Annotated in this window: 229 protein-coding genes, 2 rRNA genes, 3 pseudogenes and 4 riboswitches (1 of these 238 cut by a window edge); of the genes and pseudogenes, 152 read left to right on the forward strand and 82 right to left on the reverse strand. The window is 36.5% G+C overall.

Translation table 11 applies throughout. From position 1 onward, the window contains the following. The 6 genes from ACIQX2_RS04655 to ACIQX2_RS04680 form a co-directional block, all read left to right on the forward strand. Nucleotides 1-145: ribosomal RNA gene (locus ACIQX2_RS04655) — 23S ribosomal RNA — on the forward strand; the annotation flags it as partial. 187 nt (nt 146-332) lie between these two features. After that, nucleotides 333-448: ribosomal RNA gene (gene rrf, locus ACIQX2_RS04660) — 5S ribosomal RNA — on the forward strand. 154 nt (nt 449-602) lie between these two features. Beyond that, on the forward strand, nt 603-1,277 hold the full coding sequence (locus tag ACIQX2_RS04665) for a response regulator transcription factor (protein ID WP_402847494.1): 675 nt from the start codon (nt 603-605) through the stop codon (nt 1,275-1,277). After that, the gene (locus ACIQX2_RS04670; RefSeq protein ID WP_402847495.1) at nt 1,274-2,656 is read left to right on the forward strand and encodes a sensor histidine kinase; all 1,383 of its coding nucleotides are present in this window, start codon (nt 1,274-1,276) and stop codon (nt 2,654-2,656) included. Before ACIQX2_RS04665 ends, ACIQX2_RS04670 begins: the two co-directional genes overlap by 4 nt. 73 nt (nt 2,657-2,729) lie before the next feature. Continuing rightward, on the forward strand, nt 2,730-4,700 hold the full coding sequence (locus tag ACIQX2_RS04675) for an MMPL family transporter (RefSeq protein ID WP_402847496.1): 1,971 nt from the start codon (nt 2,730-2,732) through the stop codon (nt 4,698-4,700). 2 nt (nt 4,701-4,702) lie between these two features. After that, on the forward strand, nt 4,703-5,089 hold the full coding sequence (locus tag ACIQX2_RS04680) for a hypothetical protein (RefSeq protein WP_402847497.1): 387 nt from the start codon (nt 4,703-4,705) through the stop codon (nt 5,087-5,089). A 14-nt stretch (nt 5,090-5,103) separates the two neighbouring features. Here the strand turns inward: ACIQX2_RS04680 and ACIQX2_RS04685 are convergent, their stop codons facing one another. Both ACIQX2_RS04685 and ACIQX2_RS04690 read right to left on the reverse strand, forming a co-directional pair. Next, nucleotides 5,104-6,006, reverse strand: coding sequence for an EamA family transporter (locus tag ACIQX2_RS04685; protein WP_402847498.1), 903 nt, complete (start codon nt 6,004-6,006; stop codon nt 5,104-5,106). Between the two features lie 13 nt (nt 6,007-6,019). Then, on the reverse strand, nt 6,020-6,592 hold the full coding sequence (locus ACIQX2_RS04690; protein WP_402847499.1) for a GNAT family N-acetyltransferase: 573 nt from the start codon (nt 6,590-6,592) through the stop codon (nt 6,020-6,022). Nucleotides 6,593-6,751: 159 nt separating this feature from the next. On the opposite strand from ACIQX2_RS04690, the gene ACIQX2_RS04695 reads away from it, so the two are divergent. The 7 genes from ACIQX2_RS04695 (at nt 6,752) to ACIQX2_RS04725 (ending at nt 11,320) form a co-directional block, all read left to right on the forward strand. Then, nucleotides 6,752-6,949: a PLDc N-terminal domain-containing protein gene (locus ACIQX2_RS04695; protein ID WP_402847500.1), complete on the forward strand. Its 198-nt coding sequence runs from the start codon at nt 6,752-6,754 to the stop codon at nt 6,947-6,949. Further along, a complete protein-coding gene (locus ACIQX2_RS04700; protein ID WP_402847501.1) occupies nt 6,946-7,851 on the forward strand; it encodes an ABC transporter ATP-binding protein in 906 nt (301 codons plus the stop codon). The genes ACIQX2_RS04695 and ACIQX2_RS04700 overlap by 4 nt, the downstream gene beginning before the upstream one ends. After that, on the forward strand, nt 7,844-8,626 hold the full coding sequence (locus ACIQX2_RS04705; protein ID WP_402847502.1) for an ABC transporter permease: 783 nt from the start codon (nt 7,844-7,846) through the stop codon (nt 8,624-8,626). Before ACIQX2_RS04700 ends, ACIQX2_RS04705 begins: the two co-directional genes overlap by 8 nt. A 16-nt stretch (nt 8,627-8,642) precedes the next feature. Beyond that, nucleotides 8,643-9,347, forward strand: coding sequence for a CBS domain-containing protein (locus tag ACIQX2_RS04710; RefSeq protein ID WP_402847503.1), 705 nt, complete (start codon nt 8,643-8,645; stop codon nt 9,345-9,347). Nucleotides 9,348-9,434: 87 nt separating this feature from the next. Further along, a complete protein-coding gene (locus ACIQX2_RS04715; protein ID WP_402847504.1) occupies nt 9,435-9,707 on the forward strand; it encodes a hypothetical protein in 273 nt (90 codons plus the stop codon). 179 nt (nt 9,708-9,886) lie between these two features. Continuing rightward, a complete protein-coding gene (locus ACIQX2_RS04720) occupies nt 9,887-10,522 on the forward strand; it encodes an NAD(P)-dependent oxidoreductase (protein ID WP_402847505.1) in 636 nt (211 codons plus the stop codon). Next, nucleotides 10,523-11,320, forward strand: coding sequence for a metallophosphoesterase (locus ACIQX2_RS04725; protein ID WP_402847506.1), 798 nt, complete (start codon nt 10,523-10,525; stop codon nt 11,318-11,320). Between the two features lie 101 nt (nt 11,321-11,421). Here ACIQX2_RS04725 and ACIQX2_RS04730 read toward each other — a convergent pair whose 3' ends face one another. From ACIQX2_RS04730 to putP, 7 genes are all read right to left on the reverse strand, one after another. After that, complete coding sequence (locus ACIQX2_RS04730) at nt 11,422-11,610, reverse strand: CsbD family protein (protein ID WP_402847507.1); 189 nt, start codon at nt 11,608-11,610, stop codon at nt 11,422-11,424. A gap of 62 nt (nt 11,611-11,672) precedes the next feature. Next, on the reverse strand, nt 11,673-12,416 hold the full coding sequence (locus tag ACIQX2_RS04735) for a hypothetical protein (protein WP_402847508.1): 744 nt from the start codon (nt 12,414-12,416) through the stop codon (nt 11,673-11,675). Between the two features lie 2 nt (nt 12,417-12,418). Next, on the reverse strand, nt 12,419-12,946 hold the full coding sequence (locus ACIQX2_RS04740; RefSeq protein ID WP_402849071.1) for an RNA polymerase sigma factor: 528 nt from the start codon (nt 12,944-12,946) through the stop codon (nt 12,419-12,421). A gap of 105 nt (nt 12,947-13,051) precedes the next feature. Beyond that, a complete protein-coding gene (locus tag ACIQX2_RS04745; RefSeq protein ID WP_402847509.1) occupies nt 13,052-13,651 on the reverse strand; it encodes a response regulator in 600 nt (199 codons plus the stop codon). A gap of 2 nt (nt 13,652-13,653) precedes the next feature. After that, complete coding sequence (locus tag ACIQX2_RS04750) at nt 13,654-14,784, reverse strand: ATP-binding protein (protein ID WP_402847510.1); 1,131 nt, start codon at nt 14,782-14,784, stop codon at nt 13,654-13,656. Between the two features lie 87 nt (nt 14,785-14,871). Beyond that, entirely contained in the window at nt 14,872-15,924 is a 1,053-nt protein-coding gene (gene desA, locus ACIQX2_RS04755; RefSeq protein ID WP_402847511.1) for a Delta(5) desaturase DesA, read from the reverse strand. Nucleotides 15,925-16,484: 560 nt separating this feature from the next. Beyond that, complete coding sequence (putP, locus tag ACIQX2_RS04760; protein ID WP_402847512.1) at nt 16,485-17,969, reverse strand: sodium/proline symporter PutP; 1,485 nt, start codon at nt 17,967-17,969, stop codon at nt 16,485-16,487. A 132-nt stretch (nt 17,970-18,101) separates the two neighbouring features. On the opposite strand from putP, the gene ACIQX2_RS04765 reads away from it, so the two are divergent. The 4 genes from ACIQX2_RS04765 to ACIQX2_RS04780 all read left to right on the forward strand — a co-directional run bounded on the left by ACIQX2_RS04765 (nt 18,102) and on the right by ACIQX2_RS04780 (nt 23,389). After that, nucleotides 18,102-19,265 (forward strand): exonuclease SbcCD subunit D, encoded by a 1,164-nt coding sequence (locus tag ACIQX2_RS04765; protein WP_402847513.1) that lies wholly within the window; start codon nt 18,102-18,104, stop codon nt 19,263-19,265. Continuing rightward, complete coding sequence (locus tag ACIQX2_RS04770) at nt 19,262-22,342, forward strand: AAA family ATPase (protein WP_402847514.1); 3,081 nt, start codon at nt 19,262-19,264, stop codon at nt 22,340-22,342. The genes ACIQX2_RS04765 and ACIQX2_RS04770 overlap by 4 nt, the downstream gene beginning before the upstream one ends. A 7-nt stretch (nt 22,343-22,349) precedes the next feature. Continuing rightward, a complete protein-coding gene (locus ACIQX2_RS04775; protein ID WP_402849073.1) occupies nt 22,350-22,862 on the forward strand; it encodes a nucleoside deaminase in 513 nt (170 codons plus the stop codon). Between the two features lie 149 nt (nt 22,863-23,011). Beyond that, nucleotides 23,012-23,389: a hypothetical protein gene (locus tag ACIQX2_RS04780; protein ID WP_402847515.1), complete on the forward strand. Its 378-nt coding sequence runs from the start codon at nt 23,012-23,014 to the stop codon at nt 23,387-23,389. Nucleotides 23,390-23,536: 147 nt separating this feature from the next. On the opposite strand, the gene ACIQX2_RS04785 is transcribed toward ACIQX2_RS04780, so the two are convergent. Further along, nucleotides 23,537-24,838, reverse strand: a complete 1,302-nt coding sequence (locus tag ACIQX2_RS04785; RefSeq protein ID WP_402847516.1) for a M48 family metallopeptidase — start codon at nt 24,836-24,838, stop codon at nt 23,537-23,539. Between the two features lie 157 nt (nt 24,839-24,995). Here ACIQX2_RS04785 and ACIQX2_RS04790 point away from each other — a divergent pair, with 157 nt between their 5' ends. The 4 genes from ACIQX2_RS04790 to ACIQX2_RS04805 all read left to right on the forward strand — a co-directional run bounded on the left by ACIQX2_RS04790 (nt 24,996) and on the right by ACIQX2_RS04805 (nt 28,278). Continuing rightward, entirely contained in the window at nt 24,996-25,817 is an 822-nt protein-coding gene (locus ACIQX2_RS04790; protein ID WP_402847517.1) for an ABC transporter permease, read from the forward strand. 4 nt (nt 25,818-25,821) lie between these two features. Beyond that, entirely contained in the window at nt 25,822-26,601 is a 780-nt protein-coding gene (locus ACIQX2_RS04795) for an ABC transporter ATP-binding protein (RefSeq protein ID WP_402847518.1), read from the forward strand. 11 nt (nt 26,602-26,612) lie between these two features. Then, a complete protein-coding gene (locus ACIQX2_RS04800; RefSeq protein ID WP_402847519.1) occupies nt 26,613-27,698 on the forward strand; it encodes an ABC transporter substrate-binding protein in 1,086 nt (361 codons plus the stop codon). 127 nt (nt 27,699-27,825) lie between these two features. Continuing rightward, nucleotides 27,826-28,278 carry a YaiI/YqxD family protein gene (locus ACIQX2_RS04805; protein ID WP_402847520.1) on the forward strand — a complete coding sequence of 151 codons (453 nt, stop codon included), beginning with the start codon at nt 27,826-27,828 and terminating at the stop codon, nt 28,276-28,278. Here the strand turns inward: ACIQX2_RS04805 and ACIQX2_RS04810 are convergent. After that, nucleotides 28,275-29,138 (reverse strand): glycerophosphodiester phosphodiesterase family protein, encoded by an 864-nt coding sequence (locus ACIQX2_RS04810; protein ID WP_402847521.1) that lies wholly within the window; start codon nt 29,136-29,138, stop codon nt 28,275-28,277. The genes ACIQX2_RS04805 and ACIQX2_RS04810 overlap by 4 nt on opposite strands. A 167-nt stretch (nt 29,139-29,305) precedes the next feature. Between ACIQX2_RS04810 and trhO the strand changes: the two genes are divergently transcribed. From trhO to ACIQX2_RS04835, 5 genes are all read left to right on the forward strand, one after another. Beyond that, nucleotides 29,306-30,253 carry an oxygen-dependent tRNA uridine(34) hydroxylase TrhO gene (gene trhO, locus ACIQX2_RS04815; protein WP_402847522.1) on the forward strand — a complete coding sequence of 316 codons (948 nt, stop codon included), beginning with the start codon at nt 29,306-29,308 and terminating at the stop codon, nt 30,251-30,253. A 266-nt stretch (nt 30,254-30,519) separates the two neighbouring features. Beyond that, complete coding sequence (locus ACIQX2_RS04820; RefSeq protein WP_402847523.1) at nt 30,520-30,966, forward strand: GNAT family N-acetyltransferase; 447 nt, start codon at nt 30,520-30,522, stop codon at nt 30,964-30,966. Between the two features lie 14 nt (nt 30,967-30,980). Next, a complete protein-coding gene (locus ACIQX2_RS04825; RefSeq protein WP_402847524.1) occupies nt 30,981-32,282 on the forward strand; it encodes a D-serine ammonia-lyase in 1,302 nt (433 codons plus the stop codon). Nucleotides 32,283-32,397: 115 nt separating this feature from the next. Continuing rightward, complete coding sequence (locus ACIQX2_RS04830; RefSeq protein WP_402847525.1) at nt 32,398-32,787, forward strand: GntR family transcriptional regulator; 390 nt, start codon at nt 32,398-32,400, stop codon at nt 32,785-32,787. Further along, nucleotides 32,784-33,890: a DUF1648 domain-containing protein gene (locus tag ACIQX2_RS04835; protein WP_402847526.1), complete on the forward strand. Its 1,107-nt coding sequence runs from the start codon at nt 32,784-32,786 to the stop codon at nt 33,888-33,890. The genes ACIQX2_RS04830 and ACIQX2_RS04835 overlap by 4 nt, the downstream gene beginning before the upstream one ends. A 180-nt stretch (nt 33,891-34,070) precedes the next feature. Here ACIQX2_RS04835 and ACIQX2_RS04840 read toward each other — a convergent pair whose 3' ends face one another. Both ACIQX2_RS04840 and ACIQX2_RS04845 read right to left on the reverse strand, forming a co-directional pair. Then, entirely contained in the window at nt 34,071-34,511 is a 441-nt protein-coding gene (locus tag ACIQX2_RS04840; protein WP_402847527.1) for a peptidylprolyl isomerase, read from the reverse strand. Between the two features lie 139 nt (nt 34,512-34,650). Next, nucleotides 34,651-34,929 (reverse strand): AbrB/MazE/SpoVT family DNA-binding domain-containing protein, encoded by a 279-nt coding sequence (locus tag ACIQX2_RS04845; protein ID WP_402847528.1) that lies wholly within the window; start codon nt 34,927-34,929, stop codon nt 34,651-34,653. A gap of 216 nt (nt 34,930-35,145) precedes the next feature. Between ACIQX2_RS04845 and ACIQX2_RS04850 the strand changes: the two genes are divergently transcribed. The 3 genes from ACIQX2_RS04850 (at nt 35,146) to nhaC (ending at nt 38,000) form a co-directional block, all read left to right on the forward strand. Next, on the forward strand, nt 35,146-35,340 hold the full coding sequence (locus ACIQX2_RS04850) for a YwbE family protein (protein WP_093062970.1): 195 nt from the start codon (nt 35,146-35,148) through the stop codon (nt 35,338-35,340). A 29-nt stretch (nt 35,341-35,369) separates the two neighbouring features. Further along, nucleotides 35,370-36,467, forward strand: a complete 1,098-nt coding sequence (locus ACIQX2_RS04855) for an amidohydrolase (RefSeq protein WP_402847529.1) — start codon at nt 35,370-35,372, stop codon at nt 36,465-36,467. Nucleotides 36,468-36,596: 129 nt separating this feature from the next. Continuing rightward, nucleotides 36,597-38,000, forward strand: coding sequence for a Na+/H+ antiporter NhaC (gene nhaC, locus ACIQX2_RS04860; RefSeq protein WP_402849076.1), 1,404 nt, complete (start codon nt 36,597-36,599; stop codon nt 37,998-38,000). A 69-nt stretch (nt 38,001-38,069) separates the two neighbouring features. Here the strand turns inward: nhaC and ACIQX2_RS04865 are convergent, their stop codons facing one another. Next, nucleotides 38,070-39,311: a transcriptional regulator gene (locus ACIQX2_RS04865; protein WP_402847530.1), complete on the reverse strand. Its 1,242-nt coding sequence runs from the start codon at nt 39,309-39,311 to the stop codon at nt 38,070-38,072. 88 nt (nt 39,312-39,399) lie between these two features. Between ACIQX2_RS04865 and ACIQX2_RS04870 the strand changes: the two genes are divergently transcribed. Then, nucleotides 39,400-40,512 (forward strand): mandelate racemase/muconate lactonizing enzyme family protein, encoded by a 1,113-nt coding sequence (locus tag ACIQX2_RS04870; protein WP_402847531.1) that lies wholly within the window; start codon nt 39,400-39,402, stop codon nt 40,510-40,512. 14 nt (nt 40,513-40,526) lie between these two features. Further along, nucleotides 40,527-41,216 carry a GNAT family N-acetyltransferase gene (locus tag ACIQX2_RS04875; protein ID WP_402847532.1) on the forward strand — a complete coding sequence of 230 codons (690 nt, stop codon included), beginning with the start codon at nt 40,527-40,529 and terminating at the stop codon, nt 41,214-41,216. 573 nt (nt 41,217-41,789) lie between these two features. Here ACIQX2_RS04875 and ACIQX2_RS04880 read toward each other — a convergent pair. Together ACIQX2_RS04880 and ACIQX2_RS04885 are read right to left on the reverse strand one after the other, a co-directional pair. Then, a complete protein-coding gene (locus ACIQX2_RS04880; protein ID WP_402847533.1) occupies nt 41,790-42,026 on the reverse strand; it encodes a hypothetical protein in 237 nt (78 codons plus the stop codon). A gap of 31 nt (nt 42,027-42,057) precedes the next feature. Next, nucleotides 42,058-42,315 carry a hypothetical protein gene (locus ACIQX2_RS04885; protein ID WP_402847534.1) on the reverse strand — a complete coding sequence of 86 codons (258 nt, stop codon included), beginning with the start codon at nt 42,313-42,315 and terminating at the stop codon, nt 42,058-42,060. A 500-nt stretch (nt 42,316-42,815) separates the two neighbouring features. Here ACIQX2_RS04885 and ACIQX2_RS04890 point away from each other — a divergent pair, with 500 nt between their 5' ends. From ACIQX2_RS04890 to ACIQX2_RS04900, 3 genes and pseudogenes are all read left to right on the forward strand, one after another. Continuing rightward, nucleotides 42,816-43,379, forward strand: coding sequence for a hypothetical protein (locus ACIQX2_RS04890; RefSeq protein ID WP_402847535.1), 564 nt, complete (start codon nt 42,816-42,818; stop codon nt 43,377-43,379). Between the two features lie 141 nt (nt 43,380-43,520). Further along, on the forward strand, nt 43,521-43,949 hold the full coding sequence (locus ACIQX2_RS04895) for a YhfM domain-containing protein (protein WP_402847536.1): 429 nt from the start codon (nt 43,521-43,523) through the stop codon (nt 43,947-43,949). Nucleotides 43,950-44,141: 192 nt separating this feature from the next. Next, nucleotides 44,142-45,141: pseudogene (locus ACIQX2_RS04900) on the forward strand (S66 family peptidase). A 206-nt stretch (nt 45,142-45,347) separates the two neighbouring features. On the opposite strand, the gene ACIQX2_RS04905 reads toward ACIQX2_RS04900, so the two are convergent. Then, nucleotides 45,348-45,743: a VOC family protein gene (locus ACIQX2_RS04905; RefSeq protein ID WP_402847537.1), complete on the reverse strand. Its 396-nt coding sequence runs from the start codon at nt 45,741-45,743 to the stop codon at nt 45,348-45,350. A 272-nt stretch (nt 45,744-46,015) separates the two neighbouring features. Between ACIQX2_RS04905 and ACIQX2_RS04910 the strand changes: the two genes are divergently transcribed. Then, nucleotides 46,016-46,180 carry a hypothetical protein gene (locus tag ACIQX2_RS04910; protein WP_402847538.1) on the forward strand — a complete coding sequence of 55 codons (165 nt, stop codon included), beginning with the start codon at nt 46,016-46,018 and terminating at the stop codon, nt 46,178-46,180. Nucleotides 46,181-46,564: 384 nt separating this feature from the next. Here ACIQX2_RS04910 and ACIQX2_RS04915 read toward each other — a convergent pair whose 3' ends face one another. Further along, nucleotides 46,565-47,656 carry a CotH kinase family protein gene (locus ACIQX2_RS04915; RefSeq protein ID WP_402847539.1) on the reverse strand — a complete coding sequence of 364 codons (1,092 nt, stop codon included), beginning with the start codon at nt 47,654-47,656 and terminating at the stop codon, nt 46,565-46,567. A 376-nt stretch (nt 47,657-48,032) separates the two neighbouring features. On the opposite strand from ACIQX2_RS04915, the gene ACIQX2_RS04920 reads away from it, so the two are divergent. From ACIQX2_RS04920 to ACIQX2_RS04975, 12 genes are all read left to right on the forward strand, one after another. Then, nucleotides 48,033-48,437: a hypothetical protein gene (locus ACIQX2_RS04920; protein ID WP_402847540.1), complete on the forward strand. Its 405-nt coding sequence runs from the start codon at nt 48,033-48,035 to the stop codon at nt 48,435-48,437. 451 nt (nt 48,438-48,888) lie between these two features. Next, nucleotides 48,889-49,371 (forward strand): RNA polymerase sigma factor, encoded by a 483-nt coding sequence (locus tag ACIQX2_RS04925; protein WP_402847541.1) that lies wholly within the window; start codon nt 48,889-48,891, stop codon nt 49,369-49,371. Further along, nucleotides 49,361-50,209, forward strand: a complete 849-nt coding sequence (locus ACIQX2_RS04930; protein ID WP_402847542.1) for a zf-HC2 domain-containing protein — start codon at nt 49,361-49,363, stop codon at nt 50,207-50,209. Before ACIQX2_RS04925 ends, ACIQX2_RS04930 begins: the two co-directional genes overlap by 11 nt. Nucleotides 50,210-50,503: 294 nt before the next feature. Continuing rightward, nucleotides 50,504-51,220, forward strand: a complete 717-nt coding sequence (locus ACIQX2_RS04935; protein ID WP_402847543.1) for an alpha/beta fold hydrolase — start codon at nt 50,504-50,506, stop codon at nt 51,218-51,220. A 357-nt stretch (nt 51,221-51,577) separates the two neighbouring features. Further along, the gene (locus ACIQX2_RS04940) at nt 51,578-52,501 is read left to right on the forward strand and encodes a phosphotransferase enzyme family protein (protein WP_402847544.1); all 924 of its coding nucleotides are present in this window, start codon (nt 51,578-51,580) and stop codon (nt 52,499-52,501) included. A gap of 413 nt (nt 52,502-52,914) precedes the next feature. Beyond that, nucleotides 52,915-54,144 (forward strand): MFS transporter, encoded by a 1,230-nt coding sequence (locus ACIQX2_RS04945; RefSeq protein WP_402847545.1) that lies wholly within the window; start codon nt 52,915-52,917, stop codon nt 54,142-54,144. Between the two features lie 107 nt (nt 54,145-54,251). Continuing rightward, the gene (locus tag ACIQX2_RS04950; RefSeq protein WP_402847546.1) at nt 54,252-55,298 is read left to right on the forward strand and encodes a glycosyltransferase; all 1,047 of its coding nucleotides are present in this window, start codon (nt 54,252-54,254) and stop codon (nt 55,296-55,298) included. Nucleotides 55,299-55,450: 152 nt separating this feature from the next. Beyond that, complete coding sequence (locus tag ACIQX2_RS04955; protein WP_402847547.1) at nt 55,451-57,109, forward strand: hypothetical protein; 1,659 nt, start codon at nt 55,451-55,453, stop codon at nt 57,107-57,109. Between the two features lie 72 nt (nt 57,110-57,181). Then, complete coding sequence (locus ACIQX2_RS04960; protein WP_402847548.1) at nt 57,182-58,021, forward strand: MerR family transcriptional regulator; 840 nt, start codon at nt 57,182-57,184, stop codon at nt 58,019-58,021. A 64-nt stretch (nt 58,022-58,085) separates the two neighbouring features. Further along, nucleotides 58,086-59,267: an MFS transporter gene (locus tag ACIQX2_RS04965; protein ID WP_402847549.1), complete on the forward strand. Its 1,182-nt coding sequence runs from the start codon at nt 58,086-58,088 to the stop codon at nt 59,265-59,267. 154 nt (nt 59,268-59,421) lie between these two features. Further along, nucleotides 59,422-60,243, forward strand: coding sequence for a squalene/phytoene synthase family protein (locus ACIQX2_RS04970; protein ID WP_402847550.1), 822 nt, complete (start codon nt 59,422-59,424; stop codon nt 60,241-60,243). Nucleotides 60,244-60,260: 17 nt separating this feature from the next. Beyond that, the gene (locus ACIQX2_RS04975; RefSeq protein ID WP_402847551.1) at nt 60,261-60,686 is read left to right on the forward strand and encodes a GatB/YqeY domain-containing protein; all 426 of its coding nucleotides are present in this window, start codon (nt 60,261-60,263) and stop codon (nt 60,684-60,686) included. Nucleotides 60,687-60,728: 42 nt separating this feature from the next. On the opposite strand, the gene ACIQX2_RS04980 is transcribed toward ACIQX2_RS04975, so the two are convergent. Then, nucleotides 60,729-61,919 (reverse strand): class I SAM-dependent rRNA methyltransferase, encoded by a 1,191-nt coding sequence (locus ACIQX2_RS04980; protein ID WP_402847552.1) that lies wholly within the window; start codon nt 61,917-61,919, stop codon nt 60,729-60,731. Between the two features lie 114 nt (nt 61,920-62,033). On the opposite strand from ACIQX2_RS04980, the gene ACIQX2_RS04985 reads away from it, so the two are divergent. Beyond that, nucleotides 62,034-62,279 carry a hypothetical protein gene (locus tag ACIQX2_RS04985; protein WP_402847553.1) on the forward strand — a complete coding sequence of 82 codons (246 nt, stop codon included), beginning with the start codon at nt 62,034-62,036 and terminating at the stop codon, nt 62,277-62,279. Between the two features lie 32 nt (nt 62,280-62,311). Next, on the forward strand, nt 62,312-64,078 hold the full coding sequence (recQ, locus tag ACIQX2_RS04990) for a DNA helicase RecQ (RefSeq protein ID WP_402847554.1): 1,767 nt from the start codon (nt 62,312-62,314) through the stop codon (nt 64,076-64,078). Here the strand turns inward: recQ and ACIQX2_RS04995 are convergent. Continuing rightward, nucleotides 64,063-64,284 (reverse strand): DUF2187 family protein, encoded by a 222-nt coding sequence (locus tag ACIQX2_RS04995; RefSeq protein WP_093062995.1) that lies wholly within the window; start codon nt 64,282-64,284, stop codon nt 64,063-64,065. The two genes, recQ and ACIQX2_RS04995, sit on opposite strands and share 16 nt — an antisense overlap. Nucleotides 64,285-64,480: 196 nt before the next feature. Here ACIQX2_RS04995 and ACIQX2_RS05000 point away from each other — a divergent pair, with 196 nt between their 5' ends. Then, nucleotides 64,481-65,917, forward strand: coding sequence for a DEAD/DEAH box helicase (locus ACIQX2_RS05000; RefSeq protein ID WP_402847555.1), 1,437 nt, complete (start codon nt 64,481-64,483; stop codon nt 65,915-65,917). Between the two features lie 176 nt (nt 65,918-66,093). On the opposite strand, the gene ACIQX2_RS05005 is transcribed toward ACIQX2_RS05000, so the two are convergent. Beyond that, nucleotides 66,094-66,534, reverse strand: coding sequence for an NUDIX hydrolase (locus ACIQX2_RS05005; protein WP_093062996.1), 441 nt, complete (start codon nt 66,532-66,534; stop codon nt 66,094-66,096). Nucleotides 66,535-66,670: 136 nt separating this feature from the next. Between ACIQX2_RS05005 and ACIQX2_RS05010 the strand changes: the two genes are divergently transcribed. The 4 genes from ACIQX2_RS05010 to ACIQX2_RS05025 all read left to right on the forward strand — a co-directional run bounded on the left by ACIQX2_RS05010 (nt 66,671) and on the right by ACIQX2_RS05025 (nt 68,964). Continuing rightward, nucleotides 66,671-67,750, forward strand: coding sequence for an AI-2E family transporter (locus tag ACIQX2_RS05010; RefSeq protein WP_402847556.1), 1,080 nt, complete (start codon nt 66,671-66,673; stop codon nt 67,748-67,750). Nucleotides 67,751-67,762: 12 nt separating this feature from the next. After that, nucleotides 67,763-68,218, forward strand: coding sequence for a PH domain-containing protein (locus tag ACIQX2_RS05015; protein ID WP_402847557.1), 456 nt, complete (start codon nt 67,763-67,765; stop codon nt 68,216-68,218). Nucleotides 68,219-68,281: 63 nt separating this feature from the next. Beyond that, nucleotides 68,282-68,668, forward strand: a complete 387-nt coding sequence (locus tag ACIQX2_RS05020; RefSeq protein ID WP_402847558.1) for a DnaJ family domain-containing protein — start codon at nt 68,282-68,284, stop codon at nt 68,666-68,668. A 74-nt stretch (nt 68,669-68,742) separates the two neighbouring features. After that, a complete protein-coding gene (locus tag ACIQX2_RS05025; RefSeq protein WP_402847559.1) occupies nt 68,743-68,964 on the forward strand; it encodes a biotin transporter BioY in 222 nt (73 codons plus the stop codon). 294 nt (nt 68,965-69,258) lie between these two features. Here the strand turns inward: ACIQX2_RS05025 and ACIQX2_RS05030 are convergent, their stop codons facing one another. Together ACIQX2_RS05030 and ACIQX2_RS05035 are read right to left on the reverse strand one after the other, a co-directional pair. After that, nucleotides 69,259-69,570, reverse strand: a complete 312-nt coding sequence (locus ACIQX2_RS05030; RefSeq protein ID WP_402847560.1) for a DUF3243 domain-containing protein — start codon at nt 69,568-69,570, stop codon at nt 69,259-69,261. Between the two features lie 80 nt (nt 69,571-69,650). Then, nucleotides 69,651-70,163, reverse strand: a complete 513-nt coding sequence (locus ACIQX2_RS05035; protein ID WP_402847561.1) for a hypothetical protein — start codon at nt 70,161-70,163, stop codon at nt 69,651-69,653. A 608-nt stretch (nt 70,164-70,771) separates the two neighbouring features. Here ACIQX2_RS05035 and ACIQX2_RS05040 point away from each other — a divergent pair. After that, the gene (locus ACIQX2_RS05040; protein WP_402847562.1) at nt 70,772-71,968 is read left to right on the forward strand and encodes an NAD(P)-dependent malic enzyme; all 1,197 of its coding nucleotides are present in this window, start codon (nt 70,772-70,774) and stop codon (nt 71,966-71,968) included. 278 nt (nt 71,969-72,246) lie between these two features. On the opposite strand, the gene ACIQX2_RS05045 is transcribed toward ACIQX2_RS05040, so the two are convergent. The 4 genes from ACIQX2_RS05045 to ACIQX2_RS05060 form a co-directional block, all read right to left on the reverse strand. Beyond that, nucleotides 72,247-73,221 carry a DMT family transporter gene (locus ACIQX2_RS05045; RefSeq protein WP_402847563.1) on the reverse strand — a complete coding sequence of 325 codons (975 nt, stop codon included), beginning with the start codon at nt 73,219-73,221 and terminating at the stop codon, nt 72,247-72,249. Between the two features lie 12 nt (nt 73,222-73,233). Beyond that, entirely contained in the window at nt 73,234-74,460 is a 1,227-nt protein-coding gene (gene pepT / locus ACIQX2_RS05050; protein ID WP_402847564.1) for a peptidase T, read from the reverse strand. 37 nt (nt 74,461-74,497) lie between these two features. Beyond that, complete coding sequence (locus tag ACIQX2_RS05055) at nt 74,498-75,145, reverse strand: lysoplasmalogenase (protein WP_402847565.1); 648 nt, start codon at nt 75,143-75,145, stop codon at nt 74,498-74,500. 180 nt (nt 75,146-75,325) lie between these two features. After that, entirely contained in the window at nt 75,326-76,084 is a 759-nt protein-coding gene (locus ACIQX2_RS05060) for an SDR family oxidoreductase (protein WP_402847566.1), read from the reverse strand. Between the two features lie 145 nt (nt 76,085-76,229). Here ACIQX2_RS05060 and ACIQX2_RS05065 point away from each other — a divergent pair, with 145 nt between their 5' ends. Beyond that, a complete protein-coding gene (locus tag ACIQX2_RS05065) occupies nt 76,230-76,802 on the forward strand; it encodes a TetR/AcrR family transcriptional regulator (RefSeq protein WP_402847567.1) in 573 nt (190 codons plus the stop codon). A 53-nt stretch (nt 76,803-76,855) separates the two neighbouring features. Continuing rightward, complete coding sequence (locus tag ACIQX2_RS05070; RefSeq protein WP_402847568.1) at nt 76,856-77,230, forward strand: hotdog family protein; 375 nt, start codon at nt 76,856-76,858, stop codon at nt 77,228-77,230. Between the two features lie 116 nt (nt 77,231-77,346). Here ACIQX2_RS05070 and ACIQX2_RS05075 read toward each other — a convergent pair whose 3' ends face one another. The 4 genes from ACIQX2_RS05075 to ACIQX2_RS05090 form a co-directional block, all read right to left on the reverse strand. Next, a complete protein-coding gene (locus ACIQX2_RS05075; RefSeq protein ID WP_402847569.1) occupies nt 77,347-77,949 on the reverse strand; it encodes an NADPH-dependent FMN reductase in 603 nt (200 codons plus the stop codon). 17 nt (nt 77,950-77,966) lie between these two features. After that, nucleotides 77,967-78,368, reverse strand: coding sequence for a DoxX family protein (locus ACIQX2_RS05080; RefSeq protein WP_402847570.1), 402 nt, complete (start codon nt 78,366-78,368; stop codon nt 77,967-77,969). A 212-nt stretch (nt 78,369-78,580) separates the two neighbouring features. Then, the gene (locus tag ACIQX2_RS05085; RefSeq protein ID WP_402847571.1) at nt 78,581-78,985 is read right to left on the reverse strand and encodes an RDD family protein; all 405 of its coding nucleotides are present in this window, start codon (nt 78,983-78,985) and stop codon (nt 78,581-78,583) included. A 23-nt stretch (nt 78,986-79,008) separates the two neighbouring features. After that, on the reverse strand, nt 79,009-80,706 hold the full coding sequence (locus ACIQX2_RS05090; protein WP_402847572.1) for a M3 family oligoendopeptidase: 1,698 nt from the start codon (nt 80,704-80,706) through the stop codon (nt 79,009-79,011). Nucleotides 80,707-80,864: 158 nt separating this feature from the next. Between ACIQX2_RS05090 and ACIQX2_RS05095 the strand changes: the two genes are divergently transcribed. Then, nucleotides 80,865-81,620 (forward strand): DUF2087 domain-containing protein, encoded by a 756-nt coding sequence (locus tag ACIQX2_RS05095; protein WP_402847573.1) that lies wholly within the window; start codon nt 80,865-80,867, stop codon nt 81,618-81,620. A gap of 20 nt (nt 81,621-81,640) precedes the next feature. Next, the gene (locus tag ACIQX2_RS05100; protein ID WP_402847574.1) at nt 81,641-81,985 is read left to right on the forward strand and encodes a DUF6176 family protein; all 345 of its coding nucleotides are present in this window, start codon (nt 81,641-81,643) and stop codon (nt 81,983-81,985) included. A 185-nt stretch (nt 81,986-82,170) separates the two neighbouring features. Here the strand turns inward: ACIQX2_RS05100 and ACIQX2_RS05105 are convergent, their stop codons facing one another. The 5 genes from ACIQX2_RS05105 to ACIQX2_RS05125 all read right to left on the reverse strand — a co-directional run bounded on the left by ACIQX2_RS05105 (nt 82,171) and on the right by ACIQX2_RS05125 (nt 85,456). Continuing rightward, nucleotides 82,171-82,644 (reverse strand): DUF4830 domain-containing protein, encoded by a 474-nt coding sequence (locus tag ACIQX2_RS05105; protein WP_402847575.1) that lies wholly within the window; start codon nt 82,642-82,644, stop codon nt 82,171-82,173. A 478-nt stretch (nt 82,645-83,122) separates the two neighbouring features. Next, nucleotides 83,123-83,560: a VOC family protein gene (locus ACIQX2_RS05110; RefSeq protein WP_402847576.1), complete on the reverse strand. Its 438-nt coding sequence runs from the start codon at nt 83,558-83,560 to the stop codon at nt 83,123-83,125. A 189-nt stretch (nt 83,561-83,749) separates the two neighbouring features. After that, nucleotides 83,750-84,088 (reverse strand): hypothetical protein, encoded by a 339-nt coding sequence (locus ACIQX2_RS05115; RefSeq protein ID WP_402847577.1) that lies wholly within the window; start codon nt 84,086-84,088, stop codon nt 83,750-83,752. A 130-nt stretch (nt 84,089-84,218) separates the two neighbouring features. Continuing rightward, nucleotides 84,219-84,806 (reverse strand): YdcF family protein, encoded by a 588-nt coding sequence (locus ACIQX2_RS05120; RefSeq protein WP_402847578.1) that lies wholly within the window; start codon nt 84,804-84,806, stop codon nt 84,219-84,221. 14 nt (nt 84,807-84,820) lie between these two features. Continuing rightward, the gene (locus tag ACIQX2_RS05125; RefSeq protein ID WP_402847579.1) at nt 84,821-85,456 is read right to left on the reverse strand and encodes a glycerol-3-phosphate acyltransferase; all 636 of its coding nucleotides are present in this window, start codon (nt 85,454-85,456) and stop codon (nt 84,821-84,823) included. Nucleotides 85,457-85,656: 200 nt separating this feature from the next. Here ACIQX2_RS05125 and ACIQX2_RS05130 point away from each other — a divergent pair, with 200 nt between their 5' ends. The 4 genes from ACIQX2_RS05130 (at nt 85,657) to ACIQX2_RS05145 (ending at nt 90,158) form a co-directional block, all read left to right on the forward strand. Next, nucleotides 85,657-86,037: a MerR family transcriptional regulator gene (locus ACIQX2_RS05130; protein WP_402849078.1), complete on the forward strand. Its 381-nt coding sequence runs from the start codon at nt 85,657-85,659 to the stop codon at nt 86,035-86,037. Between the two features lie 34 nt (nt 86,038-86,071). Further along, a complete protein-coding gene (locus ACIQX2_RS05135) occupies nt 86,072-87,379 on the forward strand; it encodes a hemolysin family protein (RefSeq protein ID WP_402847580.1) in 1,308 nt (435 codons plus the stop codon). A gap of 140 nt (nt 87,380-87,519) precedes the next feature. Next, nucleotides 87,520-87,634, forward strand: a riboswitch (SAM riboswitch). 112 nt (nt 87,635-87,746) lie between these two features. Then, nucleotides 87,747-89,039 (forward strand): O-acetylhomoserine aminocarboxypropyltransferase/cysteine synthase family protein, encoded by a 1,293-nt coding sequence (locus tag ACIQX2_RS05140; protein ID WP_402847581.1) that lies wholly within the window; start codon nt 87,747-87,749, stop codon nt 89,037-89,039. A gap of 132 nt (nt 89,040-89,171) precedes the next feature. Next, entirely contained in the window at nt 89,172-90,158 is a 987-nt protein-coding gene (locus tag ACIQX2_RS05145) for a homoserine dehydrogenase (RefSeq protein ID WP_402847582.1), read from the forward strand. A 54-nt stretch (nt 90,159-90,212) separates the two neighbouring features. Here the strand turns inward: ACIQX2_RS05145 and ACIQX2_RS05150 are convergent, their stop codons facing one another. Further along, nucleotides 90,213-90,443 carry an excisionase family DNA-binding protein gene (locus ACIQX2_RS05150; RefSeq protein ID WP_402847583.1) on the reverse strand — a complete coding sequence of 77 codons (231 nt, stop codon included), beginning with the start codon at nt 90,441-90,443 and terminating at the stop codon, nt 90,213-90,215. Between the two features lie 100 nt (nt 90,444-90,543). Here ACIQX2_RS05150 and ACIQX2_RS05155 point away from each other — a divergent pair, with 100 nt between their 5' ends. The 3 genes from ACIQX2_RS05155 (at nt 90,544) to ACIQX2_RS05165 (ending at nt 94,248) form a co-directional block, all read left to right on the forward strand. Continuing rightward, nucleotides 90,544-91,440, forward strand: coding sequence for a DMT family transporter (locus tag ACIQX2_RS05155; protein ID WP_402847584.1), 897 nt, complete (start codon nt 90,544-90,546; stop codon nt 91,438-91,440). A gap of 368 nt (nt 91,441-91,808) precedes the next feature. Next, nucleotides 91,809-92,333 carry a sigma-70 family RNA polymerase sigma factor gene (locus tag ACIQX2_RS05160; RefSeq protein ID WP_402847585.1) on the forward strand — a complete coding sequence of 175 codons (525 nt, stop codon included), beginning with the start codon at nt 91,809-91,811 and terminating at the stop codon, nt 92,331-92,333. Beyond that, nucleotides 92,326-94,248, forward strand: coding sequence for a DUF4652 domain-containing protein (locus ACIQX2_RS05165; RefSeq protein ID WP_402847586.1), 1,923 nt, complete (start codon nt 92,326-92,328; stop codon nt 94,246-94,248). Before ACIQX2_RS05160 ends, ACIQX2_RS05165 begins: the two co-directional genes overlap by 8 nt. Before the next feature lie 80 nt (nt 94,249-94,328). Here the strand turns inward: ACIQX2_RS05165 and ACIQX2_RS05170 are convergent, their stop codons facing one another. The 3 genes from ACIQX2_RS05170 to ACIQX2_RS05180 all read right to left on the reverse strand — a co-directional run bounded on the left by ACIQX2_RS05170 (nt 94,329) and on the right by ACIQX2_RS05180 (nt 95,782). Further along, complete coding sequence (locus ACIQX2_RS05170) at nt 94,329-94,496, reverse strand: hypothetical protein (protein WP_402847587.1); 168 nt, start codon at nt 94,494-94,496, stop codon at nt 94,329-94,331. A 55-nt stretch (nt 94,497-94,551) separates the two neighbouring features. Continuing rightward, complete coding sequence (locus ACIQX2_RS05175) at nt 94,552-94,911, reverse strand: YybH family protein (protein WP_402847588.1); 360 nt, start codon at nt 94,909-94,911, stop codon at nt 94,552-94,554. 175 nt (nt 94,912-95,086) lie between these two features. Further along, nucleotides 95,087-95,782, reverse strand: coding sequence for a LytTR family DNA-binding domain-containing protein (locus ACIQX2_RS05180; protein ID WP_402847589.1), 696 nt, complete (start codon nt 95,780-95,782; stop codon nt 95,087-95,089). A gap of 167 nt (nt 95,783-95,949) precedes the next feature. Here ACIQX2_RS05180 and aceA point away from each other — a divergent pair, with 167 nt between their 5' ends. The 4 genes from aceA (at nt 95,950) to ACIQX2_RS05200 (ending at nt 99,421) form a co-directional block, all read left to right on the forward strand. Beyond that, on the forward strand, nt 95,950-97,233 hold the full coding sequence (gene aceA / locus ACIQX2_RS05185; protein WP_402847590.1) for an isocitrate lyase: 1,284 nt from the start codon (nt 95,950-95,952) through the stop codon (nt 97,231-97,233). 31 nt (nt 97,234-97,264) lie between these two features. Further along, entirely contained in the window at nt 97,265-98,863 is a 1,599-nt protein-coding gene (aceB, locus tag ACIQX2_RS05190) for a malate synthase A (protein WP_402847591.1), read from the forward strand. 30 nt (nt 98,864-98,893) lie between these two features. Next, entirely contained in the window at nt 98,894-99,016 is a 123-nt protein-coding gene (gene yhfH / locus ACIQX2_RS05195) for a protein YhfH (protein WP_139185094.1), read from the forward strand. 111 nt (nt 99,017-99,127) lie between these two features. After that, on the forward strand, nt 99,128-99,421 hold the full coding sequence (locus tag ACIQX2_RS05200; RefSeq protein WP_402847592.1) for an RNA polymerase alpha subunit C-terminal domain-containing protein: 294 nt from the start codon (nt 99,128-99,130) through the stop codon (nt 99,419-99,421). 59 nt (nt 99,422-99,480) lie between these two features. Here the strand turns inward: ACIQX2_RS05200 and ACIQX2_RS05205 are convergent, their stop codons facing one another. The 3 genes from ACIQX2_RS05205 to ACIQX2_RS05215 form a co-directional block, all read right to left on the reverse strand. Beyond that, nucleotides 99,481-100,164, reverse strand: a complete 684-nt coding sequence (locus tag ACIQX2_RS05205; protein ID WP_402847593.1) for a BsuPI-related putative proteinase inhibitor — start codon at nt 100,162-100,164, stop codon at nt 99,481-99,483. 115 nt (nt 100,165-100,279) lie between these two features. Continuing rightward, nucleotides 100,280-100,627 (reverse strand): ASCH domain-containing protein, encoded by a 348-nt coding sequence (locus tag ACIQX2_RS05210; RefSeq protein WP_402847594.1) that lies wholly within the window; start codon nt 100,625-100,627, stop codon nt 100,280-100,282. A 224-nt stretch (nt 100,628-100,851) separates the two neighbouring features. Continuing rightward, nucleotides 100,852-101,709, reverse strand: a complete 858-nt coding sequence (locus ACIQX2_RS05215) for a BsuPI-related putative proteinase inhibitor (protein ID WP_402847595.1) — start codon at nt 101,707-101,709, stop codon at nt 100,852-100,854. Nucleotides 101,710-101,816: 107 nt separating this feature from the next. Between ACIQX2_RS05215 and ACIQX2_RS05220 the strand changes: the two genes are divergently transcribed. From ACIQX2_RS05220 to ACIQX2_RS05230, 3 genes are all read left to right on the forward strand, one after another. Further along, entirely contained in the window at nt 101,817-102,383 is a 567-nt protein-coding gene (locus ACIQX2_RS05220) for a hypothetical protein (protein ID WP_402847596.1), read from the forward strand. Between the two features lie 164 nt (nt 102,384-102,547). Continuing rightward, nucleotides 102,548-103,240: a response regulator transcription factor gene (locus tag ACIQX2_RS05225; protein WP_402847597.1), complete on the forward strand. Its 693-nt coding sequence runs from the start codon at nt 102,548-102,550 to the stop codon at nt 103,238-103,240. A gap of 141 nt (nt 103,241-103,381) precedes the next feature. Further along, complete coding sequence (locus tag ACIQX2_RS05230) at nt 103,382-105,496, forward strand: sensor histidine kinase (RefSeq protein ID WP_402847598.1); 2,115 nt, start codon at nt 103,382-103,384, stop codon at nt 105,494-105,496. 362 nt (nt 105,497-105,858) lie between these two features. Here ACIQX2_RS05230 and ACIQX2_RS05235 read toward each other — a convergent pair whose 3' ends face one another. After that, nucleotides 105,859-106,857: a nuclease-related domain-containing protein gene (locus tag ACIQX2_RS05235; RefSeq protein ID WP_402847599.1), complete on the reverse strand. Its 999-nt coding sequence runs from the start codon at nt 106,855-106,857 to the stop codon at nt 105,859-105,861. 13 nt (nt 106,858-106,870) lie between these two features. On the opposite strand from ACIQX2_RS05235, the gene ACIQX2_RS05240 reads away from it, so the two are divergent. From ACIQX2_RS05240 to ACIQX2_RS05250, 3 genes are read left to right on the forward strand one after another with little or no spacing between them, the layout of a single operon-like run. Further along, the gene (locus ACIQX2_RS05240; protein ID WP_402847600.1) at nt 106,871-107,335 is read left to right on the forward strand and encodes a DinB family protein; all 465 of its coding nucleotides are present in this window, start codon (nt 106,871-106,873) and stop codon (nt 107,333-107,335) included. Between the two features lie 2 nt (nt 107,336-107,337). Next, the gene (locus tag ACIQX2_RS05245) at nt 107,338-107,853 is read left to right on the forward strand and encodes a P-loop NTPase family protein (RefSeq protein ID WP_402847601.1); all 516 of its coding nucleotides are present in this window, start codon (nt 107,338-107,340) and stop codon (nt 107,851-107,853) included. Between the two features lie 52 nt (nt 107,854-107,905). After that, on the forward strand, nt 107,906-108,319 hold the full coding sequence (locus ACIQX2_RS05250) for a VOC family protein (RefSeq protein WP_402847602.1): 414 nt from the start codon (nt 107,906-107,908) through the stop codon (nt 108,317-108,319). 53 nt (nt 108,320-108,372) lie between these two features. On the opposite strand, the gene ACIQX2_RS05255 is transcribed toward ACIQX2_RS05250, so the two are convergent. Then, the gene (locus tag ACIQX2_RS05255; RefSeq protein WP_402847603.1) at nt 108,373-109,359 is read right to left on the reverse strand and encodes a diaminopimelate dehydrogenase; all 987 of its coding nucleotides are present in this window, start codon (nt 109,357-109,359) and stop codon (nt 108,373-108,375) included. 355 nt (nt 109,360-109,714) lie between these two features. On the opposite strand from ACIQX2_RS05255, the gene ACIQX2_RS05260 reads away from it, so the two are divergent. Beyond that, the gene (locus ACIQX2_RS05260; protein WP_402847604.1) at nt 109,715-110,113 is read left to right on the forward strand and encodes a VOC family protein; all 399 of its coding nucleotides are present in this window, start codon (nt 109,715-109,717) and stop codon (nt 110,111-110,113) included. A gap of 202 nt (nt 110,114-110,315) precedes the next feature. Here the strand turns inward: ACIQX2_RS05260 and ACIQX2_RS05265 are convergent, their stop codons facing one another. Beyond that, complete coding sequence (locus ACIQX2_RS05265) at nt 110,316-110,594, reverse strand: hydrolase (RefSeq protein ID WP_402847605.1); 279 nt, start codon at nt 110,592-110,594, stop codon at nt 110,316-110,318. A gap of 920 nt (nt 110,595-111,514) precedes the next feature. Between ACIQX2_RS05265 and ACIQX2_RS05270 the strand changes: the two genes are divergently transcribed. Next, complete coding sequence (locus ACIQX2_RS05270; protein WP_402847606.1) at nt 111,515-112,051, forward strand: HXXEE domain-containing protein; 537 nt, start codon at nt 111,515-111,517, stop codon at nt 112,049-112,051. A gap of 95 nt (nt 112,052-112,146) precedes the next feature. Here the strand turns inward: ACIQX2_RS05270 and ACIQX2_RS05275 are convergent, their stop codons facing one another. The 6 genes from ACIQX2_RS05275 to ACIQX2_RS05300 all read right to left on the reverse strand — a co-directional run bounded on the left by ACIQX2_RS05275 (nt 112,147) and on the right by ACIQX2_RS05300 (nt 116,305). Beyond that, entirely contained in the window at nt 112,147-112,425 is a 279-nt protein-coding gene (locus ACIQX2_RS05275; RefSeq protein WP_402847607.1) for a hypothetical protein, read from the reverse strand. 144 nt (nt 112,426-112,569) lie between these two features. Continuing rightward, the gene (locus tag ACIQX2_RS05280; RefSeq protein ID WP_402847608.1) at nt 112,570-113,211 is read right to left on the reverse strand and encodes a response regulator; all 642 of its coding nucleotides are present in this window, start codon (nt 113,209-113,211) and stop codon (nt 112,570-112,572) included. After that, nucleotides 113,186-114,274, reverse strand: a complete 1,089-nt coding sequence (locus ACIQX2_RS05285; protein WP_402847609.1) for a sensor histidine kinase — start codon at nt 114,272-114,274, stop codon at nt 113,186-113,188. The genes ACIQX2_RS05280 and ACIQX2_RS05285 overlap by 26 nt, the downstream gene beginning before the upstream one ends. Beyond that, a complete protein-coding gene (gene liaF, locus ACIQX2_RS05290) occupies nt 114,271-114,972 on the reverse strand; it encodes a cell wall-active antibiotics response protein LiaF (RefSeq protein ID WP_402847610.1) in 702 nt (233 codons plus the stop codon). Before liaF ends, ACIQX2_RS05285 begins: the two co-directional genes overlap by 4 nt. Nucleotides 114,973-115,299: 327 nt before the next feature. After that, nucleotides 115,300-115,938, reverse strand: a complete 639-nt coding sequence (locus ACIQX2_RS05295) for a PspA/IM30 family protein (protein ID WP_402847611.1) — start codon at nt 115,936-115,938, stop codon at nt 115,300-115,302. A gap of 13 nt (nt 115,939-115,951) precedes the next feature. Continuing rightward, complete coding sequence (locus ACIQX2_RS05300) at nt 115,952-116,305, reverse strand: lmo0954 family membrane protein (RefSeq protein ID WP_402847612.1); 354 nt, start codon at nt 116,303-116,305, stop codon at nt 115,952-115,954. Nucleotides 116,306-116,674: 369 nt separating this feature from the next. On the opposite strand from ACIQX2_RS05300, the gene ACIQX2_RS05305 reads away from it, so the two are divergent. From ACIQX2_RS05305 to ACIQX2_RS05315, 3 genes are read left to right on the forward strand one after another with little or no spacing between them, the layout of a single operon-like run. Next, complete coding sequence (locus ACIQX2_RS05305; RefSeq protein WP_402847613.1) at nt 116,675-117,763, forward strand: metallophosphoesterase; 1,089 nt, start codon at nt 116,675-116,677, stop codon at nt 117,761-117,763. Continuing rightward, nucleotides 117,763-118,365, forward strand: a complete 603-nt coding sequence (locus ACIQX2_RS05310; RefSeq protein WP_402847614.1) for a DedA family protein — start codon at nt 117,763-117,765, stop codon at nt 118,363-118,365. The genes ACIQX2_RS05305 and ACIQX2_RS05310 overlap by 1 nt, the downstream gene beginning before the upstream one ends. Nucleotides 118,366-118,374: 9 nt before the next feature. Further along, nucleotides 118,375-119,202 carry an undecaprenyl-diphosphate phosphatase gene (locus tag ACIQX2_RS05315; RefSeq protein WP_402847615.1) on the forward strand — a complete coding sequence of 276 codons (828 nt, stop codon included), beginning with the start codon at nt 118,375-118,377 and terminating at the stop codon, nt 119,200-119,202. A 289-nt stretch (nt 119,203-119,491) separates the two neighbouring features. Here the strand turns inward: ACIQX2_RS05315 and ACIQX2_RS05320 are convergent, their stop codons facing one another. Then, nucleotides 119,492-120,739 carry an MFS transporter gene (locus tag ACIQX2_RS05320; protein WP_402847616.1) on the reverse strand — a complete coding sequence of 416 codons (1,248 nt, stop codon included), beginning with the start codon at nt 120,737-120,739 and terminating at the stop codon, nt 119,492-119,494. An 81-nt stretch (nt 120,740-120,820) separates the two neighbouring features. Next, on the reverse strand, nt 120,821-121,558 hold the full coding sequence (locus tag ACIQX2_RS05325) for an SDR family NAD(P)-dependent oxidoreductase (protein WP_402847617.1): 738 nt from the start codon (nt 121,556-121,558) through the stop codon (nt 120,821-120,823). A 168-nt stretch (nt 121,559-121,726) separates the two neighbouring features. Here ACIQX2_RS05325 and ACIQX2_RS05330 point away from each other — a divergent pair, with 168 nt between their 5' ends. Continuing rightward, nucleotides 121,727-122,614 (forward strand): LysR family transcriptional regulator, encoded by an 888-nt coding sequence (locus tag ACIQX2_RS05330; protein ID WP_402847618.1) that lies wholly within the window; start codon nt 121,727-121,729, stop codon nt 122,612-122,614. Between the two features lie 248 nt (nt 122,615-122,862). Here the strand turns inward: ACIQX2_RS05330 and ACIQX2_RS05335 are convergent, their stop codons facing one another. Next, nucleotides 122,863-124,509, reverse strand: coding sequence for an alkaline phosphatase (locus tag ACIQX2_RS05335; RefSeq protein WP_402847619.1), 1,647 nt, complete (start codon nt 124,507-124,509; stop codon nt 122,863-122,865). A gap of 196 nt (nt 124,510-124,705) precedes the next feature. Here ACIQX2_RS05335 and ACIQX2_RS05340 point away from each other — a divergent pair, with 196 nt between their 5' ends. From ACIQX2_RS05340 to ACIQX2_RS05355, 4 genes are all read left to right on the forward strand, one after another. Then, complete coding sequence (locus ACIQX2_RS05340) at nt 124,706-125,155, forward strand: DUF4362 domain-containing protein (protein WP_402847620.1); 450 nt, start codon at nt 124,706-124,708, stop codon at nt 125,153-125,155. Nucleotides 125,156-125,261: 106 nt separating this feature from the next. Beyond that, nucleotides 125,262-125,440, forward strand: a riboswitch (cobalamin riboswitch). Nucleotides 125,441-125,603: 163 nt separating this feature from the next. Continuing rightward, nucleotides 125,604-127,829, forward strand: a complete 2,226-nt coding sequence (locus tag ACIQX2_RS05345; protein ID WP_402847621.1) for a ribonucleoside-diphosphate reductase subunit alpha — start codon at nt 125,604-125,606, stop codon at nt 127,827-127,829. Beyond that, nucleotides 127,817-128,272 (forward strand): flavodoxin, encoded by a 456-nt coding sequence (locus ACIQX2_RS05350; RefSeq protein WP_402847622.1) that lies wholly within the window; start codon nt 127,817-127,819, stop codon nt 128,270-128,272. Before ACIQX2_RS05345 ends, ACIQX2_RS05350 begins: the two co-directional genes overlap by 13 nt. After that, entirely contained in the window at nt 128,244-129,275 is a 1,032-nt protein-coding gene (locus tag ACIQX2_RS05355; protein WP_402847623.1) for a ribonucleotide-diphosphate reductase subunit beta, read from the forward strand. The genes ACIQX2_RS05350 and ACIQX2_RS05355 overlap by 29 nt, the downstream gene beginning before the upstream one ends. Before the next feature lie 101 nt (nt 129,276-129,376). Here ACIQX2_RS05355 and ACIQX2_RS05360 read toward each other — a convergent pair whose 3' ends face one another. Further along, nucleotides 129,377-129,928, reverse strand: coding sequence for a biotin transporter BioY (locus tag ACIQX2_RS05360; protein ID WP_402847624.1), 552 nt, complete (start codon nt 129,926-129,928; stop codon nt 129,377-129,379). A 168-nt stretch (nt 129,929-130,096) separates the two neighbouring features. Here ACIQX2_RS05360 and ACIQX2_RS05365 point away from each other — a divergent pair, with 168 nt between their 5' ends. Both ACIQX2_RS05365 and ACIQX2_RS05370 read left to right on the forward strand, forming a co-directional pair. Further along, nucleotides 130,097-130,435 (forward strand): winged helix-turn-helix transcriptional regulator, encoded by a 339-nt coding sequence (locus ACIQX2_RS05365; RefSeq protein WP_402847625.1) that lies wholly within the window; start codon nt 130,097-130,099, stop codon nt 130,433-130,435. Further along, nucleotides 130,425-131,345: a DsbA family oxidoreductase gene (locus tag ACIQX2_RS05370; RefSeq protein ID WP_402847626.1), complete on the forward strand. Its 921-nt coding sequence runs from the start codon at nt 130,425-130,427 to the stop codon at nt 131,343-131,345. The genes ACIQX2_RS05365 and ACIQX2_RS05370 overlap by 11 nt, the downstream gene beginning before the upstream one ends. 74 nt (nt 131,346-131,419) lie before the next feature. Here the strand turns inward: ACIQX2_RS05370 and ACIQX2_RS05375 are convergent, their stop codons facing one another. From ACIQX2_RS05375 to ACIQX2_RS05400, 6 genes are all read right to left on the reverse strand, one after another. Next, complete coding sequence (locus tag ACIQX2_RS05375) at nt 131,420-131,788, reverse strand: VOC family protein (RefSeq protein WP_402847627.1); 369 nt, start codon at nt 131,786-131,788, stop codon at nt 131,420-131,422. Nucleotides 131,789-131,874: 86 nt separating this feature from the next. Continuing rightward, the gene (locus tag ACIQX2_RS05380; RefSeq protein ID WP_402847628.1) at nt 131,875-132,384 is read right to left on the reverse strand and encodes a DUF1697 domain-containing protein; all 510 of its coding nucleotides are present in this window, start codon (nt 132,382-132,384) and stop codon (nt 131,875-131,877) included. Nucleotides 132,385-132,547: 163 nt separating this feature from the next. Next, entirely contained in the window at nt 132,548-133,270 is a 723-nt protein-coding gene (locus tag ACIQX2_RS05385) for an energy-coupling factor transporter transmembrane component T family protein (RefSeq protein ID WP_402847629.1), read from the reverse strand. A gap of 13 nt (nt 133,271-133,283) precedes the next feature. Next, the gene (locus ACIQX2_RS05390) at nt 133,284-134,720 is read right to left on the reverse strand and encodes an ABC transporter ATP-binding protein (protein ID WP_402849081.1); all 1,437 of its coding nucleotides are present in this window, start codon (nt 134,718-134,720) and stop codon (nt 133,284-133,286) included. Continuing rightward, complete coding sequence (locus ACIQX2_RS05395; RefSeq protein WP_402847630.1) at nt 134,647-135,228, reverse strand: ECF transporter S component; 582 nt, start codon at nt 135,226-135,228, stop codon at nt 134,647-134,649. Before ACIQX2_RS05395 ends, ACIQX2_RS05390 begins: the two co-directional genes overlap by 74 nt. Before the next feature lies 1 nt (nt 135,229). Continuing rightward, the gene (locus ACIQX2_RS05400; RefSeq protein WP_402847631.1) at nt 135,230-135,811 is read right to left on the reverse strand and encodes a YkoF family thiamine/hydroxymethylpyrimidine-binding protein; all 582 of its coding nucleotides are present in this window, start codon (nt 135,809-135,811) and stop codon (nt 135,230-135,232) included. A gap of 80 nt (nt 135,812-135,891) precedes the next feature. After that, nucleotides 135,892-135,998, reverse strand: a riboswitch (TPP riboswitch). Between the two features lie 237 nt (nt 135,999-136,235). On the opposite strand from ACIQX2_RS05400, the gene ACIQX2_RS05405 reads away from it, so the two are divergent. The 7 genes from ACIQX2_RS05405 (at nt 136,236) to ACIQX2_RS05435 (ending at nt 144,347) form a co-directional block, all read left to right on the forward strand. Further along, nucleotides 136,236-137,198 carry a 2-hydroxyacid dehydrogenase gene (locus ACIQX2_RS05405; protein ID WP_402849084.1) on the forward strand — a complete coding sequence of 321 codons (963 nt, stop codon included), beginning with the start codon at nt 136,236-136,238 and terminating at the stop codon, nt 137,196-137,198. 450 nt (nt 137,199-137,648) lie between these two features. Then, nucleotides 137,649-138,644: an ABC transporter substrate-binding protein gene (locus ACIQX2_RS05410; RefSeq protein ID WP_402847632.1), complete on the forward strand. Its 996-nt coding sequence runs from the start codon at nt 137,649-137,651 to the stop codon at nt 138,642-138,644. A 75-nt stretch (nt 138,645-138,719) separates the two neighbouring features. Then, on the forward strand, nt 138,720-139,580 hold the full coding sequence (locus ACIQX2_RS05415; RefSeq protein WP_402847633.1) for an ABC transporter permease: 861 nt from the start codon (nt 138,720-138,722) through the stop codon (nt 139,578-139,580). Then, the gene (locus ACIQX2_RS05420) at nt 139,577-140,788 is read left to right on the forward strand and encodes a quaternary amine ABC transporter ATP-binding protein (protein WP_402847634.1); all 1,212 of its coding nucleotides are present in this window, start codon (nt 139,577-139,579) and stop codon (nt 140,786-140,788) included. Before ACIQX2_RS05415 ends, ACIQX2_RS05420 begins: the two co-directional genes overlap by 4 nt. A 153-nt stretch (nt 140,789-140,941) precedes the next feature. Continuing rightward, nucleotides 140,942-142,921, forward strand: coding sequence for a bifunctional diguanylate cyclase/phosphodiesterase (locus ACIQX2_RS05425; protein ID WP_402847635.1), 1,980 nt, complete (start codon nt 140,942-140,944; stop codon nt 142,919-142,921). 97 nt (nt 142,922-143,018) lie between these two features. Next, entirely contained in the window at nt 143,019-143,942 is a 924-nt protein-coding gene (locus ACIQX2_RS05430) for a DUF2971 domain-containing protein (RefSeq protein WP_402847636.1), read from the forward strand. 318 nt (nt 143,943-144,260) lie between these two features. After that, nucleotides 144,261-144,347, forward strand: a complete 87-nt coding sequence (locus tag ACIQX2_RS05435) for a hypothetical protein (protein ID WP_402849087.1) — start codon at nt 144,261-144,263, stop codon at nt 144,345-144,347. A gap of 236 nt (nt 144,348-144,583) precedes the next feature. Here the strand turns inward: ACIQX2_RS05435 and ACIQX2_RS05440 are convergent, their stop codons facing one another. Next, nucleotides 144,584-146,509 carry an FUSC family protein gene (locus ACIQX2_RS05440; protein ID WP_402847637.1) on the reverse strand — a complete coding sequence of 642 codons (1,926 nt, stop codon included), beginning with the start codon at nt 146,507-146,509 and terminating at the stop codon, nt 144,584-144,586. A gap of 225 nt (nt 146,510-146,734) precedes the next feature. Here ACIQX2_RS05440 and ACIQX2_RS05445 point away from each other — a divergent pair, with 225 nt between their 5' ends. From ACIQX2_RS05445 to ACIQX2_RS05490, 10 genes are all read left to right on the forward strand, one after another. After that, nucleotides 146,735-147,352, forward strand: a complete 618-nt coding sequence (locus tag ACIQX2_RS05445) for a TetR/AcrR family transcriptional regulator (protein ID WP_402847638.1) — start codon at nt 146,735-146,737, stop codon at nt 147,350-147,352. 12 nt (nt 147,353-147,364) lie between these two features. Beyond that, a complete protein-coding gene (locus ACIQX2_RS05450) occupies nt 147,365-148,048 on the forward strand; it encodes an MBL fold metallo-hydrolase (protein WP_402847639.1) in 684 nt (227 codons plus the stop codon). Between the two features lie 2 nt (nt 148,049-148,050). Then, nucleotides 148,051-148,389 (forward strand): YrdB family protein, encoded by a 339-nt coding sequence (locus ACIQX2_RS05455; RefSeq protein ID WP_402847640.1) that lies wholly within the window; start codon nt 148,051-148,053, stop codon nt 148,387-148,389. 192 nt (nt 148,390-148,581) lie between these two features. Then, entirely contained in the window at nt 148,582-149,268 is a 687-nt protein-coding gene (locus ACIQX2_RS05460) for a hypothetical protein (RefSeq protein ID WP_402847641.1), read from the forward strand. Further along, the gene (locus ACIQX2_RS05465; protein WP_402847642.1) at nt 149,265-149,960 is read left to right on the forward strand and encodes a hypothetical protein; all 696 of its coding nucleotides are present in this window, start codon (nt 149,265-149,267) and stop codon (nt 149,958-149,960) included. The genes ACIQX2_RS05460 and ACIQX2_RS05465 overlap by 4 nt, the downstream gene beginning before the upstream one ends. Nucleotides 149,961-150,220: 260 nt before the next feature. Next, nucleotides 150,221-151,918 (forward strand): glycoside hydrolase family 13 protein, encoded by a 1,698-nt coding sequence (locus tag ACIQX2_RS05470; RefSeq protein WP_402847643.1) that lies wholly within the window; start codon nt 150,221-150,223, stop codon nt 151,916-151,918. Beyond that, nucleotides 151,915-152,811 (forward strand): ROK family protein, encoded by an 897-nt coding sequence (locus ACIQX2_RS05475; protein WP_402847644.1) that lies wholly within the window; start codon nt 151,915-151,917, stop codon nt 152,809-152,811. The genes ACIQX2_RS05470 and ACIQX2_RS05475 overlap by 4 nt, the downstream gene beginning before the upstream one ends. Before the next feature lie 384 nt (nt 152,812-153,195). Beyond that, entirely contained in the window at nt 153,196-154,401 is a 1,206-nt protein-coding gene (locus ACIQX2_RS05480) for an ATP-grasp domain-containing protein (protein ID WP_402847645.1), read from the forward strand. Nucleotides 154,402-154,488: 87 nt separating this feature from the next. After that, nucleotides 154,489-154,920 carry a CotY/CotZ family spore coat protein gene (locus ACIQX2_RS05485; protein ID WP_402847646.1) on the forward strand — a complete coding sequence of 144 codons (432 nt, stop codon included), beginning with the start codon at nt 154,489-154,491 and terminating at the stop codon, nt 154,918-154,920. A gap of 416 nt (nt 154,921-155,336) precedes the next feature. Continuing rightward, nucleotides 155,337-157,505 (forward strand): YheC/YheD family protein, encoded by a 2,169-nt coding sequence (locus ACIQX2_RS05490; RefSeq protein WP_402847647.1) that lies wholly within the window; start codon nt 155,337-155,339, stop codon nt 157,503-157,505. 434 nt (nt 157,506-157,939) lie between these two features. Here the strand turns inward: ACIQX2_RS05490 and ACIQX2_RS05495 are convergent, their stop codons facing one another. Next, nucleotides 157,940-159,175, reverse strand: coding sequence for an ATP-grasp domain-containing protein (locus ACIQX2_RS05495; protein WP_402847648.1), 1,236 nt, complete (start codon nt 159,173-159,175; stop codon nt 157,940-157,942). 141 nt (nt 159,176-159,316) lie between these two features. On the opposite strand from ACIQX2_RS05495, the gene ACIQX2_RS05500 reads away from it, so the two are divergent. The 5 genes from ACIQX2_RS05500 to ACIQX2_RS05520 all read left to right on the forward strand — a co-directional run bounded on the left by ACIQX2_RS05500 (nt 159,317) and on the right by ACIQX2_RS05520 (nt 164,936). After that, a complete protein-coding gene (locus tag ACIQX2_RS05500) occupies nt 159,317-160,699 on the forward strand; it encodes a Mur ligase family protein (RefSeq protein WP_402847649.1) in 1,383 nt (460 codons plus the stop codon). Between the two features lie 115 nt (nt 160,700-160,814). Continuing rightward, a complete protein-coding gene (locus ACIQX2_RS05505) occupies nt 160,815-161,255 on the forward strand; it encodes a hypothetical protein (protein WP_402847650.1) in 441 nt (146 codons plus the stop codon). A gap of 149 nt (nt 161,256-161,404) precedes the next feature. Continuing rightward, nucleotides 161,405-162,721: a YheC/YheD family protein gene (locus ACIQX2_RS05510; protein WP_402847651.1), complete on the forward strand. Its 1,317-nt coding sequence runs from the start codon at nt 161,405-161,407 to the stop codon at nt 162,719-162,721. Nucleotides 162,722-162,735: 14 nt separating this feature from the next. After that, nucleotides 162,736-163,509, forward strand: a complete 774-nt coding sequence (locus ACIQX2_RS05515; protein ID WP_402847652.1) for a YheC/YheD family protein — start codon at nt 162,736-162,738, stop codon at nt 163,507-163,509. A gap of 35 nt (nt 163,510-163,544) precedes the next feature. Next, entirely contained in the window at nt 163,545-164,936 is a 1,392-nt protein-coding gene (locus ACIQX2_RS05520; RefSeq protein ID WP_402847653.1) for a UDP-N-acetylmuramoyl-tripeptide--D-alanyl-D-alanine ligase, read from the forward strand. Between the two features lie 254 nt (nt 164,937-165,190). Here the strand turns inward: ACIQX2_RS05520 and ACIQX2_RS05525 are convergent, their stop codons facing one another. The 3 genes from ACIQX2_RS05525 to ACIQX2_RS05535 form a co-directional block, all read right to left on the reverse strand. Continuing rightward, on the reverse strand, nt 165,191-166,579 hold the full coding sequence (locus ACIQX2_RS05525; protein ID WP_402847654.1) for a C40 family peptidase: 1,389 nt from the start codon (nt 166,577-166,579) through the stop codon (nt 165,191-165,193). A gap of 218 nt (nt 166,580-166,797) precedes the next feature. Next, the gene (locus ACIQX2_RS05530; RefSeq protein ID WP_402847655.1) at nt 166,798-168,084 is read right to left on the reverse strand and encodes a glucose-6-phosphate isomerase; all 1,287 of its coding nucleotides are present in this window, start codon (nt 168,082-168,084) and stop codon (nt 166,798-166,800) included. Between the two features lie 145 nt (nt 168,085-168,229). After that, complete coding sequence (locus ACIQX2_RS05535) at nt 168,230-168,703, reverse strand: YflT domain-containing protein (protein WP_402847656.1); 474 nt, start codon at nt 168,701-168,703, stop codon at nt 168,230-168,232. 146 nt (nt 168,704-168,849) lie between these two features. On the opposite strand from ACIQX2_RS05535, the gene ACIQX2_RS05540 reads away from it, so the two are divergent. The 6 genes from ACIQX2_RS05540 (at nt 168,850) to ACIQX2_RS05565 (ending at nt 177,552) form a co-directional block, all read left to right on the forward strand. Next, nucleotides 168,850-171,999 (forward strand): SNF2 helicase associated domain-containing protein, encoded by a 3,150-nt coding sequence (locus ACIQX2_RS05540; RefSeq protein ID WP_402847657.1) that lies wholly within the window; start codon nt 168,850-168,852, stop codon nt 171,997-171,999. A 625-nt stretch (nt 172,000-172,624) separates the two neighbouring features. Continuing rightward, nucleotides 172,625-173,809 (forward strand): Alp7A family actin-like protein, encoded by a 1,185-nt coding sequence (locus ACIQX2_RS05545; RefSeq protein WP_402847658.1) that lies wholly within the window; start codon nt 172,625-172,627, stop codon nt 173,807-173,809. A gap of 9 nt (nt 173,810-173,818) precedes the next feature. Continuing rightward, on the forward strand, nt 173,819-174,430 hold the full coding sequence (locus ACIQX2_RS05550) for a hypothetical protein (protein WP_402847659.1): 612 nt from the start codon (nt 173,819-173,821) through the stop codon (nt 174,428-174,430). 527 nt (nt 174,431-174,957) lie between these two features. Beyond that, nucleotides 174,958-175,881 (forward strand): ABC transporter ATP-binding protein, encoded by a 924-nt coding sequence (locus ACIQX2_RS05555; protein ID WP_402847660.1) that lies wholly within the window; start codon nt 174,958-174,960, stop codon nt 175,879-175,881. Nucleotides 175,882-175,883: 2 nt separating this feature from the next. Continuing rightward, nucleotides 175,884-176,774, forward strand: a complete 891-nt coding sequence (locus tag ACIQX2_RS05560; protein WP_402849089.1) for an ABC transporter ATP-binding protein — start codon at nt 175,884-175,886, stop codon at nt 176,772-176,774. After that, nucleotides 176,767-177,552: an ABC transporter permease subunit gene (locus ACIQX2_RS05565; RefSeq protein ID WP_402847661.1), complete on the forward strand. Its 786-nt coding sequence runs from the start codon at nt 176,767-176,769 to the stop codon at nt 177,550-177,552. Before ACIQX2_RS05560 ends, ACIQX2_RS05565 begins: the two co-directional genes overlap by 8 nt. A 151-nt stretch (nt 177,553-177,703) precedes the next feature. Here ACIQX2_RS05565 and ACIQX2_RS05570 read toward each other — a convergent pair whose 3' ends face one another. Further along, on the reverse strand, nt 177,704-178,573 hold the full coding sequence (locus ACIQX2_RS05570; protein ID WP_402847662.1) for a YsnF/AvaK domain-containing protein: 870 nt from the start codon (nt 178,571-178,573) through the stop codon (nt 177,704-177,706). A gap of 311 nt (nt 178,574-178,884) precedes the next feature. Here ACIQX2_RS05570 and ACIQX2_RS05575 point away from each other — a divergent pair, with 311 nt between their 5' ends. From ACIQX2_RS05575 to phnE (ACIQX2_RS05635), 13 genes are all read left to right on the forward strand, one after another. Further along, entirely contained in the window at nt 178,885-179,610 is a 726-nt protein-coding gene (locus tag ACIQX2_RS05575) for a GntR family transcriptional regulator (RefSeq protein ID WP_402847663.1), read from the forward strand. A gap of 796 nt (nt 179,611-180,406) precedes the next feature. Beyond that, nucleotides 180,407-180,829: a phosphonate C-P lyase system protein PhnG gene (gene phnG, locus ACIQX2_RS05580; protein ID WP_402847664.1), complete on the forward strand. Its 423-nt coding sequence runs from the start codon at nt 180,407-180,409 to the stop codon at nt 180,827-180,829. Between the two features lie 81 nt (nt 180,830-180,910). Further along, nucleotides 180,911-181,507, forward strand: coding sequence for a phosphonate C-P lyase system protein PhnH (gene phnH / locus ACIQX2_RS05585; protein ID WP_402847665.1), 597 nt, complete (start codon nt 180,911-180,913; stop codon nt 181,505-181,507). Beyond that, on the forward strand, nt 181,507-182,622 hold the full coding sequence (locus ACIQX2_RS05590) for a carbon-phosphorus lyase complex subunit PhnI (protein ID WP_402847666.1): 1,116 nt from the start codon (nt 181,507-181,509) through the stop codon (nt 182,620-182,622). The genes phnH and ACIQX2_RS05590 overlap by 1 nt, the downstream gene beginning before the upstream one ends. Further along, the gene (locus ACIQX2_RS05595; protein ID WP_402847667.1) at nt 182,612-183,478 is read left to right on the forward strand and encodes an alpha-D-ribose 1-methylphosphonate 5-phosphate C-P-lyase PhnJ; all 867 of its coding nucleotides are present in this window, start codon (nt 182,612-182,614) and stop codon (nt 183,476-183,478) included. The genes ACIQX2_RS05590 and ACIQX2_RS05595 overlap by 11 nt, the downstream gene beginning before the upstream one ends. Continuing rightward, the gene (locus tag ACIQX2_RS05600) at nt 183,471-184,310 is read left to right on the forward strand and encodes an ATP-binding cassette domain-containing protein (RefSeq protein WP_402847668.1); all 840 of its coding nucleotides are present in this window, start codon (nt 183,471-183,473) and stop codon (nt 184,308-184,310) included. Before ACIQX2_RS05595 ends, ACIQX2_RS05600 begins: the two co-directional genes overlap by 8 nt. Nucleotides 184,311-184,323: 13 nt before the next feature. Next, complete coding sequence (gene phnM / locus ACIQX2_RS05605) at nt 184,324-185,505, forward strand: phosphonate metabolism protein PhnM (RefSeq protein WP_402847669.1); 1,182 nt, start codon at nt 184,324-184,326, stop codon at nt 185,503-185,505. Between the two features lie 20 nt (nt 185,506-185,525). Then, nucleotides 185,526-186,248 carry a phosphonate C-P lyase system protein PhnL gene (gene phnL / locus ACIQX2_RS05610; RefSeq protein WP_402847670.1) on the forward strand — a complete coding sequence of 241 codons (723 nt, stop codon included), beginning with the start codon at nt 185,526-185,528 and terminating at the stop codon, nt 186,246-186,248. Beyond that, a complete protein-coding gene (locus ACIQX2_RS05615) occupies nt 186,238-187,044 on the forward strand; it encodes a PHP domain-containing protein (RefSeq protein ID WP_402847671.1) in 807 nt (268 codons plus the stop codon). The genes phnL and ACIQX2_RS05615 overlap by 11 nt, the downstream gene beginning before the upstream one ends. Nucleotides 187,045-187,241: 197 nt before the next feature. Next, nucleotides 187,242-188,282, forward strand: coding sequence for a PhnD/SsuA/transferrin family substrate-binding protein (locus ACIQX2_RS05620; protein ID WP_402847672.1), 1,041 nt, complete (start codon nt 187,242-187,244; stop codon nt 188,280-188,282). A gap of 83 nt (nt 188,283-188,365) precedes the next feature. Beyond that, a complete protein-coding gene (gene phnC, locus ACIQX2_RS05625) occupies nt 188,366-189,139 on the forward strand; it encodes a phosphonate ABC transporter ATP-binding protein (RefSeq protein ID WP_402847673.1) in 774 nt (257 codons plus the stop codon). A 12-nt stretch (nt 189,140-189,151) separates the two neighbouring features. Continuing rightward, the gene (phnE, locus tag ACIQX2_RS05630; RefSeq protein WP_402847674.1) at nt 189,152-189,940 is read left to right on the forward strand and encodes a phosphonate ABC transporter, permease protein PhnE; all 789 of its coding nucleotides are present in this window, start codon (nt 189,152-189,154) and stop codon (nt 189,938-189,940) included. Continuing rightward, a complete protein-coding gene (phnE, locus tag ACIQX2_RS05635; RefSeq protein WP_402847675.1) occupies nt 189,940-190,797 on the forward strand; it encodes a phosphonate ABC transporter, permease protein PhnE in 858 nt (285 codons plus the stop codon). Before phnE (ACIQX2_RS05630) ends, phnE (ACIQX2_RS05635) begins: the two co-directional genes overlap by 1 nt. A 110-nt stretch (nt 190,798-190,907) precedes the next feature. Here phnE (ACIQX2_RS05635) and ACIQX2_RS05640 read toward each other — a convergent pair whose 3' ends face one another. After that, nucleotides 190,908-191,456, reverse strand: a complete 549-nt coding sequence (locus ACIQX2_RS05640; RefSeq protein WP_402847676.1) for a GbsR/MarR family transcriptional regulator — start codon at nt 191,454-191,456, stop codon at nt 190,908-190,910. A gap of 214 nt (nt 191,457-191,670) precedes the next feature. On the opposite strand from ACIQX2_RS05640, the gene ACIQX2_RS05645 reads away from it, so the two are divergent. From ACIQX2_RS05645 to ACIQX2_RS05680, 8 genes and pseudogenes are all read left to right on the forward strand, one after another. Continuing rightward, nucleotides 191,671-192,921, forward strand: a complete 1,251-nt coding sequence (locus ACIQX2_RS05645; RefSeq protein WP_402847677.1) for a quaternary amine ABC transporter ATP-binding protein — start codon at nt 191,671-191,673, stop codon at nt 192,919-192,921. Between the two features lies 1 nt (nt 192,922). Next, on the forward strand, nt 192,923-193,780 hold the full coding sequence (locus ACIQX2_RS05650) for an ABC transporter permease (RefSeq protein ID WP_402847678.1): 858 nt from the start codon (nt 192,923-192,925) through the stop codon (nt 193,778-193,780). Continuing rightward, a complete protein-coding gene (locus ACIQX2_RS05655; protein ID WP_402847679.1) occupies nt 193,777-194,688 on the forward strand; it encodes a glycine betaine ABC transporter substrate-binding protein in 912 nt (303 codons plus the stop codon). The genes ACIQX2_RS05650 and ACIQX2_RS05655 overlap by 4 nt, the downstream gene beginning before the upstream one ends. 31 nt (nt 194,689-194,719) lie before the next feature. Continuing rightward, a pseudogene (locus tag ACIQX2_RS05660) lies at nt 194,720-194,853 on the forward strand (PTS ascorbate transporter subunit IIC); the annotation flags it as partial. A 399-nt stretch (nt 194,854-195,252) separates the two neighbouring features. Further along, entirely contained in the window at nt 195,253-196,035 is a 783-nt protein-coding gene (locus tag ACIQX2_RS05665) for a transporter substrate-binding domain-containing protein (protein ID WP_402847680.1), read from the forward strand. A 37-nt stretch (nt 196,036-196,072) separates the two neighbouring features. Beyond that, a complete protein-coding gene (locus ACIQX2_RS05670) occupies nt 196,073-197,227 on the forward strand; it encodes a saccharopine dehydrogenase family protein (protein ID WP_402847681.1) in 1,155 nt (384 codons plus the stop codon). A gap of 42 nt (nt 197,228-197,269) precedes the next feature. After that, nucleotides 197,270-197,926, forward strand: a complete 657-nt coding sequence (locus ACIQX2_RS05675; protein ID WP_093061932.1) for an amino acid ABC transporter permease — start codon at nt 197,270-197,272, stop codon at nt 197,924-197,926. A 37-nt stretch (nt 197,927-197,963) separates the two neighbouring features. Next, nucleotides 197,964-198,713, forward strand: coding sequence for an amino acid ABC transporter ATP-binding protein (locus ACIQX2_RS05680; protein WP_402847682.1), 750 nt, complete (start codon nt 197,964-197,966; stop codon nt 198,711-198,713). 70 nt (nt 198,714-198,783) lie between these two features. On the opposite strand, the gene ACIQX2_RS05685 is transcribed toward ACIQX2_RS05680, so the two are convergent. Further along, complete coding sequence (locus ACIQX2_RS05685) at nt 198,784-200,031, reverse strand: mechanosensitive ion channel family protein (RefSeq protein ID WP_402847683.1); 1,248 nt, start codon at nt 200,029-200,031, stop codon at nt 198,784-198,786. 494 nt (nt 200,032-200,525) lie between these two features. Here ACIQX2_RS05685 and ACIQX2_RS05690 point away from each other — a divergent pair, with 494 nt between their 5' ends. Next, entirely contained in the window at nt 200,526-200,720 is a 195-nt protein-coding gene (locus ACIQX2_RS05690) for a hypothetical protein (RefSeq protein WP_402847684.1), read from the forward strand. A gap of 601 nt (nt 200,721-201,321) precedes the next feature. Then, nucleotides 201,322-201,651, forward strand: a complete 330-nt coding sequence (locus tag ACIQX2_RS05695; protein WP_402847685.1) for a hypothetical protein — start codon at nt 201,322-201,324, stop codon at nt 201,649-201,651. Nucleotides 201,652-201,756: 105 nt separating this feature from the next. Here the strand turns inward: ACIQX2_RS05695 and ACIQX2_RS05700 are convergent, their stop codons facing one another. The 6 genes from ACIQX2_RS05700 to ACIQX2_RS05725 form a co-directional block, all read right to left on the reverse strand. After that, the gene (locus tag ACIQX2_RS05700; protein WP_402847686.1) at nt 201,757-203,058 is read right to left on the reverse strand and encodes an ATP-binding protein; all 1,302 of its coding nucleotides are present in this window, start codon (nt 203,056-203,058) and stop codon (nt 201,757-201,759) included. Nucleotides 203,059-203,096: 38 nt separating this feature from the next. Then, complete coding sequence (locus ACIQX2_RS05705) at nt 203,097-204,131, reverse strand: ATP-binding protein (RefSeq protein ID WP_402847687.1); 1,035 nt, start codon at nt 204,129-204,131, stop codon at nt 203,097-203,099. A gap of 490 nt (nt 204,132-204,621) precedes the next feature. After that, nucleotides 204,622-206,220 carry a M20/M25/M40 family metallo-hydrolase gene (locus tag ACIQX2_RS05710; RefSeq protein WP_402847688.1) on the reverse strand — a complete coding sequence of 533 codons (1,599 nt, stop codon included), beginning with the start codon at nt 206,218-206,220 and terminating at the stop codon, nt 204,622-204,624. 63 nt (nt 206,221-206,283) lie between these two features. Then, nucleotides 206,284-207,660: an amino acid permease gene (locus ACIQX2_RS05715; RefSeq protein ID WP_402849092.1), complete on the reverse strand. Its 1,377-nt coding sequence runs from the start codon at nt 207,658-207,660 to the stop codon at nt 206,284-206,286. 180 nt (nt 207,661-207,840) lie between these two features. Next, nucleotides 207,841-208,608 (reverse strand): dimethylarginine dimethylaminohydrolase family protein, encoded by a 768-nt coding sequence (locus ACIQX2_RS05720; protein WP_402847689.1) that lies wholly within the window; start codon nt 208,606-208,608, stop codon nt 207,841-207,843. A 12-nt stretch (nt 208,609-208,620) separates the two neighbouring features. Continuing rightward, nucleotides 208,621-209,475 carry a dimethylarginine dimethylaminohydrolase family protein gene (locus tag ACIQX2_RS05725; RefSeq protein ID WP_402849095.1) on the reverse strand — a complete coding sequence of 285 codons (855 nt, stop codon included), beginning with the start codon at nt 209,473-209,475 and terminating at the stop codon, nt 208,621-208,623. Between the two features lie 168 nt (nt 209,476-209,643). Here ACIQX2_RS05725 and ACIQX2_RS05730 point away from each other — a divergent pair, with 168 nt between their 5' ends. Continuing rightward, a complete protein-coding gene (locus ACIQX2_RS05730; RefSeq protein ID WP_402847690.1) occupies nt 209,644-210,381 on the forward strand; it encodes an IclR family transcriptional regulator in 738 nt (245 codons plus the stop codon). A gap of 266 nt (nt 210,382-210,647) precedes the next feature. Further along, a pseudogene (locus tag ACIQX2_RS05735) lies at nt 210,648-210,757 on the forward strand (colicin); the annotation flags it as partial. Between the two features lie 294 nt (nt 210,758-211,051). Here the strand turns inward: ACIQX2_RS05735 and ACIQX2_RS05740 are convergent. Beyond that, a complete protein-coding gene (locus ACIQX2_RS05740; RefSeq protein WP_402847691.1) occupies nt 211,052-211,984 on the reverse strand; it encodes an aldo/keto reductase in 933 nt (310 codons plus the stop codon). Between the two features lie 461 nt (nt 211,985-212,445). On the opposite strand from ACIQX2_RS05740, the gene ACIQX2_RS05745 reads away from it, so the two are divergent. Further along, nucleotides 212,446-213,267: a ParA family protein gene (locus ACIQX2_RS05745; protein WP_402847692.1), complete on the forward strand. Its 822-nt coding sequence runs from the start codon at nt 212,446-212,448 to the stop codon at nt 213,265-213,267. Next, nucleotides 213,264-213,794 carry a hypothetical protein gene (locus ACIQX2_RS05750; RefSeq protein WP_402847693.1) on the forward strand — a complete coding sequence of 177 codons (531 nt, stop codon included), beginning with the start codon at nt 213,264-213,266 and terminating at the stop codon, nt 213,792-213,794. The genes ACIQX2_RS05745 and ACIQX2_RS05750 overlap by 4 nt, the downstream gene beginning before the upstream one ends. 348 nt (nt 213,795-214,142) lie before the next feature. Here ACIQX2_RS05750 and ACIQX2_RS05755 read toward each other — a convergent pair whose 3' ends face one another. Together ACIQX2_RS05755 and ACIQX2_RS05760 are read right to left on the reverse strand one after the other, a co-directional pair. Continuing rightward, the gene (locus ACIQX2_RS05755; RefSeq protein ID WP_402847694.1) at nt 214,143-217,028 is read right to left on the reverse strand and encodes a DEAD/DEAH box helicase; all 2,886 of its coding nucleotides are present in this window, start codon (nt 217,026-217,028) and stop codon (nt 214,143-214,145) included. 15 nt (nt 217,029-217,043) lie between these two features. Next, nucleotides 217,044-217,460 carry a (deoxy)nucleoside triphosphate pyrophosphohydrolase gene (locus tag ACIQX2_RS05760; RefSeq protein ID WP_402847695.1) on the reverse strand — a complete coding sequence of 139 codons (417 nt, stop codon included), beginning with the start codon at nt 217,458-217,460 and terminating at the stop codon, nt 217,044-217,046. A 907-nt stretch (nt 217,461-218,367) separates the two neighbouring features. Then, a riboswitch (PreQ1 riboswitch) is annotated at nt 218,368-218,414 on the forward strand. A 129-nt stretch (nt 218,415-218,543) separates the two neighbouring features. On the opposite strand from ACIQX2_RS05760, the gene queF reads away from it, so the two are divergent. The 8 genes from queF (at nt 218,544) to ACIQX2_RS05800 (ending at nt 226,110) form a co-directional block, all read left to right on the forward strand. Continuing rightward, the gene (queF, locus tag ACIQX2_RS05765; RefSeq protein WP_402847696.1) at nt 218,544-219,044 is read left to right on the forward strand and encodes a preQ(1) synthase; all 501 of its coding nucleotides are present in this window, start codon (nt 218,544-218,546) and stop codon (nt 219,042-219,044) included. A gap of 230 nt (nt 219,045-219,274) precedes the next feature. Continuing rightward, on the forward strand, nt 219,275-219,934 hold the full coding sequence (gene queC / locus ACIQX2_RS05770; protein WP_402847697.1) for a 7-cyano-7-deazaguanine synthase QueC: 660 nt from the start codon (nt 219,275-219,277) through the stop codon (nt 219,932-219,934). Nucleotides 219,935-219,937: 3 nt separating this feature from the next. Beyond that, on the forward strand, nt 219,938-220,411 hold the full coding sequence (gene queD, locus ACIQX2_RS05775) for a 6-carboxytetrahydropterin synthase QueD (protein WP_402847698.1): 474 nt from the start codon (nt 219,938-219,940) through the stop codon (nt 220,409-220,411). Beyond that, complete coding sequence (gene queE, locus ACIQX2_RS05780; protein ID WP_402847699.1) at nt 220,404-221,132, forward strand: 7-carboxy-7-deazaguanine synthase QueE; 729 nt, start codon at nt 220,404-220,406, stop codon at nt 221,130-221,132. The genes queD and queE overlap by 8 nt, the downstream gene beginning before the upstream one ends. Before the next feature lie 47 nt (nt 221,133-221,179). Beyond that, nucleotides 221,180-221,719 (forward strand): VUT family protein, encoded by a 540-nt coding sequence (locus ACIQX2_RS05785; protein ID WP_402847700.1) that lies wholly within the window; start codon nt 221,180-221,182, stop codon nt 221,717-221,719. Between the two features lie 328 nt (nt 221,720-222,047). Further along, the gene (locus ACIQX2_RS05790) at nt 222,048-223,787 is read left to right on the forward strand and encodes a LytS/YhcK type 5TM receptor domain-containing protein (protein WP_402847701.1); all 1,740 of its coding nucleotides are present in this window, start codon (nt 222,048-222,050) and stop codon (nt 223,785-223,787) included. Continuing rightward, on the forward strand, nt 223,787-224,515 hold the full coding sequence (locus tag ACIQX2_RS05795; RefSeq protein WP_402847702.1) for a LytR/AlgR family response regulator transcription factor: 729 nt from the start codon (nt 223,787-223,789) through the stop codon (nt 224,513-224,515). Before ACIQX2_RS05790 ends, ACIQX2_RS05795 begins: the two co-directional genes overlap by 1 nt. A gap of 134 nt (nt 224,516-224,649) precedes the next feature. Then, nucleotides 224,650-226,110: a carbon starvation CstA family protein gene (locus ACIQX2_RS05800; RefSeq protein ID WP_402847703.1), complete on the forward strand. Its 1,461-nt coding sequence runs from the start codon at nt 224,650-224,652 to the stop codon at nt 226,108-226,110. Between the two features lie 170 nt (nt 226,111-226,280). Here the strand turns inward: ACIQX2_RS05800 and ACIQX2_RS05805 are convergent, their stop codons facing one another. Together ACIQX2_RS05805 and ACIQX2_RS05810 are read right to left on the reverse strand one after the other, a co-directional pair. Beyond that, nucleotides 226,281-227,159: a DMT family transporter gene (locus tag ACIQX2_RS05805; RefSeq protein WP_402847704.1), complete on the reverse strand. Its 879-nt coding sequence runs from the start codon at nt 227,157-227,159 to the stop codon at nt 226,281-226,283. Between the two features lie 362 nt (nt 227,160-227,521). Beyond that, on the reverse strand, nt 227,522-228,340 hold the full coding sequence (locus ACIQX2_RS05810; RefSeq protein ID WP_402847705.1) for a purine-nucleoside phosphorylase: 819 nt from the start codon (nt 228,338-228,340) through the stop codon (nt 227,522-227,524). 230 nt (nt 228,341-228,570) lie between these two features. Here ACIQX2_RS05810 and ACIQX2_RS05815 point away from each other — a divergent pair, with 230 nt between their 5' ends. Beyond that, entirely contained in the window at nt 228,571-229,884 is a 1,314-nt protein-coding gene (locus tag ACIQX2_RS05815) for a GHKL domain-containing protein (protein WP_402847706.1), read from the forward strand. Nucleotides 229,885-229,964: 80 nt separating this feature from the next. Here ACIQX2_RS05815 and ACIQX2_RS05820 read toward each other — a convergent pair whose 3' ends face one another. Further along, a protein-coding gene (locus ACIQX2_RS05820; protein WP_402847707.1) for a GMC family oxidoreductase crosses the window boundary here: on the reverse strand, nt 229,965-230,686 show its end. Its footprint extends 994 nt past the window's final position; only the last 722 of its 1,716 coding nucleotides appear in the window; its start codon lies beyond the right edge, outside the window; it ends in the stop codon at nt 229,965-229,967.

Here is a 230,686-nt window from a genome sequence, read left to right on the forward strand (position 1 = left end):
CTAAGCACGAAGCCCCCCTCAAGATGAGATTTCCCATTACGCAAGTAAGTAAGATCCCTCAAAGACGATGAGGTAGATAGGTTCGGGGTGGAAGCGTGGCGACACGTGCAGCTGACGAATACTAATCGATCGAGGACTTAACCAAATTTGTTTAACGTAACAATGTCGTTTATCCAGTTTTGAGTGAACAAGCACTCTATTTATATGAGGGTTTCAAGATACAAGCAGTGCTAGGAAACGATTGAGAGAAGGAAGGAACGTACTAACGTACGTGACTAACTGAACGAATGAAGTTGACAACGCGATGCGCCGTATATTGAAAGCCGAATTAGTCTAGTGATGATGGCGAAGAGGTCACACCCGTTCCCATACCGAACACGGAAGTTAAGCTCTTCAGCGCCGATGGTAGTTGGGGGTCTCCCCCTGTGAGAGTAGGACGTCGCTGGGCACAAAGAAAAAGTCGTTACCGAGTTTATCGGTAGCGACTTTTTTGTTTTGAAAATAGTATCACTCAATCTTCCACATAAATCGTTATTTACTTGCTGTATTACAATTAAACAGACACAATATAAAATAACTACATGCATTTAGGAGGGGTCACGGTGGTAGTAATATTAGCAGTTGATGATGACATACATACACTTGAATTAATTTCACTATATTTATCTCAATCTGGGTACCGCGTTATTAAAGCTGTAAATGGAAAAGATGGATTAAACATATTGGAACGGGAACTACCAGATTTAGCAGTAATAGATGTTATGATGCCAGTTATGGACGGTCTTCAATTAACCAAGTTAATACGTGAACAATACAATATTCCTGTATTGCTCTTAACAGCAAAAGGAAAACTAGAAGATAAAGAAAAAGGCTATATTGCTGGATCAGATGATTATTTAGTAAAACCTTTTGAGCCAAAAGAATTATTATTTCGCATCCGTGCTATTTTAAGAAGATATGATAAAACAAGTGATGTTAACATCCGAATTGGTAATATGTTAATCAATCGGAAAAGCTTTGAGGTTCAGATTGGAGATGAGGTCTTAGTTTTACCCTTAAAAGAGTTTGAGCTACTTTCCAAGTTAGCTTCTATGCCAAACCAAGTCTTTACTAGAGACCAGTTAATTGAAACAATTTGGGGAATAGATTTTGAAGGAGACGAGCAGACATTAAGTGTTCATATTAAAAGGGTAAGAGAGAGATTATCAAAATCAGAGACGCAAATACAGATTAAGACCGTGCGTGGAGTTGGTTATAAGTTGGAGGAGTCTACATGATGAGAACTTTGTATAGCAAGTTCGTGTGGATGACACTGCTTATAATGTTTGCTAGTGGAACATTAGGATTTATGATAGTAAATACATATTATCATCATAATCTTAAGGAAAAAAATGATGAAAAAAACGTATTAGTAGCAAAATCAATTGTAAATAGTATAAATATGTCTAATAATAGTGAACTGGACTCTTTTCTCCAGTCAATAGGCAATACTGGGTATCAATTATACGTCGTTGGTGAAGACGGGCTAGAAAGAGCTTATGGAGGTAAATTTCGGGTCCAGAGGATTAATAAATCAATCGTTGACAGAGTTTTAAATGGAGAAACATACCACGGAATGAGAGAGTTCCCTAATGAAACCTTTATAACAGGTTACTTTTCTAATGAATTAACGAATACCGTTGGAGTTCCATTTACTTATGAGGGGAAAAATTACGCATTGTTTCAACGACCGAATATTAAATTCTTATTTAATGAAATTCACTTGTTATTAGGTGGATTAGTAGCAATAATGATTATTCTTAGTGTGATAGCTATGTTGATTGTTGCTAAGAAAATGATTAATCCGTTAACTAAATTGACGTTAGCAACAAATAAAATAGCTAACGAAGACTTTCAAGCAGAGTTATCGATCTATCAGCATGATGAAATAGGACAACTAGCAGATAGCTTTCGGAATATGGTTAAACAACTGGATGCGAGCGATCGATACAAAAAGGAGTTTATCTCCAGAGTATCACACGATTTTCAGACACCGCTATTGAATATACAAGGATATGCTCATTTGCTTGAAGGTGGAGAGCTAAGTGCAGCTGATCATTTAAAGTATGTAACGATTATTCAACAAGAGTCAAAACGGCTCTCTAATGTTATGAAGCAGTTATTAGTTCTTACTTCCTTTGACCAAGCAAATAGTCGAACCAAAAAAGAACCCTTTTCACTAGATAGGCAGTTAAAACAGGTCATTCAGAAATTTAGATGGCTACTAGATGAAAAAGAGATATCTATTAATATAAAGTTAAACCCAGTAAATGTATACGGTGACAGTGAAATGCTTGAGTATGTTTGGGAAAATCTACTTTCAAATGCTATAAAGTATAATCACTCTCAAGGAGAAATACAAATTGTTTTAGAAGAAAGTGAAGAAAATGTATGCGTGTCAATTCAGGACACAGGCAGTGGGAATAAAGATACTAATTATAACCAATGGACGGAAAGGTTTTATAGGGAAGACGAAGCTCGCTCCACGCAAATTGAGGGTAGTGGACTTGGCCTAGCAATTGTCCAGGAGGTTATCCAGTCACATCAAGGTATGCTTTCTTTTGAAAGCGTAGCTCCTCATGGAACTAGAGTAATCATTCGATTAAATAAGCTGTAATTATCTGTTCATCTTCTGTTCACTTTCAACTTGTATAGTACCTCTTATAAGGAAATACATAGGAGGTATAGTGATGAAAAATAAACGGAGCTGGCTAGTTATAATAGTCAGTTGGCTTATAGCGCTAGGATTACTTACACTCTTTGCTCCTTCTAGTAAAGAAGTGTCAAGTACATCAAAAAATTCAGGACTTCCAGATACTGCATTGTCTATTCAAGCAGATAAAGTTATGAAAGAAAACTCATCTAGTAAAGAAGGAATACCTTTAATAATCGTTTTTGATCGTAACAAGAATAATACTGAGGATGAAATTCAAAGCGTATTAGAATTAATGGAACAAAATTACTCAAGTATACCGAAGTTTTCTAAAATCCCAAAGGAGCAACGAAATTCTTTTGTGTCTGAAGATAAAAAAACATTCTTTGTACCATTAATTTTGGAAGGACAGCTAGAAAGCAAAGAGGTTCATAAAAAAGTAGAAGAAATAAAAAATAATGTATCTAACATTATTCCATCAGATTTTACTATTTATTATACAGGACCGGCTGGTATAGCAAGCGATACAATGGAGCTATTTTCACAGGCTGATGTAGTTTTACTACTAGCAACAGTAGGAATTATTTTTATCCTACTAATTATTATTTATCGCTCATTCATTCTTGCTATCATACCCTTAATTGGAGCAGGAATAGTGTATGGAGTAGTGGATAGAATTATTGGTCTTATTGGTAAGTTCACATCTATTACGATTGAAAACCAGGCACTGTCGATTATGATGATTTTGTTGTTTGCCGTGATAACCGATTATTCCCTCTTGCTATATGCAAGATATAAAGAAGAGCAGGACATGAGGGTTGCACTTGCTAAAACCAGAGAAACCATTCTTTTTAGTGGTGGAACCATTTTAGCGGGAGTTGCAACACTTGCTTTAGCCATATATGAACCATATCGTAATTTTGCACCAGTGTTCGCGATTGCAGTGATTATTATGCTAATTGCCGGACTTACTTTATTGCCAGCTTTGTTTGCAGTAGTAAAAATGACGAAAAACAAAGAAAAAACTACAAAAATTTGGGCAAATGCGGGAAATGTAAGTACAAAAAAACCATGGAGAGTAGCAATACCCATTTTGATACTGCTAGGGATTGGCACATGGCATGCAACAACAATCATCTACTCCTACGATCTACTGGCATCTTTCCCAGATGAGTTATCATCAAAAGAAGGTTTTACAAAACTTGGTGATGCATTTTCAGAAGGAGAAATAGCACCAACAACGATTCTCGTAAAATCCAAGGATGAAAAAGAAGTTGCAGCTATTCGAGAGTGGATAGAAGATAGATCACTTGTAAGTCAGGTACGTGCATCGCCTTCAGGAAGTGATCTATACACACAGTTCTCTATTATATTAAAAGCAAACCCTTATAGCCAGGAAGCTCTGGATGAAGTGGATATGATTAGAGATGAATTAAGAGATCAACAGGTTTTAGTAAGTGGAGAGACAGTGAAGCAAGTGGATATTCGTCATATTAATAATAGAGATACATTACTAGTAATGGGGTTAATGACAGTACTGATCGGATTAATGCTTGCTTTCCAAACTAGGTCGATGCGGGCATCATTGTTGATGATGTTCTCCATTTTATTGTCATTCGGAGCAGCTTTAGGATTATCTACATGGATTTTTGATGTGTTCCTCGGATATAAGTCCTTTAGTTATCGAATACCACTTTACACGTTTGTATTTTTAGTAGCACTAGGTGTAGATTATTCAATTATGTTAATGAGCAGATTGAAAGAAGAACGGAAAAAGCGTGATGAACTAGAAGCTATTGCGAAAGCTGTTGAAAAAACGGGAAGTGTTATTTCATCAGCAGGATTAATACTTGCGGCTACATTTGCCGTTTTAATATCGCAGCCAGTTATGGAGCTTAAAGTATTTGGTTTTGCTGTAGCAGTTGGTGTACTGTTGGATACATTTATCGTTCGACCATTATTATTACCAGCGTTATTAACAATTACAAAGAAAAGTAGGGGGAAATAAATATGCAAGAAAGATGGAGTATACGTTTTGTACGAGCAGGGGCATTATTTGGATTATTAGGAGCATACCTTGGTTCTCATATGGCGGGGGCGGGAACCTATGCACTACGCCCCATTCATGCACATATTTTACTGGTTGGCTGGTTGTCGTTATTTGTATATGGACTGTTTTATAAATTATATAAAGTGAAGTTCCCTAAACTTGTTGCGTTTCATGGATGGTCAGCTATAATTGGGGCTATTGGCTTAACACTTGGAATGTATCTTCAGTTTATACAACCGTTTAATATAAATGAAACATTGGCGTTAGTAGCATATATAATTGGAGGTTCAACGCTGTTACTAAGCTTCGCAGTATTCGTACTCGTGACATTTACAATCGAAAAATAACAATAAGCTGGAGGTTATGTATTAACCTTCAGCTTTTTGTTTTTTCGAATATCTGCATATGTTGGAATACACATTCCCAATAAAATGATGACTATTCCTACTACTTGTATTATAGAAAGAGCCTCACTTAACACGATGACTGATACGATAACAGCAACCGGCAACTCCATCGCACTTAATATAGAAGATACCGCGCCACCTACTTTAGGTACTGCAATTACAAAGAAGTAAATCGGGACAATAATACCTAATAACCCGAGGGCTAGTCCATAAAATAGGAGTGATTCAGTAAATAGTTTTCCATTCCAAATAATTTCTGGATTTTGGAATAAACCAATCATGAGCGCTGCGATAAAGGAAACAAATAATAGACGGGTTGTAGTATTCATCCCTTTGACTTGCTTCGTATTCACATTCATATTCAATGAGAAGGAAACAGCAGCAGCAAAACCGTAAACCCAGCCTCTCCAATCGATTCCACTTAAATCTACATCCAATACTCCAGCAGCTAAAATTGTCCCTACAAATAATATTACTAGAGAAATTTTTTCTGCTCTGGATGGAAATCTCTTTCTAATAATACAATCGATTAAGGTGCCAATCCATGTAAATTGGAATAGCATAACAACTGCAAGAGAGGCAGGCAAGTATATAAGTGACATACCATAAACAATTCCTGTAGTAGCTGTAAACACACCTGCTAACAAAATAATTTTAAACCCTCCATACAAACGAGGAAGTTTTCGTTGGGTAATGAGGTATAAAATTAAAGCTAATATAAATCCAACAATATATTGACTAGAAACCGCTTCAGAGGCTGTATAGCCATCTTGGATTGCTAGTTTAACCATAGTTGATAACGTCCCATAGCTGCTTGCAGCAAACACAACCATAAGAGGGTATATCCAAAATTTCATATAAGTTTCTCCTTTAATCTACGACTATGGTTTTCACCATATGATGAAAAGGCTCACCAATAATTGTCCAAGGACATAGGGTATCAAATCCTAGGCGATTATACAAGCGAATAGCAGCTTCTTTTTTAATCTCAACATTCAAGGCTAGTTTACCACCACCAGAATTCTTCACTAATTGTTCCGCATAGCTTAATAATTTAGTCCCGATTCCATGACCACGATATGTTGGGTCCACTACGACCGTGTCGATATACCATTCTCCGGGAGCGGTTTCGGGGTCTATTATTACTACTGTGCCTTTTTTGTTAGATAAATATGCTTCTAAGTTTGCATCTAGAGTAACTGCCTGTTCCGCGGAATAAAATACCATTACTCCTGCAACATGTCCGTTCAATTCAGCAATATACGTATATAAATAGGAATGTCGATTATCCGTACGTGTAAATAGTTGTCTAAACTCTTTAGTAATGGCAGCTTCTTCTGTTTCACCAGTCATTTGCATGGAGATGTCTCCGATGGCATCCATTATTAGAGGGATAGCTTCATTTGCATCTTTTTTGAGAGCTTTTCTGATTAAGATTTCCATTATTAATTCACCTTCCAACTGATTATTATAACATAATGATGATTGTTGAACTAAATAGCAGTCGAGGTAAAGTAAAAATATAAATATTAAAAAAATTAATTGAAACTTTTCTGTTCTATATGTAGTAGAATAGAAGAGAGAAAAAAAGGGGGAAGAACAATGGACTGGGATTCAATACCTTGGATGCTCATCTTACCTGTTATCATCATTCAACTATTATTAGTCATAGTTGCAGTGATTGATCTAGTTCGCGTGAAGTACACCAATGGGCCAAAGTGGATGTGGGCAATTATTATTATTTTTATCAATATTATTGGACCTATTATTTATTTTATCGTAGGGAGACGGAATGAATGAAAACATTACTACATGTGCATGGGTTAACAAAGGAATATGGGAATGAAATAGCAATAAATCAAATTACTTTTTCGCTTAACAAAAACACTGCTACAGCTTTGATAGGCCCAAATGGTGCAGGTAAGACTACTACGCTGTCTATCCTAGCAGGACTATTAAAGCAAACAAGTGGTTCAGTTGTCATTGACGGGGATTTGAAAGGTGACATTCGAAGAGAAATAGGCTTCCTGCCACAATATCCGCAATTTTATTCGTGGCTAACAGCACTTGAATTTACTGAAATGGTAGCAAAGCTAAGTGGAATAGAAGGCAAAATGGCCAAATCACAAGCAGAAAGAACGCTAGACTTTGTTGGTTTAGGAGATGCAAAGAATAAAAAAACAGGTACCTTTTCTGGAGGAATGAAGCAAAGGCTTGGATTAGCGCAAGCTATTGTGCATAAACCAGGATTGCTTTTGCTAGATGAACCTGTATCTGCTTTAGATCCCGTTGGTAGAAGAGAAATAATGAATCTTCTAAAAGAGTTACAGGAACATACGACTATTTTATATTCCACTCATATTTTGAATGATGCAGAGGAAATGACAGATCAGTTGCTGTTTTTAAGAAAGGGGCAACTAGTAGAACAAGGTTCATTGAAGGAAGTACGAGACAAGTATGCAAATCCTCTATTTAAAGTCATTTTTGCAGACACGGAAGAGGCAGCAAAGTTTGTCGAAATCTCTCCTTGGTCAGCTAGACAAGAAAATGAGGTTGTTTTTATACATCTTGAGGACAACAAGCCAATGATGAATGAAGTATTACAGGTACTTGCTAATAGCAATCTACGATTATCAAAGGTAGAGCGGGCTTCTGCCAGTTTAGAAGAAATCTTCATGCAGGTGGTGAATAAGGTTGAATAATTTCTTTATAATGTTTCGAAAAGAGTGGCGTGAAAATGTTCGTAACTTTAAGATTTTATGGATCCCTTTAGTGTTTATTTTATTTGGTATTTCTGAACCGTTGACTTATTACTATTTACCTCAAATTCTAAATGCGGTAGGAAATATACCGAGTGATATGGCGTTTCAGCTCCCAGAATACAAACCTGAACAAATAATCATGTCTACAATTGGTCAGTATCAATTTATTGGTTTGTTAATAGTAGCTTTTGGATTTGCTGGTATCATTGCTCGGGAACGCAAAAACGGGACGGGAATTATGTTATACGTAAGACCCATTTCTTATTTTGGATATGTGTTTAGTAAAGCAGCTATTATGAGCATCCTAATAATAGGAAGTGCATGTATTGGTCTTTTAGCGAATGTCTATTATACGTATATATTGTATGGAGCAGTAGATGGAGCTGCATTTATTGGGTTTTTAGGAACGTATAGTATTTGGTTGCTATTTGCTATTAGTGTTGTAATTTGCTCCAGTGCAGCTTTTTCTACGGGAGTAGCTTCGGTTATATCAATCTTCATACTAATAGTCGTACAATTGGTGGATAGTCTGCTAGGTACTTACTGGACCATTTCACCTTGGAAGCTACCAATGTATGCAGGACAAATCTTAAGTGGTAATTTAGACAAAGTGCCATTTTTCTGGAGTTTGAGTGTTACGTTAGTGTTAGTTGTGTTGTTAGTAATTGGTGCAGTTTATTTGGCCAAGCGAAATGTAGCAAAAGCAAAAATCTAGTTGAGAGGTGATTTAGTTGGTAGCACGTAATTCGGATCGATTTACCGTTTCCTACAACCGAATAGATCAATTGATGAAGGATCTTATTGGTACGAATGAACATATGGCATTTTTTCGATTAATTGATTTTGCTAAAAAGAAAAATGCAGTTATTAGAAGATATGAAGCAGATTTAAGAGAGTATGGCGATTTGAGAAATGCTATAGTACATCACCGTACATCTATAGAATTTGCCATTGCTGAACCCCATGATGATGTTGTGGCGAAAATGGAGGAAATTGAAGGTGCCTTAGCTAAACCCATTACCGTAGCTCAAATGTTCCGGACAAATGTGACAACCTTTCAAGAAACGGACTCACTAAGCTATGCCTTAAAGGTGATTAAAGATAAAAAGTACAATCAATTTCCCGTATATAAGGGGAAATCCTTTAAAGGACTTATCTCTCCAGTAGGTATTACTATGTGGATGGCGAGTAAAGTGGATTCTGAATCCTTTTCGAGAAAAAAAACGGTGTTATCAGAAATACTAGCACATGAAAGTAATAGAAATAATCATCAGTTTATACATGCACAGGCCTCTGTTTTTGAAGCTGTAGAAATATTTAAGTCATCTGTAATACGGGGAAGACGGTTAGAAGCACTTCTAATCACGGAGGATGGAAAAGAAAGTGATAAATTAATTGGAATTGTAACTCCTATTAGTTTACTGAAGGTAGAATAATTTCGTAAGGTAGTCTTTTTCTTGGAATCTGTCATAATATTAAGATGGGCACTAAAATGTCTATGAAAGTCGAAAAGGAGGGATATGATGGAATCATTAGAAAAGGCTCAAGAACACAGATATGATACCCATGAAAAGAATGCGAAAGATATGACAGTTGGGGAATGGCTGATTACAATGCTTATAATGGTCATTCCAATCGTCAATATTGTCATGTTATTCATCTGGGGATTTGGAAATCCCGATCCAAGACGTAATTATGCCCGTGCTTCTCTTATTTGGATGGCTATTTGTATCGTACTTATGATTATTTTTTATGGAGCAGTATTTGCATTTATTTTTTCTATGAATACTTATTAATTATTTCCTGGGAAATAACATAGTTCGACAAAAGAGTGTTCCTTTGTAAAAGAAGGAATACTCTTTTTGATGTTATAATTAGAAAAGCCTAAGCGCTTATGCAAGCCCTGAAAAGTGCAACCATCTATGATAACCCTAAAATGCAAAGTTAAAAAAATAGAAAACTGGAGGTAGGATAGATGAAAATAGCCCTCTTTGGAGCAACCGGACGTGTGGGACATGCTATTCTCACGTTACTACTAGAACAAGGTATAAAAGTTAATGCATTGATAAGAAACCCTGAAAAATTGCAACCCAAGGATGGTCTAACCGTCCTACAAGGAGATGCAAGAAATTCTTCGGATATAGTAGCAACGTTATCGGAAGTAGATGCTGTTATAAGTGCACTTGACACAGATAAAACAACGGTATTAACAGAGTCAATCACACATATAATTTCCAATATGCAAAAGCAACAGGTAAAGCGAATTATAACGATTGGTACTGCAGGTATATTGGATAGTAGAGCAGAGCCCGGAATTCTTCGATATCAATCATCCGAATCTAAGCGGAAATCTACAAAGGCTGCGCAGGAGCACCATAAAGTGTATGACTTGTTAAGAGATACTTTACTAGATTGGACTATTGTTTGCCCGACCTATTTACCAACAGGAGCTTCGACAGCTGAATATACTGTTTTGCGCAATAAGTTACCAGAGGGTGCGGTGCAAACGACAACAGGGGATACTGCTATGTTCACTGTAAATGAGTTATTGAACAAGGAGCATATTGGTTACCGAGTAGGAATCATGAGTCCATTATTAGGAGAAAATTAAATGAAAAAATTATTATTATTTATCGTAGCGATCATCCTGTTGCTATTCATAAGTAATAGTTGGATTCAAACGACTAAAATTACTGTGGAATCGGATAGAATTCCTACTAGCTTCAATGGGTTAAAAATCCTGCAAATTTCGGACTTACATGATGCAACCTTCGGAGACAAGCAAGAAAAATTAGTAAAAAAAATACAAAAATCAAACCCGGATCTTATTTTTATCACGGGTGATTTGATTGATAGTAACCGTTATAATTTAGACCAAAGCTTAGAATTAGTAAGAAATATTGTGGATATAGCCTCCACTTACTATGTAACGGGAAACCATGAAATTGCTACTAATGACATCGATAACATAAAGACCTCTTTAATAGATTTAGGGGTAAAGGTACTTTCGAATGAAGAACAAATAATAGAGCATAATGGAGATGAAATTCGAATTATTGGTATTGAGGATCCTCTAAATGGAATTTCGGTAAATGAGGCTTTGCGTGAATTTGAGGAAAATGATCTGTTTACCCTAGTGCTTTCCCATCGACCTGAGACTTTTCAAGACTACATAGATTATAAAATGGATGTTGTTTTTTCAGGACATGCACATGGAGGTCAGTTTCGAATTCCTGGTCTCGGTGGTCTTGTAGCACCTGGACAGGGTCTATTTCCTCGCTATACAGCAGGAATGTACACGGAAAATACTACGCACATGATTGTGAGTAGGGGGTTAGGAAATAGCGTGATTCCTGTAAGGGTATTAAATTCACCGGAGATTGTCCTTGTAACGTTAAAAACCTTATAAATGAAAGGACCACTGACTAAAAAATATAGTCAGCGGTCCTATTTTAAAAAAGTATCTATTTTTTTATCAACATCTGATTGTCCTTAGTTACTGCGTGCATATTAACGTTCGTCTTTTCGGTCGTAGCGATCTTTTAACTCGCCGACTTCTTCTTGAACTTCACCCTTTAATTTATCGAATTTACCTTCTGCTTGTAATTTGTGATCGTCGGTAGCATTACCGAATTGATCTTTTGCTTCACCTTTTGTTTTGTTCACGGCACCTTTAACTTTGTCAGATAATCCACTCATGTGTATTCCTCCTCCAATTTTTAACTCTACTATTTATTTACCCCAGAGGGTGAAGTCTAAACTTATTCTATTATTTCAAATTCTTTCAGCATAGCATAGAATCTAGCACCATGACCTTCTGCAGCTTCTAAAAAGTATTTCTCCGTAATAACAAAGCTTCCTCCATTTAGGTTGTCAACAACATATACATTCGTTACAGGGCTATCCCATTCCGAACCACTAATACCATGTAATTTATAACCGTTTACTGGTTCCGTAACAGTTTCTGTTGCTGTTACCTTTGTATATTCAGAAGCAAGCTCTGTTTCTAAAGTAGAAACCATATCCTCTGGAGTAACATTCTTAAACTGTTTGATTTCCATTGAAACTTCAGGATATCTTTCTTCCAAAGGCTCTTTTGTTGTTATAATATCCGATTCTACCCCGTTCAACAGCTTATACCGCTCTTCATCTATATAAATAATATACTCGGAATCTTTACCTTCCTGCAGGTTTACGTTAGTTTCCTCCTCATTGCCTTCGATACTTTGCGTAATTTCCTTTTCCAGAACGAACAAATCCTTTATTTGTTTAATAAAAGCACTACCTGTTTCTGTTTGTGTACTAAATAGAATCATCAATCCGGCAGCTGCAGCAATAACAATTGGAATTACCTTCGATTTTTTTTTCACTTTCTTCGCTCTTCTGCTTTTCGTATGAAATAGCTCTTGATCTATATGATTCCATATATCATTTTTTAATATAGAAGGGGTTTCCTCCGTATGATCTAAAATTTCCTTCTTTAATCTGTCGTCTAATTGGTCCATTATTAATTTCCCTCCATTTCCATCATCTCTAATTGAGTCTTTAATAAGTTCCGCCCATTAAAAAGTCTGGATTTCACCGTGTTCTGATTCAAATCTAAAATATTGGCGATTTCTTTTTCAGAAAAACCTTTTATATATTTGAGTAAAATAGGAATGCGATATAAGTCAGCCATATTTTGAAGCATGCTATATAAGTCGGACAAATTTTCTTTCGAATGCTCTGTCAGTTGTGTGTTATTTTCTATTGTAGAAGTATCCAAGGGGGTACTTTTCTTCTCTTTAGTTAAAATACGATAACACTCATTTACTAAAATACGATAAAACCATGCATCAAATGATAAAGTGGAATTATAGGAAGATATATTGCGGAAAACTCTTATAAAGGTCTCTTGCACTGCATCTTTTGCATGCTCATCATTTCTTGTAATAGCTTTTGCTGTTCGAATCGCATAATTTTCATACGTATCGTAAAACTGTTTAAAAGCATCACGACTACCATTTCTAATTTCTCCTAAGATGTCATCATTCATGTGCACTTTTTCACTCCTTTCACTATATATACCCTGCAAGCTGTGAAAAAGTTTAGTCAAAAATAAAAAAAGCTCAAAGCAATTAGCTCTAAGCTTTTAAAATTATTATTTAAACCATCCTTTTTCTTTAAACCTAGAAATAGCCTCAATTCGATTTCCAACGTCTAGTTTATCTAAAATGACCGAGATATAGTTGCGGACAGTACCTGTTGTGATAAATAGCTCACTAGCAATCTCTTTTGTATTTTTTCCATTTGCGATTAGCTCTAGAACCTGACTTTCACGTTCTGTAAGTGGATTTTCCTCTTCGTAAGCCATGTCAACCAGTTCGGGGGCGTATATACGTCGACCATCCATGATGACCCGAATTGAATTAGCTAGCTCCTCACTAGGGCTATCCTTTAATAAGTATCCATTAACGCCAGCTTTACGTGCACGTTCGAAATACCCTGACCTAGCAAATGTGGTCAATATGATTACCTTACAATTACTTTCTTTGAGTTCTTCTGCGGCATCCAGCCCAGTTTTGATAGGCATCTCAATATCCATAATACAAACGTCTGGTTGCAATTGTTCAATCAGTTTCAATACTTCTTCTCCATTATTGGCTTTCCCGACAACTTCCATATCCTCTTCCAAATCGAGTAGTGAGCCTAGAGCACCTAGCACCATTCGTTGATCTTCTGCAATGACAATTCGTATCATGTCTATTCCTCCTGACTGGGTTGTTGTATAACATTAGGGATTCGTATATTCAATGTTGTTCCATTTTCCGAATGAATTTCTAGTGTTCCATTTACAAATTCTAATCTTTCTTTAATGCCGCGTAGGCCATGTCCTTTAGACCAATTTACTCTCTCTCCCAACCCTTTGCCGTTGTCGTACACTTTTAGCAATGTTTCTTTTGCCGATTGTTTAATAGAAATGGAGCAGGTAGAAGCACCACTATGCTTCACTACATTATTTATCGCTTCTTTTAAACACATACTGAGTACATTTTCTACAAGCAATGGCGTGTTCACTAATTTTGGTGTGCCACTAACGGTGCACTTTATCTGAGCGGCTTTCAGAATTTGATTGATTCGGAATAGTTCATCCTCTAGTTTTGTTCCACGCATATTTGTTACGAGTTCTCGAACCTCTTTTAATACTGACCGTGCTGTTTGGTTAATATCCAATATCTCTGTTTTAGCTGCCTGTGGATTTTTCTCGATCAATCGGCTCGCTAAATCACTTTTTAGTCCTATTAGTGAGAGCTTTTGTCCAAGTGTGTCATGTAAATCTCTTGCAATTCGTTCTCTTTCCTCAATTATAATATACTGAGAAATTTTCATTTGTGCTTCTTCTAATTGATCTTCTAACGCCTCACGCTGATTTCGGGTATATGTATTAAAGGGCAATAAAATAACCCCTATCAAACAAATGATAAGAAATGGTAGGTGGGAGAGGAATAATTCGGTTTGGATGAAAAATCCTATAGCAACGGCAGCAATAGTAACTACTAAATGAATACTATAAATTACAAAGAAGCCCACTCGTCTTTTTATATTCCCGATTAAAAAGGATAAGAAGATGGAAAAATAGATGTAACCGTATAAATAAGTCATCCAAACACTTATCGAAATTTCTAAAGCAACGGAGATATATAATAACCAACCTTTAGCTGAAAAAGAAAGTCGGTATGCGATAAAAAAAAGTAATGTTAGTGCTAATCCTATAACAATCTCTATAGGAGCTGTGGATCTAAATATAAAAAAGAATGGAAAAATGCAAAAAACAATCCAAGCATAAATACTTAGCCAAGGATATTTGGGGAATATTTGATACCATTTGGACATCTTCTTCACCTCTTAGTGATACACTTTCACTCATTATAATGCAAAAACCATTCCTAAGTAATTACTGGAATGGTTTTTACACAAATTTTACTTACTTTCAAAGGATGAATTTTTTGAATTTACATTTACAGTTTGCTTAGCGTTCTTTAATAAGTGTTTAATTTCTTTGAAGTTCACAAAGCTTTTATTATCTTCATCGAATAATCGGAAATGGATAGACTCTAAGCTCTTACGCAAGTTAATCGTCGTAGCCTTGTGTAAAGGTGGTGTTGAATCATGAGCTTTTTCTAAGTTATAGTTAGGAACCCTTGGACTTAGATGGTGCACATGGTGGAATCCGATATTTCCAGTTACCCATTGTAAAACCCGAGGTAACTTGTAATAAGAGCTTCCTTCTATAGCAGCTTTTACATAATCCCATTCAGATTCATCTTCAAAATAGGAATCCTCAAATTGATGTTGAACGTAAAATAACCAAATTCCTAAAGCACCTGCAACGAACAGAATAGTACCTTGAATGATCGCAAATGCTTGCCATCCGATTAACCAGATCATCAATGCATAAATAACAATTACAGAAATATTGATTAAATACGTATTGTTACGTTCTTTTCCAGGGGCACCCTTACGGTTAATCCGATTGCTTACTAAGAACAGTAACGCAGGTCCTAAACCGAACATCACGATCGGATTTCTATAGAGACGATAAGAAAGTCGTTTCATAGGTGATGCTTCAATATATTCTTCGACGGTCATCATCCAAATGTCGCCGACTCCACGTTTGTCTAAATTTCCACTAGTAGCATGGTGAATATTATGCTCGCGTTTCCATTTTTCATAAGCGAAGAGCGTAATGATTCCAGTAATAGTACCGGTAATGTTATTTGCTTTTTTATTTTTAAAGAAAGATCCATGTGTACAATCATGAAAGATAATGAAAATACGAATGACAAATCCAGCTGCGATAACAGACAAAGCCACGGTTAGCCAAATAGATACATCTAAACTTTTATATGCTAAAAACCATAGAATAAAAAATGGTGGGATAGTGTTGATTAGTTGAACAATACTTTTTTTAAGTTCGGAGTTTTCAAAGGGTTTTACATTTTTACGTAATGCGAGTGTTTTTTCTCTGCTCATTATATTCCTCCTGTTGTGAATTATTATCTTAATAATAATAAAAATCACAAATTAGGAGTAGGCATAAACGTCAAGTCATAAGTATGACAAGTGTCATATAGGACATATAGGTTACATTTTTTAAAAATAAGAAAAACCGAGCAAAAACACCCCGGTTCTTTAAGAATAAAACGCAGATATTCCGTTGATTGTAGCTCCGGTCGGACGCTTCCGTGGGTCAGGCAGGAGTCACCGACCTGCGCTACAATCAGCAAAACAACTTTATATTCGCGAAAAGTTTGGCTAAATCTTTTAATGTACTATTACATATTTAGGGATTGTAGTGCAAGGTGGCGACTTCGGCGGGAAGAGTGAGACAGATATAATAACACTCACGACGCGGTAGCGACGGTGATAGCTCATCGCTCACCCAGCTAAAAGCGCTTCCACCTGAAACGGAAACCATAGGATTATTTATTCTTGCTAGTCCCTTGAACATAGTGCTCACGAGACATTTTTATATATTTTCTTATCATTAAAAAAACTGACCGAAAAATCGGTCAGCTGCTAAATCTTTCTATTTAACGATCTTTTTTCAACAAACGTAATGTTTCATCGAATTCTTTTTCAATCTCCGCATTCGGTTTGTATGTCATTAAGCTGACTACAACAGCGACGATCAACGCAATTACAAAACCAGGGACGATTTCATATAATGCTCCTGAAAGTGTATCATTTGTGCCCCAGATTACTACTACTACAGCACCAGCGATCATACTTGCTAATGCCCCAGCTGAAGTGATTTTTCTCCAGTAAAGTGTAAGTAAGATAACTGGACCAAATGCTGCACCGAAGCCTGCCCATGCAAATGCGACAAGACCTAAGATTGTTTCATTTTGTTCCCAAGCAAGGATTGCAGCGGCAATGGAAACTACTAATACAGCGATTCGACCATAATTCACATACGTTTTATCGGATGCATCTGTTTTAATAACTGCTTTGTATAAATCTTCTATTAATGCTGAAGATGTAACGATTAATTGAGATGAAATTGTACTCATAATAGCCGCTAATACAGCTGCTAATATTAAACCAGCAATAAATGGATGGAAAACAACTTGCCCTAGTACAATGAATACTGCCTCAGGACTTGATAGTGTTACGTCAGGATTTTGTTGGAAGTAAGCAACTCCAACTAGTGCAGTAGTAATTGCACCAAGAAGACTTAAAATCATCCAGCCAATACCGATTCTGCGGGCTTGTTTAGTTTCTTTAACCGAACTAATTGCCATAAAGCGAACGATAATATGTGGCTGACCAAAATAACCAAGTCCCCAAGCTATAGAGGAAATAATGCCTGCAGCTGTTGTCCCAGCTATTAGGCTTAAATGAGTAGGGTTTACAGCTTTAATCGATTCCACTGTTTCACCAATTCCACCAGTCATAAATACACCAAAGATCGGTACACATATTAAAGCAAGGAACATAAGTAACCCTTGAAGGAAATCAGTATAACTAACTGCAAGGAATCCTCCAAATAATGTATAAGCTACCACTACGGCTGATACGACTAAAAGTCCTGTATGATAGTCTAAACCGAATGAGCTCTCAAAGAAAACTCCTCCTGCTACCATTCCAGAGGATACATAAAACGTGAAAAATAGTAAAATGATTAAACCAGATGCAATACGTAATAATCGAGATGATTGCTTTAAACGGCTTTCTAAATAACTAGGAATCGTAATAGAATCGTTTGATACTTGCGTGTATACACGAAGTCTTGGTGCTACATAAAGCCAGTTTAAATATGCACCAATTGTAAGACCAATTGCAATCCAAGCTTCACCCATACCTGATAAATAAATTGCGCCTGGTAATCCCATTAGTAACCAACCAGACATATCCGCAGCTCCAGCACTAAGTGCAGTGACTGCAGGACCTAGTGAGCGTCCACCGAGCATGTAATCCGTTAAATTGACGGTTTTTCTGTAAGAGTACCATCCAATTGCTAACATAGCGATTATATAAATAATAATGGCTATAAGTTGATAAGTTTGATCTGACATAAAACATCCTCCTCCCACTTGATATAATAACATGGTAAGTATTAAGGCGCATCAAATATTTTTCAATACCCATAATTTACTATTATTTTAGAATAATTAAAAAAAGTATATTAAAAGAAGGAGTGCATTTCAATGAAATTTTTCCACACAGCAGATTGGCATCTTGGTAAATTGGTACAGGGTGTTTATATGACGGAGGACCAACGTGTTGTCTTGCAACAATTTCTTCAAGCAATGGATATAGAAAAGCCAGATGCCGTAATTATTGCAGGAGATTTGTATGATCGAGCAGTTCCTCCAACGGAAGCAGTCCATCTACTAGATGAAATGTTTGCTGAGATTGTATTGAAACGCAAAATTCCCTTATTAACTATTGCAGGTAATCATGATAGTCCAGGACGCCTAAACTTTGGAAGTAAACTAATGAAAGAAACTGGCTTACATATTGTGGGTCAATTAAGTCGGGATATACAGTCTGTCATTTTAAATGATCCTTATGGTGAGGTGCATTTCCACCTTGTACCGTATGCCGATCCTTCACAAGTCCGATACCTATTGGAAGAAGAGGCAATTATTACACATAATCAGGCTATGAAAAAAATAATAGAATCAATAGAAGAGAAGATGGACAGAACGAAAAGGCATGTATTTATAGGCCATGCATTTGTGACTCCTCATGGTCAGGAGGAGGAAAATACAAGTGATTCTGAACGACCTTTAGCTATAGGCGGAGCAGAATATGTAGATGCTAGTCTGTTCCAACCGTTTCATTACACAGCTCTGGGTCATTTACACCAGGCTCACTATGTATTAAACGAAACGATCCGATATTCGGGATCTCCACTGAAATATTCAATTTCGGAGGAGCACCACAAAAAAGGCTTTTTCATTGTAGAGATGGATGGAGAAGGTAACACGACTGTAGAAAAAAGATTACTTGAACCCAAAAGGGATATGCGAACTGTAGAGGGATTCTTACAGGATATATTAAAACAACCAGTTAGTGAAGACTTTGTGTTCGTGAAGCTTTTGGATGAAACTCCGATTTTATCTCCGATGGAACAAATACGAACGGTCTATCCAAACGCTATGCATGTGGAACGAAAAGCGTTCCAATTAATAGCTCGGTCAGAAGAAAAAGAAGTTGGACGGACGAAAAAGGATGAATTCACATTATTTCGTTCGTTTTACACTGAAGTCAGTGGAAAAGAAGCATCTGAAGAAACGGAACAAATTTTTAAAGACGTATTAACTTTATTAGCACAGGAAGAACGGGAAGGAGGAAAAATTAATTGAAACCAATTCAACTGAAAATGAGTGCTTTTGGTCCATACAAATTTACCGAAACGATAGATTTTACGGAGCTAAACGGCAATCGTCTATTTGTTATTTCTGGGGCAACTGGAGCAGGTAAAACGACTATATTTGATGGGATTTGTTTTGCATTATATGGAGCAGGAAGCGGAGAGGACCGTCGCGATACGAAAATGATGCGGAGCGATTTCGCAACAGATGATACACATACTTCTGTTGAGTTGATCTTTGAGATAAATAATCGACGGTACCGTATTTTAAGGCAGTTAGCTCATGTGAAAAAAGGTAATAAAGGTGCAACAGGTGAACGATATGAATTTTTTGAAGTACAAGCAACTGGAGAAGTGCCTGCAGTAGAAAGACAGATTGTATCGGAGATTAATAAAAAAATAGAAGAAATCATTGGATTGACTTTAGAACAGTTCAGTCAGATTGTCATGCTTCCCCAAGGGGAGTTTAGAAAGCTCCTGACGTCTACTACAGAAAACAAAGAGGCAATATTACGTAAAATTTTTAAAACAGAGCCGTACAAAGTGATTCACGAAAAGCTAAAAGAGAAAAAAGTAGTTGCAGAGGCAGAGCTAAAAAAAGAACAATTGGCGCAAGAAAATTTTACGGAAAAGATTCTTGCTACATTTCCTAATCGAGCATCCAATCTTTTTCAACTAATAGAAGAAGATAATTTTAATACTTTTCAATTAGTGGAAGCGCTAAAGGAAGAGATAGATTTTTATAAAGAGAAGATAGCAATAGACGAACGTAATTACAAAGAAGCATATGAGCGACATATGAACAAGCAGAAGACTTACCATGACTCAAAAGCTATCAATGAACGCTTTAGTGAACTCGAAGTAAAAGAGCGACAGCTGGAGGTATTAAAAGAACGTAGCGAGGAATTCACCCAGAAACAGCAACAATTAGACTCTGCTAACAGAGCAAGCATTATAGAACCTATCGAAAGTTATTATAATGAGCTCGAGTTAGAGGTTAAAGGAAAGCAGAATCAATTGGAGAAAGCACAGAAAGAAAAAATCATTGCAGAAGATAATTTGCAGCAAGCAGAAGTTATCTATGCTAGGGAATCGAACAATATAGGGTCAAGGGAAAAAAGTGTGGAGACAGTTATCTACTTAAATAGTCTACTACCTATATTTGAGGAGTTAGAGATTAAAAGAAACGAGCTATTGTCACTAGAAAAAAGCAGCACAGACGTAGAACAAAAGCTTTCGACAATAGCAGTAAATCTCCAAAATCAAAAGGAACTGGGTAGAGTACAGAAACTAGAAATAGAGAAACTAGAAGAACTAATAGAACCATTAGATAGTAAAGTCCAACAACTTACTTTGCTACAAGCACAGCACAACAAACTTCAAGAATATAAAGTCGTTGATCAAGAACTACATATGCTAATTACGAAAGAAACAAAACAACAAGACAAGTTTGAACAAAGTAAAGAAGCATATGAAGACATTGAACAACTGTGGATAGGGAGTCAAGCAAGTATACTTGCATCTAAACTAGTAGAGGGTGAGCCATGCCCAGTATGTGGAAGCAAAGAGCACCCCAATACCCACACTGAGATAGATGAGCGGTTTGTTGATGAAAGTGCGCTTCGAATGGCAAAAGCAACATTAAATAAGGAAGAATCTACTTTATTAACCTTTAAGGCAAAAAAAGAGACAGTGGAAGCCCAAATCCAAAAAGTGCTCGTTCAACTCGAGGAATACGAAGTAGATGCTGGTTTAGTGGAGCAGGTAGAAACGGATTTGCTGGATCTGCAAAGAGAGGTTCAACAGCTCCGTTTACAAAAAGAAACGCTTTCTTCATTGAAACAGCCTTATAAAGAGACAGTTGCCAAAGTAGAAAAACTAGAACAGGATAAACTAGAGGTCGAGGCATTATACAGGGAGCACTCTAGCCAAGCTAAGCAAGCAAAAGCCGTATATGAATCCAAGCTTGGGACAATACCTAGTCATATACCGACATTACAAAACCTCCAAATTGAAATTGACTCTGCGAAGAAACAAAAAGAACAATTGGCACTTGCGTGGGAAAATGCACAAAATAGGATGAAATTTTCAAATGAGGTTTGTACAACAGCTCGTTTAGCATTAGAGCATACAAGTACTTCTTTACAGGAAACAGAAGTAAAACGAGACAAAGCACTAGCGCAATTCAACGAATCTTTAAGCAAAGCATCCTTTGTCACACAGGATGCATACTCTGCTGCTAAATTGACAGAAGCAGAGCGATCCGCCTTGAAAATACAATGTGAAGAATATAAACAGCGGACTCATACATTAACGGAGCAGGTAAGAGAAGGACAAGTCCAATTGTTAAACAAAACTAAAGTGGATTTGTCTCCTCTAGAAGCAGAATTGGAGCAGCTAAAAGAAGCATATGAAAAAGCACTGACTACTAGTAATAGTACAAAGGAATACGAAAAAGCAGGAAGAGAAATAGAAGAAAAGATTGCCTCTACTAGTGAGCGAATCACACTGTTGGAGGAAAAAGTACACCGAATTATGGATCTCTACGACATATTAAGAGGTCATAACCAACTAAAAATATCATTTGAGCGATATGTACAAATTGAATATTTGGAGCAAATTGTACTGGCGGCAAACGAACGCTTAAAGCATATGGCGAATGGTCAATTTCAATTGCTGCGAAGTGAAAGACAGGAAACGCATGGGAAACAAAGCGGCCTTGGTCTGGATGTATATGATTCGTACACGGGTCAAAAACGAGACGTAAAAACATTGTCAGGCGGCGAAAAATTCAATGCCTCTTTATGTCTGGCGCTTGGAATGGCAGATGTCATCCAAAGCTTCCAAGGTAACATCCGTATCGAGACAATGTTCATCGATGAAGGTTTTGGATCTCTCGATGAAGAATCTTTAAACAAAGCAATTGATACATTAATTGACTTACAAAGATCAGGTCGTATGATTGGCGTCATCTCCCATGTAGCAGAGCTAAAAGCAGCCATCCCTGCTATTTTAGAAGTAGAAAAACAAAAAGAGGGCTATAGTAGAACAAAATTTGTCGTTAAATAAAGGAGATATTCACATGGAACAGGATAGATTCTTTTTAGAGTTGGCATTGGAAGAAGCAGAGAAGGCATTGCAGGAGAACACGTATCCTGTTGGTGCGATAATCGTAGATGAAGATTTCAATGTGATCGGAAAAGGTAGAAATAGAGTCCATTCTAGCCAAGATATCACAGCCCATGCTGAATTAGACGCTATGCGAAATGCGGGATCCGCAATGTTTGATGCCAAAATTAACAACAAAAAATTCACTATTTACAGCACATTGGAGCCTTGTCCTATGTGTACGGGAGGAATTTTATTTGCTAAAATTCAGCGAGTTGTCTGGCTACTAAATGATAATCCAGGGTTTGGTGGATATAAGAAGATAAAGGATTCTTCCGTTTTTCTGGAGAAGTTTAATCGAATTGAGATGGTTGAAGAACCAATAGAAGATTTGAAAATAAGGCAGCTAGATTTAATGGCTAATTGGGCAACGAACCTTAACAATGTGACCTCACTTCGTAAGAAGATAGGGGTGCTATAAAAGAGAAAAAATGAATATTGCAGAGTAATATTCAATAAGAAAGTCCTAGTTGATTATCTAACTAGGACTTTTCTGCATTACTTGCAACCTTCTAATAACTAACACGTTGCTATTTTTATAGATTTATAACAAAAGAGGCGGTGTAATTTATGAAAAAGTTACTTATCCTTCCTTTATTACTGGTATTCCTCGCTGCTTGTCAAGAGAAGGAAAATAATTTAATTTTTAACGGTACAAGTGAAAACTGGTCAGTTCAACTAACTGTAAGTGTCATAAATGGTTCCGAAAAGAACGAATTAGAGCTAAAATACCGGGGAAATGATTTAGGTTCAGTTGAATCAGTTAATTACTATTTGGAAAATACAATTCGAGGTACAAATTTTGAAGAAAACAACGTTAGCTTAAACAAAAATGGTATCTATACAAATGAGGATTTGAGTTCTAATAGCCCTATAACCATTAGCAAAAATACCTTTATTATTTCTATAGATTGGAATGGAAATCGTGAAGATATTGTTTTAAATTAAGAAATTGTTTTAACACACTACGCACGTAAACAAGTGATATTGGTTATGATGTCCATCACAACCAACACGATAATAGTTATAGTAAGACTTCTGTCAAAAGCCCTTCCAAACAATAGAAACAGTTTTTCTTACACTTGATCTTAATATCTATTTGATAATATTTAAAAATTCTTCCTCGTTATACACCTCAAGCATGTTTAAAGCCGAATAGCCTTGTGGATCTTCGATTTTTGGATCTGCCCCATATTCATATAGGAGAGCGGCCATCTCATAGTTATCGTATTCCAATGCAGCAGTTAAAGCATTGGAGTAATTATCCGATGTATTTGGATTAGCTCCAGCATCCAACAATATTTGTGCTATCGCTATATTGCCTCCGTATATTGCATAATGGAGAGCAGTTGTCTGTTCTGAATCCTTCTCTTCTAAATCAGTTCCACTAGATACTAGATTATTAACTTGTTCTTCATCGCCATCTGAAACAGCTTCCATTAATGGTGTTAATGTCAAAGAATAATCGGTACTTAAATAGTCTTCTTCAGGAGATAGTTCTTTTAAAAAACCTTCAGAAAATAAACTAGCATACGTTAAAGTTCCGGCTGTAAATAAAGCTATTACAACAATATAACCAACAAAGAAAATTCCAAAGAATGCACCTATACCAAGTGCGATCTTACTTGAGTTTGAGTAGTATTTTGGTGTGCCTTCTATTTGCATAAAGTTCCCAACTGCTTGAATACGTTTGGGTAAAAGCGGATGGGTAGATAACACTTCGCTTAACCATACGGCAACATTTGATTCCATATGGATCTGTTCTAAATAAGCGTCTTCGTTTACCTCTGTATATAACCTTTTTCCAATTCCAAGAATTGTAAGTGCTTGTTTAGCAGCCACACCATTTTGTATAAAATAGGCAGCCTCTCGATCACAGGTATATTCACATGATCTACTATACGCTTGTGCAAGAAATGGTATGAACTGTGCAGGCATGATTAAAATATTCTTCCACACATGTCTCCTTTTTACATGAGAAAGTTCGTGCGCAATGATAAAATCGAGCTCTGCTTCTCCTTTTTCTCTAGCAAGCTCAAAAACTTCCGAATAAATAACTACCATATTTCTTCCCAAAAATCTTGTGGCGAATGCATTAAATGCTCCTTCGGAATGAATCACGAACACATCAGGTACTTTTTTTATGTTCATTTTTTCAGATAAATACAAGACACGCGCGTATTCATCTGGAAACTGTTTTTCGCTAATACGTATCCCATTGCCACGAATAGATCCGAGCATAATAGCATTTGCATAAAGTAAAAATGCGAAAAGAATTAGTAAAATAGCGATTCCGAATAAAGATACAATAGCGAGTATGTATAATAACAAACTAAAAATAATGCTAATAACGAAATAAGGAATTTCTCTATTAGAAGTTAACGCCCTGGATGACAATTAATAACCTCCCTACTAAATATTTATTAACTTACCAAACTATGTCTTTTTCGTCAATTTGAAAAATCTTTGTAAGAAGGATATCAGTTAGTATTTCATAAGTCCTTTCACACAAATTCCACTTTCGTCATATTATTTTTACAAGAGGTGGTGAAAAATGCAGGAGGAAAAAGAGGGCAAATTATACAATCCCTACGAAACGGAACAACAGGAATGGAAGAAGCGACAGGTAAAAGAACGTGGAAAGCAATTACTAACTATTATTTCTCCTATTTTCATTCTTTTACTATGGGAAATTTGTTCGAGAACAGGAGTACTTGATATACGATTTTTTCCACCACCATCTGCCATTGTTTCTACGTTTTTTGAATTGATGACCAGTGGGTTGCTATGGACTCATATTTCCGTCTCTTTATATAGAATTGCCGCTGGATTTTTATTGGGGGTAATACCAGGAATACTCATCGGACTTCTCATGGGATTGTATGCACCGATCCGGCATTTTATCTCGCCGATTATCATGGCATTTATGCCTATTCCAACTTTGGCTTTACTCCCAATTATCATTATCCTTTTTGGTATTGGAGACTTTTCAAAAGTTGTTACGATTGCAGGTAGTGTATTTTTCCCAGTGGTTATCAATACTGTCGCTGGTGTATTGAATATAGAAAAAGTTCACTTAGATGTAGCCAAAAATTATGGAGCAAGTCCAACCGACTTCTTTCTTAGAATTGCATTCCCAGGTGCACTTCCCGTAATGCTAGAAGGTATTCAGATGGGGCAGGCGATTGCACTTCTTACAATTGTCGCGGCTGAAATGATGGGTGCCACATCAGGTATTGGTTATTTGATCTGGACCTCCTACAAAGCATTTATGTTAAAAGAGATGTTCGTCGGATTGATACTCATTTCTTTCTTTGGATTTTTGTTTTCTCTTTTCTTACGTGGTCTACAAAGAAAAATTGTCCCTTGGAGGTGATTAAATGGACCAACCATTTAAAATTTCTATCGATAATCTCACGAAAGTATTTTATAAGAAAAATAATAGTGTAACAGCTATACAAAACATTACGTTAAATGTTGCTGAAGGCGAGTTTGTCTGTATAGTCGGTCCAAGTGGATGTGGGAAAACAACTTTACTGCGAATTTTAGCTGACCTGGAGCAGCCAAGTTCGGGTACATTTTCAATCGAGTCGGATACTGACTTTCGACCACTACAATCGATGGTCTTCCAAGAGAAGGGAGTCATTCCCTGGTTGACTGTGGAAGAAAACGTTGCATTCGGACTGAATATGCGTCATTTGCCGAAAGAATTTGTTCGTAAGCAAACCAATTATTATTTAAAAAAAGTTGGTCTTACCAAATTTTCTAAGCTATACCCGAACGAACTCTCCGGAGGTATGAAACAACGAATAAGCATCGCAAGGGCATTTGCAAATGACCCGGAAATTCTACTAATGGATGAACCATTTGCAGCACTGGACGAACAGAACAAATTCATATTACAAGAAGAACTCCTTTCTATTTGGTCCGAGACAAAAAAAACGGTGATATTTATTACGCATAGTATCGATGAAGCTTTGTTATTAAGTGACCGTATCGTGTTGATGAGTGCTCAACCAGGAAAAATAGTAGAAGAAATAAAAGTTCCTCTGCCAAGACCACGTACGATCGAGCAAGTTCGTGCAAATCTTGAAATGGCGGAGCAGTTTATAACAATTTGGAATCACCTGCAACAGGAAGTTCAAAAGTCGAGAAAGTAAGGAGGAAATATGTGAAAAAGTGGTTTTTTTTAATAACCGTGTCTATTGTACTTCTACTTGGTGCATGTAGTTCCAAGGATAAGGACAGTACATCTGGAGTAAATGATGAGGTGAGTAAAGACAATCCTTCGGGAGATCTTGCACCTCTAGATAAAAAAGTAAAGGTTATTATTGCAGAGGATGGATCTGCCTCTGGAGCGGGGTTTTATATTGCAAAAGAAAAGGGATACTTTGAGGATTACAATATAGATGTAGAGTTTGCAGTGTTCTCGAATAGTGATGAAATGTTGCCAGCTCTTGCGTCTGGAGATGTAGATATCGCAGGAGGGGTATCGACTGCGTCGTTCTTTAATGCTATTGCACAAGGAATTGACGTGAAAATAATTGCAGACAAAGGGCATAATGTTCCAGGGAAATCCTATTTTTCATTTGTAATAGGAAATCAAATGGTAGATGAAATTAAAGATTATGAGGATTTTAAGGGTAAAAAGATTGCCATATCCTCTAAAAACTCGATTGATGAATATATTTATTTGGAAATGCTAAAGCATGCTGGACTAACGTCTGAAGATGTGGAGTTAGTATTACTTGCCGATTTCGGAAGTATGCTAGGTGCCATTGAAAACGGATCGATTGATGCAGCACTTCAAATAGAGCCTTTAATAGCACAAGGGATTGAAAATGGATTTCATCATCGCTTTGGAGATGCAACGGATTATGCACCAGAATCTCAAATCGCTATGGTTCTAGGATCTCCACAATTTATGAGTGATGAAAAAGATGTATCTCTGCGGTTTATGGCTGCCTATTTAAAAGGAGTTCGTGACTATAATGATGCCTTTATCAAAGGTGAAAACAAAGCTGAAATTATAGATATTATGACTAAGCACACATCTTTAAAAGATTCTGCTCTTTGGGAAAAAGTATTTGTAACTGGATTAGACCCAGATGGGAAAATGTTTTTAGACGATGTGTTAAAACAATATAATGCTTACAAAGAAAACGGAGCTATTAGTGGAGAAGTAGACTTTGATAAGGCTGTGGATACATCTATGACTGAAAAAGCGGTAGAAATATTAGGAGCATACGAAAAGTAAAACGTCCAGTATCTTGGACGTTTTTTTCACAGACGAAAATGGAGCAGCATTTTTTCTAATTCATTGTACTTTACTAAATTGGATATAATACAATGGAATGCAAGCAAGTTAAAATGAGGTGCATAAAATGGTGAATATTTTAGTCGATGCAGATGGGTGTCCAGTAGTGGACTTAACTATTCAAGTGGCAAGGAAATTTAATATGAAGACAACTTTACTTTGTGATACCGCGCATTATATGCAAAGAGATGGTGCAGAGACAATAATGGTATCTAAAGGAGCAGATGCAGTAGATTTTGTTCTAGTTAATAGAGTAAAAAAAGGTGACATAGTCGTGACCCAAGACTATGGTTTAGCTGCGATGGTTTTAGCTAAACAAGGGTTTGCAATCGATCAAAACGGGAGATGGTATACACCTGAAAATATTGACCAGCTTCTCGATAGTCGCCATATATCCAAGAAGATTAGACAGGCTGGTGGTCGTTTGAAAGGACCAAGAAAACGTCAAAAAGAAGACAATGAAAAATTTGAAGCAAGCTTTCATAAATTATGTGAGCATGCTTTACAAGCTGGATTCTAACCTCCTTCCTTTAAGATGAGCTCACTTAAAGTTGGATTGTCTATAAAGATTCCGTTTGCATCAAGTTGAATCGCATTTTTCATATCTATTTCATTTTTAATAGAAAAAAGGTGAACCTGCAAGCCATTCAATTGTGCTTCATGAATAAAATCTTGGTCAGCTGATTTTAAATGGACCCCTATTCCACTAGCATATCTTCGTAAACGTTCAAAGTCCAAATTAGATAAAGTAGCTTTCTCTTTGAAACTAAACAGTTGAATAAGAGGAAGCGACGGCTCTAGTGCGTGGAGTTTTGTTAAGCTGTCTTCATTAAACGACTCTAAAATAACTTTTGGCAAATTGTTATCTTCTTGTATTAAATCATATTTTTTTATTAGAGCAACAACCTTTTCTTCCATTCCTTCATAAATACGTGGAGACTTCAATTCAATATAATAGTTCACATCATCTCCAAAATGCAGAAAAATCTCCTCTAAAGTAGGCACCTGTTCTTGTTCAAACTCTCTATTAGCCAACCCGGGATGCGCTTCATTAAACCATTTCCCAGCATTTAAATTTTTTAACTCCTCCAAAGTGTACTCCTTTACAAATCCAGTTCCGTCAGTTGTACGATCCAACTTTTCATCGTGCATGGCAACTAGTACTCCATCCTTCGTCATTTGTAAATCAATTTCAATGTAATCTACGTCTGCTTGATGAGCTATTTCGTATGCAGTCATTGTATGTTCGGGTGCAAAAGCAGAAGCTCCACGGTGTGCAATGAACAAAATCTCTTGAGTTTCAATAGGCTGTATTGAATCCTGACTGGCACAGCCTGAAATTAAACTTAGGATAACAAGGAATGAGAAAATTAACCGCATTAGAGCCTCCTTTCTAAGCTTAACTTGTTGGAATTATTATATATATTCGAATACACAAGACGATATTTAAAAGTACAACCATATTTTAACTAAACAATCTATTTAACAAGTAGCACTTTTTTTGGTATATTAGACGGTGGACAAAATTAGAAAAGGTGGAGTAAAAAATGGAAACAAATGCATACAGAGTATTACTTTACTATAAATATGTCCCGATTGAAGATCCGGTAACATTTGCACAAGAACATCTTGCAGCATGTAGGGAAATTGGGTTAAAAGGGCGTATTTTAGTATCAGACGAAGGAATAAACGGAACGTGCTCAGGAACAGTTGAACAAACTGAAGCATATATGAACATGATGAAAGCAGACGAACGCTTTGCTGACATGGTGTACAAAATAGATGAAGCAGAAGGACATGCCTTCAAAAAAATGCATGTTCGTCCGAAGAAAGAAATCGTACATTTAGGATTAGCAGAAGATATCAATCCAAATGAAATAACAGGAGAATATCTCTCTCCAAAAGAGTTTTTTGAACAAATGCAGGCAGAAGATACGGTTGTAATCGATGCTCGTAATGACTATGAATTTGATCTTGGACATTTCCGCGGAGCAATTCGTCCGGATATCCGCAACTTCCGTGACTTACCAGACTGGATGCTGGAGAACAAGGAAATGTTCGAAGGTAAAAAAGTACTTACGTATTGTACTGGTGGGATTCGTTGTGAAAAATTCTCGGGTTGGTTAGTAAGAGAAGGTTTTGAAGGTGTAGGTCAACTACACGGTGGAATCGCTACTTACGCCAAAGATCCAGAAGTACGCGGTCAACTTTGGGATGGTCAAATGTACGTGTTTGATGAGCGCATCGCTGTGCCGATTAACCAAGTGGAGCATGTCATCGTAGGAAAAGATCATTTCACAGGAGAGCCATGTGAACGTTATGTAAACTGTGCAAATCCTGATTGTAATGATAAAATTCTTTGCTCAGAAGAAAACGAACACAAGTATTTACGTAGCTGTTCGGATGAATGTCGTGAGCATCCACGTAATCGCTATATCGTAGAACATAAATTATCTGAAGATGAAGTAGAAGCTAGATTAGCTGCTATAAAATAACATACGAAAGCCCATGCAGGTTGACTAGCATGGGCTTATTTTTTTTATAAATTTCAATGGGTCTTACTTTTTAAATATAGTTTCGTTGAACCAATTAATGATTAGATTGCGTTCCATTAAGCCACGCTTTAATCTAACGTGTAGCGACCACGTGACAGTATAATAAGGGGATGATTTAAATATATTAAACGTATAGAGGGGATTCGCCTTCCTGTATAGAAAGTAACAAAGAGTTCATTTTTCAAAAATAGAATGGAGGAACGTATATGTCAATCGAAGTGAAAAATATTTCAGATTTGAACACAGTCAACGTATCCAAGCTAATTCAAGAAAGTGAAAAAGAAGGGTATCGCTTCGTGTCCAGATTAGTATCAGAATATGAAGACGGAACACATCGTTTCAGTGAACGGGGAGAGGCAATTTATGGAGCATGGGATGAAGATGAACTAGTAGCAATTGGTGGTTTGTTTCGAAATACCGCTAGCGAAGCTGACAACTCAGCTCGACTATTCAGATTTTACACTTTACCAGCGTATCGTCGAAAAGGTGTAGGAAGTGAACTATTAAAGGCAGTTTCTGAAAACGCAAAAGGTCATTTTAAAGAAATCACGACAAAGACAGAGTCCGCAAAGGCAGATTCATTTTACCGTGCGAACGGATTCATATTTGATGAGCGCTCACCAGATGTCACGCATGTGTTGAGCCTAGAATAGAAAGGGTTTACATTATGGATATACAACAATTAGGAATGACTTTTCCTTTAATCTTCAATATGCAAAACAAAGAAGAAATAATTTGGTTCAATCCAAATCAAATAAAAGCAGAAGATGCATTAAAAAACGTATCTGTTACTGCTGAAATGGTGCAAAATGCGAGCGATCGTTTAGATCGCTTTGCCTCTTATTTACGTATTGCTTTTCCGGAGACAGCGAAAGCAGAAGGTATAATTGAGTCGCCACTTGTGAAAATTCCAAAAATGGCTTCTGTCTTAAAGGAATTCTTTCAAACAGAGTTGAATGGAGAATTGCTATTAAAATGTGATAATGCATTACCAATATCGGGATCTATTAAAGCTCGCGGTGGAATTTATGAAGTACTTAAAATTGCAGAGCAGCTGGCGCTACGAGAGGGTTTGTTGAAAGAGACAGATGATTATGCCATACTCTCCACCGAAAAATTCAAGCAATTTTTTTCTAACTATTCCATTGCAGTGGGCTCCACCGGGAATCTAGGACTCAGCATAGGGATAATGAGTGCGAAGCTTGGATTTCAAGTAACTGTTCATATGTCTAGCGATGCGAAACAATGGAAAAAGGACATGCTTCGTTCAAAAGGGGCAACGGTTGTTGAGTACAATTTTGATTATAGTATTGCGGTAATGGAAGGTAGAAAACAAGCGGAGAAGGATTCATCTTGCTTTTTTATAGATGACGAAAATTCGGTCGATTTATTTGTAGGCTATGCCGTTGCAGCAAGTAGGCTACAAACTCAATTGGAACAATTGAAAATCATAGTTGACGCCGAGCACCCACTGTTTGTATATTTGCCTTGCGGAGTTGGTGGGGGTCCAGGTGGAGTCGCATTTGGACTAAAGTTGTTATTCGGAGATCATGTGCATTGCTATTTTGCGGAGCCAACAAGTTCTCCTTGCATGCTACTAGGGCTAATGACGGGATTACATGAGAAGATTTCCGTAGCGGATATCGGACTTGATAACAAAACGGATGCGGATGGATTAGCTGTCGGCCGACCGTCTGGATTTGTGGGGAAAACTTTGGAGAAACTCATTAGTGGAAGTTACACGATTAATGATAAAACGTTATATGAGCTACTAGCTTTATTGGCAGATACCGAGAATATTTTATTAGAGCCATCTGCACTCGCTGGAATGACAGGACCAATTCATCTAACAAAAGAAGGTGTTTCCTTACAAAAGGCTACACATATTGTTTGGGCAACAGGTGGAGGAATGGTTCCTTCCCAGGAGATGGATGCCTATTATGAAAAAGGCAAGCAATACCTTAAATAGTAATCCCCAATCCTACTTTTTTTAAAAGTAGGATTTTTTATTCCATTTTGCTCTACTATATATAGAACAAATGTGTTATGCTATATGTATAACAGAAATAAGAGAGGGTTACTTCATGTTTATTGAAATAAATTCTAATTCTGATGTCCCCATCTATTTGCAGCTGGCTCACCAACTTATGGAAGGGATGGTACGAGGTGAACTTAAAGCAGGAGACTCCCTACCGTCCGTAAGAGCTTTTGCGAACGATCTCGGGATGAATATGCATACAGTTAACAAGGCTTATCACTATCTGGAAGAAAAAGAGCTTATACAAATAGTGGCAAAATCAGGTGTTATTATTCAGCCAAATGGTATCCCAGAGGCGTCAGAGGAAAAAAAGCAAAAACTAGCAGCACAGCTACGTCCATATGTAACAGAAGGATTAGTTCTGAACCTCCAAGAAGAGGAACTAGTACAAATGGTACGTAAGCTTGTACAAAACATTGAGGAGGGGAACGAATGATTATTGCGCTTTTTGGATTCATTCTATTATTTATCACTGTTTTACAAGCATTTATGCCAAAATTCTTAAAGCCAACAGAAGCATTTGGTGTGTATGTGCCAGAGGGACATACGAAAGATTCAGTGGTGGTAAAACTCAAATCCAATTACACAAGATTTGTATTAACATTCGGTATAATCTTATTTATAGGCTACCTATGGTGGGGAATGACACAAAATCCATCAGAGGAAATGCTAGTTCTAGTGAGCGTGATTGTTCAGTTTATCACTTTATTCGTAAGCATAAGTTACTATTTTATGATGCATGTTCGAGTGAAAAAACAGAAAGAAACGCAAGGATGGTTAGATGGTAAGAGCGAAGTGAGAATAGTGGATGTAAAGTTTCAAGAAAAGCTCAAGCTAATACCTCGTGTAATCTTTATCATTCCTATGATTGTTACTGTAGGTTTAATCATTTATACATTTATGAAATATGATCAAATGCCAGAAATGATTCCTACCCATTGGGGACCAACTGGGGAAGCAGATGCGTTTAGTGAAAAAACATATTTTAGTGTAATTGCACTGCCGCTTATATTACTCGTAATGCAAGGTATGTTTCTTTTAATGAGTGAGGGGATGAAATTTTCTGGTGCCCGTATTAATCCAGCCAACAAAAAAACCTCTCTTGCACAACAGCTTGCTTTTAGAAGATATACAAGTTTACTTGCGCTTTTCATCACTATTGGGATAACACTTCTGTTAGGGTATTTCCATTTACAAACGATTCACCCTGCAATCTCATCAGCATTAGTCATGTGGTTTTTACCTTTAGCTTTTTTAATACTAACATTTGTAATTATAGGCATTTATGCTGTTAAAGTAGGGCAAAGTGGATCTCGGTTAAAAGTTGAAGGAAACAGCCCGACGTTAGAAAACAAGATAGCTATTGACGAGGACCAATACTGGAAGGGCGGGATGTTTTACATCAATAAAAACGACCCAAGTATCATGGTAGAAAAGCGGTTTGGAGTAGGATGGACATTAAATTTTGCTCATCCAATAAGCTGGATTGTACTATTTGTGCCTCTAATTCTTATATTGGGAATAACGTTTTTATTATAAGAAAAGCAGCTACCCAAGTTTTTGGGAGCTGCTTTTTGCAAAGTTTTTTAAAATCAATATCTGTCTAGCTCCAGCGCCTTGCCATTCGAGTCACTTCAGAATTTTAGCAAAGGCAAAGTACGCCTTTACATAAAATTCTTCCAGCGCTTTTCAGGGGTTTCATCGGCGCTTCCGCAACTCTTATTCAGCGTCGAAAACTTCTACTTTTTCCATTTTAGCGCCGTTTTTCATTGCTTTTGCTACTTCAAGCCCACTTGTTACTTTACCAAAAACAGTATGAACACCGTCTAGATGTGGTTGTGGCTCATGCACGATGAAGAATTGGCTAGAACCTGTGTCTTTACCAGCATGCGCCATAGAAAGGCTTCCTGCTTCGTGTTTGTGTGGGTTTCCAACAGTTTCACACTTAATCGTTTTTCCACTTCCGCCCATACCAGTACCAGTTGGGTCTCCACCTTGGCTTACGAAACCAGGAATAACACGGTGGAAAACTACTCCGTTATAAAATCCGCTGTTTGCTAATTCTTCAAAGTTTGCTACTGTATTCGGTGCCTCATTTGGGAATAAATCAAATTCAATTTTTTCTCCAGAATCCATTAAGAAATAACCCTTTTTTGTCATTTAAAACACTCCTTTTTTCGAATAAATCCTTCATCAGTATAGCATGTACCTGGTGCATTTTCCAAAACAGAGCTGCCCAAAAAATTAAATTACCATACATAGCTATTTAAGGATAAAACAATCAAGCTGTTATTTATGCTCATTTATCAGAGTCTCTTTGAAATACAGTCCAGCCAACATTGTTTTTTGCTTGATTAAATGTATCCATTAATTCCTGTCCGCTTAGTCCTTTCGCTTTCATACTTTCCATTAGTTGCTCAGCAAAATCATCTGATATTTTGGTAATTGGTTTTATTAAGAGCCCTTCTTCTGTCATTTCGACCGACACTTCATCTTTGAAATCGAAGGCATCCAAGAATGATTTAGGAATAGTTAATTGTCCTTGTTTCGAGATTTTCACTTTTTTTATATCTTTCATCGTACATCCGCCTTATCTATCTAAATGCGACTTTTTCCATTCATTGTAACGAACTTTAGATAAAAGTGAAATCTTCTTCTCAGTTGTACAAGCTTAAGGTAAGGGATATGTCAATATTCCTGTTTCCTTGATGGACTAAACATTACTGGACATCATGTAATATAATACTGAAAGGGAAGAGAGAAAGTGGTACGATACAAAAAGAGGTGAAGCTAAATGAATGGGCAAAATAGAAAAGACGTAAAACCAGGGTTGGAAGTATATATTATTTTAAAAAAAGACCAACGATCAGGAGAGAAAACAAGAGGTATTGTGAAAGACCTATTAACGAATTCGTCTTTTCATCCACATGGCATAAAAGTGCGATTGACAGATGGACAAATAGGACGAGTTTGTGAAATCATAGGATAAATTATCGCGCGAAAAAGGAGTGTAGTTAAGTGCAAGTAGAAGGTCAAATTTTACAGTGGTTTAACCACTTTCATAAATATCCAGAAATCAGCTGGAAGGAATACGAAACTACGAATAAGCTAGCGGAAATTTTAGATGGTTTAAATATTTCCTATCGAAGATTTGACGATGTAACCGGATTACTAGCAGAAATCGGAGAAGGAACAGAAGTAATTGCTGTTCGTGCCGATATTGATGCGCTTTGGCAAGAAGTAGATGGAGAGTTCCGTGCAAATCATTCTTGTGGACATGATGCCAATATTTCCATGGTATTGGGAGCATTATTGCTATTGAAGGATGAAAAACTAAACAAACGAATTCGCTTTATCTTCCAGCCGGCAGAAGAAAAAGGTAATGGGGCAAACTCCATGATAGACCGTGGAGCCTTGGAAGACGTCACGCATCTTTTTGGAGTACATTTACGACCGATTGAGGAACTTCCATTCGGAAAAGTTGCACCTGCTATACATCATGGGGCAGCATTGTTTGTAGAGGGTAAGATAAAAGGAATTGATGCTCATGGTGCTAGACCTCATCAAGGAAAAAATGCAATCGATGTAGCAATGGCCATTCATCAAGCGTTGAAAAATTTATACTTTTCGCCATTCGAATCATATTCTGCGAAGTTAACGAAGATTCAAGCAGGTGGAGAAAATTCAAATATTATTCCAGGTATTGCTACGTTTTCAATCGATGTGAGAGCAGCAAAGAATAGTATTTTATTTCAAATGAAAGATCGAATCGACAAAGACTTAAATACAATTCAACAATTATTTGATATAGAAATCGAGTGGGAATTTCAAGACATTACACCAGGTGCTGAAGTATCGAAGGAAGCATCAGCAGTTGCAAAAGCAGCAATTATTGAAACTATAGGTATGGAAAACTTGGCAGAGGAAGTAATTACTTCAGGTAGCGATGATTTTCATTTTTATACTATTAGACATCCTGAAGTAAAGGCTGCAATGATTGGCATTGGTGCTGACTTGTCACCGGGATTGCACCACCCTAATATGACTTTTAACAGAGATTCGTTACTTATGGGAGCTAAAGTGATAGCGAAAACGCTTTCAAGTCTATCAAAATAGTATTGACTAGCTCCCCATTTCCATTTATTATTACACTATTAACGACTATTAAACGTCAATTTAGAATTGTCCTAATAGTTGTGAGGGGGAAATGTCATGGAAGAAAAGAAAGCGGTTACTAAACGGGAAATGTCTTTGCTTTGGGCGATTACGCCATTACTAGTCATGGTTATTACTATGGTTATTACAATTATAAATTTAGAACAGGGACCACATATTCCATTAATCGTTGGAACAACTGTTGCTGCGATTGTTGCATGGAAACATGGATTTAAATGGTCTGATATCGAAGAAATGATGTACAAGGGTATTAAACTAGCATTGCCAGCAGTAGTTATTATTATTTTAGTAGGATTAATAATTGGTGCATGGATTGGCGGCGGCGTTGTTGCAACTATGATTTATTATGGTCTAAAAATTATTACTCCTGCATTCTTCTTAGTAACTATTTGTGTTATTTGTGCTATTGTTTCTCTTGCAATCGGTAGTTCTTGGTCGACTATGGGAACAATTGGTGTTGCGGGAATGGGTATTGGACTTAGTATGGGAATTCCAGCTGGAATGATCGCAGGAGCCGTAATTTCAGGCGCCTATTTTGGAGATAAGATGTCACCATTATCTGATACAACAAACCTTGCAGCAGGGTTAACAGGAACAGATCTTTTTGTTCACATTAAACATATGTTATTTACGACGATACCAGGAATTCTAATAGCCCTTGGAGTATATGGGTTCCTAGGAAACAGATATAAATCAAGTAATATTGACCAACAAGATATTAATCAAACAATTTCCATGTTAGATCAAAGTTTTGTCATTTCACCGTGGTTGTTATTAATTCCACTAGCAGTAATAGTACTAGTAGCATTTAAAGTACCAGCTATACCGGCATTGATCGTGGGAATTTTATTAGGCTTCTTATCTCAAATACTCATTCAAGGTGGAAACGTTGCAGATGCGGTTGGAGCTTTACAAAGCGGGTATGTTATCAATACTGGAAATGTGATGGTTGATGATTTGTTTAACCGTGGTGGTTTAGATTCGATGATGTACACGGTATCCATGACGATTGTTGCCATGACATTTGGAGGTATCTTGGAATATTCTGGGATGCTACAATCTATCATGCGTCAAATCTTAAAATTCGCAAAATCAGCAGGGTCTTTAGTAGCTTCAACAATTGTTGCTTGTTTTGCAACAAATGCTACTTGCTCAGAGCAATACATTTCCATCGTTGTTCCAGCGCGTATGTTTTCAACTACTTATACAAAAATAGGGTTACATTCTAAAAATCTATCCCGAGCTTTAGAGGATGGGGGAACACTTACTTCGGTCTTCATTCCTTGGAATACGTGTGGAGTGTTTATCTTGGGGACATTAGGAGTAGGGGTAGCAGAATATGCCCCATTTGCTATTTTAAATTTTGTGGTACCAGTTATTTCTATCATCTATGCAACAACAGGCTTTACAATTCAAAAAATATCTGAATCTGAAAAAGTGGCGATTTTAAACAAAGAAGCAGCAGAAGCATAAAAAAATGTGCAAGCACAAAACATAAAAAAGGGGGTTCTCGTGGAACCCCCTTTTGTTGTTATAATTCACCTAATTATAGGTTGGAAAGTTTAGCTCATATATAGCGCGTGGTCTGCCTTGCTGATAGGTCATTTCTTCCCCTATGACTTGCGCATATCCATGATCCACAAGTTTTTTTAATATACGTTCCGTCGTACGTCTACTAACCTGTAAATAGAGTTCTAAGTCATAGGCTGTAAACTCTGTGGATTTTCTTGAACGACTAAACTGTATTACTTTGGATAAGTTTGCTGGACTTAATGTAGTTTCTTTCGCTATTTGCACCAGTAGAGGTTTATTATTTTTTAAACGTACCTGCGTAATACTATTTGGATATGGTCCAAGTAATTCTTTGGAATCGGTTAATAAGTACACGGTATTATCGGTTGCATAAGACAATGCATCTTTTGCATTTTGAGTAGCCTCTATCACCGTTTTACCACAGCCAAATGCAATTTTGAGTGGTGAAGAAAAATTCATCCAGGCAGAAACAGTATTTTCAGTTAAGGCTTCCTGAACATCACCTTGAGTAGAAAACAACGTATACATATTATCTGTTTCCTTTACTATAGTTGCCTGAATAGAAGCCGCAATTTGCTTAATGTTATGCTCGGAAACGGGATCATTTATAGTTGATTGGATATAACCTACTGCAATTTTAGCAGACTGACTTTTGAAAAGAAGTGCGAGTGACTTTGTGTCTTCTATTCCTTTAATAATAGACCTTTTAGGGTCAATCATTCGAATTACAGAAAGATTGTTGTCTCTTAACGCCTGATAAACTGCATGAATACTCGTTAATGCTAGTACTGCTTCACCACTCTTTTGCAAATTGGTATGAAAGGCGACAATCTCATCCAAATCAAAAGAAGTATCAATTTTCATCAAAAAAGGTGTTAGATTGGTTTGTCCGATATCCTCTAAAACACTCTGTACACTTTCAGGATGTATTAAATCGATAGAAAGCTTCTGGATGGAGGTTGGACGAGCAGAGCAAAGAGATAATAAGGTGGTCGTGATAGCGGTTTCATCTTGTTTCAAATAATTAACTGGTACCGGTAGTTTTTCGATAGTTTCAGTTGCGTAGATAAAAGGAAATGATCCTGAAAAAAATACTGCATCACATGGCTTAATATCCTGAACTATATTTTTTGCTTCAGACGGCTTATCATATGTATAATAGTCCAAACGAATGGATGAAAGTTCATGCTCGAACCGCCTTAAACGTTTGATGAAATCAACTGATCCTAATACAGCAATACGTATTACCATTTCGGCACCCCTTACTAATTTTTAACGACTATTTACCGACAACTATACCGATAACTATAACACTTTTAAAGAAAAGAGGAAATTACACATGAAAATTAAAGAAATAGATATTTACGCAATTAGATTACCTTTAATTGATCCATTTATCATAAGTTACCATACTTATAATGATATGCCATCTATTATTGTTAAGCTTACAACTGATAATGGTTTAGTGGGTTACGGAGAAGCTGTTGCTGATGAGCATGTGACAGGTGAGACTTGGGAAAGTACATATGCATTATTGAAATATACGTTAGCGCCAGCTGTTATTGGAGAAAATCCTATGGAGTTTGAGCGCTTACATGAAATAATGAACAAAGCGGTTTATCAGGCACCAGCAGCAAAAGCGGCAATCGATATTGCCTGCTACGATTTGGTAGGGAAAAAACTTGGTGTTCCTGTATACCAACTATTAGGTGGTCGTTATCACGAAAAATTCCCTGTCACACATGTATTAAGTATTGGAAAACCAGATGATATGGCGGAGGAAGCAGATAGAAGGATTAAAGAAGGATATTCCTCCTTTAAGATGAAGGTCGGGACAGACGTGCAGGTTGATGTGAAACGTATTCAAGCGGTGCGTGCAAAAGTCGGAGAGGAAATCGCTATTCGTGTAGACGTAAATCAAGGCTGGAAAAATAGCGCTACAACTATTATGGCTATGCGTCTGTTAGAAAAAGAAGGGCTAGATTGGCTAGAGCAACCAGTAATAGCTGATGACTTCAATGGAATGGTAGAAGTAAAAGCAAAAACAAGTACCCCTCTTATGATGGACGAAGGCTTACGAAACTTCAGGGATATGCGCGAGTTAATTGAGAAACAAGCCGCACATAAAGTGAATATTAAACTGATGAAATGTGGCGGAATTTATCCAGCGATGAAACTAGCTCATATGGCAGAGATGGCAGGCATCGAGTGTCAAATCGGTTCCATGGTGGAATCCTCTATTGGATCGTCTGCAGGATTTCAAGTAGCATTTTCTAAAAAAGTATTTACTAGCGTAGAGTTAACGGGTCCATTGAAGTTCTCCAAAGATGTTGGGAATTTACATTATGACGTTCCGTTTATACAATTAAATGAACGTCCTGGACTAGGTATAGATGTAGACGAAGAAATACTACAGGAATTAACTGAGTTCTCTACAAAAGTGACAAAATAAGAGGAAGTGTTTGCATGAAAGAATGGCAAGGTAAGCTTGGAGATAAAGAATATATTGTTCGTGAATTGACGCTAGAACATTTGGATAGCATTTTACGCTTGCAGCATATCGTGTTAAGAGCAATGGAAAACGATAATTTCTTATCTCCATTAACAATAGGAGAATATGAAGACTCAATCGTTCGTAACTTAATGATTGGAGCATTTGTAGACAACGAACTAATTGCTTTCCGAGCTTTGGCAGTACCACCCGTTGATGAACAGCATTTAGGCTATGATATTGGTCTGTCTCAAGAGCAGCTTGAGAAGGTAGTTTACCAAGAAATCACGAACGTTCATCCACAATTTCGAGGATTTGGTTTGCAAAAAAAACTTGGAGCAATCATCATGGAACTCCTTGACGCTTCACCCTATACACATGTATGCGCAACAGTTGCACCATTCAACATTGCTAGCTTAAAGGACAAACTAAGCCAAGGAATGATAATAGGCGCATTAAAAAAGAAATACGGGGATATGCTTCGATACGTGTTTTATAAAAAAATTCATGTGGCACGTAATAACGGAGATAAGCTTATAGAAATACCTATGGATGCCATTGAAAACCAGCAGCAACTAATTGCGGATGGATGGATCGGTACAGCCATTTTACAAAAAGAGAACACCTGGTATGTAACTTATGAAGAAAAAGGAACATACATCTAATAGAGACACTCCCTGAATTAGTTCAAGGAGTGTCTTTTGATTTGGTTATGTTAAAGGGTAAGGTTGATTAACCATAAATGAATATGAAGAATAGGTTTCTCTATATAATTTTTCGTTGAATATTTATATTAAAAAAACATAAGGTTGTGAAGGTGTGTTTACTTAAACTAACGCAGTAGGTTAGTTGAATAAGAAGGAGTATATAGAAAGTTGTCGAAGTTGAGATATTATGAGGAATATTTATGTAAATGGGTAAGGAGGGGGTATAAATTGGATGAAAATTTTATTTCTGTATTTATTGCTTATAATAGCAATATAACTCCCATTTATTGTTATAAGTTTTAACTTTGGGTTTGTAACAGGGGGACCTCCTGGAATCGTTGGGTTGATAAATACTATTGTTTTCTTATTCATTTGGTTAGCTGTGAGTATGATGATGGGATACAAATTAAAAAAGTGATTTAATCTATTCGAGATTCATTTCGATTTTTCATTTTTATACACCTACACATGAATTTATTATGCTTGCTAATTAAGTGTAAAAAAAATAAATAACCGTAATTAATGGTTATGTTAATTGCCTCGTTTTTTTAGTTTTTTTATTTCAGAATATAAATAGTCAAGTTGTTCCTGCACATTTTTATTCTCACTTTGTTCTTGTCGTTCTTCTTCTAATGCTAGGACAGCGGATATAGTGGATATCACTTCACCGACTGTCGAGAATAGTTCGCCGATTACAGCAAGTTCAGCAGCACGAATAGATGAATTGGAATTTTGTTTATTTTTATTATTACTTTCACTATTGTTCATTTAGAAAGTAGCCTCCAATACGGACAAATTATTAAAAGATGTCTTTGCTCTTGTAAATTTGTTGATTAAGATTCTTTACTTTTTCAGTTAAATCGCTGACATGTTGTATCATATTTTTAAGGTCGTCTATTTTACCTTGTTGTTCTTTATGATCTTCTTCTGATGTAAGTATTATAGATGTGTCTGAAATTGCACCGCAAATTGTAGTTATTAATGCGTCCATCACAGCACTTTGTATCGCGTGATTTTCGTAATCGGGATTTTGATCGACACTTTCACCGATTGACAATATTGGGTATCCTCCTACTAAAAAAAAATTAATAACTCAACATAATTGTATGCTTTGTAACAATTTATATGAAAAAGATTAAATTGAAAGAGGCAATGTTGGTATTAACTATCTTATGCTTCTCTAGAAAGTATTAATAGGAAGGTAAATGTACACATTGCGAACATAATGTGTAATAGAAAAGATGGCCTTATTCAACTAACGGGTGCTTTAGTTTAGCAATTGGCTGCCTATTTGGACTACTTATTACCTTTTGAATTATTTTGATAAAAATAAAAAAACGAAAAAATAATGTCTATAAATATTCTTATGCACGTTTGAATCAGTTTTGCTGAGTACCCAGATGTAGATATTAAAAAAACTATTGTGTTCAGAAGAAATGTTTAAAAGGAGTTACGGAAAAGTCCTTCTTCAACTAACGGGGCAGGTTAGTTGAACAAATTAACACAAGATTTATTGAAACGAAAACTATGAAATTCTGTCTAATTATAAAAGGAGTGATGATACTGAAGAAACTTAGCTTAATTCTGTCTTTAATATTTTTATCAATAGGGTTATTGGGCTGCCAACAAAGTGGTAAAGAGAAGGAAACCAACACTAAAAATGTGACCAGCTCTCCTACTAAAAATATGCCAAAAGATATGCCTAGTGATTTTGATTTTTCTATTCAGTTCGGTGTTCAAAAAAAGAATGAAATTAATACTTTCGAAGGAACAGTGACTAAGGATTTAATAGCAGATGGTACTGCAACCACAGAGTTAATCTTAACAGAAGAAGAAATGAAAGATATTTATGAGAACATGCAAGGAATTAATATAGCCGAAACGAAGGAATTTACACCTAAACCTATAAACGGAACGGCTTGTATGCAAGAACCGCACGGAGAAGATGAATGGAAAATTATAATTAATGGTGAAACGGTAAAACACTTATTTTCAGAGGAATACTGCGAACCAACGAACGATGCAAAACAGCTAATTGAGTTGAGAAATTATGTCTTTAATATAATTAAAAGCAAGAGTGAATATAAATCACTCCCAGAGTCCAAAGGTGGGTACGAATAGTTATTCAAATAACGGGTGCTTTACTTCAACAAGGAATAAAGCATTTTTTCTTATTAAAATAACGAAGCAGTTTAGTTAAACAAGAAATTTGTTACCTCACATATCAACTTCTTAAATTCCTTAATAAAAGGGGGGCTCATTATGAAATTTACAAAGGTTTTATTTGTTTTATTGGCAATGACTTTGTTTGTTATTACTGGATGTTCTAGTGGAATAGAAAACGAAGGACAAAATATAGAAGTTCAAATGCGTATTGGTGATGAAAATAAATATGAAGACTTCAAAGAAATTACTGATAATAAGCAAGTTCAAAAGGTGAAAGGTATATTAGATAAGGCTGATTGGCAAAATGCCAAAGTAGATATGGTACGTCCTGCTGATTACAGGTTTGGATTTCAATTTAAAAATCCTGAAATAGAGGCAAAAGCAGTATTGTATGAAATTTGGATAAGTCCACATAAAGATAAAGTGGAGGTTGTAAAAGGTGATAATGAGTATGTTCAACTAAATGAGGAGAATTCTACTGTTTTATTTGAAATATTAACAGGAGAAGAGCTTTCTGATTTGTGATTGGATAATACTAATACAGATACAGATATTTTAAAAAAACTTGGAGCTTTAACTTTAATCCTTCTTCAACTAACGGGTGAATTACTTCAAGAAAGGTAAAGCCTTTTTCTTATTGAACTAAAGGTACAGGTTAGTTTAATACGGAAAATGAAATTACAAAGATTATAGAGGTTTAGAAAGTAGGTTAATCAGATGGTTCAACGCTTAAAAAAAGGAGATAAAATCGGGATTTTTACCCCATCTTCTCCTGCAACAGTTACAGCCTATCAACGCTATCAACGTTCTAAAGCTTTTATAGAAGAAAAAGGTTTTGTTATAGTAGAAGGAGAGTTGACAGGGCAATCAGATGTGTATCGTTCTGGCACACCCAAAGCACGTGCAGAGGAACTAAATAAATTATTACGAAATCCAGATATTAAGATGATTATGTCTACTATAGGTGGCACAAATTCAAATAGCTTGTTGCCATACATTGATTATGAAGCATTTAAGGAAAACCCAAAGTTAATCGTTGGATATTCTGATGCAACCGCTGTTTTACTTGCCCTTTATGCAAAAACAAGTATCACAACATATTATGGTCCTGCTCTTATTCCCTCTTTTGGTGAATTTGAGCCTCTTGTAAATGATACCTATCGTTATTTTGAACAATATTTCATGGAAGAAAATAAGCTTCCATACGAAGTTCCAATGCCATCATTTTGGTCTGATGAGCCAGTGAATTGGCTTGAAAAAACAACTGATAAAAATCTTTATCGTAATGAGTGGGTAACTGGGCATAGTGGAGTAGCAGAAGGGCGATTAATAGGTGGTAATGTAATTTGTAAATGCAATGTACGGATTTATTGGTTCGCCTTATTTCCCAACAATTGAGCATGGCGACATATTATTAATTGAGGACTGTATGAAAAATGCTTCTGTTGTTGAGAAAAACTTTGCAATGCTTAAGTTACATGGTGTTTTTGAAAAAGTCGCTGGCATAATTTTAGGTAAACATGAACTATACGATGATTTAGGTACAGGAAAACTACCATTAGATTTATTGATTGAACAATTAGATGGACTCGACATTCCAATTTTAGCTGAATTCGATACATGTCACACTCATCCGATGCATCCATTAGCTATAGGTAAAAAAGTGAAGTTAGATGCAGATGCTAAAAAGGTAGTAAGCATAGAAAATTGGTTATAAGGCTGCACTCCTAAAATAGTAAAGTTCTTATTCAACTAACGGATGCTTTACTTTAAGAAGGAGGAAAGCTTTTTTCTTATAGAACTAACGCGACAGGTTAGTTCTATAAGAAAATGGGAGTTTTTATGTCGCATTAGGCTCATTAAGTGTAATAGAAAGAAAGGCGCAAAAAATTACGCCTGTAACTTAAGTAGTAAAAAAAATTTTTACTGTTCTGGGTGAAGGATATTGCAGGCACTTAACCAATTTCCAGAAGGATCTTTAAATCCAAAACCACCAAATTCGCCTTGTAAATTTAAAGGACCAACTTCAACTTGTTTTCCTTCAAGCCACTCATATAATTCTTTTAAGGAAGGGGTATAAAAGTCAATTATGCTATGAACGATATTAGTATTTGTATTTCTGAATGATAATCCATTAATTTCTTCAGTTTCAACCAAGAAAATCGTTGGAACTCCTTTTGATTTCATAGTAAGCATAGCATTTTTTTCACCTTGAAAGTGGACTTCGGCACCAAGGATATCGATATAAAACTCTATAGATTCTTCTAAATTAGTAACTGGTATTTCCAGTGTAGCAATATGTGAAATTAAATTAGTCATAGTAGCCTCCTGTGTTTTGTTTGCACATATATTTTTCTACACTCAATTAAGAAATCCCTCTTAAGTTTCATTAAGAATAGAAAATAGTTTATCGCTAATCGGTCTTATTCAACTAACGGGTGCTTTAGTTGAAGAAACGGCTGCTTTAAAAGGGCAGCGTTTTCTTATGGAGTAATAAAGTTGATAACTTCCAAGTAACTTTGTGTTTAGAGAAATATGTCAAAGGGTAAACCTTCTTTAGAACTACCAATACATTTAAAGGAGGAACTAACATGGCAGATTGGAAAAAGAAATTATTGGCTAGTGGATTGGCAGGCGGGTTAGTGCTTGCTGGAGTGGCTGGTTGTGGGGATGGCGTTGACCAGGATAATGGCGTTGATGATGGTGAAGAGATGGATGATGTAGATGATGAAAATAAAAATGATGAAGAAGAATAAGTGAACAAGTGTCAAACTATTGAGTTATTCGATAATCTTGAAGAATCAGCGGAGGTCATTCACCTTCTAATAAATGAAAATCCAACTATTTAAACCTCTTATTCTTAAGAGGTTTTTTTACATAGTATGGTTCAACTCTACAATAATCTTATTCAACTAACGATGCAGGTTAGTTGAATAAGATTTGATATACGGAAAGTTATTTTGTAGTTGGTAATATCAGGGGGTATTATGTGTAACCAAACACAAATACTGTTCCTGTAAACAAGACTTTAGATGGCACAATAAAAATACATAGGAGCATTTTTAGTGGTTTTGATAATTTGACATAGCCAGAACACCCCCCTACCAAATGGAAAGGGGAGTTCGTAAGCATGTAACAATTTAATCTAATGTATCTAATTTCCCTTTTATATATTTCGACCTCGCTTGAATAAAATCCAATATATATGACGGTTCATTATCCAATAAATGGATACTATCTTTTTTATAAGGATCTTTTTGAATATATGGTCTTATCAAGTCATGGAGACCTTGTATTTTCTGTTTCAAATATTCTACATTAAATTGGTTGTTTAAAATAACTTCTAGCAAGTTTTTGTATTGATGCCGAAATGTTTTCACGTCTAGAATCCTTGCCGTTAGCGTATTAAATCCTTCAATTCTTAAATAGTCTTCCTCCATCACTTTCCCATTTACATCTCTACCCCATGTTGCATCGTAATCCCATGGAATGACTTCGAATAGCCTCGTTTCGCTATTCTGGTATAGTGCGTAATTATGAACAAAACCATCGAAATTTTGGGTGAAAACAACGCCAGCCAACCAGCGAAGATACTGATCAACATTGAGATATTTCACAATTTCATTTTCAAATTCAGCTCTTGAAATAGTATTAATTTTAATAATCATTTCTTGTAAATAAAATTCATCTTGTTCTGTCCCATATTTTTGTTCATAGCCAAGCTTAAGTGATTTCTTCACTTCTTTATCAAGATCACTCATTAACGAAAAGTTAGCATCGCCGTCTACCGCATAAAATATAGGACCTTTTGGTAGTTTTCGATTCGCAAGGAAATACTCATCCACTGACTCTAATTCCAAATAAAGCCCCTCATTTTTCCCATTCAGTTTCAGATATACAAATCGAGACTTTGGCGATAAGCACCCTATTTCACTGAAAAAATCGAGCGATAATTTATTTCTTAATAGAGAAGGATCTTTATATTCTGCGTTTAAATGAATTTCTTTGGCATTTCTATACGTACTTGGTTTATAAAACGAAATGTGATAGGATTTCTTTCGAAAATCACGGATGTGGGAGCCACGATATGCAATATCGATTTCATATTTCTTTTTGTTTATCGTAAGCTTCGCGGAAACCGGATCATCTATCCAAATATCTTTTCGAAGTTCACTTAAATCGATAGGATGAATAAAAAGCTGATATTCTGGTATTTTCATACCATTATCCATAGGAATTCTTCCTTTCTTTTTTATTATATTCAATGACCCTAAAATGAGAGATACCACGAAAAGATTCGAAATTATTAATTATTGTTAAATAGTAGTCGTTTGTCTCAACTATTGATATAACAATTTCGTATCTTACTATATGGGAAAGAATGTGTATTTGCACAAATTTTAAAAAAGATATTGATTTACCATCTTTCTCTAATATAAATGAAAGGAGGATTAATTATGTCAAATTTTTCTGTTTACGGCATACAGAATGCAGCCAAATTGGCTAACGATAGTGGGTTAGGTAACTTCATGGTCCAGGATCCTTTTAGTAACAAACGAACGAGCAATCGGCGCACTTCCCGGAACCAACGACGCACGAGCAGCAATCGTGGCACTTCCCGGAACCAACGACGCACGAGCAGCAATCGTGGCACTTCCCGGAACCAACGACGCACGAACAGCAATCGGCGCACTTCCCGGAATCAACGACGCACGAGCAGCAATCGTGGCACTTCCCGGAACCAACGAAGCACGAGTAGCAATCGTGGCACTTCCCGGAACCAACGACGCACGAGTAGAAATCGTTGCACTTCCCGGAACCAACGAAGCACGAGCAGCAATCGTGGCACTTCTCGGAACCAACGACGCACGAGCAACAATCGTGGCACTTCCCAGAATCAACGACGCACTAGGAGAAATCGTCTTAACTACGATAGCGATGGATGCGGCAATAGAAGGAACCTTTGGGATGACTAGTTATTTTAAATCTTCGAAGCTATTTTTCACTATCTGAGGAGTATCACACTTTATTTTCTTTAAAGCACTATTGAGTGCAACGTGAGCTGTCTTCAAAAGGCAGATTATTTTTATTGAATTATAAAGTAGTATACGACAGCTCGAAAAAACTTCTTCAACTAACGGGTGCTTTACTTTAAGAATGGGTAAAGCCCTTTTTCTTATTTAACTAATGCAGAAGTTTAGTCGAATAAGATATAAATATTTGTTGGAAACTTTGAAAATAAAAAGGATAAATAGAAATTGTAGATACAACTGAAATTGTATGAACCCGACAAGTTGAAACCAACAGTCCGGGTTTTTTATTGTTTTATTGGCTCATTAAGAAATCTTTGCTCTTTCTAATAGTCACATATAAAAATGTTAAAATGTAGCGAATGATAAAAATAAAAAAAGTTTGTAACGAAACGATGATTTTTTAGATATATAGGTTGAAAGGAGGTAGAACATTGGGGGAGCTTACGGAAGTCTATGAACAATATGCTGATCAAGTTTTTAAATATTTAATGATCCTTTGTCGTAATGTAGACATAGCAGAGGAACTAACACAAGAGACTTTTTATCAGGCTGTTCGTTCAATCGACACTTATAATGGCGAATGTAAAATGTCAGTTTGGCTTTGTCAAATTGCAAAGTATACATATTATAAGTACGTTGATAAACAAATCAAACAACCGCAGTCACCACATCTACTGAACCAATTACCTTCAGTAGAAAATAACCTCGTCGAAAGTGAAAATAAAATTGCACTTTATCGGATGATTCATTTGTTAGACGAACCGTATAAAGAAATTGTGTTACTTCGTATACTGGGCGGCTTAACCTTTAAAGAAATTGGAGAAATACATCTGAAAAATGAAAATTGGGCAAGGGTAACCTTTTACCGGGCAAAGTTAAAATTAAGAGAGCGAGGGAATATGAATGAAGAATGAATGTTATATTGTGCGTGATTTATTACCATCATATATAGATCAACTATGCAGTGAGGAAAGTTCAAGATTTATAGAGCAACACATCGCTACTTGCGAACAATGTGCTGAGCTTCTGAATCAAATGCGTGTAGAATTTGATATTCAAGAGCATCCAGAAATTAATGCTCGCATAGATCAAAAAAAACCTTTTCAAAAACTTGCACATTTTTTCAGTGCACAGAAAAATTTCACGAAATTTTTAAGTATTTCCTTTTGGGTTGCATTCCTCGTGACGGTCGGTTTTTTTATATACTCTCTGAACGTGTTGTCCGAACTTAACGATGAGCGAGAAGGGGTAAAAGTAATTGAACAGCAAAAGCAGGATATTATGGAAAAGACATTCTCCGTATTATCGGCACAATCTAATATAGATGAAATAGCACTACAAGCCGTTTTCCAAAAATATAGTGGGCAACTGGAACATTTGGCTGTATTTACTATTGAAAATATAGATGATGTCACATATTTACAAGAAGGTCCTAAAAATTTCTATCCAATAGATTATTCACAAGCAGAACTTGTTATTGGTGAAAATGGGAAGATTACTGAGTCTATCATTCCAAACGATTATGATTTAGGAACTGTTGCAATGGCCAACGATCAATGGATTGTACAATATGAATATCAGGATTCATATCTTGAAAAAATTGAAAATGCGCACCAAATTAAATATTATTCACCTTCTATTTGGACAGTATTTCAGTTGTCGATTGTATTTTTCATCATTACTGCGTTCATTTTAGGAGTCTGGCTAATTCAAAAACGTATTACAAAACCAGTGGAAAACATTTTGGACTAACTAAAAAAATTCGGTTTTCTTGTTAAACTAACGAGTGCTTTACTTCAAGAAGGAGTAAAGCTTTTTTCTTATTGAACTAGTGTGGTTGGTTAGTTGAACTATGAATAATATATTGACTCCGGATATTGTGTTTGTTTATAAATAAATTTCGTTTAAAAGATTGGGAGGAATTTGATAGTAACTTCTTTCACCAACGGTGCTTTACTTCAATAAGAGGGTATCTTCGGAATAGTGTCGAAGTAGACATTATAAAGGTTTATTAAACGAATATTACTTAGAAAAGTAGGGATGATTTTGCAATTGCATACTGAAGTTTTTGGAGATGGCGAACCTATTGTATTTCTTCATACAGGCTTACAAACAGGTTTAACTGATTTTGAATACCAGAGAGAATATTTTAAAAATAACTATAAAGTTATTCTTCCAGATTTAAGAGGGCATGGTAAGTCATTTGAAAATAATTTTAAAAATTTCCTAGACGATTCTGCAACAGATATGGAAGAAACACTTAATAAATTTGGTGTGAAATCAGCTCATATAGTTGGATGTTCGTTAGGTGCTTTAGTGGGATTATGCTTCGCAAAAAAATTCCCCTATAAAGTTAAAAGTTTAACTATTTCTGGAGTTCTAGCTGAGAAGCCAGAAAACTGGTTTGAGACGCATAAAGAAGATGTAGAATCTCAAGCAGAATTATTGGTAAATAAAGATGTAGTTAATTACTTTGATAATTTACATATGTCTGATTGGAGACAGTTTATATATATGGGACAAGATGATGAATGGTATCCATTTCAATTAACAAAAGATTTGGATGGTATTAATTCACCTATTTTGTATATGGTTGGTGAAGGGAATAAGGGTGAAACAAAAGGTGCTTTATTGTACCCTTTATTGAAGGAGAACGTTCACGTGTCTATTATTCCATTCGCATCGCACCTAGTTCATTCTGAACAACCAGAAATATATACAAAAGTATTAGATGTATTTATAAATAATATCGAGAAAGTATAACTCTTCTATTTCAACTAACGCAGCAGGTTAGTTTAACAAAGGGATTATTTTATATTAAATACAGTGTGACTCAGAAACGATATAAGGTTTATAATTAATAATTTTTATACAACCGATGCAAGAGTTGCTGAGCAGATATGTTTCTGCAGCTCTTTTTCTAATTGTGAATTTACAAAAAGGGATTTGTAATTTTATGTAGAATTGGAATATGTCTGGCTGTTGTTTTTTTATAGCCAAAACTTATGGAAGGGGTGACATATTGAAAAAGAAAAAATTTCAAAATAGCATGCTAATGAGAGGGATTACTTCTTAAATAAGGTATCATCCTCTCAAAGGTAATGGGAGGAAAAATAAGAGATGATGAAATTAGAAAACATGGTACGAGGATTAGCTTCCGATACGATCGCCAAGAGACTCATTCAATTCTGGGAACATGACAAGGGAACTTTGGAGCTGTGGCGTGCAAGTTCAAACTTTGTTTATGCTTTTGAACGTAATCAAGTTCAATATTTTTTGAGATTTAGTTTTGAGCAGGATAACTCTATTGAACAAATAAAAGCTGAATTAGAGTATATGCAATATTTAAACTTAAATGAATTTCCATCTGTAATACCAATTAAATCACTAAGTGGAGAACTTATTGAAACACTAATGTCTCCTGAAGGAACGTATATTGCTGTTGTCTTTAGTGCAGCTAACGGCATTAATTTGGATTCCGATACAATTACCGAAAAACAGATGGAGGAATGGGGAAAATCTCTAGGCTCACTACATTGTTTGTCAAAAAATTTCGAGCCTGTATCTGAAAGAAGAAATAGTTGGGTGGACACAGTACATTTCATGGAAAGTGTATTTCAAAAGCATCCAACTGAACTTATTGCCCTTGAGGAGCTAGGTAGGGTTAACACTTGGCTGCAATCAATACCTACTGGAAATGATGTGTACGGATTGATACATTATGATTTCCAATTAGATAATATCTTTTTTGAAGAGAATAAGAATTATAGTTTCAATGTAATCGACTTTGATGATGCAATGTACCATTGGTATGCAATTGATATCGTTACAGCCCTTGATGATTTTATTGACGATGATAATCCACATTCAAAACTACTGATTCAGTCTTTTTTGAACGGATATCGTTCGAAAATGGTCCTAGAAAATGATGTAGTGACTCAATTTCCGCAATACCAAAGATATTCAAACTTATATAAGTTTGCCAAATTGTTAAGAACTTTGGAGTGCGAAGAAATTAATGATACTCCACCTTGGTTTGACTAAAGGTAAAGTTAGTTCGTGTTGCAGATGAATTAAGAAAGACCTTTCAGGAATCACGGTAAAAGAATCATGAAATTACATGAACTGTTTATTGCAGTTCATGCTGCAAAGAAGCTTAATAATTTAACGAGCTTTGCCCCTTTGACTACCATATCAAAGGGGTTTTTTTATAGTGCAAGAAAAAGAATATCTAAATTTTCGGGTGACAATAAAGTTGTTCCGCTAACGGGCGTAATAGTTGAATAAGCGTCTCTGTTCTTAATTAAGTAAAAAAAAGACATCAAAATATAATGAGCTTGGAGATGAATTTATTCCTCCGTCAAATGTATGAGAAAGACTCAAGACCAATGACTGAACTAAATAGCTGAATTTTCAATTATAGTGAAATAATAAGAATAAGTTAAGGGGTGTTTCAAATGAAAGATCTATACAAAGACTCTCGATTTCGTCTCATTATTTCTGCTAATATTGCTTCCTCTATTGGTTCAGGAATAACAATGATTGCGATACCATGGATGCTTGTATCAAGTGATAATGGCAATAAGGTATTTGGGTATATAACGATCTGTATGACCATATTAAGCTTTGTCCTTACACCATTTGTAGGGAATCTAGTAGATAGAGTTTCTCGAAAGAAGTTATTAATTATAAGTGAAATTATATGCTTTGCATTATTGTTTATATTTTCCCTAATAGGTTTTATTGGCTTATCCTATGAAATTTGGCATTATACAATTATTTATATGATTGGTAGTTTATATTACACCATTTTTTATCCGACGATGTTTGCTTTAAATCAAGAGATATTTACGAAGGAACAATATAAATCCTTAAATGGAACGATGGAAGTACAGGGGCAACTTTCGAGTATGATTGCGGGGGCTTTAGCTAGTATTTTATTGGTAAAATGGGATTTACATTATATTTTGTTACTAAATACGATATCATACGGTGCTGCCATCTATTTTTATTTGAAATTACCGTATGCTAGGTTATCCATTGAGAAGGCAGAAAAAGTTGTTAAGTCACAAGTAAGTGAAGGACTAAGATATATGTTAGCGCGTCCTTCCGTGTTTATTTTTTTATTATTTTCTTTCATGCCTTTTATTGGAGTGATGCTAACGAATTATTTGTTTCCCGTCTATCTAGTGGATGTATTTAAAGCGGACGCGAGTATTTATGGGATTGAGGGAATGATTTATGCAATAGGAGCAATAATTGCAGGGGTATTCGTACCGACATTATCCAGTAAAATTGGAAATGAAAAGACGATGATCTTCGGAGTATTTGTATATACGATTGCTATATCATTAATTGTTTTGGTTAATTTACCGGTATATCTATCACTAATGTTATTTTTGGCAATAGGTAATAGCAGTACTAGGGTCGCTAGGAACTCTTTTTTAATGGACCATATTCCTAACAATATAATAGGAAGAGTCGATAGTTTGTTCCGTACACTAGGCCTTTTAATCAGAATTCTATTACTTGCTATCTTTACTAAAATGGTTTCCTCTGAACTCATCATTTATTGCTTTTTCGTGTTAAGTGGGATTTTAATGCTTTCCTTGTTTCTCGTAGTTGCATCATGGAGAAAGAGCTTTCAGGTAAAAAAGAAAGATTGTCCTGTCATAGCAAACACCTAGTGAGAAGTATCACTAGGTGTTTTATTTTTAACGAGTATTTGAGAAGAGAACCGGGTATAGGATAGCAAAATCTAATCTCTATTCAAGAGATAGAAAGAAGGTCCAGAGTGAAACAATTTGCCATAATCATACCAGCTTACAAGCCCGGTGAAACATGCAGAAAGCTAATAGATGACATCATTAAGGCAAATTTTCAATCTATCATAGTAATTGACGATGGTAGTGGTAAGGAATTTGAACCAATCTTTCATGCTATTTCTTCAATTCCGCAAGTAACCCTTCTTCGTCACGCGGTCAATCAAGGGAAAGGGAGAGCTTTGAAAACAGCTTTTCATTACATACTTAATAATTCTTTGCCTCATAAAGCTGTCATTACTGTAGATGCAGACGGGCAGCATCTTGTATCGGATATGATGAAAGTTGCTAAACAGATGTCCCGAAAAACGAATGCTGTAGTACTAGGCAATCGAGACTTCTCGGAAAAAGAGGTACCTTTCCGCAGTTTTTTCGGAAATCGCTGTACTCGTTTACTTTTCCGATTATCAACAGGTACTGTTCTTACAGATACTCAAACGGGGCTTCGTGGAATTCCTACAAAGCATCTTCCTCAATTACTACGTGTTACAGGGGAGCGTTTTGAATATGAGATGAATATGTTGGCTGCGCTAAAGCCCGAAAACATACCAATAGAAGAAGTGCCTATTCAAACCGTATATCTGGAAGAAAACAAATCCTCTCATTTTCACCCACTGAGAGACTCATTTCATATTTATAAGGTGTTTCTATTCTATGCACTGTCTGGAGCAGCTTCTTTTGCTATAGATATCGGTTTATACGCCTTATTTATAAAGCTTTGGAGAGAAGATGCACCCGAACTATTTATCGTTATCGCTACTATCACAGCTCGTTTTTTATCGGCCCTATTCAACTATTATGTAAATCGCAATAAAGTTTTCAAACAGGGCTCCCGAAATTCGTTTATCCGCTATTATTTACTCGCTGCTTTTATCATGTTAATATCTGCCGGCTCCGTCCATTTTCTATATGCAGAATGGCTTGGAAGAGGAGAAATTGTATTGAAGGTTATAGTAGACGCAATTCTTTTCATTTTTGGTTTTATCATACAACGTGCTTGGGTATTTCGAAAGGAGTAACGAAGTCCAACTGAATTATTTCTGTGTTAAATAGTGCATTTTTTACTTAGTATCTGTCTAACTTAGGCGCTTACGCTTTTCTTTTGTGAAACCATTTTCCTTCTCACCCGTAAATTAACTATGCTTAAAAAAGAGAAAGAGGGTTTGAGAAAATGACCAGCGTATTTATTATTTCTGCAGTTGCAGCGATACTTACCGCATTATTAGTAGTCCCGTTGACAGCTAAAAGAAAAGACATGGTAACTTCTATCATTGGTCTGACGATTTTAACTTTTATCGTACTCGCGATTATATATTATGTAACGAACCTAGATCGTAATTGGACCGCGTTATGGCCATTGCTAGTTATCGCTACTTTAGCGGGGATGATACTCACTAAAGGCAAGGAACAAAAAGCAAAGGGTATTCTGTTCCTAGGGAGCTTAGGTTTAGCTATCTTTATGCTAACAGCACCTTTTTGGAATGCAGATGAAAAATATAAAGTGGCGGAAATGCAGCAAGAGGTTGAGATTGAAGCGTTTGATGAAACGAAGACGCCTGCTAGCGTACCACCAAAATTTGCGCGCAATAAAATGAAAAAAGCTTTTGGGCAAGTACCTAATACGAGCTATTTTGAATTAGGTAACTTACAAATTCAAAAGGTAAAAGAGGAATATGTATATATTGCTCCAGTAGAATTTTCTGGACTGTTCAAATGGTGGAATGGAGATGTCACACCAGGTTATTTTACAATGAGTGCAACCGACTCGTCGGATAATCCGAAATTTATAGAAGCAGAAATGAGCTATACTCCGTCTTCTTATTTCCATAAAAACTTAGAAAGACATATGCGTATGAAGCATCCGACAAAAATTTTCTATGGGGATCCTCAATTAGAAATTGACGAGGATGGAAAACCTTATTACATCCGTTCCTACGGTAGCTTCATTTCTGCGCGAAATGGGTTTGATGTAAAAGGAATTGTAGTGGTAGATCCAGCTACAGGTCAGACAGATTCCTATAAAATTGGTGATGTACCGGCGTTTATAGATGGGGCAGTATCTCCGGAAACAGTAAGCTTACAAAATAGCTATTTTGGTAAATATGTACATGGATTTATTAATAGTCTATTTGGTAAAAAAGATGTGAAGCTTCCATCCGATGAAGGAACCGAGGCAAATGTAAGTCCTATTTTTGCAGAAGATGGGCAAATGTATTACTTTACAGACTTTACGAGCCCAAAAGAGGGAGTAGACTCAATGCTTGGTTACTCTTTGACAGATGGTCGAACAGGAGAGGCGACTTACTATACAGGGAATCTAGAGGAATCTTATATGGATTCCCAAGGGGCACTACAAATTATTGAAAAGAAATTTATCGAGAAAAAGTGGTCTGGTGAAATGCCGGTATTATACAACTTTTACGGAGAAGCTAGCTGGTTAACACCCGTATTAGACTCTAATGGATTTCTGCAAAATTACTTTATAGTGTCAGCTGCAAATCCAGAGATCTCGGTCTATGGAAATACGCCAAACGAAGCTTTAAAACTATATAAAACTGCTATTCAACGTGGAGGAAGCTCTGTAGATGGAAACTCCAATGCCGAAGAGAAATCGGTAGCTGGTACGGTTGTGCGTGTCTTTAAGGAACGTGTAGGCGACTTTACACAAGTTTCGTTCTTATTAGATAACAAGCAAAGCTATATTGTATCTTCCGAAGTTGCACCACTGGCAGTTTATATGCAAGAAGGGGATAAAGTGCAAGTGACATTCCTAAATACAGAAGAACTTTTCTTGCCAGTAAAAGAGGTAATAATTCAAGGAATTGAATAGTAGTTAAATAAAAGCTATCCTAAATCAAATAGGATAGCTTTTATTGGAGTTTAAAACAAATGGAGGGATGATTTGAAGATTCATTATTTGACAATAGGTGAAGTAGCGAAGCTAAGCAATATATCTGTTCAAACTTTACGTTACTATGATCAGATAAATTTATTTAAACCTTTCGAGGTTAGTACGAGCAATCGATATAGGTACTACCAAAATACACAACTGTACTATTTAGATATTATTAAATCATTGAAATATCTTGGATTATCACTAGAAGAGGTTAAATCAGTATTAAAATTAAAGCCTGAAGAATTAGTCATATATCTGGAAAATCAAGAAAAAAGAATTGAAGAACAATTTCAAAGACTCAACAAAACAAAGCAGGTATTACAACGAAAAAAAGAGCAAATACAATCTTTCGTGCTAGAGCCAAATATGATGACTGTTAGCAGAAAGATCTTAACTGCACAAAAAATAGTAAAGATAAAAACGCATAATATGAAAGTTGATGATATCCCAAATAGGGAATTTGGACGTATCAGTAAAGTGTTAGAAGATGAGGGAAGCGTATTCGATACATTATATGGCGGTTCCTTTCCTCTTCAAAGGTATGAATTCTTAAATGATATAAACTATGATTACTTATTTACATATATTGTGACAAATAAAGATTTTGAAGTGAAATATGAAGATGTGGAAATTAGTTTGTTACCTGCTGGAGAGTACCTTAGTATTTCTTTTGTTTTAGACGACAACGAATATATTGAATGCTACCAGAAGTTAATCGATTATATTGAGGAGCACCAATTAGTCGTAGATTCGATTGTATATGACGTCTGGATGCCGATAAATTATTCAGCTTCCAAGGAAGATGAGTTTTTAGTGGAACTCAAAATACCTATTCAAACTACTTGACCCTATAGTAACTATAGGGTTTATTTTTATTTATATGCTGAATAGAATTAGAAGGAGTTTAAAGATGGTTTCTCAAAAAAGTGGTCTAAATAAAGTGATTTATTTAGTATTAGTAAATTTATTTATCGTTTTTTTAGGAATAGGACTAATTATTCCAGTTATGCCTACATTAATGCGGGAGATGAGCTTAGAAGGCGCTACAATGGGTTATTTAGTTGCCGCATTCGCATTCGCACAGTTGTTAATTTCTCCAATTGCAGGTAAATGGGTGGATTCTTTTGGCCGTAAAAAAATGATTGTAATTGGTATGTTCATATTTGGAGTCTCAGAAATGCTCTTCGGTCTCGGCCAAGACGTGAAGATATTATATATTTCAAGAATATTAGGAGGTATCAGTGGAGCATTCATTATGCCAGCTGTTACGGCATTCGTTGCAGACGTCACTTCTTTAAGAGAACGACCAAAAGCAATGGGGTATGTTGCTGCAGCAATCAGTGCTGGATTTATTATTGGACCTGGAATTGGTGGCTTTTTGGCAGAACATGGTACAAGAATTCCCTTTTTTGTTGCTGCAGCTCTAGGATTTTTAGGTGGAGTATTTTCGCTTATTATTTTGAAGGAGCCAGCGAGAGAGAATTTAGAAAGCGAAGGAGAGCAAATTAAACCAGGTTTTCGTAAAGTATTGGAGCCAATTTATTTAATCCCGATGATCATCATTCTAGTATCTAGCTTTGGTTTAGCAGCTTTTGAAACCGTTTATTCTCTATTTGTAGACCATAAATACGGATTTACACCAAAAGATATTGCTCTAATCATTACGGTAAGTGGTGTTCTAGGAATCGTCTTCCAAGTCTTAACCTTTGATCGCATTGTAGACAAAATTGGGGAAATTAGGTTGATTCAAATTTGTATAGGTGTATCAACGATTTTCATCTATGCGATGATTAAGGTCTCAGCTTACTGGTCAATTTTACTTGTTACCTTTGTGATTTTCTTGTTGTTCGACTTAATGAGACCCGCGCTGACAACGTATTTGTCTAAAGTAGCAGGAAATGAGCAAGGCTTTGTTGGAGGATTAAACTCCACATTTACAAGTATAGGAAATATTATTGGACCTAGTATCGCAGGGATTTTATTTGATGTGCATATTGATTATCCTTATGTATTGGCAATGATTATACTTGCAATTAGCTTTGTAATATCATTATTTTGGAAGAAACAAAAACCGGTTTTTAAAGAACAGTAGAATAATTAAAAGCTGTAACTCTTACAATTGTCCTGCTCATAAATGTAGTCATTTTATCTTTTTGTGAAAATCCTATACAATAGACTATATAGGATTGAAGTTAAGTCTTGGGGAATCCCGCCAAGGCATAACTGATTGAAACGGAGGACTAGTCGTGCATGATGTAGCAAAGTTACAAAAAGAAGCAATGGACATGCTAAAGAAAACAAGTAGAACTTTTTATATCCCAATCACTTTTTTAGAACCAAAACTAAAAAAGGCGGTTGCCTCTGCTTATTTATGCATGCGTGCAATAGATGAGATTGAAGATCATGAATCGCTAAATCCAGAAGAAAAAAAACATATATTAGTATCCACAAGTAAGTTATTATTAGCAGATTTCGACAAGGAGGAATACGAGAAGTTAGTAGGACCCTATCGTGAAATACTGCCCCCTGTATCCATGAGACTAGCGGACTGGTTGGAAATTTGTCCGACTGACTTATTGAAAACGGTAAAAACGTATACGAGTGAAATGGCAGAAGGAATGGCAAAATGGGTAGGTAAGAACTGGCAAGTAAAAACAAGGGAAGATTTAGATGAATATACATATTACGTAGCTGGTTTAGTGGGTGTTATGCTATCGGACTTGTGGAAATGGAGTGCAGGTATTACGACAGACCGTAATTTAGCTATTGCATATGGTCGTGGCCTGCAAGCAGTTAATATTTTGCGCAACAAAGATGAGGATAGCGAGCGAGGGGTACAATTCTTCCCAGAAGGATGGACTCGAGCAGAGATGTTTGACTATGCAGAGGAAAACTTAGCTCAAGCAGATGAGTATATTAAGAGTATAAACCGCAAAAGTATATTATTATTCTGTAAATTACCTCTCGCACTTGCTCATAAAACACTTAATGCATTGAAGAGTGGTAAAGAAAAAATGACCCGCTCTGAGGTAGAGCAAACTGTTGAGGAAGTACAAGCAGAGGTTTAAAGGAGAGGGAGAAGCATATGTTAAAAACTATCGTTTTTGATCAAATAAAACGCGCCATGAAAGAAAAAGATGTGCTAGCTAAGGGAGTATTGACTATACTCAAATCAGCGTTAGATAATGCAGAAAAAGAAAAAGGGTCTGCACTTACCCCGGAAGAAGAAATTGCGATTGTAAATAGAGAAGTGAAACAAACTAATCAAGCTTTAGAGGGTGCAAAAGAAGCTAATCGTGAGGATTTGATAGAAAAAGAAAATGCAAAACTAAAACTACTATCAAGCTTCCTACCGACCCAATTAACAGAAGAAGAAATTGTGAAGTTACTAACGGAAGCCGGTGTTTCAAAAGGCATGAACATGGGAGATGCAATGAAAATTGCCAAACCTTTACTTGCTGGAAAAGCAGATGGATCAACGATGTCTAAAGTAGTGAAAAGCTTACTATAAAAAGGAGGACGCAAATGCGTCCTCCTTTACCGTTCCACTGAATTATTTCGCACGTATAAAAAGCACCTTCAAATAATTACCTTCTTTAAAGAGCGGAGAAGTTCTAAAATCACTTGGAAGAGAGAACTCGTCTTCAATCGAGTATTTTCGATTACTCTCCTTGAAAGCTTTTTCCACAAACGATTTAAACTTTTTCATCCCGAATGTTGCGTTATTGGTAGAAGCTACAATCACACCGTTTTTTTCCGTAATATTAATGGCATCCATTAATAATTTTGTATAATCCTTGGCTGAACTAAACGTATACTTTTTGGAACGGGCAAAACTAGGTGGATCGAGAATAACCATGTCGAAGGATAATTCTTTGCGTTTCGCATACTTGAAATAATCAAATACATCCATCACGATAATATCTTGTTGTTCTACATCAATTCCATTTACTTCAAATTGTTCAGTTGTTTTACTTAAGCTACGTTTTGCAAGATCCACACTAGTTGTTTTCGTAGCACCACCCGCAGCTGCAAATACAGAGAAAGCTCCCGTGTACGAGAATGTATTGAGAACCGTTTTTCCTTTCGAATAGCTATCTCGTATTGTTTTCCGAACATCGCGTTGATCTAGGAACACTCCTACCATTGCCCCATCATTTAAGTAAATAGCAAAGTTTTGCCCATTTTCTTTTACTAGGAGAGGAAATTCTCCGCGGTCTCCTGTGACGAAATCATCATCTTCCACATATTGCCCTTTTGTATCAAAACGTTTCTTTTCATAAATTCCTTTATACGGAGTAGATGCCTCTAGTGCTTCTAAAATCATCTCTTTAAAGGAGTAGATTCCTTCGCTATACCAACTGATTAAATAGTATCCGTCAAAATAGTCAATGATTAATCCACCGATACCGTCTCCTTCACCATTAAATACACGAAAGGCTGTTGTATCGGTATTATGGTAATAGTCATCTCGGTATTTGATCGCAGAAGCTATTTTCTTTTGGAAAAACAATTGATCAATTTTTTCGTTTTCATTTTTTGTTAGAAGCCAGCCAATGCCTTTATTTTGTTTTCCGACATAACCTTTTCCGATAAATTTACCTGATGGATTTTGTAGATTTAAAATTGTTCCTTCTTCAAGAGATTCCGCCTCATGGAAGCCGTCTATCATTAAAATAGGAACGCCCTTTTGTAAATCCTGGGCTAGTGTTTCAGTTACTTTGATTGATATTTCATTTCGCATTATTGTAGTCATCCTTATATGTTTTTTTGTATATTATCTCATACCTATGAGTAAAAACCCTTGATAGTCTTATGGTACAATATACTATACATGCGCAGAGGAAGGAAGTTTGCTATGAAAAAGTCAAAAATAATCCCGCCAATTATGATTGTTGTGGCGGTGTTGGCAACAATTATTTTAAACCAAGAAGAATATTCGGAAGTAACAATTATAAATAAAGTACTTATTATTATAGGAGCGGCTATATTATCTTCCGTAATCGGTTATTTATTATTAGGAACAGTTGTAAATAAAGTTGACCCAAAACCAACTAATAACACAGTGAACAAGACTAATAAGAAAAGTAGGAAAAGAGGATAAAAGGTTTCAAATAAACGACTGGAGTGACCTAAGTGTTAGATAAAGCACGTCAATTATTACAAACTTATTTTGGATACGATTCATTCCGCGAGGGCCAAGAAACAGTTATAAACTATGTATTAGATGAGAACTCTAGCCTATGTGTAATGCCCACTGGAGGTGGGAAGTCTTTATGCTACCAAATTCCTGCTCTTATGTTAGAAGGCACTACGATTGTTATCTCTCCGTTAATCTCCCTAATGAAAGACCAGGTGGATACGTTAATTCAGGCTGGGATTCCTGCAACCTTCATAAACAGTACATTAACAGCAGAAGAAGTAAGAGAAACAATGGAGGAAGTGCAAAATGGCCAATATCGTTTACTGTATATAGCTCCCGAGCGTTTAGAGTCTCCTAACTTTTTAAATCAGTTAAAAAAAGTAAAGGTTCCGTTAATAGCAGTAGACGAGGCACATTGTATCTCCCAATGGGGACATGATTTCCGACCAAGCTATCGTGCTATTCATCGTTTAAAGGATGTATTTACAGAACAACCAACAGTGCTCGCCCTAACAGCAACAGCTACACCAGCTGTGCGAGATGATATATGCCGATTACTACAAATTCAAGAAGATAATACAGTTATCACTGGGTTTGCAAGATCAAATTTAGCATTTTCGGTGGTATTAGGACAGGATAAAAATAAGTTTTTAAAAGAATTTATTAAGAAAAATGCGAACGAGGTAGGAATTATTTATGCTGCTACTAGAAAAACCGTAGATCTGTTATATGATTTACTAAATAGAGCAGGAATTCAAACGGCAAAATATCATGCTGGTCTTCCAGAAGCATTTCGAAACAAAGAACAGGAACGTTTTCTAACAGATGAAGCACAGGTAATGGTTGCAACCAATGCTTTTGGTATGGGAATCGATAAATCCAACGTCCGCTATGTAATTCATTATCAATTACCGAAGAATATGGAAAGCTATTATCAGGAAGCTGGAAGAGCGGGAAGAGATGGATTACCAAGTGAATGTGTCGTTTTGTACGCATCACAGGATGTTCAAACGCAGCGGTTTTTAATTGATCAAGCAATGGATCGTGAAAGAATTCCTCAGGAGCTAGAAAAGCTACAGGGGATGGTGGATTATTGTCACACTGAAAATTGTTTGCAGCAGTTTATCGTTAGTTATTTTGGAGAGCCAGATGCTACAAGATGTGGTCGATGTGGAAATTGCACAGATTCCAGAGAGGTTCAAGACGTTACGAAAGAGGTTCAAATGGTTCTTTCATGTGTAGTTAGAATGGGACAAAGATTCGGTAAGACGCTGACTGCACAAGTATTGACAGGTTCTGAAAACAAAAAAGTGATAGATTTTGGTTTTACGAAGCTATCTACTTATGGAATATTAAAGGGCAAATCATTAAAAGAAGTGTCAGGCTTAATGGAGTTTATGATTGCGGAAGGGTTTCTTTCGGTAAAGCAAGGTAGTTTACCAACTATTTATATATCAGATGCAGGAAAAGAAGTATTATTGGGGAAAAGAGTAGTGAAGCGTAAAGGTGTAGCTGTAACGAAACAAATCGCAAAGAATGATCCGTTGTTTGAAAGACTAAGAATACTTCGGAAAAAAATTGCGGACGAAGCAGGTGTACCACCATTCGTAATTTTTTCTGATAAGACTCTACAGCATATGTGTGCAGAGCGTCCGCAAACCGAAGAACAATTATTAGAAATTCACGGAATAGGTGAAAACAAACGAGAAAAATATGGACAAGCTTTTCTCGAGGAGATTCACAATTATACGACCGTGTAGTTTTTATGAGATACTACTGTAAGATTAGAAGGGACATTAATCTTTTTGGCATCTTCGGTAGAGATTTCAACTATCACCGATTGCTCTAAAATTTTAAAAATAGTGCCTTGAACTTCGTGATCATTACGAGTGAAAGAGATCTTCTCATCAATTTTCCTAGCTGCCACGAAGGGTGAAACTTCCTTAGGTTGTCGTTGGAAACTCATGTGTCTGCCTCTTTTCTAGTTTTATTACGCAATTTGCGATAGTTTAATTATACCATAGTTTTGGATTGAAAATCTGTAAAAGAGATTATAATTACTCGAATACAAGGGAATCATGTCGAAGAGTGCAAATGTTTGAATGGTTATACGAAAAGGGAAAGTATTAATTAAATTAGTTTGTAAGAGGAGATTAAGCATAGTGCATTTTAAAGAATTTAAGCTAGACGAGAAGATTTTACGTGCCATAGAACAGTTAGGTTATACAGAACCAACAGAAGTGCAACAAAAGGTAATACCGGTCGTTTTAGAGAAACGGGATGTATTAGTGAAGTCTAAAACAGGAAGCGGAAAAACAGCTTCTTTTGCGACGCCATTATGCGAGCTAGTAGACTGGGAAGAAAACAAACCCCAAGCTTTAGTATTAACGCCGACACGAGAACTAGCAGTTCAAGTTCAAGAGGATATTACCAATATCGGACGTTATAAACGTATAAAAGGTCTTGCTTTATACGGGAAATCACCTTTCGCAAAACAAAAATTAGCTCTTAAGCAAAAAACACATATTATTGTTGGTACGCCTGGTAGAGTGTTAGACCATATTGAAAAAGGAACACTAGATGTGTCTAAAATCAAGTATTTGGTAATTGATGAAGCCGATGAAATGCTGAATATGGGCTTTTTAGAACAGGTAGAATCTATTATTAAGTTACTTCCAAAAGCTCGTACGACAATGCTGTTTTCTGCAACTCTTTCCGAGCAAATTAAAAAACTAAGTACGAAATACATGAAAAATGCAGTTTCTATTGAAATTGATGCATCTGAGGAAAATGCGCCAGATATAGAACATGTGAAGTATGTTGTAGTGGAGGAGCTAAAGCTTTCCTTGCTTGAAAAGCTAACAATTGTGGAAAACCCAGACAGCTGTATTATTTTCTGTCGTACAAAGGAACGGGTAGAACAGCTCGTTGATGTATTGGATGAAAAGGGCTATACAGCTGACAAAATTCACGGTGGTATGATGCAGGAAGATCGCTTCGAGGTGATGGATGATTTCCGAAAAGGAGAGTTTCGTTATCTAATCGCCACGGATGTTGCTGCTCGTGGGATTGATATTGATGATATCACGCATGTAATTCATTATGATGTGCCATTAGAGCAAGAAAGCTATGTCCACCGTACAGGTAGAACAGGGCGAGCGGGTCGAAGTGGTAAATCAATCATGCTGGCAACTCCTTTTGAGGACAAGTTTGTAAGAGAGATCGAATCATTTATTGGTTTCGAAATTCCTACTGCATCAGAGCCTACAAAAGAGGAAATTGTAAAAGGTCGTGCTGCATTTGACGTGAAAATGCAGGAGCAGCCAGAGATAAAAAAATCGAAAGGCGAACAGCTAAACGCGAATATTACAAAACTGTATTTCAATGGTGGTAAGAAAAAGAAAATACGTGCAGTCGATTTTGTAGGAACTATCGCTAAAATCGAAGGAGTCACAGCAGACGATATAGGAATTATTACGATTCAAGACACAGTATCATATGTAGAAATATTAAACGGCAAAGGTCCACTTGTTTTGAAAAACATGCGAAATACAACCGTCAAAGGTAAACTATTGAAAGTTCATATTGCCAATAAATAAAAAAGAGGCTTTCCACAGCGGAAAGCCTCTTACATGTTGGTGAAATTACCCGTTCCGAGAGGAAAAAGTAGTGAAGCCATAGTAAATATACACTAAGCGCAAGCAAACTCTTCACGAACGAGAGTAAGCTACCGTTGAAAGTGAGTAAACTATACGCAAGCACTAGTAAATCAGAACTAAAGCAAAGCATCTTCAATAAACTTACGATAACTCACCATAATACCATCTGGCAATTGAGTTGGAGGGAAAAACTGAAGACTAATGGATTCATTGCCATCTGCCAAAATCTGTCCGCTATATTCAAAGGTTTTATAAACCGCAGAAACTGAATAGAACGTATCCCCATTTGGATTTTCAATATAATAGTCTGGGCCAGAATAGACTTGGCAAAGCTGAAGTGCTCCAATGTGAAGCCCGGTTTCTTCCAACGTTTCACGTCTGGCTGTATCTTCAAAGCTTTCACCAAGTTCCATTAACCCTCCAGGAAGACCGTAAATACCCGGCTCTCTTTCCTGCAGTAATACTTCCCCTTTATCATTCAAAATGAGCACATTCGATCCAGGTAATATGAGCGGTTGATGTCCTACATATTTTCTTAGTTGTTTATAGTATTCCATATACACTAATCTCTCCAATAAGATTTTATTTAAAATTGTACCTTAATAATGGTACGATAAGAAATAATAATTGAAACTTTCAGTTAGAAATTGCGTAGAAGTAGTAGTTATTAATAATAGAGGATGTGAGCATCACATGACAAAGAAACTGTGGTTTCAAACAGGAGTAGCCATACTACTGACGTTAGTTATTATTCGTATGTTCATCGAAGTCAAAGGCATTTTTTCACCGCTTTTGATAATTGGACAAACGATATTTTTACCTTTACTTATAGGTGGTGTGCTTTTTTATCTATCACGTCCGCTCTTAAATTGGTTGGAATCGATTAAGTTTCCTAGATGGGTTAGTATGCTGTCAGTATTTATTGTAATTGGCCTCCTAGGTTGGTTGTTTTATGCATTAATTGGCCCACCACTTACAAAACAAGTGAATACATTAATTGATAACACTCCAGGTATTGTTAAAGAGGTGGAACAATTTACGAAATATATGCTTTCTCAGAAGGATCTTTTACCAGAAACACTGCAAGAAACGGTAAATGAGGCAACAGGAAAGATTAATGATATAGCGGTTTCAGCGGGCTCATTCCTTATTCAATTTATTCAAAATGTATTCCAAGGAATTTTCTTGCTTGTACTTGTGCCATTTTTCCTTGTGTATATGTTAAAAGATCATGAAAAGTTTGCCCCTTTTGTCTCTAGCTTTTTTAAAGGGGAGAAAAAGACGTGGATACGTAAAACACTAGTTGATATTGATGATACATTACGTTCGTATATTCAAGGGCAATTATTTGTTAGCTTTTTAGTTGGCTTAATGCTATTGATTGGCTACTTTGCTATAGGTTTAGAATATGCTTTATTACTAGCAGTTTTCGGTATGATGATGAATGTAATACCGTTTTTAGGACCATATATTTCAGTAATCCCAGCAATAATTATTGCACTTATCCAAGAGCCTAAGCTGGCAATTTATGTTGCAATTATCATGCTAGTTGCACAACAAATTGAAAGTAACTTTATCACGCCAAATGTGATGGGGAGATCATTGGATATTCATCCATTGACTGTTATTACTATTATTTTAGCGGCTGGAAATATCGCAGGCTTATGGGGAATTATATTGGCTATTCCGACCTACGCGGTGATTAAAGTTATTTTAAAAAATATTTATGCACATAGAGAGGGCATTAAGGACGCTGCTACAAAGTCGGTATAGGAGGAAGAAATGATGAAGTTCCGTTCAAAAATTGATCGGACATTTATTATCATGATGTCGGTTGCACTAGTTATCATTGCGTTAGCGACATTGTGGCCGGTAGCATATGAATTGTTTAATACAAATTCACCTGAATATTTGGCTATCTGGATTATGATTGCTTTGTTTTTAGTATGTACAGCTTTTCTCTTATGGATTTTCTTAGATATCCATTACACATTTTTCGATGACTATTTGTATGTCAAAGGTGGTCCTTTTCGAAGTAAAATAAAATATAAGGATATGACTATGGTAAACGAGTCATCCAATATATTAGTTGGCTATCGCATCCTTTCTTCCAAGGATGCACTAGAAATCCATTATAAATACTCATTAATGGGGAGTATAATAATTTCTCCCGACAATCAAGAACAGTTTTTAGAAGTATTATCACAAAAAGCGCCACATATTGCTAAAGTAAGATTGTAATCATTCTCGTACAAAGAAATGCATTCCAAGATGAATACCAACCATTCATGAAAGAGGTGCACTATGGATAATGATAACTTCAATAAGCCAAGTAATGATTTGATAGGAGATATTCTTAAAGAATATGCAAAAACAGGCGGGATGGATAACTTAAAGGGTACAGGGAAGCCAATATCAGAGGAGTACTTCTCCGGCGACATCTTTCAACACTTCCAAAAAATTGCGAAGGAAGCGGGATTTAAACCACACTGGTTAAAGCTTCAGCATGAGATAAAGGATGAACTGCATGACATTGCGAAAAAATATGCAGCTGATGAAAAAGATGGCCTACAGTTTAGAGTGACAAAAGTGAATGAAAAAATAATGCAGTACAACAAAGCTTGTCCACCACCTATGCAAAAAGGAACGGTTAGATTAGAAACAATAGATACTGCTAGTAGTAGCTGGTAAAAAGGAATCGCCACAAACCTTGAGTTTATGGCGATTTTTTATTTTCCAGGAAATATTCCTAATAAAGATTTGTATTGACGAGCAAGTATGGAACACTTGCCGTAACTGTATATGTATTGATGGGAATAATGGGAATCCCAGTATTCGCTGGGATGAAAGGTGGATTAGGTATAATACTTGGTCCAACAGGTGGATATCTAGTTGCAATAATACCTGCTGCGCTATTTGTTGAGTGGTATTTAGATACATTTCAGTATTCCAAAATACAAGCAATTATTGCCAATACTAGCGCATAAATAGAAATTTAAGAAGCTCGTCGCAGAAAAAATTGCATAGCTCGCGTACAAAAAAGCTTGCTCCAGTGTGGGATATCGGAGCAAGCGTTTTTTTATTTGGGGTATCGTTCTGAACTGAGTGAACGATTTTTTGTGTGGTTGTGGTCTTTTTCATCTAGAAATTCAATGTTTATATCCTCGACAGGGAGGGCATCTACAGTTTGCATGTCCTCATGCATATCAAATAAGCTCTCCTTGGTAGTGCGTACACCATCGGGATTGTCGAGGATCCTTCCAGTTGCGTCCTTGCGAATATCAGTCATTTTTAACCATGTTTAAAAGCATATGACTAAGCGCTTGCTGCTGATCTTTGTCTCCGCTTTTCCACAATTGTTGAAGAACATGTTCTTCTCGGTTACGTGGTTCTTCATGGTTAGCTAAATAGCCAGCTACTTTTTCAGTAGCTTTTGCTAAAGTTTCATCACTAAGTCCCATTTTTTCACCGGCTGCTACTTTTCCAGATAAATACGATTTAAAGCTAGAAAAGTTCTTTAGAATTTCTTCTTTTTCTTCTTGCCCAATGCTATCAAGCTTTGCTTCGATACGATCATCTATATTGCTTCCCAATCTTCCTCACTCCTTTTTATTTGAACTCTTCTTAGGTATGTCCAAAGAGTGAGCAATCATGCATATATTTTATAAAATAATTATTTTACTTGGGGGCAAAAACCACACTTTTGCAAACCGGGTACATCCTTTGAAAAGCAACAGGTAGTTCTCACAGTAGTGTTTAAAAGATCTGCTAGATCTCGATCCTTTAAGTAAAAATGTAAATACTCTTTAGCAGAAAATACCTTCCAAATGACTGGATCCTTTAATAGTTTCCAATCATTTTTCGCTTTGTCTTCTAACGCTGGATTTTCAAAAAACATGTAATAATGCCAAAGTAAGTACCCAAAAACATTTTCCCAGAGTGTTAATGGAGAAATACTGCATTGAGAGCGGAGTTGATCAATAATAGGTGAACATTGTTGCTCCCAAATAAGCTGGACATCCACATCACGTTTTTCATTAACATCTCGAAAAAATTCCTGCGGAGCAAATGTACTTATTGTTTTGTTCCCATATTCGGTCGTACCAAAAAACTGAAGCGTTTCTAGAGGACCATCCCAGATTTCATCATACATTGTCATCATGTAAAACTGCATAGAGATGAACATTCCCACTCTCCTCATAAAGAAAGAAGCGGCAATGGGATCGTTTGGTGCTGAAGAGATTAGTTTAATAATGGGTAGTGCATGAGTGACATTACTCCCTGTGAATAATATTGTTCCACTAGGCTGGGTAAAAACACTATAGTTATTTAATTGTTGGATTTGGGCATTAGATAAGTTTGTCATGTAAATAGTATACAATTTTTTGTACAATTAGTTGACTTTTTAATTGAAAATGATTATCATTACCATAGAGAGTTTCTCTTAATGAAGAAGTTCTAACAGCGACTTTTCTCCAAATCGTAGCTGATATAAGGTGTGCACACCTTAACCCCCTCAAAGTTAAGATAGTGCATGAATATGTAGGTAGCCAGTTAAATGGCTACCCTTTTTTATGAGGATTTTTAATAAAAACCTCTATAATTTTTTAAAAAATAAACTTTATTTTCCAATAAAATATAAACATAGGAAATTACTTGTGAACATATTCACTAAGTATTAACCGTTGACATGTAGTTTAAGAATAACTATAATTTTGAGAATATAAAGATTGTTGGATAAAAATTCAATAATCCTTATCAAAGGGGAAAATACGAAAAGGATGGTGTGTGAAGATGGATTTGAAATCAAGGGCGTTACGATTACATCGTGAAAGTAAGGGAAAGATAGAAGTTGTCTTTAAGGTTCCAATGGACAGCATGGAGGATTTAAGCTTAGCCTATTCACCAGGTGTTGCAGAACCATGTATTGAAATCCATAACAATCCATCCACTATTTATGAATATACCGCTAAAGGAAACTTAGTTGGTGTAGTAACAGACGGTACTGCCGTATTAGGCCTCGGTGATATTGGACCAGGAGCTGCCTTACCCGTCATGGAAGGAAAGGCAATTTTACTAAAAAGGTTTGCTGACGTTGATGCATTTCCGATATGTTTGGACACAAAAAACGTTGATGAAATAGTCCAAATTGTAAAAGCATTAAGTCCAACTTTCGGTGCTATAAACCTGGAGGATATTTCTGCACCACGTTGTTTTGAAATTGAAGATCGTCTTCGCAGTGAACTGGATATTCCGGTATTTCATGATGATCAACACGGCACAGCAATTGTTGTTGGAGCAGGACTTCAAAATGCGATGAAACTTGTAAATAAATCAAAAAATAATGTAAAAGTTGTTATTAATGGTGCTGGAGCTGCCGGAATGGCTATCTTGAGAGTTCTTCTTCAGTTAGGATACACTAATATTATTATGTGTGATTCTACAGGAATTATTTATGAAGGACGAGAACAGGGCATGAATCCTATTAAACAATCAATTGCAAATTTAACGAATCCACTTGGTTTAACTGGTTCATTAAAAGACGCAATGGAAGGTTCAGATATATTTATTGGTGTATCCATAGCTAATTTACTCACAAAAGATTTAGTCCAATCAATGAATCCTGACTCTATAATTTTTGCACTTGCTAATCCTACTCCCGAAATTTCGTATGACCTTGCAAAAGAATTGGGCGTGAGAGTAGTAGCAACTGGTCGATCTGACTATCCAAACCAAGTAAATAATGTATTGGCGTTTCCAGGCATTTTCAGAGGTGCCTTAGATGTGAGGGCAACAGATATTAACGAACAGATGAAGCTGGCTGCTGTTGAGGCGATTGCATCGTTAGTGAATGAAAGCGAGCTTAAAGATGACTATATCATTCCACGAGCGTTAGATGAGAGAGTTGTTCAAGTAGTAGCTGCAGCAGTAAGTGAAGCAGCAATTTCTTCGGGAGTGTCCTTACTTTATCAGCCGGTATTAGAGAGGTAAAAAACCAAAAGAGGATTGACGGCTTATGGAGCTATCGAACCTCTTTTTTTATGTTTATGGAAATAGTTTGTACGATATATAAATTACATAAAACCTCCTACAAAATTGAGAATTGGAACAAAGACCTATTCCAACTAAGCTTCTCAAAATTCCAACTAAACTACCTATTTTTTCAACTAACTCAAATGAGTGCACTAATTTCTGCTTTCGTCAGTTGTGCTTCAGTAAGTTTGAAGGAAAATGAACCAAAAATAATAAAAAAATAGAGTACCGTGAATTTACTCACGACACTCTACATTATTACTGCACTTAGTTAAAGCTTTAGTATTTAATATTTTCGTATAGTAACTATGCAAGAACATACCTAGAATAATAATTCCAAGTCCGATAAGTGCAATCGGTGCTGGTAGAGGCACATGCAGTAAAAACATTTCGCCAATAATAACGAAAATGATTTCGGTAGACTGTGTTGCTTCTACAGCTGCCAATTTCCCTTGATGATCTCGAACTCGGTCCGTTGCCATGAAGAATAATATAGTAGCTATAACTCCCGAACTGACAGCTACAATAAAGGATTGAAATACTTGATCCGAAGATGGTAAGCCTACAGTAAAAACCGCATAAATCCCCAATAAAATCCAAGCGGGCATAGAAGCAACAGTCATACCTAAAACACGTTGAAATGTATCCAAACGTCCATTTAAATGTCCCATCATTTTACGATTCCCTAAGGGATAGGCAAAAGCTGCTACTATCACAGGTAAAATACCTAAAAAGATCATTCGCCAATTGACTGAATCCGTATTTGGAATTTGTATAAGAATGATTCCTATTAATATCAGGAGAGAAATAAATAATGAGACAATAGGGATTTTTTGTTTAATGATTTTATTATCCACTTTTATCATAAATAAGGGTGCAAGTAGAACCCCAGCGACAATCGTGAACTGCCACATTCCTGATATTAGCCAACCAGGTCCATAAGCTGCTGCAAAAGTGAGTGGTGCGTAAAATAATACAAAACCTACGAAGCTCCATAGTAACCAGGCTGCTGGTGCAGATTTTATTTCTTTAAAAGTAGCAGATAAACCTTTTCGATAATAAACAATGATGAATAAAAAAGGCAGCATGAAAAAATATCGAAGGGAGGAGCTCCAAATCCAGCTTCCTCCCGATATTTCCATAGAACGATTAAGTATAAAGGTAACAGCAAAAAACAAAGAGGCTAAAACACCTAGTAATATTTCACGCATATCTGCACCAACTTATGCTTGTTTTTCAAACGATTGAATGATCCCTTTTACAACTTCCGTTGATTTCTCCATTACATCTACAGAGATAAACTCATATTTTCCATGATAGTTTTCTCCACCAGTGAAGACGTTAGGTGTTGGCATTCCCATATAAGAAAGTTGAGAGCCATCTGTTCCTCCACGTACTGGAATAATAAGTGGTTCAATGTCTAATGCAATCATCACATCTTTTGCTGCATTTACAATTTCCATAACGGGAGAAATTTTTTCACCCATATTGTAGTATTGATCGTTTAACTCAACAGAAATAGCATTTTCTCCGTATTCTGCTTTTATTTTCTCAGCTGTATCAAGGAATAATTGTTTTTTAGCTTCGAATTTTTCACGGTCATGGTCACGAATAATATAGCTAAGCTCTGTTTTTTCAGTATCTCCAGTAATATTCATCAGATGAATAAATCCTTCATAACCATCTGTCTTTTCAGGGACAGCATCTGTTGGCATATGAGATTGGAATTTCGTAGCCATCGTAATGGAGTTCACCATTTTGTCTTTGGCAGAACCTGGGTGTACACTTTTCCCGTTTGTGATAACTTTGGCACCAGCTGCGTTAAAGCTTTCAAATTGTAATTCTCCTAATGGACCACCATCCATCGTATAGGCGAATTTTGCACCGAATTTCTCTACATCAAATTTATGCGGACCACGTCCGATTTCTTCATCCGGTGTGAAAGCAACTCGAATTTTACCGTGCTTTACTTCTGGATGCTGGATGAAATATTCCATTGCAGTCATGATAATGGCAATTCCAGCTTTATCATCAGCACCTAGAAGCGTAGTGCCATCTGTAGTTAAAAGAGTGTGGCCAACATAATTTTTTAATTCTGGGAAGTCTTGAACAGTCATGATTGTGTTTTCATTTAACGTAATATCTAGTCCATCATAGCTTTCGATTCGCTGTGGGTTTACATTTTTCCCTGTATAATCTGTAGCTGTGTCAACATGAGCTAAGAAGCCGATTGTTTGAATTTCTTTATCTGTGTTAGCAGGTAAAGTGGCAAAAAGGTATCCATTTTCATCTAATGTAATTTCCTCTAAACCAACAGTAGCCAATTCTTTTTGAAGCTCATGAAGTAAATCCCATTGTCCTTCAGTAGAAGGGCAAGTTGTACTTGAAGCGTCTGATTGTGTATCTATTTTTGCGTAGCGAACTAAACGTTCGATTAAAGTTTCTTTCATGAGATAAAATCTCCTTTCGATTTTGCAAAGCTATTTCCTATTTTATCAGATTCTTTCGACTTACGGAATATCGAATACTAAGTGCGAACATAAATTGTGCCCCGTAATAGGAAATCATAATCAGGGCACCCGAGAAAGGAACTTCAACTATAAACTTATTAATAGCCAGTATGGAATCCGAGAAGATAAATAAAATAGCGCCGAAGATGGCAAACTTATTAGCAGTTTGAAATGCGTTCCAACCCATCGTCAAAATAACTCCAATATACAAAATAACTGCACAAGCTAACACTATATCACCTTGAGACCAAAGGGTTCCTGCTAGCCAAATAACCATCGCTAGTCCATATGCTAATAACAATACGATCACCCACTTAGGAAGTGACATATGCTTGATTTGTTTAAAAGCAAAGATATACCAAATATGCCCGATTAAAAATGTAATAAGTCCGACAATAAACCAATAAATCAATCCATCAGCGAGCATACAAATAGTAAGACCTATTAAAATAAGTGTCTTGTATTTTTTTGACTCTCCGACAGGCTGTAGAAATGCAAATAATATAATGAGTAGCATCGGTATAAGCTTAAAAACAATCTTTGTTGAAACAGGATCAGTTGGAATGAAGAAAATATAAATAATGCCCATAGCCGCGATTAAAACCCCAATAATTTTGCTCCACATAAAATAAACACTTCCTTTCCTTTAAATTCGTCGCAAGAGGAGAAACTCCTGCCTTATTGTATGCAAATTTAAATAAGGAAAATAACAGATTCAATTAACAAGAAACAACCAGTCGGCGATTAAGTAAAGGCAACTGGTTGTTTTAAATTGTTCTGTATAGTTTTTACTTGAGATTTAAACTTAGTAAGCAGTCCAACCAGCATCAGCGGCAATTACCTGCCCATTGACGAAGCTAGACTCGTCAGAGCCTAAGAATACTGCAAGTTGTGCAATTTCTTCGGGTTGACCAACACGTGGCATTGTTCCACTACCAGTTTGCTGACGCCCCATCCCGAATTCGGAAAGGCTAGTCATAGAAGACTGAATATTTGTAGCAACGCCACCTGGTGCGATACCGTTACAACGGATACTCGAGTTTGCATACATATAAGCTGTATTTTTAGTTAAGCCTGTAACAGCGTGTTTAGACGCAGTATACGCTGCACCAGCACGAGCACCACGTAACCCTCCTGCAGAGATGTTGTTCACGATTACTCCATGTCCTTGTTCTAAGAAAATATTAGTGGCAATACGCATTGCACGCATAACACCAGTCGTATTCACTGCGAATACTCGATCCCATTTTTCATCGGAAATTTCCCCAACAGGCTCCATTCCATCCATGATTCCAGCATTATTTACTAAAATATCTAATTTACCGAATGCATCTTTTGTTTCAGCGAATAAGTTTTCTAAATCAGCAAGTTCTGCCACATTTGTACGGTTAGCAATTGCTTCACCGCCAGCTGCTTTAATAGCTGCAGCTACAGTTTCTGCACCTTCTAAATTGTAGTCGGAAACAACGACCTTCGCACCTTGTTTTGCATAAGCTTCTGCAATAGCTTTGCCCATACCTGAAGCTGCACCTGTAACGATAGCTACTTTGTCTTGTAATCTCATTATCATTTCCTCCTTATTTTTTATCATACAGTTGTACAATAACAGTATAATTTATAATGTAAACGCATTCAATCAACAGTTTTCACAATTATTGTATAATATTAAACAGATAATGATATATGTGTTCGATAAAGGAGAGATATTTTTGAAAGCAAATGATTTAAGAGTCGTAAAGACAAAGAAAGCTATCTATCAAGCCTTAACTCATTTATTGAAAGATAAGCTTTTAACAGACATCAAAGTATCTGAGCTATGTCGAGAAGCAAGTATAAATAGAGGAACTTTTTACTTTCACTATGAAGAAGTTGGTGATGTTTTTAAGGAGTTTTTTGAAGAGGTAATTAGAGATTTACAAGAATCGTATAAAGAACCTTATAAGCATATTTCTGCAGTCCAATTAAAAAATTCAGCTTATAAAAATTTAGATCCAAAAACGGTTCGTATTTTTCATCATGTCAAGAAGTTTGAAGATTTCTATCGCATTATTTTATCAGATAATGTATCGACAGCTTACTATTACATGTTCTTTGATGCAATTCGCACTAATTTTATAGAGGATAGTAAAATTGGGATATACGACGAATCAAAAAAATTTGTCTATTCCTATATGACCAATGCTATTATAGGGCTAATTATTGAATGGCATAGAAATAATTTTGACGAGTCCGTTGATGACATGAATATTCATTTAGTCGAAACATTGAATGTTTTAAAGTGAAGTTAGAAAATAGGGTCATAGAAAAATAGCATAAATTAGTTGGAGGTATTAATTTGTCGTTAAAAGTAGGAGATATTATTACATTTGAACGGACTTTCGGAATAAAGGATGTTGAATTATTTACAAAGGTTTCAGGTGATGAGGGGATACATCACCTAACTCCGGATGAGCAGGGAAGACTTGTAGTTCAAGGATTACTAACGGCAACTCTACCAACAAAAGTAGGTGGAGACCATAACGTGCTAGCTCGTACCATGAATTTTGAATTTATAAGACCAGTATTTACTGGTGATTCAATCATTTGTGAGGTAACAATCGAGCAATTCGAAAAGCAGGATAATAGAACACGTATTACTGCCTCTTTTAAATGTATTAATCAACATGAAAAGGAAGTATTAAGAGGGAATTTTGCTGGAGTAATTTTATAAGCAATACCCTGTAGGGTGAACCTATATTTTAACTGGGTAAAAATACGGATATTAGAAGTGTACAAAAAAACTCACCCCTTAGGATGAGTTTTTTTGATCTTGCACTGCCCATATAGTTACTTGCGTACAGTTTTTAAAGCAGTTGTCCAAGGAATAACTTGGTCTAGCATTTGGTTTACTGAATCTGCTTGAACTGCAGCTGGTTTGAAGTCTGTACCATTTTCGAAATCTGTGAATAATGATAGTGCAGGATGTACACGTACATGCGCTACTAATAATTCACTTAAAATACCACGTAAATGTTCTGTTGCACGAGCTCCACCTACTGAACCGTAAGATACGATACCTGCAGCTTTGTTGTTCCACTCGTCACGTAAGTAATCTAAAGCATTTTTAAGTGCACCTGTAATAGAGTGGTTGTATTCTTGAACGATGAATACGAATCCGTCTTGTTTCGCAATGATTTCTGACCATGCTGCTGCACCTGATGCATCGCCGCCTGCTTCACCTAAAAGTGGTAATTTGAAATCTGCAATGTCGATAATTTCATATTCTGCGTCTCCACGCTTGTCCGCTAGTTCTTTTACCCATGCTCCAACTTGTGGACTAACGCGTCCTTCACGTGTTGAACCTAAAACAATACCAATTTTCATCATGTCATTTCCTCCTGTTTGTTCTTCATTTGAATTTTGTCCGAATAATTTTTGCAAAAAGCTCATGTTTATACCTCAAATCATTATCTATTTTTTTGTGACAGTTTTTCATCGAGTGATAAATTAATCGGGTTAGCTAAGACAAAATAAACACCGATTGCTAAAAAGACTAATTCTAGTTCGTATCCAGCTGAAACACCATCGCCTAATAATCCTAATGATAATTTCGCTGAGAAAATTGCTCCTAGCATTATTACCGCAAATAGAGCACCAATTACTCGTGTTCCAAGCCCAATTATTAATAATAAACCACCAACTAATTCAATAATTGCAATTGCGTATGCTAAAGCTCCTGGTAAACCCAGTGAATCAAAATATCCAACTGTATTTGAAATACCTCCTTGGAATTTTGCTATGCCATGCATTAAGAACGTAAATCCAAACACGACACGTAAAATAAGTGTTGCAAGTTGTTGCTTTTTCATAATTATAAATCCTCCAAATAAGTTACTTAACGTAACCTACTATAATATAGTTATTACCTAAATACAATACATTTGCTTACAAAAAGTAATTTAAACAGAAAAAAAATGATTTTCTGCATATTTACCAGAAAATGCTCGATTGAAGAAAGCTATAGAAATGTGAGGAATATCAAAGAAAAACAAGCATCCTGATGGATACTTGTCATTGTAAACTATTTTTGCCAAGGTGGATTGTAGGATACATACGTTCCTGCTATAAAGTCATGAATTGCTCGTTTGTCTTCGCGAAAACCTACCATAAAGGCACTAACAATAACACCAATCCCTAAAGTGAGTGCGTATATGAAACCAGCTACAAAATGTCGCATAATCATAGTCCATAAACTAACATCCGTATCATCTAATTTCACGACCCGAATACCAAGGATTTTCTTTCCTACAGTGTATCCAACCCAAAATGCAGGGAGTAATATGAAATATAAATATGATCCCAAGGTAGTAAACCATGTATCACCGTCTCCAAAAATAAGATAACTTATAATGGCTAACGGTAAACCCATAATAATACCATCTAATATACTGGCACCAAATCTAATCCAAAAACCAGCTGGGTTCAATTTATTTAGCTCCTTTCATTAACCTATAAAGCAGAGTCATCGACACTATTCAAATATTCCTCAATCGAACCAATGACGGATTCCACACAACCATCCTCAAATGGAGAAATTAAATTTGCTTCTGCTACCAATTTAGTGAAAGATTTCGATCCACCAAGCTGACAAAGGTGTAAATAATCCTTCCAAGCAGCTTCATGATCCTCTCTTGAACGTTTCCAAAATTGGAATGCACAAATTTGAGCAAGTGTGTAATCGATATAGTAGAACGGGCTAGCATAAATATGTGCTTGACGTTGCCAGAACCCACCAGCCTCATAGTAACCATTTCCATCATAATCGCGGTGAGGTAAATAAATCTTCTCAATTTTCTTCCAAGCGGCCTTACGCTCAGCAGGAGTCATCTCCGGATTTTCATATACCGCATGTTGGAATTCATCCACTGCAACACCGTATGGTAGGAACAGAAGTCCGCTACTTAAATGTGCAAATTTATATTTGTCCGTTTGATCCTTAAAGAATAATTCCATCCATGGCCATGTAAAGAATTCCATACTCATCGAATGTATTTCACAAGACTCAAAAGTTGGCCAAACATACTCAGGAATCCCAATGTTACGACTTGTATACACTTGGAAAGCGTGGCCAGCTTCATGTGTTAGAACATCAATATCTCCTGATGTACCATTGAAATTTGAGAAAATATATGGAGATTCATAGTTATCGATAAACGTACAATAACCACCAGCTTCTTTTCCTTTTTTCGCAACTAAATCCATTAAATCACGGTCAATCATAAATTGGAAAAACTCTGCTGTTTCAGGAGATAGCTCCTCATACATTTTCTTTCCATTTTCCACAATCCACTCTGGAGAACCTTGTGGAGTTGCATTGCCACTAAGGAAGTTGAATGGTTCATCATAATACTTTAGGCTTTCTACGCCAATCCGTTTCGCCTGGCGTTCATAAAGCTTCGTCGCAACAGGAACAATATAGTCACGCACCTGGTCACGGAAATTTTTAACCATCTCTGCATTGTAATCGATACGATTCATCCGGATATAGCCGAGCTCTACAAAATTTTTGTACCCAAGTGTCGTTGCAATCTCATGGCGAACTTTTACTAGTTGATCATAAAGGTCATCAAATTTCGCTTCGTTTTCGTGGAAAAATCCGCCACTAACCTCTCTAGCTTTTTTACGTGTTTCACGATCTATCGATTCCGTGTGTGGCCCTAGCTGTGCGAGTGTTAATGTCTCTCCATTAAACTCCACCTGTGCAGATGCAACTAGCTTCGAGTAGTCGGAAGAAAGTTTGTTTTCCTTTTGCATTAGCGAAATAATTTCCGGCGAGAATGCTTTGATTTGGAAATCTGCCAAGTCAAACAGCTGACTGCCCCATTTTGTTTCTAATTCATCTCGATATGGTGATTCCACTAAAGCCTTGTAATATTCAGTAATCATTTCTTCAATCTCAGGGTTCGTCTCATCAAAATAATCGCGCTCTTTTTGATAGAACTCATCGTTCGTATCGATAGAGGCACGAATATAAACTAAGTTTGCCTGAGTAGAATAGTTATTGCGGAAGTCATTGAGATGCTCAATTGCTTTACTCTGTTCTTCTACTGATGACGCCTCTTTAAATTTAGTTAATAACGTTTGAAATGTAGCTTTGTCCTGCTGTAAATTTGGACGTTTGTATTCATAATCCTTAAATGTAACCAATGGAATTCCCCTCTCTGTCGTTTCGATTTCCGAAACGTCTTATTTATATTGTTTATTATTTTCAGATAAATTGCAATCAATATTTGTGGATTGACATATAATAAACGATAATATATATTGTTTGTAAATAAATAAACAAAGAATGGTTGTGTTTGTAAATGGATATATCGGAGTTAATGTGGAATGCATCTTCAGAACAACTGAAGAAAGGTTATATCGAAGAGGAAGAAGTATATGTGTGCCTATTGTGTGGAAGTAAAGTAGAAAAAGGATTTATTTATCCAAAGAATAATATGTTGTATGAAGCAGAAAAATTCATGAAGTTCCATATTGAAGAAGAGCATGAATCGGTTTTTCATTATCTAATAGGGTTAAACAAAAAGTTGACAGGTTTAACTGATCACCAAAATAGCCTATTGCGTCTATTTTATGAGGGGAGAAGTGATGTAGAAATACAGAGCGAACTAGGAATTGGAAGCTCTTCAACAATTCGCAATCATCGTTTCGTGTTAAAAGAAAAAGAGCGACAAGCAAAAGTATTTTTAGCGATGATGGAATTGTTAAAGGAAAAGGATAATCACGCTCCTACTTTCTTACCTCTTCATAAAACAGCAACGATGGTGGATGATCGCTATAACATCACGCAAGAGGAACAGGAAGATGTCGAAAAGAAATTCTTTCCGGATGGTCTTGATGGTCGTCTGATGAAATTTCCCAAGAAGGAAAAGCAGAAGCTGGCAACGTTACGGGTCTTAATTCAAAGATTTGAAAAAGAAAAAACCTACACGGAAAAAGAAATAAATCATGTCCTAAAAAATGCATATGACGACTTCGTAACTTTAAGGCGTTATTTAATAGAATACGGATTTTTAGATAGAAAAGACGATGGTAGTGCATATTGGGTAAAAAACTAAACTAAAAGGATATTTTAAAAGTGAATATTGAATGCACAAGATTTCGAGTGAAGAAAGTTAAAACTACTAAAGTAAATGAGTGGTTAACTTTTTTAAATGAAAATATAGAGGAAGTACTAGTTACCCTTGAAGGTGAAAAAATGTATATAGAAACCATTTTTAGGGAATTTACAAACGAACATGAATATCTTTATTGGTATTCTGTCCAGGGGAAAGGTAGACAAGTTGTAGAAGAATCCAAGCATTGGATTGATATAAAGCATCTCGCCTATTGGGAAGAATGTATAGATACATCATATCGAGCTGTAGACCTACAAACAGAGGTAGTAATGATTCCTAATCGAGTTAGTAATTCGATGAATTAGTTAAAAGAAGGGTGAAAGAAAGTAGACGCGAAATTTTCTTTACTCCATCCTTTTTAAGTTAGGTTATGTTAAAGCTAATGGTTGGTTTTGTTTAGAAAAAAGAGGGTGGAAAAGCATTTCCAAGCTCTTTTTTTCGTATTCCTTTTTACTAAAGTAACCGTTTTGGATAATCCATTTTAAAAACATTATGGATTGTCACTCATTATCCCTTGTTCAATTAGTTGCACTTTTTCTCCTAAAGAAAAAACGCCTGGTTCCCAGTTTTCTAATGCTCCATAACCACCCACTAATTTCCCATCTATTTCATAAATTGTCGCTGATAGTTTATCTCCGTTTTGTTGTTCTTCCTTTAGAGTATAAGTAGTTATTTTAGCTTCTTTTCCTTTTTGGTTATACGGTTCTAAATTTAATCCACCACTTTGTAAAGTCATTATGAGCTCTGGGTAATAATCTACTACCTCTTTGCTTGTGCTACATTTTGATTTAATATGCCAACCGTATTGTAATAAATATTCTTGATGACTTTTAGAGATGGTCTCATTTGTGTTATTGCATTCTCTATTGGTTTGTTGTTCGTTCATACCATTAGTATTCACTGCTACCCAAACGATAATAGACAAAGTCATTACAAAAAAAGCCGATAGAAAAAAATATCGCAAGTAATAACCTCCTTCCCTATACAATTTCAAACTCTTCTTACAGAATCCTGCCGGGGTAGTAAAAATAGAACCACTATCTCTAATTAAGCTGGAGGCTAAGGAAAGAGTATTATCAAAAGTACTTTTAAATATAAAAGGAGCAACAACTTAAAAGACGTTCTCTATTTGACTAAAGCACCCGTTAGCTTAACAACTATTTTTGTATTTACCGATAAAATAACTTCAAATTATTCCAATAATAAAAGGAATTACTGGACCTCCAACCTGAATCCTGTGGAAGTTTCTTCGTAAAAACTAAACATGAATAATTTGAGTAAAAGTAAACTGCTAACACCTATAAATGATATTATTTATTCCTTAAACTGCACCTTTAGTTCAATTAGAAAAAAGGCTTTACCCCTTTTTGAAGTTAAGTACCCGATTGTTTAAGAAGAAATATTTAAAGTTTAAAATCTAAATTATTAAAGTCCATTCAATATTATCTGAGTTTCTCCGCCAACTCTAAAATAATACCCTCTGGTCCACGAACGTAACATAACTTATAACTTTCTTCATATTGCTGTATCTCACTAAAGATTTCCGTACCCCTCTTTTTCAATTTTGCAACAACAGCTTCAATATCTTCAACAGCAAAGCAAATATGTCGGATACCCAACGTATTTGCAAAAGGTTGCTGAATATCTTTTTCATCTGATGGCGTATAAAATTTGACTAGCTCTATCCATGTCTGTCCATCTGGCATCCCCAATCCTACACATGCCGTTTTAACATTATTAAGCCCAACTATTCTATCCAACTGTTCACCATCCAACTCCCATTCCGCTTGCACTTCAAGTCCTAAATCAAGAAAAAACGCCTTAGCTTCTGAAAGATCATTTACGTTTATACTTACATGATCTATTCTATTGATCTTCATATCAGATACCTCCTATTTTCCGGTTATTTTTAATACCTGTATTCGTGTAAAGTTTGTTTGAAATTCTAATTCGTTTAAAACAGGAAATATCCTTCTTCAACAAACCTGTGGCAATAGTTCAACAAGAAAAAAGGCTTTACTCAATCTTGAGGTAAAGCATCCGTTAGCACAATCAGCATTATGCCTTAATTATGCCTTAACATCCGATTTTATTTTTTCAACAATTACAAATATAAAATATAAAAAAATTAATGCGATAGAAATGCCAAGATATAATTCAAATTTTGATAAAAACAATTCATTTGTCCAACCATCTGTTGGCAATAAAAATGTAGCTAAAAAATTTGAAATTCCTATACCATCATTAGCTTCAGGAATTAAACTCACTGTATAATTTTGACCCAAAGCAACACTTGAAAGTATTGAGAAAGCTACCATTGGTATTGCAGCTTGGGACATTTTCATTTTTCTTTTTGAAATGAAAAATCCAGCTATAATTCCGTATAACACTAATATAACCAAAATCATAAAAGTCCTCCCTAATTAGTCCTTTTAAATTAATCATTACGATAAGGTAGATATTCATTTTAGACATTTAAACCCGATTTATTAAGGATAAATTAACTTATTCCTTTAACAGAGCCTTAATTTAATACAATTACTTTCCTAAAATATATGCCTTTAACAACGCCACGCGTTCTCGCATACGAACCTTTTGTTCCACAACTTTTGGAGTTTTGGCAGCTACAACATCAGACTCCCAGCCTAGTTTACTTGCTAATATTTTAGCTCGCTGCAAATGGTAATCACTGGTAATAATTGTCACGGAATGTATATCGTCTGGTATAAATTCCTTTGAGAATAGCAAATTTTCATATGTTGAAGTGGCTTTGTCCTCTATAATGATCCTACTCTCTTCTACTCCATTATTCAGTAGAAATTCTCTCATCACGATAGCCTCTTCGATATCTTCATCCGGACCTTGACCCCCTGAAAGCACCAATTTTACATGGGCAAATTCCTTGGCGTAGGCAAGAGCTGCATCCAATCTATACTGTAAAGCCAGAGAGGGGACGTTCCCTTTTTTCACCTTGGCTCCTAGCACAATGGCATATTCATTTGTTCCGTCTGCTTTAGGATCCAGACCATCCTCAAGCCATTTACCCGTGAGTAACCAAATCCCAATTCCACTAGTAGCCACTACTATTAAAGGGATTAGCACGATCCACCTCATTTTAGTTTTCATGATATTACCTCATTTCACAAAGGAGCCTTCTTCCTACTTAGAAAAGTGGAGATTTTCATTTCTTCCCTACGCAATAAACGACGGAAGTTTTCAATATGCAAAACAACAGCCATCAAAAATAAGAATCCCGCAATTGCCATTGGCCCAATTCCTTCTGCATACCAAATAGATGCCGCGATAAAAACAAAGTAAAAAACAAATACACCGATTAATAAATAGTCCGTTAAAAATGTAGTCCCTATTAATAATAAAAGTCCAATTAAACCAAGTGGCCAATTAAGAGCAAGTAGCACTCCGATAAGGGTGGCGGTCCCTTTTCCACCTTTAAATTTAGTATAAAGAGGAAAGTTATGCCCGAGTATTACAGCCGCACTTGCACTATAGAGCAGAACGTCCTGTTCAACTGAAGAAAAGTCTGCGTACTGTAAAACCCAAAAACGCGTCCCGACTACGACTAAAACGCCTTTAAAAATATCAATAATTGCAACTAAAATACCATATTTTGCACCGAGAACAATAGCAGCATTTGAAGCCCCAGAATTTTTTAAACCTTCTTTTTTAATATTTACGCCACTAAAATATTGCGCTATTTTAGAACCGTGAATGGATCCAACCAGATAACTAATAATGGTGATATAAATTACTGACACAACATTTTCTCCCTCCGCTAACTTTAATATATTTAACGAATGAAAAGTTGAGAAGTTTCAGATATTTAAATTAGTGGTAGTGCACACAGAAGTGAAGGGAAATGGCCAACAATAATATTGCTAAAATACGTAAAATAATTTAAAATATAAACTATAACGTTACGGTTTGGGGTGATTTTGTTGGGAAAGAGAAATTTAAAATTGGTGAATTAGCTGAAAGAACTGGGATTACGAAACGTACCATTGATTACTATACAACTCTTGGATTGTTAAAAGCTGAACGTTCTGCTTCGAATTATCGATATTATTCTTTCGAAGCTATTGATAGACTAAGAGTTATCGAAGAACAGAAGTCTAATGGTATGTCTTTAGAAGAGATTAAACATGAGCTAGAAAAAAATTCGGTAGAAGAAATAGATATACAAGAAATTCGATTGCACATGAAATATTTAGAAAAGGAAGTTTCTCACCTATTAGAACAAATCAATAACAAAGAACAAAACACACAGCACACGATTAAAGAGAAGATATCTTCAGAAAGCGTTGCTTTAATGCAATCATTACTATTACTTATCACTTAGGAGGTGAAGTCTTACTTTTTTAGTAAGACACTTATTGACCATATTAAATCTAACAATTTTTATAATATTATTAGCGTTAACTGCATTCTTTGTAGCAACAGAATTTGCGATTGTAAAAGTACGACAATCTCGAATTGACCAAATTGTTGCGGAAGGTCGTAAAGGATCTCTTGCTGCAAAACATGTAACGACACATTTGGATGAATATTTATCTGCCTGTCAGCTAGGTATTACAGTAACAGCTCTTGGAATAGGTATGGTAGGAGAATCGACATTTGAATTCATTCTACATCCGTTGTTTGAAAGCGTTGGTATTGGTACAGATTATATTCACTATTTCACTATTGGTGGTGCATTTGCAATTGCGACATTTTTACACGTAGTCGTGGGAGAATTAGCACCTAAAACAGTTGCTATTCAAAAGGCTGAAGCAGTGACACTAGTCTTTGCTAAGCCAATTATGATTTTCTACAAAATTTTGTATCCATTTATTTGGTTCTTAAATGGATCTGCCCGGATATTAGTTGGTCTGTTCGGTATGAAACCAGCCTCTGAACATGAGTTGTCACATACGGAGGAAGAGCTCCGTATGTTGCTTGCTGACAGCTATAAAAGCGGCGAGATTAATCAGAACGAACTAAAATATGTTAATAATGTCTTCGAATTTGATGACCGTATTGCTCGTGAAATTATGGTGCCGCGCACTAAAATCATAGGATTTGAAAAAAAGGCAACTTTCCATGATGTCTTAACAATTATTTCTGAAGAACGGTATACCCGATATCCTGTGTATGAGGAAGACCGTGACAATATAATCGGTTTTATCAATATTAAGGACTTTTTAACACAAGGTATTAATAACCGAATTACATCAGAGTCATTCGATATTGAAAAATTTATGAATCCTGTAATAAATACAATTGAGTCAACTCCAATTAATAACTTGTTATTGAAAATGCAAAAAGAACGTACGCATATAGCTATTCTTCTGGATGAGTACGGAGGGACTTCCGGACTTGTTACGGTAGAGGATATTTTAGAAGAAATAGTGGGGGAAATTCGCGACGAATATGATGAGGATGAGATTGCAGATATTCGCAAAATAGAGGATGATCATTATATTATCCATTCCAATGTGTTGTTAGAGGATGTATCAAGATTGCTGAGGATTGAATTAGTTAATCCAGACGTAGATACAATTGGCGGATGGTATTATTCACAGGATATTGAACTAGCAGAAGATAATCAAATTGAACAAGATGGCTATACATTTACGATTTATGAAAAAGAGGATAATCAATTAAGCTTTATTGAAGTGAAAAAAACTATTACTTTTTCATAAATTTTCCAGCTTCATTCTATTGTTATTTTGATTAAAAAAAGAATCAGTTAAAAAAAGTTTTTTAATTTTTCGAAAAAGTGTTGACAAATAGATTGATAGAAATCTATACTGTGTAACAAGATGGAAAACTAAATCTAATACTCTTATCAAGAGTGGCGGAGGGAATAGGCCCTACGATGCCCGGCAACCAACAAGTTCTTAACTTGGAAAGGTGCTAAATCCTACAAATTCTAATGTGAATTTGGAAGATAAGAGGAGGAACATGCGAATTTGCACCCTCTTCTTAAGTGAAGGGGGTTTTTGTTTGTTCTAATCCTCCCTCGCCTCCAAAAGCGTCCATCTAAACTACATTTTAGGAGGAATTCAAATGACAAATCTTCAAAAAGAAACACTACTTTTACACGGTGGTCAACAACCAGACCCAGTGACAGGTTCAAGAGCAGTACCGATTCACAAAACAACATCCTTTGTATTCAAAAATACTGAACATGCGCAAAACCTATTTGCTCTTGCGGAAACAGGTAATATCTATTCCCGTATTACGAATCCAACTGTGGATGTTTTTGAACAACGAATTGCATTATTAGAAGGAGGAACAGCAGCAGTTGCACTTTCTTCGGGAATGGCCGCTATTGCATTCTCAATTTTAAATATTGCAGGAGCAGGGGACGAAATTATTGCTGCTGAAAATTTATACGGTGGTACATTTAATTTATTTGCTCATACATTGCCGAGATATGGAATTACTGTGAAGTTTGTAGATTCTACGGATCCAGAAAATTTCCGAGCAGCTGTTACAGATAAAACAAAAGCATTTTTTGCTGAAATCATTGGAAACCCAAGCTTAAATGTATTAGACGTTGAAAACGTGGCTGCTATCGCTAACGAAGTAGGAGTTCCATTATTGGTAGACAATACGTTTGCTACACCATATGGTTCGAATCCGATTAAACATGGTGCTCATGTAGTGATTCACTCTGCAACTAAATGGATTGGCGGTCATGGTACAACTATCGGTGGAGTAGTGGTAGATGGAGGAAACTTCAATTGGGATTCTGAGAAATTCCCTGGATTCACACAACCAGATGTGACCTATCATGGGTTAAGATACGGAATAGATGTTCCGAACGTAGCATTCGCAGTGAAATTACGCGTTCAATTGCTTCGAGATTTTGGCCCAACTTTAAGTCCTGAAGCTGCTTTCTCCTTTCTACAAGGATTAGAAACACTTCATCTACGTGTACCAAAGCACAATGAAAATGCACAGAAAATTGCTGAGTACTTAGAAAATAACGAAGAAGTGACTTGGGTTAACTACTTAGGTTTAGAAAGTCATCCTTCGCACGAGCTTGCAAAAAAATACTTACAGATCGGTTTTGGCTCTATACTAACTTTTGGAGTAAAAGGTGGTAAAGAAGCGGGTCGTAATATTATCGATAATATTGAAATTTGGTCGCATGTAGCTAACGTTGGGGATGCTAAATCACTAATAATCCATCCTGCATCTACAACGCATCAGCAGTTAACGCCAGAAGACTTGGTAAAATCGGGAGTTACAGAAGACTTAATCCGCTTATCAGTAGGGCTTGAGGCAGTAGAAGATTTACAGGATGCACTTGATAAAGTACTCGTAGGGAAAACAAATGTCCTCTCTAGATAGAATTTTATTGATAATTGGGTAAAGATGGGCTACAATATGTAAAATAGTTCTTCGTAAATAATTGCGATTTAGAATTTTACTAATAGAAGCAAATTGGAACTCAATTGTGCGGATTCAGTTGGAGGAGATAGCATGGCGACAATAAAAGCAGCAATCCTAGGTTTCGGAACAGTCGGGCAAGGGATTTACCACATTGTAAACGAAAAAAGAGAAGATCTTAAAAAGTCGTTAGGATTAGATCTGGAAATTAGTGCTATACTCGTAAATAACGTTGGCAAAGAAAGAATAGCTACACCGGGTGTCTTAGTTACTGATGACTTTGAGGATATTATCAATATTCCTGGGCTCCAAGTAGTATTCGAGGCAATTGTTAATGAGGAACCAGCATATAACTACCTATGTAGAGCGATTGACAAAGGATGTCACGTAATAACGGCAAACAAAGTGATGTTCTCTAAATATAGTATCCCATTGCATGAGCGCGCGAAGTCTCGTGGAGTATTTATAGGATATGAGGCAACAACAGCAGGTGGAGTCCCTGTTATTAAGACATTGAAAAATCTATTACAAGTGAACTCAGTGAAAAGAATTCAAGGAATCTTAAATGGTACGTCGAATTACATTTTGACACAAATGCGGCAAGATGAATGTCAATTTGATGATTCATTGAAAGAGGCACAGGACCTTGGCTATGCAGAAGCAGATCCTTATAACGACGTGTCTGGTCAAGATGCATTCCGTAAACTGATGATTCTTAGTGCACTAGCGTTTAAAAAACAACCTAATTGGAACGATGTTCGTGTAGTTGGTATTGATGAAATCTCATTAGAGGACGTCCGTAAAGCAAAGGAACAAGGACTGCGTTACCGTCATGTGGCAGAAATTGAGCAAGACGAAAACGGAGAACTTTACGCTTCTGTTGGTCCACAATTAGTAGGAGCAGACCATCCATTATATTCAATTGAAGGAGTAAACAACGCAGTTGCTCTAGATACAAACTATATTGGGACATTAACATTAGTTGGTCCAGGAGCAGGTATGTACCCAACTGCAAGTGTGATGGTAGAAGATTATGCAGAAATTATCGGCAAACGAGCTGGGTTCTTTATTACGATCTAATTTTTATAACAAAAGGACATTCTCCTCATTCGGAGAACGTCCTTTTCCTTTGTATTAATCTTCATCTTTAACATCAATATCATCCGGGATTGGAGTATTTCGCCATTCGTCGATTTGTTGTTTCAGCTCCTCAAGCTGCTGTAAGTGTGTTTCAAACTGAGCGCTATTAACGTAATACTCTTCACCATCAAAAATAGCACGAATCTTCTTTTCTGAAATATATCGTTTTACTTGATCAATAGGCATTGATAAATAATTCGCAGTTTCTTCTACTGACATATACATGTAAAATGCCTCCTATCGTTATTAGTATAAGATACGATTGGCAGTAACTCAATATGTGCTATATTGGAAGTTAGAAAATGTGGAAAGGTAGGGGAATAACTTGACCGTATTACCATACATATTTGTACTATTTGGTGCTATTTTGTGGGGAACAACTGGAACTGCACAAACATTTTTACCTGACAGTGCTCACCCATTTATCATTAGTGCTGGACGTTCTGCAACAGGAGGAATATTCCTTTTGATTATTATGGTTCTATTAAAAAAAATTAAATTCCGTTCATGGCCCTGGAAACAAACACTATACGCCGCTATTTGTATTTCATTGTTTCAGCTCTTATTCTTTTCATCGGTGCGTTTAACTGGGGTAGCAATAGCGAGTGTGGTTGCAATCGGAAGTGCACCTGTATTTTCAGGTTTAATAGAGTGGATATTTTTAAAAATGCGTCCTACAAAGATTTGGGGAATCTCCACTGGCTTAGCTATTACTGGCTGTATGTTTTTATTTGTTACAAAAGGTGAAGTGAGCATTAATCCATTAGGGGTTTTGTACTCGTTGGTCGCAGGACTTATTTTTGCATTATATACAATGACAAGCAAATCGTTGTTGCAAAAAGAAGATGCTATCTCAGTAGTTGCAATGACTTTCTCGCTTAGCGCATTATTGTTAACTCCCTTCTTTTTTATATTTGATGTAAGTTGGTTGAAGGATACTGGAAACATAGGAATCATTTTTTATTTGGGAATAGCAACTACTAGTATTGCTTATGTATTATACGGATGGGGACTACGTAAAATCCCCGCTTCCTCCGCGCTTACTTTATCTCTGGCAGAGCCGACTACAGCGGCTTTACTTGGGGTTGTTGTAGTGGGAGAAATACTTAGTGCAACTTCTTGGGTAGGAATTGGTTTATTACTAGGGAGTATAGCTATTTTAACGTTTGGAAGTAAATCATCTAGCCGACAACTTGAAAAAGAAGGTAAAGTGTCTGTTTAAATAGAACGAAATAAATACAAAAGGCTGTTTCGGGATATACCGGAACAGCCTTTCTTGAAAGATAAGAAAGTATATAAAAATGTCCTGTGAATACTGGGTTAATAGGACTTAAAAAATGAATAATACTACTGATTTCCGTTTCAGGTGGACGTCAGCATTTCTAATAACTCCCTTGGAAAACATATAGCAAAACGTCTGTCCAAAGCTCTTCGAAAACGATCGAAAATGGTTTTGGACATAAAAGGACCGGGCGTCTTTTTGCCCGGTTTTTCTTGTACGTAAAAATTAAAAATTGTTTTGGAACATTTGAAAACGTCATGTAGATGAGTATCGTCTATTAGTTAAAGGCAAGGTTAGGGGAGTGTGAGATGAATCGTTTTTTGGCAGAGCAACATTTTCAAAAAGTTATGGAAGAATATACCGACTATTTGTTAAAGCTTGCCTACTTGTATATAAAAGATTGGTCGGCTGCGGAGGATATCGTACAGGATGCATTTTTAACCTATTATCAGAAATTTGAACAGTTTGAAGAACGTTCTTCATTGAAAACTTATTTAGCAAAAATAACGATTAATAAATGTAAGGATTATTTAAAAAGCTGGCGGTATCGTAAGCAAGTGTTAACGAATAACTTTATAAATCCTGCAAAAAAGAACAGAAACCGAATCATAGAAGAGGATGAAAAGATAGAACTCGCAGATGCAGTCCTCCTGCTACCAGTAAAGTATCGAGAAGTCGTTATTTATTATTATTTTGAAGAATTATCCGTGTTAGAAATTGCTCTACTACTGTCCATCCCAGACAATACCGTCAAGACAAGGCTCAGAAAAGCGCGGTCACTTTTAAAGATTCAGTTGAAAGGGAATGATTGGGAGGTGCTAATCCATGAATGAAATAAAACAACAGCTGCTAACCAAAATGGGTGATACATCTGAACGAGTACATCGGATTCAAAAGCAGGTGAACTTAAAAAAATCAAAAAAGACTAATGAAAATAAGGAACGCTGGGTGTACTACGGGATACTCGTTACATTTATAGGATTACTCGCATTTAGCGCAAATTTATGGTCTTCAAAATTAATAAATGAAAATGGTCAACTAACAGAACCCGGATTAGTCTTACCACCAGAAGAAGAGGACACTGAAATCACTTTTGAAAAAGGGGATGATTACGAGGAACTAAAACAATATCTTCCTCCTCATGGAGCTGAGGCTGTTTTTTTAGGTGGCTTCGAAAATGGTGGAAGTACTACTCAAACGTATTGGTTGGATGATCATTATGTTCAACAGGTTATGAGTAATGATGGTGGGAGTGTAGAGCGTGTTTATCGATTAGATGGAGATCAGATCGAAATTGTTTATGAAGAGATGGTGGACGATGTATCAGGTCGATTGCAATGGTCAAGTGAAGAATTGAACAAACTTCCCAAGGGAGAGCTTTTTTTGGAAGCTCCTTTGAAAATAGGAGATGAGTATGGAGATTGGACTGTTATGGACACTTCGGGAAAGGTCACTACTACGTACGGCGATTTTACAAATGTATTGATTTTCGAAAGTATAAAAGATGACCATCGAATGAGAAGATATTATGTCCCAGGTTTTGGTGAGGTGAAATGGGAAAATGATTTTCTGGATAAGGAAAGCGGTGAATATGAACCGATGATTTACACGGACTTGGTTACATTCACTTTAACGGAAGAAGAGGTAGTAACCCCTGCTCATTTTGATGTAAAAATTGAAAATAATTTTACCCCTTCTTATAATACTCCCTGGCAGCCTTCGCCAAGTGGAAACCAGCAAGCAACAATTGAAGGAATACATGCACAGGCAGGGGAAGAAGGAGAAGATATATTAGTTATAGAAAACTTGGAAACGGACGAAACCACTATTTTTAAACTAAAAGATAATGAGCACGGGCAATATACTCCTAAGAAAGTTGAATGGATTGATGAGGACAGAGCGTTCGTCATCATAGGAAATGCATATGGGATGGTAACTATGGGGGGGAAGCTATACGAGTTAAATATTAAAGATAATATCGTTACTCCGATTATTACAGACTTAACACCGAGAGAAGAGATTATGTCTGTTAAAGTTAACCAAGATGGTACATTCACTTATGAGAAACATGTGTATGATACAGATAATATGGATCCGAGTGAAAGCCATGTAGAGGAAGGGAAACTTCCTATTCCAGCTAGGGATAAAAATATGAAAGTTAGCTTTTGGGAGAATCTAGCTCATTTAGAGACAATAGACTTAACAGGAAATGCAATAGAAAGTCTACAAGGGGCAGAAATACTGAAAAATACAGAAAATCTATTCTTAGCAAACAACAATATAACGGATATAACTTCCTTGAAGAATTTAGAAAAACTGAAGTATCTAGAGTTAAGTAACAACCGAATTACTTCTATAGATGCACTAGAAGGTATAACTGATTTAGATAATCTCCTATTAAACGGTAATCCCATTAATGATTTTACTGTTATCAGTAAACTCGAGCATTTAACTTTTCTATCTTTAGAAGAGACACAGTTAGATACGCTTACAGTTGTTCACAAACTGAAATACTTAAATCGAATAAATATTTCAGAGACTAAAGTGTCAGATTTGACACCTTTAGAAAACTTAAAGGAATTAACGTATCTAGATATTCGAGGAACCAATATAACAAGCATTAAACCATTAGTAAAGCTGGATAAGCTAAAATATCTTTTATTGGACAAAGACAAAGTATTAGATTGGGAATTATTAGCTAAAAAAGATGGCCTTCGAATATCCGAGGAAATTATTCTTGCAGAATAAAAAATTATTTATTCTAACTAAAATTTGTGTAACAAGAAAGGGAGGGTGTGACGTGAGTCATGCCCTCCTAAAAAGCTTTCTTAATTAATATTATTGTTGTTCTGTAGTCCGTCTAGCTTTCTAGAAATCTCTCTTAAAAGCATATTGCGTTCATTACTAGATTTAACAAGTGTTAATAAAAACCAAATAACAAAAATCCAAAAAACAAAGAAAATAAGTACCGGAATAAGTGCAATTATACTACTCATAAAGGGCTCTCCTCCTTTAATTAAAACTATAGAATAATTGGAAAATACCGTTAAATTATTTAGGAGACGGGCTTAAATGTTCGTGTATTAAAAGCCATTTATCGTGAGTTTTCACAAATACATTGGTAGCTCTACCTTCACCACTGGCATAATCTCCGTTAATATAGCCTTCGTAGAAATAAGTATAAATACATGTAGCAGATGAATCTCCTTTGAAGAGCCATTTAATTTCACGTGCTTCATAGTTCTCGTCCCTGACATAAGTCCAAGCGTTTTCAAAATAGGACTGTATTTCTTTGTGATTAGTACAAGTTTGATTTGAGAAAAAATACATAGCCTCTGGGTGTAAAACCTTTCGGACTTCTTCAAAGTCATGTGTGTTCGTTGCTTTAATATACTCATGCAATATTTCCATTATTAACCTCCTTTATGTATTAATTTAATATTAAGTAAAACTACTAATTTAGACAATTCTTTATAGGTTCCGGCTTGGAGGACTATTGCCAAAGGAAAAAAGAAGCTTACCATGTTGGTGAGCTCTTGTTTAAGAGTGATTTTGTTTAATGAACGATAGGGACATTTCTCCGTGCTTAAAAACCTAAAGCACTGCGAACATCTGCCATATAAGATTGACTTACAGGCAATTCGGTCCCATCCAGTAACTGAACTAGTAAATTGGAAGAAAAATCGCGTACAATTCGGTCGATAAATGAAATGTTTACAATATAAGAGCGGTGAATCCGTAAAAAGCTATCGGGTAGTCGAAGTTGTAAATCTTTCAGGGGGATACTTGTTTTATAAGGTTCCTTATTGGCATAGAACCATGTCTTTTTTTGGAGACTTTCTATATGTGACACTTTTTCAATTGGAATAGGCTTCCATTCATCTTCTTGCTTCCCAGTCAAAAATTTATAAGGAGCAGTAAGGGGGACTGAGTGATGAGGAGGGAGTATAACTACTAAGGCAGCCTTCTCTCCGTTAATCTCAATCGGATAACCGATTCCGAAATAAGGTGCTTGTGAAAATGTATCCACCAGTACAGCTTCTGTTCTACATCCTTTTCTCAGTACCAGATCTGCAATACTATTGGTCTGAAATTTTTGTCCTTCTTTTATATGAAGACCATGTCCCCTTGCCAAATAGTAAATATACTGATCCCCTACTGCAATAGCGATAGAGGCCTCTTTCGGAGCCCATTCCTCCATTATTAAACTGTACTGTTTTAATTGTTCTTGTTTAAATTCCACTAATACACCTCCAAAATCATAATATTCTGCATTCGTCATTCTGATTCTTCTTTCATCCCTAAAAAATGGTCTTTCATCCAAAAATCAATACAAGAAATATCATTGTGTTATATATTAGATTACAAGAAAAGGAACTGTTATGATACAGTAAAAAAGTCGTATTTTTAAACAATGTTCCTCTAAAAAATATTAGGGAGTGTATGTAAATGTCAAAAAGACAACAACAGGTAGAAGAGCTTCAACAACAATGGAAAGAAGAAAGTCGCTGGAAAGGAATTGAACGTCCATATTCAGCAGAGGAAGTAGTGAAACTAAGAGGATCTGTCATCATTGAACAAACATTAGCTCGTAAAGGAGCAGACCGTTTATGGAAGTCGCTTCACCAAGAAGACTTCATCAATGCCCTTGGAGCATTAACTGGTAACCAGGCAGTACAACAGGTAAAAGCTGGACTTCAAGCGATTTATTTAAGTGGTTGGCAAGTGGCAGCAGATGCAAACCTTTCGGGACAAATGTATCCGGACCAAAGCTTATACCCAGCGAACAGCGTACCGGCCGTAGTTAAGCGTATTAATCAAGCGTTACAGCGTGCAGACCAGATTGACCAAGCAGAAGGTAGGGAAGATGAGTTTGACTGGTTCGCGCCTATCATTGCAGATGCGGAAGCAGGGTTTGGTGGACCATTAAATGTTTTTGAACTAATGAAAGGTATGATTGAAGCTGGAGCAGCTGGCGTACATTTAGAGGATCAACTTGCATCGGAGAAGAAATGTGGTCACCTTGGAGGTAAGGTTCTTCTGCCAACTCAAAATGCTATACGTAATTTAGTATCAGCTAGACTTGCTGCAGATGTAATGGGTGTACCAACTGTACTAATTGCACGTACAGATGCAGATGCTGCTGATATGGTTACAAGTGACATTGATCCACGTGACGCGGATTTCTTAACAGGCGAAAGAACACCTGAGGGATTCTTCAGAACAAAACCAGGAATCGAACAAGCAATTGCACGTGGCTTAGCTTACGCGCCATATGCAGATCTTATCTGGTGTGAAACGTCACACCCTAGTTTAGAGGAAGCAAAACAATTCGCTGACGCTATTCATGCACAATTCCCAGACAAATTGCTAGCTTACAATTGTTCGCCATCATTCAACTGGGAAGCAAACCTGGATCAAGAAACAATTGCAAAGTATCAAGTAGAGCTAGGGAAAATGGGCTATAAATTCCAATTCGTAACACTAGCCGGTTTCCACGCTTTGAACCACAGCATGTTTGAACTAGCGCATGACTATAAAACAAACGGCATGGCTGCTTACTCTAAGCTTCAACAAGCAGAATTCGCAAACGAAGCAAAAGGGTACACGGCGACTAAACATCAGCGTGAAGTAGGAACTGGATACTTCGATGAAATCTCACAAATCGTTTCGGGAGGAACTTCTTCTACTACAGCGATGAAAGGTTCTACAGAGGTAGCACAATTTGCTTAAACCAAACATGGGGATGGGAGGTTAATGATAAATGGAACAACTAACGACGAGAAGAATTGAAATCGTAGGGAAAGAAGTTGAAGGGATTCACGAAATCTTAACGCCAGAAGCATTAGAGTTCGTGGCTTCCCTCCATTACCTTTTTGATAATAGAAGAAAAGAATTGTTACAAGCTCGCCAAACTCGTCAAGAAAATCTAGATAGTGGTGGGACATTAGACTTTTTACCGGAAACTAAAGCGATTCGAGAAGGGGATTGGACAATTGCTCCTCTCCCCGAAGATTTACAGGATCGCCGAGTAGAAATAACCGGCCCAGTAAATCGCAAAATGGTTATCAATGCACTAAATTCAGGTGCCAAAACATTTATGGCTTGTTTTGAAGATGCTACTTCTCCAACTTGGGAGAATATGATTGAAGGTCAACTCAACATGCGCGATGCTGTGCGTAAAACAATCTCTTATACACAGCCTGAAACCGGTAAAGTGTATAACCTGAAAGAACAGCCAGCTGTACTTATTGTAAGACCAAGAGGATTTCACCTTTTGGAGAAAAATATACAAATTGATGGTAAGCCGATATCAGGTAGCTTCTTCGACTTTGGACTTTATTTCTTCCATAATGCAAAAGAAGCAATCGCTCAGGGAACTGGTCCTTACTTTTACTTGCCGAAGCTAGAAAGTCATTTGGAAGCACGATTATGGAATGATATTTTCGTATACACACAGCAACAATTAGATGTTCCTAAGGGGACGATTAAGGCAACTGTTTTAATCGAAACAATTATGGCAGCATTCGAAATGGATGAAATTTTATATGAGCTTCGTGATCATTCTGCTGGTCTAAACTGTGGACGTTGGGATTATATATTCAGTTATATTAAACGACTTCGCAATCAATCACAGGTCATCTTGCCAGACCGAGGCCAAGTAACAATGACGTCACCATTTATGCGTGCTTATTCGCAATTATGTATCCAAACCTGCCATCGACGAAATGCATCCGCTATTGGTGGAATGGCCGCACAAATTCCTATAAAAGGGGACGAAACAGCCAACGCCGCAGCTTTCGCCAAAGTAAGCGAAGACAAACGTAGAGAAGCGACGGACGGACATGATGGAACATGGGTAGCGCATCCTGGTCTAGTACCGGTGGCTTGGGAGCAATTCCAAGAACATATGCCTACACCAAACCAGATTCATCGAAAACGAGAGGATGTTCACGTAACCGCTCAAGATTTACTTGAAGTACCTAAAGGAACTATTACAGAAGAGGGGCTACGCATGAACTGTAGCGTAGGGGTCCAATATATCGCATCTTGGCTACGTGGAAATGGAGCAGCGCCGATTAATAACTTGATGGAAGATGCCGCGACAGCAGAAATTTCTAGGACACAAGTGTGGCAATGGATTAGACATCCAAAAGGAAAACTGGAGGATGGTCGAAAAATTACCATACCTTTAGTAGAACAAGTGTTAACAGAGGAATTAGGAAAACTAAAAGCTTCGTTTGGTAATGAAGCTTATGGGAATGGTCGCTATACAGAAGCTGCGGAGCTATTTCTATCATTAGTAAGAGAAGATAAATTTATCGAATTTCTCACATTGCCAGGCTACGAAAAGATTAGCTAAACAAACAATCCATTCAAGGAGGTGATTTGCATGAAAACAACTACTCAAGAAGTAAATACAAAGCATTGTCGTGAATGTGGATGTGTTATTAATGAGCAAGTAGAATCATCCCTTTACGAGTGCGAACGTTGCATAGGCATGAACGAGGAATAACTATAACTAAATATACAAAAAACCAGTGAGGACGCATATAGTTCCACTGGTTTTTTGTGTATTACACTATTATTATTAATATAAAATTACCTTTGAAAGGTGACATATAAAATGGCAACTTCTGAAAAAGAATTAAGGACTTGTAGCAAAGGACATAAGTATTATAAAAGCAGTGACTGTCCGACCTGTCCAACTTGTGAGCAAGAAAACAAACCGGATAGCGGATTTCTATCGCTGCTCTCAGCACCAGCAAGAAGGGCGTTAGTGCATAATGGAGTAACCTCTTTGCAGAAACTCTCTGCATTCAGTGAAAAAGAAATCTTGAAACTTCATGGTATAGGTCCAGCTTCATTACCCATACTTAGATCTAGCTTAGAGGAAGAGGGTTTGACCTTCAGAAATTAATAACACCATACAAAATGCATCGCAAAATCGCGATGCATTTTGTATGGTGTTTTAGAACCCTATTCAGCAGGATACGTAGTTTGAATGATTTTTTGCCCATTTTCTTCTACATATTCAATGATTAGTTGTGTGCCTTTCTCAAGGTTTTCAAACTGAGGCCTTGCTACCACAGATAATTGCATTACTTCCATACCGCCTTCTAGATTTTTCACTTCAATGGAGTGAGGATCTACTAGTCCGGTAAAAGTGACTTCCTGTGTTTGAACGACTAGTTTTCCAGGCGACTTCAATAATTCATACGCGACCTCTTCCTTTTGCTCATTTAATCCTTCTGCAGTTGACCAAACGACCAATGTATAGGACCCCGCAGGCACTCCCGCAAGCTCTTCTGCCAGGTTGAGTGGAATCTTCCATTCTTCACTAGGCTGTAGTTTCTTTTCTTGCTTTTCTTGTATGAATAATTTATTTGCTGAATAAGTGTAAATGACTGCATTCGCTTTGTTTAATAGTTGGAATTCGATTTGTTGACCACTCGACATCTCCAAAACAGCTTCTTCTGATGATTCATTTTTAATCGTAAAAGATCCTAGCCCATCTGCTGTTACATCAAGCTGCGTGGATAAATGTGCTTTTTCGGGTACACTTCCAGTAGTAGAGTCCGTTGCACTTGATCCGCAGCCAGCTAAGATAAAGAAAGGGATTGCAAATAGTAAAAACAGACCAATTTTGTTTCCTATTCTCATGTTGTACACCTCCTGTATAAGAATTAGACCATTTTTTGGATAAAAAGTTACACCCAGAGAGAACAATAATTTTTACACAAAAAAACTTCCCTGTGTAAAACACAGAGAAGTTTTTTTATGCTTTTACAGGGCTGAATTCATGTACCCATACAGTCATATGAGGTAACCACGGCATACCTGGGTGATAAGACAAAATGGATTGTTTATAATCCTCTACCGATTCAAAGCCCTCTTGTTTTGCGTGTTCATCCGCCAAATCACCTAGTGTTTGAATGTATACACGGTCTACTACAAAGGACTGTCCTTGAAGCTCCATTATTTCGCCTACATCTGCATAGCGACCATTACGGCGTGTAGCAGTTTTTTTTCCTTGTAATACTAAAGCAACATCTGATTCCATTGTTACTAATCTTTCGACGGAACATGTTTTTGGAGGTAAATTTGTTTTTTCGTGATTTGTCATTTATAGCCCACCTTGTTTAAAAAATTTCTACTTCTTTCAAGTGTACATGTTAAACGTATTGCAGACTATGGTTAAAAAAGCTCTTTTTTAGAAGACCAGAAAGTATCTACTATTTAGTTATTATCTGTCCAGCTGGAGCGCTTCAGACTTGTAGAAAAGGCAAAGAGAGCCTTTTACTTCAAGTCGTCCAACGTTTTCGCTGCAGGGCGGGTCTGCTACTTTTCTTAGTTAGGTCTAGTGTAGAGTTTATCCCGTGTGAATGGCTCCGTCACCACTATATGCGCTAGTTCCACAGGTGCCTTACCTTCTTTTTCAAAATATATTTCCTCTAATTTTGGGAAATTTTCAAAGTAGGACTGAACAATTGTCCCAATAAATATATTTTCTCCAGCACTTCCTTGTACATTAACCAGTCCATTGTCCATATTCAAGATTAGTTTCATGTTATTATTCTCCAAACGGTAATCAATTAACCCAACATCGAGCACCATAATTTCTTCGAATATTTGACGCACTAAATCTCCTGTAGGATCAATAGTTACCTCGTATGGTTCTACATATTCCGCATTTGCGTCTCCTCTATAGACAGTAATTGTTCCCTTGCTTTCTTCCGTTGATTCACTTCCTGACCATTCATAAGCTACCTCTTGTTTTTGATCACTTAACGTTTCTGCAGTCGACCAGGCTACAAGCGTATATGAACCCGCAGGTACTTCTGCGAATTCTGTTTTTAAGTCAAGAGATATGACAATTTCTTCGTTTGGTTGCAGTACTTTTTCGGAAATCATTAGAATGAATACTTTATCGGCCGAATAAGTGAATACAGTATCACCTTCCTTGTCTAAAAGCTGATATTCTATTTCCTGTCCGCTCGGATACGTTAAAGTCGTTTCTTCCGCTGTTTCATTTTTTATCGTAAACGTACCGTTACCATCTTCTTTAACTTCTAGTTTAGTTGTGATACTTTCATCCTCCTGTTGTTGCGATTCACTACCGGTATTGCTATCTGAATTATTCGTTCCACAGCCTGCTAGGACCAAAATAATAAAAAACGAAAATACACTCCATATATGTCTTTTCAATATAATCACTCCTTTATAAGATTAGACAGTTCAGCTCGTAGAAAGTTACATAGTAAATTGTTAGAAAAATAAGATATTGGTATAATTGTGTCATAGGGGGAGATTCAGTGAACAGAAAGGTATTAATTTTATTCTTACTGATAGCTTTTGTAATGGTTGGTATTTTTGTTTATAACGAACAGTTTAGTGCAGAGGCTATTAAAAAGAAAATAGTTAACCAAGAGGGCTATACATTCGAGCTTCAAAAGGAGAATGTCCCAATTGAGTTCTTTATCAAACCAGATTGGATTCCTATCTCATCAGAAGAACCCTTAACAATTGATGAAACAGTTTATTCGGATGAACAAACAAATATAGTTCTAATGGAAGTGAACAAAAGAGGCGAGCATTTAACCTTTTCTTTTGATACAAAGTATCGGTTGAATCGAGAAAGTGGGAATTTACTCGTAAATTATACGATGAATCCAGGTGGAGGGATAACAACTAAGAGCAGTATGGATGATATTCAACTAATTGATAAGAATCATAATAAGATAGAAACAAACGGGGAAGGGAGGGGACCTGACGAAAAGTTTGGCTTTGATATAGACCACGGACAATACGCTACAATTGCAGATGGTTTTTTTGTTAGATACAACTTATTCAATAAATATTCATACAAAAAAATTAAATAAAAGTATTAAATGCGTTCATTAGTGGCTAACCCATTTAGAACGCATTTATTGTTTTTATATAGTAATGGTTTTCTTAAGAATTTCTTCATATTTTCCCTACTGGAATGTTAAGGAATGAAGGGTACAATAAGTAACATAAGAACGCCATGCCAGGAGGTAAGTAAATGACACAGCTTACAGTATTAGTAACCGATGATGACCAAGATATTCGAGATGGCATCGAAATTTACTTGAAAAATGAAGGATATCGTGTTTTAAAGGCTGCTGACGGATTAGAGGCTTTGCAGTTAATAGAAGAAAACGAAGTTCATGTCATTGTGTTGGATATTATGATGCCGAAAATGGACGGTATTTCTGCAACATTTAAAATTAGAGAGCAAAGAAATATCCCAATTATTATGTTGAGTGCGAAAGCCGAGGACTCGGATAAAATTCATGGATTGTCTGTTGGAGCAGACGATTATGTGACGAAGCCTTTTCATCCGATGGAATTGGTGGCACGAGTGAAGTCACAGCTAAGAAGATATACGAAATTAGGGAATTATCAAGGACAGCAGCAAGTGATTGAAATCGATGGATTAGTATTAAACAAAGAAGCGAAGGATCTTTCAGTAGAAGGAGAGTCCGTTAAACTAACGCCGATTGAGTTTAAAATCACAGAGCTTTTGATGACAAATGCAGGACGTGTTTTTTCCATCAATGAAATATACGAACGTGTGTGGAATGAACCCGCCTATAACGCTGAAAATATAGTAGCAGTTCATATCCGAAAAATTCGAGAAAAAATAGAAACAGATCCTAAAAATCCTAGATACTTAAAGGTGGTGTGGGGTGTTGGCTATAAAATCGACAAGTAAAATGAGTTTTCTTCTATCTATTGTGGCAATTGTCTGTGGGATACTTTGCTTGTTTTATTGTATAACCAACCTAATGCCTTTAGTAGAAATAAGAGAGAGCTTTGTGAAAATCATCCAAAACATGAAAGGGGGCGTAGCAGGGTGAAAAAACCGATGATAAAGGATATAATGCTATCTTTGCTAGCAGTAATGATGGTTTTAGCCTTCATAACGCTAATTAGAGATGGCGGCAATTATATAGGGAAGAACTATTTTGACAGTGACGAGTTTAATGCAGAATTGAGTAGCTTTGAGTCTTCCATTGTGTCTCTTATTTTAGCAGTTCCAGATAGTGAAGAATTAAAGAAAAATATTACTGTAACAGCGGAGGAAATAGATGAGCACCGTTACCGGTTTGGCAGTCTACAAAATCAACTCGATTCCATCATATCTCAATATGAAGGAAGAACGGACGAAGCATCTCTAGCGGAACGCAATAAAAAAATGGAAGACATTACGAAAAACTTCGAGGATAATGTGTATGTAGCAGATAAGATACGACTTGAAAAAGAAAAACAAGTGGATGAATATTTCCTAGTATTAGAGCGTCGGAAAAATGAATTCTTAAATTATGATAAAGGTTTTATTTATAAATTGAAAAATAAAGAGACTGGTGAAGAATTTACAAATGGAGAGATGAACACCAATCTTGCTTATAAAAAAGAATACTCTAGTAAATCCAATTATTTAAGAGGAAATGTTATAAATGATAGTATAGATAACTCTTGGTACGTACAAAATTTAGTAGGCTATACCCACCCGCAATTCGAAGGAACTATCGCAGTATCAGAAGCAAATATTAAGAATGGTGATAGAGCGAATAGCTATCAGTATTTTAAAAAAGAAGAGAGATTCTTTTTTGGAATACTTATCCTAGGTGTTATAGCGGCTATTACATTTATATTCTTTTGGAGAAAAGACAAGAGTCATTTTCAGCTTGAGGAAGGAAAGCGGAAGTATCATAGCTTGCCTATAGATGTACAATGGGTATTATTTTTTGTCAGTATCTTTATTGTATTTACTGCCACGAATGAATTGAGGATTGGTATTTTACATTATGGAGGATATGATATACCAATTTTTACGTTAATCATTGCACTTCTTGCAGCCACTTTTGTATTTTATCAGTGGGAATGGTTAAAAGGTGGATTTGGAAGCTTTGATTGGAAGAATACGCTTTTGTATAGTTGGTATAACTCATTAGAAGGCTTTTTCTTAAAACGCACTATTGGAGTTCAAACGTTAATCATGCTTATTGTCATATTCTTCTGGGGATTTGGTACTTTGCTAACACTTGTTCAACCATATGCTATTATCGTCTGGGTTCCCGCAACGATTTTAATCGGCATTCCAGTACTCATGTTTTTATTGTCCAGAATGTCATATCTGAACCGAATTATGGTAAAAACCGAGGAAATGGCAAGAGGTGTGATTGGAAACGAAGTCGAAGTGAGAGGGAAGTCACCAATTGCTGAGCATGCGGCTAGCTTAAATGGACTTCGTGATCGCATAAAGTCATCCCATTCCGAGCAAGCAAAAAGTGAACGCTTGAAAACGGAGCTTATCACAAATGTTAGTCATGATTTGCGTACACCGTTAACATCTATCATAACGTACACCGATTTGTTGAAAAATCCAAGTATTACAGATGAAGAAAGAGCATCCTATATTGCGATTTTAGATAAAAAATCGATGCGTCTGAAAACGCTCATCGAGGACCTGTTTGAAGTATCTAAAATGGCGACGGGAAATATCGAGTTAGATAAAAGAAAAGTGGATTTAACCCAGCTACTGCAGCAAGCAATCGCTGAACACCAGGAAGACATTGATAAATCCGGGCTAGAGTATCGGGTAGCCATTGGCACAAAACCAATCATGTCCTATGTAGATGGGCAAAAGTGGTGGAGAGTTCTCGATAACCTGATCATCAATACGCTAAAGTATGCCCTACCTAATACTCGCGTGTATCTCAATTTGGATCAAATCGACGGGGAAGCTGTTTTCATCATCAAAAATATAGCGAAGTATGAGCTAGGAAACGATGTAAATGAATTAACGGAGCGATTCAAACGAGCTGACACATCTCGTCATACAGAAGGTTCCGGACTAGGCCTTGCCATCGCACAATCTATCGTAGATTTACACGGAGGCAGCTTGCGAATGGAAGTAGACGGAGATTTGTTCAAAGTAACCGTGAAAATTGCAGTAATCGTATAAAAAAGAGAGAAATCCTGTTGGGGGTTTCTCTTTTTTTGTGGAGAATTACGTTAGTTGGAATTTTAGGGAGTTTAGTTGGAATAATTGAAGGCGTAGTTGGAATCTGGGGAGATTTAGTTGGAATAATACCCCCACTAGTTGGAATAGTAAAAAAAATCCATGAAAAATTAACCGAATTGATAGTAATCGGAGAAATCCAGGTGAGAAACTTCTCTTTTAGACGTAGAATTTGTGTTAGTTGGAATTTTAAGGGAGGGAGTTGGAAAAACGAAGGGTGTAGTTGGAATCTGGCGAGGTTTAGTTGGAATAATGAGCCTCGTAGTTGGAATAGCAAAAAAACGCATCAAAAAAGACCGCCAAGATTAGCGGTCACGCTGTAAAACATAATGTCGTGCTTTATATTTGTTCACAGGCTGAAGTGAAAGTTTATTCAACAAATAATTTCCGGCATACTTGTCCTTTAATTCGAGGAAATAGACACATTCTTTGTTGCTTATGCTATTTTTCATAAGATAAAACCAATCTTCTACTGCTTGCTGCTGCATAACAAGTTTTGGTGTGTTGCAGATGCGACACCTTGTCTGACCACTCATTCTCTTCCGGCAAGTGGGACAAATCAAACCAGTTATTACTTCAGAAAGGTTCACGTGAAATATTTGTGCTATTGGATTAGGGACAAAATCAAATGATCTGGATAAAAGTAGAGTGAGTAATTGACTAAATTTTGCAGTCGATATAACATCGGGCATTTGATTGTAATTATCTATATAGAAAGAGATGTCACAACCCATAACAATTGTGGTATATTTTGGAGGAAGTACAACATGCGTGTTGCTATAAGCAATAACAATGAGTTTTTTTATAGGGAGATTTATTTTTAATACCTGTAGTAATGATTGAAGTTTTTTCGTTTGACGAGTTACTCGCTGCTCGGGGCATTTAAAGGATGTAATTTCACCTTCGAATTCTCGGATCAATTGGTCGGGGTTCTTTTGAAAGGAAATTTTACCTCGGATATTTTTTATTTCTAAGAGTGCTAAATATTTTTTGGTAAGAATAAGTGTATCTATTTGGAGATAGCTATTGGAGTCAAGCGGGATGTGAATATCTTTGAGAATGGCATAGTTTTTAGGGAAGTGCACCTGCTTAAGAAAGTTGTCCACATAGCTTTCTCCGAGAAACCCTGCTTCAGTTGCTTTTATTCGTTTCTCTATTTCTAGATACGTAGGGTGATAGGTAGGTAAACGTTGCAGAATTCGCTTGTAGATTAAAATCGATTTTGGTGGTTTGCGTGGTATATCGATGATACATTCCTCCTTTTCATCGAAAATACAATTTTTATAAATATATAACAAGTACAAAGGGGATGAGGATTTGGAAACATTGAACCAGTTAAACTTTGCAAGAATCTACACATTAGGGAGAATTAACCAGGTAAAAGAAACTTCATGGGATATCCAGCCACCTGGTTTCAATAATACAATTCGCTGGAACGTAGGCCATGTATATGTGAATGCAGAGGTATTTACGCAAAAGGCAATTCCTCCTTATGAAATTGTACATCCAGAATGGGTTCCCCTATTTGTTCCTGGTACAAAACCAAGTGATTGGAATCTGGAGCCTCCAACTTCAGAAGAATTAGTCAGTGCTTTAAAGAAACAAACGGAACGAATAATAACAGCGCTGGATAACAATTTATCAAATACTCTAATTGAGTCTATGGCCATAGGCAACCTACATGAAATGAAGACAGTCGAAGCACTGGTACAATTCATGATTTGGCATGAAGGGGTGCATGCAGGAATTATTCACGCTTTGAATCGTGCTACAAGTGAGTAATGATGAAAATTTATATTGTAGGCTCCGTGGGGAGTGGTAAAACTACACTCGCTCGTAAAGTTGCCACCAAACTTCAAATACCACATTTTGAAACGGATAATTTTGTATGGAACCATAAGCCAGCAGGTGATATTCGAAATGAAATAGATGTTAGAAACCAATTATTTAACGATGCAGTAAAACTAGAAGAGTGGGTCATAGAAGGTGTACACATCGATTGGACAGACGAGGCATTACTATCTGCCAACCAAATTATATTCTTAGATATCCCTGTGAATAAAAGAACATGGCGCATAATTAGGAGATACCTTCGTCAGCTTCTAAAAATAGAAAAGGTAAACTATAAACCGACCTTTACTATATTCCGGAAGATGTTTCAGTGGAATACATACTTTGAAGAACAAATGAAACCATTATTCCTAAAAAAATTTGAAGTCTTTGGTACGAAAGTGCGTTACTTTAATACAAATGAAGAAGTAGAGAATTGGTTGCGGCAGCTTAGCGAATTAAACAAATGATGTAAAAACTAGGCTGTATAAATAAGAAGTATAAATTGAAGGAGAATTAACTATGACAAAAAATTTTTGGATCAATTTGCCAGTTCAAGATACAAATAAATCAAAAGAGTTTTATAGCAAACTTGGATTTTCGACTAATACACCACCTGGCAATAGCGATCAAGTGCAATTAATCATCGGAGATAATAATGCTAACGTAATGCTTTTTCCTGTTTCTACGTTCAAAAATTTTACCAAACATGAAATTGTCGATACAAAACAAGCTACTGAAGTATTATTTTCCATTGATGCCGAGAGCAAAGAAGAAGTAGATGAAATAGCGAAGAGGGCAGTAAAGGCTGGAGGTACAATTTTTGGTGAGCCTTCGGAGAACCAAGGTTGGATGTACGGCTGCGGTTTTACTGATTTAGATGGTCATCGCTGGAATGTGTTGTATATGGATATGAGCAAGATGCCAAAGGAGTAAGAAATAAAAAACAACTCCTTTATCAAAAAGGGAGTTGTTTTAACAATCATTTCTTATAAAAAATCTCTTCTTAATTCTTCTGATGATCTTGGTGAAATATAACTAGGTGCGACATCAAAAACTGTTTTCGCACCATACTGTTTTTCATCATTTAATCGGTAAGCTGCTCTCGCATAGGCTACTAATACGCTTGCAGTAAATTCAGGATTGCTGTTTAGTTTAAGGGAGAATTCGTAAATTTGCTTGTTGCCAGCTCCCGTATTGCCACCTCGGATGACAAATCCTCCATGTGGTGATTTGGAGTGGTCGCGTTTTAATTCTTCTTCTGAGATAAAATTGACTTCTGTATCATAATCAGCGAAGTAGTTTGGCATTGTTTTGATTTCATTCTCGATTGCTGCTTTGTCTGCGCCTTCTTCAGCAACGATATAGCAAACACGGGCGTGCTTTTCGGCAGTTGTTAGTTCAGGGTTTGCACCACTACGAACTTTTTCGATTGCGTCTGCAGCTGGAATTGTATATTGTACACCATTTTTTACACCATTTACTCTTCTTACTGCATCCGAGTGTCCTTGGCTCAGTCCTTTACCCCAGAAAGTATAGTTTTCACCATTCGGTAAAATTGCATCTGCCATCACACGGTTGATGGAGAATAAGCCTGGATCCCATCCTACTGAGATAATTGCCGTTGTATTATTTTTTGTTGCAGCATCATTTACAGATTGATAAAACTCAGGAATTTTTGCATGCGTATCAAAACTATCAACAGTGTTGAACATGCTTGCAAAGTAAGGAGTTTGTTCAGGTAAATCTTTTGCTGAACCACCACAAAGTAACATCACATCAATTTCATTTTTGTAATCAATCGCATTTGAAATATTTACAGTTTTTATATTGGGGTCATCAAGATTTAAGTCTTTAGGATCTCTTCTAGTGAAAATTGCTACTAACTCCATGTCCTGAGTTTGTTTAATAGCTTCAGTTGCACCTTTCCCGAGATTGCCATATCCAACTATGCCTATTTTAATCTTATTACTCATATACCTATCTCCTTCTTCTTTACTAAATTTTTAAAGTGAAGAAATGAATAATTATTTTTAGTGGTTTCCTTTATTATAAGTGGATTAAATATTTTATGTAATAATATTTGGTTTTAAATAGGTTTAAATCTAAAAAAAGTAGTTTTTCATAGTCCAAAAAGTGTTTCGGTATTACACCTGTGATCCGCAGAAATAATAAGCGACAGGTCATGTTTAACCTTCCAAGGGATTTTGAAGGGTTATTTGGCATGTGCAAAATAGTATATATCCTATTAGCTAGTTAGTTGAAGCATGGATATTTTTATAAGAATTGTATTATACTTTAGAGATAGATATGAAAAGGAGTAGATTTATAATGGAGAAGGTAGCATCATTCTTAATGTTTCAAGATGACAATGCAGAAGAGGCGATGAATTATTACACATCCCTCATTGAAGATTCTCAAATTACAAGTATTGTTCGATACGGACCTAATGAATCTGGAAAAGAAGGAACTGTAATGCAGGCTACTTTTACTTTAAAAGGGCAAGAATTTATGTGTATTGACAGTAACGTGAAGCATCAATTTTCTTTCACTCCTTCTTTCTCAATCTTTGTTACTTGTGAGACTGAAGAGGAACTTGACAATCTTTATCATAAACTCAACGAAGGTGGACAAGCACTCATGCCTTTAGGTGATTATGGTTTCAGTAAAAAGTTCGGTTGGCTAAATGACCGCTTCGGAGTTTCGTGGCAACTAAATCTTCCTAAATAATAGGAAGAACTTAGTATTGTCCTCCTTATAACAAAATAAAAATGTAATTTCTTCAGTTAAACCGGTGCTTTAGTGAAACAAGATAGTCAAAATAGCCTTGTTAAAAGTAATTTAACAAGGCTATTTTTGTATCTCCTTAATTATCAATTTAAACTGTTCAAATTGAGTGAAAACATTCTCAGGGCTTTCCGCTTGTCAAAACTCAGTCTGCTTCTATTCGAAGAGCTTGAATAAATTGGCAGTCTACGATAAGTGTTGAACCTGGTTCTGTTGTTGGATCATTAAAGAATGCACAGCAATTATTCTGGTCTAAGTTAATAAAAACAACATCTTCTAACACAATACCGCTTGATAAGAACACATCGACTTCAGTCTGTACTTGTAATCTTCTTAACTGATCACAAATACAACCTCTACAGCTATTGGAATCTTTCTCGTGATGTTTATTCGGCTTATCACATTTATTACAATCATTTTTCATTCTCAAGACCTCCTTTCATTTTATTGTAAATTTAGCCTTGCATTAATAACTTATGATTTCAAAGTGAAAAGAGATTGTACATATTGTCCAATATTAATAAAGATGTTTAAATTTGAAGTTTTAAAGCTACAATCTTTCGATTAAAAAATCTATAGCTCAAGGTGCTTAAACTAACGGGTTGCTTTAGCAGAACAAGACCATCTTTTTTCGGTGGTCTATTTATTTATCCAATACAATAAGTAGATCATAGAAATCCATTGTGAAATGTTACACTTAAACTTCTTCCACAGTAGGATGTTTCAATAACACATTAAAGAAAGTAAAGGAGAAAATGATGAAGAGATTTTTATCTAAAAATATACATTGGCTATTACTTATCTTTGTAATTATCAATTTGATTATTGGTTTTATTAACTTTACATATTCAAAGCAAGATTTTATAGCAATAATTTTTGGGATAGTAGGGCTATTAGGGGTTACTTATCTTGTTATTCACATAGAATCGCAGAAAAGAAAGGAAAAAGAGAGGGAATGATTTTTTTACATAAACAGTTTTGAACATTAAATACAATGTAAAAACAGACTATTCTTCTTCAACTAATGAGGTGCTTAGAGCACAAGGTAATACAGTAATTATTTAACAACTGATTCAAATCAGGAAGTAATAGAAGTTCAGGTGGATGGTAAAGCAATACCTTTTGATGAGGTAACAATTTAAGGGGGTTTTTTAATAAGTTTGTTAATTGTTATCTTCAGCATTCGAGTGCGTTTTTTAATAAGCGTTGCTGTTCTTATTAAGCTACAGGTGCTTTACTTCAAGAAGGAGTAAAGCATTTTTTCTTACAGCAGTTTAGTAGAAGAAAGAATGCCAATTAAATTTAACAGAAAATAAGAGAAGTTTTATAGAAAGGATGAGGATTATGGAGCAGTGGCTTAATGTTCAAACACTTATCTGGTTATTTCCGATTATGTTTATCCTTCATGATTTTGAAGAAATAATTATGGTTGAGAGGTGGATGGAGAGAAATTCAACTTTGATATACGACATATTGCCCAAAAAAATTGCGGATAGAGTCATTAAACAATTTTCTATGTCAACAGCCCAGTTTGCCGTTGCCGTATTAGTTATATTTCTATTCGTAAGTATTGCAACTGTTATGGCAAATCAATATATGATTCAAGGATTACATGGTAATATTTATATATTTACCATTATTACATTGGTTTTTTTTCTCCACGCTTTCACTCATATAGGTCAATCTATCATTCTTCGTTCCGTTACGCCTGGTGCATTTACTTCGTTAATTGTTATCATTCCATACAGTTTAGTTTTATTTCAATCATTATTAGTAAATGAAGTAATTACATGGAAAATTATTTTTCTGTGCTTACCTTTTTGTCTCTTAATTATCCCGGTTGCATTGCTTGCTCATTGGATTGGGAAAAAAGTAGTATAGAAATCTAATATGCTAATTTTACGAACGGGTGCACTAATAAAAAACACAGGTAAATAATCAACCATCAGCTTTAAAATACACAAACAAAAAAGGAATCACCATTTTCTAAAATGGCCATCCTTTTTTTTCATCATGTCTATTTCTTTTATTAAATAATCCAATTTATGCTGTATATCTGATAATTGCTGCTGATTTACTTGTTTTGTTTGTTCCACATTTTTTTCTTCCTGAGCTAGCTCGGAAAGGGCGATGCCTTCACCAATGGTTTCAATAATGTATCCGATTGTTACAACAACACTACCTAAAAATCCAACCTTTTCAGCAAGGTTAGTCTTTTGCTCATTCTCCGGCTCGTTTTGGTCTAGCGGGTTCATGCGCAGTATCATCCTTTATGCTATCTTTTTATCTTTATTGTCCAGCTCCAGTGCCAGTGCAAAGCTCGTTGCAGAAGAACGTTGTCCGGGCTAACATAGACACTTGCGCTTTTCATATAGTATATGTTGACGGAAGTGAATAAGTTATTTTTTTGTGGGGACCAATTTATGTTCAAAAGCATAGATAACCGCTTGTGTACGGTCACTAACCTCCAGTTTCGATAAAATATTGCTGACATGTGTTTTAGCTGTTTTCAATGCTATAAAAAGAGTGTCTGCTATATCTTGATTTGTTTTGCCTTCTGCCATGAGTAAAAGTACTTCATGCTCTCGGTCCGTTAAATCCTCATGGAGAGCATGATCCGAGCCTTGACGCATACGTTTCATCATTTTATTGGTTACTTCAGGTTCTAATACCGCATCTCCATTTAACGTTTTGCGTATAGAGTCTGCAATATGAGAGGCTTTTGACGTTTTTAACAAATAACTGATAGCCCCCGCTTCTAGTGCTGGATATACTTTGTCGTCATCGATAAAGCTTGTGACAATCATTACTTTTGCTTCTGGCCATTGTTGAACAATTTCGCGTGTTGCCTCTGCACCATTCATAATGGGCATAACCATATCCATTAAAATAATATCTGGTTTGTGCTTAAGCGCCATATCCACCGCTTCTTTTCCATTAATGGCTTCTGCAACTACTTCCATATCCGGCTGCGCCTGCAAGTACGCGGAAACGCCGATGCGGACCATTTCGTGATCATCCGCTAATAAGATTCGAATCATTCTCTCGCTCTCCTATCTCTAACTGGATTGTTTCAATGCTTTTATTCTCGATCGGCAGCTTCACTTCTACAATTGTACCTTGAGAAGGAACGGAAACAATCTTACATGTTGCGCCGATTTCAACTGCTCGTTCCTGTACACTTTGCAACCCATAAGAGCCATTTTTAGAATCAACCTGTTCAAATCCGACACCGTTATCCTGAACTCGGAAAATAGCAAGATTATCTCGTTCGACGAATAATATATCGACTTCAGTAGCGTTTGCATGTCGCAGTGTATTGGACAACGTTTCCTGTGCGATTCGGAATAAATGATCCTCGGCCCCTTTAGACAAAGGAACGTCTTCTAAGCGATAACGAATTGTGAAAAATACCTTTTCCTGTAATTCCATTAGCAACTCTTCTAAACCTTCTTTTAACGTTTTATCATGAAGCGCTGCCGGACGAAGATGTAGTAATAATGCTCGCATTTCTAATTGAGCCTGTTGTACAATTTTTTCGGTTTGTAACAATGTTTTTGGGGCTTTTTCATGCTGTGATTCTTCTATTTCTACCATAGCTGATAGAAGCATAGATGCAGCAAACAATTGCTGGGAGACAGAATCGTGCAGCTCTCTAGCTAGTCGTTGTCTTTCTTGTATGATTTGTTCCTGAATAAGCTTATTTTGAGCCTCCGCTTTTTCATTGGTAATGCGTTGTAAAGTCTTACGTTGAGTCATGATCAGTTGCTCTAACTGAGTTGTTGTTACATGTAATCGCTTTGAGTAAGTATACTTTTTCTTCGCTGGTACGAATGTTTCCGCTGCTAGCAAAGGGCGTAGGCTAGTATCAATCTTTTTTTCCTGATCACGAACCTTTTGTAGTGTATTCAATGAAAAACTAAAGCTCATAATGGCAAGAATGATAATAATCCAAGCTCCAAAGGGAACCTCTGCGTATTTCAATTCTAGTAAGGACCACCAAGCATCTTCATTTGGCCAATCCCATAATACATACAGCAAGAGTGCTGCTAGTGACAATAAAATGATGAAAATAGAGAGTCCTTGCCCCACAATAATTTTCATTTGCGAATCACCTCAATATCCCCAATCCATGTGGATACAGTAATAACTAATTCTGATGCATACGTAACATCCTCTAAATAACCATCTTTCACAAGCACGGACTGATTCCATAACCGCTGTACTCCGCGACTAAAGATGTTTGCCTCTCCAATAATAGTTGCGTAATGTAGCCTTACCGGAATTTCGTATGGTACATAGATGGTCACTTTCCCAAGGGACTGACGAATGGAAATGAAAGAAGTGCCCTTTGGCAATACTGTTTGTGTTACATCAATAACTTGTTCTCCATAAAAGCTTTGCACATGAACATCCTGCCACTCATACGAATTAAATGGAGTCGTTTGAGAAGAAAATAACTTATTTTGAATAATACTATTCGGAGTTTCTTTATATACGGTGTCAAATGGACGTACCATTTTTTGAATAGGTTCATTTTTCCAAAGCTTATATAGGATATAACCCATAATAGCGAGTAGTAGAAGCCGCAAGCTCCACATCGAAAAAACTGCAATGATTAAAAGAGTAAATCCAGTCCAAAATAAAAAGCGATTACGTTTTCGCATGCTAAAATACATCATCCCGATGCCAAGAAGAACTAATACAATACTGCCGTTTCCAAAAATTGTAGCCTCTATGAACATAAGGAAAACAAAACAAATGAGTATAAATGCTAATCTGTTTGTCTGGTTTTCTTTCATAACGAGTATTCCTCCTTCTTCGCATAAGGTGAAACTTCCATCAGCGGGGGTTTCTTTACCTCTTGCTGATAGAAAAATTGAACTCTGGTAAATAAAGCCGCGTCTTGCGGCAATGCCCGAGTGATCAACCTGTTAAACCGGGATAAAGATTAGTAAGGAGAAGGCGAGTGCCTTCCCCTCTAATTGAGCTTCTAATCTCTTCTATTGGTATGCTCCAGACGCCAGCTGCTCGATCACTTCAGGCTTGCTAAAAGGCAAAGGACGTCTTTACTTCAAGTCTTTCAGTGTTTTGCGCAGCATTGTGGCGTCTTGCGCCTTTCTTATAGTTTACACAATTTCTTCTTTAGTTTGTGCGTTTTTTTCTAACATTTCTAAACGTTGTTCCATAGAAGTGATTTCATGCTCTTTTTCAATCTTTTGTCCAAGGCGTTCAATGTATTGCTCCATGTCTTGGAAAGTGCCGAAACTCTTTTCTTTTTGCTCTGGCTGTAGAATGCGGTCCATTTGGTGATGTGCGCGAGTAACATTTTCTTTCCCCATCAATTGCAATTGACGAACCTTCATGTCTTTGATTTTATGTTTCATCTCTTCGTATTTACGCTCTAACCCGAAAAGCTCTTCTGTTGTTTGGTGTATGCTGTTTTGTAATACAATGGCACGTTCCTCATATGCGTTAACTTCTGCTAAAGCAAATGCAGCTAAGTCCTCCTCGCCACTTGCAGTTGCAAGCTCTACTTGGGCTCTACGCTTTTCCACCATTTGCTTTGTTTCAGCAAGTTCTTTTTCTAGTTCTTGTTTCAAATTCCCTTGACGCTCTAACCATTTGCCGGTTTGCTCTGTTTGTCTTTCTGCTTCCCGAATATATTGGTTTAGCATTGCAATTGGATTTTTCTCTTCTTTTCTGTCAAAAAGCTTGTGTAAGTCTGCTTCTATTGAGTACTTTAATCTGTTTAATAGTGATGTCATTTTCGTTTCCTCCTTATTTTGAAAGCTCATTCCATTGTTTTTCAAAGTTTACAAAAGGGTCATCTGTTTTAACGATTGGTGATGAAAAGCTTACTGCTTCGTTGTTCCATTTTTTCACTACATACCAAACTGCTAGTATTGCCAAGATAGCGAAGAATCCAGGTACGTTTACAACCGCACTGATTAAACCAACGATTCCTACGCTTGCCCAAAAGATTTTTAAAAAGGTTGAATCACTCTTCAAGTAAAAATGTACTCCTGCAAAAACGATTGCCGCGGAGATCCCAAGAGCTAAAAGCGAACCTAAGTTAGCTAGAGCTACAATCCCTGCGATAATTCCTAACGTTAATAAACCAAATTTTTTCATATATTTGTTCCTCCTCTCGTTTGTATTACAAGCTTAACAATTCTAGAAACATATCCAAACGGGCTTAGAAATGATTTTCCTATCGGTCTAGAGACTTAGGAGTACTAAGAACTTGGACAAGCGGAAAATTAGACTTATAGTTACTACGTAAAATTTACCCCAAGGAGATATGGTTTTTTTGCGTGATTTATTTGCCAGAAGTGCAAAGGATGATTTTCATAATTTATAGTCAAACCCTTGTGCAAGCAACGATTTTTGAAATATCTTAAGTCATGCTATACTAATGAAAAAGCGTAGAATTGTCCTTTTAGAAATCAGTGTAGTTGCAAAAAAGTATATTTAAAAATACATACATTGGAGAAATGATACATGAAAAGAATCGCTGGAGCTGCAGTAGCCATCCTCATATATTCTGCAATTGTATTTTACTTTGGCTGGAGTGTTGCCACTTGGTTAGAGCTTTACTTTCCTATAAATAATTGGTTGTTCGGTATTGTTTGGGGACTAATTACTTTTGGGTATATCATTGGGAAAGTAAGTCACAAGCTACGGATTTTTAGTGTGATAGGCTCTTATTGGATGGTCGTAATGGAGTATGGCATTCTCCTTTTTCCTCTAGCGGCAATATTCACATGGATTTTTCCAACACATTTAAACCTAATCGGCTGGATAGTTACTGGAGCTTTTCTCCTTATTTTTATAATGGGTACCTATTATGCATACACACCTGTTGTTCGAGAGCTTGCAATTGTATTGCCAAAAAACGAATCTAAACTAAAATCTATAAAAGTTGTAGTTGCATCTGATTTTCATCTTGGTCTATTGTCCAATAAGGCGCATTTAACTCGCTTTGTGAAAAAAGCAAATGCGGAAAAACCAGATTTAGTATTGTTAGTTGGAGACTTGGTAGATGATGATCCAATTTGGTTTGTTCAAAAAGGCATGTCCGAAGTGATGAAACAGCTCCAGTCTACGTATGGTATATATGGGGTGCTTGGAAATCATGAATACTATGGAAAGCAAATTCCGCTTTTAGTGGAAGAGATGGAAGCGTCGAATGTCCACATGCTATTAGATGAAACTATTTTAGTGGCAGATTCGTTCTATTTGACAGGTCGTGAAGATTTAACGAATAAAAACCGAAAGCAATTATTCGAGTTAGCACCAGAAAAAAAGGATTTACCGTGGTTTGTAATGGATCACACACCTTCTAATTTATTGGTACCTGAGAAGGAAAAGGTAGATTTTCATGTGTCTGGTCATACACATCTTGGTCAAATGTGGCCAAATCATTTATTGACCAGAAGGATTTTTGAATTAGATTATGGGTATAGGAAAAAAGGAAGTTTACATGCAATTGTATCTTCGGGATTTGGCTTTTGGGGACCACCTATAAGGTTAGGCAGTCAATCGGAGCTATGGTCAGTAAACATTAAGTTAGAGGATGGGGAAGTATAATGGAAGCATGGATTACAGACTGGATGAATCAGTTTGGTTATCTTGGAGTATTTTTATTAATTTTGGCAGAAAATATTTTCCCACCGATTCCTTCTGAAGTGATTTTGACACTGGGAGGATATATGACGACTACTACTAGCATGACGAAGCTCGGTATTATCATTGCATCCACAGCGGGTTCTGTTATTGGAGCTGCAATTTTATACGGTATCGGTAAACTACTAGATGTAGAGCGTTTGGAGAAAATTATAGGAAAGTACGGCAAGTTTCTACGATTAACGATCAAGGATATTCATAAAGCAGACGCTTGGTTCGATAAATACGGGGTCTGGGCAGTGTTTTTTGGAAGATTAATTCCACTTGTAAGAAGTCTAATTTCGATTCCTGCCGGGATGTCGAAAATGAATTTTGGACTATTTCTTCTATTTACGACACTTGGAACATTGATATGGAATACGGTATTAGTTTCGGTGGGGGCCGCAGTAGGAGATAACTGGGATGTAATTGTTGGATATATGGATATTTACTCCAACATTGTATACGCACTAATTGCTATTGGTGGTATTGCATTTCTTATTTGGTATTTCAAAAAACGAGATTAAGGAGATAATATGGAAATTTTAGAGTTATTAAAGGCACTTATACTTGGATTTGTAGAGGGAATGACAGAGTTCGCACCGGTATCATCTACGGGACATATGATTATCGTGGATGATATGTGGTTGAAAACAGAGGAATTTTTAGGAATGTATTCTGCTAATACGTTTAAAATTGTTGTACAACTAGGTTCGATTTTAGCGGTAGTTGTTGTGATGTGGAAACGCCTATTTAGTTTAGTAGGGTTATATAAAATAGAAAGTGAACAGTCGAGTAAACAGTTCAACTTACTGCATGTAATCGTTGGAATGCTACCTGCTGTTATCTTGGGATTTGCGTTTAAGGACTTTATTGACGATCATTTATTCGGTGTAGAAACAGTTATATATAGCCTAGTAGCAGGGTCTATTTTAATGATTATTGCGGATAAATTGGGACCAAAAAATCCGAAAATAATTAGTTTAGACCAGATTACATATGCACAAGCATTTAAAGTGGGACTTGTACAATGTCTATCGTTATGGCCAGGATTCTCTCGTTCAGGAGCGACAATTTCTGGTGGTGTATTATTCGGAATGAGCCATAAAACAGCAGCAGATTTTACATTTATAATGGCTGTACCAATTATGGCTGGTGCAAGCCTGGTATCTGTTTTGAAAAACTGGGAACATATTAATATGAATGATATGGGCTTTTATGTAGTTGGGTTTATTAGTGCATTTGTATTTGCCCTTATCTCCATCAAGTTTTTCTTAAAGCTAATCTCTCGAATCAAATTAATGCCATTTGCTATTTACCGCCTAGTTTTAGCGGCAGTTCTAGCGATTATCGTATTTCTTTAAAAAAGATTGCCAATTTTATAAAGTAATCCCTATCAGTGATACAAAAACTATAGGGAAAAAAGCATTGCCTATCGGCAATGCTTTTTTTTCAAAGAAATTCGTTCTAAGTTTGAAACTCAAGCAATTTCAGCGATACATTGGAAATGTTCCACTTAAACTTGCGTAAGGTTAGTCAAAATTATTGTTTTTTATTTTGTGATAGCAAATCCTTTGTACGATTGAGTATACATGGTAAATTGGTATGATTAAAATAAATGAAAATTATAGAACTTTGTAGGTGTTTAAATGTTTAGTAATTTAATTTTTTCTTCCAGTTTAAAGAGAATAAACTAGAAGAAATAGTAATTATAAAGAGTACAATCACAATAATGAAAACGGTATAGTAAGAACCGCTCGAATCGTAAAGATAACTAAATAATGTTGTGCCTACTGCTACACCTAACGTAGAAGCTGACATAATTGTTGTATAAATTGATGCGTAATCGCGTCCGCCGAATACTTCACGGATTACTACTGGAGGGAGTAAGGTAGAACCTGAGAACCCAATACCAAACAATAATGCACCAGCATAAAGCATACCAATTCCGAATGAATCAGAAATAAGTAATGCAACTACACCAATCAAGCCACCGCCAATTCCAGCAAATAGAGCTACTTTTATGCCGAATTTATCATTAATTGCCCCAAGTAAGAATTTACCAGCTGTTTGACCAATCGTTACAAAAGTTACTCCAGTAGCAGCCATCGTAGCTGTAAATCCTACTGATTGCACAAAGTTTGGTACGTGGAAACTAACCGTTGAAGCCAGGCCAAACAATCCAGTAAATAACATAACTAAGTAAAATGCAGGAGATTTCATCGCAACTCCTTTTAAAACTCCTGTGTCAGGTGCTTTTTTTACCTTAGTAGCATTAACTTCAACTTCATCTGCACCATAAGCAGTCATATTTAGTTGTTCTGGTTTTGAACGAATGACAAAAATAGAGAATGGTAAGATTAATATTGCAACAATAATAGCTAATACTATATATGTTGAACGCCATCCAATGGAATTAATTAAGACACCTGTAACTTGAGCAAATATTGCACCACCAACTCCCATAAAAGCCATAGCGATACCTAATGAAGTTCCAACTTTTGCTTTAAACCAGTTGTTCATGATTAATGGAATAGAACCGTAAATTAAGAACGTACTACCAATACCTAATGCGATTCCCGAAATATAAAATGGAAAAACAGAATCATAAGTACCCATTAATCCAAATGCTAACGCGTTAAGAATACCGGCGATAGTTAAAATATAACGTATATCAAATTTATTTAATATTTTTCCTGCAAAAGGTAGTAAAATAGTAATCGTTAAATACATTAATGATGTATACAAACTAATATCAGAAACACCCACATTAAAGTCTTCAGCTACTGCACGATAAAGAATCGGTGCGCAGCTAACGATAATACCAACGCTTGCGGCATAAATAGCAGCACTCGCAACCATAATCCACCAAGCATAATGTATTTTGCCTTGCTTTTTCATATTTTCACCTCAATAAAATAGAGAAGCATTAACTATTGCTTCTCCATTTTTTATTTTTAAGTTAATAGAGTTTTACAGAAATTATTGAATTGTAAATCCGCCATCAATTGGAACAATTGCACCATTCATGAATTTCGCTTCATCAGATGCTAAAAATACTGCTAAATCTGCTACTTGTTCTACTTGTCCAAATGTACGAGTTGGTACTAAATCTTTAGGAATATCTGCTAAAACATCTTTAGTTAAAGGTGTTTCAATTGTACCTGGGCAAAGGGCATTAATTTTAATGCCATAGCGAGCATATTCGGAAGATAAGTGTTTTGTATATCCAACTACAGCATGTTTCGTAGCGGTATAAGCTGCTCCACCCTTACCAGCAACAAGACCTGCAACTGAAGCAATATTTACGATTGAACCAGTACCACGTTCGATCATGCTTGGTAATACAGCATTTGAAAATTCGAAAACACTTGTTAAGTTAATATTTATCAAGAAATTCCATTGATCTAATGTTGTATCTAAAGATTTCGCGTACTTGTCGAATACACCTGCATTATTTACTAATATATCAACTGGACCAAATGTTTCTTCTGTTACTTTTACGCAATTTAAAATATCTTCGGTTTTCATAACATTTACTGATATAGCGATAGCTTCGCCACCAAACGCTTTAATTTCTTCCGCAACGGCTTGTGCACCTTCTAAATTTAAGTCAGCTACAATTATTTTTGCGCCTTCTTTTGCAAAGCGGATAGCTTCTCCTTGCCCCATACCTGACGCTGCTCCTGTAATGATAGCTACTTTGTCTTTTAATCTCATATATGACATCTCCCTCTTAGTTTGTTCATATTTTATTCACACTTGTACAAGTTTCATGAAATGTTCACATGTCAGTGACAATTTACATCTTAAACTCGTATTGATATAATGTGAAATACTTATTAATTATTTGTATATAACTTAAGGTTATAAGAGGTGAGGCTAATTATGGACTTAAATAAGTTAAAATACTTTTATATAACAGCAAAATTTGAAAATATGTCATTAGCTGCAAAAGACCTTTTGATTTCGCAGCCAGCGTTAAGCAAGGCAATTACAAACCTCGAGGCAGAGCTAGAAATGGACTTATTTTTCCGTAATGGTAAGAACATTTCATTAAATGAAAATGGCAGGTTTTTATATAAAGAAGTAGAGCGTGTTTTCACAGTAATACGTAATTTAGAGCGTGGATTGGAAGAGAGGCGAGGTGAAGGAGATGGTAATTTATCAATTGTTACAACTCTTCCATATACATTTACAAATATCATTGATTTATTTTTTGATGATTATCCTCATGTGAAATATCAACAAGTTCCGTTATCGAAAGAAAACTTGCAACAGTTTATTGAAAATGGCAAATATGATTTGTGTATTACAACAGAGAAAATAGAACATTCGAATGTCGAGTGGGTGCCATTATTTGAAGAAGAAATTTATTTAACTGTACCAAAATCATACAAAGAAGCAAAAAAAGGCACAATTGACTTGATGGAATTGGGGAATATATCATTTATAGGATTAACAGACCAGTATAGTTTTCGTCAATTTACGGATCAATTTTGTAAATCAGTAGGCTATACACCTACTTATCAAGTAGAAGTAGAAGAAGCAACAACGATTTTGCAAATGGTGAAAAATGGACGTGGGGCAGCGTTTACACCTGAAACATCTGTAAATCTATATGAAGATAAAATAAAACACTTAAAAATTGAAAATGGGAAGTTTACACGTACGATTGGCTTATTAAAGCATCGGTATACATACCCGACAAAAATTTCAGAGGCATTCGTTTCGCATTGTCATAGCTATTTTCAGGATATAAAAAAAGATAATTAATATTATATTTATTCTTTCATTTTCTGTGGTGTAGTAATTATTTTGTTTATCTTAGAGATAGGCCGTGCTAAACCATATTGTTAAGTACGGCTTGCTTTATTGATTGCAGTGGCATCGTACGCCTGAAAGGGAAATCAGCGATATCGTTTAAATAAAGCCTATTCTTTTAAAAAATAGAAGCACTGAGTTCTAAGTGCACTTATACTTTCATAAAAAAAACCCCATAAATGGGGTTTTTAAAAATAAATTTATTTAGCTTTGTCAAAAAGTTGAACTGCTTCTTTGGAAACATAGAATTTACCATTGCTTTGAACAGTTATACTTTTTAGTTCCATTACTTTGCCGTTAACTTTAATAATATTTTTGTTTACAGGGAATTCGGCAACTTTTTTTCCTTTTGTTACAACAAGTACGGGATTTTGTTTATCAGATTCATCAATCTTAACTGTTGCCTTATTTGATTTAAATGCTTCTGAAGCTTCCGTATATAATTCTTCACTTAACTTTTTCAAATCGAATCCCATGGTTGAAGCCATAGTATGAGCAATGGCTGTATTATCAATTAAGCCGACGGGTTTATTTGGTCCGTAAGAATATAAGAATACATCCTCGCCTGTATGCCCACCGGTTGAAAATCCGATGTTTGCGCGGTTTGATAATAATTGAACAAATGTTTTACTTAGGTTTTCTGATTCGTTAAGAGCTGTCTTTTCAGCTTCGGTAGGTTTGTCAATACCGTATAGAGTAGCTACTTCTAATAGATTTGATTTATCAGCTTTTAACTTACTTAAAGCACCTTCAAGAGTCATGGATGCTTTTTTCAAAGGATTAATATATTCAGAAACAGGAATATTAGAGTAAGTACCAGATGTGTTTATATTACCAATTGTAATTCCGCTGTTGCCATGATCGGTAACTGCAATAACAAGTGTATTTTTGTCCTTTTTAGCAAATTCTAGTGCTTCTTTAACTGCATCATCAAATGCCAAAACATCACTAATAATACCAATTGGGTCATTTGCATGAGCTGCCCAGTCCACTTTACTTCCTTCTACCATTAAGAAGAAGCCATCTTTATCCTTTGATAATGTTTTAATCGCTTTGTCAGTCATTTCAGCGAGCGTTGGTTCTTCTGATTTTGTTTTTTCACGATCCATATCATATGCAAGTGCATTTGGAGCAAATGACCCCCATATCTTGCTAGATTTAGTGTTTAATAATTCATTTCTATCTTCCACAATGTCATAGCCTTTGTCATTTAAAACTTCTACTAGATTTTCGCCATCCTCACGGTTATTTCCTGCAGTGCCCGGTACAAGTGCTTCCAGTCCACCACCAAGTACGACATCAATTCCTTGATAGACTTGTTGTTCAGCAATATTATCGTATTCACTACGCTGTGTTACATGTGCTGAAAAAGCAGCTGGTGTAGCGTGCTGAATCTCAGAAGTTGCTATTAATCCAGTTGCTTTTCCATTAAGCTTAGCTCCTTCGAGGACATTCGCTACTGGTTTATATGGATTATTTGCTAATGATGAGTCAATACCAGGTGTATTTACTACTTTAGGTAAAACACCAACAAATTTATCGTTGGTTTTGTTTCCAGTTGCTAATGCAGTTCCAGCAGGGGCAGAATCGGTAATAGCAGATTCTGCAGAGTGTGTACTTACTCCGCCTGTCATAATACTATCTAATGCAAGTGGTTCACCCTTGTACCATTTAGCTAAATTTGTAGCACCAGCACTCGTGCCATCCATTACTAGCATGATAACATTTGCGTCTTTTTTGGAATCATTTTTAGCTTCAACTTTGTCACTTTGGCCGTAATAACCTAATGATCCCAAAGCTACAGCACTTGCGAGAGTTACTCCCATTACTTGTTTGTTTAGTTTCATTGTGTATTCCTCCATCTTCATTTTGATAAAAAATTTGGTGAATATTTCACAATCACGTACATAAATGATTATATAGTTGTTAAGTAAATGGGATATTAATAGAGTGTAAAAACTACTAATTACTTCTTAGGTTAGTAATATAAATATGTAACGCCTTTTGAAGAGTGACGTCTAATTGTAAAAGGGGGAGTACATCATGAAAAAGGTCTTTTTACTCTATATTTTATTTATTGAACTCATATTTGGGGGTTGTCAAAATGAAGATAACTCAGCTAATACAATTGGGGAACATAAAAATGTTCCTGACTATACACCTTCATCGGAGGATGTTGTAGATATGCATGGTGAAATAAAAAATAAAGAGAGATTTGAAGTGTTTCTAAATAATGTTGAAAAAGGCAATAATGATAGTATTAGAGTAGTTAGGTATACGGAGGAAGGTGATCCGATGCTTCATGATCTTGAATATGATGGTGAAGTCATAAAATCCACAACAGACACACGAAGAGATAAATTTGGAGCGGGAAGCATTAGCAATGCAACTTGTACTTCAGCAGAGATTGTAGAAACCACGGAAAGAACTGAATATGTTCTAGAGGGCTGCGATAATACAATAGATAATATTATTTTAGTCACTTGGAAATAGTAGGAGATGGGGTTTTCAAGAGATTTTTATTTTTAGAATTACATTATCTATTGCTCACTTAAACACAATATGTTAGATTATATAAATGAACTTAACACAATATATAGTATGTTAACGATGAAGAGGTACCTTTATGGTTTAAAAGGGAATTCGGTAAGATGCCGAAGCTGTCCCCGCAACTGTAAGTGTGGACGACTGTTGAAATAGCCACTGCGAGCAATCGTGGGAAGGTCAGCAGGAGAATGAAACACGAGCCAGTAGACCTGCCTCTTCATCGGTAAGCAACACTTTCTTCGGGGGTTGAGAGGTGGGAGCGAAGGCCTCTATCTCGAACGATTGATATGTCTTGTTGTTTCCTACTTTTTAAATCTTGAGCGATGGCTCAGCCGAAGATGGCTGTGACATCGCTTTTTTGTGTTATACACGTTTAAAAATAGGAGGAACTCAAATGACAATCATCTCAAACACAACGAAACAAGAAGTATTACATAATCTAATCAAAGAATTTGGGGAAGAGAAAATTGCTCCGCTTATCAAAACACATGAAAGATGGACACAAAAGCACCCCGAAGGTACAATAGCCGCTTGGTCGAAGTCAATGTCACTGGAAGCTTTAAGCTTTCTAGATGAGCAAGAAACGTACTGGACCTTTGTAGCTGCACGAATCCATCTAGCAGAAGTTTACGAACAAGTAGCTGAACGAAGAAAAACAACTGCCGATGCGGTATACACAAAATTTGCAAAAAATGTACATCTCTTAAGTGAAAAAGGCATTTATGATAAACGACTTAAAGAAGCATATTCCCTACCAGAACTTGAACAGCTATCAGAAATCCTCGTACAAGAAAGAGATTATTTATTTACTTATATCGGTGTAAAGACGTTGTTGGATCGCTATGTAGCAAAGGACTTTGATAAAACAATTGTCGAGTTGCCTCAGGAGCGCTGGTTAATAATTGCGATGACTCTTATGAAAGACGAGCAAGAAAATCGTATAGAGAAAATAAAAGAAGCCTATTGGGCAATGAGCAGTCTGTACATGACGGTAGCAACACCAACACTATCTAATGCAGGGAAGCCTCATGGACAGCTTTCTAGCTGTTTTATCGATACGGTAGACGACAGCCTTCAAGGAATCTACGATAGCAATACGGACGTAGCAACCCTTTCAAAATTTGGTGGCGGTATTGGCGTTTATATGGGCAAAGTGCGTAGTCGTGGGTCTTCTATTAGAGGTTTTGTTGGAGCTTCAAGCGGTGTACTTCCTTGGATTAAGCAACTTAATAATACGGCGGTAAGTGTGGATCAGCTTGGGCAACGACAAGGAGCAGTAGCTGTTTACTTAGATGTGTGGCATAAAGATATCTTTACATTTTTAGACCTACGTTTAAATAATGGGGATGATCGGTTACGTGCGCACGATATTTTTACAGGTGTGTGCTTGCCAGATTTATTTATGGAGAAGGTAAATGCTAGAGAAGAATGGTATTTATTTGACCCGCATGAAGTGCGTCAGCTAAAAGGCTATTCTTTAGAAGATTTTTATGATGAAAAACGTGGAGATGGTTCATTCCGCCAAAAATATGAAGAATGCGTATGCGATCACCGTTTGTCTCGTGAAACAGTTCCTGCTATCGACTTGATGAAGCGAATTATGCGTTCTCAGCTTGAGACAGGTGTGCCGTTTATGTTTTACCGCGATGAGGTCAATCGCAGCAATCCAAACAAACATGCTGGGATGATTTATAGTAGTAACCTTTGTACAGAGATTTTCCAAAATCAAAGTGCGACCACATTTGAATCGATTAAACTGGAGGACGATATCATTGTCACTCATCGGAAACCAGGGGACTTTGTCGTATGTAATCTATCTTCTATAAATTTAGGGAAAGCAGTTCCAGCAGATGCATTGGAAAAGCTAATAAAAATTCAGGTTCGAATGCTCGACAATGTGATAGACCTCAATATGATTCCAGTTCCTCAAGCTCAGCGCACAAATTCTAGGTATAGAGGAATTGGTCTAGGAACATTTGGCTGGCATCATTTGCTTGCACTGAAGAATATTCGCTGGGAATCGGATGAAGCAGTGGAGCTTGCGGATACGTTATATGAAAAAATTGCTTACTTGACGATAAAAGCATCTGCAGAGCTTGCAGAGGAAAAAGGGGCATATCCTTTATTCGAAGGGTCGGATTGGCAAACAGGAGTTTATTTTGACAAACGTCATTACGATAGTGAATCGTGGAATGAATTACGTGAGCAAGTAAGCGAAAGTGGAATACGAAACGGCTATTTAATGGCAGTTGCTCCGAATTCATCGACGTCCATCTTAGCAGGAAGTACTGCAAGCATAGATCCTATTTTCCAAAAATCTTACTCAGAAGAGAAGAAGGATTATAAAATTCCGGTTACAGTACCGGATTTAAATTCCGAAACTACGTGGTATTACAAATCTGCGTATTTCATTGATCAACACTGGACACTTAAACAAAACGCTGCACGCGGGCGTCATATCGACCAAGGTGTATCGTTAAATTTATATGTGCAAAATACGATTAAAGCTAAAGAATTATTAGATTTACACCTAGACGCATGGAATAGTGGGCTAAAAACAACTTATTACGTTCGTTCTACTTCCGTAGAGTTAATAGATTGTGAGTCATGTTCCAGCTAATGAAGGCCATTATTTGTTATTTAAGCTATAGCGGAAACACAGAAGAAATCGCGGAGCTTTTAAAAGTGCGATTGGAAGCTCGCAACTTCCATATAGATATGTATAGCATCGGCTATGGAGTGGTTCCGAATTTATATGAATATGACCTTATTTTTCTCGGAACTTTTACTTGGGATAAAGGAAGTACGCCGGAGGAAATGAAGGATTTTGTAAAAGAGGTTGGAGGCAAGCCAAATAATGTTTATATATTTGGCTCTGGTGACACGCAGTTTGGTGGAGACGGGCTGTTTTGTAAAGCAGTGGACAAATTAGTTAATTTTTATAACTGTGATTATCCGGGTTTGAAAATAGAACAATCACCGAGAGGCAGCCAGGAGCAGCTAGTAACTAAATGGCTAGAAGGAGTTTTGGAACATGCAAAAAGCAAAAACATTAGAACCTAGAAATCCAAATAAATCGACAGGAATTTTCAACGGTCAGTCAAGCGGCATATTAAACTGGAACGATATTGCGTATCCTCACTGGCATAAGATGTACAAGCGTTTGCTAGGTAACTATTGGCAGGCAGATGAAATTAATATGTCCAATGATATTAAACAGTTCGCGAGCCTTAGTCAATCGGAGCAGGATGCCTATTTAAAAATTATTGGCTTACTTGCGACATTAGATGCACCACAAACACGTACAGCACTTTTACTATCACTTTACGCAACCGACCCATCAGTTCAATCCATTATGGCAGTCATTGCACAGCAGGAAGCGGTACATAATGAAAGCTATTCGTATGTACTATCTTCAGTAGTATCACTTGATCAGCAAAATAAGTCATTCGAATTTGGGAGAACAGACGAAATTTTACTCAAGCGCAATCAAAATATCGCTAAGTATTATAATAATTTCGTAGAAAATCCTACGACAGAGAATATAGTAAAAACCTTAACGTATACAACTTTGCTAGAAGGATTATTTTTCTATTCAGGCTTTGCCTACTTCTATAATCTTGCTCGCTATAACAAGATGGTTGGGACTTCTACAATGATTAGCTATATTAATCGAGACGAGCTAGAGCATGGTAGATTTATATCGGAATTGTTTAGAGCGACTCTTTCTGAAAACCCAGAGCTGAATAACGAAGAACTAATTGGATGGGTATACGAACAATTTAAAGAATCCGTAGAATTAGAAATAGAATGGTCGGAGTATGTACTAGCTGATATTGAGGGAATCGAATTAGATGAAATGCATGGGTATATTAAATATCGTGCCAATAAAATGCTTCGCCTTATTGGGCTGGAAGAAATCTACCCGGAATATGTAGAAAATCCAATGAAATGGATACGTGCCTATGCTGATAATATCGATGGTACAAAAACAGATTTCTTTGAACAAAAATCACGTCAATACGTAAAAGTAAATGCAATTGATAATGGATTTGATGATCTATAACAAGGAAAACGCATGGATGGTCGTAAACCATTCATGCGTTTTTGTTTTGGAAAGATTTATATAACATCTAACCATGAAGTTTTCAATGAGCCTCATTTTATTTATACAGTTGCATCGACCAAATGTGCTGTTTCTAAGCGACGTCGTATGACAACACCAAACCATGCAGCTAGTACTGCTTTAATCACTCCTACGATAATAAATGGAGCCACACCACCCATAAATGCTGCTGTCCATGTCAAGTCAGCTATGATTTTTAACCAAACTGTACCGAACACCAATGTAACAACCATACCAATTAAGTTTGCTGCAATCGCATGTGAGATTGTGATGCCAAACTTTCTCATGTAAATTCCCATAATAATTGCAGATGGCAAGAATCCAACAATATAGCCACCTGTTGGTCCTACTACAATTCCTAGTCCGCCTGACATACCACTGAATACTGGCATCCCTACTGCACCGATTAAAATATATACGATTACCGATAATACACCTAATCTCATACCTAAAATGGTAACAACTAAACCGATTGCAAAAGTTTGTCCTGTGATTGGTACAAGTGGTAAAGGAATCGTCACCTGTGCGAGTATAGCAATAATTGCTGCACCAATTGCTGCTAATACGTATTGATAAGTATCACCCTTTTTCAAAATAAACAGCCCCTTCAAATGTGTTAACCTATTTCAATAAATAGGTTAACACAAAGATGTGGAATTGACTAGTGAGTTTCCGGATTTTTTTAATGGAACAAAACACTTGATATACTTTTTATACTTGATATAATAAGTATATCAGAAATATAGAAAGGAGCAATCTATTTGGCGATTTGTCCCAATTTAGAGTTTGCATTTCAAATATTAGGGAAAAAGTGGAATGGTTTTATTTTGCATTATTTATCAACAAATGAACAAATGGAGTACTCATTTAGTGAATTGAAAAAAGGTATAACAAATATTACTCCTCGGGCATTATCAAGCTGTTTACAAGAACTTATGGAGTATGGATTAGTAAGCAAAGAGGTAACGCTAACCCCCTCTACTACTATTTCATATCGTTTAACAGATCAAGGAAGTGCATTAGTGCAAGCTTTACGCCCGGTACAACAGTGGGCATACGACTATAAAAAAAGTGAAAAGGAGAATTCAAATGAAAAATAATCCAATGGCATGCGATTTAGAGACAGGTATTTGCGGAGTTACAGAAGATAATGAAACAGGTCTAATGGACTTTAGCCGTCCAAATAAAGAGGTGGAGGTATACTTCTTTAGTGATCCGATTTGTTCGCATTGTTGGGCTCTAGAACCCGAAATAGCTAAATTTACTGCAGCTTACGGCGATACGTTTAAAATGCATACAGTGATGGGCGGACTACTGCCTACGTGGGATGGTTTTGCCGATGTTAGCAATGGAATTGGTGGACCGAAGGATGTTGCAGGACACTGGCGAGAGGTAGGCGAACATTACCGTATGCCAATAGATGGTTCTTTGTGGTTGGATAATCCAGTGCACTCTTCTTACCCCCCTTCACGTGTATGGAAGATCGTACAATCCGTGAAGGCGGACGCTGCTGAAATCTTTTTACGTAAATTAAGAGAAGCGGTATTTGCCTTCAATGAGAATATTGCCGACGAGGAAGTATTAGTGCGCCTCGTTAACGAAATAGGATTAGATGGTAAAGAAATTGTAGAAAAAGCGAACAGTGAAGAGGGAGAACGCCTATTACAACAAGACTTTGAGATTGCTCAACGCTTTGGTGTTCGTGGTTTTCCAACGATTATTATAGTTAACAAAGAAAACAAGGGGGTAAAACTGGTTGGTCAACGTAGCTATGAAGATTACACAAATGGATTAATGCAAGCATTAGGACAGGAAGAATTGCTACAAGCAAATAAAGCTCCAGCATTACCAACTTTGCTTTCAGATGGAAGACGATTATTCTCAAAAGAAATTGAAACCATTTATGGTATTGAACAAGCGGAAGTAGAGGGGGTTGTTCAACAATCTTTCCCGGAAAACGCAGTTAAATCAGGAACTGTTCTTGGCGAAACATATTATGTACTAGCATAGATAAATTCATAAATGAACAACAAAAAGGCCGTATTTTTGTGTAATGGAATACGGTCTTTTAGCATGCATATTTATTAATTCCACTCTAATATTTCGATACGATTACCAAATGGGTCATGTACATATATTCGATCTGCTCCTGGCAGGTCGGTATCTACTACAAAACTTACTTCACTTTTATACAAATGTGCCTTTAATGCCTCTAAATTTTCTATTTGAAATGCGGGATGTGCTTTTTTTGCAGGTGCAAAGGGTTCTTCAATACCTATATGGATTTGATAAGAGCCGAATGAAAACCAAACGCCACCTCGTTTTTTAAGAAGCTCTGGCTTTTCTACTTCTGTAAATCCTAAAATTTTCCCATAAAATGTTCTTGCAGATGACTCTGAACCCTTTGGAGCAGCTAATTGAACATGATCGATTGATTGAAATACAAATGACATCGTTAATCCCTCCCTATACTTACATTTTAATAAAAAGCTAGTGATAAGGATAATTTATAAAAGTCATTAATAAGTATAAGGAATTCTTATGAAAGTTTTCCTAATATTTTGATAACCGTATTTTTATTCCGAGCTGTGGAGGGAATACCGAGCTTTCGCTCAAAAAATGCATTTGTAAATTTCGTTTGATGATAATTTTTAGAGAGGTTAATAATCACATTTTGTTTATTCCAAACAACAAACTCATCATCAATTAAGCTTGAAAGCATTTCTTGTTGTTCTTCAGAAATTTCCTGAACCAAAAACATCACATACACTTGCTCTTTCGAAAAGATTGGAAGTTGTACGATTTCCGCTAACTCTTCTTTAGAGCGGACTGCAACAGGTATTTCAAATCCATACGATTCTCTGAGAGCAGCCTCAATCGACGGGGCATCAGCATCAATAACAGATTGTTCTACAAGTACGTTTCCTGTCTGAATATAGGTTTGGACATTTTCATAGCCCATCTCCATAAAAAGAGCCTTCAATGATTTCATGTCTACTTTATTTTTAGCTCCAAGATTGATCCCACGAAGTAATACTACTGATGGCATCTTCATCACTCCTTTGCGAATCTCGATTTGCAGCACATTACGTCGTCAATTTCATTCGTTCAGTCAGTCACGTACCTAAGTATGCTCCTTTCCTCTCTCAATCATTTCCTAGTACTGCACTACATCTCAATATTCGTTTAAAATCAAAATCTCTACCTCTATATTAACCAAGCCAAAAGGAATTCGTACAGCTTAAAACTAGCACGAATAAAAACAGTACTATTAGCAAAGCATCCACTTTACCAACTGTAATCACATGCAAGTAACTACTTCTTCGTTCTCCTGTAAAACCTCTTGCTTCCATCGCAAATGCAGATCGCTCCGCTTTACGAACAGCTCCAGCAAGCAAGGGAATGAGCACTAGACGGGTTGCAAGAAGCCTTTGGAAAGCATTTTTCTTTTGGACAACTCCTCTCAACCGTTGTGCCTGCTGAATTTGTTTAAACTCATCTTTAATAACGGGTAAAAACTGAAAGCCTACTAAAACACCATATGCAATTTTAGGCGATAGTTTTAATTGTTGCATTAAACTTAATATGAAAGTATCGGGATTAGTCGTTAACGCAAATAATAGAGATAGAGAAGAAAAAGCTAAAACACGAAAGCTTAAAGAAAGTGCATGATCTAGCTGAATTTCTGTCACATTAATAGATCCGAAAGACCAAATGATAGGACCAGTCGTTTCTTTAGCAAACAGAAGTGTCGTCCAAAAATAACCGAAAGCCATGATAACAAAAGGAAGAATGAACAAAAGCCACTTTTTCCAGTCAATTTGACTGAACAACAGCTGTAGCAAAAGTACTCCGACCCAAAATACAAGTGGCGTCCATGGATCAAAGAAAAAAGCCATCGTGAACATGCAGAGAGTGATTACGACAAACTTCACCGAAGGATTCATCCTATGCAAAAGATTTCTCACGTAGCATCAGCCCTTTCGGAGGAAGTAAATGATGATCAAGCAATAACCGATCATTTTCCCAAACATCCTTCGCTGGAAACTTTCCGGTTAGCCTACCATCATCCATCAATAAAATCGAATCTGCTAAATAATAGGCAAACTCCATTTCATGTGTGACGATTAAAAAAGTAGTTCCTTCCTGAGCACGCATATCAATCAATTGGAATAACTCGGACAATGCCACAGCATCCTGACCTGAGGTAGGTTCATCCATTAAAATTACTTCTCTACCGTCACAAAGCATTGCAGCAATGGCAACTCTACGCTTTTGACCATGACTAATAGAAAATGGATGTGAGGGGGCAATGTCCATTAGCTTTAATCGATCCATCAGGTTATCCACATCATATCCACCGCCATATGCTACTTCGTCTTTCACAGTTTTCGTTAAAAATAAAAACTCGGGAGATTGCGGAACATACCCTAGAAACGACGGCTCTACTAAGCCACTAGTAGGGATCAATTGACACAATGCTTTTAATAATGTGGATTTACCACTACCATTTGGTCCAGCAAGGATTGCAATTTCTCCACGCTGTAATGTAAAGGAGGTAGGTTTTAAAAAATTCTTTGTTTCTATTTTAGTTGCTTGAAACGAAGTCTCCGGCTGCATAGAAGTCATTCTTTTTGAAAGCGCAGATACTTCCTCGCTTTCATTCAAAGGAATAATTCTATCAAAAAAATCTCCCCATAAGTCCAAACGATGTTCGATTGCAACAATCGTCAGTTTACGCTTTTGTTGTAGCTGATCTAGCCATTCAATATAATGCTTAGCAGTATAAGGATCCAAATGGGAAATTGGCTCGTCTAATAACAAAACCTCGGGTTCCATTATAAGTGCGCAAGCAGTGGCTATTTGTTGCTTTTGACCACCAGAGAGCTGTTGAATAATAGAATATCGAAATTCACTCAAATTAGTTAGTGCAAGCACTTCGGTTATTCGATTATCCATTTCTTCACGTTTCACGTGTAAATTTTCTAACGTAAAAGCGAGCTCCTCTTCCACAGTTTGCATACAAAACTGCGCATCTGGATCCTGAAAAACAGTGGCAATTCGCTGATTTATTTCCCCGGGAATGAACGAAGAACTATCCTTCCCAAAAAGCTTAATCTTACCTGCCAAGATACCATCGCAATTATCCGGGTATAATCGATTACACAAGTAAAGTAATGTCGTTTTCCCACAACCACTCGGACCAGTAATCACAACCTTGGATCCTTTCTGTACGGTAAATGAAAAGTCATTTAGAATGCACTTTTCTTCATCCGGATACCGAAAGCTTACCTGTTCAAATGAGATGACATTATGCACGAGCATCACCTTTTTTCGGACGTGCAATAGCATATCCGCGAAGCGAGCCTGTTGCAAGTAATCCATCGGCAACAGCCTTACCTCCAACGCCGGCTAGGAGTGCTCCACTTAATATACGAATGCCCAGCATTAAAGCAACATAACCGGTACTGAATACTGTGAATCCACCTAACAAATACCCATAGGCAAAACTAAATACTGAAGATCCGACACCTGCTAGTATTAGAATCCATAGATCAAAACGTTTATATCTAGTCGCAGCAAACACTGCTTCTGCACCTAACCCTTGAATGACACCAGAAAGTATCAATCTTGGACCAACAGCATTTCCTAACAATACCTCGATAGCAGCTGCAATTGTTTCAGAAATAACTGCAGCACCGGGCTTTCGGATAATATACATACAAATTATAGACACGATAAACCAAATACCAAAAATCCACTCATAAGCAATCGGTCCAATAAACCCAGCCCAAATATTACCGACATGCAGGAACAGTAGATACACAATCCCAAAGACAACCGAAAACAAAGACATAAGTACGATCTCTTTTAACTTCCATGATTTCAGCATCTTAAACACCTCCGTGAGAAGGACTATTAATACTCATAGAAACGGTCATAACCAAATGTTTATGTTCTTCTGATCGTGCGTTCGTGAATGATTCTTCGTAAAATGCAAACACATCATGAATATCTCCGTGAATGCCACTTGCATAATGCATAGATTCATTGAATACACCCTGTTCTTTAGCACGATCCACTTCACGATAAATGACGTCCATATAATCCAGGTTATTCATGGGATAGAGAGCAAATTGCGAGGAAACATATTGCTTTGTAGTATCTATGTTGGCAATTAAATCACCCTTATCTAGATACACATCCCCTGCAGAATCACCGGGGCAGCCAGCAGAAAAAGTACCAGACAGAGCAATATGCTCTCCTGTTTTAGCCGCATGTAGTGTAATTGCTTTTGCCACATTAAACACATGTACCTGTTTCCCACGAATGACCGTTGATACATCATCCGTATGCATCCACACATTCGAAGTGTCCGTTTCCTTCAAGGCACCTTTAATCACCTTAATAAAATCATTTGTCATTGGATGTAGCGAAAAACGAAATCCGATGATTGGGCTCAATCCACATTCCACTTAAAAAACCTCCCTATATTTTTTCATAAAAAAAGACCACATCCGTGAAGATGCAGCCACTTATCCAATACAATAATATTAGGGAAGTCACCGCACTTCCTCACGCAGGTATTATCCTGATCGAGTTTTAAGGGATCGGAGCAAAAAGCTCGCATCTCAGCCAAAGTGGGCACCCCTAGTGCGCAAAACGGTATGTAGTTTTTTAATATGCTCAGAGTATAACGTAGCTATTTGAAGTTGTAAATATGTTTGCAAAATTTCGTACTTTCGTCCATGCTTAATTTAACCCAACTATTTGTATAGGGAGAAACACCGGAAAGTTGGAGAGAATCACCTAAATCTAGCTGAGAATCATCCGAATGTGCGAGAGAATCACCCGAATCCACCAAACAAACACCAGAATAAATAATTTAAGGAGGAAGAAATTTTGGACAAAATATACATAACACGTAAATTACCTGAAGAAATCGTCGAACCGTTAAGAGAAAAATTTGAAGTACAAATGTGGCATAGTGAAGAAAAAGGAATGACATATGAGGAAATAAAAACAAATGCTAAGGACGCACATGCTCTTTGGACAATGCTGTCTGACAATATCGACCGTGCACTTATAGAAAGTCTACCTAATCTAAAAGTGATTAGTAATTTCGCAGTAGGCTTTAACAATATTGATATAGAAGCTGCAAAGGAACACGGTATAGTCGTAACAAACACTCCCGGTGTACTGACAGAGACAACTGCAGACCTAACATTTGCATTACTTTTAGCTACAGCTCGAAGAATAACAGAAGTTGAACAAGAAATTCGTTCAGGAAATTGGACTTCCTGGTCGCCAATGAAGTATACAGGAATGGATATTTTCGGTGCAACGCTCGGAATTGTTGGGATGGGACGGATAGGGGAAGCCGTTGCAAGACGTGCGAAAGGCTTTGACATGAATGTGTTATATCATAATCGCTCTAGAAAACTAGATGCGGAAGAAACGTATGGCTTTACTTATGCAGAATTAGACGAATTGCTAAAGCAATCTGACTTTGTGATTCTGTTAACTCCGCTGACTCCCGAAACAAAGGGACTAATAGGTGAGCGAGAACTGAATCTTATGAAGGAATCTGCAGCTATCATTAATGTTGCCCGAGGTGGCATCGTAGACGAACAAGCTCTGTATGATGCTCTTGTTTCCAAAAAGATATGGGCTGCGGGAATGGATGTATTTGAACAGGAACCTGTTCCGATCGATCATCCACTTCTTACGTTACCTAATGTAACAATGTCACCTCATATCGGCAGTGCTAGCATACGAACTCGTCTTGCTATGATGCAAATGAACGCAAAAGATATAGAAGCAGTATTAGAAAGCAGAGAACCTCAAAATCGAATTGTCTAATTTCTATGATTTTCACATGGAATTATGAGTGGTCCTATTATTCCAGGACCACTCTTTTTTTTCGCAAATAAAGTTATAGATTAAATTACCACAGATTCTCCTTCTTATTACTATAAAATTCAACAATAAATCAAAGATCGGATCAAAGTACCTGCTTAAAGTTAAAAAAACATAAAAAACACCATAAATATATAATTAATTAACAGGATGTGGGGATATTAATATTCGAGTTTCTTCAAAATCTCCCATATTTTAATGTCGATATTTGCTTCAATTAAATAAAAAATCTAGTAACATAAAAACCCTTAAAGTAGACATGTAAAAATTATGGGAATTTTGGTGGTGTAGTCCCATAAAGATTAATAGGATTAAACTTTAGAAAAAAGGGTATGTAATAGGAGGGTAGGACTAAATGTCTAATTTATTTAAATAGAGAAAAGGGGAAAAAAGATGAGAAAATTATTGTTGTTTATTTCAATGTGCACACTTTTAGTATTGGGCGCATGCAGTAGTGAATCGAGCAAAGACAGTATTGAAGTGATCAAATTTGCAGATGCAGGATGGGATAGCATTCGTGTCCACAATAGTATAGCCCAACTAATAGTTGAAGAGGGTTATGGCTATAAAACCGAAGTTACAAGTGGAACTACAGCAGCTACGTTACAATCACTTGAACAAGGTGACATCAATGTTTATATGGAAATATGGACAGATAATACAAAGGAAGTTTATGAAAAAGCAATTGATAGTGGAAAAATTGTGAAGTTAGCAACTAATTTCAATGACAATTCGCAAGGACTATATGTTCCAACTTATGTGATAGAAGGAGATGCAGAAAGAGGAATTGAAGCAGTTGCACCTGATTTAAAAACTGTACAAGACCTTGAGAAGTATCCAGAGCTTTTCCAAGATCCTGAAGATAGCACCAAAGGAAGAATAATTGGTGCACCGTCTAGTTGGGTAGTAAGTGAACACTTGGAGACGAAACTTGAAACATATGGCCTTGATGCAAAATACAATTACTTAGCACCAGGATCAGACTCTGCAATTGTAGCAGACTTAGCGGGAGCATATAAAAAGGGACAACCTTGGGTAGGGTATTACTGGTCGCCCACGTGGGTAACTGCAAGCTATGATTTAACATTGCTTGAGGATGCACCATATGATGAAGCGACTTGGGAAGAATCGAAAGGAACGGAATTCCCTCCAAATGATGTAGTTATAGCTGTTCATAAAGATTTACCAACACAAGCAAAAGATGTTACGGATTTCTTAAGCAAATATGAAACTAGTAATGAATTAACAGAAGAAGCACTGGCTTATATGAACGAAAACGAAGTAGAACCAGATGAAGCCGCACTATGGTGGATGAAAGAGCATGAAGACCTTTGGACAACATGGGTGTCTGAGGAAGCCGCAGAAAAAGTGAAAGCAGCTTTAAACTAATTCATGATTAAAGTAATCTATCCCAAAAAAGGTGAGGTGAAGGAGACTGTTCTTTTTTGATACAGTCCAAAGTGTATGACAGAATTTCCTGATGTACGAATTCCAATTGGGGATGTAGTAGAAAATTTCATAGATTTTTTAGCTATGAATTTTGATGCGTTCTTTGATTTTATCTTTGTTATTTCTTCTTCCATGATTAAGGGGCTAGAAGCTGGTCTTCTAGCGATTCCTTGGTGGATTTTTATCATTATTATTTTTCTATTAGGTTGGTATTTTACTAATTTGTATGGAGGGCTTCTTTTTGGAGCTTTTATATTTCTTATAGGCACATTCGATCTGTGGCCTGAAACAATGACCACTATTTCGATTGTATTAATATCCGTAATACTTTCACTTGTTATCGGTATTCCACTAGGTGTTGGGACCGCATTTAGTAAAACGCTGTCTACAATTATGCGACCAGTTTTAGATGCGATGCAAACAATGCCAAGCTTTGTCTATTTGATACCTGTAATTTTCTTCTTCCCACTAGGAAACGTTCCAGCAGTAATTGCTACTATCATATACGCTCTTCCTCCCGTTATTAGATTGACCGAGCTAGGAATTCGTAATGTAGATAAAGAAGTAGTTGAATCCGCACAATCATTTGGTTCTTCCACATCTCAAATGCTCATGAAAGTACAATTACCTCAAGCATTACCGACTATTATGGCTGGTGTGAACCAAACGACGATGATGGCGCTATCTATGGCAGTTGTTGGATCGATGGTAGGTGCCCAAGGTCTTGGAGAACGTGTACTATATGCGATTAATCGAATCGATATTTCGCTTGGATTTGAAGCAGGAATAAGTATCGTATTTTTAGCAATTATTATTGATCGAATTACCGGTGGAATTGCAAACCGCCTTCAGAAACATAGGAGGGATGCAGCATGACAGTAAAACTCAAAGTGGAAAATGTCTCTAAAATCTTTGGACCAAGACCTAAAAAAGTCATTCCAATGGTTGAAAAGGGTGTTCCAAAGGATGAGATTCTAGCAAAGACGGGGCATACCGTGGGTGTTTATAATGCTTCTATGGAAATTATGGAAGGCGAAACTTTCGTCATCATGGGACTTTCCGGGAGTGGAAAATCGACCTTAATCCGTTGCTTAAATTTACTGAACAAACCAACGTCTGGAGCTATTTATGTCGATGGAGAAAATGTAGTTGGATATAATAAAAACCAATTAAAATATTTCCGTCAGAAAAAAATTGCGATGGTATTTCAACATTTTGGCTTATTCAGTCATAGAACCGTATTAGAGAATATTGAATATGGTTTGGAAATAAGAGGAATGTCGAAAGCAGAGCGTCGTGAAATTGCCGGGAAGCATTTAGAAACAGTAGGGCTAAAAGGATACGAAAATCAATATCCAGATGAATTATCTGGTGGGATGCGCCAGCGTGTAGGGATTGCCAGAGCACTCGCAAATGATCCGGATATTTTACTAATGGATGAACCGTTTAGTGCACTCGATCCTTTAATACGACGTGAAATGCAATTAGAGCTGCTGGACATTCAAAATAAATTACAAAAAACAATTATTTTCATCACACATGATGTAAATGAAGCTTTTAAAATTGGTGATCGTGTAGCAGTGATGAAGGATGGAAAAGTAGAACAAGTCGGTACTCCAGAAGAAATTTTAGAGAAACCGGCAAGCAACTACATTTCAGAATTTATCCGTGATATTGATCGTTCCAAAATTTTGCAGGCCGAGCATATTATGTCCAAGCCATACGGTTTAGTTTCCTTGAAGGATGGTCTTAATGTGGCTATCCAGGTTATGAGGGAAAATGGTATTTCCAGCGCATTTGTTACCGACCGCAAACGCCAAATTCAAGGAATTGTAACAGTAGACCAGGCAATTGATGGTCTTAAAGAAAAGAAGACATTACAAGAAGTCATGTCTACAGAAGTGAAAACTGTACGTCCTGACGAATATGTCCAAGATATTATCCCATTTGTCTTAGATTCGAAATATCCTATCGTCGTTACAGATGAAGATCGAACGATTAAGGGAATCATACTGCGGGTTCACGTATTAGCAAGTTTAATCAGCGAGAGTACCGACGAACAAAACGAGACACAGAAACTTTAACAAGTTTCTGTGTTTTTATAAGTGAAAAATTACTTAATTTCTAGCCTTCATCAAGTCATGGTATAGTAATAAAGATAGACAGGGGTGGAGAATATATTCAATTTTAATAACGAAAGTTCTATTAATAATGTAGAAATTCACGGAGAATACTCCTTGATTATAGTTATATTATCAATCATCATAGCGGTAGTGGCATCTTATACAGCCCTGTCTTTGAATAAACGAGCAAGTGAAAATAGTTTTTTTCATAAGAACTTTTGGTTATTTTTAGCCTCTCTTTGCTTGGGATTTGGTATATGGTCCATGCATTTTGTTGGAATGAGTGCTTTTTCATTACCTGTAAGTATGAGTTACAACAATATCATTACAGTTATTTCAATCATACCTGCGATGTTAGCCTCATTTATAGCGTTCTATTTGGCAAACCTGCCGAGACAAAACTTATGGACATATTTTTTTGCTGGAATAGCAATGGGGACTGGTATTTCTTCTATGCACTATTTAGGAATGTATGGGATGGAAATGGATGTAGTCCATACATATAACCCTATACTTTTTTTAGCCTCTATTTGTATAGCAATTGTTGTCTCCGTTATTGCCGTGTACATTTTTTCAACAGTACAAAAATACGAAACGAATTATAAAGTGCAATTAATAATATCTTTAATCATAGGTTTAGCTATATCTAGTATGCATTACACAGGAATGGCTGCTATAAACTTTTATATCCCAAAAGGGTATGAAATGAATTTATCGCATTCCCATTCGACAGAGATGTATGGACTAGCGATTATTGTCACGTTAGGAATGACTATTCTATTAGGTATTTTATTGCTATCCAGTTTTATAGATCGTTTTATCGAGTATCGTGCAAATTATTATGATTCATTTACTCGATTACCGAATCGTCGTTTATTTGAAAAAAAATTGCATTCCCCTAAAGTTTTAGCTGTTTGGCATATGCATGATTTGGAACATATTAATAGAGAGTTCAATTATGCTTTCGGTGATGAAGTGATTCGGAGGTTAGTATATATCTTCAAAACGTTAACTCCCTCCAAGGTCGAGATTTATCGTATAGAAGGGCATCGAATTGCACTCATTGCTAGGGATGGGGATAGTGCCAAGCAGTTAAGAGATTCATTGAAGGAAATAGCGACGGTTCTTCGTAAGCCTATACTTGTGAAAGGTCACGAAGTTTACTTGTATGGAGTTTGTGCTGTCTCGGATGCAAACCACTTTGAAAATACGCCAAATATATATACAAATGTACTTGCGGTTCTAAATTACCCATCTATTACATATAATCATGATATTGTTTACTATGATTCCAGTATTCATACGTATACATTTGAACGTGAAATAGCAGATGACGTTAATCGAGCGATGAAAGATGATGAGCTGTTTCTGGTGTACCAACCGAAAGTGTGTTTAAATCCGAATGAAACGGTAGGACTTGAGGCATTATTAAGATGGAATCATCCGAAGTATGGATTTCTATCACCTGCTGTGTTTGTTCCTATTTTAGAGGAATATGATCGTATGGTTAAAGTGACAGATTGGATAATAGGTCGAGTATGTCAGCAAATAGCCAATTGGAAACTAGAAAACATTTCTTTTAAACAGGTGGCCATTAATATTCCAGGTGAGTATGTCACCTCTCCATTGCTTTTAAAGTTATTAACACAAAAATTAGATGAGTATGGTCTGGAGCCCTCACAAATAGAATTAGAAATAACGGAGAATAGCTTTGTAAAAAACATGGAAGAAGCTATGCGTGCAGTAGGTTCGCTTAGAAAAGAAGGTTTCTCGGTTGCATTAGACGACTTTGGAACTGGTGTATCATCACTTTCTTATTTAAAACAAATGCCGATATCGACCCTAAAAATAGACAAATCATTTATAGATGATGTACCTATCTCACCTAAAGACTCTGCTATTGTTCAGGCTATAGTGACATTAGGAGAATCATTATATTTAAACGTAGTCATTGAAGGAGTAGAAACGAAGGAGCAAGTAAATTTCTTGAAGGGAGCTAGTAGAAAACCGATTTTTCAAGGATATTATTTTGCGAAGCCGATGCAGCCTCATGACCTTATTCAGTGGTACAGTGAAACCAGAGTGGAAGATTGAATTCTTTCTATTTCTGGTTTTTTATTGTTAAGATTTCAAATGGTTTTAGACACCGAGAGCGTGAAGTATTACTATAAAGTTAGGAGGTGCTATTGAAATGTCTAGATATGAGATAGAACATAATCCTATTTCAAGTATCGATATAAAAGCTCTTATTCCGTTAATCAGTAAGGAATTTAGAAAATACTTTACAAAAAATATAAAAGCGTTATATCACTATACAAACTTAGAAGGCGCACAAGGAATTATTAGCAACAAAACCTTTTGGGCTTCCCATATAAAGTTTATGAATGACTCGAAAGAATATAGTCATGGATTAGAGATTTGTGAAAGTATCCTCCAAAAGCTTATTCAAGAATTACCAGCAGATAATCCTAGGCGAACATACTTAGAAGAAGTCTTTACAATTCTCGAGGAGCAGGATACAGATATTTTCGTTGTGTCCTTTTGTGAAAGTGGAGACCTCCTAAGCCAGTGGAGAGGCTATAGTCGAAGCCAGCATGGTATTTCGATAGGTTTTGACTTTTCGGCTTTATTTGATGTTTCGTTTCATTTAAGTGAAGAGAACTTTTTTCCTCGAAAAGTAATATACGATCACAAGCTGCAGGAACGAATTATTCGTAGGATTATAAACGTGTCGCTTCTTAGCTTAGAGCTAAGTGGACAGACGCCTAAATATTCACCTAAGGAAGTGGCAAGAACAATTGGATACTTTCTCCCGTTATTTAAGCACGCTACTTTTTCAGAGGAAAAAGAATGGCGAATTATTGTGACGAACTCTAAAAGCATGCCGTATCAGCATGAGTTGAAATTTCGTGCGAGAGATAATATTATTCTGCCATATATCGAAATAGAGACACATAACAAAGTTCTCCAAAATGACAACAGACTTCCGGTCAATCAAATCATTATTGGCCCTTCTGGAACCAACGAATTCACTGCTAGAAGTATTAACTACTATTTGAAAAATGTCGGTTATCCCACTGTACCTATAAAACTTTCCCATATTCCTTATCGATAGAAAGAAAAGCAAGCACCTATATAAGCCTCGAAAAGCGTTGGAAGAATGCGGTAAAGGCGTCTTTGCCTTTATCCGACATATCTGAAACGACTCAAGAGGCTAGGTGCTGGAGTCTGGACAAAAGAAGAAAAGCGCAAGCGCCTATGCAAGCCTCGAAAAGCGTTGGAAGAATGGTGGTAAAGGCGGCCTTTGCCTTTATCCGACATTCTGAAACGACTCGAGAGGCTAGGCGCTGGAGTCTGGACAAAAGATGAGTAAAAAGTGAATACTTTCCTTAAATAAATTGAAACCTATCCGTTTGTCCAAGAATTTGAATTTGTGCCGATAAGCGGTTCCTATAGAGCAAAACTTGATGAACTTGAGATCCTATTACTGTCTCATTACACCAATCAGCTGAGAATTTAATGCAGGTCGACCGCAGAGCAAGAGGTCTTGGGGACTTTTAGCAGAAGCATTGAAGATGGATGAGAAGTTCATTCGAATGACCCTTAATTCACAAGACATACCAACTATTAAAAAGACAAACTAAAAAGAGCTATTGGCATTTAGCACATAATTCTTTCTAGGCGCATATAAAATAATAGCACCTCCAACTATTTTTCAATGGTTGGAGGTGTTTTGATGAAAAGTGAGGGAACTGTTTATTGTTTTCCGCTTTTGTGAAGGGCTTCCTGGAGATGGTGCACCTCCGCTTGTATTTTAGAAAATCCAATGATATTAGGCATCTCTTTTTTGGATAATATTCGCTCTTGCTCTGCTGATTTTGCCAGCGTTTCAAACACTAGAAGTATTTTAGATAAATCGCTATCCGCTTGTATAGGGCGATTTTTATATTTAGCAGCTGAATTTAGTAAATATCCAAGGTGTTCGATGGAATGAATTGCAGGAAATAGCAAATCTAGCTTTGTATTGTCTCGTGGGATCTCCCCTAATGCTGTAAAATATACAATTTGTAAATTAGATAAGTTTGTTTGCATTTTAATAAGTTCTTTTGAATGCTCAGGCTCGACTAATGATGGTTCCTGTGAGAACAGAGTAAATAAAAATTGCTGTTCACTTCGAATCGTTTTGGCCATCGTATGAGCAAGTAAACTAGCTGCACTTTTTCGATTCATTAAAAAAGCACCTATAAGTCCAATGGCACTCCCAATTAGGACATCTATTACGCGAGCAGAAGCAAAATAGGAAATATCATGAATTTTCGTAGTACTCTCAGCAAGCAGAAGAGCATTAGGTGTGATGAATAAAGCAGCAATTCCATAATTTAATACGATGGCAAGCTCTGTTAGAAAAGTGAGGAAGAAAATAGCAATTGCAATAATATAACCTTCGGGTTGAAAGTAGAGAATCGATGTCGCGGTCAAAATCCCAATAATGGTCCCTAAAGATCGTTGAATTGTACGGTGGAAGGTTGCCATAATAGTTGCACCTGATAGCACTGCTGCGCATGATAGCGTAACCCAATAGGAACGTTCAAAATCAAATGATTGTGCGATTATAGCTGCTATAAACAACACAAATCCATATCGAAAAGCATTTAAAAATACGATTGAATTTTTATCAAAAGCACCGCCTATCACAACTCGTAGTGACGTTTTAGAAATAACTATTTCTCTTTGAATATCAGATATTGATTCGCTTGCAATAATTGCAGTATCTTTAACTAATTCATGAAAAATAGTTAAATCATTTGTACTGTCACCCTGTGGAATTTTTATTTTAGTTTTAGAGTTATCAATTGACTGTGCGATGGACCGGATGGATTCACTTAGTTCTATAGGTAATGGCTGATCTCTCGATTCCATCTTTTCAATGATATGTAGAAAGATATTATTCGCCTGTTCATTTAGTAAATAAAGTCGTTTATAGGGTTCTGTTACCCGCCACGGAATATAGCCAGACTGCATTATATTCCCTGCCGATTTTAATGAGGAAATAATTTTTTGTTTGGACTCATTTAATTGGTCTGTTCCAACTAGTTCTAGGAAGCTAGCTAGTTCAAGGTATACTTTTTTCACGGCCATCTTTTCGGGTCCATGAGGATTATTTAACCAACCAATCATCCCCATAATCCATGAAAATGCTCCACCTAAGAACACAAGTCCCGCTCGAATAGGGGCTAGCTCAGGGTCAATTGGCATACCTGTACCCATTAGAAAGGTTAGTACAATGAAAATAGCAGCGGGTCCAGTGATTTTTAGCGCTCCAAATAAGAAAGTGACAAGCGCACCAATAATAGCTACTGCTATTGCAGCTAAAAAGGCATAGGGCGCCAGTAACGTTCCTAGACCCATAGCAAATGATAGCCCTACTACTGCAAACAATAATTTTTTTGCTCTAAAAGCATAAGGGATATTAAAAACATATAGATAGGTCAAGCCGCCGATTCCTACTATCAGACCGTATTCCAAATTTCCCAATAAGAATCCTATGAGGACAGGTAAACCTGCACAAACTCCTGCAGTAAAAGCTTTAAGCCATGGAAGTGGGTTTTTATTGACGATAAAAGCTTGTTTAATAGTTAAGAGTAGCGTAGCCATAACTGACTCAGTAGGTTTATTTTTCAAATAGATTCCGCCTTTTCACAGTTACTGAAAGTTAAGATAACTAATTATACTGCTGATATGATGAAAGTTGAAATTATTGGCACTTGCTGGATGAAGTAGATGAAATGTACAAAGTGAATAATTTATGTTGTGCGTATTTTAATGGAGTAACCACTTTTTGACATAAAACTAACCGTTGGTTATAATATAACCAATGGTTAGTTTAGTTGGGAGAGGTCACATAATATGAAAAGTAAACAAGAGCAACGTTCAGATGAAACGAAAAAATTGATATTGGATTCTGCCGCAAATTTATTTGCCAAAAAAGGATACGATGCAGTAACGATTCGAGAAATTGCGAGAGATGCAGGTTGTTCACATACCGCGATTTATCTATATTTTAAAGATAAGGAGACATTGCTTCATCAGCTCTCTTTGCCGCCATTGCAGCAGTTATATCAAAAACTACAAGGCATCTCAGAGTTGGATTCATTATCATCTGAAAGCAGGCTTAAAGAAATTAGTTTGGAATATATTTCTTTTTGTTTAAAAAACCGCAGTATGTATGATATTTTTTTCAACGCTAAATCCTCGAGAGTGGATGAAAAACCTGAATTAGAGATCAATCAACTTCGGATAGCGATTTTCGAACTATTGAAATCTACCATTCATGAAAATTTCACTACCTTGAATGAGAAACAGCTTTTGGCATTTTCTCGAATTTATTATTACCAATTGAATGGAGTATTGAGCACTTACTCCTATCAGCATGAACCGCATGATGTACTGATCGAAAGGTTGATACCAACATTTAACCTAGCAATAGAAATTTTACTTTTAGGCTTTCAAGAAAAATTAAAGTAAGGGGTAATGAAGATGCAGGTGAAAAAGATTTCGGAGCATATATGGAGCTTGAAAACATGGATGATTATTACTATTCATGTATGGGTCGTTGCTGATGAGGAGGGCATCACATTAGTAGATGCAGGAATGCCAATGATGACAAAAGGAATCATGAAATTTATAGAACAACTAAATGCAGGTCCTTTACAGAGAATTCTCTTAACGCATGGACACTCCGATCATGTTGGCGCAGTAAAGGGAATTTTGAAAAAGTATGAAGTTCCAGTGTATGCTCATCAAATCGAAATCCCTTACATGGAAGGAGAAATTATTTATCCAAAACGAAAAAAGTTGGAGAATAATCTTCCGAAAACTTTAACTAAGCCGTTATTAGAAGACGGCTCCAATAAATTAATGAAAATTGGGGGGCTCACACCTTATTTCACACCTGGGCATTCTCCAGGCCACGTCGTCTATTATCATGATCAAGACCAAGTTTTGTTAGTTGGAGATTTGTTCACCTCTAAAAAAGGAAAACTCAAACCTCCTATGCCTGCGTTCACAGCAGATATGAAGCAAGCGGTAGCAAGTGCTAGTATAGTAAGCCATTTAAAACCAAAGCGGCTAGAATTATGTCATGGAAATACAGTGTTTCAACCATCCGATCAACTAGAAGAATATATAAAAAGTATGGATAGAAAGCTAGGGGGTCAATAGGGATGTTGATATTCAAATATACAGTATTTGGCTTATTTTTTGCTATGGAGCTATTTGCGCTTGGAGCTTTTTCTTACTGGGGCTTTCACATGAACAAAGGGTGGCTCATCAATACTGTATTAGGTATTGGAACACCACTACTAGTTGCAATATTTTGGGGAACTTTCATTGCTCCGAAAGCCACTTTCCCGGTGACTATTCCTATTCGAATACTACTTCAAATAATCGTATTTGGATTTGCTACCACTGCACTTTTTGTGGCAGGAAAAGGTAAGCTGGCTATTATATTTGGTTTTATTGTTTTAATAGAAATGATTTTAATGTATTCCATAGAGGAATGAAAATATAAGGTCCAAACTATTATTTAATAATGGTATGGGCTTTTTTTATTGTTTTCTATTGATCTCATTAAGCATGGGGTATTTATTTCAATAATCGAGGATAACCATTTGAAGGGAATTTTGGAAGCAATGTTGAATTAGAGGATATACAAAAGATGAAAAGAGGGAGTTATTATTTGGTATAGTGTTGAAATGGTTGAACAGACAATGATTATTTTAGGCTGGATTGTAATTGGTATAATTGCCACCCGTTTATATAAAGTTCAACTAGAGAAGCCTTTGATTTGGAAAGTAATCGTAGTTCTTCTCATAGGTCTATTTACGTTTTCCATTAACTTGGATTATTTTGGTCATGTCATACAAATTCCTATCCTTCCCCTTGGTGTATGGTTATTATATGTGTTTCTAAGCAAGAATAAGGAGAAATGGCAAAAGTACCGATCCTTTGCTTGGTTAGGTTTTGGGGCTAATTTCATTTTATTAATATTCCTGTTAGTTGGAATACCAATAAATAATTTACTTTATCCCGGAAATGACCCAAGTACATATATTTCAAATGTGAAGGGTGCATATATTATTAACACGCATCCTACAGCAAACGAAGTCTCGCTTGTTACGGAAAAATTAGCAGCCTCTCTACAAGGTGCTGTCCAAAAAGATTACTATAGTGATAGTTGGTACAACGAGATATATATGGAACCAATTAAAAAAACTGAACGTTTTCCTTATATACTGGCAAATACCTTACCGAAATGGGGAAGCGGGATTCGTGCTACTATTTTTCTAGAGAACAATGGAAAAGGAATATTGATAACTTCACAGGAGAAGCAGCTCTACTTTCAAACGAAGCAATCTCTGTTTGAGGAGGGAAATAAGTGAAAAAAACTAAATTGATTATCTCCATGCTCAGCGGAGTTATCTTACTTTCCGCATGTTTCTGGTATTACAAATCAGATCCAACATCATTTCCAAATGATGAACAGTTAGTTAAAGAGATGACTAATCATTTTTCATATGTTTCTAACAGCGAAATCCAAGATACAATTTTTTTAGATGACCGTCATGTATTTGTTCCTTTTCAAGCAGAGGAGAAACTTTATGGGCTAAGTTTATGGGAGTGGAAAAATCGTAAATGGAATGTAGTGCTTGTTTCGACAAGCGGTGACATAAAAGTGTGGAAGATTAATAGCAAGGATCCATCAACCTTCCATACTGTTTGGAACTACCCACCCCAAAAAAAGGTGAAATATATGAAGTTATACTTGATTAATAAAAGAGGATTTCAAATTAGTGGTGCGGAAGAACAATATGAACCAGGTGTGCAACTTGAACAAAAGATCACCTTGTCTGAGAATCCATATGGGACTATGAAACTTTCGAAAGATTGGATAACAGTTATTAATTCATTAACCGGTTCTCTAACACTCCCACAGTATTATTTTCGTTGGAACGCGTATGATAGCTTAGATAAAATTACATATCCTGAGGTAAATGATAACGGAAGTTCTTCCTGGGGAGGGGCTACACAGATTGAATTTGCAGTTTTCATAGAGGAGTCCGAACTAGAGTAAGATGTGTAATTTAATCATATTATTGATTCAATTATCTGTTTAAAGAGGATTTCTTGACCTACACCATGTTGGTCCAAGATTGAACTCGTGCCACGGAAAGCACCCGCTTGGAGTGGAAATCAACTTTTTAAGGATTCTAATGCTAATTGTTTCATCATTAAATTACTCTTCTGTAAAAGAATAGTTGTGCAAGCGCTTGCATAATTGTTGAGAGAAGATTAAAATAACTCTATTAAGTTACATTTTAGGGCGGTGGAAAAATGGAGCGACAAATGGAACCTTGGTGGAAGAAAAGTGTTGTGTATCAGATATATCCTAGAAGCTTTATGGATTCGAATGGAGACGGAATAGGGGATATTCCAGGGATTATTTCTAAGTTAGATTATCTAGAAAAGTTAGGAATTGATGTTATATGGTTGAGTCCTGTCTATGATTCTCCGAATGATGACAACGGCTATGATATTCGAAACTACCGAACGATTATGGCTGAATTCGGCACAATGGAAGATATGGAACAGCTAATTGAGGAAGCTAAAAATCGAGGCATTCGAATTGTAATGGATTTAGTAGTCAATCATAGTTCAGATGAGCATGAATGGTTTGTAGAATCTAGGTCTTCTAAAAATTCTAAGTATCGAGATTACTATATATGGAGAGATGGGAAAGACGGACAGCCTCCTAATAATTGGGGCTCCGTTTTCTCTGGATCTGCTTGGGAAAAAGACGTGTTGACCGATTCATATTATTTACATTTATTCTCCAAGAAGCAGCCAGATTTAAACTGGGAGCATGAGCCTCTAAGAGAGGACGTGTACCAATTAATGACGTATTGGTTAGAAAAAGGGATTGGTGGCTTCCGCATGGATGTTATCAACTTTATATCGAAGGATTCGGACCTGCCTGATGGTACCATTCATCCGAATAATTTGTATGGGGATGGAAGTCCTTACTTCATTAATGGACCAAAAATTCACGATTATCTACAGGAAATGAACAAAAAAGTACTAAGTAAATATGATGTAGTCACAGTCGGTGAAATGCCTGGCGCGACCACTGACGATGCTCGAATATACACAAATGCGGATAACAAAGAAGTAAATATGGTATTTACATTCGAGCATATGGACTTAGATAGTGGCCCAGGTGGAAAATGGAATGTACAGCCGTTAAAGCTAGTCGATTTAAAAAGAAATTTTGAAAAGTGGCAGCTTGCACTTCATAAAATAGGATGGAACAGCTTATATTGGAACAACCATGATCAACCACGAGTAGTATCTCGTTTTGGTAATGATGGAGAATATCGAGAGCTTTCCGCTAAAATGTTAGCAATCTGTTTGCATATGCTTCAAGGTACTCCGTATATATACCAAGGGGAAGAGCTCGGCATGACGAATGTGGTATTCCCTTTGCTTGAGGATTACCGAGACATCGAAACATTGAATATGTATAAGGAAAAAATTGAGCAGGGGATATCTCACGAAGACATTATGTCTGGTATTTATGCAAAGGGTCGAGATAATGCAAGAACACCTATGCAATGGACATCAGAGGGGGGCTTTACGACAGGTACGCCATGGATACGAATGAACCCAAATACCGATGAGATAAATGTCGAACATTCCATAAATGATTCCACTTCTATTTTTTATACGTATCAAAAGCTAATACAACTTAGAAAACAGCATGACATTATTATACATGGAAGCTTTCAGCTATTATTTGCTGATCATCCGAGCTTATTTGTTTATAAACGGCAGTCGGCTGATGAAGAATGGCTAGTAGTTACAAATTTCTCTGATCAAATGGAACAGCTAGAATGGAAAGACTGTGATGTGACTTCAAAATCACGAGAAAATATTATATCGAACTATGATACGCTAAAAACAAATGAGAAAACAGTAGAAATTCGTCCATATGAAGCCTTTGTGGTCGCATTTAAAAAGGGGATAGAGAATTGAAAAAGGTACTAGGAGTAGACATTGGAGGAACTAAAATCCGATTGGGTGTCGTAAATGAACAGGGTGAAGTTCTAGTTGATAAGACGATACCAACTGTATTGCCTTTATATCCATATTTAGAGGAGCAGGTTCTTGCGATGAAGAACGAAGTCCCTGACATTGCTGGAATAGGAATTGGAACTCGAGGGATGGTAGATGCGGTAACGGGTGTCATCACATTTGAAACAGAAATGCCTGGGTGGCAAGGGACACCAGTCAAAGCTTTGCTTGAAGCAGCAACCGGACTTCCTGTTGAGATAAATAACGATGCCAATTGTGCTGCGCTAGCAGAAGCTAGACTTGGTGCAGCTGCAGGGTTCAATCAAGTCGTTTGCCTAACAGTTGGAACAAAACTTGGCGGGGGCATAGTGCTTGATGGAAAAGTGATGAATGGAACAAATGGTGGCGGTGGCGAGGTTGGTCATTTAATATTGTATCCAAACGGTATAGTATGTGGATGTGGCAGACCTGGCTGTAGCGAAGAGTACGTTTCTGGAACAGCTATCAAAAGACTTATTCAGGAGGGGAATGTCATCAATGCTGAGACCAATGAATTGGCAAAGCCCCATGATGTATTCCGTTTAGCGGCAGAGGGAAATACTGGGGCAATAGCAGTTAGTGAGCGTTTCCTTTCTGACTTTGCGATAGTTATCTCTAGTCTTCAAGCAGTGCTCGATATGGACTGTGTTGTTATAGGTGGAGGGGTTTCTGACTCTGCAGATTACTGGTGGGAAGAGCTTCTTGCTAAAGTAGAGCCTTTAAAGCTAAAGCCAGTTCAAGTGACCCGTGCAAAATTTGGCAATGAAGCAGGAATGCTAGGAGCAGCGATGCTTGTAATAGATTCAACGAAATAAGCTAAAAAAGTGTGCATAAATTATGCTCACTTTTTTAAATGGTGAAAGTATATAAAAATGTCCTTTGACCACTTGGTTTAAGGAACTTGTAAAAATGAATAATCCTATGATTCCCGTTACAGGTGGGGAATAAAGGCTAAGAACACGCCACCTCGTGTGGCAACGCATTTGTGACCAACATCCTGTTTGCCTCCGAGGGGTGAGCGATTTATTATTAAGGTTTGATTGGAGCGTAGGACGACGACTCCTGGCCCCAGCTGTGCCTCCGGAAAGCATTCGCTCTGAGCGGAAATCAACGACTATACTAAAGGGAATTTACTCACTGTTTTTCTTCCTCCCTCATATTCTAAAAAAACGAATATGGATGAATTGGTGGTTAATAGAATGAAGACACTTGTATTTATCGGGAGCTATAAATTTGGCACAAGTAGAGAAGCACTAACGGTTGCTAAGGAAATGGGATATGCCGTTATATTATTCACAGATAAACAAAGCCATCTGGAATTCGCAGAAGTAGACCAGGTTATTCTCATCGATGACTTGTTGAACGAGCAGCGCATAATAGACAAAATCGTATTGCTACAGAAAACGGGTAAACAAATATGTGCGTGTGTTAGTTTTATAGATCCGTATGTTGCATACGCAGGACGTCTTTCAGAACAGCTTGAATTAACAGTAGTCTCCTTACAACCATTAAGCGTAATGGAAAACAAAATAACATTAAGAGAAGCATTAAAGCATCTCCCCATAAGCCCCGCATATTGGATAATACCTACAGAGGACTCCCTTCAAAAGATAAAATATACCTCTCATCTACCTTTAGTCATAAAAGCACCTGTTTCAAATGGCTCCAAGGATGTTTTTATGGTCAAAACACCTAACGAGCTGACAAAAGCAGGACGATATTTGAGAGATAAATATCCACATACTAGCTTACTAATAGAAGAGTTTTTAGAAGGATCACAGTATCTCGTCGAATTGCTCATGCAAAATGATGAGCTTAAATTTATGGCGGTAATGGAGCAGGACATAATCTATAATGGAAAGTTTATAGTCGGTGCTTACAAGTATCCTGCAATATTAGGAGAAACTTTGCATAAAAGCCTAATAACTCATATTTCAGACATCATAAAGGAGCTAGACTTTTCAAACGGCTCCTGCCATATAGAGTTAAAGCTAGTGCAAGATCAATGGAAGCTAATTGAGATAAACCCAAGAATGTCCGGAGGTATTATGAACCGAATTATAGAAGAGGGTACGGGAATTAATCTTCTAAAAGAAATATTGAATATGTATGTAGGAAAAGAACCTACATTCTTCCAAACGAGAAGCATGTTCGTAAACGCAAAATATTTAACACTTCAATCGCGAGGCAAACTTCTAAGAGTCAAAGGGCAGGAACTGGCGTTAACGCATTCTGGAGTAAAGTATGTGTATGTAAAACCTGTGAGCGGTGCGGTCCTAAAAAAACCTTCTTCAATGGGCGATCGGTATGCTTGCGTCATCGCAGCTTCTGAAACAGAAGCCCAAGCAGAAGAGATTGCTCGAGCTGCAGCTCAGGAAATAAAATTCTATATCGAACCATTTTAACGAGAAAGTAGATGCTTTTAACCCGCATCTACTTTTGTGTTCTTAATATAATAAGAACACCAAGGTAGGGAGGGAGTGAATAAGTAAATGAATAGTGAACGTCTAAGTAATCATTGTGTTTGTGAAGCACTTTTTGAATTAAAGACACTCCAGGATTTACTACAAAACTCTCATACTAAATTTTTTGGAAACCTCCTCGGTAAAATAGTTGGAGCCGATACTATTCCCTTCCTCCTGGTTACACAAAAAGGTGATTTCTTGAGTCTGCGTAGTCTTATGGAATGTATTGAAACAAATTTTTTTCGAATTGAATCGGTGGACCTAGAAAATTGCTGCGCTACCGTTTCATTACTGCGCCCGCTTGATATAGAAGGCGAGCTAACTAATTCGCTTTGTGATGTAGTTAAATTAGAGAAAACCTCTATCTGTAAAATTGTAGATGTCACCTGTATATGTGCAATACAACCGTTAGATACAGAAATGCTGAAAAGAAAAATTATAATTGAACCAAAATGGTAAAACGAAGCGAGGTGCTCTTAAATAAGTCCCGAACATAAAACAGATGGAGAAAAAGAAGTCGTTTTTCTCCATCTGTTTTATGTTTTAGGAATTTTTCTCGATAGTAGCTGGTGAATGGCTGCAATTTTCAGTATATCATTTCCCTTATAATTCCAAACTTAGCGTTATTCCAACTAACCTGCTCAAAATTCCAACTAACGCTAACAGTATTCCAACTAACCTCCCCAAAATTCCAATCAACTTCCCCAAAATCCCAACTAATGAAATTTCCTACACAAAAAGAGTAGCACCTTTGGGGGAAGCCCCTTTTAAGTTGAAATTTACATAAACTGAACGTTTGTCCATATACAAAGCTTTATCACTGAATTTAATAGATATATAGCTATGTAAAAATTTAAATATTAAGGAGAAATTCAATGACAACAATAGGAATGCTACATCATCGCAGGAATCCCACAACTGTTATAAAGTCCTATGCATATGCAGCAGTTGCTAAGGCGGAAGGAGTTAACTTTTTTTTCTTTTCACCAGGCACTGTAAACTTTGTGAACCGAACAATCCGAGGGCAAGTATATGAAAGTGGGGCCTGGAAGGAAAGAATTATGCCTTTTCCAGACGTAATTTATAATGCCGGAAGTCCTGAAAAACTAGCAAAGTCTAAGGGAATTATTAATAAATTAAAAAGTGAAATTCCATTTACAACAAACTCAATAGGAAACAAATGGAATATCAATGAGCGGCTTAAGGAAGCAAAAGAATTTTCAAGCTACTTAATTCCCGCTGAAATAATAAAGAATACAGAGGGCTTTCATAAATTCATCTCTTCATTTCAAAAAATTGTCCTTAAACCGATTGATGGAAGAAAGGGGAAGGGAATCTATTTTATCAGTAAAGCAGGAGATAATTATATAGTTAGAAAGAATTCTGAAGATGTAACCTATACGAAGCAAGCGTTAAATAGCTTTCTCGAAGGAAAACTATCCGAAGGAACCTTTATCGTCCAGCCATATATAAATTCCACTACAAAATCTGGTCAGGTATTTGACTTTAGGCTTCATGTTCAGAAAAACGGAGAGGGTAAATGGGTAGTCACGACTATTTATCCGAGAATTGCACCAACTGGATCTATCATTGCCAATATAAATAATGGTGGGTTTACGAATTATTTAGACCCATTTCTTCAGCAGGAATTTCCGGATGAGGCATTTAATATTAGGCGTCTGCTGGAGCACTTTTCTTTGTCATTAGCAGAACATCTTGATCAAATTCAAATGGAAAAGTACGGAGAGGTAATTGATGAAATAGGAATAGATATTGGATTAGATGAAAACCTAAAAATTTGGATCTACGAGGTGAACTGGCGCCCTGGATGTCCACCAGCCTTCTATTTAGAATTAGACGTCGTGATAAATTCGATAAAATATGCTAAATACGTAGCAGAAAACCAACTGCAAATTAGAAAGGAAGTAGTAGCAGCTAAAAAAAGAAGTAGAAAGGCCAAAAAGAAATTACCGATTATCGCAATAACAGGGAGTGCTGGAAAAACAACATCTAAAGCATTTCTTGCATCTATTTTGGCTAAAAAGTGGAACATTTTTGAGTCAAAGGATTATTGGAATACAACGGAGCATACAAAAAAACATGCAGAGGAAATTAACGAAACACATGAAGCAGTTGTACTCGAATACGGTATGGCCTACCCTGGTGTAATTACAGAGCATTGTAGTATTATTCAGCCTACTATCAGTGTTGTAACGAATGTTGGCCTTGCACATGTTGGAAACTTTGATGGAGATATAAAAAAAGTTGCACAGGCAAAGTCGGAGCTAATTCACGGCATGGATCAAACAGGTATATTAGTTATCAACAAAGATGACGATAATTCGAAGTATTTGGAGACGACTCAATTTAAAGGGAAAATTATGACTGTTAGTACAAAATCACCTGCCAATTATAGAGCTTACGGCATTAAATATGTAGATAACGGCATGAGCTTTAAGATTAAGCTACAGCAACAAGAAATAGAGATGTTTATCCCTATTTTAGGGGAGCACCATGTTTATAACGCATTAAACGCTATTGCAGTTGCCGACTACTTAGGGTTTACACCAATGGAAATAAAGGCGGGTCTAATTTTTAGAAAACCACCTAGAAGATTAACAGTTTATGATTGCAAAGATAACATAACCGTAATTGATGACACCGTTCACTCACATCCCCAGGGCGTAAGGGCTGCAATTGATGTATTAACAAATATAGGGAAGAATCGTAACATAGCGATAATCGGTCAAATGCGTGAATTGGGAGATTTAAGAGAGCAGGAATATCGTAAGGTTGGAGATTATGTATATGAGCAGGGTATTGATGTGTTAATCACTTACGGTTATCGGACAGAAGAAATTGGAGCACAAGCAATTGCAAGGGGCTTTCCAGCACAGCATACGTATCATTTTACGGATAAGGATAAAATGCATGAGCTTTTAAAGGAGATCGTGAAGAAGAATGATACTATTTTAGTAAAAGGGGCAAGTAAAACAAATATGTTTGATACAGTTCAGTTTTTGGATAGGTTCTTTAGAGAATAAAGAACAAAATCGGAAACGCAGTTCTATATAGTAATACCCTGATTTCCGTTTCAGGTGGACCTCGTGATATCTCATCTTTCTTACTTACCCCACCGAGGTCACCACTTGTAACGAAGATCAAATACTCCCTAATTAGGTTGAGCACAAAAACGCACTAACCTGTTTCAAGAGTTGGAGGAGGGCGACAGACAGGTAGAGGCTATAAAATTATCTAAAAAGGAGAGGATGATTGTGACGTCAGTCACGATCATCCTCTCCTAAAAAAATTATTAATCATATAGAAAACGTCTGTCCTAAGCCCTTTGAAAACTATAGGAACAGCTTTTGACCTTAAAGTTTCGGGCATGTCTTTTGTCAGGGTTTTCTTAGTTGTAATATTCTACTCCTTGCAAGTAAATGTAACTAAGCAAAAAAAAGAGCACCTATAAGGTGTTCTAATTTTCGTATCCTTGTATATGGAATTCAATTTCTGATGCTGCGGTATTTGCATTCATTTTGGCTTCTGCTAAGCTACTTCCGGTTGCAATGATATATGCATATCGATGTCCCATGGATAATGGTGGCATTATAAGTGTTCCTTTTTTAGGTTTAACATAGAGGTCTACTACTCCCGGAGATTTGCTTGCTCTCCCTTTTCCAGTCACTTTTTCCAGTATTCCTTTTTTGCTAGAAATAATGTACTTCGTAAATACATGTTTTTTATGTCTTGGTGTAAGGTTCGGCTGTTCTCCTACAAATAACTTAATTGTTTCTTCGACTAAACTAAATCCATATGCTGCCTCGATCATCTTATTCATTGCTCCGCCTGATATCCTTGGGTTAATCTCGATAAGCTTCCAGCCACTTTCAGATAATCGAATCTCGAGATGTAATGCGCCGTTTTCGATGTCAAATGCAGTAACGATCGAATGAAGTACATCCTCTAATTCCTTTTTAAAATTGTCTGGCACGTCTATTATTACTCCGTAGCCAGTAATGATAAATCGTTTTCCTTTCGTAATTTCTTGCTCAATAATCCCAACAATATTTGCACGTTTCTTATAAATAATAGCTTCTACTAAGCATTGCTCTCCTTCAATATACTCTTCCAGCATGATTGTTTCTTCGGGGTACTTACTGCGAAGGGTTTGAATATTTTTTCCTAGCTGAGCCTTACTGCGAGCTAATAGAACGTCCTTAGAACCCGTAGATTTTGGAGATTTTACGATGATGGGTAGGTTTATTTCCTTGATCAGTGACTTAGTGGAAATTATGTCATCTGGATGAATAGATATAAATTTTGGTGTGTATGGTTTATCCGCTAAAAACTTCCGTGTCTCCTCTTTATCTTCCATAATTTTAATGGCATTGGATGAATTATAGTTTTGACAAAATTCATCGCACAGAATAGAGGCGATATGAACAAATGGGTCGATAAAACTTACAATTGTTTTTATGTCTATGCTTTTGAGCAATAACTTAGAAATTTCCTCTCTCATCTCCTCTAAGCTATTTGTGTTCACAGAAATCATTTTGTGAACTTCTATATATTCTTTTCTTTGCTCAAGTTGTTTCTCATTATTTGTGAAAAGAATCGTATAGTACCCCAATTTTTCAGCTGCTTTAATAGCTTCCCTACTGGAGCCTGACTTATTTGTACTTATAAAAATAATTGCTTTCAAATAGTTCACTCCTTTTTTATACAGACTCTCTTTATATGTATGATTGGTCTAATTGTTGCGATGGTTGAATATCACGTAAATTATTTGAAAATTATCCAATCCACTTATAGATAACAACATATGATGAGAGTGAAGGGGGTGTTTAGAAGTATGAAAGCCCATACTGTAAGCAAAATTAGAGGAATTATTGACGGTAAGTTAGTACAAGGAACAGATGAAACGAAAATCTATTTTGGTGCCTACCGTATAAAACAAATTAAACACAAAAATACAATTCTATTTACAAATAAAAGAATTGTTAACTGGAAAAGTCTGGAGGAGTTTTTTCCTTTAGTGCTAGCGACAGAATGGAACTATAAAGAAAATGAGATTCCTGATAATGTAACGCTCATCTATGTGGCAAATTCGGAGCACGCCTATTGGACATTTATCCATTATTATCGAAGCTTATTTGATATTCCAGTAGTCGCTATTACAGGAACCTCAGGTAAAACAACCACAAAGGAAATGATTAAGCATATTTTGTCCTTTGATCATAAAGTGACCGCTACAAATCTCACGAGTAATTCACGGACAGCCTATTTACAATATCTTTTAAAAATGGAGGAAGACACGGAAGCAGCGGTATTTGAAACGGCTGTAGGTGCACCAGGAGACGTTTTAAAAGCTGGAGAATATTTCAAGCCAACCATAGGAATTATTACAAATATAGGTGCTCATCACCTTAATTATTGCAAAACCCTGGAAGGCTATATTGCTGCAAAGGGAGAAATGGTCGAAATTATTGATCCTACAGGTGTACTAATTATTAACGGAGATGATTTTAATACACGAAAAATTAATGTAAAACGTTTTTCCGGAAAAATCGTAAAAGTTGGCAAGAAAAGAAATTGTCAATTTAAAGCAATGAATATCCATTACAGAAATGATGGTATGCAATTTAGTGTCCAACATAAAAACAAAAATTATCAAGTATTTGTACCAGGTTTTGGAGAGCATCAAGTATACAATGCGCTATATGCAATTGCTGCTGTTTATGAAATGGGAGTAAGTGTGACGGAGGCAGCAAAACGTTTAAGGTCTTTTATAAAATATGAAAAGCAGCTTCAAGTTTTAGAAGGCATAAATGGGTCCCTAATTTTAGATGATACTTGGAGTTTGACGACGACATCGTTGGAAGCAGCGTTGAAGGTACTGAATGAAGTGGGTGTAGAGAAAAAAAAGATAGCGATAATTGGGACGATTACGGATTTAGGGTCCTGGGGTTACATTATCCATAAAGAAGCAGGAAGTATCGTTTACCAAAATGGAGTAGATATATTAATAACAATAGGATTCCATGCTAAAATAATTGCTGACCATGCAGTGGAAGTAGGGTTAAAATCACCTGTCTATAAATTTAATAATGGTATCCTCGCCTATGATTTGTTAAAAGAAATTGTGGATGATGAAACAATTATTCTTATTAAAGGTGATATGTACTCCCAAACCATTAAAGAATTAGCTTTTAAACTACGAAATAAGCCAAATTAGATTTGGAAGATAGAAGTCTAATAAATTTAAATATGCTCTGTATGGACAAACTGCCTTGCCAAAACAAGTAGATTCTTAATATGTTACAGTATTCTACTTGAAAGGAGGGATAACTATGGGAAATGTTTGTCCATGTGGAGTATCTGTAGATGCTTTTTCTGAGGATAATAATGTTAAGTTTGAAGGTCAGAACGGTACGATTGAAGGAAACTTAACGTACCTGGCGGAAGTATGTGTTACGACGCTAGCTGCTTCTACTCTGTCATTAGATTTTGAGGATACAGAAACACCTGGTGAAAACGATTTCACTTTTACTGCAAACGAAATTACTTCGGTTGAATGTAAAAGAGAAGGTCAGAACTGTGTCGTAACTGTAACTGGTACAGGACTTGTGAATGGAATGGAATTTCCGTTTGAAGCTGTTTTTAGAGACCAAGTTGCAACAGCAGCTGTCGATATTGTGCAAAGCTTCGAAATAACTGGTTTCTTTGACCAAAATGGCGCAGCTCCAGTTGAACAAGGTTCAATTGTAGCTTTAGGCTGTCAAGAACTGTAATAGAAAAATGATCAATTAATGTAGCGCTCACAAGGCAACATAGTCATTCTTCATTACAAACCCAGACTCTAGCAAAGGTAAAGGAGGCCTTTTAGCGAAATCTTTCCAACGCTTTTCTGGGTTTGAATGAAGTTTGAGTAAGTGAAAAGATGAATTTAAAGGAGGTATACAAATTGGTACTAGGTAGGGGCAGACTCAGTCAATATAAACTATTGCAGGAAGAAAAAAAGTTGAGAAATCATCTGTTGGAAACTGTTTTATTTTCCAAACAAGCATTATTTTCTCTTTTAAATCAGCACAATACAGTTGTCATAAAACCCACTTTTGGCCCGGGGAAAATTATCATATCCTTAGAAAATAATTGGTTTAAGATAAACTCCCAGCAGAAGGTGGTAAGTGTCAATGACAGAGAAGAAATGTATGAGTATCTAAAGCAATATGAATTAACACAAAAATACTATGTCGTTCAGCCTTTAAAATTTACTACCCCTCTATCACAAATCCCTTGTCGTTATTTCGTTACTGTCCATCGACAAAATTCCTCCTCCATGTGGCGTTCAGTATCTGTTACAAATAGTAAAGATTCCTCGGTTTTTATTAAACTTTTCCAAAGTCTAGTTCTAAACAAATCTAAAAGTCTATCTGTTTTAGTAGCAAAAAAATTAGGGAATTCCTTTCCAAGCTGCAACACGATTGTAGTGGAAGTCATCTACGATTACAAAACTGGCATTTGGATTTATGATTCTATGCTCCATTTTGCCATAAGTAAATGGGATCAGTATCAATTCCTTCGTAAATCCGTGGTTCCAAAGACAGATTTACTTACACGTTTCACGTTTAAAGACTATCTATATAGGTTTAGTGAAGTCATTATAAAGCCATGTGTAGGTCAAAATGGAATTGGAGTTGTGCAAATCAAAAGAAAAGGGCCACAAGTCTATGAAATCCATTCAGGAATAAGAACTATTGTAAAGACTAATTTAGATGAAGCTTATAGATATCTGGAAGATACTTTTCTAAACAAAAAGGATTATATAATCCAGCAAAGAGTACCACTAGCTACGATTGATAAATGTCCAATGGACGTTAGAGTCATAACTCAAATAGATGAATCTACCTGGAAAATAACCGGTAAAATAGTTAAACTAGCAGGGAAAAAATTCATCGTAACAAATGCGGCTCAAAAGCTGCTCACTTTAGATGAGGCTATTCAGAATTCCACTATCTTATCTAAAAGCATCGAGCCATTAAACACTAAAATAAATGAGCTTTGTCTGTCAGCATCCCAAATGCTTGATAAAAAAAATATAGATCTGAAAATCATTGGCTTTGATGTTGGTATTACAAACCAAGGAGACATTTGGATTATTGAAGGGAATTATGTTCCTGATCTTAAAATGTTCAAGGACTATGAAGAACAATACCAAAATATTAAAAAGCTCAAAAACAAAAATAGAAGAAAGTAAAGGAGGTATATTCTTTGAAACAACAACTTGGAAAGTGGAAACAGTACTTATTATTGAGGAAAAACCCCTTAACCGCTAATAGTATTCCAAGGACGGCTTTATACAATATGACTAACCTAAAGGATTTCATCAATAGTTTTGATTATGCCTATGTAAAACACGATACAACTGGACAGGGAAGAGCAATATATAAAGTATTTCAACGGGAGGATGGACGATATTGTTATGATGGCTATTCTATCCAGGGTGTACCAATTAGTAATTGTGTAAAAACATTAGAAAATTTCCATCAAATGCTGCATCCATTTGAGCGTTTGGGTCGTATGGGAAATTATATTGTTCAAGAGGGAGTCCTGAGTTTTACACCACAGGGACTGCCAGTGAGTCTACGAGTCCATATGCAGCTTTTAAAAGGTAAATGGCTTGTTGGTGGCATCAACGCAAGTATTGGTACAGTGGGATATTTGGGAAACGGTATTCTAAACTCTCATCGAGGCAGTGCAAAAATAACAATAGATGAATTATTGTCGGCTCATTGGCAAATGGATGAAGCAGAAAAGAAGCGAATAATTAAAGAAGTAGGAAAAGTGGCTACTTCAGCAGCAAAAGTGATAGCTGAACACGTTCCATCGAGAGAATACGGCATAGATCTAGGACTGAACGCACATCTTAAACCAATCATATTTGAAGTAAACAATACTCCTGGTATAAGTGGATTTGCAAAACTCGAGGATAAATCTATATGGAGAAAAATCGTTGAAAATAGGAAACTACAAAATGGAGAATAATTTTCCAAACTGTTTGAAGGAAAGGAGGAATTAGTATGAAGCCTATACTTGTAAAGGACTTACGAAAGTTGCTGAACGGGGAACTAGTTAGTGGTTCTGACACATGGTTTGTCAGAAATGCAATTTATTATAAACGGCATGATCTTACAAAACGAAATACGCTTTTGTTTGTGAGCAGAGGTGATTCTATCAACTGGCAGGAAATAAATAATAAGGGACCAGCTCTTGTAATCACTGATAAACCCCATGCAGAGCTTAAAGAAGCGATGTCCAACACAACTGTTCTAAAGGTTAGTAGTCTTGTGCAAGCATATTGGAGTTTCATGGATTATTATCGAAAACTGTTTCCAATACCTGTAGTTGCTATAACTGGTACTTGTGGTAAAACTACTACAAAGGAAATGATGAAGCATATTTTAAGTATTGATAGAAATGTACAGGCTTCCATAAGCAGTAAGAATGAACCGCGGCAATCATTACCTTACTTAACTGGCATCTCTGACCAAACAGATGTCGCCGTATTCGAGCTTGGCTTAGGAAATTCAGGTAATATCAAACATCAATGCCTAATATATCAGCCTACCATTGGAATCATTACAAATATTGGAGTACACCATTTAGATGGCTGTGGTAGTCTGGAAGGATATATTAAAGCTAAGTCAGAAATAGTTAGCGGAATAGAAAAAAACGGAACATTAATCCTAAATGCTGAAGATCTTAATACGAAAAAGGTTTCTTTACGAAATTTTAAAGGAAAGGTAATCTATTTTGGGGTTAGCAAGAAGGCTAATTTTAGAGCATCCAATATAGAATTCGCAAATAATGGCATGAATTTCTCCATCCATTATTTAAACAAAACATATAAAGCTTTCATACCGGGATATGGAGAGCATCAAGTATATAACGCTCTTGCAGCAATTGCGGCTGTGCATGAAATGGGGATGGATTTAGATGTTGTCATACCTCGACTAGCAACGTTCCAAAATATGTCCAGACATCTTGAGTTTTCGAAGGGGATTGGTGGAAGTACAATTATAGATGATACATGGACGAATAATCCTACTTCCGTAAAAGCAGCATTAAATGTTTTAGAATCCATTGGAGCTGGTAAAAACGTTATTTTAGTCTTAGGAGATATTAATCGATTAGGTAATTTTGAAAAGAAATATCATGCGGAAATTGGAAGTCTTGTTGCCGAAAAAAATATTCATACGCTAATAACCATTGGAAGCAAGGCGGAAGAAATAGCTCGGAAAGCGTTAGCGGATGGAACGAACGCGGACGTGCATATTTTTAAGGATACAGAAGGTGTAATGGAAGTCATAATACCAAAGCTAACCAAACAAGCAATATTGTTAATAAAGGGACCTATGTCCAGCCGTTCCATGATTGACTTCGCAAACCAATTAAAAAAGAATGATGAGTAAGAAATACGAAAGCGCCTATGCTTTGGAAGTCAATTGCATCTTAGAGAGCACCTTTACGAATAGGAAAGCAACTTTTCTTTAGTTAAACAAAAACGCACTAAAAGGGAGGCTGGTTGTGACGTCATCACAACCAGCCTCCCTTAAAAATCACTCGGTGATCAAATAGCAAAACGTCTGTCCAAAGCCCTTTAGAAACGATAGAAACAGGTTTTAACCTTCAGGGATTCGGCAAGTATTTCGCCCAGGTTTTTTGCTTATTTTAGAACTCGACGTGCAGAAACGTAATTTTGCTTAGCAAAAGTAGAATTTAAATTATCCTTAACGACACTACCTTTAGTTGTAAGGCTTAAATATTCGTTGTTTCCAATATAAATTCCTGTTTGCGATATTTTTGATGCAGCATTATTTGTAGAGAAGAACAAAAGATCTCCCTTTTGAAGATTAGCTTTTGACACAGCGGTTCCTGCTTGTGCTTGTCTGCTAGCTAGCTTATCTTTTACATCTATTCCTTGTTTTTTAAACACATAATACGTAAATCCAGCACTTGTAAAAGTTAAGTTGCTTTCATTATAGGAATAGCCAAATTTAACTTTACTCATTAGACTAGTTGCGAAATTCACAACTTTATCAGCAGACTGAGTAGTAGATGTTGTTGGAGCTGAAACCGTCTCTTTAGGAGCTGGAGCGGCTACACTAGTCGTTGTGCCTCCTGAGATCACCCGTTTTGCAGTAATATAGTGCTGAGCATAATAATCTACAAATAGAACTCTTGTTAAAACACCACTTGAATTCGGAACGATGATACGGTGATCCCCAGCATAAATTCCTACCATTGTTGGTGTACTAGAACCTGTAACCCCATTAAAGAAAACTAAATCACCTTTCTTTAAGTTGGATTTAGAAACAGTCGTACCTTTTTTCATTAACTCTTTTAAATTCGTCGTACCTAAAGTTACACCATTTGATTTATATACATGGTCAACAAATCCAGTCGCAGTAAAACGTAACGAGGAAGCGTTATTAGTAGTACCCATTGTTACTTTGTCCTTTAAGCTATACGCTTTACTTACAATATTATCACCTTTTGTTGCAGGGTTAGAAGGAAGTAGTGTAGGTAGGACTCTACGCGCAGTAATATAACTATCTGTATAATAAGGCTTGCTATCTAAATCTGTAATAACTATCTTTTGAGTAGGATCAGCCATTTGAATTATTTTATTGTCGCCTATGTACATACCTACGTGATTAGGGACATTTCCACCTCTGCTATCAAAGAACAGAAGATCACCTTTTTGTAATTGGCTTTTAGCAACATACGTACCTTGCTTCATCATATAATCTTCGTTATAAGTGGCAAGATCGACTCCATTTTTCTCGAATATGTACATCAGAAAAGTAGCACAGGAGAATTTATATGGATAAGTAGGCTTATAATCTGTGTTACTGTAAGTAGCTTTACCTATTAAACTTTTTGCAGTTTTTATTAATTGGTCAGCCTTTGCTTCCACAGCAACCTGGTTGTTTTGTGGATTTATTGTAGCAGCTGAAGCTTGTATGTTTTGCATTTCAACAGGGGCAATACTACCAAGTGTGCTTAAACTGATAATCGCTGTTAAAGTAGTTGCAACGAATTGTTTTTTCATCGTGTACCTCCTAGTTTTTTTGAGCAACTTGATTTTAGCATGCAAAAGTAAGGGAACTTTGTGGGAAAATATTCCGAACCCGTTCTTTATAGCTACAATCCCTTATACTAAAGGAGTTTTGAGTGAAGTTTACAGTTTCATTACAAATATTTCAAAAGTGTAGCGAAATAAGTGTTTTTATCTAAAAAAGAAGCTCTCACAAGGAGAGCTCCGGTCCATTAATATCCTGGTTTTTTAAGAATTTTAAAGATATTATTCTTATAATCTTCCACACCTGGTTGATCAAATGGGTTAATATCTAGTAAATATGCGCTGTATGCACATGAAATCATATAGAAGTACAACAAAAATCCGATATGCTCTTCGTCGATTTGCTCAATGGACAAGGAAACTTGTGGTACGCCGCCGTCTAAATGAGCGCTAGCGGTTGCTTCATGGCAGGCGTGATTGAATTCATGAAGTGTTAACCCACTCAAATAATTAAGCTCATCGCCATCGTTTTCTGCTTCAAACACAGTTAAATCCTCATTTGCTTTTTCTACAGTTAAAAATGTTTCGAATAACATGCGTTTTCCGTCTTGAATGTATTGACCTAATGAATGCAAATCGGTCGAATAGACAACAGATGCTGGGAAAATCCCTTTACCTTCTTTGCCTTCGCTTTCACCAAATAATTGCTTCCACCATTCTTGGATATAGCGTAGTTTTTCATCAAAAGTAGCCATAATTTCAACTGGGTATCCAGCATCATACAAATGCTTGCGAATAATAGCATACTGAATAGCACCATTGGTTGTTGTATCAAATATGTTGTATTCCTGTTCTGCATTTTTAGCCCCAGCCATTAATTTTTCGATATCATATCCTGCGGCCGCGATAGGAAGGAGACCAACAGCAGTAAACACCGAATATCTTCCACCTATATCGTTTGGTACGACATAGCGCTTGTATCCTTTTTCTATCGCAAGTGATAGAAGTGCACCTTTTTCTTCATCCGTTGTTACGATTATACGAGATGTCGCCTGATCCCCATATCGTTTTTCCATATATTGCTGCAAAAACCGAAATGCCAAAGCAGGCTCAGTTGTTTTACCGGACTTGGAAATAACATTTAATGAAACTTCTTTTCCATCTAAATAAGAAATTAGTTGCTTTAAATATTCTCCGCTAACCATATGACCTGCAAAAATAACTTCCAAACCATCCTTTTTATCAAATGGTGTCGATAATGCTTCAATCACTGCTTTAGATCCTAAGTATGATCCACCTATTCCTATAACGACCAGCACATCCGAATTAGAGCGTACTTGTTCGGCAGTTTTTTGAATATCATGCAGAAACTCAGTGCTCATCTTACTTGGCCAATCCACCCAACCTAAAAACTCAGCACCTGTTGCTGATTTTGTATGTATTCCCTGATGGATTTCCTTTAATTTACTCGTTACTTCTGTTGTTACTAGCTTTGCAAAATCCCCTGAAAAATTCACTTCAATATTCATAAGCATCCCCTTTATAAACTATGTGATTAAGACTAATTTTACCATTATATATATAGAAAAACGAGGAGATGATATAAGAAGATATAGAATAAATAAAACCCCTAAACAAAGTAGTTTTTGTCTAGGGATAGTTCCGAATATATTAAGAAAATTAGCGCTCACCACGGTCGCTTAATGGGTATTGATTTAATCTGTTTTCCACGTCTCCAACACGAATCGATTCACTCGTTTCGCCGAAATCGGTTCCTTCATAGGAGGAGTCCGACTGATTTTTCGCATATTCATCGTAAACTGTACCATAATTCTTATCTACATAAAGGAGAATTCCGCCGTTTTTGACTACGCTATAGTAGCGCTCAGACTCCTCGTCCGTAAATCCCATTTGACTAAAAGCGGCACGAACAGGCTCATCTCCTGTTAAAAAGGCCTTGAATTTATCTAACCAGTTACCTTCAACCGATTCCAACTCTACATTAGTTTGGCCACGAACAATCGAAAGTGATTCCTGATGATTAGTGACTACATAAATATCGTCCTCTACATAGCCTTCTAACTTTAATTCATTAATCTTATCGAGCACCTCTTGCTCTGTTTGGAAAGATCCTACAAATTTTTTTTCTGCCATGATTGATTGCCTCCTATTTTATAAAATTTAACCTTGGTTTATTATTACCCTTTTAAAATTGTATGAAACGACATGTGATAAACTAAAAGGTAACGAACCCTAGGTGACCAATAGATACTCTATATATAGGTTGGAAAGGATATGCAATGAACTTTTTAATGAATGAATCAAAAATAAAAAAATTATGTGGTGGTACAGCTTTTAAAAAAGGCAAATCTTATTATCAAGCTGGAAAAGTACAGGTGCAATCCTTTCAACCCGAAGAATCGCTCATCAAAGCTACAGTGCATGCAGTTGATGATGTGGAAGTCATGGTGGCAGCAGATTTGAATGGAAAGGTCGGTGCCACTTGTACATGTCCGCCCATAGGTTTTGTCCAAACGTATTGTCAACATATTGCAGCGGTATTATTTGTAGTAGAGGAAAAGGAAACAGAGGAACGGCTAGCAAAGAGAATGCTCGATCTATTTGGAAATAGTTCTATGCAACCAACTGCAAAGCAATTGCATTTTGACAAAAGACTGCCACTTCAAGTGGAATTTATATGTCTTCCCGTATCTCTAGAGAAAGGTGAGTATGGATTTGGAGTACAGATGAATGTGGGTCCAAATACATTACATCATATTTCTAACGTGAAGGAGTTTCTACTTCATCTCGAGAAAAAAGAGCCGTTTGAGTTTGTAACGGGGCAGTATTATGCGCAGGAAATTTACAGCTTTTCTAAAGCGACGGATGAAGTTCTTCAGCTTTTGTTAAAGGGACAGCATGAGCAAGCCGTACAAGCGGATACTCTAGTTATATCTGCATCTGATTGGGAGCAGATACTTCCTCTATTAACGAAAGTGCCGTTAGTAAAATTCATGTTCGAAGAAAAAATATATGAAGGTATACAATTTGGAAAAGACCTGCCTCTTCGTTTTACTTTTGATGAAGCGAATACAACAAATTATCAGCTGAACGTGAAAGGACTCGATCGAATTATTGTGTTCAAAGGCTATGGATATGCATTTTCAGATGGTATTTTGTACAAACTTCCTCCGGCTGAATGTATCAGACTAGCAGAGTTAAAGGAAATGCTCGATCACTCTGGAAAGCATGAATTAATCATATCAGAGAGTCAAATCGATCATTTTATGGAGAAAACGATACCTGGACTTATGAAACTTGGTTATGTACATATAGCGGATTCTATTTCAAAAAGAATGGGAGAAACGCCGCTTCGCATTAAGCTGTTTCTAGACCGTGTCAAGCACCGAATACTAGCAGGTCTCGAATTCCATTACGGACATCTAGTTCTCAATCCTAGTGAGGAGATGGAGCTGGAAGTAATGCATTATCCAGGTATTAGACGCCAGCTCGATAAGGAGAAACAGATAATCGATGTACTAATAGAGAACGGATTTACTCAAACTCCAGGTGGTTTCTACTTATTCGATGAAGAGGCTGAGTATCATTTTTTATATCATGTACTACCTGACTTGGGGAAGTCGGTGCAAATCTATGCATCAACAGCTGTTAAAATGCGTATACAAAGAGGATATATTGGTCCAAGGATACGAGTGGAAGTCAAAGAGCGAACAGATTGGCTAGAGTTTAAGTTTGATTTAAAAGAAATTCCTGAAAAAGAAATCCAAAGACTAATGGCTTCCATGGAAGAAAAGCGAAGGTTTTATCGTATTCCAGGAGGCAGCTTAGTTTCACTTGAGACTCCTGAATACCAAGCGTTATCTAGCTTTATCATAGACATGGGAATCACAACTGATACTCTTGAAGAGGAAATCCATGTTCCGTTGATAAAAGGAATGCAATTAATCGACTCTTTGGAGCAAAGCGACCTGATGGAACCAGGTGAAAAGTTTGCTAAGCTTATGAAAAACTTGCACGATCCCGAAATATTTGAGTTAGATACTCCAATTCCTTTAGAAGTGGTACTAAGAGATTATCAAAAAGTAGGGTTTCGATGGTTCCAACTTCTAGCGAAATATAAATTTGGTGGCATTCTAGCAGATGATATGGGACTTGGTAAAACGCTTCAAAGTATTGCTTTCATAGAATCTGTACTTTCAGATCTTCGTGCACGCAGTTTACCAGTGTTAATCGTATGTCCTGCATCGCTTCTATATAATTGGAAAAATGAGCTAAAGAAATTCACGCCACATATTCAAGTGCAGGTAATAGATGGAGATAAAACAAACAGAAGTAATTTATGGAAAAAGACTATCCAAACTGATGTAATAGTTACTTCATATCCAACACTGCGAATGGATAAAGATCTATATGGAAACCGCCTTTTTCATACATTGTTCTTAGACGAAGCACAGGCTTTTAAAAACCCATTAACGAAAACAGCAAAAGCGGTGAAGACGATCCAGGCAGAAAATCGATTTGCCTTAACAGGAACCCCAATCGAGAACGCTTTAGATGAACTCTGGTCCATATTCCATGTTGTGTTTCCAGAACTATTGCCTGGCAGAAGAGCCTTTAGTGAATTGAGCCGTGAAAATATTGCAAAAAGAGTACGTCCTTTTATATTGCGCCGGATGAAACAAGATGTACTAAAGGAATTGCCTGCGAAGACGGAAACGATGCTGTATTCCGAATTACAAATGGAACAAAAAACATTGTATGCGGCTTATTTAGCTGAGCTCAAACAGGATGCTTTGAAACATTTGAAAAAGGGCAGTCTCCAAAGAAACCGTATAAGAATATTAGCCGGATTAACTAGACTTCGCCAGCTATGCTGTCATCCAGCTCTTTTCGTAGAAGGATATAAGGGAAGCTCAGCTAAATTTGAACAGTTGATGGAGTTGTTAGAGGAATGCCGTATTTCAGGTAGACGGGTGCTTATTTTTTCTCAGTTTACACAGATGCTAAGTATTATTAGAGGGCAACTTATACGAGTGGGAACCCCTTATTTCTACTTAGATGGCCAAACTCCATCTGAGGAGCGAGTAGAATTATGTGATCGTTTTAATAACGGAGAAGGTAATCTATTTCTTATTTCGTTGAAAGCAGGGGGGACTGGGTTAAATCTGACTGGAGCAGATACAGTTATTCTTTACGACTTGTGGTGGAATCCGGCGGTGGAGCAGCAAGCTGCAGACCGTGCTCATCGAATGGGACAGGAAAACGAAGTACACGTCATTCGTTTAATTGCCAAGGGTACAATTGAAGAAAAAATTACTCAACTGCAACACAAAAAGAAAAACCTTATTGATGAAGTCATTCATTCTGGGCAGGACACTTTGTCTACTATGACAGAGGAGGATATAAAAGAAATATTAATGATTGAATAGGTATGGTAGATCATAGAAGAAAGGTCCAAGTTAAGCGTTCAACGTTTAGTTTGGATTTTTTATTTATTAAATTTTGATTTAAGTAAACTACTTTTTTCTAAACAATAATAGTATTAAGCTTTTCCCCTGCTAATTTGACTTTAAATAAGCCATTCTAAGTTAATCATCTTTAATTCTCAATACCAGAAAGTCTTAGTCAGTTTAAAAGCCTTGAAAGCCTCTTTAATGGCTTAAAATAAGAAATAGGTAATTAAAACAATATTAATATCCTTTTATAAAGTTATAGTTATTAGAATTTTTAATAGGACTGTTGGAGAATAAGCAATTATAAAACTTATATAATTTTTTTATTTTCACAATAAAATTCAGTGTATTCAAAAACGTATACAAGTATACAAAAAGAAAACATAATGTGTACAATTTAGTGTACGTGTATACAAATATGTGTACATATTGATTTATAGGCATGTGTACAAGAGTGTAAACAAGTATACGAAATTATATTATTTGTGTACGAAGTTAGAGGGAATGTGTACAATTTGAATACAACTTTTGGTGGATTGACCGAGCTTTGCCAGTAAGATAATCTTTAAAGGGTAAAACATATAGTTGAAGGGATGATTTGATGAACACTTCAAGAATTTGCGCAATCGATGTAGGAAATGACTCAGTCAAAGCTTTATTTGGCAAGTTAGATTATGAACTAAATATTCCAAATGTCATAGCAGTATCAACAGAGGATAGACCGGTAATAGGTATAGAGGAACTGAATGATAAGGATCCAATTGAAGGAATTCATATTAAAGTGCACTCCCCTGCCCTAAACGAAAATAATGTAATTTACCGTGTTGGAAGCTTAGCAACAAAAAGTGATAATGCAACTGAATTAGACCCTGGCAGCAACAAATCAGAGGAAGATCAAACATTAGTTATGTTATTTGCTACTTTAGCTTTAGATGCAGTTAGAGGAGAAAACGCAGAAGCTTTTAAAAAGAACAATAATGTAATTGATGCAAACTATACACTAGGAACTGGTCTGCCACTTCGAGAAGTAAAAGAAGGAAAAGATGTAGGCTATCGCTCGCAGCTATTAGGATCAGTTCACCAAGTAGAGTTTTTAGTAACGCCTAAATACCAAGGGTTAAAAGTGAATATTAAGTTTGATGAAGTTAAAATATATCCTGAAGGATTTGCAGCATATATTAACTTAGTAATGGATAACGATTTAAACATTATTAATAGAGATTTAGTAGACAAAAGTATCCTTATACAAGATATTGGTGGCTTATCAACTGATGTTGCGGTCATTAAGAATCGTAATGTAGATGACGATAAAGCACAGGGATTCAATTTAGGTGTTTCTGAAGCACTAGAATCCATTAGAGAAGAAATTAGATTAAAACATGGTGTGGAATTAGATAGTCGGAGAGATGTTGTAGATATCATCACCAGAAAAAATGACAGAAATCATATTATGGTCAATGGTAGCCGTACAAGCGTTCACGATATTACAGATCGAATTCTTTTAGACTTAGCGAAAAAAGAATATCGCCATTTGCGTAATGTTTGGCAAAAAAATTCGCAAACAGAAATCTGCTATTTTGTAGGTGGCGGTGCGATTGTATTAAAAGAATATATTAAAACACTAAACAATAACCTAAATGGCTATAATATCGAATTCTTTGAAGATGAGAAGGAAAGTATTTGGATGATGGCAAATGCTTACTACAAATTAATCTCTGATTTTGTTAGAAAGAATAAGAAGGATATAAAAAGCAATGAAGCAACGAAACAAAAAGTAGAAAAATAGGGTGATTTTATGGAAAAATCGAGGAACTCTGGTATCCAAAGGGGTCAAGCAATTACTTTTCGTCTGCCTTCTGACACTCCTGATCACATTTTAAAGCAAATGCAAAAGTTAAAAGAGACTGAGAGAAGAAACTTTTCTAGCAAAATAGCGGAGTTTGTTTTGGAGGGGGTAAGTACTTCCTTATCTAAGGATAGAGAAACTATCACTATTCCTATGCCGAAACAGTTAAGCAAAGAACAGCGTAACTGGCTCAAACACGCACACTCCGAGGCTATGTTAGGAAATATTGTATACCATTTGTTGTCAGATCCAGTTCGTGCAATGTCTATTCTTGCCTCTCTTAACAGTAATGCCTTAGATATTGACCAAGCCCTATATTTACAACCTGAGCCGACGGAAAAAGTAGAACATGAGTTTACTTCTAATATTAATTTTTCGACTGAACCAAAGGGCATTCAATCAGAACTTCCAACAGATGAACTTGAAGATGATTTGATGAACTTTGACTGGGAACAAGCAAAACAAGAGCATGTTGCAACGGAAGAAGATTCCGAACAGCATGTCGAAACTGAAAGCTTAGATGATTTACTTGGAGATTTTCTTTCAAGAATGAATAAATAGGAATAGAATAATGTGTAGTAATAATTCTAATCAAATAAAGAAATCAAAATCCCCTGGAACCAGTGACAATTCATTCCAGGGGATTTTGTATTTTATCATAAAAAATAATCGACATATCCACAGATTATGTTGATTATTCAACGTTTCACTATCTTTTGCTGATAGCATTTAGTCATCTTTTCTTTTATATTGAATATTGTTAAACAACACAATGTTTATTAATTGGAGGGGAAATGATGAAGAACATTTTGGGTAAAGCAAATTATTGAAAAGCCATCTTAATCAGATGAAACAAATACGGAAGTTATAGAATAGGATATAATTCTACCAGACCACAGCTCTATTAAAAGCAGTGGTTTGTTTTTGATTATTCAGTAGAGGGAAGTATCCCAAAAGCTCCTATGGGGCCTTTAAAAAAATATCCCAAATCAACAGTGTGTTCAGAAATGAATTGTATAAAAATGCTAGTTATGATGATATTATTGCAGAAAACAACTAAATTCCTTAAAGATAGAAGGAGTGAGAAGATGACGATGATTTCATTACAACATGTCACAAAGGATTATGGAAATGGACGGGGGATTTTTGATATTTCATTTAATGTTGAAAAAGGCACTGTATATGGCTTTTTGGGGCCAAATGGGGCGGGTAAAACGACTGCCATTCGTCATATTATGGGATTTTCAAAACTGCAACAAGGTATCATAACAGTAAATCATCTAGATAGTTGGAAAAATGCTAGTACTATCCAAGAAAACCTCGGCTATTTACCTGGAGAAGTAGCATTACCTGAACATTTAACAGGTGAACAATTCATTCGAATGATGATGGATTTAAGAAAAGTAAAAGATGATACACATTGTAAAAAACTAATAGATTTCTTTGAACTCAATGCTTCGGGGAAGGTAAAACGTATGTCACTTGGGATGAAAAGAAAATTAGCGATTGTGACGGCATTCATGCATGATCCAGATGTTCTCGTACTTGATGAACCGACAAGTGGTTTGGACCCAATTATGCAGCAACGCTTTATCGATTTCGTGAGAGAAGAAAAAAAGCGTGGCAAAACGATTTTACTTTCAAGTCATATTTTTACTGAAGTAGATGCTACTTGTGATGAAATTTCGATTATTAAAGATGGACATTTGATGTCTTCATTCAACAAACAAGAACTATTAAAAATGACAGAAAAGGTCTTTCATGTGACAGCTAAAAACGCGAAGGATTATACGCAGCTTGTGGAGAGGATTGAATCGATTGCAGAGTGCCATCTGATCAATAAAAATGAACGCGAATTTGAACTTCAAATTGGTTGTTATCCAAGTAATTTATTACAGCTCATCAAACTATTAGCTGCCATCCCTATCTTAAGCTTCACCGAAGTACCTTTTAGTTTAGAGAAACATTTCATGAAATTTTACGATCGGCGTGTAGGAGGGGAGTTGCCTTGACAATGATTGAATTACACGATGTAACAAAAGATTATGGAGACAATAGAGGTATTTTCAATATCAACCTTTCTATTGAATCAGGTGAAGCATTAGGATTTGTCGGCACAAATGGAGCGGGTAAAACAACGACGATTCGTCATTTAATGGGGTTTTTAAAACCAACTACTGGAACAGTGAAAATAAATACCCTTGATGCGTGGCAAGATGCTGCAGAGATTAAGAAGTGGATTGGGTATGTACCGGGTGAAATTGCCTTTCCTGATGTATCAAATGGTTGGGATTTCATTCATCAACAAGCAGAACTGTTACAAATAACGGATTTAAACTACGCAAACGAATTGATTAACAGGCTCCAGCTCGATCCATCAGCAAATATTAAACGTATGTCAAAGGGAATGAAACAAAAAACCGCCATTGTTGTAGCACTAATGGCCAATTCACCTATTCTAATTTTGGATGAGCCTACAACGGGACTTGACCCTTTAATGCGGGCGGAATTTATACGAATTATCAAAGAAGAAAAAGCTAAAGGTAAAACGATTTTTATGTCTAGCCATATGTTCGAAGAAATCGAAGAAACTTGTGATAAAGTGGCGATGATTAAGGAGGGTAAGATAGTTACGATCACTCCTGTCTCACAGATTACTTTAAATATAAATCAACAATTTATCATCGAGTTTAGCAATGAGCAGGAACGTACTCGTTTTATACAAGAAGAGTTAGATTTGGTGGCTATTAGTAATTCAACTGTTTCTGTAAATATTGAAAAAAATTCATTAAATCATTTTTTAGCTATTTTATCAACGTATCAATTCGATAACATAACAGAACAAAAACATACGCTTCAAGAGCATTTTTATCACCTATATACAGGAGGGAAATACCATGATTAATAGCACGATTTTTAAACAAACCTTACGCGCAAATGCAAAGCTTTGGCTAATTTTCACTATTGTTTTAACTTTATTGCAAGTAGTCATGGTCGCTGTATTTGATGATAGTACATTAACGGAGGTTAGTCATTTAGTAGAGGGTACAGCACTAGCAGGATTACTTGGACAAACGACGTTACTAAGTATGCTTGCGTCAACATTTTATTCGATTCATGGTGTCATTTTTCCAATTATTTATATCATTATGACATCGAATAGTTTAATTGCCTCACAAGTTGATCGCGGCTCCATGGCATACTTATTGTCAACACCAACGAAACGATCAACAATTATTGTTACACAGGCTTCTTACTTAATTGTAGCCTTAGTTGTGATGTTTTGTATTGAAACAACTGCTGGTTTTATTACATTACAAGTGTTCCATTCTGACATGGATATTGTAGTTGCTGATTTAATAATGCTGAATGTTGGTTTATTTTTATTAATGTTTGCTATTAGCGGTATTTCGTTCTTTTTCTCAAGCTATTGTAACTTATCGAAAAACTCCCTTGCTTTTGGCGCTGGTATTCCCATTGCCTTTTTCTTATTTCAGTTACTAAGTTCAGTTGACGATAGTCTTAATGTACTTAGCTACTTCACAATTAACGCATTATTTGATACAACTGCTATTCTAGAAGGAGAAAACTATTGGTGGAAGCTGATCATTCTTTTAGGACTTGGCATTGTCCTATATATAGCGAGTCTAGAAGTATTCAAACGAAAAGACCTTCCGCTTTAATCTTCACAAATCAAAAACGAGCATTCGAATTAAAATTCGTGAGCTCGTTCTTTGCTATTTGTTACTAAAAAATTGAAAACACTATAAATCTCAGTATACAAAACCCCAACCATTAAATAGTTGGGGTTATTGATCTATTGGAATTTAATAATTATAATCTATCACGTTTATTCAAAGGGTCATTGTCCAATCGATTTTCTTCGAGTGGATCATTATCTAGTGCCTTGTTCTCATTGTAGTTTGCTACATCATCCGTACGATGGATATCTGCTTCTTCACGACGAACAGTCTCGTTTACAAGTTCCGTGTCTGTCACTTTTCTCTTGCCTACGACGATTTCTTCACTGACTACTGGTCGTTTTGTCACTTCTACTCGTTCTTCCATGACAGGAATATGAATTTTTTCTCCATCGTCTACTATGTTCCCTGCGGCAGTCTCATCAACTGCACGTCTTTCAATATACACTTCCTCGTGCTCTACTGGGACTTCAACCCTCTCTTGTGTTTCAACAATGTGTTTCTCGACGTTCACTTCACCAGCTAGTTTCTGTTCTTTGTCGATAGACAATCGTTCCTCATGAAGTCGCATACGTTCTTCTTGCGTATGGTCATCATTCAAGGTATCTGTTGTAGAGAAATTGGTACTTGTTAGTGTTGTTCCTAAATCTCTATCCTTCCCGTCGTAAATAGTTCCGTAATCTTTATCTACATAAAGGAGGATACTGCCACTTTTTACTTCACCGTAGTATCGATCTGCTTCTTCATCTGTAAATCCCATATTCAGAAATGCCGCTCGAACTGGCTCATCACCACTCATGAAAGCTATGAACTTGTCTAGCCAATTTCCATCCACTGTAGATAAGTCGACGTCTGTATGACCGCGAACAATCGAAAGTGAATCTTTATCGTTAGTCACTACATATATATCATTTTCTACATAACCTTCTAGTTTCAACTCATTAATCTTGTTCAGTACTTCCTGCTCTGTTCTAAAAGATCCAACATATTTTTTGTCTGCCATTAATAATCTCCTCCTAAAATATCAAGTATTAATATCGTTCATGTTTTAATAGATACCCGCTCGTTTTTTAAACTAAACAAAAGCAACTTCAATCTAGCTATGACTATCTATAAATTTCTAAACTAAAAAAAACTTGTTTTTCCTTTTAGAATGCGGGTTTGAAGGATTTATTCTAGTTATTCATAAAATGAATCAATGCCAATAATTGGATGTGTTAATGACGTTAGTATTAAAAAACATCTTAGCTTATTTAGCTTCTGACACAGGGGTAAGATTTTAAGTATAATGATAAGTAATTAAGAAATCGGGAGATGATTCTTATATCATTAGATATGGAAACGCAAATAATAGATGACATTATGCAACGAATAGTTTCAAGGTCAATTGAACATGGGAAGAAACTTCCTTCTGAAAATGAGCTCGCAAAAAAGTATAAAGTCCCTCGAATGACAGTTAGAAATGCACTTACGAAATTAGAAGAACGAGGATACATATATTCTAAGCAAGGAAAAGGCAGATACTTAAAAGAAAAGTCAATGCAAATTCAATTACACCTAACCGGAAAAACAAGTTTCACGGATAAGATGAAGCAAGCAGGGTATAAGTTAAAAACAGAGAATATTGTTTGTGAAAAAATCGCTTATAATGAACAAATTTATAATAGTTTAAATATCGAAGAAGAGGAAGACGTATATAAAGTGGGGAGAATCCGCTATATAAATGAAGAACCAATAGCAATTCATTATTCCTTTGTTAGTAAAAAGATGTTTCCGCAAATTATAGAAGATGGACCAAAGATCGAGTCCATGTTTGCTTACTATCGAGAATTGGGCTATAAAAAGTTTTCGAGTAAACAAAGCTTGCTAAGTATTACATTTCCGACCTCAGATGAACAACAATTGCTATCATGTAAAAGCATGGTTCCACTCATTGTGGTTGAAAATGATTGCATAGATGTCGCTTCCAATAAAGTACTAGAACATACAAAAATACTCTATCGAAGTGATAAGTTTAAATATGATATATCAATGGATTAAATGAAAACAGGTAAAGGACGATATTGTCCTCTATCTGTTTTTTTTTTTCAAAGAAAGTATATAAAAATGCACGTGAACAATGGGTTCATGGCACTTTGAAGAATGAATAATACTACTGATTTCCGCTTCAGGTGGACGCTTTTCGCGGGCGTTGCCTCAGCCTCGGGCCAACAGGATGTTGGTCATGAAGGCGTTGCCACACGATGTGGCGCACTTAGCCTTCATACCTATAGTTGATATAGTGATAAACCGTCTGTCGAATCAAGGATACTATTCTGTAATGAAGGATGAAGAAAGTAGATTTTCTTTTATCTAGGGGACATAAAGAAAAATAGTAAGTAGTTACTAAATAAAGTAGCGAATAGCGACCGAAATTGTATCTTCGGGGTCTTCCTCTATGAATAGGAAAGTAACTTTTCTCTAGTTATCCAAAAACGTACTTACCTGTTTCTGAGAGTTGTAGGAGGGCGACGGATAGACAAACGACATAAGATTACCGAAAAAAGGGATGCTGGTTGGTTGTGACGGTCGTCACAACCGACCAGCATCCCAAAAAATTCACACGGAAATAATATAGCAAAAAGTCTGTTCAAAGCCCTTCGAAAACGAAGAAACAGGTTTTGACCTTAAAGGACCGGGCATGTCTTTTCCCGTTTTTTTATTTAGTAGATTAGTTTTTACAATAAACTGCTTCAGCTCGTCGTTTATTAAGAACATTTACAAACATTTACGATACCTTAAAACACATGCACTTGGCGACAAGTTAAGATGAATTTGCAAAGGAGGATTCTTACATATGAAAAGAAGAAGAAGAACCAAAATTCTCATTCAAGGTGATATCCATTTGGCGCGAAAGTTTGCAGAATCCATTGTGGATACTTATGAATGTAGAGAAATTATGGCTCCTCAATACGGATTGACGATGATTAAAATGCGAGAAACAGCAAAAAAATCTCTATTTTATATAGGAGAAGTCCTTATAACAGAAGCAAAAGTAGAGATTAATAATCGTATTGGTATAGGAATTGTTGTCGGCATGAAAGATGAGCTTGCGCAACATTTAGCGATTATCGATGCTGCATATAAAGCAGAATTACCTGAAACCAACACATGGGAAACCTATTTAATAGAAGCAGAAAACCAAATTACAAAAGAACGAGCGAAAAAGCAAGCAGAGCTTTTTGAGACAAAAGTTAATTTTGAAACGATGGAAATTTAACTTTATTCTGCGGAGCTGAACAAAGTGAAGCGGAAGCAAATGCGCAGAGGCATATTTGAAATAACAAATAGGAGAGATAGTATGGCGATTGATCAAGTTCATGATTTGCAGGCAGTTTACAGAAAAATATTACACTGTATGTCTAGACCCGGCACCATTTCGTCACTGACTGATATAGCAGAGCGCGTAGATATGAATCTACCTTGTTACGACGCAACTATTTTAAGTGCTATGACTTTTTTTGATGCAGAAACTACATTTCATATTCTTTCAGAGGATCAACAGGAACTAATTGAAAAAATTTCAGAATATACTTCTGCAAAATATGCACCAATTGACGTAGCAGACTTTGTCATTGTACTGCGTGAAGATACAAAGACCGCTATAAAAATTGCTATTCAAAGTTGTAAAAATGGCACGCTCATTGATCCTCAGCTGTCATCAACATGGATTATTGAAAGTGCTCCATTATCTAATGAAGGTGAATTGACTTTAACAGGACCTGGAATTAAGCACACTTCCCAGTTGCATACAAGCTTTGATCAATTGATGTGGCAGGCAAGAAATGAAAAAACGAAGGAATATCCACTAGGTATTGATTTGATCTTCACTGACGAGAACGCACAAGTAGTCTGTGTTCCTCGAACAACTTCTATTAGCCTCATGGAGGTGAGCTAATGGGATACGTTCCGGTAAAAGGTGGCACGCAGGCAATTGATGCATCTATTCAACGAATAAAGTATGAACGTTTAAAGGGTCAAGAAATAATTGAAATAAAAACAATTATGTCGACTATGCGCGGGATGGTTGATCAGGTTATGTCGGAAAGTAGCTTGTATTCGCCATACTTAGCAGCACTTGCGATCAAGCAAGCGGAAGGAAGTATGGAAGAAGCAGTATTTCTTATGAGAGCTCATCGTTCTACTTTGCCGCGTCCCTATTACAGTCAAACAGTTGAATCTGAAAAGATGCTTGTAGAACGTCGTATTTCGGCAAGTTTTAAGGATATCCCAGGTGGACAATTATTAGGAGCAACGTATGATTACACACATCGATTACTTGATTTTGAATTAATAAAAGAAAATCTAGAAAATAACCTAGATTGGCTACAAAATTATCACGATCAATTAAAACAAATTGAAGCTTTCGATGAAGTAAAGTATTTTCCTAAAGTAGTAGATTACTTGCGGGAAGAAGGAATTTTTGAAACATATGAGGCAGATAACACCTCTCCAATTGATGTTACAAAGAAAAGTCTACAATTTCCAACAACTCGTAGCGAAAGACTTCAAGTTCTAACGAGAGGACAAACGGGCGCAGTTACTTCTTTAGGCTATGCTTCACTTAGAGGATACGGGCAAGTTCATCCGACTGTGGGAGAAGTGCGAGTAGGGTCTGTTCCCATTTATGTGCAGCACCCAAATGAGATGGATCAAAGTGATGAGGACGAATTTTATATTGGTGAAATCAAAGTAACCGAAGTAGAATCCTTTGTTCCGACAACTGTGAAAAATGAAAATAACGAATATGAACTGGAACTTGAAATTGGCTATGGCATTTGCTATGGGCAAAATGAAACGAAGGCCATTGCTATGAGCATTTTAGACCAATGTCTGGAGCACCCAGAATCTGATTTTCCAACACATGATGAAGAGTTTGTGCTATTGCATATAGATTCTGTAGAATCGACAGGGTTTATATCCCATTTAAAATTACCACATTATGTGACGTTCCAGTCAAAATTGGATAGTATCCGTCAAGTGAAGAAAGGGGTGCCTACAGTTGAAAGCTAATACACATTTTGCATTTTTCGATGAGGGATCTAAAAAAGAAATTCGCCGTGCAATCATGAAAGCTGTAGCAATTCCAGGATATCAAGTGCCATTTGCATCCAGAGAAATGCCTATTGCACGTGGGTGGGGTACAGGTGGATTGCAAATCACCCTCTCCATCATTGGCAAGTCAGATGTGCTGAAGGTAATTGACCAAGGTGCAGATGAATCTGTAAATGCAGTAAGTATAAAAAAATTAGTTCATGAAACGACGAATGTTGAGCTAACAGAGCAAACCTCAGAAGCAACTATTATTCAATCGAGGCACCGTATACCAGAGGTTCCCTTAACAAATGAGCAGATTATCGTGTTACAAGTGCCGATGCCAGAACCACTTCGCGGAGTAGAAGAAAGAGAATATATGACGAAAAGAATGCATTCAGAAGATGATTATAGCGGTGTATGGCTAATGTTATTTGAGCAAATTATGAAATACGGCAAGACGGCAACATTTGCGGATCATCCGGTTTACGTAAATGGACGATATGTGATGGCACCAAGCCCAATTCCTAGATTTGATAACAATAAAATGCATCAATCGGAGTCTTTAATATTACTCGGGGCAGGGCGAGAAAAGAAAATATATGCAGTACCACCTTATACGAATGTGGAGTCTCTAGCTTTTGAGGACTATCCATTCACTGTGGAGTCCTTTGAGGGTCTCAAGTGTCACTTATGTGGTTCAACAGATATCTTTTTGGATGAATTAATAGATCAACAAACAGGAAAAACCATTCACCAATGCAACGACACAAGTTTCTGTATGGATCAGTTGAATAAGAACGAGAAAGCTGAGGTGCAAACTAGCTATGCATGAGGAGCCAATACTGCAAGTAAGGAACTTACGAAAGCAATTTGGAACAGGATGTAAAGAATGCTCGGAACTTAATGATGGAAATCTGGAGAAAAACTTTTGTAAGAGTTGTGGGACAGTTTATGCATGCCAGGATATTTCGTTCGATTTGTATCCAGGAGAAATTTTAGGAATCGTTGGGGAAAGTGGAAGCGGCAAATCTACTATGATGCAATGCTTATACTTCGATACAGATGTCTCTTCGGGGGAAGCATATATTAACGATCCTATATTAGCGGGGCAAAATGTTTTTGAATTATCCTCCCAACAAAAGCGCTCTATCCGAAATCATGTATATGGAATGGTTTATCAAAACCCGGTCCACGGTTTAAAAATGAACTTCTCTTCTGTAGGTAATATCGCCGAGAAGTTAATTGCGGCAGGGAATCGCAATGTTGCTGATATGGAAGCTACCAGTAAAAAACTGTTGAATAGTGTGCATATACCTTTACATCGCATGAAAGAAGAACCGAAAAACTTTTCCGGTGGGATGCAGCAGAGGGTTCAAATTGCAAAGGCATTATCGAATAATCCTCCTATCCTTTTTTTAGATGAAGTAACTACCGGATTGGATCTATCTGTACAAGCAAACGTATTGGATTTAATAAAAAAAATCCAACGAGATTTAGGAATTAGTATGATTGTTGTTTCGCATGATTTAGGAGTAATACGTATGCTTGCAGATCGTACCATCGTGCTATTGAACGGAAAAGTAATTGAAGAAGGTTTAACCGATCAAGTTTTAGAAGACCCACAGCATGAGTACACGCAGCAATTAGTTTACTCACTATTATAGAGGAGCGGTGACTTTGTACATTATTCATAATGGGAAAATCATAACAGAAGAAGCAATAATGGAGGGTTATGCGGTTGTAGTTGAAGGTGAAATAATTCAAGCAATTATTCCACAAGAAGCGGTGTCCACATATACAGATGCACAGCTTATCAATGCAAGAGGAGGATACATATCTCCTGGATTTATAGATATCCATTCGGATTATATTGAGACAATAGCGTCGCCAAGACCCACTAGTATGATGGATTTTAATATTAGTTTACGTGAAGCAGAGAAAATATTGATCAGCCACGGAATTACGACGATGTTTCATTCTCTTTCATTTTACCGAGAGGATATCTTCACCCATAAACCGATGCGAAATCCTAATAACATTCAGCGTATGGTAGATGCAATTGACGCAACGCACAGTGAATTGCATTTGATCCGTCACCGCATGCATGCACGTTTTGAAATAGACAATGTAGATGAAATAGACACACTTGTAAAAAATATGGAAGATGGCAAAGTTCATTTGTTGTCATTTATGGACCATACACCAGGGCAAGGTCAGTATCGAAACCTAGAAGTCTATCGTGAAACATTAAAAGGTTACCGGGACATTTCAGATGATGATGTCAATGTGTTAATTGCAGAACGACAAAGTACAGAGTTTTTAACAATCGAAAAAATAAAGGAAGTAGCAGATATCGCTATTTCAAAAGGTATTGCAGTCGCATCACATGACGATGACGAAATTCAAAAACTAGAGTTAGTAAAATCCTTTGGTACAACAATTAGTGAATTTCCTATTACTCTTGAAGTAGCAAAAAAAGCAAAGGAAATCGGGCTATATACAATTGCGGGTGCTCCGAATGTGCTGCTTGGCGGATCCCACTCAGGGAATCTTTCGGCAGCTGAAGCCATTGCAAACGACTGTGTAGATATTCTTTGTAGTGATTATTATCCAGCAGCATTACTACACGCTATCTTTGATTTGCATGAGAAGCACGGGAATGATTTACACAAAATGTTCATGATGGTCTCGTTAAATCCTGCTAAAGCAGTAAAAATGGACGATGAGATAGGCTCGATAAAAGCTGGGAAGAAAGCAGACATTTTAGTAATTGAACGAATGGAAGATGGGTATCCGATGCTAACTACAACGATGGTAAACGGAGCATTAATAACGACGACGCATTACCGGATTAAATAGTAAATCAGGGAGGTAATGAAATGACAATGCTAGAAATCAAGGATTTTGGCAAACGATTCACGATTCATCACCTGGGGAAAACAATGCCAGCAATTGAACATATCAATTTCTCTTTAGATGCAGGAGAATTCATTGGTATTGTTGGGAAAAGTGGCAGTGGTAAATCGACGATATTGAAGAGTATTTACCGCTCCTATTTACCGGATACCGGCAATATTTTTTATAACTCAGCACGTTTTGGACAAATTGATTTGGCAACAATACCGGAAAGACAAATGCTATATTTACGCCAATATGAGATTGGCTATGTATCCCAATTTTTGAACGTTATGCCTCGGACAACCTGCCGCCAGCTCGTCATTAATGCATTATTGGAAATGGGAGAAACTGAAGAAGAAGCTCTTATGGAGGCAGAAAAGGCATTAACACATTTCGAGATGGATCCAAAACTATGGGATAGCTATCCTAATACATTTTCCGGTGGAGAAAAGTTGCGTTTAAACATCGCGATGGCCACTGTGAAAAATCCGCGATTACTATTGCTAGATGAACCAACTGCAAGTCTAGACCAACAATCTAAAGTAAAAGTCCGTGAAATAATTGAAAAGCTGAAAAATAGAGGCACAACCCTGGTTGGCATATTTCATGATATTGAATTCATGGAAGGGCTTTGTGACAAGGTTTACGATATGCAATCAAGACAGCTAACCGTTGTAAAAGAGACGATTGCCAATGAAAGCTGATTTACATGTCCATAGCCGCTACTCAGACGGTTCAGAGCATGCGGAAACTGTGATGCAACTAGCTAGCCAGCGAGGTGTCACACATATTAGTTTTGTTGACCACGATACTGTGAAGGGACTTCCTGAAGTTCTTGAACTTGGTGAAAAATACGGAATTGTAGTCATACCTGGTATCGAAATCTCCGCCTTTGACTTTAAAAGAAACCGTAAAGTACATGTGCTTGGATATAACTATCATCCTAAAGCAATCCATATCCAAACTATTTGTAATCCATTGTTAAAACGAAGGCAGGAACATACGCTTTGGCAAATAGACCAAATAAGAGCTGCGGGATATGAACTAGATATAGCGACGATAAAGGAATCTGCCAAGCCGTCAGAGACAATTTACAAACAACATATTATGCATTATTTAACGGATGCTGCCTACACATCTCCAATATATAAAGAGCTATATAAAAGCTTATTTAAAGGTAATGGGGTTGCCGCAGGCGATATTCAATATATTGATGTATTTGAGGCAGTACAAGCCATTGTCGCAGATGGGGGTATTGCGGTTGTCGCACATCCTGGTCAGCTGGATACCTATGAATTGATATCTGAGCTAGTGGAGGTTGGCTTAGGTGGAATTGAAAGAAACCATCCAGATCACACAGCTGAGGATTATCAAAGGGTAGAAGTTTTGGCTGAAAAACATGGATTGGTGATGACAGGTGGCACGGATTTTCACGGGTCATATGGAGCTACTATTGAAATTGGAGATATTGTAAGTCCTTTATTTGAAGGGATCAGTTAATTTATCTCGTTTTGACAGACTGTAATCACCAACAAATAATAACAGAGCCATTTATATAGTTGTAAAGAAGGTTAATAGTCTACGAAGATACTGTAAATTTACACAATTGGAAAATAATTTATGTTTCAATATAAAAGTACAATCAGGTTTGTAAGTACATGCACTACCATTTTATTTAGCGAAAAGGAGAATTATTAATGAAGAAAAATTGGTCTATCATCAGTCTGGTTTTAGTAGTTGCTGTATTGTTATCTGCGTGTTCTGAAGGAACTGCTGGAGCGAAAGATGCAGAAGTGGACGACGTGATAAAAATCGCTTGGTATCCAAATGAATCTGGATCAGATATGAAGTCTTCACGTGATGAAATTGGACGAGTAATTGAAGAAACTACTGGAAAAACAGTGGAACATCAGTTAACTACTGATTATGCAATTGCCATTGAAACATTAATAAATAACAACGCTGATCTTGCTTTCATGGGAGCACAAGGCTATATCGAAGCTAAAAATGGAAACGATGCTATTCAACCATTAGTTGTACCAACAGGTGAATCAGGTACATTAGATGATGCATTGTACCACAGCTGGTTAGCTGTAAATGTAGATGCACAAGAAGATTTTAAAGTAGACGGAGAATTTTCATTAGATACATTAGAACAAAAAAATATTTCATTCGTATCAAATAGTTCAACATCAGGGTTTGTGGTTCCAACATCATCCATTATTTCTCACTATGTAGAAAAATCAGGATTTGAAGATTTAGTAGCAGAAGACTTGATGGAAGGTGGCCCACTTTTCTCTCAAGTATTATTCGGTAACTCTCATCAAGGATCAGCTGTAAATCTTTTAAGCAATAATTCAGAGGTTGCAGCTTTCTGTGATACTTGTGTAGAAAACTACGTAGATGTAGCAGAAGGTGATGCAAACAAAGTAGGATCAATTTATAAAGTAAAAGACGATGCAGCAGAGCCTTTTAACACAGTAACTGGAAAAGAATTTATACTAATGTCTGTTACACCAGTATTAAACGCACCATTTGCAGCGAACCTAGAAGCTTTAGGCCAAGAGGATTATGACAAATTAAAAGAATTATTTACTTCTGATGAAATTGCAAACAATGAAAAAATCTTTGTTCCAGAGGATTCAGAAGAGGGTGGATTATTCTCTAAGTCAGGAAATGAAAGATTCGCTGAAGTAAAAGACGCTTGGTTTGACCCAATTCGTGAACTTTCAAAATAGTAAAGCATGCGTCCAAGATAAGAGTATGCATACAAATAAATGCATGCTCTTATTCATCAAATTAGCTAAAGGAGTTTAGATAGATGTCCTTACTTGAAGTGGAGAAATTAGGGAAGTCATATAATGCGGATACGAAAGTTCTTAACGATGTTAGCTTTGAAGTAGAAGCAGGAGAATTTGTTTCAATTATTGGACCCTCCGGGGCTGGCAAGTCAACCCTTTTACGCTGTATAAATCGAATGGTGGAAATCGACGAAGGCAAAGTAATTTTTGATGGCTATAACGTATGTAGTTTGAACAAAAAGGAACTGCGTAAAATGCGTACAAACATTGGCATGATTTTTCAACATTATAATCTTGTACCACGCTTATCTGTTATCGAGAACGTGTTACATGGTAGATTTGGATATAAAACAACCCTTCAAGGAATATTAGGGAAATATACAGAAGATGAAAAGGAACAGGCCTTTTACCTTTTAAAAAAACTAGGAATTGAAGAGCATGCTTACAAACGATGTGATCAGCTAAGTGGTGGTCAGCAGCAACGTGTAGGGATTGCTCGCGCGCTCATCCAAGAGCCGAAAATTGTTCTTTGTGATGAACCAATTGCTTCTCTTGATCCGAATGCTTCAAAAGTAATCATGGATTATTTAAAGTCAATTACGATGGAGCTTAATATTACATGCATAGTGAATTTGCATCAAGTGGAAATTGCTCGAAGCTATTCTGATCGTATTATTGGTCTAAGTAAAGGTGGCATCCTCTTTGATGGCCCAAGCTATAGATTATCTACAGACAGTACGGATCTAATTTATGGCACAAAAACGGTAGAAAAAAGACAGTTAGTTACTGTGTAAGGAGCAATCAAAGTGAATGAAAAAGTAATGCGAAACCAACGGAAATGGCAAACGATTATTTTTGCTGCGATTATAATCGTCCTGACATACTTATCATCAGATATTACGAACTTTAATATCATTCATGGAATTGCTACGTTACCAAATGCTTTTACTTGGATAGTCTCCAATCTCTTTATTACTCAAGAAACGCTAGAAAGACTGCCGAAAATACTGGAAAAATTAGCGGAAACAATTCTTATGTCTATAGCAGCTACCACTACTGCAACGGTTTTTTCCCTCTTTTTAGGATTAATGGGTTCTAAAACAACTGGAACTAATAATATGCTTGGTGCATTTGCTCGTTTTATCGCATCTGTAGCAAGAAATATTCCAGTCGTTGCTTGGGCATTAATATTGTTACTTTCCTTTGGTCAGAATTCAGTGACAGGGTACTTAGCTTTATTTGTTGGTTCGCTTGGCTTCTTAACAAGAGCATTTATTGAATCTATCGATGAAGCTAGCCAAAGCGCAGTGGAGGCCTTGAGAGCGACGGGAGCTACCTACTTTCAAATTGTCTACAAAGCTGTTATTCCCCAGTGTTTGCCTCAAATGATCAGTTGGCTTTTGTTTATGATTGAGACAAATATCCGAAGTGCCACACTAGTTGGTATCTTAACTGGTACGGGAATTGGATACTCATTTGACCTCTATTATAAAACCCTTAACTATCATGCGGTGGCGCTTGTTACGCTTAGTATCGTCATTTCCGTTATTGTGCTAGAACTAATTTCAAACCATATACGGAAGGTGATTCTATAATGGAAGCAACAACCACATCGATATACATCAGAAAAAAATCAAACGGTCGAATTTCGATAAAATCGGGTAACAAAGTAGAACGCGTGATGAAAGGGACAGTGCTTGTACTGATTGCACTAACAATCATAGCTTTTATTTCGTTTAACTATTCGGGCTTGGATTTAACAAAGGCAATTCCAGAAACAGCATATAATTTGAAAACGATGTTCCTCGAACCTGCTTTGAGTCATTTCACATGGGGAGAGGCTGTTTATCAAATCGGCATTACGCTCGGATTAGCATTTCTTTCGACGATTCTAGGAGCAGTGGTTGCCTTTTTCTTAGCATTGATGGCAGCAACAAATTTATCGAACAAATGGTTATCGAAGACAGTACGAATTCTAGTAGCCTTTGTGCGTGCAGTGCCAACTGTTCTATGGGTATTAATCTTTGCGATCGCAGCAGGGCTAGGAAGTGAAGCTGCCGTTCTTGGTATGCTGTTTCACTCTATTGCTTATTTAGTAAAAGCATTTTCAGAGGCTTTTGAAGAAGTAGATAAGGGGATATTGGAGGCACTTACTGCAACTGGTGCAAACTGGTGGCATATCGTATCCCATGCTGTCTTACCTTCGACTTTCACTTATTTACTATCTTGGACATTCCTACGATTTGAAATTAATTTCTCTGTAGCTGTCGCAATGGGAGCAGCAGCAGGTGCAGGTGGTATCGGATTCGAATTGTTCATGGCTTCTGGATTCTACTTTGATATGCGAGAGGTCGGATTAATTACCTACATGATCTTGATCCTTGCAATAGTCTTAGAATTAACATCTACTAGGTTAAAAAGACGTTATTTCCCTGCTACGTCAACTAAATAACACAAAAATCTCATGTTCGTTTCTCGCACAGAGTCACAAAAACCCCAAATAGTGGGCGCTTTAAAAAGTGCCTCTACTTGGGGTTTTATTGTTGTGCTTATTTTTATGGGTTAATCTTTAGAATCCTCTGTACGTTTTGGAACCAAATCGAATATTCGTTGGTCCTCAAATGCATCTATGACACGTTCAAGCCAGTTGTAGTAGTCTTTCATATACTTCAGCTTATCGATATCTATTTGAACTACTTCACGTAATTCCTCACTAAGGGCGGGGTCTTTCAAAAGTTCCTCAAGTTCAGCGAGTGATTTTTTAATTGCTACCGAATGCAGTGTGACTGATCTCTGCCATTTAATAGAAAACAGATCGATAAAGCTTTGATGCCAATCGTCTGTTACTTTATATAAATCTTTTCGAACTCCTTTTTTCCATGCACGCTCAACCAATTTTAGTTCGGACAGTGCTCGGACAGAAGTGCTCATGCTTGTTTTACTCATGCCTAATTTTTCTGTCATATCATCTAATGTTAATGGTTCATTTTGAAAAAACATTGTGCCGAATTGTCTACCTGCAGAAGGTACCAAACCGTATAAATGTATATTCTGGGCAATAGTTTCGATAATTCTTTCTCGTGCTTTATCTATTTTTTCATGGTCGTCCATATACGTTCCCTCCACTGAAATTAGCTTTGTTCACATAATCCAGCTAACTAAATTTAAATGTATTATATCTATACCCAAAAAGCAATTTTTTTAAATATTTTTTGAACAGTTTTTACCGTACAAACAATTAATATGGTTTGAACTGTTGAAATTTTATAGAGTTACATCTATAATAAATTGGGTTCGGGTTTTTCGGACGGTAAGGAGTGAAGATATGAGTGAGGAATACATAAATAAAAAAATAGTAGTAAAAGATGCTACTAAGATTTTTGGTAAAAGTAGCGGCCGTGCTATACAGATGCTGAAAGATGGCAAATCAAAAGGTGAAATTTTAAAAGCAACCGGTGCAACGGTTGGTGTGAAACAAGTATCCTTTGATGTCAATGAAGGTGAAATTTTCGTCATAATGGGTTTATCAGGCAGTGGTAAATCTACATTAGTTAGACTGCTTAATAGATTGATAGATCCAACAATGGGACAAATTTTACTGGACGGTAAGGATATTGTTCAGATGAATAAAGAACAGCTTCGTGAAGTAAGACGGAAGAAAATAGGAATGGTATTTCAAAACTTTGCCCTCTTCCCACATAAAACAATCGTGGAAAATACTGAGTATGGCTTAGAAATTCAAGGGGTTTCTAAGAAAGAACGTAACGAAAAAGCAATAGAATCATTAAGGCTTGTTGGTCTTGCAGGGTATGAGGATCAGTACCCGAAACAACTAAGTGGGGGTATGCAACAGCGTGTTGGACTTGCTAGAGCTCTAGCAAATAATCCAGATATATTACTTATGGATGAAGCGTTTAGTGCATTAGATCCGCTTATTCGAAAAGATATGCAAAATGAGTTACTTCAGCTTCATCACGATATGCAAAAAACGATTATTTTCATCACACATGATTTAGATGAGGCACTTCGTATTGGTGACCGGATAGCACTGATGAAAGATGGAGAAATTGTTCAAATAGGATCACCTGAAGAAATTCTGATGAGCCCATCCAACGAATACGTAGAACGATTTGTGGAAGACGTCGACTTATCAAAAGTACTAACTGCTGGTCATATCATGAAAAAGGCTGACACGGTAAAGGTTGATCGAGGTCCTCGTGTAGCACTTCGTCTAATGAAACATTTAGGTATTTCTTCTATATATGTAGTAGATAACGCAAATCGCTTATTAGGAGCTGTAACAGCACAGGATACTGTAGAAGCAATTGAATCAGAGAAGTCACTGAACGATGTGATTATTTCTGATCTTCCGATGGTCTCTCCAGATACGGTTCTCACAGAATTATTTGATGTAGTTTCAACAGCAAGCATTCCTGTTGCAGTTATTAATGAAGAACAAAAGCTACAAGGAATTATTATTCGCGGTGCCCTTATAGGTGCATTATCCGGTGATAATGAGTTTATAAACAAAGATGGAACGATGGATTCCACAGAACAACCTATGGAGGTGGTTTAAGATGGATGAACTATTACCTCGCCTACCTTTTGCCGATTGGATTGATACTGGTGTTGATTGGCTAGTAGATACATTTGGGACAGGCTTAGACGGATTCGCTAATGTACTAGAAGGAGTAGTAGAAGGCTCAGTAGATATATTGGATTTAGTTCCTTCTATATTACTTGCTTTCATCTTCGCTTTAATAGCAGGGATTATTTCTACGAGAAAGATTGCCTTCTTTTCATTGATAGGCCTTTTATTCATCGATTATTTAGGGTATTGGTACCCGATGCTTCAAATGTTAACGCTTGTATTGACTTCAGTCATCTTCGCTTTAGTGATAGGTATTCCTATAGGGATCCTTAGTTCACAAAAAGCAGGTGTTCGAAAGGTCGTAAATCCCATATTGGATTTAATGCAAACAATGCCAGCTTTCGTATATTTAATACCAGCGATCTTCTTTTTCAACATTGGGGTCGTACCCGGAGTTGTAGCATCAGTTATCTTCGCAATGCCTCCAACAATTCGTTTAACGATGTTAGGCATTCAGCAAGTGCCAAAGGATTTAATAGAAGCAACAGAAGCATTTGGTGCAACAACGTGGCAACGTTTGTTTAAAACACAAATCCCACTAGCTAAACCTACAATTATGGCTGGAGTGAACCAAAGTATTATGTTAGCACTATCCATGGTAGTAATCGCTTCGATGGTAGGTGCGCCAGGACTTGGTGAAGAGGTTTACCGGTCCGTTACTCAATTGAAAACAGGAGTTGGCGTAGAAACCGGACTATCTATAGTAATCGTAGCGATTATTTTGGATAGAATCACACAATACGCTGGATATAGAAAGAAAAAATTAGGGGGAAATACACTATGACATTAGCAAAAAAATTAACAGGTCTAGGAGCAGTTGCATTACTTTCACTTGGGTTAGCAGCATGTGGTGACACAGAAGAGAAAAATGATTCAAAATCTACAGACTCAGGTTCGAGTTCAGTAGGGGAGTCACTTGACTACAAAATTACTGGTATCGATCCTGGAGCTGGAATTATGGAAGCAACAGAACGTGCTATTACAGACTACGAATTAGATGAGTGGGATCTTGTAAGTGGTTCAAGTGCTGCAATGACAGCTTCTCTAAAGAAAGCATATGATGCTGAAGAGTCAATCGTTATAACTGGATGGACTCCTCACTGGAAATTTGCTGAATATGATTTGAAATATCTTGAAGATCCAAAAGGTTCATATGGTGGGGAAGAAGAAATTCACACAATTGGTCGTACTGGATTACAAGAAGACATGCCAGAAGCTCATCAAGTCCTTTCTAATTTCAACTGGACAGAGGATGATATGGGTGAAGTGATGATTGCTATCAAAGATGGCGAAAAACCAGAAGTAGCTGCGCAAACTTGGATAGATGCAAATCCTGAGAAAGTTGCCGCATGGACAGATGGTATTGAAAAAGTCGACGGTGACAAAATCAAACTAGCATATGTTGCATGGGATAGTGAAATTGCCAGCACAAACGTTATGAGCATCGTATTAACAGACCTTGGCTATGACGTAACTATGCTTCAAGTGGAAGCTGGTCCAATGTGGACAGCCATTGCCGACGGTAGTGCCGACGCATCTCTTGCTGGTTGGTTACCATTAACACATGCTACGTATGCAGAAAAATTCGAAGGTAAATTTGAAGACCTTGGTACAAGCATGACAGGTGTGAAAATTGGCTTAGTTGTACCGGCATATATGGACATTACGTCTATTGAAGATTTAAAAGAATAATCAACAAACGAACCCCCTAGAGCGAGTGAACTTGTTAATCAGTTTCCTACCTGCGATGTTGCTACCTGTTCTAGGTTCGCTAGGATTTGAAGGCACTACGTTTAGAGACTCTGATTTCGGTGTAGTAGGATTATCATTGGCTATATTATTAATCTTTTTAATTAATAATAGTTAGCCTTATATATCTACCTAAAATTTAAATTAAAAGTAATACAGCCATGGACGATAATATTCCATGGCTGTTTTGTCTGTGATATGGAGTAGCCATTAGTATAAGGTTCTAATCCTGTTTAAAATCTCATTTAATTGGTTAAATATTAGGCTATATTATATTCTGCATTCATTCAACAAAACCCCGTAGGAACGAATAATACTTGTTTCTACGGGGTTTTGTTTGTTTCTTGATTTACATGTACTACCTTTTCAATAACTTGGGATGTAAGTTTATTAGATTATCTGATAATAAAAGCCAGTCCTATAGAATACATTGTTTGAAAGGGAGATAGTTTAACAAATTTATTTGGGCGACTTCTCAATGTTTTACATGATAAAGGGGGACAATCATTGAAGAAGAATGTAGTTTTGACCATTATTACTTTTATTGTCATGAGTATTGTTGCAGGTTGTGGGTTTGGAGGAGGAAAGGTACTAGATCGTATGGAAAAATCGGAAGTGCTGAATGTTGCATTTGAGGGTACGTATCCACCATTTAACTACTTAGATGACAATGGTGAATTAACAGGTTTTGATGTAGATATTTCAAATGAAATTGCGAAAAGATTAGGCGTTAAAGCCAACTTTATAACATCAAAATGGGAAGGTTTGATAGGCGGATTAAAGGCAGATAAATTCGATATTATTATTGGACAGATGACTGTAACTGAGGAAAGGAAAAAAAGTGTAGATTTCACTGATCCATATGTTATTACAGGCTCGGTGTTAATCACTCGTGAGGAAACAAATGATATTAGTAAACTGGAAGATATTAAAGGTAAAAAAGTTGGTGTTGGTGGTGGAACTACCTTTGAAGAAATCGCTAACAGTGTGGAAGGTGCAGACGTTAAATTATATAAAGCATTTAGCGATTATCTAGAAGATCTTAAAAATGAAAGATTAGATGTCATTATTAATGACCAACTGTTAGTAAGCTATAACATCAAAGAAAATAATCTGCCGATAAAAGTTGCAAGTGATATTCTCAAAGTTGATGAAATCGGAATGGCAGTTAATAAAGGTAACGAAGACTTTGTTGAGAAGGTAAATGAGGCTTTAAGTGAGATGAAAGAGGACGGAACTTATAAAGAAATTTACAAAAAGTGGTTTGGATCAGATCCTGTTGAAAAGTAGAGCAAATAGTATAGACATAGAGTAGGGAGGGAAAAACGTGCATGTAGTTGTTTTAGGTACCGGGATGATTGGAACCACGGTCGTAAGTGAACTTGCTAAATTTACTGAAATAGACTTAATCACAGCTGTGGATGTGAGACATGAAAGCATTGATAAGTGTTTAGAAATCTCCAATAGTCCAAAAGTTATTGGGAAAGTTGCTTCATTAGAAACAAAAGAAGATATAGCTGATGTGTTGAATGGTATCGATGTGGTGGTCGCTTGTCTTCCTCATTCTTTAAGTCTGGTTGCTATAAAAGCGGCGATAGAATCCAAATGTCATTTGGTAGATTTAGTAGGGTCTATGTTCAAAGAAAAAGTAGAATTACATGAAGCAGCTAGGGATGCAGGTGTAATTATCGTTCCAGGCTGTGGAGTAGCTCCTGGAATAACGAACTTTTTGGCAGCTCAAGGAATTGAGATGCTAGAAGAAGCAGAAGAAGCGATTATGATTTGTGGGGGAATTCCGAGACATCCAGTACCCCCATTGTGGTATCAAGTCGTTTTTCGACTAGAAAGTGTGCTGGGTCTTTATACAAAACCAGCTATTGCAGTTGAAAATGGGGAGCTTGTAGAATTAGCTCCTTTATCAGGATTAGAAAAGATGACATTTCCTCAGCCTGTAGGTAACTGTGAAGCTGTTATTACAGATGCGCATAGCACTGCTTATATTCTAAAAGATAGAGTGAAAAACCTATACGAAAAAACTGTTAGGTACCCTGGACATTGGGGCAAGATGAATGTTTTAGGAGAACTAGGGTTTCTCGATAATAATCCTGTTACAGTAGCAGGAGCTACAATAACGCCGCGAGCATTTGCAGAACGAATTTTGGCACCTAAAATGCTTGGTGCATCCCATGAAGATGTAACAGTGCTTAGAGTAGAAGTTAGTGGAATAAAGGATGGTATATCAACCAAATTTACATGGGAAATGGTTGATTTATACGATCATGAACGAAAAATCACGTCTATGGCTAAAACTACGGCCATTCCTGCAGCAATCATGGCGAAATGGATTGCTTGTAAAAAAGTTATAGAGACAGGTGTTGTACCGATAGAGAGCTTAATCGTTAATGAAAGGTTCCAACCATTCATGGAGGAGTTAAACAATCTAGGAGTTCAAATTGATTTTAAAGAAGAAATTATACTATAAGTGGAGTATCAACCTGTAATTCGTCGGAAAGGAGGTTGATGTATGGATGTTACGATAATTATTGATTCATTGCCATCCTTACTTAAGGCAACTCTAATGACTATATTATTGGCTGCGATATCTATTGTAATTGCTCTCGTTATTGGATTTTTCGCTGCGATTGTAAGAATAATAAAATTAAGAATATTAAACGAAATTGCGACAGCGTATGTTTCGATTATTCGTGGAACTCCTCTTCTTGTTCAGATTTTTGTTATTTACTACGGTTTACCGCAGATCGGTATTTCTCTAGACCCGATATCTTCAGGTGTAGTGGCGTTAAGCTTAAATGCTGGTGCTTACTTATCCGAATCCTTTCGGGCATCTATACTTGCTGTGGACAATGGTCAAATGGAAGCATCACTATCAATGGGAATGACGTATTCACAAGCACTTAGGAGAATTATTCTCCCGCAGAGTCTTCGAATAGCTATTCCCACCTTATCAAACACATTTATTGTACTTATCAAAGATACCTCCCTTGTTTCCGTTATAACCGTAACCGAATTACTGCAAATGTCGAGTTTAATCATTGCAAAAACATTTGAACCACTCACAATCTATTTACTAGCAGCGGCTATTTATTGGATTTTAATAACGTTCTTCACAACCATTTTAGATAAATTAGAAGTTCGTACATCAAAATACTTGGTTCGATAAAGTGTAACATTTTAAATACGAATGATAGGAGATGTCCATGAGTATCATTCAAATTAATAATTTGAAAAAAAGCTTTGGAACGAATGAGGTATTACAAGGCATTGATTTAACGATTGCTAAAAGTGAAGTGGTTGTAGTTATGGGACCAAGCGGCTCTGGGAAATCAACCCTATTACGCTGTTTGAATTTCTTAGAAGAGCCAACGGAAGGTAATATTCGTATTGGTGACTTCCAAGTAGATTCAGGTAGCAAAGCCAATCGTAAACGAAAAAAAGAAATAAGAGAACTAAGGAAGAGAACCGGGTTCGTATTTCAATCGTTCAATTTATTTCCCCATAAAACTGCCATTGAAAATGTTATGGAAGGACCAATAATAATACATGGAACCAAAATAGAAGAAGCTAGAATATTAGCGAAGGCACTTCTTACAAAAGTTGGCCTTGGAGACAGATGTGATTACTACCCTGCTCAGTTGTCAGGCGGACAGCAGCAAAGAGTAGCGATTGCACGGTCGTTAGCATTAAATCCAATGGTGATGCTCTATGATGAGCCTACTTCTGCATTAGATCCAGAGCTGGTGAAAGAAGTTTTACAGGTTATAAAAGATTTAGCGCGAGAAGGAATGACGATGATCATCGTGACACATGAAATGAGTTTTGCAAAAGATGTTGCGGATCGAGTCATTTTTATGGATAAAGGAGTAATAGTGGAACAAGGAACATCGGAAGAAATCTTCCTTAACCCAAAAGAAGAGAGAACCAGACAATTCTTGTCGATAGTAGAATAAAAAACATTGAAGCAGGAGTAGAAAACCGTAACTTTTTCTACACCTGCTTTAATTTAAGAGTTTATTTAACTCATATATCTGCGATCTTTTTAAAATCGTTTCCGGTTGGATTCTGGAAAACTTGAATTCCAAACTCAGGTGCTACGGCAAGTAGGTGATCAAAAATATCGGCTTGAACCGTTTCATACACAGCCCATTGTGTATCATTGGTAAATGCATATATTTCTAGTGGTAACCCGTTCTCGGTTGGAGCTAACTGTCTAACCATTAAGGTCATTTCCTGATTGATACCAGGATGATGACGAAGATAGTTGCTAATATACGCTCTAAATACACCGATGTTCGTAAGAGCCCTTCCATTCACACGATTGCTGTGATTAATTTTGTTTCTTAAATTGAATTCTGCAATTTCACTTTCTCTATTGGTTATATATTCCGAAAGATAGTGGATACTTTTAAAGTTATTAATCATTTCTTCCGTACAAAATGAAATACTGTTCTTATCAATAAATAATGAACGCTTGATCCGTCGTCCTCCAGAGTTTTGCATCCCTCGCCAATTTATAAAAGAATCGGATATTAGGGCATAACTTGGAATCATCGTAATCGTTTTATCAAAGTTTTGTACCTTTACTGTGTTTAGGGAGATATCAATAATGTCTCCGTCTGCCCCATACTTAGGCATTTCAATCCAGTCACCAACCTGAACCATATCATTGGTCGACAACTGAATCCCCGCAACAAGGCCCAATAACGAATCTTTAAAAACCAACATGAATACGGCAGAGAGAGCACCAATTCCACTTAGAAGAATAATTGGGCTCTGCCCTATCATGTTCGCAATCAGCAGGATGACCCCAAGCGTTATGATAACAATTTTAACGACCTGAATATATCCTTTAATAGGCTTGATCCTAGATACTTGATAGGTTTGATAAATATCATTCATAGCATTTAAAGCGCTACTAATAATTACTAGCCCCATAATTATTAAATATGCAATTGCAATCTTTTGGATTAAATCTTCAAAGGATTCTGGAAAGACGGAAGCAAGGTAGTAAATAATAATTGCTGGGACTATATGTGATAGCTTATGAAAAACCTTTCTTTCTAAAAGCATATCATCCCATCTGAATTTAGTTTTTTTCACGACATTAGAGATTAACCTGATTACTACCTTTTTAGTGATAAAATTGGCCACAATACAGATAAGTATTATAAAAAGAAATATAATAATATAAGAAAGATACCCGGCTAAGGTAAAATCCATGTCAAATTTTAAAAGTAGGTTACGAATGTAATTACGAATGTAATCCATATATTTTTATTTCACCTCATTGGACGTATTATTGTTGGTATCAGTAAGCCACTTATATTTGCAATAAGTGAAACGAGATAATTACCATTGTATCAGAAAAAATTAATCTTCACTTTCTTCGACACTTCTTGAGTTAAATTGAGCAATTTAGAAGGGATCACAAGGTAGAGGAAATTCATTGATCCCGTAAACTGAGTTTATAACTTTAAATCGTTTTTTTTATGAAAATTGTCGATTTCCCGGGAAATATTTCGAATCATGTCTCAACGCTTTCCTTCGACATATCAAAAAGTAGGAACTTTTAAATTTCACATGCAATTTAATTCATTATTTTATGAAAAGAAACTCTCCATTTAGAGAATGTTCAAACTGATATTTAAAAAATAAAACAACTTTGGTAATAAATTTGATGACTACTATATTTAAAGTGAGAAGTAGTCCGAATAATTATCAACATAATACACATCCTATTCCTGTATTTAGGAGGTGAATTTATGACTAATCAAGGAAATAATCAAAATCAAAGAAATAACAATAGTGTCGCAAAGAGCATCAAAAACACAGCAGGCTCTGCATTTGAAACAGCGCATAATGCTTTAGAGGCTACAGAAAATATAGCAATGAACACTGTTGATGCAACTGAAAACGCTACTAAGAAATTAACAGGGAATAATAAAAACAATCGTTAAAAAAGAAATGTGCAATTCTTTTACTTGAAGAATGTTGAGATAAAAACGCCCACTGGGCGTTTTTTTATTTTTTTTATTCAATGAGCTACTTTGCATTAGACCGTGAACTTATGAAAGAAGGTCTTTAAGTAATGATTAAAATCATCATGGATGCAGTATTAACTGGTTTAAGGGGTATATAAGGAATGCCATCTGCCATTACTCCAACAATTCCTTGTTTCTACTGCTAGTTATAAGCTAGTGCTTCAACAAATGGAAAGCGCTCTAGATTCCCTCCGAACAAAGGTTGTGTATTTAAAAAACAACATTTATTTATTATTTTCCAAAACAGCTTTCAATCAGATTGGGTGAAAAAAAGAATTAGTCTAGTTATATTGTTTCACTAGTAGAAAAGAAATAACAGGGGTGGAATACTTTATGAATAGAGATAGGGATGTTATGAAATCGAAAGGACGTTACTATAGCTAATTACTCGTGAAAACTTCAGTTATTAATTATTAAGTAATGCTAAAGCATTGTAGTTTTCTCTATACATTTTACTGGTGATACAATATGCTACCATTAGTAAAGGGTATCAGATACTCACGCATGGAGGATTCAAATGATTGAAGTAATAACGGTAGTAAATATGTTAGTGGAAGTAAAAAATACGAAAGATTATGAAAAAAAAGTAGAAAAAATTTTGCGGTCAAAGACTCGATCGATTCAACATATAGAGACTATTAGTATGTCTGAACCAAATGAAAAATTGATTGTAAGTGCTTTGGTGAAGTATAGAGTGCTAATAGAAGAAAGAATGGACAACAAGTTTTTAGATGATTATGTGGGTTTCGTTCTCCCGATGTTTTATAATCGTTTTAAAGCGATGCCAGTAAGCAATCAAATTTATAAAATTTCGAGAATCAAAAAAGAATATGGTGCCCGGCGTTAATATTTGTTTGGCACGTAGGAAATCTAAACAGACATTTTAACACTTAAAATAGACTTGTAATCGAAATTAGACAAGTCTATTTCTATTATAAGTTCTTAGTGCTTATCAACTCATAACAAGTTCCTTCTCAGTTTCCTTTGATTCTAACGGTTCTATAAAAGTAGGTGATAAGGAAGGGAATGTGAATTTAAATGTCGTTCCTTCTCCAATTTCACTTTCTACATGAATTGTACCATTCATAGCACGTACGATACTATACACTACCATAACGCCGAGACCTGTACCCTTGCTTCCTTTTGTTGAATAATAAGGCTCACCTAAACGGTTCACTTGTTCAAGTGTCATACCTGAACCAGTATCTTTAATGAGAATGCTTACAGTTGTTGGTGTGCTCTCCGTTTCAACCGTTAATATACCTCCCTTTGGCATTGCTTCTATTGCATTTTTCATAATATTTACAAGGCATTGATGAAATTTTTGTTTGTCTCCTTCAATCTCCTCTACCTGTGAAAAGTTAGAAACAATTTTGACCGAATTTCGCTTTGCCAATGGTTGTAGCAATTGAACTACTTGTTTTAGTTCTTCCTGAAGAACTAGGGGTTCCATCGATTTAATTTCAGGATTAGAGAAATTCAAATATTCTTGAATGACTCTTTCAGCAGATTTCAGCTCGTTTTTAATAATGGAGATGTATTGATTATGGTTTTCTTTTGAAATAGCATCATTTTGCAAAAGTTGAACAAAACCAATTGCTGCTGTCAACGGGTTACGAATTTCATGACTAATAGCTGCACCCATTCGTTCAACAGCCTCTAAACGTTTGGATTTCATAGTGCGTTGGCGCAATTGAATATTCATAAAAATTTCTTCAATAATATAAGAAATAATTCCGACTCCAATTGGTTGAATGACTAAAAAAACAAACAAAACCTTGGAACTACTGTGAGGTAAGTGCCAAATTCCAAACGAAAAAGTTTGGGCAAAACTGAACAGAAATGTAACGCCGATGGAAAAAAGAATTCGCTGCTTGGAAGAGCGTTTTAAAAACCATGGAGAGATTCGCCAAAAAAGAAAAGCTAGTCCTCCATAATAAAGGACGGTCATCCAAAATCCATAATCAATTCCCAAAAAACCTCTTACGAGCATAATGAATGCAGCCAAAAAAGGACCTAAACCCATATACAAACTGCCGATAATGAACGGAATTTTTCGTAAATCAAAAACGACATTCATGCCTTCTAGTTGATAAGTAAATACAAAACAGAGTATTAAACTAACTATTAAGTAGATGATGAAAATAGCTTGGTAAGATCCAAACCTTTTCGACTTTTCTGCCCATAAAACTGCTGAAAATAGTAATACGATTAACAAGGATAAGTTGAAAAAGAAATATACTGTTAACTCCAAGACATTATTCCTCCAATACTATTTTATGCAAAAAAGATTCATCTTCTCTTTATCTTAGTTTTATGCAGCTTGAAATGAAATTGAGAGAGGGTGCCTTTGCCAATCTCACTTTGAACTTCAATTGTTCCTTTCATAGCACGTAATATACTGTAAGCAACCATCATGCTGAGACCAGTTCCCTTGGGTCCATTCGTAGAATAATGTGGTTCTCCTATACGTTTAATTTGTTCTTTACTCAATCCTGTTCCAGTATCTTGTATAGAAATAATTATCTTGTTCTGAGTAGCAATCGTTTTGATCAATAATACACCACCATAAGGCATTGATTCGATTGAATTTCGTATTATATTAACGAAGCATTGGTGGAATTTGGATTTGTCTCCTTGGATCGTTCCATAGGTAGAAAAATCAGTCGAAACCTTTACTGAATGATAGTTAGCTAGAGGATTTAGCAATTTTAAAATATGTGTTAGTTCTTTCTGAATATCTAATTCTTCTATTGATTCAATAATTGGTTTAGAAAAGGTTAAGTAATCTTGTATGACACTTTCTGCAGAATCTAATTCATCTTTTATAATGGAGAGATATTTTATTCTTTTATTATGATCAAGAGAATCTTGGTCGAGGAGTTCAATAAATCCAATTGCTGTAGTTAATGGATTTCTAATTTCATGAGATATTGCAGCCCCCATTTGTTCGACTGCAGCCAGCTTTTCTTCGATTATTAACTGTTGTTGCAACTGTTGATTCTTTTCTCTTATTTCAATGAGGGAAGAAATCATGGCAACCCCAAGTGGTGGGACTATTAGGTAAGTGATGAATATGTCTAACAATTGGTCAGGAGATACCTTGTTTAATGCGATGGTTAGGATGGCGAAACTTATCAGTAAAGTAATACCGGTGGAAACAAGTATTCGTATATTAGCAGTGAGTTTTAAAAACCAAGGAGAAATATACCAAATAAAAAAACTAAACACGGTATAAAATGCAACTGCTATAAAGAATCCAACGTCTATTCCATGGAATGCACGAAAGAAAATCACCAAAAATCCTAGTATAGGACTGAACCTCAAATAGAGACCTCCCAATAAAAAAGGAATTATTCTCAAATCTAGAACATACCCACTTTGTATGGGATAAGTAAATAGAGAACAAAGTATTAACGAGAAAACAAAATAAAATAAGCTTGCTCGTTTGTGTAAATGGATACTACCGACTCTCTTATTTAATAGAAAAAAAATAAAAAATAAAATCATTAATAAGGAAAGATTAAATAGAAAATGCATTGTAATAACTCCCAATATATACCTCTCCTAATAATAATTTTAATAAATTAATAGTAACGAAAGAATGTGGAATATACAATACTTCTTTAAAGAATATTCAGAAGATTCATAGGGGAATTTGTATAAAAGTGGCAGAAAGGGAGTAGTGGAGGCAGGAGGAGTAACCAATAAATTATATTTACTAGAGTCAGAAGTATCCTAGGCGCCTGGCACCAGTAATAGTTCTGTAACAACCAAAAAGTGACCCCAGATACAAGTTCTGGAGTCATTTTTACTATTAACATAAACTTTTCAATAGAGTTTCTAGCATGACAGGCATTTCGACGAATGCACTGTCTACATGTAGTCTTTCTGTTCTTTGGTGTGCATCTTTACCGAATGGACCCACATTTAATACGGGACCTTTTAGCTTTGCCATATCTTCAAATGGAATACTATACTTGTCTCCCCAAACGGGCGTATTGTTTTCGAATGCAGTCCAGCCATTGCCATCATCTTCATAGTTCAAGTAGCTTAAATCACATATCCCATTAAAATAGTGGATTTGGTCAATTTTATTCTCAAACGATTGAGCCGATTCCTTCATCAACTCGACCGCTTCTATAATAAGCGGGTCATTGGAAGTATTAACAGCTGGGTAGTAGGGAGGTGCAAATAGAATGACTGTCGCAGGTGCCAGTTCTTGGCATTGAATCATTAAATTATCAACAATTCTCAATGATTTTTCCCGATCATCCCAATCATCCTGTACAAGGGCTTCTTGTTTCAAACGTTCTACTTCCTCTGCTCCTAGCTTTTGATTTGCATATGCAAGCAGTTGTTCATAACGAAGTACTTTGACTGTGCCTACGCCTTTTACTTCCTCACGTTGGCAAATTTCCTGATAATCGGCATTTAGAGCATCCATCGCCTTGGTTGCAACTTGTTCAAAAAGATCCATTACTTCTGCTGCAGTACGTTTAAATAAAAATACATTATACAACGACACAGCACGATAAGGGGTTTGGGTCGAATAAGATATCTTCAAATCCTTTTGCTGCAAAGAGACTGGAAGAGGGGTACTTTCCCCAAGATCCGTCTCACGGAATAAAGGATTCCACTCCATACGCTGCGTCAAATAGGATGCAATATAGTTCGCCGTCATTCCTTTCATCGGCTCCCCAACATGCGTCTCTTTTCCATAAAATAAAGCAGCAGGCATAATTTTGCCAATAGTTCCCGAATAAATATACTCTGCAATATCTGTAGGGTTTTGAGAAAAGGATGGTTCACTATTCAAAAACAACTTGTAAGTTAACCCAAATTCCTCACGAAGACGTACTAACTGAGTTACCGCTGCACGCATTCCAGCAGAATTCACTTCCTCATCTGGAACAGTAGTCAACACTAGATTGATTGGCCATTCCTCGACACTCGCTTTTTCTAGTAATTGCATATGAAGCGCTAGACCCATTTTCATGTCCATCGTGCCTCGACCAAATAAATACTTTCCAGTTTCTAAATCGATACGAGCCGATTCTGGTAAATCACCGGGATTTTCCATTAACTTCTGCGTAAGCTCCTCTGGGAAATAAGCGAGTGGTTGCAAGGCTCCATACTCCTCCGTTTGAACGGTATCAAAATGGCTGATTAATACAACTGTTTCCAATGCATCGGAGTGTTTATACAATGCAGTAACTGCATGGCGTCCCAGTCCTGCATCATGCAACTGTAGATGGCTCGGGTGTTCCTGATAATACTTCAATTCTCTCAACTTATCCAATACTCTGGGAGCAAAAGTAGTTTCGCCTTCTGTTAATGTAATACTATCCCAACTAACAAGTTCGCATAACAGTGCTCTTAGTGATTGTGGTGAACCCCATAATAATTGACTCATTTTAATTTCTCCTTTATTTCTGACACAAATAAAAGTATCCTAAACATTCAGATAAATTTACTTTTAACTCTCCTGAATGACTTTATTACTTACTACAGCTGCTTGTTTGTTTTTCTTCTCTAATCTAAATTTATAAAAAAGCATACAAGCGATGAAAAAGCCTACCCCATAATACAGACCAACTCGCTGTGTCGGATCAAACGCTAAAAATACTAATATCAGTAAACAAAACGCAATACAAAATAGCGGAATAAACGGATAGAAACGAACTTTATAACCCAAGTCTTCAAGTTGACCACCATTCTTCACATATTGACGACGGAACATTAATTGGGAAGCTGCAATTCCCATCCATGAGATCGTGACAGAAATTCCGGCAATCGACATTAACAATACGAAAACTGTATCCGCCTCCATTACACTTGTCAATAAGGATAATAAAGAGAAAGCCATCGTGAATAGTAAAGCGTTAAGTGGAACTTTTTGTTTAGATAGACGACCAAACACTTTAGGCGCCATACCTTCTTTAGCCATCGACCATAATAAACGTGTGGATGCATACAAACATGAATTCCCAACAGACAAAATAGCAGTTAAAATAACAAAATTCATAATACTACCAGCATACGGTATTCCAGCTAAATTCATTAAAGTAACGAACGGACTTTCAAGCAATCCGAGTTCAGATGCTGGGAAAATAGCTGATAATACAATAATAGATGCAATATAAAACACGACGATTCTAATAATAATAGTTCGAATAGCTTTTGGAATGTTCTTTTCTGGGTTTTCTGTTTCTCCCGCTGCAATACCGACTAACTCTGAACCTTGGTAGGAGAAGATAACATTCATCATTGTCACAAAAACTATAACAATCCCAGCCGGGAACAACCCTGCAGGTGCCAAATTAGTTGCAAAAGGTGTCACTCTCTCTTCCAACGGTATAATTCCAAAAATCGCTGCAGCCCCAATGATAATAAATAGAACTACCGCAACAACCTTAATACCTGCAAACCAAAATTCTGCCTCAGCAAAAGCTTTTGTTGTAAGCGCATTCAAAACGAATAATAAAACCATGAAAATCGCACACCATATCCAGATTGGAACATCTGGGAACCAATGCTGCATAAGTATTCCAGCAGCCGTAAACTCTACCCCAGCCGTAGCAGCAGAACCTACAAAATACATCCATCCAAGTGAAAATCCTGCAGATGGACTAATAAAACGGGTTGCATAAGTCTGAAAAGAACCGGTTACCGGCATATAAACAGCAAGTTCTCCAAGACATACCATTACCATATACAAGATCAAACCACCGAATAAGTAACCAAGAATAGCTCCTCCAGGACCAGCCTGATTAATCGTATAACCTGCGTTTAAAAATAATCCAGTCCCAATTACTCCACCAAGTGATAGCATGAATAAGTGCCGGCTTTTCATCGAGCGATTTAATAGATGTTGTTGTGTTGAATCCCCAATATTAGACAAAAATATTCCCTCCCCCATACAATCTATTTAACTAAACCAACGCTACTTCACTGTTTTTCTATTATTGCGAGATCATTATGGGTGCCAGGCATCCATAATGACTCTGAAAAATACTAATCTTGAATTTTTTAGTTAAAATCTCAATGATAGGCAACTTAGACCGCCGTCTTGTTTGCGAACCTCTGACATATCCAACTCAATAGTTTCATAGCCTGCTTCTTTAATTTTGCGTTTTGTTTCGCTATATCCTTCAGGAATAATTACATAATCATTTACGCGAATACAGTTTGCTGAGTATTCATCCTCATCAGATATAACAATTTTTTCGTAAGAATCAAATGCAGGGTGATCAACGAATTCACCTGCAACTACCATTTTATTGTTTCCTAAATAAGCGATACCTGTTTTCAAATGAAAGAACTTTTGTAACGGGATGATTGTTGCTTCAAATCCTTCACTTTCTAGAATTTCTTTTAACTGACGTGCTCCCTCTTCATTTGTGCGATCAGAAATTCCGATATAAAACCTATTATCTGCTTGTAAAATATCCCCCCCATCAAGTGTTCCAGGTGATTTAATGTAATGAAATTTTTTATAAAAATCTTTTAAAACGCTTTCAATTTCGACAGTTTCACCATTTCGAGATTCCGCGCCGGGATTTGTAATTACGGCAAATTCTGATGTTAGCACGGCAGCATCCTCTACAAACGTCGAATCCGGAAACTCTTCACTTGCAGATAGTAGCGTTACTTCAACTCCGCATTTTTTTAATGCTTCCACATATGCTTTATGCTGAACTAATAGTTTTTCATAATCCGGTTTTCCAAGAGCTGAAGTTGTTAATCCTTCTATATAGCTTTTACCTGGTATTTTTGCGATTACTTTTTTAAATTTACTCAATTTATTTCCCCCTTAAATTCTAATGACTGGACTTGTTAGACATGTTGGACCACCAGTACCTAATACACTGATTTCTCGTCCTTTGTATTCATAAACTGTTGCTCCTGCATCGAGCAATTGTTGTTTTGTCAATTCATTTCCCTCGACTATTACACAAACACGCGGTGCAAGCGCTAATACATTACATCCAAGATTATCGTATTCTGCTTTTAGTACCTCTACTAATTGAATACCACGCTTTATCAGTAACTGACGGAAGAATACGGGCATCAATGGTGAATGCACCACCGCTAAGTCTTTATCCACCATGCTTATAAAAGACATCAAATGTAAGCATTCAGCTTCTCCTTGATCGTGCGGAAGCTGTACTACGATGAACTCATCTACAAACGGAGCTGTTATTTCTTTGAGTTGGCGAATTGCTTCGTCGTTTGTACGGTATCCTCGGCCGACAACGATTGTTTTATCATCTAACCAGATGATATCTCCGCCATCTGATACTGCTTCTCCAGTTAATTCTCCAATGATAGGAATCTCTTTTTCTTTGAGATACTCTTTATAAGCAGCAGCTTCTGGCTGTCTTAATTTCTTCCCTGATTTTAAAACAATTGCACCAGCTGGTGTAAATTTCACCGGGTCATGCGCATAGATAGAATCTAAACCTACTTCGTCCGATGCTGGAAGATAGTCGATTTGCGGTACATGCTTCTCTAAAATTTCAATGAAATTTTTATATTCACGCACCGCTTCATCAAAATTTGGTTCTTCTAGATAATTGAATATTTTCCATTGATCCGATAAATGTTCTTGACTAATAAAAGCATGGTTCGGATGCTTTACAATTACTCGCTCTAAATTTTTATACATGGATGAGTTATAAGCCACTTTTATCCCCCTTTTTCCGCATATCGGAAAAACTTTCCGTATAACGGAAATATTATATTTAAAATATAGGTGTTTCGTGATATAATGTCAATATATTTTGAATACTCAAATGACAATATTTTAGATTAATTTAAAAAAGGTGGAACATACATGCAATCTATTACCCGTGCGATGACTGTTGCTAAAGTTTTGGCGAATAATACCAATGAAAAAGGAATTAGTATATCCGAGCTTTCTAAACAATGCGAGCTCCCACTTAGCACGATGCATAGATTATTACAAGCTATGATTAAACACAGCATGGTCGAGCAAGATGAACAATCAAAGTTGTACCGCCTCGGTGTAGTTTGGTTAGAGTATGGTTTAAAAGTGTACGATACAATAGACTATGTCAGCAAAATCAGACCCGAGCTGGAACGCTTATCAAGAGAGGTAGAGGAGAGTGTCTATTTAAGCAAGCCAATTGGTACAGAAGCGATGATTGTAGAAAGAATTGATAGCGAAAATAACCCAATCCGAATTTACGATCAACTTGGGTTGCGTATTCCCATGCATATTGGTGCAGCCAATAAGGCGATGCTTGCTGCTATGCCTAGACCTCAATCCGAAAGTATTTTGTCGCAGCTATTACCGCCCGACAAAATGCCAGAGTTTCTACAAACACTCGAACAAATTACAAAACAAGGCTATGCAACTAGCCATTCTGAACGAACAGAAGGTACATCTTCTATCGCGGTATCCATCAAAGACAGTTTGGGCCAAGTCATTGGTGCAGTCAGCGTTGGTGTCGTCAGTTTCAATCTAACGGAAGAACGTCTCGCATTCTTAACCAGTAAAGTAGTAGAGGCAGGTAATAATATAGCTTTGAGACTAAGACCTAATAATTGAAGCAGTTAAAGTAGGAAATGTTGTTTGCCTTTGCTTATTGTTTAGGGGATTAGGTTTTAAAGGGAGATTTCCAATAATAGAGTAAACAGGTATTTCAAGGGATGCCTATGAAAATACTAGACGTAGATTTGTTTAAAAACCGCCCTTATGTTAGACATAACTCCGAGCCGAATCTGAATAGTAGTTTCTAAAATAGGTTTGATGTTTCGATATTAAACTCCAATGAAGCCCTTAGTTCAAGTGGAAATTGTGCTGAGGGGTTGTGTTTAGACAAGGGTGGGGAAGTTTATAATCTTGATAATTTAATGATTACTTCACCAAAAATGCACCAAAATATTTTAGACCTGCTTATCATTTTGGAAAGAAAGGGCAGTAATTATGGGAAGGTGGAAAAAATGAGTAAAGAGTTATCTAAAGAGGAATTAGTTGAACTAGTTAATAAAATATGTAATCCTAAGCTGAATGATGAAGAGAATTAGCAGAACCTTGAATGGCTATTTACCATTCAAGGTTTATTTTTTAAGGAGCTATCTAGTGCAGCTAGTGCATGATAGAGACATACAGGGGGTAATGTTATGGATGAAAAAACTCTAAATAAAGCTATTAGAAATGCTATTGACTTGGTGATAATTTTGAGTTGTTTTAGAGCCTGCCATCTTTCTGGTACCTATCACTGAAAAATAGAGCTAATAGCTTGAATCTCCTCAGCAGTCAAACGTACATCTAATGTTTTTAAGTTGCTTTGGACTTGATCTGCACGTTTTGCACCAGGAATAATGAAATCAATTCCGTCCTGTGCTAAATACCAAGCTAAGACTACATGCGCAACTTCTTCGCCTTTTGCATCCGCGATTTTACGTACTTGCTCTACTTTTTCTAGATTGGCTACAAATGCTTCACCTTGGAAATGAGGCATGTTTGCACGTAGGTCGTGGAATACATATTCCTTATTATATTTTCCAGCTAGAATTCCTGAAGCTAGCGGGAAATATGGGATGAAAGAAATATTATGCTCACGTGTGTATGGTAAATAGGCTTGTTCTGCACCACGTTCCAATAAGTTATATTGGCCTTGGAAAACATCCACATAGCCATCTTTATTTGCTTCTTTTAATTGATCTGGTGAGAAATTTGATACCCCGATGGCTCTGATTTTCCCTGCATCTTTTAATTCCTTTAAAACTCCAATAGCTTCATCTTTTGGCGTTACTTCATCTGGATAATGTAGATACATTAAGTCGATATAGTCCGTTTGAAGACGTTGTAATGCAGCATCTACCTCACTACGTAAAAAGTCAGCTGAATTGTCTATTAACATTTTTTCGTCAACGAATTTTGGTCCGATTTTTGTGGCAAGTACAACTTGCTCACGGCAGCCCATTTCCTTTATTACCTCACCGATTAATTGTTCTGAGCGGAATGGACCATAAAGTAAAGCTGTATCGATTAATTGAATACCTGATTCAATCGCAGTTTTTACTAATTGTTTCCCTACTTGTTCATCTAAATTTGGGTATAAATTATGTCCACCAACTGCATTAGTACCTAAACCAATCGGATTTGCAAAGACTTCTGAAGAACCTAATTGTACTTTATTAGTCATTAATAATTCCTACCTTCTATAATAGTGTATTTTATGTTCAAGTACTGAGGGTTACTGCTCAACTGGTAATTTCATAACTAACACAGAACACTTCAACTGTATTTTAAAATAAACTAACAATTATTAAAAGTTACAGTATAAATGTTTCATAATGTGAAAAATTTGTACAGTAAAACGGTCAGGAAGGCAGTTGTTCCATAATTATCTGTTCCACAAAGAGGGCTTCATCCTCACTAGCTAATTCTATTATCTAAAATTCCACTCTGTGTTAGATACCAACTAACACGAATGTTAAATCTTTTATGTTTGATTCTTACATAAGGTCATTAATCATACAGCCTTGCAAATATGCTTGGTTTTTATGAGAAGAATACTGATATATATTGGTTCATAAATGGGGTGGAAAATCATATGTTTATACAAGGGGAAAATAAGTACTTCGATGAGACAGGAGAGGAAGAATGTCAAAAGTTGTTTCCATGTTAAATATGAAGGGTGGCGTAGGGAAAACTACCCTAACGTACAATTTGGCTTGTTATGCGGCTTATAAAAAGTTTTATAAGGTGCTTGTCATAGACCTTGACCCTCAATCAAATTTGACCCAAACTTTTATGGGGGATGACGGATATAGACAATTTTTAAGGAACAATAAACAATCGGTTGTGGATATATTTGAAAATAGTAACATTGTTTCGAATGAAATAATTCATGAGGTATATTATGAATGGATTGACGATGGTTTGATTCATTTAGTACCAGCAAGAGTAGAGCTATCAAAAACATTAAAAAACCCCTCAACCAAGGAACATAAACTGAGAAGATTCTTAACAGATTACAAAAATAGTTATGACCTTATTTTAATTGATTGTCCCCCTACTGATTCAATTTTATCTGTTGCAAGTTACCTCGCAAGTGACTCATTAATTATTCCTGTAAAACTAGAAAAATTAGCGATAATTGGATTGCCGTTATTGGCAAGTAGTATTGAAGAGTTTAATCATGATTATGCTGGTGAATATGAAATAAATATTGCAGGGATCATATTTAATAACGTGGAAAAAAATGATCCTCCAGAAAATCGAGTTTCTAAACAAGAAGTAATGGCCTTTGCAAATGAAAAAGGATGGTACGTCTTCGATAACGAGGTGAGAGAATCTAAAGCATTTGTAAATGGTATTCGCGAAGGAAAGCCTATGTTTTTGTCAACAAGGGTACGTGAAAATTTTACACAGGAGTTCTATCAGGTAGGGGATGAGTTCTTAAAAAGGGTGGGTCTAAATTGAATACTTCCTCAAAATTATTGCTACTTGATATATTAAAGTTAAATCTAAGCTATGGAGATAGAGAGTTCAAGGAAGTAATCGATGTATTGAAACTTAAACAAGATAATTATCTGAAAAATATTTTAGATTTGTTACAAGAGTTAGATAACTCAGTACCAAATGGGAAAAGCAAAGTTAAAGCAACTAAAATTTTGCCGATAGCATTTTTAGAAGATATTAAAGATGATTACCCTGAAAAATATACCAAGCTTTTGCAAATTCAAGATATTCTTAACTCCAAAGAAATCTTCCAAACAGTTAGTGATCTACAAAACTATATAGGTCAAAAAATACATCTAACAACTAAAAAAAATACCAAAAATAATCTAATAAACAAGTACATATCTCACTATATAAATAAATCTTTAACGGAAATTGATAATGAACTTGTATCATTACAAGAAAAAGGTAATTCGAACAATAATGTTTCAAAATTTCTTGATATGGCAAATGAAATTGTAAATTCTCGAAAAGAAAAACGATTTTAATCTTCATACTAACACGATAACCCTAACAAAAGCTTGGAGAGACCATTCAAAGTTAGATACCGTAATTATATCGGGAAGCATACTAAAAATGAGTTAGATACTGCACCAGACTCATTTTTAGTTTTTATGAAAATTGTCGATTTCCCGGGAAATATTTCGAATCACGCCAAAACTCATTCTTTTGACACTTCAGGAAGTAGAAACTTTCGGATCTTCCCAAAACGGTCATTAGATAAGTTTTGAAAAATCCTCACTTGTTCTATAACTTCAAAAAGTAATAAGTAATATTTAGTGATAAAAAGTATCTTCACAGTAATAATTACAGGTGAAGATACTTCCTATCTTTTTTTATTCCTCCACTAAATAATGATATATATCGTACTGAACGGGTTGTTCAAGAATCATGTTCATTGTAACAACCGGAATCTGTTTCCCATTTTTGTCAAACATCACTTCTTCTTTAGGGCTGTTTTCGGCAACAGAAGTTGTACCGATATAATAAAAATCGAAGCCCTCACCGTCATCTTTTTTTGTGAATAAGTGAATGTCTAAATTCGTTTCTTTTGCTCCTAAAATTGCTTTAACCTCCTTAGAATCTAATGTTAGTTTACTACGTGTAAACCATCGAAATAAATCTGGTGCTAAAAATTCATCGCCATATGCTACGCTCGAATCCACCTCGTCTTTTTTGTGATAGGTTACGAAAACTGGACAAGTACCATGCTTTACGCGATAACCATACATAGTGGAGGAATCATCCTTTTCCCAATTTAATAAACGACAAGCATCTCTCCGTGAGTATTTTTTGTATAGAGTTAGTGGCCGTGTCGGGTCATATTGTTTGTTTTTATTATGAGCGCAGGTAACTATATCTTCTATAAATGTTCTGTAGAATGGGTCACGCAAACTTGTTTGAATTTCACTATTAAATTGATATCTGTTATTATTCAACTCGATAATGGGCTTAGAACCGAATTTTTTTTGATCATTAGTAACATGGAACTTTAATGCAAATATATTTTCGACTGACTCAAGAGTTTCATCTTCTGTATATGTGCCAAACTTTTTTAGTTTAACTACATACTCATCTTTACTAATTGAATTGTTTTGGAGTAAAGAATCCACTAAAAGAACTTCATGAATTCTTTTCCCATTTAAAACTTCTTTAGAAAGCATTGATAAAATAGCTATTTCATACTCAGTTAGTGATGGCATTTCTTCCTTCATTTTCTTCAGAAATGCATAGTAATTTTCTGAGTAACTAGTGATAACTTCTGGGTCTAGTGAATTCTGTTCAATGAAATCGTACATAGTTGGTATTCTTCCAAGACGATTTTTCACTTCCACATAGGAATCTTTCAATGTTTTTAAAGTAGATAGATTTGTGTTATTAATCGCCTCAAAAATACGTTTCTTAGCAATTTCTTCAAAATTTATTGTTGAAACTCCTTGTATATAATCAGTGTTTACGGTTCTACGGCGGACATTATCCTTGTTCATGGATTGGTCGCCAGAAAGAGCAATGGGGATTAAATAATTATTTTTATAATTTCCAATGAAATCAATAATAGTTACATAATCTTTTTCATTATGCTTGCGTAGTCCACGTCCCAATTGCTGAATGAATATTATACTTGATTGTGTTTGGCGAAGCATGATGATTTGGTTTAAAAACGGAATATCAATACCTTCATTAAAAATATCGACTGTTAAAATATAATCGAGTTCGTATTGCTCTAATTTACGAATAGCATCTTCTCTTTCAGGTTGTGAATTATCACCTGTAAGTGCGACTGTTTTTAAACCTTGGGTATTTAAAATCGCCGATAGAGCATATGTTTCTTGTTTAGAACTACAGAAGATTAAACCTCTTACTCGCTTTCCTGAATAGCCATAGTAATTAATTTTTTCGAGAATATGATGGACACGTTCATGTGATACAAGATGCTGTAAAGTAGATGTATCATCAATTATTTCCCCATTCCTCTCATAATCTGTCACACCAAAGTAATGAAATGGACAAAGCATTTCTTCTTCAAGAGCAGCCTGTAGGCGAATTTCATAAGCAATATTGTAATCAAAGAGTTCAAAGATGTTAAAGCTGTCGGTGCGTTCCGGAGTAGCTGTCATTCCAAGTAAGAAATTAGGTTCAAAGTAATTAATAATATTGAGGTAAGAATCTGCACCTGCACGATGTACTTCATCTATTAAAATATAGTCGAATTCATCTTTAGCGAACTGTTGTAAATGGCGTTGAGAAGATAGAGTTTGAACTGTGGCAAATAAGTATCTTGCACTTGTATCTTTTGAATTACCTGAAAGAATTCCATATTCATCTTCATGACCACCTAATATTTTTCGGTAATCTTGAAGAGCCTTTTTTAGAATTTGTTCTCTATGGACAACGAAAAGCATCTTTTTAGGGGCGAAGTTACGTACATCAAAAGCAGATAAATATGTTTTTCCTGTACCAGTAGCAGAAATAATTAAGCCCTTATTAGCGCCAGTTTCACGAAGAGTTTTTAACTGTTTCAGCGCATCAATTTGCATTTTATTTGGCTGAATAGCTAGACTATCGGCTAATTGGTTTGTTAGATACTCTGTGTTCACTTGAAAAATATTCGAGGTTGTCTGTTTAACGAAGGGCTGCTGTTCATAATTTAAATTGTAGTTATTAATCCACTCAATGGTTAAAGGGATGGCCTCGTTCCAAGCCTCTTCAAATTGATTTTTGAAGTGATGGATGATTTCTCCGTCTTCTAAAGAAGTTAAATACACATTCCATTCATAGTTAGCTTTTAAAGCACTATCCGTTAGGTTAGAGCTTCCGACTATTAAAGAATAATAGTCTGTATGTTCGAATATATATCCTTTTGAGTGGAAGCCTTTAACGCCAGTTAGACGGACTTCCACATTTTCTAGTTTTAATAGTTCTTTAAACATTTTAGGTTGATTAAAATTTAAAAAAGTAGATGTTAAAATTCTTCCTTTGATTCCTTTTAGTTGCAAGTCGTATAGCATAGTTTTTAAAGTTGCTAGACCACCCTCGGTAATAAAGGCTACAGAAAAAGTGAAGGTTTCGCATGTTTTCAGTTCTTGAAGAAGTGTAGATAAAACATTTTCATGAGCTTTATTTGATAGCAACTTAGGCTTAAACTGTCCGGATACAGGATTACTTTGATCAATAAAACCTTTATGTAATGAACTCTTCATTTTGCGAATCAGCTGATCCATTTAAATCACATCATTTCATTTCAAATTTTCCAAACTATATTTTTCCTTTGTTAATTTTTCAACTGCAGGAATATCCGCAGCAGCAAAATTGAGTGTATGTAAGTTTTCCCGAGTTACCCATCTCATGTCGGCATGCTCTGCTGCAATAGGTGTACCTTCTATTAGTTTTGCTTTATAGGTTTCTAGTCGAACGATAAAATTTTCATATTCATATGTAGTATCTTCAACCTTTTGCCCAACCTCAATTGTACAATCAAATTCTTCTTTAATTTCGCGAAGTAATGTTTGTTCAGGTGTTTCTCCAGGTTCAATTTTTCCACCAGGAAACTCCCAAAGGTTAGGAAGTGACATTAAAGGACTTCTTAGCGCACAAAATATTTCATTCTGATCATTTTCAATAATTGCACCAACAACATGGACTAATTTTTTCATTATGTACCACCCTAATTTTAGTTTATATCTATATCATAGCTGATTTTGTAGTAATGATCAGCTAGAAAATGCAAATGATTGGAATTTACAGATTGTTATGTTTTTAAACTGTTGAGCTAAAATCTTAACGATCCTGATACATTATTTAGTAGAAAGAAATTTTGGTGCTTGAAAATTACAGATTACATTATAACAAAAACGGCTACTCAATTCTTAAATGATTCAGATCAGATAGTTATTTCTAATGGAGTATTAGTAGAAGGTAATGGTCTTTGTGCTATATAAGATAAGGAAGAGGAGAGCTTTAATTTTGTATGTACGAGCAGATTTGAACTAAGTAAAATATTATACACAGTATCTAGGTGAAAGTATTTATGGAAAATGAATTACGGAGATGCTCAGAGTGTAGGAGGTTGATGGAGGATTTTATTTTAAATCAGTCGGAACGTAGTATTGTAGTATAAACAGTTTGGAGAAGGAAATTACATGGAAAGAATATTTGAAGGTACATCATGAAGGTAATGGAGATGCTTATTGGACAAGCTGGGAATGAATATAACAAAAAGTAGATATCTCCACATAAGTAGAGGTATCTACTTTTCTATGTTTCCGAGTCTCGTTGATAATCTAAATCTCTCCTAGGCTAAAATAGTTTGCAATATAAGCTTTAATAATTCTTCTGTTGTTTCTGGTAATTGTTCTGGTAAGTAAATTGAATGTTTCATTTCTGCTCCTCCTTTAATCTCGTATTCTATTAACAATATAGTCAATCTAGTTAGAGTTTATGCATGATATTATAAAAAAAGTTTTGAATCTCTTAATAAAAGATTTGAATGTTCATTTGACTAGAATGCCTATTTGACGTTTTGGTCAATATTCTATATTATGATTTAGTACCCGTACTTGACCGGGAGAGGTTCATAGCTGATACCCTCTATAAAAAACTATGGATACATGACTATTCGCCATGTCCATATAATGTGGACGTGGCTTTTTTGTTTTTATCCTTTTGTTTGCATAGATTGGTTTTTGAAGCCTCTTTGGAAAGTGTTGGGAAACATTTTTTTAGGAGGTTTTTTTATTATGTCTGGAAGAAATCATGATGAAGGTTTGAAGGATTTAACGCTGTTAGGTAACCAAGGCACGAAATATTCATTTGATTATGCACCTGAGGTATTGGAGTCAGTGGATAACTTACATTCTACTCGAGACTATTTTGTTAAGTTTAACTGCCCGGAATTCACAAGTTTATGCCCAATTACAAATCAGCCAGATTTTGCGACGATGTATATCTCATATATACCGGATAAAAAAATTGTAGAAAGTAAGTCGTTAAAATTGTATTTGTTCAGCTTTAGAAATCACGGTGATTTCCATGAAGACTGTGTGAACATCATCATGAACGATTTAATTGAATTACTAGACCCAAGATATATTGAGGTATGGGGGAAATTTACTCCACGTGGTGGTATTTCCATTGATCCTTGGTGTAACTATGGAAGACCAGGCACTAAATATGTAGAAATGGCGGATTTCCGTTTGATGAACCATGATCTTTATCCAGAAAAAATTGATAATCGCTAAAATTTAATAAGAGGTTAATTTAGCTACCCTCTAAAGAAAAGCGAAAGAGCCTATGCAAGCCCCGAAAAGCGCTGGAAGGATTTCACGTAAAGGCGTCTTTGTGCCTTTACTGAAAACCTGAAGCGACTCGAGGGGCTAGGCGCTGGAGCTAGACAATCTTTAAAAAACTAAGAAGACAACAGCACTCCTTCTTAGGGTGCTGTTTTGTCGTTATAAGGGAGTTTATTTGGTTGAAGAATGAAAAAGCAATTATCGTATTTAGTGGAGGACAGGATAGCACGACCTGTCTGTTTTGGGCAAAGGAACGTTTTAAAGAGATTGAGGCAGTGACGTTCGATTATGGTCAAAGACATAGTCTTGAAATAGAATGTGCCAAGGAAATAACTAAGGAGCTGGGTGTAAAGCATCACATATTGGATATGTCGCTTTTAAATCAGCTTGCACCGAATGCATTGACACGAGATGACATAAAAGTTGAGGACGGAGAAGATGGTGGATTGCCGTCGACTTTTGTGCCTGGTCGAAATTTGCTCTTTCTATCTTTTGCTGGCGTTTTAGCAAGTCAGGTTGGAGCAAAGCATATCGTAACTGGTGTGTGTGAAACTGATTTTAGTGGCTATCCGGATTGCCGTGATATTTTTATTAAATCTTTAAACGTAACGTTAAATCTTTCTATGGATACTACCTTTGTGCTTGATACACCACTCATGTGGTTGAACAAAGCGCAAACATGGGAGCTTGCCGATCAGCTTGGAGCGCTGGAGTTTGTCCGAGAGAAAACGTTGACCTGTTATAACGGAGTTATAGCTGATGGCTGTGGGGAATGCCCAGCGTGTAAGCTGAGAAAAAGAGGACTTGATGAGTATTTTAGCTTCAAGAAGGGGTCCTAAGACATGACTGATTTTAGAATAGTCGATAAGCTTCAAAAAATAGATGAAGATATTCAAAGTAGTCAATTAAAGTATCATTCAAAGCGTGTTCTCGTGAGCAAGGAATTTACCTTCGATGCTGCCCACCATTTACATAATTATGAGGGGAAATGTAAAAATCTGCACGGCCATACGTATCGTGCCGTATTAGGATTGAGTGGATACACGGATGACCGCGGTTTGATGATTGATTTTGGCGATATAAAAGAAATATGGAAACAAAAGATAGAGATATATTTGGATCATCGTTATTTGAATGAAACCCTTCCAACGATGAATACGACGGCAGAGAATATTGTTGTCTGGATTTACGCAAAGTTGGCTGAGCATTTGCTTGGTGAGCAACGATATAATGGGGCACGTGTAGAATTTATCAGGTTGTATGAAACTCCGACAAGCTATGCTGAAGCAAGACGGGAGTGGATGGAAGTTGAGTAAGATACCCATTATGGAGATTTTTGGACCGACGATTCAAGGCGAGGGAATGGTAGTGGGCCAGAAGACAATGTTTGTGCGGACTGCAGGCTGTGATTATTCCTGTTCCTGGTGTGATTCCTCGTTTACATGGGACGGTAGTGGTAAGCATCTTGTTGTCCAAATGACTGCAGAAGAGATTTGGTCTGAGTTAGTACGGCTTGGAGGCTGTGGTTTTTCTTTTGTCACGCTTTCGGGTGGAAATCCGGCACTCCTTCGAAACTTGGATGCACTTATTGCTGTTTTAAAGGAAAACGACATAAAGATCGGAGTGGAGACACAGGGAAGCAGATGGCAGGAGTGGCTGTATGATATCGATGAACTGACGATTTCACCAAAGCCTCCCAGTTCTGGAATGATCACTGACTTTTCTGTGCTTTCGGATATCATCGAAAAGCTTAACAATCGAAGTAGCGAGCAGCATATATCCCTCAAAATAGTCGTTTTCAATAAAGAGGATTACGAATATGCCAAGAAAGTTCACCTTCGTTACCCGACAACCCCTTTTTATCTCCAGGTCGGTAATGATGATATCAAGACAACTGACAACCCACAGCTAATCAGCCATTTATTAGAGAAATACCAAGAGCTGATCGACTGGGTGATTGAGGATGAAGAATTAAGAGATGTCAAAGTATTGCCTCAGCTGCACGCCCTTGTTTGGGGAAATAAAAGAGGCGTATAGTGGTCAGCCCGTCAAACTGCATTTAATTTTACTAAAGGAGTAACATCATGAGAATATTATTTTATTTAATATCAATTGTCACCGCTAACGTGGTAACGGCAGCATTTGCGCCATTACAATTCGGAGCGTTTATCGTCCCTATGGGAACGCTATTAATAGGAGCTACTTTCATCTTCCGAGATCTCGTACAAAACAAATACGGTAGAGCAAAGACGTATATTTTCATTTTTGTAGCATTAGGATTTTCCGCATTAGCTTCGTTTATGTTGGGGGATACTCTATTAATTGTGCTTGCTTCAGCAATTTCATTTGTTGTCGCTGAAACAGCTGACACAGAAATTTACACAAGATTGAAACTCCCAATGGCTTGGCGTGTATTCTATAGTGGTATTGTTGGAGGATTCCTAGATTCAGTCATTTTTGTTGTGATTGGGTTAAGTCCGCTTGGAGCGAATTTTCTTCCATGGGAGGCAGTACCAGCTGCTATTGTAGGGCAAGTTATTGTGAAAACCGTTATTCAAATGATAGGAGCGCTTATTTTGAATCGGGTTTATGTGATGAAGGAAAAACGCCTTATTTCGGAATGACTATATAAAAATTGTAAAAAAATTAGTTAGCCTTCCAATATATTTGGAAGGCTATTTGTTAGGTAAGATTTTTCGCTTTTAGAATCACTAATTTTGCTTTATGGTGCCAGATTCTAAATTAATTCTGATAGGTATTAGAACCTTGTACCTCTCGCTACATGGTCTTGTCTACGCGTTTCTCCATCGACTAAAAAAGATTATTGACAGCAAACTCCTAGAAGACATAACCCATTCTATTCTCATTAACTGAAAATATCGATATATATATTCTCCCGTATTTCAAGTATAATTTAACCAATCTGTTTTAAAACAATAAGGTGGGATTCTGTTGTTGGACTTGCTTGTAATAATGCTTGAGAGAGTTGGTATGATTGTTGCAGTAGCTTTCATTTTGACTCGTTTTCAGTTTTTTAAAAACTTAATATATCGTGATAAATTGAATCGCAAGCAGGAGATTACGGCGATTTTGTTTTTTGGATTCTTTGGTATTGTAGGAACTTATTTTGGAATCGCACTCGATACGAATTCACTACATTTTAATAGTGTATCGCAAGTATTAACATCTGAGGAGGCAATCGCAAATTCGCGTGTCATCGGCGTAGTCGTTGCAGGTCTATTAGGTGGCTATCGTGTGGGGATTGGTGCAGGTCTGATTGCAGGTATACACCGAATGACATTGGGTGGATTTACAGCTATCTCCTGTGGTGTTTCCACAATCATTGCAGGATTGATTGCTGGTGTTTTTTACCGGAAAGGGAGAGCGCTTAAGCCGCTCACAGTATTTGCTATCGGGGCCCTAACGGAAGCGATGCAAATGTCTATGATTTTGTTGATATCTAAACCATTTGAGCAAGCACTTACACTAGTTAAGGTCATTGGTATCCCGATGATTTTAGCGAATGGTGTGGGTGCTGCGTTATTTATATTAATCGTACAGAATGTGATCAGCCAACAAGAGAAAGTAGTAGCATTGCAGGCGCAGAAAATGTTACGTATTGCCAATCAGACGCTAAGCTACTTACGTACAGGTATGAACACAGATACGGCACAAGCTGTTTGTAATATTCTATTTCGTGAATTACAGCCAAGTGCTGTTGGCATGACCAACCAAACAGACATTCTTGCTCATATTGGGCTAGAGAGTGATCACCATAAGGCCGGTAGCTCGATACGAACCGATGAGACGAAGGATGTTATCCATCATGGACAGGTGGTAGTTGTTAAAGATGGCACTATTCACTGTGATTATCCTGGCTGTAAATTAGGAGCAGCAGTCATTGTCCCACTCGTTCGACGGGGAGAAACGATTGGTACACTTAAGTTGTACTATCCATCTGAAAAAGTCATCACAAATGATAATATCGAATTAATCGTTGGATTGAGCTCGCTATTAAGCAACCAACTGGAAATGGCCGAAACTGATTATGCCTATCAGTTGGCAAAAGAGGCTGAGATCAAAGCGTTACAGGCGCAAATTAATCCCCATTTCTTGTTTAATTCGATGAATATTATTGTGTCGTTAATACGCACAGATCCTGATCAGGCGCGTAAACTACTGACGTCATTATCCTATTTCTTACGTCAAAATGTTACGGGGACAACTGCTTCTCAAATAACACTAGAGCAAGAGTTATTGCATGTTAAAGCTTATTTAGAGATTATAGAAGCTAGATTTATAGATAGACTAACCATTTTATATGATGTGGATGATCTTTTATTGTTTGAAAAGATTCCTCCTTTTACATTGCAGCCAATTGTGGAAAATGCTATCAACCATGGTATTAAAGACATGGAGCATAATAGTGTTGTTAAAATGACGGTGCGAGATATTGATGGAAAAATTGAAATTAAGGTGGAGGATAATGGGAAAGGGATATTGCCTGAGCGACTCACCGTTTTAGGCAACATGGAGCTTGAGTCTGAATCGGGAACTGGTGTTGGACTATTTAATATAAATCGTCGCTTGCTCATGACGTTTGGTGACTCAGCAGCTTTAACGATTTCAAGCAAAGAGAATGAAGGAACAGCTATTTCCTTTAGAATTCCTAAATTGGGGGTAGACGTTTAATGGGAACGATTAATACGTTAATTGTAGATGATGAACGATATGCACGGGAGGAATTAAAGTATTTACTAACCAAGTTTCCGAACGTCCAGGTGTTTGCGGAGGCTGAGAGTGGGGAGGCTGCTGTTTTAAAGGCACTACAGCTTCAACCGGATGTTGTGTTTCTGGATGTCGAGATGCCTAAAATGAACGGAATAGAAGTAGCTAAAACTTTAGTGAAATTAAAAAAAGTACCACTCATCATTTTTGCGACAGCTTATCCCCAATTTGCAGCGGAGGCTTTTCGAATTAATGCAGTCGACTATTTATTGAAACCGTATGATGAAAGACAGCTTAATCAAACGATTGAACGAATTGAAAAGATGCTATCTCCTGCACAAACGGTTGACAATCCAGAGAAGCTTGGTAAATTGGCAATAGAAACAGGCGGCGATATTCATTATATTCTGCCACGAGATATTTTGTATATATATCGAGATGACAAAGTAACGAAAATCGTTACGCAAACGGATAATTATGATGTTCGGACAACGTTGAAAGAGTTAGAAGGGCGTTTATCACCATTTTCTTTTTTTCGGATTCATAAAGGATATCTCGTTAATCTGAAGTACGTCAGCCGATTAACTCCATGGTTTAACGGTGCATATCAGCTTGAATTAGAAGGGTTAGATCAGAAGCTTTCGGTTAGTAGAAATTACGTGAAGGATTTACGGCAGCGTTTGGAATTGTAAGAACCTGTTATCGCCCTCTATTTGCATGTTAAACTCTTAAAATTGCATGTTGACCCGAAAAAGTCCTATTTTTGAATATTTAATCTAAACTAATTACATAGGGGAAAAAAAGAGAGTAAAAGAGGGGGATTCACATGATTACATTTTTTGGTGCAATTATATTATTAATTATTGCCTACTTTACGTATGGGAAATTCATTGAAAAGATATTTGATCCTACAGATGCTCGAAAAACACCTGCATATGCAAATGCAGATGGCGTCGACTACGTTCCTATGCATAAACAAAAAAATGCGCTAATTCAGCTTTTAAACATAGCTGGAACAGGTCCAATATTTGGACCAATTATGGGTGCGTTATTCGGACCAGTAGCTTTCTTATGGATAGTGTTCGGAGCAATTTTTGCAGGAGCTGTGCATGACTATTTAACGGGTATGATTTCTATTAGAAACAAAGGAGCGCATATTCCAGAGCTTGCTGGAAAGTTCTTAGGTAATGTTTCGAAACATATTGTAAACGTTTTCGCTTTACTGCTTCTTTTATTGGTCGGAACTGTATTTGTGACGACGCCAGCTTCATTGCTAGCTATTTTAATGGACGGTAAAGTTGCACTATGGATATTGATTACAATTATTTTTATTTATTATTTCTTATCTACGATTCTTCCGATTGATAAAATTATCGGTAGACTTTACCCGTACTTTGGCGCAATACTATTGATTGGAACTGTTGGAGTTGGTGTTGCTTTACTGTTCTCTGATTATAAAATTCCAGAATTGTCGTTAACGAATATGCATCCTGATAATGTGCCGATTTTCCCGATTCTATTCTTTACTATTACATGTGGTGCATTATCTGGTTTCCATGCGACGCAATCACCAATTATTTCTAGAACAGTCGAAAAAGAATCACAAGGTCGTTATGTATTCTATGGCATGATGATTACGGAAGCTGTCATTGCGATGATTTGGGCTGCTGCGGCAATGAGTTTGTTGGACGGACAAACTTTAAGCGAGTTTATCAAAACAGGGACACCTTCTGCAGTTGTCAATGAAGTGTCTATGACCTTATTAGGGGCTATTGGAGGAACAATCGCAGTACTAGGTGCAGTCGTACTGCCGATTACTTCAGGTGATACAGCATTCCGTGCTGCACGTTCGATCATTGCAGATTACTTAAAAATAGATCAGAAAAAAATTGCGAAACGTTTGATGATTGCAGTTCCATTGTTTGTTATATCAGCTGCTCTAACGCAAATTGACTTCAACATTTTGTGGAGATACTTCTCTTGGGCAAACCAAGCGACAGCAGCAATCGCCTTATGGATTGCGACAATGTATTTGTTCATTAAAGGAAAGAATTATTTTGTGTCGCTAGTCCCAGCACTATTTATCACTTATATGGTTTTTGTCTATATCTTAAATGCTAAGATTGGATTTAGCTTAGACTTAAAGCTCTCATTCTACGGGGGAATCGTTTTAACGGTTATTTTGACAATCATGTTCTTTATTAAGGCAAAAAATAATAAAGCGAATAAGATTGAAACGGATGTTGTCGTGGATAATGTAGACGTGAATAACAGTAAACTGGTTTAAGAGCGATTGTCATTGGATTTAAAAATTTATTTCTTTACGTACAATCAACTATGACAGTAAAAAAAGAGTGGTCCCATGGGATCACTCTTTTTGAATATAAGTCAGATTACTTCAATTAGAAACTGTCATTTTAAAATCGATAAAATTTTCATCTGTTCCTTGCCCTATTGTTACGAATTATTTTTTGTTTGAAGTGATATGGAAACGCCTATCACAATCACAAAAGCCCCAATAAGTTGAAGAAGTTGGATGCTCATACCTAACAAGAGTAGACCGAACACCATTGCAACGAATGGTTCAAGGTTTAGCAAAAGTGCAGCTTTTGTAGCGCCAACTTTATGAATAGAGTTATTCCATAAATACGTACATAAACCATGCATGATAATTGCAGTAATTACTAGTAACAACCAAAAGGAGAATGGCACCGAGAATATAATATTGGTTTTATGCCAAGGTACAAAAGGTAGTATGCCTATTAAACCGAAGACATTGCTATACCAAGTGATGCTTGAAGGATGTATTGTTTTCGATAAATGTTGTACAAATACTAAAAACACTGAAAAAGAAAGCATCGTCAAAGTGATTAATAACTCTCCTTTACCAAAGCTTGGTATTAGGAAAGAACCTTTTGTAATGACTAACCACACACCGGTTAAAGCAACTAATGAGCCAATCCAAAATTGAAGTTTCTTTCTCTCATTAAAGTAATAAGAGGAGAGTAAAGCGGTTACTATAGGTGATAAAGCGAGGATTAACGCTGCGGTAACTGGCTCCGTATATTGAAGACTTGCGTAGAAACTCCACTGGTTTAATGATATTCCTACAAAACCAGCTACAGCTAACCATATATAGTCATGGAAATTCAGTTTTTGGTTTTTTATATTTCTATATGTCATAAAAAATAGGAATATAAGGATAAATATTAATCTAATAAACGCAATGATGCTTGGATCAAAGACATCGACTAAAATAGATCCGAATACGAAATTGCTTCCCCATGCAATAACGCAAAGTATGAGAATGAAATAAATAAACCACTGTTTGTTCATATATATTAATGTATCTTCCTTTCTTTTGGATAAAACTTAGAAAGAAAATTATATTCTTTCTGCTATATTCTATCACAAAAATAGTCGTCCTAAAGACTCAGCTCACATTGGCTATTACGTAATGAGGGTACCAGGTTTAAAACGGTTTTGAATTATTAATGAACCGAATGCCTGTCACTATGGTTCACGGCAAAAAGCTTATAACGAAGGGATTTCTTGAATAACCCTAATAATTTCCCAAAGACTAAAAGCTACGAAAAAGGACACTGAAACATCCTTTCTTCTCCTCTAAGCAGCTATGGCAGCACAAAAAAGAGTGATCCATTGGACCACTCTTTTTTGCAGGTTTATAACTATCTATTTTAAATCTCTTCTAAAATTCCTTTAACTAATCCAACAAATTTCACTCTAACTTTCCCAGCGACGTCAATTACTTCCTCATGATTTAGTGGTTGATCTAATATTCCACTTGCCATATTCGTTATGCAAGAAATACCAAGTACTTTCATACCACCGTGGGTTGCTACAATTGCTTCTGGTACTGTTGACATACCTGCTGCGTCCGCTCCTAATGTGCGGAACATACGGATTTCTGCAGGAGTTTCGTAAGTAGGTCCACTCCACCAAGCATACACTCCTTCTTGCAATTGCATGTTTTGTGCATTCGCTACCTTAGTTGCGATACTACGTAGATTTTTGTTATATACCTCTGATAAATCAGGGAAACGGGTTCCTAATTCGTCATTATTTGGGCCAATCAATGGATTGCTCCCTACTAAATTAATGTGGTCAGTAATTAACATTAAGTCGCCTGGGTTAAAACTTGTATTCACGGCACCACATGCATTTGTAATAATTACATTTTCTATACCAAGTGCTTTCATTACACGTACTGGGAAGGTTACTTCATCCAAAGTAAAACCTTCATAATAATGAAAACGACCTTTCATAGCGGCTACTATTTTTCCATTTAATTCTCCAATGACAAGTTCGTTGGCATGACCTATAGCTTCGGACTTTGCAAAGTGAGGAATTTCACTATAAGGAATCTTGACTGGATTCTTAATCTCATCAGCAAGTGTCCCTAAGCCTGAGCCTAGAATCATTCCGATCACAGGACGGTGGTCTGTCTTACTCATTATGAAATCTCTAGTTTCTAAAATATGCTCAATGTAGTGCATCCGTAATTCCTCCTTGAAATGGTGCCTAAAAACAATACACCAATTATGTGTAGTTAAAAGTTTAATGGAGGAGAGGAACATTGTAAAGGAACCAGTATTTAATTTATTGGTAAAAAAGTACTGTTAATTAAGCTTTTTGGCATTTACTATTGTATAATTACATTATTTACAAGATAATTGTCGAATAATCTACTTTTAAATAGAAATAAGCTAAGGAAGTACGTATGTATATGAAAAGTCATAAAGTAAAAATAATCTTTGTCTTATTAATTGTTTTATTACTCTTTTTTTCCACTTTAAATGTGTATATCTCGTACGCAAGAATGAAAAATACAGTCGAAGAATCAATCGCAAATCAAAGTTTAGAAGCAGCTCAGTCTATTGCTTCATCTATAGATATCGAAACGTACCAGAAATTTTTGAGTGAACCGGGGAAAAATGAATACTATCAGGAAACTCAAAACTATTTGAATGATGCACGTGAAAAGCTAGGTGCGTTATATGTTTACACACTAGAAATCGATAATCCTAGAGTATCTAAAACGATGATATTGGGGTACTCCGGCGAAATAGATAGTTTGATGGATTATCCGATTGGGGAACCATGCACAGTACCGGCAGAGCAAGTCCAACAAGCCTTTGAAGGAAAGACATATGTAACGGAAGTGCTGAAGGATCCAAATTACGGTGACTATCTATCTGTCGGTGCACCTATAAAAAACGAAGAAGGCAAGATACTTGGTTACTTAGGTATTGATATTAGTGCAGATTCGATCAATCAGATTAAAGAGAAAGTATTAAAAGGAAATATTTTAAATTTTGTATTTAATGGTGTTTTTATTTTCATTGTGGTAGGTTCTTTTGTATTTATGCAGCGATGGTACCGAAGAGAGGTCACAAAGGAAGTAGGATACACGGAAATTACCTATCAAACAGAAATAAAAACATTAATAACTTCTGTTTCTTCGTTACGACATGATTTTTCCAATCATATTCTAGTTTTACATGGACTCTTAAAAATAGGCGAATCGGATAAGGCACTACAATATGCATCCTCCCTTTTTAAAGAAGTAGAAACGATTGAATCCATACAACCTGATATTGAGCATCCAGGGCTTTCGATTTTGTTACAAACTAAGAAGGTCGCGGCACTAAATCATCGGATTGATATGGATATAACGATTTCACCAGTTACATTCGAGCATATAAAAACAACAGACTTAATTATTATTTTATCGAATTTAATCGATAATGCGATGGATGCAACGATGGAACTGCCAGAGGCAGGGCGGAAAATAACGATTGATTGTTCGTCAAATAATACTCATTATTTGTTTAAAGTCACGAATACTGGACCTGAAATTCTCGATAAAGAATTAATTTTTAAACAAGGGCATTCAACAAAAAAAGAAGAACAAGGAAAAGTAAGGGGTCAGGGCTTATTTATCGTGAAACAAGTCGTGAACAAATATAACGGGAAAATTTCAATAGAATCAACGGAGAATTTTGTTACAACGGCTGTGGTGGAAATTCCGCTTAAGTGAATTAGTTCACTTCCAAGTAATGTAACGTGAAAAAAAGGCTACCAACTTCTAAATAAAAGAAGTTGGTAGCCTTTTAGGCTTTAAATTAGTGATCCGCCTTTTTCCATATACTTCAGAATACCTTCAGCCGCACGGTAAGATAATGCACCTACTGTACCAGTTGGGTTGTATCCAGCATTTTGTGGGAACGAAGATGCACCTACAACAAATAGATTTTCTACATCCCACATTTGTGAGTAATTGTTGACTGCAGATGTTTCAGGATCTGCACCCATTATTACACCACCAGTATTATGAGTGGATTGATATTCAGCCACATTATAAGGCCCTAGATCTCCACTAACATCAACATGATCCGCACCCATTTCTTTAAGGATTGCTTCACACTTTTCAGCCATAAACTTCGTCAATTGACGGTCTTGTTCTTCGAAGTCAAACGTGATTCGAACTAATGGATCACCAAAAGCATCATTATAAGTAGGATCTAGATCTAAGAAATGCTGTTTATAAGCCATAGAAGCACCTTCACCACTTACAGTCAAAGAAGCATTTGTATATTTTAGGGAAGCATCTTTAAACTCTTTACCCCAAGATTTTGTGCCTGATGGAACTTGGTTGTTGGCGATAGGTCTTTGTCCAGTTTGTCCAAGAATTATCATACCACCGTGGATAAAGTCTAAATCAGTGTGATCGAAGTTATCCCCGTTAAAGTCATCGATAATCATTCCTAAACCGCCGGCACCTGCAAAGTTGTTGAACTTATGGTCATCAAAGAATCCAGTTGCTCTACCTTTACGAATTT

Origin of the sequence: Psychrobacillus sp. NPDC096623 (assembly GCF_044762655.1) — a bacterium.
In the GTDB taxonomy this organism is placed as follows: Bacteria; Bacillota; Bacilli; order Bacillales_A; family Planococcaceae; genus Psychrobacillus.

Coding starts and splice junctions, on each gene's coding strand:
- ACIQX2_RS04670 (WP_402847495.1), top strand. CDS start 1,274: ATGATGAGAACTTTGTATAGCAAGTTCGTGTGGATGACACTGCTTATA.
- ACIQX2_RS04675 (WP_402847496.1), top strand. CDS start 2,730: ATGAAAAATAAACGGAGCTGGCTAGTTATAATAGTCAGTTGGCTTATA.
- ACIQX2_RS04680 (WP_402847497.1), top strand. CDS start 4,703: ATGCAAGAAAGATGGAGTATACGTTTTGTACGAGCAGGGGCATTATTT.
- ACIQX2_RS04685 (WP_402847498.1), bottom strand. CDS start 6,006: ATGAAATTTTGGATATACCCTCTTATGGTTGTGTTTGCTGCAAGCAGC.
- ACIQX2_RS04690 (WP_402847499.1), bottom strand. CDS start 6,592: ATGGAAATCTTAATCAGAAAAGCTCTCAAAAAAGATGCAAATGAAGCT.
- ACIQX2_RS04695 (WP_402847500.1), top strand. CDS start 6,752: ATGGACTGGGATTCAATACCTTGGATGCTCATCTTACCTGTTATCATC.
- ACIQX2_RS04700 (WP_402847501.1), top strand. CDS start 6,946: ATGAAAACATTACTACATGTGCATGGGTTAACAAAGGAATATGGGAAT.
- ACIQX2_RS04715 (WP_402847504.1), top strand. CDS start 9,435: ATGGAATCATTAGAAAAGGCTCAAGAACACAGATATGATACCCATGAA.
- ACIQX2_RS04720 (WP_402847505.1), top strand. CDS start 9,887: ATGAAAATAGCCCTCTTTGGAGCAACCGGACGTGTGGGACATGCTATT.
- ACIQX2_RS04725 (WP_402847506.1), top strand. CDS start 10,523: ATGAAAAAATTATTATTATTTATCGTAGCGATCATCCTGTTGCTATTC.
- ACIQX2_RS04730 (WP_402847507.1), bottom strand. CDS start 11,610: ATGAGTGGATTATCTGACAAAGTTAAAGGTGCCGTGAACAAAACAAAA.
- ACIQX2_RS04735 (WP_402847508.1), bottom strand. CDS start 12,416: ATGGACCAATTAGACGACAGATTAAAGAAGGAAATTTTAGATCATACG.
- ACIQX2_RS04740 (WP_402849071.1), bottom strand. CDS start 12,946: ATGAATGATGACATCTTAGGAGAAATTAGAAATGGTAGTCGTGATGCT.
- ACIQX2_RS04745 (WP_402847509.1), bottom strand. CDS start 13,651: ATGATACGAATTGTCATTGCAGAAGATCAACGAATGGTGCTAGGTGCT.
- ACIQX2_RS04750 (WP_402847510.1), bottom strand. CDS start 14,784: ATGTCCAAATGGTATCAAATATTCCCCAAATATCCTTGGCTAAGTATT.
- desA (WP_402847511.1), bottom strand. CDS start 15,924: ATGAGCAGAGAAAAAACACTCGCATTACGTAAAAATGTAAAACCCTTT.
- putP (WP_402847512.1), bottom strand. CDS start 17,969: ATGTCAGATCAAACTTATCAACTTATAGCCATTATTATTTATATAATC.
- ACIQX2_RS04765 (WP_402847513.1), top strand. CDS start 18,102: ATGAAATTTTTCCACACAGCAGATTGGCATCTTGGTAAATTGGTACAG.
- ACIQX2_RS04780 (WP_402847515.1), top strand. CDS start 23,012: ATGAAAAAGTTACTTATCCTTCCTTTATTACTGGTATTCCTCGCTGCT.
- ACIQX2_RS04790 (WP_402847517.1), top strand. CDS start 24,996: ATGCAGGAGGAAAAAGAGGGCAAATTATACAATCCCTACGAAACGGAA.
- ACIQX2_RS04795 (WP_402847518.1), top strand. CDS start 25,822: ATGGACCAACCATTTAAAATTTCTATCGATAATCTCACGAAAGTATTT.
- ACIQX2_RS04805 (WP_402847520.1), top strand. CDS start 27,826: ATGGTGAATATTTTAGTCGATGCAGATGGGTGTCCAGTAGTGGACTTA.
- ACIQX2_RS04810 (WP_402847521.1), bottom strand. CDS start 29,138: ATGCGGTTAATTTTCTCATTCCTTGTTATCCTAAGTTTAATTTCAGGC.
- trhO (WP_402847522.1), top strand. CDS start 29,306: ATGGAAACAAATGCATACAGAGTATTACTTTACTATAAATATGTCCCG.
- ACIQX2_RS04820 (WP_402847523.1), top strand. CDS start 30,520: ATGTCAATCGAAGTGAAAAATATTTCAGATTTGAACACAGTCAACGTA.
- ACIQX2_RS04825 (WP_402847524.1), top strand. CDS start 30,981: ATGGATATACAACAATTAGGAATGACTTTTCCTTTAATCTTCAATATG.
- ACIQX2_RS04830 (WP_402847525.1), top strand. CDS start 32,398: ATGTTTATTGAAATAAATTCTAATTCTGATGTCCCCATCTATTTGCAG.
- ACIQX2_RS04835 (WP_402847526.1), top strand. CDS start 32,784: ATGATTATTGCGCTTTTTGGATTCATTCTATTATTTATCACTGTTTTA.
- ACIQX2_RS04840 (WP_402847527.1), bottom strand. CDS start 34,511: ATGACAAAAAAGGGTTATTTCTTAATGGATTCTGGAGAAAAAATTGAA.
- ACIQX2_RS04845 (WP_402847528.1), bottom strand. CDS start 34,929: ATGAAAGATATAAAAAAAGTGAAAATCTCGAAACAAGGACAATTAACT.
- ACIQX2_RS04850 (WP_093062970.1), top strand. CDS start 35,146: ATGAATGGGCAAAATAGAAAAGACGTAAAACCAGGGTTGGAAGTATAT.
- nhaC (WP_402849076.1), top strand. CDS start 36,597: ATGTCTTTGCTTTGGGCGATTACGCCATTACTAGTCATGGTTATTACT.
- ACIQX2_RS04865 (WP_402847530.1), bottom strand. CDS start 39,311: ATGGTAATACGTATTGCTGTATTAGGATCAGTTGATTTCATCAAACGT.
- ACIQX2_RS04870 (WP_402847531.1), top strand. CDS start 39,400: ATGAAAATTAAAGAAATAGATATTTACGCAATTAGATTACCTTTAATT.
- ACIQX2_RS04875 (WP_402847532.1), top strand. CDS start 40,527: ATGAAAGAATGGCAAGGTAAGCTTGGAGATAAAGAATATATTGTTCGT.
- ACIQX2_RS04880 (WP_402847533.1), bottom strand. CDS start 42,026: ATGAACAATAGTGAAAGTAATAATAAAAATAAACAAAATTCCAATTCA.
- ACIQX2_RS04890 (WP_402847535.1), top strand. CDS start 42,816: ATGATACTGAAGAAACTTAGCTTAATTCTGTCTTTAATATTTTTATCA.
- ACIQX2_RS04895 (WP_402847536.1), top strand. CDS start 43,521: ATGAAATTTACAAAGGTTTTATTTGTTTTATTGGCAATGACTTTGTTT.
- ACIQX2_RS04905 (WP_402847537.1), bottom strand. CDS start 45,743: ATGACTAATTTAATTTCACATATTGCTACACTGGAAATACCAGTTACT.
- ACIQX2_RS04910 (WP_402847538.1), top strand. CDS start 46,016: ATGGCAGATTGGAAAAAGAAATTATTGGCTAGTGGATTGGCAGGCGGG.
- ACIQX2_RS04915 (WP_402847539.1), bottom strand. CDS start 47,656: ATGGATAATGGTATGAAAATACCAGAATATCAGCTTTTTATTCATCCT.
- ACIQX2_RS04930 (WP_402847542.1), top strand. CDS start 49,361: ATGAAGAATGAATGTTATATTGTGCGTGATTTATTACCATCATATATA.
- ACIQX2_RS04940 (WP_402847544.1), top strand. CDS start 51,578: ATGATGAAATTAGAAAACATGGTACGAGGATTAGCTTCCGATACGATC.
- ACIQX2_RS04945 (WP_402847545.1), top strand. CDS start 52,915: ATGAAAGATCTATACAAAGACTCTCGATTTCGTCTCATTATTTCTGCT.
- ACIQX2_RS04955 (WP_402847547.1), top strand. CDS start 55,451: ATGACCAGCGTATTTATTATTTCTGCAGTTGCAGCGATACTTACCGCA.
- ACIQX2_RS04965 (WP_402847549.1), top strand. CDS start 58,086: ATGGTTTCTCAAAAAAGTGGTCTAAATAAAGTGATTTATTTAGTATTA.
- ACIQX2_RS04975 (WP_402847551.1), top strand. CDS start 60,261: ATGTTAAAAACTATCGTTTTTGATCAAATAAAACGCGCCATGAAAGAA.
- ACIQX2_RS04980 (WP_402847552.1), bottom strand. CDS start 61,919: ATGCGAAATGAAATATCAATCAAAGTAACTGAAACACTAGCCCAGGAT.
- ACIQX2_RS04985 (WP_402847553.1), top strand. CDS start 62,034: ATGAAAAAGTCAAAAATAATCCCGCCAATTATGATTGTTGTGGCGGTG.
- ACIQX2_RS04995 (WP_093062995.1), bottom strand. CDS start 64,284: ATGAGTTTCCAACGACAACCTAAGGAAGTTTCACCCTTCGTGGCAGCT.
- ACIQX2_RS05005 (WP_093062996.1), bottom strand. CDS start 66,534: ATGGAATACTATAAACAACTAAGAAAATATGTAGGACATCAACCGCTC.
- ACIQX2_RS05010 (WP_402847556.1), top strand. CDS start 66,671: ATGACAAAGAAACTGTGGTTTCAAACAGGAGTAGCCATACTACTGACG.
- ACIQX2_RS05015 (WP_402847557.1), top strand. CDS start 67,763: ATGAAGTTCCGTTCAAAAATTGATCGGACATTTATTATCATGATGTCG.
- ACIQX2_RS05020 (WP_402847558.1), top strand. CDS start 68,282: ATGGATAATGATAACTTCAATAAGCCAAGTAATGATTTGATAGGAGAT.
- ACIQX2_RS05035 (WP_402847561.1), bottom strand. CDS start 70,163: ATGTTCATCTCTATGCAGTTTTACATGATGACAATGTATGATGAAATC.
- ACIQX2_RS05040 (WP_402847562.1), top strand. CDS start 70,772: ATGGATTTGAAATCAAGGGCGTTACGATTACATCGTGAAAGTAAGGGA.
- ACIQX2_RS05045 (WP_402847563.1), bottom strand. CDS start 73,221: ATGCGTGAAATATTACTAGGTGTTTTAGCCTCTTTGTTTTTTGCTGTT.
- pepT (WP_402847564.1), bottom strand. CDS start 74,460: ATGAAAGAAACTTTAATCGAACGTTTAGTTCGCTACGCAAAAATAGAT.
- ACIQX2_RS05055 (WP_402847565.1), bottom strand. CDS start 75,145: ATGTGGAGCAAAATTATTGGGGTTTTAATCGCGGCTATGGGCATTATT.
- ACIQX2_RS05060 (WP_402847566.1), bottom strand. CDS start 76,084: ATGAGATTACAAGACAAAGTAGCTATCGTTACAGGTGCAGCTTCAGGT.
- ACIQX2_RS05075 (WP_402847569.1), bottom strand. CDS start 77,949: ATGAGCTTTTTGCAAAAATTATTCGGACAAAATTCAAATGAAGAACAA.
- ACIQX2_RS05080 (WP_402847570.1), bottom strand. CDS start 78,368: ATGAAAAAGCAACAACTTGCAACACTTATTTTACGTGTCGTGTTTGGA.
- ACIQX2_RS05095 (WP_402847573.1), top strand. CDS start 80,865: ATGGATATATCGGAGTTAATGTGGAATGCATCTTCAGAACAACTGAAG.
- ACIQX2_RS05110 (WP_402847576.1), bottom strand. CDS start 83,560: ATGAAGATCAATAGAATAGATCATGTAAGTATAAACGTAAATGATCTT.
- ACIQX2_RS05115 (WP_402847577.1), bottom strand. CDS start 84,088: ATGATTTTGGTTATATTAGTGTTATACGGAATTATAGCTGGATTTTTC.
- ACIQX2_RS05120 (WP_402847578.1), bottom strand. CDS start 84,806: ATGAAAACTAAAATGAGGTGGATCGTGCTAATCCCTTTAATAGTAGTG.
- ACIQX2_RS05140 (WP_402847581.1), top strand. CDS start 87,747: ATGACAAATCTTCAAAAAGAAACACTACTTTTACACGGTGGTCAACAA.
- ACIQX2_RS05145 (WP_402847582.1), top strand. CDS start 89,172: ATGGCGACAATAAAAGCAGCAATCCTAGGTTTCGGAACAGTCGGGCAA.
- ACIQX2_RS05150 (WP_402847583.1), bottom strand. CDS start 90,443: ATGTATATGTCAGTAGAAGAAACTGCGAATTATTTATCAATGCCTATT.
- ACIQX2_RS05160 (WP_402847585.1), top strand. CDS start 91,809: ATGAATCGTTTTTTGGCAGAGCAACATTTTCAAAAAGTTATGGAAGAA.
- ACIQX2_RS05165 (WP_402847586.1), top strand. CDS start 92,326: ATGAATGAAATAAAACAACAGCTGCTAACCAAAATGGGTGATACATCT.
- ACIQX2_RS05170 (WP_402847587.1), bottom strand. CDS start 94,496: ATGAGTAGTATAATTGCACTTATTCCGGTACTTATTTTCTTTGTTTTT.
- ACIQX2_RS05175 (WP_402847588.1), bottom strand. CDS start 94,911: ATGGAAATATTGCATGAGTATATTAAAGCAACGAACACACATGACTTT.
- ACIQX2_RS05180 (WP_402847589.1), bottom strand. CDS start 95,782: ATGACGAATGCAGAATATTATGATTTTGGAGGTGTATTAGTGGAATTT.
- aceA (WP_402847590.1), top strand. CDS start 95,950: ATGTCAAAAAGACAACAACAGGTAGAAGAGCTTCAACAACAATGGAAA.
- aceB (WP_402847591.1), top strand. CDS start 97,265: ATGGAACAACTAACGACGAGAAGAATTGAAATCGTAGGGAAAGAAGTT.
- yhfH (WP_139185094.1), top strand. CDS start 98,894: ATGAAAACAACTACTCAAGAAGTAAATACAAAGCATTGTCGTGAATGT.
- ACIQX2_RS05200 (WP_402847592.1), top strand. CDS start 99,128: ATGGCAACTTCTGAAAAAGAATTAAGGACTTGTAGCAAAGGACATAAG.
- ACIQX2_RS05205 (WP_402847593.1), bottom strand. CDS start 100,164: ATGAGAATAGGAAACAAAATTGGTCTGTTTTTACTATTTGCAATCCCT.
- ACIQX2_RS05210 (WP_402847594.1), bottom strand. CDS start 100,627: ATGACAAATCACGAAAAAACAAATTTACCTCCAAAAACATGTTCCGTC.
- ACIQX2_RS05225 (WP_402847597.1), top strand. CDS start 102,548: ATGACACAGCTTACAGTATTAGTAACCGATGATGACCAAGATATTCGA.
- ACIQX2_RS05245 (WP_402847601.1), top strand. CDS start 107,338: ATGAAAATTTATATTGTAGGCTCCGTGGGGAGTGGTAAAACTACACTC.
- ACIQX2_RS05250 (WP_402847602.1), top strand. CDS start 107,906: ATGACAAAAAATTTTTGGATCAATTTGCCAGTTCAAGATACAAATAAA.
- ACIQX2_RS05255 (WP_402847603.1), bottom strand. CDS start 109,359: ATGAGTAATAAGATTAAAATAGGCATAGTTGGATATGGCAATCTCGGG.
- ACIQX2_RS05260 (WP_402847604.1), top strand. CDS start 109,715: ATGGAGAAGGTAGCATCATTCTTAATGTTTCAAGATGACAATGCAGAA.
- ACIQX2_RS05265 (WP_402847605.1), bottom strand. CDS start 110,594: ATGAAAAATGATTGTAATAAATGTGATAAGCCGAATAAACATCACGAG.
- ACIQX2_RS05270 (WP_402847606.1), top strand. CDS start 111,515: ATGGAGCAGTGGCTTAATGTTCAAACACTTATCTGGTTATTTCCGATT.
- ACIQX2_RS05275 (WP_402847607.1), bottom strand. CDS start 112,425: ATGAACCCGCTAGACCAAAACGAGCCGGAGAATGAGCAAAAGACTAAC.
- ACIQX2_RS05280 (WP_402847608.1), bottom strand. CDS start 113,211: ATGATTCGAATCTTATTAGCGGATGATCACGAAATGGTCCGCATCGGC.
- ACIQX2_RS05285 (WP_402847609.1), bottom strand. CDS start 114,274: ATGAAAATTATTGTGGGGCAAGGACTCTCTATTTTCATCATTTTATTG.
- liaF (WP_402847610.1), bottom strand. CDS start 114,972: ATGAAAGAAAACCAGACAAACAGATTAGCATTTATACTCATTTGTTTT.
- ACIQX2_RS05295 (WP_402847611.1), bottom strand. CDS start 115,938: ATGACATCACTATTAAACAGATTAAAGTACTCAATAGAAGCAGACTTA.
- ACIQX2_RS05300 (WP_402847612.1), bottom strand. CDS start 116,305: ATGAAAAAATTTGGTTTATTAACGTTAGGAATTATCGCAGGGATTGTA.
- ACIQX2_RS05305 (WP_402847613.1), top strand. CDS start 116,675: ATGAAAAGAATCGCTGGAGCTGCAGTAGCCATCCTCATATATTCTGCA.
- ACIQX2_RS05310 (WP_402847614.1), top strand. CDS start 117,763: ATGGAAGCATGGATTACAGACTGGATGAATCAGTTTGGTTATCTTGGA.
- ACIQX2_RS05315 (WP_402847615.1), top strand. CDS start 118,375: ATGGAAATTTTAGAGTTATTAAAGGCACTTATACTTGGATTTGTAGAG.
- ACIQX2_RS05320 (WP_402847616.1), bottom strand. CDS start 120,739: ATGAAAAAGCAAGGCAAAATACATTATGCTTGGTGGATTATGGTTGCG.
- ACIQX2_RS05325 (WP_402847617.1), bottom strand. CDS start 121,558: ATGAGATTAAAAGACAAAGTAGCTATCATTACAGGAGCAGCGTCAGGT.
- ACIQX2_RS05330 (WP_402847618.1), top strand. CDS start 121,727: ATGGACTTAAATAAGTTAAAATACTTTTATATAACAGCAAAATTTGAA.
- ACIQX2_RS05335 (WP_402847619.1), bottom strand. CDS start 124,509: ATGAAACTAAACAAACAAGTAATGGGAGTAACTCTCGCAAGTGCTGTA.
- ACIQX2_RS05340 (WP_402847620.1), top strand. CDS start 124,706: ATGAAAAAGGTCTTTTTACTCTATATTTTATTTATTGAACTCATATTT.
- ACIQX2_RS05345 (WP_402847621.1), top strand. CDS start 125,604: ATGACAATCATCTCAAACACAACGAAACAAGAAGTATTACATAATCTA.
- ACIQX2_RS05350 (WP_402847622.1), top strand. CDS start 127,817: ATGTTCCAGCTAATGAAGGCCATTATTTGTTATTTAAGCTATAGCGGA.
- ACIQX2_RS05355 (WP_402847623.1), top strand. CDS start 128,244: ATGCAAAAAGCAAAAACATTAGAACCTAGAAATCCAAATAAATCGACA.
- ACIQX2_RS05370 (WP_402847626.1), top strand. CDS start 130,425: ATGAAAAATAATCCAATGGCATGCGATTTAGAGACAGGTATTTGCGGA.
- ACIQX2_RS05375 (WP_402847627.1), bottom strand. CDS start 131,788: ATGTCATTTGTATTTCAATCAATCGATCATGTTCAATTAGCTGCTCCA.
- ACIQX2_RS05380 (WP_402847628.1), bottom strand. CDS start 132,384: ATGCCATCAGTAGTATTACTTCGTGGGATCAATCTTGGAGCTAAAAAT.
- ACIQX2_RS05390 (WP_402849081.1), bottom strand. CDS start 134,720: ATGGATTACTTGCAACAGGCTCGCTTCGCGGATATGCTATTGCACGTC.
- ACIQX2_RS05395 (WP_402847630.1), bottom strand. CDS start 135,228: ATGCTGAAATCATGGAAGTTAAAAGAGATCGTACTTATGTCTTTGTTT.
- ACIQX2_RS05410 (WP_402847632.1), top strand. CDS start 137,649: ATGAGAAAATTATTGTTGTTTATTTCAATGTGCACACTTTTAGTATTG.
- ACIQX2_RS05415 (WP_402847633.1), top strand. CDS start 138,720: ATGACAGAATTTCCTGATGTACGAATTCCAATTGGGGATGTAGTAGAA.
- ACIQX2_RS05420 (WP_402847634.1), top strand. CDS start 139,577: ATGACAGTAAAACTCAAAGTGGAAAATGTCTCTAAAATCTTTGGACCA.
- ACIQX2_RS05430 (WP_402847636.1), top strand. CDS start 143,019: ATGTCTAGATATGAGATAGAACATAATCCTATTTCAAGTATCGATATA.
- ACIQX2_RS05445 (WP_402847638.1), top strand. CDS start 146,735: ATGAAAAGTAAACAAGAGCAACGTTCAGATGAAACGAAAAAATTGATA.
- ACIQX2_RS05450 (WP_402847639.1), top strand. CDS start 147,365: ATGCAGGTGAAAAAGATTTCGGAGCATATATGGAGCTTGAAAACATGG.
- ACIQX2_RS05455 (WP_402847640.1), top strand. CDS start 148,051: ATGTTGATATTCAAATATACAGTATTTGGCTTATTTTTTGCTATGGAG.
- ACIQX2_RS05460 (WP_402847641.1), top strand. CDS start 148,582: ATGGTTGAACAGACAATGATTATTTTAGGCTGGATTGTAATTGGTATA.
- ACIQX2_RS05470 (WP_402847643.1), top strand. CDS start 150,221: ATGGAGCGACAAATGGAACCTTGGTGGAAGAAAAGTGTTGTGTATCAG.
- ACIQX2_RS05480 (WP_402847645.1), top strand. CDS start 153,196: ATGAAGACACTTGTATTTATCGGGAGCTATAAATTTGGCACAAGTAGA.
- ACIQX2_RS05485 (WP_402847646.1), top strand. CDS start 154,489: ATGAATAGTGAACGTCTAAGTAATCATTGTGTTTGTGAAGCACTTTTT.
- ACIQX2_RS05490 (WP_402847647.1), top strand. CDS start 155,337: ATGACAACAATAGGAATGCTACATCATCGCAGGAATCCCACAACTGTT.
- ACIQX2_RS05500 (WP_402847649.1), top strand. CDS start 159,317: ATGAAAGCCCATACTGTAAGCAAAATTAGAGGAATTATTGACGGTAAG.
- ACIQX2_RS05505 (WP_402847650.1), top strand. CDS start 160,815: ATGGGAAATGTTTGTCCATGTGGAGTATCTGTAGATGCTTTTTCTGAG.
- ACIQX2_RS05510 (WP_402847651.1), top strand. CDS start 161,405: ATGAATTTAAAGGAGGTATACAAATTGGTACTAGGTAGGGGCAGACTC.
- ACIQX2_RS05520 (WP_402847653.1), top strand. CDS start 163,545: ATGAAGCCTATACTTGTAAAGGACTTACGAAAGTTGCTGAACGGGGAA.
- ACIQX2_RS05525 (WP_402847654.1), bottom strand. CDS start 166,579: ATGAAAAAACAATTCGTTGCAACTACTTTAACAGCGATTATCAGTTTA.
- ACIQX2_RS05530 (WP_402847655.1), bottom strand. CDS start 168,084: ATGCTTATGAATATTGAAGTGAATTTTTCAGGGGATTTTGCAAAGCTA.
- ACIQX2_RS05535 (WP_402847656.1), bottom strand. CDS start 168,703: ATGGCAGAAAAAAAATTTGTAGGATCTTTCCAAACAGAGCAAGAGGTG.
- ACIQX2_RS05540 (WP_402847657.1), top strand. CDS start 168,850: ATGAACTTTTTAATGAATGAATCAAAAATAAAAAAATTATGTGGTGGT.
- ACIQX2_RS05545 (WP_402847658.1), top strand. CDS start 172,625: ATGAACACTTCAAGAATTTGCGCAATCGATGTAGGAAATGACTCAGTC.
- ACIQX2_RS05550 (WP_402847659.1), top strand. CDS start 173,819: ATGGAAAAATCGAGGAACTCTGGTATCCAAAGGGGTCAAGCAATTACT.
- ACIQX2_RS05555 (WP_402847660.1), top strand. CDS start 174,958: ATGACGATGATTTCATTACAACATGTCACAAAGGATTATGGAAATGGA.
- ACIQX2_RS05560 (WP_402849089.1), top strand. CDS start 175,884: ATGATTGAATTACACGATGTAACAAAAGATTATGGAGACAATAGAGGT.
- ACIQX2_RS05565 (WP_402847661.1), top strand. CDS start 176,767: ATGATTAATAGCACGATTTTTAAACAAACCTTACGCGCAAATGCAAAG.
- ACIQX2_RS05570 (WP_402847662.1), bottom strand. CDS start 178,573: ATGGCAGACAAAAAATATGTTGGATCTTTTAGAACAGAGCAGGAAGTA.
- ACIQX2_RS05575 (WP_402847663.1), top strand. CDS start 178,885: ATGATTCTTATATCATTAGATATGGAAACGCAAATAATAGATGACATT.
- phnG (WP_402847664.1), top strand. CDS start 180,407: ATGAAAAGAAGAAGAAGAACCAAAATTCTCATTCAAGGTGATATCCAT.
- phnH (WP_402847665.1), top strand. CDS start 180,911: ATGGCGATTGATCAAGTTCATGATTTGCAGGCAGTTTACAGAAAAATA.
- ACIQX2_RS05590 (WP_402847666.1), top strand. CDS start 181,507: ATGGGATACGTTCCGGTAAAAGGTGGCACGCAGGCAATTGATGCATCT.
- ACIQX2_RS05600 (WP_402847668.1), top strand. CDS start 183,471: ATGCATGAGGAGCCAATACTGCAAGTAAGGAACTTACGAAAGCAATTT.
- phnL (WP_402847670.1), top strand. CDS start 185,526: ATGACAATGCTAGAAATCAAGGATTTTGGCAAACGATTCACGATTCAT.
- ACIQX2_RS05615 (WP_402847671.1), top strand. CDS start 186,238: ATGAAAGCTGATTTACATGTCCATAGCCGCTACTCAGACGGTTCAGAG.
- ACIQX2_RS05620 (WP_402847672.1), top strand. CDS start 187,242: ATGAAGAAAAATTGGTCTATCATCAGTCTGGTTTTAGTAGTTGCTGTA.
- phnC (WP_402847673.1), top strand. CDS start 188,366: ATGTCCTTACTTGAAGTGGAGAAATTAGGGAAGTCATATAATGCGGAT.
- phnE (WP_402847675.1), top strand. CDS start 189,940: ATGGAAGCAACAACCACATCGATATACATCAGAAAAAAATCAAACGGT.
- ACIQX2_RS05640 (WP_402847676.1), bottom strand. CDS start 191,456: ATGGACGACCATGAAAAAATAGATAAAGCACGAGAAAGAATTATCGAA.
- ACIQX2_RS05645 (WP_402847677.1), top strand. CDS start 191,671: ATGAGTGAGGAATACATAAATAAAAAAATAGTAGTAAAAGATGCTACT.
- ACIQX2_RS05650 (WP_402847678.1), top strand. CDS start 192,923: ATGGATGAACTATTACCTCGCCTACCTTTTGCCGATTGGATTGATACT.
- ACIQX2_RS05655 (WP_402847679.1), top strand. CDS start 193,777: ATGACATTAGCAAAAAAATTAACAGGTCTAGGAGCAGTTGCATTACTT.
- ACIQX2_RS05675 (WP_093061932.1), top strand. CDS start 197,270: ATGGATGTTACGATAATTATTGATTCATTGCCATCCTTACTTAAGGCA.
- ACIQX2_RS05680 (WP_402847682.1), top strand. CDS start 197,964: ATGAGTATCATTCAAATTAATAATTTGAAAAAAAGCTTTGGAACGAAT.
- ACIQX2_RS05685 (WP_402847683.1), bottom strand. CDS start 200,031: ATGGATTACATTCGTAATTACATTCGTAACCTACTTTTAAAATTTGAC.
- ACIQX2_RS05690 (WP_402847684.1), top strand. CDS start 200,526: ATGACTAATCAAGGAAATAATCAAAATCAAAGAAATAACAATAGTGTC.
- ACIQX2_RS05695 (WP_402847685.1), top strand. CDS start 201,322: ATGATTGAAGTAATAACGGTAGTAAATATGTTAGTGGAAGTAAAAAAT.
- ACIQX2_RS05710 (WP_402847688.1), bottom strand. CDS start 206,220: ATGAGTCAATTATTATGGGGTTCACCACAATCACTAAGAGCACTGTTA.
- ACIQX2_RS05715 (WP_402849092.1), bottom strand. CDS start 207,660: ATGAAAAGCCGGCACTTATTCATGCTATCACTTGGTGGAGTAATTGGG.
- ACIQX2_RS05725 (WP_402849095.1), bottom strand. CDS start 209,475: ATGTATAAAAATTTAGAGCGAGTAATTGTAAAGCATCCGAACCATGCT.
- ACIQX2_RS05730 (WP_402847690.1), top strand. CDS start 209,644: ATGCAATCTATTACCCGTGCGATGACTGTTGCTAAAGTTTTGGCGAAT.
- ACIQX2_RS05740 (WP_402847691.1), bottom strand. CDS start 211,984: ATGACTAATAAAGTACAATTAGGTTCTTCAGAAGTCTTTGCAAATCCG.
- ACIQX2_RS05745 (WP_402847692.1), top strand. CDS start 212,446: ATGTCAAAAGTTGTTTCCATGTTAAATATGAAGGGTGGCGTAGGGAAA.
- ACIQX2_RS05755 (WP_402847694.1), bottom strand. CDS start 217,028: ATGGATCAGCTGATTCGCAAAATGAAGAGTTCATTACATAAAGGTTTT.
- ACIQX2_RS05760 (WP_402847695.1), bottom strand. CDS start 217,460: ATGAAAAAATTAGTCCATGTTGTTGGTGCAATTATTGAAAATGATCAG.
- queF (WP_402847696.1), top strand. CDS start 218,544: ATGTCTGGAAGAAATCATGATGAAGGTTTGAAGGATTTAACGCTGTTA.
- queD (WP_402847698.1), top strand. CDS start 219,938: ATGACTGATTTTAGAATAGTCGATAAGCTTCAAAAAATAGATGAAGAT.
- ACIQX2_RS05785 (WP_402847700.1), top strand. CDS start 221,180: ATGAGAATATTATTTTATTTAATATCAATTGTCACCGCTAACGTGGTA.
- ACIQX2_RS05795 (WP_402847702.1), top strand. CDS start 223,787: ATGGGAACGATTAATACGTTAATTGTAGATGATGAACGATATGCACGG.
- ACIQX2_RS05800 (WP_402847703.1), top strand. CDS start 224,650: ATGATTACATTTTTTGGTGCAATTATATTATTAATTATTGCCTACTTT.
- ACIQX2_RS05805 (WP_402847704.1), bottom strand. CDS start 227,159: ATGAACAAACAGTGGTTTATTTATTTCATTCTCATACTTTGCGTTATT.
- ACIQX2_RS05810 (WP_402847705.1), bottom strand. CDS start 228,340: ATGCACTACATTGAGCATATTTTAGAAACTAGAGATTTCATAATGAGT.
- ACIQX2_RS05815 (WP_402847706.1), top strand. CDS start 228,571: ATGAAAAGTCATAAAGTAAAAATAATCTTTGTCTTATTAATTGTTTTA.